This window comes from Bradyrhizobium sp. 186, from assembly GCF_023101685.1.
Taxonomy (GTDB): Bacteria; Pseudomonadota; Alphaproteobacteria; order Rhizobiales; family Xanthobacteraceae; genus Bradyrhizobium.
This window is the reverse complement of the sequence record NZ_CP082164.1, coordinates 4,227,690-4,458,375: the sequence shown is the minus strand read 5'-3', so window position 1 is coordinate 4,458,375 and position 230,686 is coordinate 4,227,690. Positions and strand designations below refer to the sequence as shown.

Below are 230,686 nucleotides of genomic sequence, written 5' to 3'. Positions count from 1 at the left end.
CCTTCGCAAGAATTGCCGCCGCCGACTTGATCGTCTGGTAGCCGACGATCGAGCCCAGACGCGGATAGTCGTTGTACTTGGCCTGATAGGCCTTCAGGAACGCATCGTGCTCGGGCGTCTTGATCGAGTACCAGGGATAGCCGGTGACGATCCAGCCCTCTGGCGTCTCTTCCTTGAGGGGATCGAGGTATTCGGGCTCGCCGGTCAGGAAGGAGACAACCTCACGCCCCTTGAACAGGCCGCGGGTGTTGCCTTCGCGCACGAGCTTCACAAGGTCGGCGCCGAAGGTGACGTTGAGGATCGCCTCCGGATTGGCCGCAGCAACGGCCTGCACCACCGGGCCCGCGTCGATCTTGCCCTGCGGCGGCCACTGCTCGTCGACCCATTGGATGTCAGGCCGCTTTTCCGACATCAGCTTTTTGAACACCGCGACCGCGGACTGGCCGTATTCATAGTTCGGCGCGATCGTCGCCCAGCGCTTGGCCGGCAGCTTGCTCGCGGCTTCCACCAGCATCGCCGCCTGCATGTAGTTGGAGGGACGCAGGCGGAAGGTGTACTTGTTGCCCTTCGACCAGGTCACGGCATCCGTCAGCGGCTCGGCTGCGAGGAAAAACACCTTCTTCTGGTTGGCGAAGTCGCTGACTGCGAGACCGATGTTCGACAGGAACGTGCCTGTGAGCATCGCAACGCCCTCGCTCGAGACAAGTTCGTTGGCCGCGGTCTGTGCGTCGGCCGGCTTGCCGCCGTCGTCCTTGGAGATGACGACAAGCTTCTTGCCGTTGATGCCGCCGGCCGCGTTGATCTCCTCGACCGCGAGCTGCCAGCCCTTGCGATACGGCTCGGTGAAAGCCGGCAACAGCGAATAGCTGTTGATCTCGCCGATCTTGATGTCCTGCGCCAAGGCCGAATGAGTCATGCCGCCGGCCAGAAGCGCGAACGCCGCGCCCACAAAATAGTTTCTTGCTCGCATCCCAACCTCCAGTTTTGAATTCACTATTCCAGACCGTCTCTATCTCAGACCGTCCTCGCCCTTGATCTCCGCAACCGTCAGCCCGCCGACGCGCGCCAGCGGACGGCCGCTATCGGTGACGGCGACCGCCACCATGATCTCGTTGGCACGCGGCGCGTCGTTGATCTGCACTTCCATGCCGTCGAAATGACTGCGCACGAAGGCCGCATCCTTATGTCCGAGCGGAATGTCGAGCGTCGTGCCGGGGCCGCTGCGCTTCTTCGACGACGGAATCAGCGCCGCGCCCTTGCTCAGAACTTTCCGCACCGGCGCGCCCATCTTGGGATGGAGGATTGCAGCCGCGTGCTCCAGCTCGCCATTCTCGCCGACCGCGGCCGCCTTGCCATAGCTCTGCGCTTTCGACCCCTCGATGCCGAGCGCGGCCACCGCGCGCTTCGACAGGAGTTCGCCGAGTTCCTCGCCGATCGCGATCAGCGGCGAAAGGTCCTCGACATATCTTCCGGCAAAGGGATTTTCGATCACGGCGATCGCGGCGGCGCGCCGGGTCGGCGGCGACACGGGCCTACCCATCTCGATCTGCGTCTCTTCGACGACGGTGACGATCTTGCGGATGATCGCGCTCATGTTTCCGGTCCCTGCTCAGGCATGAATCGCGTTCTCCAACACAGGCGGGCGCGACCGTTGCCGATCAATATCTTTTGCTCCGATGACAAGCATATCACCACAAAGCTGCAAAACGGCACCCTCGATCAATCCGCGATCGAACAATTGTCGTGCACATTCCGCGCCAGATTCGAGCGCCCTCGCGATTTCGGCCCGCGACAATTCACCGACATCGCGGGTGACGAGGCGCGCGCCGAGATCGCTGTCGGGCTGAAGCTCATTGGCTGGCCGCCGGATGATGGCGGGATGCCCGGGCAGATCGACGGCATTGGCGATGACCGTCGCGGCGGCGTCGGCCTGTGATGCGGTCGCCGCGAACACCGTCACAGCGTCGGCAATCCCAAGCGAAAAACTGCGGCCGTGGCGTCCGCTGGTCGCGACCCCGCGCACGGGATCATCGGCCTCGACCTTCATCGTCCGCAGCACGCCATCGCGATCGGGCCGATCCATCAGGCCGACCGAAAAATGCTCGTCCTCGCCTAGATGAAGCGCGATGTCGCCGCCATTGTTGACATAAGCCCGATCAAGCGATGCAACCTTCAGCATTGCGCCCAGAATTTCCTCCGCGACGCTGCCCGCCACCGCAGCCATCGGCGTGATGAAGCAATCGGCGGCATAGGGCGCGACGGCGGCATGCATCCGACGTGCGACAATGCCGTTCAGCGAACACGTCCCGGGTTCCGACGACTTGCGCAATTCCGTCAGCTCCGCGCAGAGCTCATCGAGCAGGCCGGTGAAGCGCCGTGCGGCAGCCTCATAGGCCGTGCGCACGTCATGCGCGCGCGCCCTCGCCTCGACGATCAGATCAATCGGACCATCCTGCAAATGCAGCCGCCGGCCATCAGACAGCAGTGCGATTTGCGGGAGCCTTGTCATGCCCGGCGGCCCGGAATCGGGTTCTGCCAGGGCAACTGGCGGACATCATCGCCGCCCTTCACCTCGGAGAGCGGTTTCACGTAATCCATATGCCCGCCGAGCGCGGCGTAGTCGGTCAGCTTCATCGTGAATTCGATCGGCGCGACCAGCGCGGGTGTCGGCACGTAGCCGAACGCGCCGGCCGGCATCTGCGTCACGTCGACCATGTAGGTGATGCCGCCGCCCGGCCAGACATAGACCGGCGCGCCGCCGCTGGTGACACGAGTCAACGCATCCTTCACCGAGCGCGTCAGCCGCACCGGATTGTCGGTGACGCCCGCCCGCAGCGAGCCGCCGGCACCGGCCATGAACAGCACCGTGCACAGCGCCGGCTCGCAATTCTCCTGGATGCGCTTGACCGAAAACTTCAGGTCAGCCGGCATCTCCGTCTCGACCGGCTTCAAGCCCTCATCGAGTACATAATAGGACGAATGCTCGCCGGTCGTGGAGACCATCAGCATGGTCAGACCGGCCTTGGCTTCCTTCGCATCGAACGGCCCGAGGATCGCCAGCGGATCGGAAATGTTGGTGCCGCCCCACCCCGTGCCGGGATCGGCGACCTGGAAATAGCGGCCGGGCGTCGAGCGCCGGCCCTTCATCTTGATGCCGGTGTCGGCGATGTCGAGCAGCTTGCCGGCCTGATGCTCGCTGAGCACGCCGGTGATATGGTCGTCGACCACGACTACCTCATCGACCTTGCCGTGCCATTGTTTCGCGAACATGCCGATCGTCGCCGAGCCGCAGCCCACGCGCATGCGCTCTTCCTTGACGCCGTTGACGATCGGCGGCTGGCCTGCCTGCACCACCACCGTTGCGCCGCCGTCGACGGTGAGCTCGACCGCCTTGCAGTTGGCAAGATCCATCAGCGCGTCGCAGGTGGCGCGGCCCTCCTTCTTGGAGCCGCCGGTCAGATGATGCACGCCGCCGAGCGACAGCATCTGCGAGCCGTACTCGCTGGTCGTGACGTGGCCGACCGCCTCGCCTTGCGCACGAACGGTCGCGGTCTCCGGGCCGAGATAGCGGTCGGTGTCAATCTTCACCTTGATGCCGCAATACGAGAAGATGCCCTCGGTGACCACCGTCACCATGTCGACGCCGTCGACTTCCGCGGAGACGATGAACGGCGCCGGCTTGTAGTCGGGATAGGTGGTACCCGCGCCGATCGCGGTCACAAAGGTCGAGGGCTCATGGACGATCTTGCCGTCCCAATCTTCCGTGCGGCTGAACGGCACCAGCTTGCCGCCCTGGGACACCGTGCGTTCGAGGATGATGTGCGGATCGACGCGGACGAGCTTGCCGTCATGGTTGGCATAGCGGTCGCAGGCACCCGCCGCGCCCGGCTTGATGTAGCACATCACCGGACAGGCATCGCAGCGGATCTTGTCGGTGGCGGCGCTCGTCGTTTCAGTCACCATGTCACAGCCATGCGGATCACGACGGGTTATCATTCGTATACGAACGATGTTGCGCGCGCTCCCGATAGCTGTCAAGCGGCGGTGCGCGCGAAAAGACGCGGCTGCCGAATAAAACCTCATTTGCCTTCCGCCCCTGTCCACAAAGCGGGCAATCGCGCTGCACTGCGGCATGCCGACTTGCACGTTTGTGTACAAACGGTATCGTCGCGACGTACAATTTTTGCGACCATGTCGTCGCGGGCTTGGGAACGAGGATGACGCAGACACCGATCCGCCTCACTGTGAACGGCGGGATCTACGACGTCACCGCGGCGCCGCAGACGCCGCTGCTCTATGTGCTGCGCAACGATCTGCAACTCAACGGCCCAAAATACGGCTGCGGTCTTGGCGAATGCGGCACCTGTACTGTCCTGATCGACGGCAGCGCCGCTCGCTCTTGCGTCGTCCCGGTCAGCGGCTGCGCAGGGCGTGACATCGTGACGCTCGAAGGACTCGGCACGCGCGACAAGCCTGATCCCGTGCAACAAGCCTTCATCGACGAGCAGGCGGCGCAATGCGGCTATTGTCTCAACGGCATGATCATGACCACCAAGGCACTGCTCGCGATCAATCCGCAACCGACCGAGCAGGAGGCGATGGCGGCGCTGCGCTACAATCTCTGCCGCTGCGGCACGCATGTCGAAATCCTCCGCGCGGTGATGCGCGCGTCCGGCCAGCTCGCCGAGGCCGGTAATTGATGGCCTCCCCTCTTTCGAACGGAGCTGAGCGGCAATCGGGGTCGCTCGTCGTCGTCCGCACGCTGGCGGAGGGCGCATCCGAGACTTTCGTCCGGATCACCGCGGATGGTTCGGTCACCGCCTATAACGGCCATGTCGATCTCGGCACCGGGATCCGCACAGCGCTCGGCCAGATCGTGGCCGAAGAACTCGACGTCTCCTTTGCGCGCGTCGTCGTGGTGCTCGGCGATACCGCCGTTGTGCCGAACCAGGGCGCGACGATCGCCAGCGAAACCATCCAGATCACCGCGATTCCCCTGCGCAAGGCCGCCGCGCAGGCACGGCACTTCCTGATCGCGCGCGCCGCCGAGCGGCTGGAGCTGCCGGCTGCCGATCTCGGTATCGAGGACGGCCTCGTCCGCGGGCACAATCGCAGCGTCAGCTATGGCGAATTGATCGGCGGCGAGACCATCCGCCTCGAGCTTGCCGACGACGTCGCCCTCAAGCCCGTCGGCGATTACGCCATCGTAGGCCAATCTGTCCCGCGCGTTGACTTGCCCGCGAAGGCCACGGGCGAACTGACGTTCGTGCACGATATCCGCGTGCCCGGCATGCTGCACGGCCGCGTCGTGCGTCCACCCTATGCCGGTGTCGATGCCGGACCGTTCGTCGGCACCAGCCTGATCGCGGTCGACGAATCCTCGGTGCGCGATATCCCCGGGATCATTGCCGTCGTGCGCATCGGTGACTTCGTCGGCGTGGTTGCCGAGCGCGAGGAGAATGCGATTCGAGCGGCGGCGCAGCTCGCGGTGAGCTGGAAGCCGACGCCCACCCTGCCCGATCTCGCCGATGTCGAGACGGCGCTGCGCGCCAATCCATCGACACCGCGCACGCTGATCGACAAGGGCGACATCGACGCGGCAATCGCCGGCGCCGCCAAGCCGATGCCGCGCACCTATGTCTGGCCATACCAGATGCACGCCTCGATCGGCCCCTCCTGCGCGGTGGCCGATTTCCAGGACGGCAACATCCGGGTCTGGTCGGGCACGCAGAACCCGCACGTGCTGCGCGGCGACCTTGCGCTGCTGATCGAGCGGCCGGAGAACGAGATCGAGGTGATCCGCCTGGAAGCCGCCGGCTGCTATGGCCGCAACTGCGCCGATGACGTCACGGCGGACGCGTTGCTGTTGTCGCGTGCGGTCGGCCGGCCCGTGCGCGTACAGTTGACGCGCGAGCAGGAGCACGCCTGGGAGCCCAAGGGCACCGCGCAGCTCATCGACGTTAATGGCGGGTTGAACGCGGATGGCGGCATCGCGGGCTATGATCTCGCCACGCGCTATCCCTCGAACGCCGCGCCGACGCTGGCGCTTATGCTCACCGGCCGTATTTCGCCCGAGCCCGCAGTGCTCGAGATGGGCGACCGCACCGCGATCCCGCCTTACGACTACGACCACATGCGCGTCGTCGCGCATGACATGGCGCCGATCGTCCGCGCCTCCTGGTTTCGCGGCGTCTCGGCACTGCCGAACACGTTTGCACATGAATCCTATATCGACGAGCTCGCGACCGAGGCCGGCGTCGATCCGATCGAATACCGCCTGCGTTATCTGAAAGACCAGCGCGCTGTCGATCTCGTCAATGCCGTGGCCGAGCGCGCGGGCTGGACGCCACGGCCGGTGCGGCAGGAGCAGGACGGCGAGGTCGCGCACGGGCGCGGCTTTGCTTACGCGCTCTACGTCCACAGCAACTTTCCGGGCTATGGCGCGGCGTGGTCGGCCTGGGTCGCCGACGTCGCCGTGAACAAGACCACCGGCGATGTCAGCGTGACGCGCGTCGTCGCGGGGCAGGATTCCGGGTTGATGATCAATCCGGACGGGGTCCGCCACCAGATCCACGGCAACGTCATCCAATCCACCAGCCGCGCGCTAATGGAAGAGGTCTCCTTCGAGCGCGGCGCGGTGGCCGCGCGCGAATGGGGCGCCTATCCGATCATCCCCTTCCCCGATGTGCCGAAGATCGACGTCCTATTGCTGCCGCGGCCGGACCAGCCGCCGCTCGGCGTCGGCGAGTCCGCGTCGGTGCCAAGCGCAGCGGCGATCGCCAATGCCATCTTCGATGCCACCGGCGTGCGCTTTCGCGAGCCGCCGTTCACGCCGGAGCGCATCCTGAGAGGGCTCCACGGCGATGCCCCGGCTGCGCCGCAGGCTCTGTCCGCTCCGGCCGCGCCGCCGCAGTCTCGCATCTGGCAAAATCCTTTCGCGAAACACACCGGCATCTTCGCGACGATTGCGGCAGTCTGCACCGCCGCGATCGGCATCGGCGCAGCGCTGCTGCCTGGGCGCGCGATTGCGCCGATCGCGCGGCCCGATGCATCCGTCTATTCTGCCGCAACGATCGCGCGCGGCCAGCAACTGGCGGCGCTCGGCAATTGCGCGGAGTGTCACAGCACGATCGGCGGCGCGCTCAACGCCGGCGGCCGCGCGCTAGAGACGCCGTTCGGTACGATCTACTCGACCAACATCACGCCCGACATCGAGACCGGCATCGGCGCCTGGTCCTATCCCGCCTTCGAGCGCGCGATGCGGGATGGGCTCCACCGCGACGGACGCCAGCTCTATCCCGCCTTTCCCTACACGCATTTTTCGAAGACGAGCGAGGCCGACCTTCAAGCGCTCTACGCCTATTTGGTCGCACAGCCGGCGGTGCGCGCGACAGTGCCAGCGAATACGCTCGCCTTCCCGTTCAATCTGCGTCCGCTGCTCGCGGGATGGAATGCGCTGTTTCATCAGACACGCGAGTTCAAGCCTGATCCCGCAAAATCCGAACTTTGGAATCGCGGCGCGTATCTCGTCGAGGGTCTCGGCCATTGCAGCGCTTGCCATTCGCCGCGCAACGCGCTCGGCGCCGAGCAGCGCGAGACCTATCTCGCCGGCGGCTTTGCCGAGGGCTGGGAAGGGCCGCCACTGACTTCGCTCTCGCAGGCGCCGATCGCCTGGAGCGAGGACGAGCTTTTCGCGTATTTGCGCACCGGCCACTCGCGCTATCACGGCGTCGCAGCCGGCCCGATGGCACCGATCATCAGGGATCTCGCGGCCCTGCCCGATCAGGATATCCGGGCGATGGCGGTCTATCTCAACTCGTTCAACGACGCCGCGACTGATCGACAAGCACAGGATGCGCTCGCCGCGAAGCTCGAAGGCGCGACGCAAGTCACCGTCGCCTCCGCCGGCGCACGGCTCTATCAGGGCGCCTGCGCGGTCTGCCACGAGGTCGGCGGCCTGCCGCTGTTCGGCAGCCGGCCCTCGCTCGCGCTCAACAGCAATCTGCACAGCAGAACACCCGACAACCTCGTGCAGGTCATCCTGCACGGCGTCACCGAGCCGGCCTCGAGCGATCTCGGCTACATGCCCGCGTTCAAGGACAGCATGAGCGACGCGCAGGTCGAAGAGCTCGTCACCTTCCTGCGCAAGCAGTTCGCGCCGGACAAGCCGGCGTGGAGCGGCGTGAGCGAAATGATCGCCCGCCTACGCGCTTCAGCGCATTAGGAATGTTTCTTGACCTCCACCGGCGGCGTGCCGTGGGTGTGGAAGGACTCGATCGTCTTCAATCCCCACGCCTGGCCCTTCTTGCGCTCCTCTTCCGTCCAGACGATCGGCCTCCAGTCCGGCGCGAGGATCAGCCGCGCACCGGCATTGGCGACTTCAACGCGGTTGCCGCCGGGCTCGTAGACGTAGAGGAAGAAGGTCTGCTGGATTGCGTGCTTGTGCGGGCCGGTCTCGATATGGACGCCGTTCTCGAGAAAGATGTCGGCAGCGCGAAGAATCTCCTCGCGGCTGTCGAGCGCGTAGGTGACGTGGTGAAAGCGGCCCGGCACGCCGGAATGGTCCAGTGAATAGGCGAAGTCGTAGCTCTTGTTCGACATCGTCAGCCACATCGCGGCTTCGCGGCCGTCATTGAGCACGATCTGCTCGGTCAGGCGGCAGCCGAGATAGTTCTCGAAGAATTCGCGGTTGGCCTTGATGTCGGCGGCGAGGCAATTGAGATGATCGAGGCGACGGACGTTGACGCCGCGCGCGGGAAAACGCTGGGCCTGGTTCTTCAGCGCAGGTTTTAGCTCGGGCGGCGCCTGATACCATTCGGTCTCATAATAGAGCTCGACGATGTGGCCGTCGGGATCGCGGCAGCGGAAGGTCGGCCCCTGCCCCATGTCGCCGTCGGTCCAGCCGATGTCGAAGCCGGAACCCTGGAGCGCAGCGACGCGGCGCTCAAGCGCCTGCTGGCTGCGCGCGCGCAGCGCCATGTGTTCCATGCCGGAGGTTTTTGACGCGGTGAGCTTGAGTGAATAGCGCTCGTAATCGTCCCAGCCGCGCAGATAGACCGACTCGCCTTTTTGCCCGCTGACGGTCATGCCCATGACGTCGACGAAGAATCTCAGGCTCTCGTCCGGCTTCGGCGTCAGCAGCTCCATATGGCCGAGATGAGCGAGATCGAGGATCGGTTCGGGCTGCATGGGGTTCCTCCAAGGCGTAGCCGCGATCTTTCCATCGGATCGCGCGATCGGGCGCGGGGCGCAATGACGATCGCCGCGACCGGGCGGCGCTGACGGCTTCATTTGTACCAATGTACAAATGATTAGGTCCCGTCAACAAATCAACCCCCTGCCCCTGTCCCTCCGCATCATCGGGCCGCGTCGTCCTCGAGCCAGCGGCCCTCGGTCGACTGCTCGGACGGTAAAATCTTCCTTAAGCCTTTTGGGCCCATCGGCCTAGAAAAGCAGCGTTTTCCGGCTGATTCCGCCAACAAGTATGCATTAGGAACAAACCTACCCGCCGAATTGTCGCAGATTTAACAAAGCGCGCGCGCCTGCCGTTTAACCGTTTGTGCAGCCCGGGCTCTCATAGTCGGGGACAAACTCCTCGCTCTCGCCAGGTTCATTCATCGTGACATCCTTTGGACGCGTGATTTCGGTTCGCGGATCGCTCGCCCGGGTCGGGCTTTTGGCCGCAAGCCAAATGCCGGTCTCGGAGGTTCGGGCGACCGTCGGCCGTTTCGTCAGCATCCGCTGCGCCAGCTCGGTCATCGTCGCCATGATCACCGAGGTGTCCTGCGAGAACCTCTCGAACACCGACAATTTGATCGCGATCGCGTCCGTCGATCTGCTCGGCGAAATTCTCAACGCCGCCGACAAGGCCAAATTCCAGCGCGGCGTCACCAACTATCCGACCATCGGCGATGCCGTCGACCTGATCACGAGCCAGGAGCTGCGTACGATCTACGCGCCGACGGGATCGGACCAGATCAATGTCGGCTTCCTCCAGCAGGACCGCTCCGTCGTCGCCTATGTCGATATCGAGGAAATGCTGTCCAAGCACTTTGCGGTGCTGGGATCGACCGGCGTCGGCAAATCGACCGGCGTGTCGCTGCTGCTCAACGAGATCCTCAAGGCGCGCCCGAACCTGCGCATCTTCCTGCTCGACGTCCACAACGAATATGGCCGCTGCTTCGGCGACCGCGCGCTGGTGCTCAACCCGCGAAACCTCAAGCTGCCGTTCTGGCTGTTCAATTTCGAGGAAATCGTCGACGTGCTGTTCGGTGGCCGCGCCGGCGTGCCCGAGGAGCTCGACGTCCTCGCCGAGGTGATCCCGATCGCCAAGGGCATCTACACCCAGTACCAGAACGCCGACCGCCTCGGCCTGAAGCGAATCGATCCCAAGCAGATCGGCTTCACCGTCGACACGCCGGTGCCGTACCGCCTGGTGGATTTGATTTCGCTGATCGACGAGCGCATGGGCAAGCTGGAAAACCGCTCCTCGCGCATCATCTATCACAAGCTGATCTCGCGCATCGAAGCGGTGCGCAACGACCCGCGCTACGCCTTCATGTTCGACAACGCCAATGTCGGCGGCGATACCATGGCCGAGGTGATCAGCCATCTGTTCCGCCTGCCCGCCAACGGCAAGCCGATGACGGTGATGCAGCTCGCCGGCTTCCCGGCTGAAGTCATCGATTCCGTCGTCTCGGTGCTGTGCCGCATGGCGTTCGATTTCGGCCTGTGGAGCGACGGCGTTTCGCCGATGCTGTTCGTCTGCGAGGAGGCGCACCGCTACGCATCCGCCGACCGCAATGTCGGCTTCGGGCCGACCCGCAAGGCGGTATCGCGGATCGCCAAGGAAGGCCGCAAATACGGCGTCTATCTCGGCCTCATCACCCAGCGTCCCGCCGAACTCGACGCCACCATCATCTCCCAGTGCAACACGCTATTCACGATGCGTCTTGCCAACGAACGCGACCAGGCGTTGCTCCGCGCCGCGGTGTCGGATGCGGCCGCGAACCTGCTCTCGTTCGTGCCCTCGCTCGGCACCCGCGAGGTGCTAGCGTTCGGCGAAGGCGTCGCGTTGCCGACCCGGCTGCGATTCAAGGAAGTGCCGCCGCATCAATTGCCGCGTGGCGAAGCCACCATCAGCAGCGTACCGTCCGTCACCTCCGGTCACGACATGCATTTCGTCGGCGCCGTGCTCGAGCGCTGGCGCGGCGCCACCTCGCAGCGCGACGTGCCGAACGATCCGGTTTTTTCCCAGCCGCCCGCCAAGACGCTCGCCACGGCGGAGGCCCCGATGCTGCAGCCCTCGATGGGCCTCGACCCGGATCGCTTCTCGCTGCTGAAAAAGCCACTGCGGTAAGCGCGGACCATCGCCTCCACATATTCCGCTGTCATGCCCCGCGAAGGCGGGACATCCAGTACGCCGCAGCCCCTCCGTATTCCATCACCGTCTCTGGGATACTGGATCGCCCGATTGAATCGGGCGATGACAGTGAACGCGTGGCACGTTGAGGCGGCCGCCCGCATGGACTATGTTTGCCGCCCCCGATCCGGAAAACAAGCCAATGACAAAGCCCGCCACGCAACGCTTTCCCGCTCCCGCGCTCGACACGCTGCCCGACGATATCCGCACGCGGCTCCTTGCCGTGCAGGAAAAGAGCGGCTTCGTGCCGAACGTATTTCTCACGCTGGCCTACCGCCCCGACGAGTTCCGCGCGTTCTTCGCCTATCACGATGCGCTGATGGAGAAGGACGGCGGCCTCACCAAGGCCGAGCGCGAGATGATCGTGGTGGCGACCTCGGCGGCCAATCAGTGTCAGTATTGCGTGATCGCGCATGGTGCAATCCTGCGCATCCGCGCCAAGAACGCGCTGATTGCCGACCAGGTCGCGGTGAACTACCGCAAGGCCGACATCACGCTGCGGCAGAAGGCGATGCTCGACTTCGCGATGAAGGTCTCGACGGATGCGCAGCGAATTTCCGAGGATGATTTTGCAGCGCTCGCGCCGTACGGCTTCAGTGACGACGACATCTGGGACATCGCCGCGATCTCAGCCTTCTTCGCGTTGTCGAACCGCCTGGCGAATTTCACCGGCATGCGGCCAAACGACGAGTTCTATCTGATGGGACGCCTGCCGAAGAAATGATCGACCGCTTTGTGTCTCGAACGCGAAAGCAACGCGTCACCGGCAACGCAGCGGACGGGTTCCCGCTTGACGGGAACTCGACGTTTTTGCAATCGCACACGTTTTATTAAGAGACTCACCCCCAACTAGCACAAATACTTCGGCACAACTTGCACAGTTTCCGTCAACGGAGACGCGGATGAGTCGTGCCTGCAGAGGGAAGCCGTCTTATGAACGTTCGAGCACTCGCTATGGCGGCTTGCATCGGCGCAGCATTCTTCGCGGTTGGATATGTATGGAACTACCAGCCCGATGCCATCAATCCCGATGAAATATGGAGCATGTTTCAATCGGAGCATCGCAAAGCGCGGGCCGCTGTCTCTCGTATACTCGTCGAGCCGCATTCAGCCCACTTCAACGGCCTGCGAACGGTCGAAGCAGACAAGGCGACATACGTGTGCGGCTCCGTGAAAGCCATGAAAAGCGGGGGCCAATATGCTGATGCCGCGTTCGTTTATACTGTCGCGATCGATTTGCCCCGTGTCGACGACGACGGCCGGATTACGTTGCAACACTCCACATACAAGCCCTGCCCAACCGCGGCCGGCGGCAAGATTGCCGAGCAACAGACGCTGGTATCGCCCGGCGCGCTGTCGGTGATCAAGACCGTCGAAAAGATCATCCCGAAATCCAGCGGTGGGACAATGGAGCAACAGCTTGGCCAATTGGCCGGACAAACAGCAGCAGTCGCGCCAGGATCGGCAGTCGCGGCGGGATCGGCAGTCCTGTCAGGTTCGACCGGGGCAGGATCGGCCCCGGCAGGGCAGCATTCAAGTTCGAGGGTAGAGGCTACACGGGAAAGCGAACTCACCTGGCGTGCCGATCAGCCGCCGGCCGCGTGGCCGGCGTTCCCCTCGGGACACTCCGTGACGAAATCAACGCCGAAGCGGACAGCCGCTGAGGCCCTGGCTTTCGCGAAGGATATCGAGGCCCGCTGGGAGCAGTCGAAATCATCCGGGATTCCCACGAAGCGTCCTTCGCCGGAAGAGATCAAGGAAGCATGCCGCGCGCTGCTTACGATCGATCCCGCGGACAAGGAATATCCGCGGGCCTGGGCCGCCTTCGTGCGGTTGCGGAAAATCGATCGAGAGATGGCAGCCTGAAGCCGGACGTGCGCTCGCAGCCTATGCGATCGCCCGCACTCTCCCGTTGCTGCACGCTGGTCGACTCGATTGCTTAATCCTCCTCCGCCGGTCCGCACCAGCCGGGCAGATAGATCGCATCCTTGCTCTTGGCTGCGGACATCGCCTTCTCCAGCGCCTTGTCGAAATTGGCGTCGACCGCCTTGCGCAGCAGCTTGCGGCGCAGATAGTCGGCCCACAGGAATTCGGAGAACGGCGTGGTGTCCTTGGCGAAGCCGCCCATGCGGCGGAGCTCGCCGGCGAGGCTGCGGAACGGATCATCCTTGAGATCGACGACCGATTTCGGCAGGTCGCGGAACGGCCGCCGCTCGCCCTTGGCGTCGTAAGGATAGACCCAGCGCTTGTTGTCCATCACGCCCCAGAATGCCTCGCGCTCGACCATCCTGAGGTCGCCGACCACGGTCACCAGCACCTCCTTGATGTCCTCGTCGTGCAGCGCGCGGCCAAGATGATGATGGTCGATCACGTAATAGCGCAGGTCCGGCCCGTGCACGACCGGGATCATGTGGGTGCCGAGCAGCTCGGCCTGCTTGTTCTTGCCGTGCTCGCGCCAGCGCTTGCGCTTCTCCTTCACCTCGCGCATGCCGACCGTCATCTGCGTCGGCCGGAGCGACAGGATCGGCACCGGATGGACTCTCGGCTCGCGCGTATTGGTCATGGTCGAAGGGCTCCTCATGTGGTTGCAACTGGCGGCCAAGCTTCAGCGGATTATGCCATGGCCCCGGCGGCGACAAAATCCGTGCGACCTGCGGAAAGAGATTCGAGCCGATGTTCAGGGGACCGTTGTTGCGACGCAAACCGCTCCTGGCACCGGAAATGACATCCAGTTCCGTGATGCGCTGGCAAGCATCACCTGCAAGATAGTGCGAATGCGCAATGCACGTGCGCGTTGAGAAGATTTTCTGCAACGCCAATGTCACGTGTGCTATCTAAAAGCCGCTGCTTCGGAATGATCCCCGCGCCATGAAAACCCAGCGGCCCATAACCTCGGACGGCGAGCACCGCGTGCTCCAGTTCAGGCCCCGCACCGCGTCCTCCCCATCGGTCCAGCGGGGCAGTGGAACGGTGCAGCCGCTGCACGCAACATCCGAGCCGCTGGACCTGTCGCGCTACGAGCAGCCCCGCACGGAGCCGGACAATTACCGCCATCGCATGCTCGCCAACATTGCGGCGCTCGCCTTCACAATCGCGCTCACCGCGATCGGAATCTGGCTCGCAGTCAGCATTGCCGACCTGCGCCGAACCCAGGATTGCGTGCTGATGGGCCGGCGCGACTGCGTCAAGATCACGACGCCACATATCTAGGCCATCCCCGTCGGATGATCCGCCTCGGCCCCCGATGACAGGCATCCCCAGGTTGCCCCCGGCCCCGCCCGGCTCCATTGAACTCGGGGCGGCGCTCCGATATACGGGCTTTCGACCCGGCCAGAGGGGGGTTTGAGGGCGTCACTCGGGGCGCGATGCCCACCCACCGTTCCACTCTGGACATCTGACAAATATCAGCAATATATCAAAGGCTTAGTGATGTCCTCTACATTCGATCAGGTCGCTACGATCATCGCTGAAACCTGCGACATCCCGCGCGACACGATCACGCCGGATAGCCATGCCATCGATGACCTCGGCATCGACAGCCTCGATTTCCTGGACATCGCGTTCGCGATCGACAAGCAGTTCGGCATCAAGCTACCGCTGGAAAAGTGGACCCAGGAGGTCAACGACGGCAAGGCGACCACCGAGCAATATTTCGTGCTGAAGAATCTGTGCGCTCGCATCGACGAACTGGTTGCGGCGAAGGGCGCGAGCGCCTAATCGCGCGGCCATGCAACTCGAATACTTCCACATGATCGATCGCATCGTCGACCTCAACGTCGGCGAGAAGAAGATCGTCGTCGAGGCGCTGGTCCCGAAGGAGAGCACCATCTTCGAGGGGCACTTTCCGGGCTATCCGCTGATGCCCGGCGTGCTCCTGATCGAATCGATGGCGCAGGCCTCGGGCTGGCTCCTGCTTGGCGTGCTGAAGTTCGAGCGCATGCCGATCCTCGCCGCCGTGAAGGAAGCCAAGGTCCGCGGCTCGGTGTTCCCCGGCGATCTCATGAGCATCGAGGCAACGCTTGCCCATGAGGGCTCGGGCTACGCCATGACCGAAGCCAAGATCCGGGTCGGCGGCAAGCTGCGCGCGAACTCGACGCTCACCTTCACGCTGATCCCCTTCCCCAATGCGGATATGCGCTTGCACATGGACGCGATCGCCAAGCGCGTCGGCTTTCCGCAACAGGCTGTATCGCCATGACCGACACTCCCACTTCGAAGCCGGGCCAGACGGAAGTCTGGATCACCGGCATTGGGCTCGCTACCTCGCTCGGCGAGGGGCTCGACGCCAACTGGGCCGCGCTCCAGGAGAAGCGCACTAATATCGACGAGAACGGTTTTGCGCCCTTCATCGTGCATCCGCTGCTGCCGGTCAGCTTCGACGGCCAGATCCCGAAGAAGGGCGACCAGCGCCAGATGGAAGCCTGGCAGCGCATCGGCGTCTATGCCGCGGGCCTTGCGCTGGATTCCGCAGGGATCAAGGGCAACAAGGATATTCTGTCGAAGATCGACATGGTGGTCGCCGCCGGCGGCGGCGAGCGCGATCTCAACGTCGACACCGGCGTGCTCACGGCCGAGGCCAAGGGCGCAAATGCGCCCGGCTTCCTCAACGAGCGGCTGATGAGCGATTTGCGGCCGACGCTGTTCCTGGCCCAGCTCTCGAATCTCCTCGCCGGCAACATCGCCATCGTGCACGGCCTCGGCGGCACCTCACGTACCTTCATGGGCGAAGAGGTTGCAGGCGCCGATGCCGCGCGCATCGCGCTGGCGCGGATCGCTTCGGGCGAGAGCGACATTGCGCTGGTCGGCGGCTCGCACAATGGCGAGCGCAAGGACCTCATGGTCCTCTACGAATTCGGCGACTTCAACCTGAAGGACAAGTTCGCTCCCGTGTGGGCGCGCGAGGATCACGCCGGCTTCGCGCTCGGCTCAGCCGGCGCGTTCCTGGTGCTGGAATCGAAGGCCCATGCCGAGGCGCGCGGCGCAAAGCCGTTCGCAAAGCTTTCGAGCGTGGTTGCCGATCTCGCCAGGCGCAAGCAGCCGGGCGACATGGCCGCGACGCTGGAGAAGCTCTGGGCGAAGCTGCCGAAGCGCGAGGGCAAGGGCGCGATCATCTCGGGCGCGACCGGCGCGGAGCCCGCGACGTCCGAAGAGCGCGGCTTCCTGAAGAGCCACGCCGACTTGCCCGTGCGTGCCACCGGCACGATGTTCGGCCACACCATGGAGACGCAATTCCCGCTCGGGATTGCACTCGCCGCGCTGGCGATCTCTCGCGGCGCGCTGTTCCCGCCGAACGATTCCACCGGGACCGAGATTGAAATGCAGGGAGCACCCACCCAGATTGTGGTGGTGGGAGCCGGACACTGGCGCGGCGAAGGCATGGCGCTGGTCGAGGCAGTTGGTTAGCTCAAGCGGGGGGACAAATGACTGCACCACGCGACAAACTCGGACGTCCCGTCGTCGTCGTCACCGGCATGGGCATCATGACCTCGCTCGGCGCCGGCAAGGCCGACAATTGGTCAAAGCTCGTCGCCGGCGAATCCGGCATCCGCACCATCACACGCTTTCCGGTCGATGGCCTGAAGACCACGATGGCCGGCACAGTCGATTTCGTCAGCGTCGATCCGTTCTCCTCCACCGGCTTGTCCGAGCGGATGGCCGAGCAGGTCACGCAGGAAGCGCTCGACCAGGCCGGCATCGGCGCCAAGGGTGACTTCCCAGGCCCGCTCTTCCTGGCGGTCGCGCCGGTCGAGGTCGAATGGCCGCAGCGCCGCGAGCTCGGCCGCGCCGTCGGCAAGCCCGACTTCAATTATGACGATTTGCTGCGCATCTCCGGCGGCGGCAAGTACACCGCCTATCATCATCGATTCATGTTCGGCTCAGTGGCCGCCCACCTCGCCGAGGCTTTTGGCACCAAGGGTTCGCCGATCTCGCTGTCGACGGCCTGCGCTTCGGGCGCGACCTCGATCCAGCTCGGCGTCGAGGCGATCCGCCGCGGCGAAACCGACGCCGCGCTTTGCGTGGCGACTGACGGTACGGTGAATCCGGAAGCGCTGGTGCGCTTCTCGCTGCTCTCGGCGCTGTCGACCCAGAACGATCCGCCGCAAGCGGCCTCCCGCCCCTTCTCCAAGAACCGCGACGGCTTCGTCATGGCCGAAGGCGCCGGCGCGCTTGTGCTGGAAAGCTACGAGGCGGCGACCGCGCGCGGCGCAAAAATCCTCGGCGTCATCGCCGGCTGCGGCGAGCTCACCGATTCCTTCCACCGCACCCGCTCCTCGCCCGATGGGAAACCGATCATCGGCTGCATGAACAAGACGCTGGCCGATGCCGGCATGACGCCGGACCAGATCGACCACATCAACGCGCACGGCACCGCAACGCCCGAAAACGACAAGATGGAATTCAACACGACGTCAGCCGTGTTCGGCGAGCTCGCGCAGAAGATTCCGGTCACCTCCAACAAGTCGATGGTCGGCCACACCATCTCGGCTGCCGGCGCGGTGGAAGCGATCTTCTCGCTGCTCACGCTCGAGCATCAGCGCATCCCGCCGACGATCAACTACGACAATCCGGATCCCACGATCCTGTTCAACGTCGTCGGCAACAAGGCGCGCGATGCTCGCGTCACCGCGGTGATGTCGAACTCGTTCGGCTTCGGCGGCCAGAACGCCTCGCTGATCCTGACCCGCGAACCGGCCTGACCGGTCGCATGGCGCTGTTACCTGCGAGCATCAAGGCCCGCGCGCGGGAGGCTGCCAAATCGCTCGGCGGAGGCCTCGTCGGGGCCGCCACCGTCGGCATGCTGCGCACGACGCGCTATTTCGATCCCGCCAAGACTGCGGATTTCTTCTCGCGCGTCACCCGCCTGATCGGCCCGCGCCTGCGCGAGCACCGTATCGGCCGCGCCAACCTCACCGCCGCTTTCCCGGAGAAAACGCCGGAGGAGATCGAAAACATCCTGATGGGCGTCTGGGACAATCTCGGCCGGGTCGGCGCCGAGTTCGCCCATATGGACCACGTCTGGGACTATGATCGCGACCATCCGGACAAGGGCCGGATCGAACTGCCGCCGCGCAGCGTCGAGCTGTTCGACCAGATCCGGGACGACGGCAAGCCGGCGCTGATCTTCGCAGCACATCTCGCTAATTGGGAATTGCCGGCGCTCGCCGCCGTCGCGCATGGGCTGGACGCCGCGATCCTCTACCGCCGGCCGAACATCGCGTCAGCCGACCGCATCATCCAGGAGATGCGCCAAGTCAACATGGGAACGCTGATCCCTGCCGGACGCGACGCGCCGCTGCGGCTCGCACAGGCGCTGAAGGACGGCAAGCACGTCGCCATGCTGATCGACCAATACCTGACCGGCGGCGTCGAGGTCACCTTCTTCGGCCGCAAGACCCGCGCCAATCCGATGCTGGCGCGGCTGTTGCGCCAGGTCGAATGCCCCATCCACGGCGTCCGCATCATCCGTCTCCCCGGCAACCGTTTCCGCGGCGAGCTGACCGAGGAGATCAAGCCGATGCGCGACGCCGACGGCAAGATCGACATCCAGGGCACGACCCAGGCGATCACGAGCGTGGTGGAAGGCTGGGTTCGCGAGCATCCGGAGCAATGGCTGTGGCTGCACCGGCGGTGGCGGTAGCGGGCCCACTGTCATTCCGGGATGGTCCGAAGGACCAGACCCGGAATCTCGAGATTCCGGGTTCTATGCTTCGCATCGCCCCGGAATGACTACATTCACCTTCCCGTCTTCACCTTGGTCCAGAGCCTGTTGATGATCCGCTGCGTCGCCGGCTCGCGCGCCGTGATGACGAAGAGCTTTGCGAGCGCGGCGTCGTCCGGATAGACGTTCTTGTCGTTCAAAATCTTCGGGTCGAGCAGCTTCTGACTGGCGAGGTTGCCGTTGGCGTAGGACAGAAAGTCCGAGTTCTTGGCGGCGACGTCCGGGCGGTAGAGATGGTTGATCAGCTCGTAGGCTTCCTTGACGTTCTTGGCATCCGCGGGGATCGCGAGATTGTCGAAGAACATCTGTGCGCCCTCCTTCGGGATCGCGTAGCCGATCTCGATGCCGCTCTTGGCCTCCGCGGCGCGGGCGCGGGCCTGCATGATGTCGCCGGACCAGCCGACCACGAAGCAGATCTCGCCGGTCGCGAGCGCGCTGAGATACTCGGAGGAGTGAAACTTGCGCACGGACGGGCGAACCTTCGCCACGATGTCGGCGGCCTTCTCGAGGTCGGCCTGCCTGGTCGAGTTCGGATCGAGCCCGAGATAGTTCAGCGCCGCCGGAAAAATGTCGTCGGCGGAGTCGAGCATGTGAACGCCGCAATCCTTGAATTTTGCCAGGTTCTCCGGCTTGAAGACGATGTCCCAGCTGTCGATCTTCGCGTCCGCTCCCAGGATCGCCTTCACCTTGGCGACGTTGTAGCCGATGCCGGTCGTGCCCCACATGTAGTTGGCGGCGTAAACGTTGTCGGGATCGTAAATGGCGAGGCGCTCGGTCACCACGGGCCAGGCATGGCTAAGGTTCGGCAGCTTCGACTTGTCGAGCTTCTGGAAGATGCTGGCCTTGATCTGGCGCTGGAGGAAATAGGCCGTCGGCACCACGACGTCATAGCCGGACTTGCCGGCCATCAGGCGCGTCTCCAGCGTCTCGTTGGCGTCAAACGTGTCGTAGACCACCTTGATGCCGGTCTCCTTGGTGAAGGCCTCAAGGACGTCCGGCGCCATGTAGTTGGACCAGTTGTAGAAGTTGACGACGCGCTCCTCGGCGACCGCCCCTGGCGAGAGCAGCGTCAGCGCCGCGGCGGTCGCAAGACCAAGGAAAACGCCAAGGCGGCTGACGTTCGTCATCATCTATCCCTTGCGGCGGCGCACCGCGTCCGACAGCCGCTCCAATGCGGTGTCGAGCGTCTCGTCCTTCTTGGCAAAACAGAAGCGGACCACCGAGGTGACCGGGTCCTGTTCGTAGAAGGCCGAGACCGGGATCGCCGCCACCTTGTAGTCCCGCACGATTCGCCAGCAGAACTCGGCATCGCTCTCGTTCAGCCCGAGCGGAGACAGGTCGACGGTCAGGAAGTAGGTCCCCTGCGACTTCAGCACGGGGAAACCGAGGCTTTCCAGTCCCTTGGTCAGGCGGTCCCTGCTCCGCGTCAGATCCTTGCGCATCGAGAGGAAATACTCGTCGGGCTTGCCGAGGCCGTAGGCGACGGCGGCCTGAAGGTTCGGCGCGGTCGTGAAGGTGAGGAACTGATGCACCTTGGCCGCAACGCGCAACAGCGGCGGCGCGGCGCAGACGAAACCGATCTTCCAGCCCGTCAGCGAAAAGATCTTGCCGGCCGAGCCGACCTTGATGGTGCGGTCGCGCATGCCGGGGATTGTGATCAGCGGGATGTGCTTGTGCTCGTCGAAGGTGACGTGCTCCCAGACCTCGTCGCAGATGGCGATGACGTCGAACTCCTGGCAGTACCGCGCCAGCAGCTCGAGGTCCTCGCGCGGATAGACCACCGCGGAGGGATTCAAGGGATTGTTGAAGAGCACCGCCTTGGTCTTTGAATTGAAGACGCTTTTCAGCATGTCCTCATTCAGCCGCCAGCCCGGCGGCTCGAGCCGCACGAGGCGCGGAATGCCGCCGGCCTGGCGGATGATCGGCAGATAGGAATCATAGACCGGCTGGAAGCAGACCACCTCGTCGCCGGGCTGAACCACCGCGAGAATGGCAGAGGTCAGGGCCTCGGTGCCGCCCGAGGTCACCATCACCTCGCTCATCGGATCGAGCTTGAGACCGTGCCAGTGGCCGTAATGCGTCGCGATCGCCTGGCGCAGCTCCGGGATGCCCATCATCGACGGATACTGGTTGTAGCCGTTGAGCGAGGCGTCGGCCGCGGCGCGGCGGATGTCCTCAGGACCGGGATCGTCGGGAAAACCCTGGCCGAGGTTGATGGCGTTGTTGTCGCGTGCAGCCTGCGACATCGCCTCGAAGATGGTGACGGGAAGGTCGGCGAAGACCTTGTTCAGGGAACAGCTTTTGGACATCGGCCCGATCAGCCACCGACCTTGCTGGGAAGACCCGCCGCCTTCCACCCCAACATGCCGCCTGCGAGATGCTTGTCGTAAGGCAGGCCCGCCTCCTGCGCGGCGAGCGAGGCGGTCACCGAGCGTTTTCCGGAGCGGCAGGCAAACACGACCTGCTTGCCTTGGGGATCGGGGATCGCCTTGGGATCGAAGGTCGAGAGCGGCACGACCACGCCGTGAGGATAGGCCTCGACCGCGACCTCGTTCGGCTCGCGGACGTCGACGAGGAGATAGCGCCCTTCCGCGACACCCTTGGAGACCTCGTCCGGGGTCAGATCCTGTACCTGGTTTGCCATATCATCCTCCAACGTCGCAGCCGCATGCCGGGGCGATCCCGGCCGGCGGCAACCTCGCCTCTCGGCTCACGAAAATCAAGCGCTACAAAGGCTTGAGCTGCGTCCTGCAAGTTAAAGCTAAATCGCAGCGACTTGAAGCGCGACCTTCAGATGGAGGGTCAGATAGTCACCTGCGTTCCGACCTCGACCACGCGGCCGCTGGGGATCTGGAAATAGTCGGTGGCATCGTTGGCCGAGCGGCTGAGCGAGATGAACAGCCGATCCTGCCAGCGCGGCATGCCGGAATGGGCGGCGGGCTTGAGCGCCCGCCGCGACAGGAAGAACGAGGTCGACATGATGTCGAACTGCCAACCGAGCTTGCGGGCAATAGCCAGCGCCTTCGGCACGTTGGGCGATTCCATGAAGCCGAACTTCAGCGTCACCTTGGAGAAGGTCGGGCTGACCTGCTCCAGCTTCACGCGCTCGGCCGGATCGATCCGTGGCGTCTGAGCAGTCTCGATGGTGAGAATGACGTTCTTCTCGTGCAGCACCTTGTAGTGTTTCAGACTATGCATCAGCGCGGTCGGCGCACTGATGGGGTCGCTGGTGAGGAACACGGCGGTGCCAGGCACGCGCTGGGGCGGCCGCTTCTCCAGCATCGCGACGAGGTCGGCGAGCGGGAATTCGAGCTTGCGCGACTTCTCGAACAGCAGCCGGCTGCCGCGCCGCCACGTGTACATCAGCATGATCATGAGAGCGCCGAGCGCGAGCGGCACCCAGCCGCCCTCGAACACCTTGAGCAGGTTCGCGGCCAGGAAGGTCAGGTCGAGGAACAGGAACGGGACGATCAACGCTGCGGCAGCGAACGGCGACCACCTCCAGGCCTTCCAGATCACGACAAAGCCCATCATCGCCGTGACCACCATGGTGCCGGTGACGGAGATGCCATAGGCCGACGCTAGTGCACTGGAGGAGCGGAACAGCAGCACCAGAAGCACCACCGCGACCAGCAGCAGCTGGTTGATGCGCGGGATGAAGATCTGGCCGGAATGGGCTTCAGACGTATGGCGAATTTCAAACCGTGGCAGCAGCCCGAGCTGAATCGCCTGGCGCGTCAGCGAATAGGCGCCGGTGATGACAGCCTGGCTCGCGATGACGGTGGCAGCGGTGGCGAGGACGACCATGCCGCCGCGGGCCCAGCCTTGCGGAAACAACTGGAAGAACGGACTTTCGATCGTTCCGGGATCGCCGAGGACGAGAGCTCCCTGCCCCAGATAGTTCAGCGCCAGCGACGGCAGCACGATGAACAACCAAGCGGTCTGGATCGGCCGCTTGCCGAAATGACCGAGGTCGGCATAGAGCGCCTCGGCGCCGGTGACCGCGAGGAACACAGCGCCCAGCGTCACGAAGCCGATGATGCCGTGATGGAGCATGAAGGACACCGCATACAGCGGGTTCAAAGCGAACAGAACTTGCGGCTGCTGGATGATGGGATGGATCGCCGCCACCGCGATCACGGCGAACCAGACACACATGACCGGGCCGAAGAAGGCAGCGACGCGGGCGGTGCCACGCGATTGCACGGCGAACAGGCAGACCAGGATCACCACCGTCAGCGGCACTACGTAAGGCTCGAACGTCGCGGTGACGTCCTTCATGCCTTCCACGGCCGACAGCACCGACAGTGCCGGCGTGATCACGGCATCGCCATAGAACAACGCGCCGGAGATGATGCCGAGCAGGACGATGGTTGCGCCGCCGGTGCCGACCGCGCGCTGGGCCAGTGCCATCAAAGCGAGTGTACCGCCCTCGCCATTGTTGTCGGCGCGGAGCAGGATCACGACATATTTGAGCGTCACTACGACAATGAGGGCCCATAGGATGAGGGACACCACGCCGAGAACAGCCGCTGGCGTGGGCGCGCCCTCCGCGCCCGACGCGGCCATTACCGCCTCGCGGAACGCGTAGAGCGGACTGGTGCCGATATCGCCATAGACGACGCCGATGCTGCCAAGCGTCAGCGCGCCGAAACCGGCGGTGGTGTGGGCGTCGCCATGCCCATTGGCCGCCGCCGTTTCCGGGGCGGGAACTGCTACGTCGCTCGTCATGGGAGAGCCTGGTGGCCTCTAAAATGCTTCACTGCACAATGGCGGAAGCGCGCGCGGCTTATAGGCCTGCGCTGCCGGCATAGCCTAGCCCGATTTCGGGCCTTAGCCATGCAAATATGCATAAATCCGCCAACTACGTTCAAATGGTGACCTGGGTCCCGACTTCAACCACCCGTCCTGTGGGAATCTGGAAGTAATCGGTGGCATCGTTGGCGGACCGGCTTAGCGCAATGAACAGGTGGTCCTGCCACAGCGGCATGCCAGACTGCGCCGAGGCCTTCAGCGACCGGCGCGACACGAAGAACGAGGTCGACATGATGTCGAACTGCCAACCCTGCTTGCGCGCGATCGCAAGCGCCTTGGGGACGTTCGGCTGCTCCATGTAACCGAAGCGCAGGCGGACCTTGGAGAACTTTTCGCTGACCTTCTCCATCCGGAACCGCTCCGAAAGGTCGACCCGCGGCGTATGCGCAGTTTCGATGGTCAGCACCACGTTGTGCTCGTGCAGCACCTTGTTGTGCTTGAGATTGTGCAACAGCGCGGTGGGTACGAAGGACGGATCGCTGGTCAGGAACACCGCCGTGCCCTTGACGACGTGCGGCGGCCGTTTCTCCAGGCTTCGGATCAAATCGTCGAGCGGCACCTCGATCCGGCGCGTTTTCTGGATCAGGATTCCCGAACCCCGCCGCCAGGTCCAGATCGTCGCCGCCATCGTCGCGCCAAACAGCAGCGGCACCCAGGCGCCTTCGAGCAGCTTCAACAGATTGGCGCTGAAGAAGGTCATGTCGACCACGACGAAGGGCATGATCACCGCCGCGGCCGTCGCGGCGCGCCAGTTCCACAATTTCCAGATCACGATGAAGCCCATGATGCCGTCGGCCACCATGGTGGTGGAGACCGCGATGCCATAGGCCGAGGCAAGGTTGCTGGGGGTGCGGAACAGCAGCACCAGCAGCATCACACCGATCAGGAGCAGCCGGTTCACGCGCGGCAGATAGATCTGGCCCGCATGGGTTTCGGAGGTGTAGCGCACCTCGAAGCGCGGCAAGAGACCGAGCTGCACCGCCTGATAGACCAGCGAATAAGCGCCGGTGATCACCGCCTGGCTCGCGATCACGGTCGCCGCGGTCGCAAGTCCGACCAGCGGCAGCACCAGATATTCGGGCACCATGCGATAGAAGGAATGCTCGATCGCGCTGGGGTCGGAGAGCACCAGCGCGCCCTGCCCGAAATAGTTGATCAGGAGCGAGGGCAGCACGAAGTACATCCAGGCCAACTGGATCGGCTTGCGGCCGAAATGACCGAGATCGGCATAGAGTGCCTCGCCACCGGTCACCGCCAGGAATACTGCGCCCAGCGTCACCAGGCCGATCGTGCCGTGCGACAGCAGGAATTGCACCGCGTAATAGGGATTGATCGCAGCCAGCACCGACGGATCGTCGGCGATGTGAACGATGCCCATCACAGCCAGACAAGTAAACCAGACCACCATGACAGGCCCGAAGGCCGACGCCACCAGCGCCGTGCCCTTGCTCTGGACCGCGAACAGCAGCGCCAGGATGATGACGGTGAGCGGCACGACATAGTGCTCGAAGGCCGGCGTGGCGAGCTTCAGGCCTTCGACTGCCGAGAGCACCGAGATCGCCGGCGTGATCATGGAATCGCCGATGAACATGGAGGCGCCGACCACGCCGAGCGCGAGCAGGAACCAGCTTCGCCGCCCGAGCGCACGCTGGCCGAGCGCCATGAGGGAGAGCGTGCCGCCCTCCCCGTTGTTGTCGGCGCGCAGCAGCAGCAGAACGTATTTGGCGGTGACGACGATAAAGAGCGCCCAGAGAATCAGCGAGAGCACGCCGAGCACGATGACCCGCGAGACCGGCCCACCATGGGCCGCGCCCCTGACTGCCTCATGAAACGCGTAGAGCGGCGAGGTCCCGATGTCGCCGAAGACGACGCCGATGCTCCCCAGCGTAAGGGCCCAAAAACCCGAGGTGACCGGGCCCTCTTGGGTCTCGGTCGATGTGATGCTCGCCGTCATGTGAGGTGGAGAACGCTTGGTCCTTGGAATTGATCCGGCCTTTTGACGCTTCCGGCCCGTCTGTCAATCGGCACACCACCATAGCAGGCACCGAGGCAGATGCTGTGACGCCGCGGCCACGTTCATCGCCATAGCGACGACATGCCTCAGGTAAAATGGTAGCGCAAGTGCCCTACGGCTTCAAATTCGGCGGCAGCGGCGGATCTTCGCGCATCAGGGTTATCGTCACCCGCCGGTTTGCCGCGAGCGAGGGATCGTCCGGAAACAGCGGCTGGGTATCCGCCTTTCCGGCGACGGCGAAGATGTGCGCCGGCGGCAGGCCCTCGCGCTCGAGGATCTGGCGCACGGCATTGGCGCGATCGGCCGACAGGTCGAAGGCGCCGTAATCGCTGCGGGCCGGCACGAAGCCGGCTGCGGTGTGGCCGGCGATGGAGACGCGCAGCGGCGTCGCCTTGAGCGGAGTCGCGAGCTTCTCGATCAAGCGGCGGGTGCGGTCGTAGGGCACCTTGGAGCCGTCGGCAAACATCGAGCGGCCGTCCTGGTCGACAATCTCGAGGTTGAGGCCCTGCTTGGTCTCCTCGAACATGATGTGCTTGGACATCTCGGTCAGTTCCGGCATGTCCTGCAAGGCTTGGCGCAACGAGGCCGCCGCCAGCGCGAAGTTGCGATCGACCTTGATCTTCGCGCCCGAGGTTCGGTCACGATCCTCCTGGTCCGGCGTCGGCGTGTTGGAGGAATCCTCGGGCTGGATGTGGTCGACGTTCTTCAGCCGCGGCCGCGTCGGCAGGCCGTCGGACTCGACGATGCCGGCGTAGCGCGCTTCGGTCTGGACGCCGAAGGCGTCGCGCATGGAGCCTGCGACGACCTTCAGCTTGTTGGCATCCTGGGTCGAGAACGCGACGAGCATCACGAAGAAGCTCATCATCAGGCCCATCAGGTCGGCGAAGGTCACGAACCAGCCGTGTCCGCCGCCATGTGCGTCGCCGCGCTTTTTCTTGGCCATGACCTAGATCCCGGTGCGCGCGATCAGGCCGGAACCGGCTCGCCGTCGGCGTGGCGGTGCTTCTCGGGCAGATAGGCCAGCAGCATTTCGCGCACCAGCGTCGGGCTCTTGGAGTCGCGGATCATCAGGATGCCGTCGATGATCAGCGTGCGGTTGGTCTCTTCGTCCAGCAGCTTGCCATGCAGCTTGTCAGCGATCGGTATGCAGAACAGGTTCGCGACCAGCGCGCCGTACAGCGTGGCGAGCAGCGCGGTCGCCATGAACGGGCCGAGCTTGGAGGGGTCAGTCATGTTGGCGAACATCTGCACCATTCCGATCAGCGTGCCGACCATGCCGAAGGCAGGGGCGCAGTCGCCGATGGCGCGGTAGATCTTGCTGCCTTCGTCCAGATGCATCAGGAAATTGTCGCGGTCGCGCTCGAGATTGTCGCGGATGAAATCGAGATCGTAGCCGTCGGCGACGTAGCGAATGCCCTTGGCGAGGAACGGCTCGTCGGTCTCGACCTTTTCCAAGCCTACCGGGCCTTGCTTGCGGGCGATCTCGGCGATGCGGGCGAGCTCGTCAACCAGATCATGCGCCGACAGACGGCTCATCGTGAACGCGAACTTGGCACCGAGCGGCAGACCGTGCATCAGCGCTGAGAGCGGAAAGCGGATCATGGTCGCTGCGGTCGATCCGCCGAAGATGATGATCATCGCATGCTCGGAGACGAACATGTGAAGGTCGCCGCCCAGCAGCATCATCACCGCGATGACGATAATGCCCGCCACGAGCCCGATGCTCGTCATGATATCCATGGGAGACTCCAACGCGAACGCAACAACGGCCGTCCTGGCCGGTGGCGCAGTCCAACCCCGAACCGCATCGGAAACCCTAGTGAGCCGCGATTAAAGACGCGTAAAGGTTAAGTCTGGACAGCGTGGCACGAACGCACGGCGCGCGCTGGCCTTGCCGACAGCCGACGGAATCTCAACTCTTTGCTAACCATGATGGGGCCGCGCTAGGGCAGACAGGCCCGTCAGCTCCAGGCTGAGCGCGCGCAGGCGCTTGCGTGCATCGGCATCATAGGCCTGCGAATTGGCGCGCGCCTCGTTCATGCCGTTGAAGAACAGGCCGCTCTTGCCAGCAACGTCGTCGCCCTCGACCAGGTGCAGGATCGCCGCGCCGCCCTGCTCCACCGTCGAGATCGGCGCGATGCCGCCGGCACGCACCATCGTGGTATTCATGTACGTCGCCGGGTGCAGCGAGTTCACGGTGATGCCGGTGGCCCTGAGCTCTTCCGCAAGGTCGACCGTGAACATGATCTGCGCGAGCTTGCTCTGCGCATAGGCGCGCGAGCCGCTGTAGCCCTTCGTGATCATGACATCATCGAAATCGATCGGATGCTGGCCGAGCGAGGCGACGTTGACGATGCGCGACGGCGCCGCGGTTTGCAGCAGTGGCAGCAGCAGATGAGCCAGCAGGAAGCCCGAGAGATAGTTCACGGCGAAGCGCAGTTCGTGACCGTCGCCGCTGACCTGCCGCTGCGGACCGTCGTTTTGCGAACCGATGCCCGCATTGCTGACGAATACATCGAGACGCCGGTGATCGCGGATCACGGCCGCGGCGAGCGCGCGCGTGCCTGAAATCGACGACAGGTCGGCTTGATAAAAGGCAGGCGCGGCGTGGCCGGCCTTCACGATTTCGTCGATCAGCGTCTTTGCGCGCGCGGCGTCGCGGCCGTGGATCAGAACCCTTGCACCGCCTTCGGCCAGCCGGCGAGCGACGTAACGGCCGACGCCGTCGGTCGAGCCGGTGATCAGGACCGTCTTGTCATGCATCTTCATTGTGCGCCTCCGCTGCGGCCCTGCGCCACATCGGCGACGAGGGATCATGCAGTATTCTGTAGCCCTGCGGCATGCTCATGGCCGGAGCCATCGCAATGGTGACACTGTTCAGCCTGCTCATCGCGCTTCCCGCGGTGCTGGCGCTCCACCTGCTTGAACCGGAGCTCGTCCTGCCGGCGTTCAGCATCCTGCTCTTTGCCGAAGCCATCTTTGCCGTGATCGCAGCGCGCCTGCTTCAGGTCCCCGACAATGCGCAAGACATCACGCTGTGGGATTTGGCCGGCGGCTTCACCTTGATCGGATGCGCCGCCGCGATGTTCGGCGAGCCGGATCAGGCCGCCCTGTTCTTGGCGGAACAGGGCAGCCCACGACCGGCGTCGCAGCCCTAAATCGTTCAATCACGCCGTCAGTGGATTTCCGCCGAGCGCTTCAGCGCGGCCTTCAGCTTCTCCAGCGAGAAGTCGGGGCTGCGGGCGATCTCCAGGATCGGCGTCTCGCGACGGCCGCACAGTTCGGCGGCCTCGGGAAGTTTTGCAGCAACGTCGAGCGGGATCACGATCGCGCCGTGCTGGTCGGCGTGGATCAGGTCGTCGGACTTCACGGTCATCCCGGCCACCCGCACCTCGCCGCCGAAGCTTTCCGCATGCACCCAGGCATGCGACGGGCCGATCGAGCCGGCGAGCGCCTGGAAGCCGGGCGCCCATTGCGGGATGTCGCGGATCGAGCCGTCGGTGATGACGCCGAGGCAGCCGAGCGCCTTGTGTACGTTGCTCTGCACCTCGCCCCAGAACGCGCCGTAGCCGACGTCGGGTCCGTCGATGTCCTGGATCACCGAGATGCGCGGACCGTGGCCGGTGCCGACATATTCGTAATAGTCGATGCGGCGCCTGGACTGCTCTTCCGCAGGCAGCGAGGACTTCAGGACCGAGCGGATCGCAACCGTGCGGGCGTAGCCGACGATCGGCGGCAGGTCGGGAAACGGGCAGACGAGCTGCTTGGTGGTGTAGCCGATCAGCCGGCGCTCGGGCGCCACGATTTCCATGGCGTTGCAAATCGTCGGCGTGTCATAGCGGCCCAGCGCTTCGAGGACGGAAGCGGGCAGCCGCCCGGTCGCGGAATTCGTCACGGCGTTCTCTCCCAGATTGGCGACGGCTGTTTGCGCGATGCCGCCGGCACAGGGCGATATAGCCGAGATCGGGCGCGGACCCAACTCAGGGCGCGCTCATGGCAGATATCCGCGTGTCGCCGCTCAGTGCAGCCGATCGGGCCGGTCGTCGCGCGGCGGCTCGGGTGGGTTCGCCGTCAGCGCCGAAGATGATGGCGGCGCCGTGACCTCGCCTCCCGATGGCGCTGCAACCTCCACCGCGCGCGCCTGGTCGCGGTAGGATTTGTAGCCGAGCGGCAGGCCCAGGAGATACAGCACCGTGCCGATCGAGAGCAGGTGCCAGGGATAGGCGATCACCAGCGCGATGAAGAAGATCACCGCGACGAACGCCGGTAGCACGAGCTCGGGCGGCACCCGCATGCGCATGGTCTTGCCGGAGAACACCGGCAGGCGCGACACCATCAGGAAGGCGATCAGCAGCGTATAGCCGGCCGTCACCGCCGCGGGCCAGCGACCGAGATCGAGGAACGCCACGTAGATCGGCAGCAGCACCGTGATCGCGCCGGCGGGCGCCGGCACGCCGGTGAAGAAATTGGCCGCGAAGGCCGGCTTGTTGGGGTCGTCCATGGTGGCGTTGAAGCGCGCGAGCCGCAGGCCGCCGGAGATCGCGAACACCATCGCGGCGATCCAGCCCGCATTACCCAGCTCATGCAACTGCCAGAAATACAGCATCAAGCCAGGCGCCACGCCGAAATTGACGAAGTCGGCAAGGCTGTCGAGCTCGGCGCCGAATTTCGACTGTCCCTTGATCATCCGCGCGACGCGGCCGTCGATGCCGTCAAGCGCGGCCGCGAACACGATGGCGTAGACCGCGAGCGACATCCGCCCTTCGATCGACAGCCGGATCGCCGTCAGGCCGGCGCAGATCGCTAGCAGCGTGATGACGTTGGGCACCAGCATGCGCACCGGGATCGGGCGGAACCGCCGGCGGCGCACGTCGGGATCTTTGAAATCATAGGGCGTCATTGGCTCGTCCTCACCATAAGGCGAGATATAGCAAGCCGCTTTCCCTTCCGCCATTGCGGCGGAACGCCCTCATGCACCGACTTAATGGTTAATTGGCCCGATAAGCGCGGTTCGGGTCATCAGCGGCAAGGTCGGCCAGGATCGTCTCGCCGGCGATCGCGGTCTGCCCTTCCGAGACCAGCGCCTTGGTGCCGGCCGGGAGATAGACGTCGAGCCGCGAGCCGAAGCGGATCAGGCCGAAGCGCTCGCCGGCCCCGACCGCCTGCCCTTCCCGGACGAAGCAGACGATGCGCTTGGCGACCAGGCCTGCGATCTGGACCACGCCGATCCGTGCCGTAGGCGTCGAGATCACCAGCGAATTGCGCTCATTGTCCTCGCTCGCCTTGTCGAGCTCGGCATTGATGAAAAGGCCGGGCCGGTAGGCGATGCGGTCCACCCTGCCCGCCACAGGGCTGCGGTTCACATGGCAATTGAACACGCTCATGAAGACCGAAATGCGCGGCAGCGGCCGGTCGCCGAGCCCGAGCTCGGCCGGCGGCAACGCCATGGTGATCATCGACACGCGGCCGTCGGCCGGCGACACCACGAGCCCCTCGCGCACCGGCGTCACCCTTACAGGGTCGCGGAAGAACAGCGTGCACCACACCGTGAGCGCGGTACCGATCCACCCCAGGGGCGACCACAGCCAGAACAGCACCAGGCTAGCCAGCGCAAAGCCGCCGATGAAGGGATAGCCCTCCTTGTGGATCGGCGGAATCTGACGCTGGATCGAATCGAGAATGGACATCGTTATCTGCCGCTCAAGGGTTGATGGCGCGGGGTCGTCTCGCGCACCGGGGTTGTTTAGGCCAGAGTTGGGACCGGAGACAAGGTCACTCCGCAGCTGCAGGCGTCGTGAGGACGTCCTTGACCGGCGGTGGCTCCCGGTTGGGCGCCTCGCTGCTGTCGGCCATCCTGGCCAGTTTCTCGCGCGCCGCCTCGGCCTCGCGCTGCCTGTTCCACATGCTGGCATAGAGGCCGCCCTGCGCCAGCAGATTTGCGTGGGTACCGCGCTCGGCGATCCGGCCCTGGTCCAGCACGATGATCTCGTCGGCGCCGACGATGGTCGAGAGCCGGTGCGCGATCACGAGCGAGGTGCGGTTCTTGGCGACGCGTTCGAGTGCGCCCTGGATTTCGTGCTCGGTATGGGTATCGAGCGCGGAGGTCGCCTCGTCCAGCACCAGAATCGGCGGCGCCTTCAGCACGGTGCGCGCGATCGCGACGCGCTGCTTCTCGCCGCCGGACAGCTTCAGGCCGCGCTCGCCGACCTGAGTCTCATACCCCTTCGGCGCCATGCGGATGAAGTGGTCGATCTGCGCCAGCCGCGCCGCCTGCTCGACCTCGGCATCGCTGGCGTCCCAGCGGCCGTAGCGGATGTTGTAGCGGATGGTGTCGTTGAACAGCACGGTGTCCTGCGGCACCATGCCGATCGAGGCGCGCAGCGATGCTTGCGTGATCTCGCGGATGTCCTGGCCGTCGATCAAAATCTTTCCGCCGGAGATGTCGTAAAGGCGGAACAGAAGTCGTGAGATGGTCGACTTGCCGGCGCCGGAGGGCCCGACGATCGCGACCGTCTTGCCGGCCGGCACCTCGAAGCTGATGCCCTTGAGGATCGGCCGCGCCGTCTCATAGGAAAAGCGCACATCCTCGAAGCGCACGGCGCCTGCGGAGACGACCAGCGGCTTCGCATTCGGCGCATCCTTGATCTCGGCCTCGCGGCCGAGCACGTTGAACATCTTCTCGATGTCGATGATCGCCTGCTTGATCTCGCGGTAGACCATGCCCATGAAATTCAGCGGCTGGTAGAGCTGGATCATCATGGCGTTGACCAGCACGAAATCGCCAACCGTGTTGGTCCCGTTGCGCACGCCGATCGCGCACATCAGCATGGTCGCAGTCAGCCCGAGCGTGAAGATCACCGCCTGGCCGGTGTTGAGCACGGCGAGCGAAGTATAGGCGTGGACGCTTGACTCCTCGTAGCGCGCGACCGAACGGTCGTAGCGCTGCGCCTCGCGGGCCTCGGCACTGAAATATTTCACGGTTTCGTAGTTGAGCAGCGAGTCGATCGCCTTGGTATTCGCCTCGGTGTCGGAATCGTTCATCTTGCGGCGGATGCCGATCCGCCACTCGGTCGCGACGTAGGTGTAGTACATGTAGACTGCGACGGTGATGAGGGTCGCGAGCACGTAGCGCCAGTCGAACTGCCAGAGCAGCACCGCCATCAGCAGCGAGACCTCGACGATGGTCGGGATCAGCTGGAGGATAACCATGCGCACGATGACCTCGATGCCCTCGCGGCCGCGCTCCAGCACGCGCGTCAGGCCGCCGGTCTTGCGCTCCAGATGGAAACGCAGCGAGAGCTCGTGCATGTGGATGAAAGTGATGGTGGCGAGCTTGCGCACCGCGTGCATGGCGACGCGCGCAAAAATTCCGTCGCGCCATTGCGTCAGCACCGCCATCACGATGCGCATCGCGCCGTAGCTCGCCGTCAGCAGCAGGGGCGATGCGATCACCCAGAGCTGCCAGTTGTCCGCCTGCACCGGCGCGGTATTGGCGCCGGTCAGTGCGTCCGTCGCCCATTTGAAGCTGAACGGCACCGTCAGCGTGATCAGCTTGGCGGCGAGCAGCAGCACCATCGACCAGACCACGCGCATCTTCAGGTCGAAACGGTCGCCGGGCCAGATATAGGGCCACAGATGCGCCAGCGTGCCCATCAAGGTGGCCCGCTCCAGCGGTCCGCCGGCAGGATCAGGAACGTCGGCGCCGTCGAACGATTGAGGTTGGTCCATCAAAAAAGCCTGAAGGCCCGCCGGATGCGGGCCGCGTTGCGATTAACGATTTTCGCCCGTCATATAGAGACTTCCCGATGCCGGCGCACCCCGCCAGATGGCGAATCTTCGATTGTTTGTCGTCATTTACCAGTAGATTTTCCGACAGCCCCGAATCACCAATTGGGCTTGACGCCCCTTCGCTGCAATGCATCATGGCACCAATGAGCACGATCAAAACCGTCTGTGTCTATTGCGGCTCCGGTCCCGGAACCAATCCCCACTTCACCGAAGGCGCCAAGGCGTTCGGCAAGGCGCTCGCCGAGAACAACATCCGCCTGGTCTATGGCGGCGGTTCGCTTGGACTGATGGGCGCGGTCGCGACCTCCGTGCTCGATCACGGCGGCACCGTCACCGGCATCATCCCTGATTTTCTGCGGTTGCGCGAGAACGCGCTGACCCGGGTGCAGGAGATGATCGTCACCCCCGACATGCACGAGCGCAAGCGGCTGATGTTCGAGCGGTCCGACGCCTTCGTGGCGCTGCCGGGCGGCGTCGGCACGCTGGAGGAGTTGGTCGAGCAGTTGACCTGGAAGCAGCTCGGCCGTCACGCCAAGCCCGTGCTGCTCGCCAATATCGACAATTTCTGGGAGCCGCTGTTCTCGCTGCTGTCGCACATGCGCCAGACGGAGTTCATCCGCGCCGGCCTCTCGGTCGACATCCTCAAGGCCGATCGCGTCGAGGAGATTCTGCCGAAGCTGAAGGCGGCGGCGGCACAGATTGCCGACGCGGAAAAGCAGCTCGCCCCGGAAGTGGCCCGCAAGCTCTGAGAGCTACTCAGTCGGAAACGTCACCGCCTCGATCCGGTTGCCATCGGGATCAATGATGAAGGCCGCATAGTAGCGCACGCGGTCGTGCGGGCGGATGCCCGGCGCGCCGTCGGATGCACCGCCGGCCAGGAGTGCTGCGGCATGAAACGCATCGACCTCGCTGGTCGCTTTCGCGCGCAGGCAGATGTGTATGCCGCTCTCCGGTGGCACGCGCGGCATGCCCTCGCGCAAATTGATCCAGAATTCCGGATAGGCCTTGCCGAAGCCGATCGTCCGCGGCCGCGTGACGAGCCGCGCGAGCCCGAGTGTGGCGAGAATTGCTTCGTAGAATTTTGCAGAGCGGTCGAGATCGCTGACGCCGACGGAGATGTGGTCGATCATGTCTGCGCCTCCTCCATCGTCCGTAGCCCGGATGAGCGAAGCGACATCCGGGAAAAGCTATCGATGCGGCACATACTGTCCCGGATATCGCTTCGCTCATCCGGGCTACATCTTTGCTTACGCCGGCGCGCCCGACTTCACGAGCTTGTAGATCACCGAATCCATCAGCGCCTGGAACGAGGCGTCGATGATGTTCGGCGACACGCCGACCGTGGTCCAAATATCGCCGTTCTCGTCCTCGCTCTCGATCAGGACGCGCGTGACCGCGCCGGTGCCGCCATTCAGGATACGCACGCGGTAGTCGATCAGCTTCAGGCCCTCGATGTATTTCTGATACTTGCCGAGGTCCTTCCGCAGCGCCACGTCGAGCGCATTGACGGGACCGTTACCTTCGGCCGCCGAGATCAGGTGCTCGCCGGCGACGTCGACCTTGACCACGGCCAAGGCGACGGTGACGCGCTCGCCGAGCGCGTTGTAGCGCTGCTCGACATTGACATCGAACTGCTCGACCTCGAAATATTGCGGCACCTTGCCGAGCGTGCGCCGCGCCAGCAGATCGAACGACGCGTTGGCGGATTCATAGGCGTAGCCCGCCGCCTCGCGCTCCTTCAATTCCTCGACCAGCCGCGTCAGCTTCGGGTCGCTCTTCTCGTAAGCGATGCCGGCGCGGTCGAGCTCGGCGATGACGTTGGAGCGGCCGGCCTGATCGGACACCAGCACCTTGCGGTGATTGCCGACCAATTCCGGCAACACATGCTCATAGGTCTGCGGATCCTTCATCACGGCGGAGGCATGGATGCCGGTCTTGGTGACGAAGGCGCTCTCGCCGACGTAAGCCGCATGCCGGTTCGGCGCGCGATTGAGCATGTCGTCCAGCGTACGCGAGACTTTGACCAGGGTCGCCAGCTTCTCCGGCGTGACGCTGATCTCGAAGGCGTCGGCAAATTCCTGCTTCAGCTTGAGTGTCGGGATCAGCGAGCAGAGATTGGCATTGCCGCAGCGCTCGCCGAGGCCGTTCAGCGTGCCCTGGATTTGCCGCGCACCGGCGCGCACCGCGGCGAGCGAGTTCGCCACCGCCTGCTCGGTGTCGTTATGGGCGTGGATGCCGATGTGATCGCCGGGGATGTGTTTTGTCACCTCGGTGACGATGGCTTCGACCTCGTTCGGCATGGTGCCGCCATTGGTGTCGCACAGCACGACCCAGCGCGCGCCGGCCTCATAGGCGGCTTTGGCGCAGGCGAGCGCGAAGCTGGGGTCTTCCTTGTAGCCGTCGAAGAAATGCTCGCAGTCGAGCATCACCTCACGGCCGGCGGCCTTTGCTGCCGCAACGCTGTCACGAATGGAAGCGAGGTTTTCCTCCTTCGTCGTCTCCAGCGCCACCCGCACCTGATAGGCCGAGGACTTTGCCACGAAGCAGATCGCATCGGCCTTCGCTTCCAGGAGACCGGCGACGCCGGGATCGTTGGAGACCGATCGCCCGGCCCGCCGCGTCATGCCGAAGGCAGTGAAGCGCGCATGATTGAGCTTCGGCTTGGTGCCGAAAAACTCCGTATCGGTCGGATTGGCGCCGGGATAGCCGCCTTCGACATAGTCGATGCCGAGCTCGTCCAGCAGGGCGGCTATGACCCGCTTGTCGGCCAGCGTGAAATCGACACCATTGGTCTGCGCGCCGTCGCGCAGCGTGGTGTCGAACAGATAGAGACGCTGCTTGCTCATTGCGCTGCTCCGAGCGTCTTCTGCATGGTGGTGTTGGCGAGCCACTCGCCGTTGATGGTGACGGTGTTGCGCTGCTTGGCGGTGTAGCCGCGCTTGGCGAAGAAGCTTTCCGCGGTGTCGCTGGCGTCAACCGTCAGGCTGGTTGCGCCACGCCCGCCGGCGAGCTTTTCCAGCGCGTCGAGCAGGATGGTGGCGATGCCCTGCCCGACCACGGCCGGATGCACATAAAGCATACGGATGTGATCGGTGCCGCGCAGCGACGCAAACCCCACGGGCGAGCCCTCCAGCGTCGCGATCAGCGTCAGGTCGGCAGCGAGCCGCTTGCCGAACTCTTCGCTTTCGGCCGCCGCCATCCAGGCTTGCTGCTGCGCCTCGCTGTAGTCGTCGCCGGTCAATTCCTCGATGCTGGCGGCGAAGATCGCGGCGAGGACCGGCACATCGGCCGGCAGGAAGGGCCGCAAGCCAGGCTTTGGGAACGCCTGAGCCATCACGCGAGCTCCCATGTCGTCACCGGCTTGCCGCCGGCATCCTTGCCGTCCTTCAGAACGACGCCCTTGGCGGCAAGCTCGTCGCGGATCCGGTCGGACTCCCTAAAATCCTTGCGCGCACGTGCGGCGGTCCGCTCCGAGATCAGGCGCTCGACGTCCTTGGCATCGATGCCGCTCGCCTGCTGCTTGCGCCCTTCCCACTGCGCAGCGCTCTCGGAGAGGAAGCCGAGCAGACGCAGCGACGCGGCCAGGCCACCGGCGTCGGACGCGTTGCGCAGCCCATGCAGCGCCGCGATCGTCAGGGGCGTGTTGAGGTCGTCGAGCAACGGCTCGACCACGGATACAGCCGGCTTGCCGGGCTCGACGTCGGCCGCTACCCGATACCAATCGTCGAGCGTCCTGGCGCTCTCCTCCAGCGACTTCATGGTCCAGTCGATCGGCGAACGGTAGTGCGTCTTCAGCATGTTCAGGCGCAGCACTTCACCAGGCCAGTCCGCGAGCAATTCGTGGATGGTGACGAAGTTGCCGAGCGACTTCGACATCTTCTCGCTCTCGACCTGGAGGAAGCCGTTGTGCATCCAGTAGTTCGCCATGCGCTCCCGGTGGAAGGCGCAGCAGGTCTGCGCGACCTCGTTCTCGTGATGTGGAAACACGAGATCGATACCGCCGCCGTGGATGTCGAAATATTCGCCGAGATGCTTCCAGGCCATGGCCGAGCACTCGACGTGCCAGCCCGGGCGCCCCTGCGCGGCGATGCCGGCCGGCGACGGCCATGACGGCTCGCCGGGCTTCGAGGGCTTCCATAGCACGAAGTCGGTCGCATCGCGCTTGTAGGGCGCGACATCGACGCGCGCGCCGGCGATCATCTCATCGAGCGAACGCTTCGACAGCGCGCCGTAGCGCGGCAGCTCTGAATTGGCCGCGTTCATCACCTGCGGCGAGAACAGCACGTGGTCCTCGGCGGCATAGGCAAAGCCGCCGGCGACGAGCATTTCGATGATCTCGCGCATCTCGCCGATATGCTCGGTCGCGCGCGGCTCGACGCTCGGCCGGAGCGCGCCGAGTGCGTCGACGTCGGCGTGAAACTGCTTGCCGGTCTGCTCGGTGACCTTGCGGATCGCCTCGTTCAGCGGCAGGCCGGGAAAATCGCGCGCGGCACGGTCGTTGATCTTGTCGTCGACGTCGGTGATGTTGCGGACATATTTGACATGCGCCTCGCCATAGAGATGGCGCAGCAGGCGAAACAGCACGTCGAACACGATCACCGGTCGCGCATTGCCGATATGGGCGAAGTCGTAGACGGTCGGTCCGCAGACATACATGCGGACGTTGTTCGCATCGAGCGGCACGAATGGCCGCTTCTCCTTCGTCAGCGTATCGTAAAGACGCAATTCCATATGGATACCCGTCGGCTGTTGGCCGGGCGTCCAGTGCTCTCAATGTTTTTGAGAAAAGACGGCTCCAGCCAGCGAATCGCTAGCTCGTAATCTCGCGGCAAATGGCGCAAATGGCGAGGAGACCGTTCATGCGGCAACATATGGGCCACGAAGGGCCCTTGCGTCAAGGGAGCCGCGAAAATGCCGTCTTATCTCCGCAAAGCGGCGCGTCCTGCCATGATGATTCATCATCCTTAACCTTTTGAGTTTATTCGGAAGCTGGCGGTTCCCTTAAGCCCCGGTGCTACCTATGCGGTCCCTGTTCGCGCTCGTCTCCTGTGCCTCCATCGTCGCGGCAAGCGCCGCATTCGCCGAGACCCGCGTCTTCATCATCGCCAACCAGGCCGACGGCTACGGCGTCGACCAGTGCCTGGCCAAGGGCGACAAATGTGGCGCGCAGGTCGCGCGCACCTACTGCCAGTCGCGTGATTTTGCCCAGGCCTCGGCCTATCGCCGTGTCGATCCCGACGAAATTACCGGCTCCGTCCCCAAATCCGGCGCAAACTGCTCTCATGGCCATTGCGACGAATATGTCGCAATCACCTGCCAGCGTTGAATTCCCTCGGAACTGGCGGATCTTAGACCCAGTCTTTGGCCCCAAAACGACGTGACGATGCCGCAGGAAGCGGCTATTGGAGGGCGCGCTTCGGCCCCCCAAGTCATGCTGGGCCGCGACCTCGCTAGAATGGCGGATATGCCTGAATTTTTGTCTCTCTCCCGTCCTCGCTTCCTCCTTGCCTGCACCGTGCTCTTGAGCGCAGCCGTGCTCGCCACCGGCGCTTTCGCGCAGGCCGGCCCGCCCGGTCCGCCGCCACCGCCGGCCCAAGGCGGGCTTGGACCGAACCCGATGTGCGCGCGGCTGGAAGGACAGCTCGCCGGACTCGATCGCGGGGCGAGCGGCGATCCCGCGCGCGACGACCAGATCCGCCGCTACCAGGAATCGGCCACGCGCCAGCAGGCCGAGCTCGACCGCGTCACCATGCAGGCCAAGCGCATGGGCTGCGATTCCTCCGGCTTCTTCTCGCTGTTCAACGGCCAGTCGGCGCAATGCGGCCCAGTCAACACCCAGATCCAGCAGATGCGCGCCAATCTGGATCAGATCACCGGCAATCTCGAGCGCTTGCGCGGCGGCGGCCCCGGCGGCTTCAGCCCGGAGCGCGACAGCCAGCGCCGCTCGGTGCTGATGGCGCTCGCGCAGAACAATTGCGGCCCGCAATATGCCAACGCCGCGCAGTCGCAGGGCGGCAACTTCCTGAGCAATCTGTTCGGCGGCGGCAACAACGCCAATCCGCAGGGAGTACCGCCCTCCGACCTCGGTCCGCAATCCGGCACCTACCGCACAGTGTGCGTGCGCACCTGCGACGGCGCCTACTTCCCGGTCTCGTTTGCGACGGTGCCGGCGCGCTTCCCCGACGACGAGAAGAGCTGCAAGGCGCTATGTCCGGCGGCCGAAGCCTCGCTCTACACCTATCGCAATCCCGGCGAGGACATGAACTCCGCGGTCTCCGTCAGCGGGCAGCCCTATTCGGCTTTGCCAAACGCGTTTAAATTCCGCAGCGAGTTCAATCCGTCCTGCTCCTGCAAGGCCGCAGGCCAGAGCTGGGCCGACGCGCTGAAATCGGTCGACGACAAGGCCGCCGCCGAGCAGCAGGGTGACATCATCGTCACCGAGGAGAGCGCCAAGAAGATGCAGCAGCGTCAGCTCACCAAGGGCACGCCCGCGACCACTGCGAAGAAGGGCACTGCCCCGGCGCCGACGACCGCCACCGCACCGGCTGCAACGCCGCCTGCGGACACCGGCACGGCGACGACGTCCTCCGAGAACAAGCCGATCCGCTCGGTCGGGCCGAGCTTCCTGCCGCAGCAGCAGAAGTAAGCTGCCTTTTGCTGTCATGCCCCGCGAAGACGGGGCATCCAGTACTCCGCGGCGCGGATTGGTTTTCACAACGCTCGCCGCGGAGTACTGGATCATCCGCCTTCGCGGATGATGACAGTGGAGTGGGTGGCGAGACCGCCTGCCTCGCCACACCAGTTTCTGTGAACTCAGTAACCTTTACCCCTCGAACGCGTCGATCGAGGCGCCGTTGGCGCGCGAGACCAGTGTCTCGTCCGGCGCGGGCAGTGGCTCGCCTTTGTCGCGAAAACGGTTGGTGATGGGATAGCGGCGGTCGCGGCCGAAATTCCTGCGCGTCACCTTCACGCCCGGCGCGGCCTGGCGGCGCTTGTATTCGGCGACGTTGAGCAGATGGTCGATGTGCACCACCGTCTCACGGTCGAAGCCGGCGGCGATGATCTGGTCGAGCGGCTCCTCGCGCTCGATCAGACGCACGAGGATGGCATCGAGCACGTCGTAAGGCGGCAGCGAATCCTGGTCGGTCTGGTTCTCGCGCAGCTCCGCCGTCGGCGGACGCGTGATGATGTCGGGCGGGATGACCTCGCCCGCAGGCCCGAGCGCGCCGTCGGGCTTCCAGGCATTGCGCAGTGCCGCCAGCCGGAACACCTGCGTCTTGTAGATGTCCTTGATCGGATTGAAGCCGCCGTTCATGTCGCCATAGAGCGTGGCGTAGCCAACCGACATTTCCGACTTGTTACCGGTGGTCACCACCATCAGCCCGGTCTTGTTGGAGATCGCCATCAGCAGCGTGCCGCGGGTGCGGGCCTGAAGATTTTCCTCGGTGATATCAGCCGGAAGATTCTTGAAGATGCCCGAGAGGATGGTCTCGAACCCGTTCACCGCCTCCGCGATCGGCAGGACCTCGTAGCGGATCCCCAAGTGCCCGGCGAGTTCGCCGGCGTCCGCAATCGAGCTCGGCGCGGTGTAGCGATAAGGCAGCATCACGCCGTGCACCTGATCGGCGCCCAGCGCATCGACGGCGATCGCCGCGCACAGCGCAGAATCGATGCCGCCGGAGATACCGAGCAGCACGCCGGGAAAGCCGTTCTTGGTGACATAATCGCGCAGGCCGAGCACGCAAGCTGCGTAATCGGCGTGGTCGCCCTCGGGCTGTTCGGCGATCGGGCCCGTGCAGCGCCAATCGTCGCCATTTTTGGTGAATCGCAGCGTGGTGATGCTCTCCTCGAACGCCGGCAGTTGAGCTGCAAGCGACAAGTCGCCATTGAGCGCGAAGGAGGCGCCGTCGAACACCAGCTCGTCCTGGCCGCAGATCTGGTTGAGATAGACCAGCGGGAGACCGCTCTCAGTCACCCGCGCCACCGCGACCGACAGGCGCACATCGTTCTTGTCGCGGGCGTAGGGCGAGCCGTTCGGCACCAGGATGATCTCGGCGCCGGTCTCCGCGAGAGTCTCCACCACGTTCTCGTAGTCCTCGGACTCCTCCAGCCAGATATCCTCGCAGATCGGCACGCCGATCCGCACGCCGCGCACGGTCACGGGACCTGACGCAGGTCCGCGCGCAAACAGCCGCTTCTCGTCGAACACGCCGTAGTTCGGCAAATTGCATTTGAAGCGCAGCGCGGCGATGAGGCCGCCATCGAGCAGTGCGCAGGCATTGTAGAGCCTGTTATCCTCGACCCAGGGCGTGCCGACCAGCATCGCCGGGCCGCCATCGGCGGTCTCGCGCGCCAGCGCTTCGATCGCGGCGCGGCAAGCGGCCTGGAAAGCCGGCTTCTGCACGAGGTCTTCCGGCGGATAGCCGGCGATGAATAATTCCGGAAACAGCACGAGATCGGCGCCGTCGGAAGCGGCCTGCGCGCGCGCGGCGCGCGCTTTCGCGGCATTGCCGTCGATGTCGCCCATGGTCGGATCGAGCTGCGCGAGCGTGACCGCGAATTCGTCGAGACGTTCGGTCATGGCCGCCTTTTTCCGATCCTGTGGCTACACGAAGCCCAACCGCTCGACGATGGCGAAGATCCAGAACGCGCCGGCCATCAGCAGCGCGACGCCGACGGCGGCCGAGCCCATGTCCTTGACCCGGCCGATCTGCTTGTCGTGATCCATGGTCAGGCGGTCGGCGAGCTTCTCGATCGCGGTGTTGAGCAGCTCGACCACCAGCACGAAAGCGACCGCACACACCAGTTCGACGGCGCGTATCGCGGTCGAACTGATGAACCACGCGATCGGCAGCGACAGCAGGAGCGCAACGATCTCCTCGCGGACGGCCTGCTCCGAGCGGAACGCAAAGGCCAGACCGTTGCGGGAATTGATCGTGGCCTTCCATATCCGCAGCAAGGTCTTAGAGCCCCGCAACGGCCGGCATCGGCCTGACCTTGCCGGCGCGTTCCTGCTTCAGCAGCTCCGCGACCAGGAAAGCCATGTCGATCGATTGCTCGGCGTTGAGGCGGGGATCGCAGACCGTGTGGTAGCGGTCGTTGAGATCCTCATCCGTGATGGCGCGGGCGCCGCCGAGGCACTCGGTGACGTTCTGGCCGGTCATCTCCAGATGCACGCCGCCGGCATGAGTGCCTTCGGCCGCGTGGATCGCGAAGAACGACTTCACCTCCGACAGGATGCGGTCGAACGGCCGCGTCTTGTAGCCTGACGTGGAGGTGATGGTGTTGCCGTGCATGGGGTCGCAGGACCAGACCACCATCCTGCCCTCGCGCTTCACGGCGCGGATCAGGTTCGGCAGGTGCTCGCCGACCTTGTCGGACCCGAAGCGGCCGATTAGCGTCAGCCGGCCGGGCTCGTTGTCGGGATTGAGCACGTCGATCAGCTTCAACAGCTCGTCGGCCTTCAGCGACGGACCGCACTTCAGCCCGATCGGGTTCTTGATGCCGCGGAAATACTCGATATGGCCGTGATCGAGCTGACGAGTGCGGTCGCCGATCCAGATCATGTGGCCTGATGTCGCGTACCAGTCGCCGGTGGTGGAATCGACCCGGGTCATGGCCTGCTCGTAGCCGAGCAGCAGCGCCTCGTGGCTGGTGTAGAAATCAGTGGCGCGCAGCTCGGGATGGCTCTCCAGGTTGAGGCCGCAGGCCTGCATGAAGTTCAGCGCGTCCGAGATGCGGTCGGCGAGCTCCTTGTAGCGGCGGGATTGCGGGCTATCCTTCAGGAAGCCGAGCATCCACTGATGCACGCTGCCGAGATTGGCGAAGCCGCCGGTGGCGAAGGCGCGCAACAAATTCAGCGTCGCCGCCGACTGCCGATACGCCATCAGCTGGCGCTGCGGATCCGGCACGCGCGCTTCCTTCGTGAAGGCGATGTCGTTGACGATGTCGCCGCGATAGCTCGGCAGCTCGACGCCGTCGAGCTTCTCGGTCGGCGAGGAGCGCGGCTTGGCGAACTGGCCAGCGATGCGGCCGACCTTCACGACGGGCACTGCGCCGGCATAGGTCAGCACCACCGCCATCTGGAGCAGCACACGGAAAAAGTCGCGGATGTTGTTGGCGCCGTGCTCGGCAAAGCTCTCGGCGCAGTCGCCGCCCTGGAGCAGGAAGGCTTCGCCGGCCGCAACGCGCGCCAGCGCCCTCTTCAGGTTGCGCGCCTCGCCCGCGAACACCAGCGGCGGAAAGGTCGCAAGCTGCGCCTCGACATCGGCCAGCGCCTTGGCGTCGGGATAGTCGGGCACCTGTAGCACCGGCTTGCTGCGCCAGGACTCGGGCGTCCACCGCTCGGACATCGCAATCTCTCCGTGAAGCAAAAAGTGCAACCTGATCTGTGGGTTGCGAGGGCCGCCTTATACACAGGCTGGCCACCGGCCGCCAGTTGTAAATCCATTTCGCACTGCAAACCCTTGCGGGGAAAGCCGAATTCGCATCTGCTGGAAGCCAGAGGAAACTCGGCAAGGACATCGGCTGCCCATGGACGCCGCAAGCGACGACGTTTTCATCGACGAGATCAGCTTCCCGGCAGGCGACGGCTATGCGCTGACCGGCACCCTGTTTCTGCCGCGCGGCACCAAGCGCCATGCCGTCCTGATCAATTCGGCGACCGCCGTCCCGCGCAAAATCTATCGCGGCTTTGCCTCCTACCTCGCCCATCGCGGCTGCGCGGTCCTGACCTACGACTATCGCGGCATCGGCGACTCCCGGCACCCCGCGATGGTCGGATACAACCAGCCGAAGTCGCTGGTCGGCTTCAAGGCCTCGATGTCGGACTGGGCTGCGCTCGACGTCGCCGCGGCGGTGCGCTGGATGCGTGAGCGCTACAACACGCTGCCGTTTGCCTATGTCGGCCATTCCTTCGGCGGCCAGGCGCTGGGGCTGCTCGCGAACAACACTGAAATATCGCGCGCCATACTCCTGGCCTCGCAGGCCGCGACCTGGCGGCTGATGACATCGCCGGAGAAATACCGCGTCTATGCCTTCATGAATTTCGTCGGCGTGCCGCTGGTCCACACGCTCGGCTACGCGCCGGGCTGGGCCGGCATCGGCGAGGACCTGCCCAAGGGCGTCTTCCTGCAATGGGCCGAATGGGTCTCCAGCCCGCGCTATCTCTTCGATTCAAAATTGCCGGCGCTGGAGAACTTCGCGAAGTACAAGGGCGAGCTGCGCGCGCTGTGTTTCTCCGACGATCCCTGGGCGACGCGGCCCGCTGTCGAGCTGCTCACGAGCGGATTCGTCGCGACCAAGCCGGAGGTGCTGACGGTCAAGCCATCCGAAATCGGCGCCAAGGCGATCGGCCATTTCGGGTTCTTTCGCCCCGAGCACCGCGACACGCTCTGGCGCGGCGTGGCGGAATGGATCCAGGGGGAGTGAAGGCGCTAAAGCATGATCCGGAAAAGTGCGCAGCGGTTTTCCGAAAAGATCATGCTCAAACAACCTAAAGCGCGATGACGATTCATCCCAATCGCATCGCGCTTTAGCGGATGATCGTCGTCAGCGACGAGTAACGCCTGTTCGGCTTGGCTTCACCCGGCGCGAATTGCGCGAAGGCGTCGCTGACGCGGACCGCCGGCGGCGTGTCGCCTGCGAAGCGAAATTCCCTTGGCCGCGGCGCATAGAAGGCGCTGCTGTAATAAGCGTCGTCGAAACGCGCTTCGCCGAAGCCGAACAATGCGTCGCAGGCGAACAGAAGCGCATACACCCCTGCCACCGCAACGACGATCTCTCTGAGAACCGACATGCTGATGCCCTACCCTTTCCGGGAAGGATGCATGTCGGTTCCAAAGCTCGGGTTTAAGGCGGCGCGGTTCTTGTCCGCAGGGTTTGCCGCCGCTGAGCGGATTGCAGACAATTTTATTGATTGTGAAAATGGAACCCGCCTGACCGGACGGATCAGGCAGGCTCCAGGGCTGGCCGGCTCGGGAGGTATCAGACGGCCAAGTTCATCCAGACTGCCTTGGGCTCGGTGAAATTGTCGATCGCGGCGGTGCCGTGCTCGCGGCCCAGGCCGGAGTCGCGTTCGCCGCCCCAAGGCAGCCGCACGTCGGTATAGCCATAGGTGTTCATCCAGACGGTGCCTGCACGCGCCCGCTTGGCGAAGCGCTGGAGCTTGCCCATGTCGCGGCTCCAGACGCCGGCGGCAAGGCTGTAAGCCGTGCCGTTGGCGATCCTGAGCGCATCGGCCTCGTCCCTGAACTTGATCACGCTGACGACGGGGCCAAAAATCTCCTCCTGCGAGATCCGCATCTCGTGCGCGACATTCGCGAACACCGCAGGGCTGATGAAGTAGCCGCGCTCGCCGACCTTCTCACCGCCGGTGACGAGGGTCGCGCCTTCCTTCTGCCCGATGTCAACATAATCGAGGATCGACTTCATCTGCTTCTCTGAGATCACCGGCCCGAGCGCCGTCTTGCGATCGAGCGGATCGCCGATCCTGAGCGATTTTGCGCGCGCCGCCAGTCGCTCGACGACTTCGTCATAGGCTTTCTCCTGCACCAGCACGCGGGAGCCGGCCGAGCACACCTGGCCCGCATTGAAGAAGATGCCGGATGCAGCCGCCTTCGAGGCGGCTTCAAGATCGGCATCATCGAAAATGACATTGGCCGACTTGCCGCCGAGCTCGAGCGAGACGCGCTTGAAATTGCCAGCTGCGCCCTTCATGATTCCGCGCCCCACACCCGGCGAGCCGGTGAAGGTGACCTTGTCGACATCGGGATGATTGACCAGCGCGTCGCCGACAACGTGGCCGGGTCCCGTGACGACGTTGAAGACGCCGGGCGGCAGGCCGGCTTCAAGTGCCAGCTCGGCGATGCGTAGCGCCGACAGCGAGGTCAGCTCGGCCGGCTTCATCACAACGGTGCAGCCGCAGGCCAGCGCCGGCGCGAGCTTCCACATGCCGATCATCAGCGGGAAATTCCAGGGCACGATGGCCGCGACCACGCCGACCGGCTCGCGCACGGTGTAGGTCAGGGCATCGTCACGCACGGGCACGACGTCGCCGCTGATCTTGTCGGCCCAGCCGGCGTAATAGATCAGCGTGTCGACGGCCGCCGGAAAATCCTGGCGCAGCGTTGCAGAGATCGGCTTGCCCGCATCCATCGACTCGATCTCGGCGATCTCGTCGCCGTGCAGCTTGAGCAGCTCCGCCCAGCGCAGCAGGATCTGACCGCGCCCGGAGGCCCGCATCGTCCGCCACGGGCCTTCGAACGCCCGCCGCGCGGCGGCGACCGCATGGTCGACATCGGCCCCGTTGCCTTCGGCGACGGTGGCGATGACTTGCCCGGTCGCAGGATTGAGGGACTTGAAAGTGCGCCCGGAGCTTGCGGGGACGCGGCGGCCATTGATCAGCAGATGCTGCGACCGGGACATGAACTCGGTGGCCGGCGAGTGTGCAAAGTCATATGCAACGGACATCATATCTCCTCCTCTTCTGGTATACCAGACTAGGCGCCCGTTGGCCGGTGTAAATATGATATGCTGTGCCTATGGACGCCCCATATATGAACTAGACTTCATAAGGCTTGCCCTTGCTTCAAATCGAGATCGAGGCTGTTTGGAGGTTTCGCCGGGAAGGTAGCCCGCGCACGGCGGTGGTCATGCTCGGCATCCTCAATGAAATCCGGAAGACCGGGAAAATCTCAAGCGCGGCCAGCGATGCCCACCTCTCCTACCGCCACGTCTGGAATCTGATCGAGCAATGGTCGGCGTTTTTCGGCACGCCGCTGGTCGAAACCCAGCGCGGCAAGGGCACCAAGCTGACTGCGTTCGGCGAGCGGCTGGTGTGGGCCGGCGAGCGCATGCAGGCGCGGCTCGGGCCCCAACTCGAAAATCTCGCGCAGGAGCTTGCGAGCGAGATCAAGCCGTTTCTCGAGCAGCGGCCTTCGGTGATCCGCGTCCATGCCAGCCACGGCTTTGCGGTGGCGAAGCTGCGCGAATTCCTCGACCGCGAGCCCGGCATCGGCGTCGACCTGCGCTATGTCAGCAACCAGAACTCGCTGGTGTCGCTGGCGCAGGGCGCCTGCGACCTCTCCGGCCTGCATTTGCCACACGGCGCGCTGCGGGCGCAGGGGATCAAGACGGCGCGCGAATGGCTCGATCCGCGCGAGGACCGCGTCATCAGCTTTGTCACGCGCGAGATGGGGCTGATGGTCGCGCGCGGCAATCCACTTGGCATCACATCGATCGAGGATCTCACCGCGCCCAAGCTGCGCTTCGTCAACCGCGACCATGATTCCGGCACGCGCCTGCTGTTCGACCAACTGCTCGCCGCACACGGCATCGACGAGAGCCGCATCAACGGCGCGCAGCAGATCGAGTTCACGCATGCCGCGGTCGCAGCCTATGTCGCAAGCGGCATGGCGGATGCAAGTTTTGGCGTCGAGGCCGCCGCCCGGCAATTCGGCCTCGATTTCATCCGGATCCTCACCGAGGATTATTTCTTCGTCTGCAAGCGCGCGTTCCTGGACACCGGGCCGATGCAGCGCATCCTCGAGATCATGCGCAGCGCGGATTTTCGTGCAGCGGTGGCGAGCCTGCCCGGTTACGTGCCGTCGGACACGGGTGATGTGACCGGCGTGAAGGCGTTTCTGGAGATGCACGCCGTGCGATGATGCCGCATTGTATCGCCGCGTTCAGTCAGAAGACCGGCTCGTCCTTCAGCGCGGAGATCACCTGCTCGCCTTGCGCGGTCAGGCGATAGGTCACCAGCGGACGGCTCGACGGCGGCTTGCGCGCGATTTCGACGATGTAGCCGCGCACCATCAGGGCTTCAAAGCTGCCGTAGTAGCCGAACATGCTGATCTGGCTCTGCTTGAGCGTCTTGAACTCGCGCAGCAGACGGATCTCATTGCCCGAGAGCAGCGATCGGCGGACGCGCTGAACGAACCGCTCGCGCTGCTCGAACCAGGCCTGGTCGGGCAGCTCGCGCGATGGCGGTGCAGGGTCCCGTTCGCAGGGGCGCATCTCAGCGGAGACATTGGCCGTGACCGGCGGCAGGCACGGGATGCTGCTTCCGACCGCTTCCTTCGCGAGATCCAGCAATGCGATAGGCCAGCGCCGCTTGTTGTCCACCATGACCGGTGACGGCACGACGTTGTCGCGCACCAATTGCTCGAAGCGGCCAGCGGTCACGCCGACATAGGCGGCCGCGCGACGGCGATCGACCAAACGGGTCTCCAGCGCGACCCCGGGTTCGCCCGCGACCTCGGGTTCGCAAACAATGTTCTCGTCCACCCAAAAATCCCCTGGCGCGTCGTTGCGCAGGCCTGGCGCCCCAGCCAAGCCGCGGCGAACCTAGGTGGAACCAGCGCTCTCGAAAAGCAGAGAATTTCGTACATGTTGATGCCGTTTCGGCAACAGCTATAGTCCGGCTGGGGATCCCATGCGATTTCACTCACCTTCTATCCAGTATTTCCATGCGGTCCGCCGCACCGGCTCGATCCGGGCGGCCGCGCGGGTCCTGAACGTCGCCTCCTCCGCGGTCAGCCGCCAAATTCTCAAGCTCGAACAAGAGATTGGATCGCCCTTGTTCGAGCGCACGGCGCGCGGCCTGACCTTGACGACGGTCGGCGAGATGCTGGCGCGCCACGTCATGAATGTGCTCCAGGACCTCGACCGCTTTCGCTCCGATGTGCAGTCGCTGTCCGGCACCTGGCACGGCACCGTCAGCATCGCCTGCATCGAGTCGCTCACCGAGTCGGTGCTGCCGGACCTGATCGCCTCGCATCGCGGCCGCGCCCGGCGCGTCAGTTTCACCACCGAGGTGAAGGGATCATCGGACGTGCTGGAGGCCCTGAGCCGCGGCGAAGCCGATATCGGCATCGCCATGGCGCTCCGGCATCCGCCCGACTTGCGGCAGGTCGCATTGAAGCGGTTTCGCCTCGGCGCCGTGGTCGCGCGCGAGCATCCGCTGGCGCGCCGCAAGACGGTCACGCTGGCTCAATGTCTCGCCTTCCCCGTCATCCACGCGCTGCCGGAGCTGTCGATCTATCACCTGCTTCAGCCGCTGATTGCGCAACTCTCCGAGACGCCGGAGCCGGCGATCCAGGCCAACTCGATCGACTTGATGCGCGAGCTCGCCGCGCGCGGCGTCGGCGTTGCGTTCCAGACCCAGCTTGGCATCGGCCGCCTGTCGCGCGACAGCCAGCTCGTTTTCCTGCCGCTCGACAATGCGGGGAGCCCGGTGTGGTCGGATCTCGGCATCTACGTTCGCGCCGAACGTACCCTGCCCGCCTACACCGAGTCGTTTCTTCAGGAACTGGTGCGCGAATTGGGTGAGCGCGAGCGGCGGGAGAACGCGGCGTATCCGCAGGTCGCGTGATGAGGCGTCGACGAACTGGCAGTAGTCTTCCGGAATAGGGCCAATGGTCGGCCGTCTGATACTTTCGGTGGACTCAGCCCGCTCAACCAGATGCCCCCAGGATTCCGAAATGCCGCTCCACCGGCTGAAGCCTTCGCGAGTCCTCGGCATCGAACGCTTCTCGGACTTCGGCGAATTTCGCGCCAACGAGGTGCTTGGCCTCGGCACCAGCACCCCGCTCCGCCCGCGAGATTTCTCCTTGTCCCGCGCCATCCTGCCGCTCCAGGACGGGCTCTTCGTGCTCCAGCGCGCCTTCGCCCGCCGGCTCGAGGTCGATGTCGGCACCGACCATGGCGTCGGCCTCGTGGTCCCGTTCTGCTTTCACTCGATCAGCAACGGCCGCGAGATCGACAATGCGACGGTGAGCGTCGTACGCGGCAAAGTTCCTATCAAGTCTGTCGAGCAGCACCCCAACACTTACCTGATGATGCGCTTCAATTCGGACATGCGCCATCGCGGCTGGGCGGACTACGACACCGGCCTCGCGTTCTTTCGTCCGCCAAACGAGCCGATGGCACGCCTGCGTGCCGCGATCCTGAACATGTTTTGCTTGGCCTCGGGAGGCAACGATCCCAGGCAGTTCGAAGCGCTCAACCGGCCGATCCAGGAGACGCTTCTCGCCTGCCTCGACGCCACTCTGGTGCCAGCCGAGGCGCTGGCCGCGCGACGCGGATCGTTCGACAAGTACCGCAAACTGATCGCGCGTCTCGACGAAGTCGTCGTGCTGTTCGGCAGCAAACCGCTCTACAGCGACGAGCTCGCCAGCGCGCTCGGCGTATCCGTGCGCACCCTCCAGACCGCGACGCACGCGGTGCACGGCGTGAGCCTGCACCATTATCTGCGTCTCAAGCGGCTGTGGTCCACCCGTATCCAGCTCATGACCGGAAGCGCCGGAGTAAGCGTCAAGGCCGCAGCACTCGGCAACGGCTTCTGGCACATGGGTGATTTCTCGAGGGGCTACAGGTTGACGTTCGGGGAGACGCCCTCCGAGACGCTGGCGCGGGGCCGGCGCCTCTGAGCGCCCCGTTGACGTCTGAGAGGCCGGACCGCACCGCTCAACCGTGACGGGCCTCCTTGCGCTGCCCGCTCTCGCTGAGACGGTCGACCCAGGCGATGCCGACCGCGGAGATGATGAAGGTCAGGTGGATCAGCACCTGCCACATCACGCCGGTCTCGGTAAAATTGCTGCGCGTGGTGCCGAGATTGCCCGCCTCGATGAAGGTCCTGAGCAACGAGATCGAGGAGATGCCGATGATCGCCATCGCGAGCTTGATCTTGAGCACGCTGGCATTGACGTGGCTCAGCCATTCCGGCTCGTCCGGATGGCCGCTTAGGTTCAGGCGCGAAACGAAGGTCTCGTAGCCGCCGACGATCACCATGACCAGCAGGTTCGAGATCATCACGACGTCGATCAGCCCGAGCACGATCAGCATGATTTGCTGCTCGCTGGCGTCGAACGAGTGCAAGACCAGCTGCCAGAGCTCTTTCAGGAACAGCAGCACATAGACGGCCTGCGCGATGATGAGGCCGACATAGAGCGGCACTTGCAGCCAACGAGAGCCGAAGATGAGTTGGGCAAACGGCCCGATCTGCGGCTCCGGCGCGGAGAGCGCCGAAGGTGCTTTGGGTTCAGACGTCATTGATCACTCCGGATTGCGGACTAGAAGCGTCGGGTCAGAGACTGGCGATGACCGGCGCAAGCTCGAGCGAGCCGCGATAGATCATCTCGAAGGCGACGTAAACGATGATGGCGAGGCCGACATAGGCGATCCAGCGCTGCTTCTGGAGCACGCGGCCGAGCAGATCGGCAGCAACGCCCATCAGCGCGACCGACAGCAGCAGGCCGAAGGCGAGGATGTAGGGATGCTCGCGCGCCGCGCCTGCGACCGCGAGCACATTGTCGAGCGACATCGAGACGTCGGCAGCGACGATCTGCGCCGCCGCCTGGCCAAAGGTTTTGCGCGGCGCTGGCGCAGCGCTTGCGCTGCCGCCATGGCTGAACGCGATCTCGCGCGTGTGCGCGGCCCGCTCGCGCAGCTCGCGCCACATCTTCCAGCACACCCACAACAGCAGCACGCCGCCCGCGAGCAGCAGGCCGATCACCTGCAAGAGCTGGGTCGCGATCCCGGCAAAGACGATGCGGAGCGCAGTGGCGGCAACGATACCGACCACGATGGTGCGTCGGCGCTGCTCGGCGGGCAGGCCGGCGGCGGCAAGGCCGATGACGACGGCGTTGTCGCCGGCGAGCACGAGGTCGATCAGGACGACTTGGAGTAGCGCGGACAGCGCCTCTGCGGTGATGAATTCAGTCATGACTGATCATTTTTGGGGTGCGGACGGATCAAGCCAATGCGGCTTGCGCCGCTCGATCCAGTCGAAGACCTTTGAACGGGACGAGCGCAGCGCAGGCACGTCCTCGGCGAGTAGCGCCAGACCCAGCGGCAGCATCCAGATGCCGAGCACCGGCAGGAAGGACAGTACGCCGCCGACGATGAACAGCGCGCCGGAGGGAATCCGGACCCAGCGGCTGGATGGTTTCAGCAGATAAGTGACGGTCTCGGCGAGACGGGGCGGCAGCCGATGAACGAGCGCATCGAGGCGCGCGTCGCCGCCGGCGGAGCTGCTGGCCGTGTTTCGCTCGTCTGAAGCTGCACTCATACTCACTCCGCGAAGGCTGCACGCTGTTCGGCGCGCGCGACATTGGGGCCGACCTGCTTGGCGCGCGGTAACACCAGCGTCAGCAGGCGCAACAGCTTGATCGCCTGCACTTCGTGAGGATGCACATCCTCGTCCGCGGCGGCGACGCGCTCCGACAGGTCCATCAGGTGAGTCGATAGCGGCAGGTCCGAGACCGGACGCAGCGTATCGATCACCACATTTGCAAAGTCCGGCTCCTCGAGCCGTTCCGCCAGTTCATCAAATATTGCGAACAGCCGGTCGTCGGTGACGTGCGGCGCCAGCTTGCGATCCCTGATGAAGCGGACCACCTCGTCGCGCTCGACCGGCGAGACCCGGCGGTCGGCGACCGCAACGAGCGCACCGGCGATCACAAGCGCCACCGCAGCCTGCTCGTTGAGGCTGGACGGTTCGGTGATCTCGATCGGGTTTGAATGGTTGGCGTCAGACATCGTTGCTCCCTTACATTGCGCAAATGGCCGCGCGGAGCTGCGATGGGGACGATTAAGTCGGAGAGAACAGATAAGACCCGACGATCGGCCGATCCATCGCATTCGCGCGGGACAGGTCATCCGACATCACGAGGTTTGCCGACATCGTCGGCGTCCTCGCCAGAGGGGCCCGGATTCTTGTTCTCTCCAGAGATAAAGACGGGTCTGTCGGAATCAAGGCGGCCACAGTGCGACCAGCCGCCGCATCGGTTCCGTGTTGATGTATCCTTCAACTTCGTTGTTTCGACCGACGGCGTTCAGCCCACCCGCTCAACCAGATGCGCACGCGAACGCCCCGGATCGAACCGGTCGCCGAAATATTGCGTTTCGTGGGCGACCAGTCCTTCGCGGAATTCCATGATGCTCACGACGTAAGACGGCACGCCGTCATAAGTCAGGACGAGTTCGGTAACCCAGAGATCGCCACTGCCGATCATGCGCCGTACCGCAAAGCGCTTCTTGCTTGGCTGCACGGCACGACTTTCCTGGATGTTGCGTCGGCCATGAATCCGCTCGCCAGACTGCGGATAATCGAGCACCGCATCGTCTTGATAGATGTCGTGCTCCACCTCGAAATCATTTGCGTCCGAGGCATCCCAATGACGCCTAAGCGCCGCCAATTTGGCTTGATCGTCCATCTCGATCTCCGATCCTGGCTTCTCGCATCTCGACCGCGGAACTCCGTTGAAACCGACGCTCCCGGGAATGAAAATATACCCTGCGGCGTTCATCTGATGGCGCAGAACTCCAGCGGCAAGGCTGCCCTAGCAACGTCTAACAACGGCTAACGAGCTAACAATACGGTGATTAGGCTGCGGGCGACGATCGACGCGCAGGTCGCTCGCGACAACGGCTTGCAATTCGCGCGATCATCGCCGGGGAAAAATGATGGCCCGTCTGCTTTCGCTCAATGTCGGCTTGCCGCGCGACGTCGCCTGGCAAGGCAGAACCGTACATACGGGCATCTGGAAAGCGCCGGTTGATGGCCCGCGCATGGTGCGCCGACTGAACGTCGACGGCGACGGACAGGGCGATGTGGCGGGCCACGGCGGCGAACACCGCGCCGTCTTCGTCTATCAGGACGATTCCTACCGGTACTGGCAGGACCAACTGGGTCGAACGGACCTTGCTTACGGGCAATTTGGCGAAAACTTCACGGTCGATGGCCTGGCCGACGCGGAGGTGTGCATCGGGGACCGCTACCGGATCGGAAGTGCCCTGCTCGAGGTGACGCAGCCACGCGTGACCTGTTACCGCCTCGGCATTCGCTTGAACGAGCCGGAAATGGCCGCGCTGCTCGTGAAGCACGGCAGACCCGGCTTCTATTTTCGTGTGATCGAGGAAGGCCAAGCAGAGGCCGGCGACGAGATCACGCAAGAAGCGGCGGGGCCCGAGCAAATGAGCGTGTTCGAGATCAACGCGCTGTTGTACGCGCCGGGTCATCCCCGCGATCGCCTGGAGCACGCGCTGCGTATTCCGGCGCTGAGCAGCGGTTGGCGTCATTCCTTCGAGGCGCTGCTGGCGCAGCAGCGTAGGGACGGTGCGACAACGGGAAACCCGGGACTTGTCGCAGCGTCCGGACCACCTCCGGCCTGGCGTGGATTCCGCGCGTTTCGCGTATCGCGCAAGGTGCGCGAAAGCGACAACGTGACCTCGCTCGTGCTCGAGCCGACCGACGGACAGCCTGTTGCCGCCGCCCTCCCCGGGCAGTTCGTCGTGTTGCAGTTGGGGCCGGCTGCCGCACCCGCGCTGATGCGAAGCTATTCGTTGTCGGGAGAGCCCAGCACTGCGTGCTATCGTCTCAGCGTCAAGCAGGAAGCACACGGCGTGGCCAGCGCCTATATCGCCGAAGAGCTGAAGGCCGGCGACGTGGTACACGCGAGTGCGCCGCGCGGAGGTTTCACACTGCGACAAGGCGAGCGGCCTGTCGTGCTGCTGAGCGCCGGGATCGGCGTGACGCCGGTGCTCGCGATGCTTCACGCGCTGGCGGCGGAGGCATCGACGCGGGACATCTGGTGGCTGCACGGGATCCGTAACGGCCGCGAACATCCGTTTGCGACGGAGGCGCGCGGACTGCTGGATGCGCTAGCTCACCATCACAGCCACATCTGCTACAGCGCGCCCGCCCCCGGCGATCGGCCCAATGTGGATTTCGATACGGCTGGCCATCTCGATATCCGAGTGCTCCAAGCTCTCGACATACCGCACGACAGTGACTTCTATATCTGCGGACCGGCAAGCTTCATGAGCGATCTGACCTCCGGCCTTGCGACCTCAGGCGTAACGGCGGATCGCATCCATACCGAGTTGTTCGGCGCCAGGCCGTCCCTGACGCCTGGCATTGCGCGATCGCCGCAGATGCCCCCGCATCTGCCGGTCGGGCCTCCCGGCCCGGGACCGAACGTCTCGTTCGCCCGTAGCGGTCTCAATGTTCGCTGGTCGCGATCATACGGAAGTTTGCTGGAATTGGCCGAAGCTTGCGACATACCCGTACGTTGGTCGTGTCGAACGGGGGTCTGCCACAACTGCGAGACCGGGCTCGTGGCGGGAACGGTCAGCTATCGTCCGGACCCGATCGACGCGCCGGCGGACGGCAATGTCCTGATCTGCTGCTCACGACCCGAGGGCGACATCGTGGTCGATCTTTGATCGGCGCCGACGCAACTGCACCAAACCGTGGAGAGATTGAAATGCGACCAGACATCATGGAGGGAGTCACCTTTCCGGATTACGAGCTCAGCGACCACACTGGCAAGCATCGAAAGCTGTCCGAGTTGCAGGGTGACGATCCGATGGTGCTTGTCCTTGGCCGTGGCGGCTTTTGTCCGAAGGATCGACGTCAGGCCGAAGGGCTGCTGCAACTGCACCGGGAGATGGAGGTGGGCTACTGCCGGATGGTCACGATCACGACCGACACCATCAGCCAGACCAGCGAATACCGCAGCGGCGTGGGCGCTCACTGGCCTTTTCTCTCCGATCCGCGGCGCATCATTCAGAAGGATCTCGACATCGCCGAGTATACTGATCCCATCCACAATCCGATGATTCCGCACGTCATTGTGCTGGAGCCCCGCCTTGTCGTTCACAAGGTCTACAATGGCTACTGGTTCTTCGGACGTCCGACCGTCGAAGAGCTCCGGCAAGATCTCCGAGCCGTAAGCAGGAAATGCCGTCCGGATTGGGACATCACAGCGCCCGGACTGAAAACTCTCTGGCAGCAGGGCCGCAAGGAGCATTTTTATCCGTATGGCAAGGCTCAAATCCAAATCCTTGGCGAACAGGACTAGAAGCACGCACGAGACGCACTCGGCACGATCCGTGTCGGGAACGCAGCTCGAACCGCCTATGGCGGCACCGTCATAGCGCCCGCGCAAGCTTGGGGAATGAAAATGTCGTTCCTGAATTCGGTGTCGTCGAGGACCGCATGAACCACATTACCTGTTGCGCCGGCTGCGGCCAGGGCCTCGTCCCCATCCTGTCCGAGAACGGCCGCGCGCAGCTCAGCTGCTTCTGGTGCGAGGGCGTTGACGCGCGAACGATGGACATGGCGAAGTGGGCGGACAGTCCGACGGGCAAGCCTGAGCCGATTGCCCGTCACCCCTTCGAATGAGCTCTCTCCGCGTCAGATCCTCGCCGCCAGGCTCTGCGGGGAAACAAGACGGTACTTCAGGGGGCGAGCAGCCACCGGCGTTCGTGACGGACGGCGCCGCGGGATGAAGAAGCTGTTCACCAGGATCGGCTCGTCATCGCCGAGCGTGGTTCGCTCCCTGACGAGCAGGCTCATGACCGAACGCATCTTGAGGATTTCCTGCGCCACGAAGCTACAGTCCTCGTCCCGATTGATCTGTTCACGCACGATCGCCTCAGCCTCGAGCATGCTGACGCGGAGCGCCCTAATGGTTCTGCGGATTTCGTTGATACGGTTGTCCATAGCTGCCTCCATCACGGTTGCAGCATAAGAACAAATCATGAACAAACCGTCAAGGGCCTGGAGGACGTCCAGGCCCGGAAACTGAACCCTACTCCGCTGCCTGCCGCACGTGGCGCGCGGTCGGGGTGCGCATGGTGACGAGCTCTTCGGCGGCGGTCGGGTGCAGCGCGAAGGTGGCGTCGAAGTCGGCCTTGGTCGCCTTCATCTTCACCGCGATCGCGACCGCCTGGGTGATCTCGGCGGCGGCATCGCCGACGATGTGGCAGCCGAGCACGCGATCGGAGGCGCCGTCGACGACGAGCTTTATCAGCACGCGGGTGTCGCGGCCGGACATCGTCGCCTTGATCGGGCGAAACGTCGTCTTGTAGATGTCGACGTGGCCATATTGGGCGCGCGCCTCGGTCTCGGTGAGACCGACGGTGCCGATCTCCGGCTGCGAGAACACGGCAGTCGGGATGGTGGAATGATCCACCCTCACCTCGCGCTTGCCGAACACGGTGTCGGCGAAGGCGTGGCCCTCGCGGATCGCGACCGGCGTCAGATTGTGGCGATGGGTGACGTCGCCGATGGCGTAGATGTTGTCGACCGAGCTCTTGGAGAAATGGTCGACCGCGATGCCGCCGTTGTTCGGATTGATGGCGACGCCGGCCTTTTCCAGGCCGAGATTGGCGACGGCGGGATGGCGGCCGATCGCGAACATCACCTGCTCGGAGGCGACGCTCGAGCCGTTCGACAGATGTGTTGTGAATTCCTCGCCATGGCGATCGACCTTGCTCACCGTGCAGCCGGTGAGAATGGTGATGCCCTGCTTCTCCATCTCGGCGCGGACATGAGCGCGGACATCCTCGTCAAAGCCGCGCAAGATGTTGTCGCCGCGATAGATCACGGTGACGTCGGAGCCGAAGCCGGCAAAGATGCCGGCGAATTCCAGCGCAATGTAGCCGCCGCCCTGGATCACGATCCGCTTCGGCTGCGTCTTCAGGTGAAACGCCTCGTTGGAGGAGATCACGTGCTCGATACCGGGGATCATGGCGCCGTGATTGGGCGCGCCGCCGGTTGCGACCAGGATGTACTTTGCCGTGATCCTCCTGTCGTTCTCGAGCAGGCGGACGGTGTGCTTGTCCTCGATCACCGCGCGGCTCTTGACGATCTGCCCGCCCGACTTCTCGACGTTTGTCGTGTAGGCCGCCTCCAGCCGCGCGATCTCCTTGTCCTTGTTGGCGATCAGCGTCGGCCAGTCGAAGCTTATGGACGGAATGGTCCAGCCGAAGCCCGCGGCGTCCTCGATCTCGTGACGGACGTGCGAGCCGATCACGAGCAGCTTCTTCGGCACGCAGCCGCGGATCACGCAGGTGCCGCCCATACGGTACTCTTCCGCGATCATCACGCGGGCGCCGTATCCGGCCGCGATGCGGGCGGCGCGCACACCGCCTGAACCGCCACCGATGACAAAGAGGTCGACGTCGAATTCAGCCATTGTCCACTCCGACCTCTAGCTAGAGCTTGATCCGGAAAAGTGTGGAGCGGTTTTCCGAAAAGATCATGCTCAAATAACAACCTAAAGCGCGATGACGCGCTTTAGGGATTTCTGATCAGATAGGCTCTGTCAGATCTCCTTGCCACGCTTGCGCATCTCGGCGCGGAAGGCACCCATCACCGTCTCGGAGAAGTTCTGGGCCCAGGAGTTCATGAAGGCCATGCTCAGCCCGATGGCGCGGGGCTCGGCCTCGATCAGCTTCTTGCCGAGCGGCGACTTGTAGAAGGTGACGAGGTCCTTCAGCTCCTGCTCGGTGAACTCGCTGGCATAGACCTGCGCCATGCCTTCGCCGATCTCCTTCTCGCGGCCGGTAAGCTGCTGGTTGACGACCCCGGCGACCTCGTTGAGATCCTTCTGGTAGTTGAGGTTCTGCTGGATCAGCGCGATCTTGGTCTTCTCGACCAGGCCGGGCACGGCGTTGGCGTACATCGCACTGGCGTTCTTGATCGTCAGGATCTCCTTGGCCGCCGCGATGGCCGCCGGCGAGGATTTCGACGGGGGCGGCTGCTGGGCCACGGCCGGGGCGGCGCAAACGGCCAGTGCCACAGCGAGGGTCGCGGCCGGCAAGAATTTCAAAACACTCTTCATTCCTAGTCTCCTTTCGGCTTTCGCCGTTCAATCACGCGGATTCCCTCGCCACCCGCCAAAACAGCCGAGCTGGCCAAGCCGATGAACAGACCATGCTCGACGACGCCGGGGATCGCGCTCAACGCCGTGGCGAGATGAGCCGGATCCTCAATCCGTCCGAGCTGGGCATCGACGATCCAGTGGCCGCCATCGGTGACGAAAACGTGGCCATCTTTGCTCTTGCGGACCGCCATTTGCCCGGAAACGCCGCATTCCGCAAATGCCTTCTCGATCGCCCGCCGGGTTGCGCCGAGCCCGAACGGGATGACCTCGACCGGCAGCGGAAAGCGGCCGAGCGCCGGCACCCATTTGGTGTCGTCGGCAATCACGATCATGCGATCCGAGGCGGCCGCAACGATCTTCTCGCGCAGAAGCGCGCCGCCGCCGCCCTTGATCAGATTGAGCGCGGGATCGATCTCGTCGGCGCCGTCGATGGTCAGGTCGAGATGCTCGATCTCATCGAGCGTGGTCAGCGGCACGCCGCAGCGCTCGGCGTCGGCACGCGTGGCCTCGGAGGTCGGCACGCCGATCACCTTGAGCCCGGCGCGTACGCGCTCGCCGAGCAGCTCGACGAAATGCTTTGCGGTCGAGCCGGTGCCGAGCCCGAGCTGCATGCCGTCACGCACCTCCTCGAGCGCGCGCGCCGCAGCCTCTCGCTTCAACTGGTCCATGTTCAAATTGCGCCCGCCTCTGATCTAACTGTGCCGCCGATAGTGCTCGCTTGCGGCGGCCTATGTAGCCTCGTTTTCCCCGCCGGAACAGGCCTATAAGCTGATCTTATGGCCTCGCCCCTTGCGCCGATACGGCTGGACCGATAGCGCTTTCCACATGACCTCCCCTCATACGATCGTTTTCGATCTCGACGGCACGCTTGTGGATACGGCGCCCGACCTGATCAGCGCGCTGAACCACGTGCTCGACCGCGAAGGCCTGCCGCCCTTGCCGATGCAGTCAGCCCGCAACATGATCGGTGCCGGCGCCCGCAAGCTGATCGAGCGGGGCCTGGAGGCCGAGGGCCGCACCGTCAGCGTCGAGGACATGAACCGGATGACGGCGGATTTCATCGCCTATTATGCCGACCATATCGCCGTCGAATCCCGGCCCTTCGAGGGGCTCGAGGCGGCGCTCGACCATTTTGCGGCGCAAGGCCACCGGCTTGCGGTCTGCACCAACAAGCTGGAATGGCTGTCGAAGCGGCTGTTGGACCAGCTCGGCCTGAGCCCCTGGTTCGCCGCGATCTGCGGCGCCGACACCTTTGGCGTCCAAAAGCCCGACCCGACCATCCTGCGTGAGACCGTAGCCCGGGCCGGCGGGCAGCTTGCGGCCAGCATCATGGTCGGCGATGCCGGACCCGATGTCGGGGTGGCCCGGCGGGCCGGGGTGCCTGTGATCGGGGTCAGCTTCGGCTACACGGACGTGCCGATCGCCGAGCTCAAGCCGGACCGGCTGATCCATCACATGCGCGACCTGCCGGCTGCCGCCAGCAGCCTGATGACGGCCTAGTGACTCGGCAAGGCACTGAAATCCCTACAAAATCCCAAGATATCCCGCATTAGCCAACTATTAACTATGCGCACCCCGCCGGTTGCGTGGCCGGAACGACACCTCTAAGGTCGCTGGCGGGGATGTGGCGGTTCGTCGCAGTAAAAGTGGATGGTCATGCGTCGTGTCATCGCGATTGCGTTAGCGGCAGCGAGCCTTTTTGCCGGAATGAGTCTTGGCGGCTGCTCCTCGGTCTCCTGGGACATGTTCAAATCGGCCCCGCCGACCGTCCAGGTCCAGCTTGAATCCAGTCCTCCGGGTGCTGACGCCAAAACCTCGCTCGGGCCGGGCTGCAAGACGCCCTGCTCCGTCTCGGTTCCCGCCCCTGACGGCCCTTTCACGGTCAGCTACGCCCTGAACAAGTTCCAGCCGGCGAGCGTGCCGGTGAACGTGATCAAGAATCCCGGCGATTTCACCACGCCCGCCTCCGTCACCACCGATCCGAACCCAGTGTTCGCCGAGCTTCAGCCGGCCACCCCACCCAAGCCGGTGAGGAGACCGCACCGGCCGAAGAAGCCGAAACCGGCCGCAGCCACACCCGCAGCAGCCGCACCGACCGCCGCCACGCCTGCCTCGGGTTCGCCGTTCCCCGATCCGAACGCGGGCAAGCGTTGAACTCTGTACGGCGCACGATTGTCCTTGCCACGTCTGATGCTTAGATTGCTTCCAGAGCACCGCTGACGCAAAGGTGCGCCCGTCGCCGTTAGTGACAAGGCCTCTCGTATGAACGGATCCTCCGCCCTAGCCCAGCTGTCGAGCCCCATGACCGACCCGTTCGGGCGGACCATCAGCTATTTGCGCGTCTCCGTCACCGACCGCTGCGACCTGCGCTGCTTCTACTGCATGTCGGAAGACATGACGTTCCTGCCCAAGGCCGACCTCTTGACGCTGGAGGAGCTCGATCGGCTCTGCTCGGCCTTCATCGCCAAGGGCGTGAAGAAGCTGCGACTCACCGGCGGCGAGCCGCTGGTCCGCCGCAACGTGATGACGCTGGTGCGTTCGCTGTCGCGTCACCTCGCGAGCGGCGCATTGGGCGAGCTGACGCTGACCACCAACGGCACCCAGCTTGCGAAATACGCCCGGGAACTCGCCGATTGCGGTGTCCGCCGCATCAACATCTCGCTCGACACGCTCGATTCGCAAAAGTTTCGCGAGATCACCCGCTGGGGCGAGATGGACAAGGTTTTGGAGGGCATCGAGGCGGCGCGCGCCGCGGGACTTGCCGTGAAGATCAACGCCGTGGCGCTGAAGAACCTCAACGAGGACGAGCTTCCCGAGCTGATGCGCTGGGCCCATGGCAAGGGCATGGGGCTGACGCTGATCGAGGTGATGCCGATGGGCGAGATCGGCTCCGGGCGCATCGACCAGTACCTGCCGCTGTCGCTGGTGCGGGCGCGGCTCGCCCAGCAATTCACGTTGACGGATTTAGCCGAGAGCACCGGCGGGCCGGCGCGCTATGTCAGCGTCGCCGAGACCGGCGGCAAGCTCGGCTTCATCACGCCAATGACCCACAATTTCTGCGAATCCTGCAATCGGGTGCGCATCACCTGCACGGGAACGCTGCACACCTGCCTCGGCCACGAGGATGCCTCCGATTTGCGCAAACCTCTGCGTGCATCGAGCGAGGATGCGCTGCTTGCGGATGCGATCGACCGTGCCATCGGGCTGAAGCCCAAGGGCCACGACTTCATCATCGACCGCCGCCACGATCGCCCCAGCGTCAGCCGCCACATGAGCGTGACCGGCGGCTAGCCGTTCAATCTGCCGCCTCCGCGGGCTATTCCCCTTAACTATCAACAAACTTCCGATTGACTGACGGCGCGGCCGCTGGTTTTGTGCGGCTGCCTCATGCCTGCGCGGCGAGACAAGCCAACGCGCCACTCGGCGCAGTCAAGACGGCCGGGGCAAATCGGGGAGGACCTATCATTGACAGCGCTCCTTAAGTTGAGCGGCGGGATCGACGCGTTTACACGCTGGACCGGCAAACGCCTGGCTTGGTTGATTCTGGTCGCCGTCATCATCTCGGCGCTGAATGCGATCGTTCGAAAGACGTTGGACACGTCCTCCAACTCGTGGCTCGAGCTGCAATGGGTGCTTTTCAGCATTGTGTTCCTGTTGTGCTCGTCCTGGACGCTGCTCGACAACGAACACATCCGAATTGACATCGTAAACAACATGCTGCCGAAGACGGCCCGCAACGTGATCGACGTGATCGGTCATCTGTTCTTCCTCATTCCGCTGACCGTCGTCATGATCGTCACTGGAATACCGTTCTTCCTGCGCTCGTTCCAGATCAACGAGCAATCCGGCAACGCCGGCGGCCTGCCGCAATGGCCGGCCAAATCGCTCATCATGATCGGCTTCACGCTGCTGCTCGTTCAAGGCATTTCCGAGCTGATCAAGCGGATCGCCATCATGCGTGGCATGATTCCGGATCCCCACGAGTCGCAGATTTCGGCGCTGGAGGCCGAAGTCGAGCACCTCGTTGAAGCGATCGAAAAGAAGTAGCCGTTGGCGACGGTTTAGGGGGAAGTCATGACCGCGTTTCTAATCGCCAATATGGCGCCCATCATGTTCGCGACGCTCGTCGTCGTGCTGCTGCTCGGCTATCCGGCGGCATTTTCGCTCGGCGCCGTGGGCCTGTTCTTTGCCGTGATCGGCATCCAGCTCGGCGAATTCCATCCGGATTTCCTGCAGGCGCTGCCCGAGCGCGTCTACGGCGTGATGAACAACGACACGCTGCTTGCCATTCCGTTCTTCACCTTCATGGGATTGGTGCTCGAGCGCTCCGGCATGGCCGAGGACCTGCTCGACACGATCGGCCAGTTGTTCGGGACCATCCGCGGCGGCCTTGCCTATGCCGTCGTCTTCGTCGGCGCCCTGCTTGCGGCGACCACTGGCGTTGTCGCGGCCTCCGTGATCTCGATGGGCCTGATCTCGCTGCCGATCATGCTGCGCTACGGCTACGACCGCCGCATGGCGACGGGCATCATCGCCGCGTCCGGCACGCTGGCACAGATCATTCCGCCCTCGCTCGTCCTGATCGTGATGGCCGACCAGCTCGGCAAGTCGGTCGGCGACATGTATGAGGGCGCCTTCGTCCCGGGTCTCGTGCTCGCAGGTCTTTATGCGGTTTACGCGTTCCTCGTGACCTTGATCTTCCCGAACGCCGCCCCGGGCCTGCCGAAGGAAGCCATCGGCTTCCGCGAGGAGAGCGGCGACCGCGGCCTGAAGTCGCTCGGCGTGCTGTTCCTCGCGAGCTGCGTGTTCGGGTGGTTCGTGATGCGGAATTCGGAGACCCACGGCGCCGACTTCGTCGTGCTCAGCATGTTCTTCGGCATCATCTTCGCGTTCTTCGTCGCCGTCGTGAACTGGGGAATCGACAAGCTGACGGGCTTCCGTTTCCTCTCGAAGATGGCGCAACAGACCACCTTCGTCATGGTGCCGCCGCTGTTCCTGATCTTCCTGGTGCTGGGCACTATCTTCATCGGCGTCGCCACCCCGACCGAAGGCGGCGCAATGGGGGCCACCGGTGCGCTCATTCTCGGCGCCATGAAGCGACGGCTGAACTGGGACCTCATTCGCCAGGCCACCGAGTCAACCGCAAAGCTCTCCGCCTTCGTCGTCTTCATCCTGGTCGGCGCACGCGTGTTCTCGCTCACCTTCTACGGCGTCAACGGCCACGTCTGGGTCGAGCACCTCCTGACCTCCCTGCCCGGCGGCCAGATCGGCTTCCTGATCTTCGTCAACGCCTTCGTCTTCGTGCTGGCGTTCTTCCTCGACTTCTTCGAGCTCGCTTTCATCGTGATCCCGCTGCTCGGGCCCGCGGCGGAGCATCTCGGCATCGACCTGATCTGGTTCGGCGTCATCCTCGGCGTGAACATGCAGACCTCGTTCATGCATCCACCGTTCGGATTTGCGCTGTTCTATTTGCGCTCGGTCGCGCCGAAGGAACGTTATACCGATCGCCTCACCGGCAAACGCATGGAGCCGGTCACAACGGGACAGATCTATTGGGGCGCGGTGCCGTTCGTGGTCATCCAGGTCATCATGGTGCTGCTCGTGATCATGTTCCCGTCGATGGTCATGCACTACAAGGGCGTGCAGTCCACCGTCGATCCGAACAGCATCAAGATTGAGATCCCGCAGATCGAGCTGCCGCCGCTGGATTTCGGTCAGCCGAAGCAATAACAAGCGGGCACCGATCCGGTCTCTTCCCTCCCCTCCAAGGGCCTACAAGGGAGGGCGAATTACGCCCCTTGGTCCGACAGCTTGAAATACAGCGTGAACTGCGCGCCGCCGCCGGGGAGGTTCTCCACCGCAACGGTTGCCGCGTGATCCTCGGCCACGCCGCGCACGATCGACAGGCCGAGCCCGGCGCCGTCGGTGCGGCGGCGGTCGCCGCGCCAGAAGCGCTGGAAAATCAAGTCGCGCTCGGTCTCCGCAATGCCCGGACCGCAATCGCGCACCCGCACCGAGCCGTCGTCGTGCACCTCGACGTCGACCGACGTCTCGTTCGCGGTGAACTTGATGGCGTTTTCGGCGAGGTTGAAGATCGCCCGCTGGAGCATCTCGGAATTGCCGTGGATCATCACGGGCATCTCCGTGCCCCTGAGCGCGATATCCTTGTGCCGGGCGAGCGCGAACGGCGCGATCGCGCCGACCACCTCGGCGCAGACCGCACGCAAATCCGCGGTCTCACCGGGATCGAGCACCAGGGTGTCGAGCTCGGCGATCTCCAGGAGCTGGGCGACGATCCGGCTCATGCCCTCGATATCGGCGTGCAGCACCTGCCGCGCGGCTCCGTCATGAAGCGTCTCGACCCGTGTGCGCAGGATCGCGAGCGGCGTGCGCAATTGATGCGCGGCGTCCGCCGTGAACTGCCGCTGCACGCGAAAGCCGTCCTCCAGGCGGTCGAGCGCCTGGTTGACCGCTGTGACCAGCGGCATGATCTCGCGCGGGATCTGCTCGGTGGGCAGGCGGATGTCGGTGCGCGCCGGACCGATATTGCTCGCCTCTTCCGAGGCCTTCCACAGCGGCGCAATCGCGCGGCGGAAGATGATGATGTCGGTGGCGAGCAGGATCAGCAGGATCGGGATGGTGATCCATCCCACGCGCCGGAAGAAGTTGGAGATGATGTCATCGATGATGACGTCGCGATGGGCGAGATCCTCGGCGACCTGGATGCGCACTGTCTTGCCGTCGATGTCCCGGGTGACGCCGGCGCCGGAAATAGTCTCGGACAATGGCGGCGTCACCGCGGCAGCGCCGGCGCGCCGGTGCGAGGAGAACAGCGGCCGGCCTTCGGCATCGCGAATGTCGTACTGGTAACGGCCATAAGCATCTGAATAGAGTCCTCGCAGGCTGTCCGGCAGATTGAACGTCAGCGTGCCGTCCGGCTGCGCGACGATGCGCTCGGCGAGCACTTCGGCCTGCGCGCGCATGGCGTCGCGATGCAGCTGGTCGACCTCCGAGTTGAGCAGCCAGAACAACACCAGCGGCAGGAAAATCGCGACCACCGCGACCGCGACGAGGTGCATGAACACGATGCGCCAGATCAGCGATTTGAAGGTCGGCGACCTGCCATAGGACGCGGCGGCGGCCACGCTATTTCTCCTCGGCCATGAGATAGCCGACGCCGCGAATGGTGTGGATCACGACCCTGGCGCCGTGCTCGGCGAGCTGCTTGCGCAGCCGCGAGACGTAGACCTCCACCGCGTTGGAGGCGACCTCGCCCTCGAGCCCGAAGATGTGGTCCTCGACGTTCTTCTTCGGCACCACCCGCCCCTGCCGGCGCAGCAGGATCTCCAGCACCGACGCCTCGCGTGCGGAGATGATCCGCGGCTGGTCGTCGACGAAGATCTGGCGGCTTTCGGTGTCGTAGACGAGATTGGCCAGATGCAGCGAGCGGCCGAGCAGCTGGCCCGGCCGGCGCAGGATCGCTTCCAGCCGCGCCACCAGCTCCTCCATCGCAAACGGCTTTGCGAGGTAGTCGTCCGCGCCGCTGCGCAGGCCGTTGACCCGGTCCTGCAAGCCACTGCGCGCGGTCAGCACCAGCACCGGCAGCGGATTGGTCTGCCGGCGCAGCTCGCGCAGCACCGACAGGCCGTCGCCATCGGGCAGGCCGAGGTCGAGGATCATCGCGGCATAGCTGACATTGTGCACCGCCTCACGCGCCTCGGCCGCGCTACCCACGATGTCGCTCTCATAGCCGGCCGCCGAAAGCCCGCCGGCAACGAGGCGCGACAGCTCGGCATTGTCCTCGACGATCAGAAGACGCATCGCATTCCCGCCGGATGTTCCGGTGCAACCACACGGCTCGCGCCGCTTGATCGCTCTCTTCCAACATTCGGGGCGTCTCGGCCAGCGAAAAGCACGCGGCCTGATGCTCGCGTTTGTCAGGCTCGTGTAAGCTGTTGAGGACGCGTGCTGACAAAGCCGCCAATGTTGGCTGTTGGAGCAGGACGACAGGGCATCGCCGTTTCTGGCCACGAAAGCGGACATTTGCAGCGCCGCTGGGTAAGGTCAGCTTCCGCCCCAAAGCGGACTTAGGCATCTGAATCGCCTATTGACGCCAGCGAGTCCGCGGCCTTGAATGCTTCTTGGAGTGCGGGCGGAAGCAATTGCGGTGCCCGCAGATTTCCCGGGGGGCGTTGCCTCGCGAGCGCCCGGTGGCCACCCCTGAATCTTGGCCTTCAGAAAGACAGTCTGGCTTCGCCTAGGCGCACAGAGGTCTTGAGAGCCATGAAAATTGCCACAGGGCTTTCAGCGCTTTCGCTGATATCGCTTGCTGCAGCGGGGGCGCCTGCACAAAGCCAAGACGGTCCGCCGGCATGGGCCTATCCGGTAAACCCGCCAAATTTTCAACGCGCACCCGACGATGGCAAGATCAGGCACGTCCCGGATAGCGCCGCCGGTTTTACGCTCACGCAAGTGCGCGATCTGTTCGCCGCGCCCGACTGGCATCCCGAAGAGCATCCGCCAATGCCAGAAATCGTGGCAACGGGCAGGAAGCCCGATGTGTTCGCGTGCGGCGTCTGTCACCGGACGGACGGACCGGGCGGCCCTGAAAATGCCAGCCTGTTTGGCCTCTCCGCGGAATACATCATACAGCAAACGGTGGAGTTCAAGACGGGCCTGCGCACGAACTCGGTGCCTCGCGTCGCCACCGACTTGATGATCAAGGTGTCCAAAGCGGTGACCGATCAGGAACTCAAGGAGGCTGCGGCCTATTTTGCGTCAATCAAGCAGAGATCGAACATTGCGGTCCTAGAAGCCGACACCGTCCCGAAGACACATGTCAGGGACTTGTTCTTGGCCGCGATGGATGGCGGCGAGAAGGAGCCAATCGGCCAGCGGATCATCGAGATTCCGGAAAATGTCGAACACTTTGTGAGCCGGGACTCGCGCGCTCGTTTCATCGCCTACGTCCCGCTTGGGAGCATTGAGAAAGGCCGGGCATTGGCGGCGAGCAGCGATCTCCGCGTCCAGTGCGCCGCCTGTCACGGTACCGACCTCAAAGGGACTGCCGTGGCGCCCGGGATTGCGGCCCGTTCGCCTACGTATGCGTTCAGGCAGCTCTACGACTTCAAATCGGGCGCACGGAAGGGCGCCAATAGCGAACTTATGAAACCGGTTGTTGAAAATCTCAGCATCGACGCCATGATCGCGCTGGTCGCCTATACGGCGTCCCTCATGCCGTAATATTTTTCGCCGCCGGAGCGCAATCTCGTTGGCATGTCGGCTCCTGGACCCAAACCGGACATCGGCCCAACAAGCCTTCGCACGAATTGCTGTCCAATTCGTTTGCGATGAGTGGTCCAGCAGGAGTACGGTTCCGCGCCAGTCGTAGATCCACCTACCCTAAGGGATTTCGGCCCACCGGCCAATTGCGGTCGGGAAAGTGCATTCGATTCCTGTGCCCAGGGAGGACTCGATGAAGTCGATTTGGCCGTTACTCGTTGGAGCAATCAGCCTAGCGTCGGTATCCGCTGTCGAGGCGCAGACCTGGCCAGCGAAGCCAGTGCGAGCCATCATTCCCTTTGGCGCGGGCAGCACGACCGACATCATTCCGCGCGTCGTGTTCGAGCAACTCGCTGCTCAGATCGGACACGGGATCGTGGTTGAGAACCGCAGCGGGGCGGGAGGAACAATTGGCGCCGCTTTCGTCGCCAAGGCCGACCCGGACGGCTACACGCTGCTCGTCAATTCGAATGCGCATACCATCGCGCCGTCGCTTTATCCGAACCTCAGCTATGAGCCCGCGCGCGATTTTGCCGGGGTGATTCCGCTTGGGTCTTTGCCGTGCGTTCTGGTTGTCTCGCCGGGAAAAGGCTTCAAGACGGCTGGCGACCTCGTGACGGCCGCCAAGGCGAAGCCAGGCGCGCTGACGTTCTCGTCGGTCGGAGTAGGGAGCGCAACGCACCTCAGTGCCGAACGGTTTCGGCTGAGCGCCGGCATCGATGCCTTGCACATCCCGTTCCGGGGCGGCTCGGAAGCCATGACCGAAGTGATCGCGGGCCGGGTGGACTTCTTCTTCGGACCGGTCGGCCTGGTGTTGCCGCTCATCCGGGACGGCAAGCTCGCGGCGCTGGCGCTCAACGGTGCCACGCGTTCGGCGGCACTGCCGGACGTGCCGACCACACAGGAAGCCGGCTTTGTTGACGCCGAGTATCCGATCTGGATTGGCGTCTTCCTGCCGGCCAGCACGTCTCGCGACGTCGTCGAAAAGCTGCATAGCGAGACGGGCGCGGCGCTGAAGAGCGCCAAAGTGAGTTCCAAACTGCTGGCGCTGGGAGTCGATTCGATCGTGATGACGACATCGGAATTCGATGCCTATGTCCGAAAGGAAATCGCGCTCAACGCCAAACTGGTCAAGGCCATCGGGCTCAAGGCCGAGTAACGTAACGATACCGTCTGGGAGGAAAGCCGGTTTGACCGAGCCTGCGAAAGGTGCCGCGTATTGCTTCGACGACGGCACCGCCTACGAGCGCTTCATGGGTCGCTGGAGCCACGGCGCGGGCGAGGTATTTCTGAAGTGGCTCGCGCCGGCACCGGGCGCGTGCTGGCTTGATGTCGGTTGCGGAACCGGCAGTTTCACTCAGCTGATCGTCGATCGATGCGCGCCCTCCGCGGTATTCGCCATCGACCCGGAACAGGCACAGATCAGTCACGCGCGCCATCGGCCGGCGGCGCAACAGGTTGATTTCCGGGTTGGAGATGCCTTGGCGCTGCCTTTCACCGATCGCACCTTCGACATTGTCGCTTCAGGCCTCGTGCTGAACTTCGTCTCGAACCCGGATCTGGCCCTGTCGGAGATGCGTCGTGTCGCGCGCAAGGAAGCAATGGTCGGCGCCTATGTCTGGGACTTCGCCGCGGATCTTTCCCCGACATGGCCGTTCCGCCAGGGACTTCGCGAACTAGGCGCCTTGGTCGCGCCGACGCCGGGCGCTGAAGGCAGCAGTCTTTCCGGGCTGAATGCGTTGTTTGAGCGCGCCGGATTGAACGGGATCCTAACCAGAATAATCAATGTGACGATGCGGTTCTCCGATTTTGAGGACTTTTGGACATCGCAAACGCCGAGTTTCAATCCGATCGCCAGGCAGATTGCTGGATTGGAGACGAACGAACGCACGAGATTGGTCGACGCCGTGCGGGCCAAAATTGTTCGGCCTGACGGCTCTGTCGAGTATGTGGCGCGAGCAAATGCAGTCAGGGGTAAAGCGCCGGGGTGACCTTGATCATGGGCACCTCGCCTCACGTCCACTATTGTGAAGGGTTTCGGATGCCGGCCCCATGACGGTGGGGCCGCGCGCACGGGGCCGGCGTCCGAAAGCCTCCAAGGGAGATGCTATGTAGCAGACGGCGGCGGTGAGGAAGGTAAGGATATGGCATTCATCGGCGCTGATGTGAACCGATGGAGCACCCCATGCAGAAGTTGAACGACCTGAGCCGATCCCTCACACCCCTCAAACCGGACGGCACTCTGATCGCCGTGATCGAGATGAACCTGTCGAGCTGGCTCGTTGCGGGGATTGTGCCTGGCGTCGAACGCCAGCCGTCGAAGAAGCTTGAGGTCGACGAGAACGCCTTACTGAAGCTGCTCAATCGCTGGCGAGATGAGGCGCAGAAGGCAGGATACGGAATCGAACGCATCGCGGTCGCTTTCGAGGCCGGCCGTGACGGTTTCTGGCTGGCCCGATGGCTCAGAGTGCGCGACATCGAGGCGCATGTCATTCACGCGTCGAGCGTAGCGGTATCGCGCGAGCACCGGCGCGCCAAGACCGATCGTCTCGACACCGAACTGCTCAAACGCAGCTTTCTCGGCTGGTTGCGGGGCGAGCGTGATCATTGCAAGATGGTCGCGATCCCGACAATCAAGGACGAAGATGCCAAGCGCCCCAACCGTGAGCGCGAGAGCCTCATCGGAGAGCAAAGTCGGATCGTCAACCGAATGAAAGCAGCGTTGATCCGGCTCGGCATCCGCGGCTTCAATCCCAAGCTGAAGAAAGCTGCCGAACGCCTTGACGGCTTGCGCTCCCCCGAGGGCGAGCCGATCCCGCCCAACACCCTGGCTGAGCTGCGTCGCGACATGGCGCGCCGGCGGCTCGTCAGCGATCAGATACGGCAGATCGAGGACGCTCGCCTGGAGCGTCTCAAGCAAGCGCCCAGTGATGGACCACATGCAATGGTGCACCTGCTGGCGCGCGTGATCGGGGTTGGTGTTGAGACGGCCGACATGCTGGTGCAGGAGGTACTGTCGCGAAGCATGCGCGACCGACGGGCTGTAGCGCGTTACTCCGGCCTCACCGGCTCGCCCGACGAGAGCGGCAGAAGACGCCGGGAGAAAGGACTGACCCGTTCCGGCAATGCTCGAGTGAGACGAGGCATGATCGAATTGGCGTGGCGATTTCTCAGGTTCCAGAAGGACAGCGTCTTGGCGCAGTGGTTTCGAACCCGTACCGAGAATGCCCGCGGGACGCGCAAGACTATGATCGTGGCCTTGGCGCGCAAGCTCCTGGTCGCCCTGTGGCGGCTCGTGCGGGAGGGCGTAGTGCCGGACGGGGTCGTTCTGCGGCCGGCATCATGAACGGAGGCCATTGAAGGACACCCAACAGTTTCGGCCCTGTCTGTCCGCTTGTGACGGTGTCGCCGATGACGGTTCGAGGTGGCGGGGTCCCGACGTGTTTCCTTGGCTTCAATGCCGAAAGGGAGAATGGGTCCGCCGCTTCGGAGCTTCGCTGCCGATGCGCATGACTGCATCATGGTTCGGGTCCTTGGACCCACCGAATACAAGGTTGTGGCGCGATTGATCGCGCCCGCAAGCGAGCTCCCCTCCGATCGTTATCCCGATCGCACCAACCGTGCCGTCGTGCTCGAAGCTGTCAAGGTGTGGCCTGGCAACGGCGGAGCCTGTGGTATGATTCGTGCGACGGCCAACCTTGACAGCTTCTGCGCGCGCCAGCGCAGGCGAAGTGCGGGTCGGGACGAAGAAACGGCTTTCAGATCGAACAAAGAAACTGACGAAGGAAAAGATGCGCGACCTGTCGCCTCTTGAAACGCCTCCTTGACAAAACCCCATACAAGGAAACCGCGCTTGAGGGAACGTAAGGCCGTGCGGCAGGCGTTATGGGGATTTGAGCGCCGCGGGTGAGACGTTTGATTGGGATCGAGCTGATCCGGTAGGTTGTTCGACGGTGAAGCGGGTGAGGAATAGACGGCGGATCGCGTCGGACATGATGAACTGCCGGGCGATTTGAGACGCCAGTTGGAAATCTGGGCGCGCTCTGCCGTGGCCGGTCGAGAGCCAGCGAGCGCGATGGGCTGATTTACAGGATTGAGACGCGGTCATGAGGTGTCGATCCTGATGACGTTCGTTGGACCTGTCGGCCGATGCCGTGGCGTTGCACCGCGCTCGAAGACCTCGATGACGATCATGCGACCGCCGCAGCATGGACAACTCGGCTTGCTGGGATCGACAACGGCCGCGGTGGGCTGGTCGTCAGATTTTGCAACGGCGAGCAGCTCACGGGCGCGTGCGATGTTGTCGGCGCAAGCGCTTTTGGCAAACAGGCCGTAGTGGCGGATGCGGTGGAAGCGGGATGGCAGCACGTGGATGAGGAAGCGGCGGCGTGAACACCACGTGATAGTACGGCACCGGCAAGAGGTCGGCCTCACGGTCGGCGAGCCATTGCTTCGCGGCGGCGCCCTGGCACTTCGGGCAGTGCCGGTTGCGGCAGGAGTTGTAGGAATCGTCGTATAGGCGCAGTCCTCGCAGCGCGCGACACGGCCGCCGAGAGCTGCCGTGCGGCAGTTCTCGATTGCCGACATCACCTTCAGCTGCTCGAGGCTGACATGGCCGGCATTGGCTCTGCGCCATGCCGGTCCACGGTCGCGGAAGATCTCCGCGACCTCCAAAGCCGGGCGCGACACAAGCGCCTCAACGTCAGCCGGGCGGCCGGATCTCCTTGAGCTTGAGCGCGATGTGCTCTAGCGGGCTCATGACCTCACTGATCGTCTTGGTGGCGACGCGGGTATAGAGCGCGGTGGTGACGAGCTTGGCTGGATGACGCGGACATCAATGTTTTGCTCGAGCAGGTGGGTGGCAAAGCTGTGCCGCAAGGTGTGCAGCGAGACGCGCTTTTTGATCTCTGCCATCTGGGCGGCGGCGTGACAGGCGCGATTGAGCTGGCGCGTGGTCATCAGCTGGGCCGGATCGCGGCCCGGGAACAGCCAGCCCTGCGGACGCGCCGCCTTCCACCAGGTCCGCAGCAGGTCGAGCAGGCTCGGCGACAGCATGACGTTACGGTCCTTGCCGCCTTACGGTCTGATTGAGGGTCGGCACGCCAACGCCGCTCGCCGTCAGATGCAGCTGGTAGCGGCGCACGTCCTCGAAGCTCGCTATATCGGGTGATCGCCCGAGGAACGCCGCGAAGTTCTTGACCCTCTGCACGTAGTCATGTTGGGTCTTCGGCGCTAACTTGCGGATCGTCATGTCTTCGATCATGCGCCGCCGCAATGGGCTCATGGCCTCGTCGGTCATGGGGATGCTCCTGTCTTGAGTGAGGTTGTCGAAACCCCTCGATCTCAAGACAGGACGCCCCGTTGCGCTATCCTCTCGGCTTGTGCCGCCAGCCGCAGCGTCCTACCGCGCGAGCGGTTTAGAAGCTATGGGCTGCGCGGCGAGGCAGTGGCACCATCGTCGCGGCAACAAAGCGATGGAGGCCCCTATGGCGAAGCAGAACGACCTGAGCAGATGCCTTGTCACATTTGAACAAGACGCGACAGTGATCGCCGTAATCGAGATCGGCCAGTCGAGTTGGCTGGTCGCCGGTATTGTGCCCGGTCTCGAACGCAATCCTTTGAAGAAGCTCAGCCCAGACCAGGATGCGCTTCTGCAGCTTCTGCATCGTTGGCAGAAGGAAGCGGTGCAGGCTGGACGCACGATCAAACGGATCGTCGTCGCCTATGAGGCCGGCCGCGACGGCTTCTGGTTAGCACGCTGGCTGCGAGCGCGAGAGATCGAGGCCTACGTAATCCACCCGTCGAGCGTCCCGGTGTCGCGCGAGCACCGGCGGGCGAAGACAGATCGGCTTGACACTGAGCTGCTCAAACGCGCCTTTCTTGGCTGGCTGCGCGGCGAACCCAAGCATTGCAGCATGGCGGCGATCCCAACCCTCGTGGACGAGGATGCAAAACGGCCGGGCCGCGAGCGCCAGAGCTTGGTCGGGGAACGCACACGCATTATCAATCGCCTGAAGGCCAACCTCGCCCGCCTCGGCATTCGCAGCTTCCGGCCAAACCTGGCTCAGGCATCGAATCGGCTGGAGGCCTTGCGCACGCCGGAGGGCTCGGCCGTTCCAGCGAACACACAGGCCGAAATGCAGCGCGACATGAACCACCTGCGCTTCATCAAGCAGCAGATCAAGGAGATCGAGACGAGCCGTGCCAAACGCCTGGCGGCAGCGCCCAACGAGCAACGCCATGCCATGGTACGCCTGCTCGCGCGGGTCGTCGGCGTCGGCATTGATACCGCGGACATGCTCGTGCAGGAGGTGTTCTCGCGCAACATGCGGGACCGTAAAGCCCTCGCGCGCTATGCCGGCCTGACCGGCGCCCCCGACGAGAGCGGCAAAAAACGACGCGAGCGAGGGCTTGCCAAAGCGGGCAATGCCCGCGTGCGCCGCGGGATGATCGAGCTCGCCTGGGGTCATCTGGTACACCAGAAGGACAGCGCACTGACCGCGTGGTATCGGAAGCGAACTTCCGACGCCCGCGGCGGCACGCGCAAGACGATGATCGTGGCGCTCGCGCGCAAGCTTCTCATTGCGCTGTGGCGGCTCGTGACAACCGGCGAAACGCCGGCAGGTCTGCTGCTGCGACCGGCCGCATAAGTACGACTGAGTTGCTGCAGCCCAGCGCCTTATCGATGCCGTGCTGCAGCTGATGAACCGAGGTGGCGGCAACCCGATGTTGGACTATGGTCCTTGCACCGCGGTTTAGAATGGGCCCGCCTTCTCGGAGCTTCGCCGCCGATGCGCATGACTGCATCGTGGTTGCGATCCTCACGGGTCGGCCGAATACAAGTTCGTGGCGCGCAATCTGCGCGCACGATGGCGAGCTCCCCCTCGGTATCGTCTCAGTAGCTAACGGGGCCGGAATACGCCCCGATCGCGCAAGTCTGCCGCTGTGCTCGCGGCCGTCAAGGGCAAGTCGCTCCGCGATGGCCTTCGGCCACCCTTGACCGCCGCTGCGCGCAGCAGCCTAGCGAAAAGCAGGTCGGGACGAGGAGATGTCGCAGCCCGGCCGAACAAGGAGATGGCCCATAACGAATAGACTTGACACAAATCGCCCCATACAAGTCCGTTGGCCCATAGCGGACCTCTGAAAGCGACAGGCAACGTTGGCTGCTGCCCCTAACCTGACTTAGTACGGTGCTCCTGAAAAGCGGATCTGAGTTCAGCGAGTTCGTCGCTTGTTGCTCCTAGCTCCGCGTCGGCGCGATTTGCTCGCAAGTCCATGTACGCGATTGGCCGATCGAACTGGCTGGCAGTGAAGTCATACCTTCGGCCTCCGATCCGATTGTAAAAATGGTCGCCGGCCGGCAGAGGCGTCTTCAGTAAGTCGCCGCCAAAGAGTTCGTGAATCAGCAGCGAAGTGACGTTGCATTGCCCTGCCGCTGGATTGTTCGGGGCCCATTTGCTGGCAGTCGACAACGACCATGCCTTGCGCAGCGCGCTTTGAACTTCGTCAGGATCGAAGCTCATCGTCACCTCCAAGGATCGACGCCGGGGGCACGTTTCGGATTATACGATGATCGATTTTTGGCACTGTTTTGCCCGACGAGTCAAACGGCTTCGCAGATCGTAGGACGGACAGGGCAAAACGAAACCGATCGGTCGGCCGGTCCCGACGACGGCAGTCGTGCCCTGGTCACCTGCTCTGGCCTTCGAATCGCCGCGCCGGCCCCGGCCGCGCGATGCTCGCCTCGTCCCGCTGATTTACCCCGACGTCTCAAACTGTTGGCGGCATCCACAGCGCATCGTGCACGAACCCCCGTCTACTTTGCATGGGGTTGTTTTCCATATTTTTGTTGGGCCCCCTTCAAAGCGGCAAAGCCCCGGAGCCTTCGCTCCGGGGCCAGCATTCGACACGCGATCAGCTCTGCGAGTTGCGCGCCATGAAGTTGTCGTATCCGACCTCGGCGACCTGGAACCACTGATAGCCGTTGTTTGAGAACGTCGTCAGCGATTCGTAAACCTTCTTGAAGTCCGCGTTGGTGGCCGAGACTTCGGTGTGCAGCTCCTTTGCCGCCTTGAAACAGGCTTGCATGACCTCCGGAGAGAACGGATGCAGCTTGGCGCCGGCCGCAAGCAGGCGCCGCAACGCCTGTGGATTGGCCTGGTCATACTTCGCCATCATCCAGTTGTTGGCGTAGTGCCCCGCCTGCTCGAGGATGCTCTGATAGTACTTCGGCAGCGCATTCCACTTGTCCTGGTTGACGAAGGCGAGAAGCATGGGCCCGCCTTCCCACCAGCCCGGGAAGTAATAATGCGGCGCGACTTTGACGAAGCCGAGCTTCTCGTCGTCATACGGACCGACCCATTCGGCGGCGTCGATGGTGCCCTTCTCCAGCGCCGGATAGATGTCCCCTCCGGCGATCTGCTGCGGCACCGCGCCGAGTTTGGCCATCACCTTTCCGGCGAAGCCGCCGATGCGGAATTTCAACCCGCTGAAGTCCTGAGGCGTCTTGACCTCCTTGCGGAACCAGCCGCCCATCTGACAGCCGGTGTTGCCGGCAAGCAGCGAGACGACGTTGTACTTCTTGTAGAACTCGTTGAGGACGTCCCTGCCGCCGCCCAGCATGTACCAGGCCTGGTTGATGCGCATGTTTGGTCCGAACGGCACGGCCGAGCCAAAGGTGAACGTCGGATCCTTGCCGAAATAATAGTAAGATGCGGTATGGCCGATTTCGCAGGTGCCGTTCTGCACGGCATCGAGCACCTGAAGGCCGGGCACGATTTCGCCGCCGGCAAATGTCTGGATCTGGAATTTGTTGTCGGTCGCTTCCGCCACCATCTTGGCCATCATCTCGGCGCCGCCATAGAGCGTGTCGAGCGATTTCGGCCAGCTCGTCGGCATGCGCCATTTGATCTCCGGCGACGACTGCGCGATCGCCGGAGCCGCGAGTGTCGCTACACCCGCTGCACCGAGTCCTGTGACTTTGATGAAGTCTCTTCTCTTCATGATTTCCTACCCTGATGGATTGTGATTGTGAGCCTTCTTGCTGAGACTTCGGGCCAGCATGGAACATCGCGCTGCCGATTTCCATCCCGATCGCATTGCGGCAACGAAAAAGCCCGACCTCCTGGAGAGGCCGGGCTTTCCGGTTCTACGACTTTAGGACTAAAGCGATCAGCCGCGGGTGCGCGAGCGGATCATGAAGCTGTCGTAGGTATATTCGGCAACCTGCCACCACAGATATTGGTCGGAGCGGTAGGCCTGCATGGCGTCGATCGACTTCTTGAAGTCGGGATTCTTGGCTGAGATCTCGCCCCACAATTCGTTGGTCGCCTTGAGGCAGGCTTCCAGCACTTCATTTGTGAACGGACGAAGCTGGGTGCCGCCGGCCACCAGACGCTTCAGGGCGCCCGGATTCAGCATGTCGTAGCGCGCAGCCATCCAAGTATTGGTGTTGATGGTCGCGTTGGTGAGGATCGCCTGATAGCTCTTCGGCAGCTCGTTCCACTTGTCGATGTTTGCGAAGGCGTGAACGGTCGGACCGCCTTCCCAGAAGCCCGGGTAATAGTAGTACTTAGCGACCTTGGCGAAGCCGAGCTTCTCGTCATCGTAGGGGCCGACCCATTCGGCGGCGTCGATGGTGCCCTTCTCCAGCGACGGATAGATGTCGCCGCCGGCGAGTTGTTGCGGCACCACGCCGACCTTCTGGAGCACCTGGCCAGCGATGCCGCCGATTCGCATCTTGAGGCCGGAGAGATCTGCGACCGTCTTGATCTCCTTGCGGAACCAGCCGCCCATCTGCGTGCCGGTGTTGCCGCAGGGGAAGCCAACCACGTTCGACTTCTTGAAGAACTCGTTGGCAAGCTCGTTTCCGCCGCCCTGGTACAGCCAGGAATTCTGCTGGCGGGCGTTGAGGCCGAAGGGCACCGACGCGAAGATCGCAAAGGTCGGGTCCTTGCCAACGTAATAGTACGACACCGTATGGCACATCTCGACGGTGCCCTTCTGTGTCGCATCCAGCGCCTGCAGCCCAGGAACGATTTCACCCGCCTGGAACACCTGGATCTGGAACTTGTTGTCGGTCATCTCGGCGACGTACTTCGCCATCTGCTCGGCGCCGCCATAAATCGTATCGAGCGACTTCGGGAAGCTCGAAGTCAGACGCCACTTCACTTCGGGCGAGGACTGCGCGATCGCCGGCGAGGCCACCGCGGTCGCCGCCGCGCCGACTGCCGACACTTTCAAGAAATCACGACGCTTCATCTTCAGGTCTCTCCTTGCTGGGGCGTTTCCCCTAGACTTCCTCTTTGCCGCCGCTCATACCGGCGACGCGTTTTAAGCCGCGTCGAACCGAAGGGGCTTGACTGCCGTGGGCCTTTAACACGGAAGCCCCGCTTTCGGAACGCGACATTGGCATGACGGGGCTCGACAAAAGTCGCATGTCCCCCGGAAGGCCGGCTCAGGCCGCGGCGATCACGCCCTTGAGCTGGTCCCGGACCTGACCGGCGATCACGCGGTAGATCGCCGCATGGGGCCCGTCCGGCTCGCTGTCGACCACGGGGTTACCGGCATCCGAGCTGGCGCGAATCGCCATGTGCAGGGGGATCTCGCCCAGGAACGGTACTCCGAGCTTCTCGGCCTCGTGCCGCGCCCCACCATGACCGAAAATGTCCGACTTCGTGCCGCAATGCGGGCACTGGAAGTAGCTCATGTTCTCGACGATGCCGAGCACGGGCACGTTGACCTTCCTGAACATCGCAAGCCCCCGCCGCGCGTCGATCAGAGACAGGTCCTGCGGGGTCGAGATGATGACAGCGCCCTTCAGCGGCACGTTCTGCGCCAGCGTGAGCTGGGCATCGCCGGTGCCGGGCGGCATGTCGACGACGAGCACGTCGAGTTCGCCCCATTCGACATCGCGCAGCATCTGCGTCACCGCCGACATCACCATCGGTCCGCGCCAGATCATCGCGGTTTCTTCCTCGACGAGGAAGCCGATCGACATGATCGCGAGGCCGAAACGCCTGAGCGGAATCATCTTGCGCTCGCTGTTCAGCTCCGGCTTCTCATGCAGGCCGGTCAGCCGCGGCACCGAGGGGCCGTAGATGTCGGCGTCGAGCAGCCCGACCTTCAGCCCAAGGTCGCGCAAGCCCAGCGCCAGATTGAGCGCGGTGGTCGATTTGCCGACGCCGCCCTTGCCCGAGGCAACTGCGATCACGGCGGCGACGCCCGGAATCTCGGACTGCCGCGCCATCGGCGAGGTGCCGCCCTGCGGCGGCTTATGGGCATGGACCGGCTGCACGCCCGGCGAGCCGCGGCTGGGCGTTGGCGGCGGTGGTGGTGCGGCGCCGGCCTTACGCTCAGCGGTGAGCGCCACCATCGCGGTGGTAACACCGGGAATGGCGCGCACGGCGGCCTCCGCTTCGGCCCGGACGGTTTCCCAGGCCCGCGCCTCGGCGGCATCGACATTGATCGAGAAGAACACCTTGCCATCGGACGCGCTGATCGCGCTCAGCACATCGGCATTGGTGAGCGCGACCCCGCGCGGCGACTTGATCCGGCTAAGGCTGTCGAGAACCTGTTGCTGTGTCACGCTCAAAGCGCATCTCCTGAATTCAAGATGTGCCCCATTAGAGCGGAAACGCCAAAAAGGCTACTGCCTGCCGATATCGTCAGCCATCTCGGCGGGCGCAGCACCCTGCTCCTTGGCCGCCTCGTAATTGAGCTCGATCATCACCCCGTTGGGGTCGTGGACGAAGATCTGCCAGAGGTCGCCGCCGGGCACCTGACGGGAGTCGAATTGCATCCCCTTGGAGGCGAGCCGCTGCTTCATGCCGTCAAAGCCGCGGCTGACGAAGGCGACGTGGTGGACAACGCCGGAATCCGGCTTTTGTGGCTCCGAGGTCGGGGAAATATCGACGAGGTGCACCACCGGCTTGCCCTCGCTGTACATCCAGGCGCCCGGGAAGGCGAAATTCGGCCGGGCGCCTTTTTCCAGGCCCAGCACGTCCTCGTAGAAGCGGACCGTCTCGGCCAGATTCCGGGTCCGGATGTTGAAATGATCGAGGACGCCGACGCTCACGCCCAAACCCACGCCCATGCTTTCGCTCCCTTTTTTTGAAGTCCTTGTCCTGCGATCCTAGCACAGGAGGCGGCCAAACGAAGCCGTTGCCCTCCCCGCCTAAGGGTTTATGGTGCGCCCCGATCCGCCTCCACGGCGGAACCTGACGACGCGCGGCTGGCGCCCCTCGCCCGGCAAGAACCCGTAAAACCCAAACTACGGACAAGGTACCACACATGGCTAAAGTCGCTTTCCTCGGTCTCGGCGTGATGGGCTTCCCCATGGCCGGACACCTCGTGAAAAAAGGGGGCCATGAGGTCACCGTCTACAACCGCACCGCGGCCAAGGCGAAGGAATGGGCGGACAAGTTCGGCGGCAAGACCGCGGCGACCCCGAAGGCCGCCGCCGAAGGCCAGGATTTCGTGATGTGCTGCGTCGGCAACGACAACGATCTGCGCGCGGTTACGATCGGCTCGGACGGCGCGTTTGCCGGCATGAAGAAGGGTGCGACCTTCGTCGACCACACCACCGCCTCCGCCGAGGTCGCGCGTGAGCTCGATGCGGCCGCGACCAAGACCGGCTTCAAATTCATCGACGCGCCGGTTTCCGGCGGCCAGGCCGGCGCCGAGAACGGCGCGCTGACGGTGATGTGCGGCGGTGCGGCGGATGCCTATGCCGGCGCCGAGCCGGTCATCGCGGCCTATGCGCGGATGTGCAAGCTGCTGGGACCAGCCGGCTCGGGCCAGCTCACCAAGATGGTCAACCAGATCTGCATCGCAGGCCTCGTCCAGGGTCTCTCCGAGGGCATCCATTTCGCCAAGAAATCCGGCCTCGACGTCGCCGCCGTGATCGACACCATCTCCAAGGGCGCGGCGCAGTCCTGGCAGATGGAGAACCGCTACAAGACCATGAACGACGATAAATACGATTTCGGCTTCGCGGTCGAATGGATGCGCAAGGATCTCTCGATCTGCATCGCGGAGGCCCGCCGCAATGGCGCCAACCTGCCGGTGACCGCGCTTGTCGACCAGTTCTACGCCGAGGTCGAGAAGATGGGCGGCAAGCGCTGGGATACGTCGAGCCTGCTCGCGCGCCTTGCACGCTGACACTCGACTGTCCGGAGCCGCCTTGCTGATCGTGATCGCCGCAATCTTCGTCGCCGCCTATGCTGCGATCGCGCTCGAACATCCCCTCGGGGTCAACAAGAGCGCGACCGCGCTCGTTTGCGCGGGGCTGCTCTGGACGGTCTACGCACTCGCGACGGGCGACCACGCGCTGGTCGGCCGTCAACTCGACGAATCCGTCGCCTCGACGGCGCAGATCGTCTTCTTCCTGATCGGAGCGATGACGATCGTCGAGGTGATCGACGCCCATGACGGCTTCGAGGTCATCACCTCGCGCATCAGCACAACGAGCCAGGTCCGGCTCATTTGGCTGGTCGGCTTCGTGGCATTCTTCCTGAGCGCGATCCTCGATAATCTGACGACCACCATCGTCATGGTCTCGCTGGTGCAGCGGCTGATCGCCCGGCGCGAGGACCGCCTGCTGTTCGCTTCCGTCATCGTGATCGCCGCCAATGCGGGCGGCGCATGGACCGTGATCGGCGACGTCACCACGACCATGCTGTGGATCGGCGGGCAGATCACGCCCTTGAAGATCATGGGCTCGGTGTTCCTGCCCTCACTGGTCAGTTTGCTGGTGCCACTTGGGTTCATCAGCATTTCGCTGAGGGGCAAGACTATCGCGCCGCCACCGAAGGGCAATGAGTCACTGAGCGTCGAGCGGTTTGAGCGCAACCTGATGTTCTATCTCGGGCTCGGCGTGCTGATCGCGGTACCTGCCTTCAAGACAGTCACGCACCTGCCGCCCTTCATGGGCGTCCTGCTCGGGCTTGGCATCGTGTGGCTGGTCGGCGAGATCGTTCATCGCCACAAGGACGAGCATGTTCGCCATCCGCTCTCGCTCGCCAATGCGCTGACGCGGATCGACATGGGCTCGATCGTGTTCTTCCTCGGCATTTTGCTCGCGGTCGCCTGCCTCGAACATGCAGGTCTGCTCGCGATGCTGGCCAAAGGGCTGGATGCTACGATCGGCCGCCAAGACGTCATCGTCGTCGTGCTCGGCCTCCTCAGCGCCGTCATCGACAACGTGCCGCTGGTGGCTGCGACCATGGGCATGTACGACCTCGCGCACTACCCGCCCGACAGCTTCCTCTGGGAGTTCATCGCCTATTGCGCCGGTACCGGCGGCTCGATCCTGATCATCGGCTCGGCCGCCGGCGTCGCCGCCATGGGGCTCGAGCGGATCGAGTTCCTCTGGTACGCCCGCCGCATCGCAGTTCCGGCGCTCGCGGGATATCTGGCCGGATCGGTCGTCTATGTCGCACAACATGCGGCGTTGCACTGACCGGCGTGCGCGCGTTCAAAATTAACGCCCGGTTAACGTAATTCTTTAGCTCCTTAAGTCAGCTCTTAAGGATTTCTTGCCAGAGATAGACAATGCAGAAGGCCCGTCTCGCGCGGGCAGGAATTGTTGTTGTTCGATGAGTAAACCCGCTGAAAAGCCCGAGGTTGTGCAGCTTCCGGCCGAGCCGGTGAGCGCGCCATCGGCGAGCAGTCGCCGGGCTGCGGCGCAGCGAGTGCGCGAGGCGCGCGACAAGTTAACGTCGACCAGCGGAACCCGGCCGGCCTTCGACGCCGAGTTGCTCCGTCAATATGCCCAGACAAGATTGTCGGCATCCTATGTCGTGATGCTGCTGGTGGTCGCGACCGGCGTGCTGTTCGGGCTGTGGATGCAGCCGATCCCGGCCGCGGCCTGGACCTGCGGCATGCTCTGCATCCATGTCGCGATGACCCGCAGCTGCAGGCGGTTCCTGACCGAGACGTCCTCGCCGACAGCGACGCGCGCATGGCGGACGCGCTTCGTCGTGCTCGACCTGCTCTATGGCCTGTGCTGGATGGCGATCCTGATCCATCCCGTGCTCGACATGGTCACGGAAACGCTGATGATGTTCCTGATGCTGCTGGTGATCGCAGTATCGAGCATGCTGGCGGCCAATTTGCCGATCGCAGCCCTTGCCGCCACCGCGCCGGTCGCGGTCGCGATGGCGCTGAGCTTTGCGATGAGCGGGTCGCTGGACAACTACATCCTGGCAGCGCTGGCGCTCGCGGCCGAAGGCTATTTCATCCTGCTGGCGCACCGGCTGCATTCCTCGACCTTTGCCACGCTGGAGGCGCGCGCCGAGAAGGACGCGCTGATCGGCGAGCTCGAGCAGGCCAAGGCGATCTCCGACGAGGCGCGTCACCGCGCCGAATCCGCCAATGTCGCCAAGTCGCGCTTCCTTGCGCAGATGAGCCACGAGCTGCGCACGCCGCTGAATGCCATCCTCGGCTTTTCCGAGGTGATGAAGAGCGAGATTTTTGGCGCGCATGCCGTGCCCGTCTACAAGGAGTATTCCGGGGACATCCATAACTCCGGCGTGCATCTGCTCAACCTCATCAACGAGATTCTCGACCTGTCGCGGATCGAGGCCGGCCGCTACGAACTCAACGAGGAAGCAGTGTCGCTGGTCGGCATCGTCGCCGACTGTCATCACCTGATGAAGCTGCGCGCCTCGAGCCGCGGCATCACCATCCACGAGGTGTTTGAGCAGGCCATGCCCCGCCTTTGGGCGGACGAGCGTGCGATCCGCCAGGTCGTGCTCAATCTGCTGTCCAACTCCATCAAGTTCACGCCGCAGGGCGGCGAGATCTGGCTCAAGGCCGGCTGGACCGCGTCGGGCGGACAATATCTCTCGGTAAGGGATACAGGCTCCGGCATTCCCGAAGAAGAGATCCCGGTCGTGCTCGCCTCGTTCGGCCAGGGCTCCAACTCGATCAAGTCGGCCGAACAGGGCGCGGGCCTCGGCCTGCCCATCGCAAAAAACCTGATCGACCTGCATGGCGGCACGTTCACGCTGAAATCGAAGCTGCGCATCGGCACCGAGGTGATCGTCACCTTCCCGCCGGAGCGCGTGATGAGCGCGCTGGCGCCGCTGTCGGAGGATGCCCCGCCGCTCCAACCGGAGCATTCCGCTGTGCCCGACGAGAAGCGCCGGCCGCGCCACAAGCCGATCATGAGCGCAGGCACGGGCTCTTAAACAGATGCTTGCAGAAATGCCCGACGATCCCTCACTATGCCCAAATGAGCAAAGAAACACCGTGCGTCGCCGTCTGCATGATCGATCCCCGGACCAAGCTGTGCTTCGGCTGCGGCCGCACCTTGCCGGAGATCGCGCGTTGGCATGCGATGGAAAGCACGGAACGGCTCGCCGTGATGGCACTGCTGCCGTCGCGAATGGCGAACGCCGGATTGCAGCCGATGGCTGGATCGCCGCGGCGCGCTTGACCGGCACGCGTGCCTTCGGAGGCGCGCGATGATCCGCTTCCTGCTCGTTCTGATGATGCTGGCCGGCACCGCGGGTGCCGTGGTCGCCTACGGCGATTCCGACCAGATCGCGCGCGCGAGTCACAAGGTCTCGCACATGTTCCGCGGGCAGGCTGCATCACCCGCCCCCGCCGTGCAGATTCAGCGCGGCCAGGGCGGCGAGTTCGCGCTGCGCGCCAAGATCAACGGCGTTGCCGCGCCGATGGTGATCGATACCGGCGCGACCTCGGTGGTGTTGACCTGGGAAACCGCGAAAGCGATCGGGTTGCCGCTCGATATGCTCGAATATGACGTCGACCTCGAGACCGCCGGCGGCCACACCAAGGCGGCCCGGCTCACGCTCGCCCGTCTCGCCGTCGGCCACCTCGTCGAGAAATCGGTGCCGGCACTGGTCGTGCAGCGCGGACAGATGAAGACCAACCTGCTTGGCATGAGCTTCCTCGATCGCCTGGAGAGTTGGGGCGTGCGCTCCGACACGCTGATGCTGACCGGCTATCCGGAGCTGCAAGACAGCCACCGCCGCCCGCGTATGGCGATCGATTAGCCGCCAACGCGCCTCGATAGCCGCGGCGCGGCCGCCGAAACGCCGATCGCACGCGCTGTCATCCATGCCTGACCACGACATCGAGCGGCGTACCCAGGAAAGCCCTCAGTTGTGGCATTTCCGGCATTTACAAACCGCCTAGTCGGTTTATAAAGCCATCCCGGATCGGGGTTGGACAAGCGCTGCTGCCTGACGGGCGCGGCCAAGTGGGAGATTGAGAATCATGACTGCCAGAGCCGTCTTACGTCGCATGATGCGCGCCTTGCCAGTTGCCGCGGCGTTCGCCGCGGGCAGCGCCAGCGCTGCGGACCTGTCGCCGCGCTATGCGGCGCCTGCCTATACGGCACCGCAGCCGGTCTATTCCTGGACCGGACTCTATGCCGGCTTCAACGCGGGCTACGGCGCGAGCTCCGACGACGCCTTCAACAATCTGGTCGGGACGAGCGGCGGCAAGATCAAGGGTGCCATCGGCGGCGTGCAGATCGGCTTCGCCGATGTTCGTGGTCGGCATCGAGAACGATTTCGAGGGCACCGACCTCAAGAACCGCGACGCCGTGAACAGCGCCGCCGTCAGCCTCCCCTGGTACATGACCGGCCGCGCCCGCGCCGGCATCGCGACGATGGATTCACGCCTGTTGTTTTTCGGGACCGCGGGCCTTGCCACCGGCGAATTGAAGGATGGCCCTATCAACAAGATGAAAATGGGCTGGACCGCCGGCGGCGGCGTTGAATGGGCGTTCCTGCCGAAATGGTCGGCCAAGGCCGAGTATCTCTACACCGAGTTCAAGCGCGACAACCTGCCGGACTGGAACGCCGCGAGATTCCACACCTTCCGTGTCGGCGTGAACTATCATTTCGACCTGTTCCGGTAAGGCCGGCCGACGAAGAGCCGGATTGGCGTTCCGGCTCTTCATAGCGGCTGCGGCTAGGCAGCCGCCTCTGCGGGCGCGCGCGTACCGACACGCGCGATCGCATCGCGCAGCACATCAAGGCCAGCGCCCGGTTTCACACCCTGCTCGGCGAGATGGCGGCGGAAGGCGCGCGCGCCGGGTACGGCGTGGAATGCGCCGACGAAATGGCGCGTGACGGCGTGCAGCCGCGTGCCGCGCGCGAGCTGCTCCTCGATATAGGGCATCATCGCCTCGAGCGCGTCCTGCATGGTCGCATGCGGCGCCGCTTCGCCGAAGACATCGGCATCGACGGAGAGCAGCCGCCACGGCTCATGATAGGCGGCGCGGCCGAGCATCACGCCGTCGACATGCGCGAGGTGCGCCTTCGCTTCGTCGATGCCGAGGATGCCGCCATTGATGATGACAGGCACGTCCGGCATCGCATGCTTGAGCCGATAGACGCGGTCGTAGTCGAGCGGCGGGATGTCGCGGTTCTCCTTCGGCGACAAACCGTTGAGCCAGGCTTTTCGGGCATGCACGATCAGCGCGTCGCAGCCCGCAGCGACCACCGCGCGCGCGAGCGTATCCAGCGCCGCTTCCGGGTCCTGGTCGTCGATGCCGATGCGGCACTTCACCGTGACGGGCACGGTGACCGCGGCCTTCATCGCACCGACGCACGCCGCCACGGTCTCCGGCTCCGCCATCAGGCAGGCACCGAAGCGGCCATCCTTCACGCGATCCGACGGGCAGCCGACATTGAGGTTGATCTCGCCATAACCGAAATCCTCACCGATCCGGGCGGCCAGCGCGAGATCGCGCGGATCCGAGCCACCAAGCTGGAGCGCCACGGGATGCTCGATCGCATCGAACCCGAGCAGCCGTTGCCGATCGCCATGAATGACGGCACCGGTGGTCAGCATCTCGGTATAGAGCAGCGCCAGACGGGTCAGGTGACGGTGGAACACCCGGCAATGCCGGTCGGTCCAATCCATCATGGGTGCAACGGAAAAGCGATAGTCTTGATATTTCAACAGTTTATCTTACTCTTCAATGGGATGAACCGCGAACGTGTGCACTCCAAACTAGACGAAATTGCACACGTTTGTACCCGTTTTGACCTCTCGGTGCACACATAGTGCACACGAAAGTCGGAGTGCACACGCGTGGCGACCTTCACTCAATTGACATCCGGAAACTGGCGCGTCCAGGTCCGCCGCAAAACCCGTTATGTGGCCGAGACGTTCCGTCGGCGCAAGGATGGCGAAGAATGGGCGCTCGAAAATGGAGCGCAACATTGACCGCAACGGCTCGTCCAAGCCCCGCGTGGTCCGGAACGTTCGCACGTTTGGCGATCTGATCGACCTGCACGACGAAGACATGCGCGAGGTCGGAAAACCGAGTTGAGGATTGCAAACAGCGCGCCTGCGATGCCGCCAGCGGCAGCAATGGTCCCGCCCTCTTCAAAGATTTCGGGGGCGTACGCTTCGTAGGCAAACCACCATTCGAACAATCGCCAGGGCAGATAGACCGGATAGCCGGCAAACAGGAACCAAGGCGCTCCAAGCCGCTCCTGAAAACCAAGAGCGGCCGCGGTCCATTGAGTTGCTCCCCACGTCGACGCTATGACGATGCCGAAGACGACAGTAATCTGACCGATGTAGATTTTTGCTGGAAACATCTTCCGCCCCACTCACTCGCGTTAGCGAGCGCGGCGAGATGAAAAGCGGGAGTGCGGTGAGCATTCAACCGGAATAAAAATCGTGGTCAGCAACGAGATCCGTGTCGATCAAACTCATCAGTGAGAGATCGATGATGGGCCAGTTTCAGCGTGGTTGAGGAAGCGCCTCAATAGAAGGTGAACGGCCTGACTAAACTGGATCAATCATCTGGTTCAGCTGATTGCTCAGCTCACCGACGTTGTAAGCAAGGAAGCGGGCGAATCGAAGTACGCATACGACGAAGACCGCCTGATTGACGCATGCGCGCGGGCACGGCGAGCTCTATGATGGCGTTGCGTGAAGGTCAGGCGGCCTGCTGACCGGCGGGCTTGTCGGCTTGGCGCAGGAGCTTCCATTCCCAGGGCAGCAGTTCGTGCAGACGCGACGCGGGAAGATCGGCGATACGGGCGAGGACGTCGGCGAGCCAGGCCTTGGGATCGACGTCGTTGAGGCGACAGGTCGTGATCATCGTCAGCATGATGGCGGCACGGTCGGCGCCACGCTGGCTGCCGGCGAAGGTCCAGTTGCGCCTTCCCAATGCGATGCCCCTCAATGCGCGCTCAGCGCAATTGTTGGTCAAGCAGATCCTGCCATCGTCGAGGAAGCGGGCGAAGTCGTCCCAGCGCCTGAGCATGTAGTTCATAGGCTTCAGGACCTCGGAGGAGCGCGAGAGGGTTTCGCGCTCACGCAGCAACCAGGCGTGCATGTCCTCGAGAAGCGGCTTGCTCTTTTCCTGGCGCACGGCGCGCCGCTCGTCGGCGCCGCAGCCATTGATGGCGCGCTCGATCTCGAACAACGCATCGAGGCGTCTGACCGCCTCCAGCGCGATCGGAGAGACCGGTTTGCCCTTCTTACCTTCCCGAGCATTTTTCTCGATGTCAGCCAGCTCGAAGAAGCCCCGCCGCGCATGGGCCAGGCAAAACGCCGGTGTGATCGGCATCGCTTTCTTTTGCGGGTCGAACAGCGGCTCGAAGCCGTTGTAGCAATCGGCTTGCAGGATACCGGCGAAGGCGGCCAGATGCTTCTGGGGGTGCTCGCCTCGTCGGTCGCTCGAGGCGTAATAGACCGCCGCCGGCGGCGCAGGCCCGGCGAAGGGCCGGTCATCCCGCACATAAGTCCAGATCCGCCCGGTCGTGCACTTGCCCTTCGCCAGGATACGGATGGTGGTGTCGTCGCCATGCAGGCGCTCGGCCGCGAGTACATGGCGTTCGATCAAGTGGAAGAGCGGCATGACGGCAAAGGTCCCGTGGCCGACCTGGTCGGCCAGGGTCGACAACGGCAGGTCGATCCCCTCGGCCTTAAAGCGCGCGCTCTGGCGGTTGAGCGGGATATGCATGCCGAACTTGTCGAACAGGATCGTCGCCAGCAATTGTGGGCCGATGAAGCCGCGCGGCGTGGCATGGAACGGCGCGGGCGGCTGGCTGATCTTCTCGCAATCGCGGCAGGTGAACTTCTCGCGTACCGTCTCGATCAGCTTGAAGCGGCGCGGGATCTCCTCCAGCGTCTTGGTCACATCCTCACCGATCTTCGCCAGCCGCGATCCACCGCAGCAGGCGCAGCTCGTTGGAGCCTCAATGACGACGCGCTCGCGTTCGATGTCATCCGGCCATGGCTTGCGCACCGGCCGCTTGCGCGTGAAGGCGCGTACGCTCTGCGCCTTTGCCGCCGCGGCCTGCGCGGCGAGCTCATCCTCGCTCGCCGTGGTGACGAGTTCTTCAAGTTCCAATTCCAACTGCTCGATCAGCCGCGCCGTGCGCTCGGAACGCGGCCCGTACAGTTCGCGTTTGAGCTTCTCGATCCGCAGCTCGAGATGCGCGATCAGCGCCTCATTGTCCGACAGCTTCGCCCGCGCGTTGGCCGCTTCGGCTTGCCAATTGATGGCTTCGGCCTGTATCCGGCTGACCTTCGCCGCGGCCGCATCGCGTTCGACCTCGACCCTCAGCCGCGCGTCGCGTTCAGCCCGCAACGCCTCACGTTCGATCAACAGCGCCGCCTGGGCGCTGGCGAGATCCGAAGGAAGGTCATCCGGCTTCAAACTCATGAAGCCAGTGAATCAGATTTCCCGGTAGGTTCAATCGCAGAATGCTATCCAACTCGCGTTGGACGCAAAGTTTCTTGAGGATTCCGCCAGTCGATCCCAGATAGCAGGTAAGAAAGCTGCGCCGGAGAGATCGTCACGGCTTCACCGGCAGCCGAAGGCCAGATGAATCTTCCTCTTTCGAGTCTTTTTGTAAACAGGCACGCTCCCTGAGAATCGTGCCAGATGATTTTTATCAGATCTGAACGGCGCCCCCTGAAGCAAAACAAATGACCCCCCAGTGGGTCATGCTTCAAGACCTCCTGCACCTGCAAAGCCAGGCTCGGAAAGCCGCGCCGCATATCGGTATGGCCCGTCGCCAGCCATACCCGCACGCCAGAGGGGATCGGAATCATCGCAGCGCCTTCAACACCGCCGACACCAGCAAGGGCGGCGCCGACCCGCAAATCCTGATCCGTCCGCTCCCCGTCAATTCCACCACGATCACTTCACCGGACGGTGCCGCTTCCTTGATCGGCTCCGCTTCCATCGCCGCTTCCACAAAGCCCTGGTCAGCAAGGTCCTGGCGAAGCCGACGCCGCCAGGTGTAAATCAGCCCCGTTGAAATATCGTGATCCCGCGCAACCTGCGCCACACACGATCCCGGCGCAAAGGCCTCCGCAACGATCCGGCACCGCTCATCCTCGCTCCAACGCCGCCGGCGTTCCGGCCCCGTCAGCACCGAAATCTGACCCATCAATCGCTCTTAAGCTCGCTCTTAAACACGTGCTTATGAGTGCTCAATCCGCCTCTCAGAACAAGGCGGCCTTCATCGTCTTTCAATTACCCACAATTTCTGCACCGACTATGGCCCCCAGCGCGATGTCGGTCAGGCGCGATAGCCCGCGCCACATGACCGTGTTGCCGGGCGGAGGATCGTGGGCGCGGGCGAGATAGCCGCCGAGCCTGGCGATCTTGGCCAGGTAATGTGAGAGGGTTTTCCGTCGAGCTTGCGGTTTGTCATTCACGAGTCGATCGAGCAGGGCGATTTCAGTTGCGGTCAACGCAAGAGTCGGTAGCGCCCCTGGAGCTGCGCGATTGAGCATCGTCATCCAGAAGACCCGCCAACTGAGGATGCAAAAGACAGAGATCAGGTTGGTCAGACGCTGGGCGGTCCGGAGCTTCGATTCCTCAGCTTTGCAGCCCGATTTGAGGATCTTGTGGAAGACTTCGATTTTCCATCTTAAGGCATACCATTCGAGTTTCTCGATTGCGTCGGCGCGTGAGCCCACAGGCAGATCTGTAATCAGCTTCCACTCGATCTTCTTTCTGTTCTTCGGCGTTACGCGCTCTTCGGCATGGATCACCGTCAAGATCAGCGCAGGATAGCGCTTCTGCTTCCCAATTGGCGGCAGGACGCGAATCTTGCGATATCTGATCTCAAGGACGGCTTCATCGGGATCGCCGTTGTTGTTTCTGACGTCGATGCGATGCAGTCCTTTGACGGCGACCTCGTCCATTTCGTCGGCGATCGTGTGATCCCCATCCCCAGCCAAGCGATTAACGCAAGTCCTGATCACGAAATGCGTTCCAGCTTCGCGAGCCGCGCAGAACAGCTCATAGATGTCGCTCTCGCGATCACCGATATGGATGCATCGTCCCGGATCGCGCAGCAGCTCTGTGGATTGCCGGACATTATCCAGCCATCGGACGCTCTCCTTCTTCTCGATGGGAACGCGCGTCGGGTTGATCTTCTTTTTAAGCGCGGCAGTCCCCTTGAATTTCTTTCGGGTCCAGAATTTGACGGCCGTCAGTCCAAGCGGCAGCCCCTCGGTCGTTACCGCCAGGCTCGAGTGCATCAGGATGCCGCAAACCGTGTGCGATCTCAGGCGGCCGGCCTTGTCCCGGCCGCTGTTTATGCTCTTGGTGATCCCGATCGCGTCTGAGTCCTCCCTTCGATAGCTGAACTCGGTTGTATCATGGAGCACCAGAACAGCACCGCCTGTGGCAATCGTGCGCTCACGCGTCGATTGAAAGTGGCCTGCCAGAATGTCCGCCTCACTGACCCGGTCGTTGGAGAAAAAACGATAGGCAGCCTTTGTGTTGGCCCAATCCTGGCAAACCAGCGGAATGCTTTCTCCCATGGCGCTCCCGATCTGCGCCACCAGTTTGCGGAGCCGCTTGTTCAGGCGCTCGTCGGCAAGGCTGCAGCCCGCGAGCTCACGATCAAACCATGCGCCTGCTTCTCCGTCCATTGGCACCGCCCCCGCGAATCGGTGCCAGACAAGGAATCACGGTCGATTCCTGCGATGCAACAGTTTATGCGCTCCCTCAGCCCACTCGGCTAAATGTGGGTAATTGAAAGCTTCATCGTGGGCGTACGAATCGAACGATCTCGTTTTGAGCGTTCGATTTCGAATTTGCGGCATCAACCGAGAATCCGAAGACGGGCCGGTTATACGCGTTCCGCGAAACGAGTATAATTTTCGCGAATCCCGACGTCTTGGTCATCACGGCTGCCGACGCCGATCATCCGTCGTTCGGTTGCGAGGACAAGGCGAAGTGGACTTATTTCGGTGACGCCTTCACTTCGGATCGGCAGCGATCGTCAGCATGGTAATCCCCTGATGGCAGGTGGCGCAAACTGCAGCCATTGCTGGTTGTGCGCCCTTGAACGATCGGCCACGCTCGTCGCCACCACCCCGGCTCGAAGGTGGTGACACCGAATACACGGGTCCGCCCGCGACGGCGGGATCTCGCCGGTGCGCACGGTCTCGAATACTGGCCTAAGCCCCAAGGTGGCATCTTTCAACCGTGAACCAGGAGAAAGCCATGTCGCGCCGCGGCTCTGCGGTTGCTGACTGAGCGGCATCGACCAAATCCACAGGTCGCTCTGTCTCAAGAATCGCCGCCCTGCGATGTCGCCTTGCGGCCGCATCGCCGACAATAGCGTTCCAACGAACGTCGTTTTGCGCACAAGAACGGATGTACCGGGGCGACCTGACCCGACTTGTTGCCCGTCCGCTTTGCGCCAAGAGCTGCCGCTCCAAATTGCGTTGCCGCAAGGCTCCGGGCCCCCAGTCCCGAGCGCGCGTTCGAGAACTGAACGTTGATCGGCCTTCAATCCTTTGAACGCGTAAAGGGTACAAAGCGCACAAGGCCGACGGCGCGCGTGGTCGTCTGGCCAGGGCCAGTTTTTTCGACCACGGTGAGGGTCTGAGTGGTGTAGGCCGGGCCCACTGGCATCACCAGTCGGCCCCCCACCTTGAGCTGGTCAATCAGCGGCGGCGGCACTTGTCCGAGCGCGGCGCTCACGACGATTGCGTCAAACGGACCGCATTCCGGCCAGCCGGCATAGCCGTCGCCAAGCCGGATGCTCACATTGTCATGCGAGAGATCCTTGAGTGTCTTGGCGGCCGCCTCGGCCAATTGCGGGATGATCTCGATGGTGCAGACCTTCCGCGCCAGATGCGCAAGAATCGCGGCCTGATAGCCCGAACCCGTACCGACTTCGAGCACAACATCATCGGGCGCGACGTCAGCGAGCTCGGTCATCAAGGCCACGATGTACGGCTGCGATATCGTCTGGCCGAGGCCTATCGGAAGCGGCCCGTCTGCGTATGCGATCGAGCAGGATCGCTCAGGGACGAACAGAAGCCGCTGCGTTTGCCCCATGGCCTTAAGGACTCTCTCCGACAGCCCCTGCTGTCCCGAGACACTGACGTAGGACCGGGCGTGAGCGCGGATGGTCTCGACCATGGCGGCGCGTTCGCGGACGCATTGGGTGTCTTCCGGTGCATCTTGCGCGATCGCTCCCCGCGCCACAGCAAGCATATAAATCAGGAGCAGCAGCAAGGTCTTCATGAGCCGTGCGGTCTCCTCAAGAGGTCCGCGAGTCGCGTCGACCGCTTGGCGCGACGCGTGGATTCAATCGATCAAAGAACAGCCCGCCTGGTCCTTTTTTTCTGAACCACGATGGCGCGCTCGCGCATCCGTCCACGGATACAAACATCCTCCAAATTCGGACCAGGCGAACTCATGCCGGTCATCCCCCGGCTGACCTTTGATGCATAGGCCAACACGGCGTGCTAGCGCAGGGGCACTACCGTGACCCCAGGCGGCGGCGCGTCGTCGTCGGGCACAAAGAAGTCCCGCGCCAGCGGGACAGAAGGATCCACGCGATAGCGCTCGAAGTCACGTACTCCGCTGGAATAGAGCAGCTTATCATCGATACAGAACTGCCCGGTGAACTCGCGCGACGGCTTCGTGAGGATGACATAAGCCGCATCTCCCATGATCTCGGGCGTTCGGCTCGCGCGCATCATACTGTCGCCCCCAAGGAGATTGGCGACCGCGGCGGTAGCGATCGTAGTGCGCGGCCATAGCGCGTTGACCGCGACGCCCGCGCTCTTCAGCTCGGCCGATAGGCCCAGCACGCACATGCTCATGCCGAACTTCGCCATGGTATAGGCGGTGGAGTGCTCGAACCATTTCGCCTTCATGTCGAGCGGCGGCGACAACATCAGGATGTGCGGATTTTCCGCCTTCTTCAGATGCGGGATACAGTATTTCGACACCATGAAAGTGCCGCGGGTATTGATGCCCATCATCAGGTCAAACCGCTTAATGTCGGTTGCTTGGGAGTCGGTCAGGCTGATGGCGCTGGCGTTGTTGACGCAGATATCGATGCCACCGAATTCGGCGACAGTCTTGTCAACAACGGCGATCACCTGGGCCTCGTCGCGAATATCGCAGATGACGGGCAGCGCCTTGCCGCCGGCCGCGCGCACCTCGTCAGCCGCGGTGAAGATGGTACCCTTGAGCTTCGGATGCGGCTCCGCGGTCTTCGCGGCGATCGCGACATTGGCGCCGTCGCGCGCTGCACGCAGCGCGATCGCAAGCCCAATGCCGCGGCTCGCACCCGAGATAAACAGCGTCTTGCCATTGAGCGATGACATTAGAGGTCTCCACGCCGCTGCCGTCGCGGCAAGTATACTCCAGTATGGCGAGTGTCGACAGACATCCCTATCAAGCGCACCTCACCCGAGGCTTCTGGCCCTTCTGAGACTTGTGGGTGGGACGAACGTCCGCTTTGCGCGCCAATAGCTGCCCTCCCCGCCTCGACGTCGGTAGTCGAGCCAATACGTTTCCGAACAGGACCGATCTGTCGCCTTGGCCCCAAAGACACTGGAATCGATTACGGCCGAACACAGCCGACGAGGAATCCCTTCTACCAGTGCGCACAAATCCACCGCGACGCGAACCCGCGAGCACCTGCGTCCCGCGAAAGTTCAGGCCTTGTGGTAGACGGTTTGCAGGCCATAGACCGGCGTCGGGATGCCCTCGTAGCGTGCTTTCAACTGCAGGGAAAGGAATTGCGAGTAATGGCGCGACTGATGCAGATTGCCGCCGTGGAACCACAGGCCTTCCTGCTGCGTCGGCTTCCACATGTTGCGCTGTTCGCCTTCCCATGGGCCGGGGTCCTTGGTCGTGTTCGAGCCGAGCCCCCAGACCTTGCCGACCTTGTCGGCCGTGTCCCGGCTGATGAGGTCGGCCACAAAGCCGTTCATCGAGCTGTAGCCGGTCGCATGGACGATTACATCGGCGGGCAGTTCCTTGCCATCGTCGAGCCTGACGCCGTTAGGCGTGATTTCCTCGACCTGACCTGCGGCCAGCTTGACCTTGCCGTCGATGATGAGGTGCGAGGCGCCGACATCGATGTAATAGCCGGAGCCGCGCCGCAGATATTTCATGAACAGCCCGGAATCATCGTCGCCGAAATCGAGCCGGAAACCGGCTTTCGTTAGCCCCGCATAAAACTCGGCGTCGTCCTCGCGGATCTTGTCATAGACCGGCTTCTGGAACCCAGCCAGGATCTTGTAGGGCAGCGAGGCAAAAGTCAGATCAGCCTTCGCCGTGGTCATGCCGCCGCGGACGGCGCGCTCGGAATAGAGATCCGCTATCGATTCCATCAGCGAATCCGAGCGCACGACATGGGTGGTCGAGCGCTGCACCATGGTCACGTCGACGCCGGCCTCGTACAGGGCGGCGCAGATGTCATGCGCGGAATTGTTCGAGCCGATGACAACCACCTTTTTCCCTTTGTAGCGGTCGGCACCTGGATGACGCGAGGAATGGTGTTGCTCGCCCTTGAAAGTGTCCATGCCCCTGAATTGCGGCATGTTCGGCTTGGCCGACATACCGGTCGCAAACACCAGCTGCTTCGGCTTCAGCGTGATCTCCTTGCCATTGCGCTCGACGGTGACGATCCATTCTTTGCGGGCGTCGTCCCAGTCGGCGTGCTTGGCCGTGGTGCCAGTCCAGTAGTTCAGCTCCATGACCTTGGTGTACATCTCCAGCCAGTCGCCGATCTTGTCCTTGGGCGAAAATACCGGCCAGTTCTTCGGGAAATCGATGTACGGCAAATGATCGTACCAGACCGGGTCGTGCAGACAGAGCGACTTATAGCGGCTGCGCCAGGAATCGCCGGCACGGTCGTTCTTTTCGACGATGATGGTGGGTACGCCAAGCTGGCGCAACCGCGCTCCGAGCGCGATGCCGCCTTGGCCGCCGCCTATGATGAGCACATAGGGCTGGGTCTTGATGCCGAGCTGCTCGGTTTCCTCGTCGCGCAACTCCTTCCACGTTTTGGCACCGGGATTGACACCGTGCCGGGCGCCGAGCGGCCGGGTGAAGCCCGCCTTTTCCTCGTGACCTTTCAGCTCGACCATCGTCGTCAGAAGCGTCCAGATCTGGCCGTTCTGGAGGCGGACCAAGCCGTAGCCCCGTGCGACTTCGGTCTCGAACGAGATCCAGCACTCGGTTACACCGCCGGCTTCAGTCGCGCTTTCCCCATCGGCGATTTTCCAATTGCGCGACTTTGTGTGCGCAAGGCAAGAGCTGAGCATCTCCCGGACCTGATCGCGGCCTTCGAGGGTCTTTATGTTCCAGGTGAAAGCAACGAGGTCGCGCCAGTAGCATTCCGAAGCGAACATCGCTACGGCGGCGTCGAGATCACCTGCCGCAAGAGCCGCTTCGAATTTGTCAAGAAAGACCTGGACGCGCGCGTTGAGCGTGGTGTCGAGCATGACTTCCTCCCGGCGGGTCGGTTTCAATCCTTCTGCAATTACCGAAACTACCTTATCCCAACTATCGAACGAATCCATACTTGCGACGCCCGATTTCCCGGGTAACCCCATTGTCGCGCGGTGCCCTTAATTACCGCTACGGAGTAGTATCTGCTTGTGTCCTGAGCAGAAGGGCGGGCAGCCATGACCGCGTCGGCTATCGGTCGTTCACTGAACTTCTCTTGGCTGCTAACGCCCGCTTTGCGCCACTAGCGGCCGACGGCCGGATTCTTCGCGCCCGGCCAAGCACTCGCGCGGCGGTGCAAGCCCGCTACCATCAGGAGCACTAAATCGCGGAGGATCGCATGCGGGAGCAGCAGGAAGACAACGTGTCTCCCCGGAGACCGCCAACCCTTATGCCCGGCGCCGGCGGCCTTAGCGTTTTTGGCGGGTCATTTGGGCGCGCATAGGCCCGAGAACCGATGACTTGTGCCATTCAATAGCTTCGCAGAATACGCGCCCGAGCCGAACCCTGAGGGATGTCATCTGGTTTGCTGGTTTGCGCTCAACCCGTCCGCTAACCGCGTTCGCCGGCATCTGGACCGAGTTCAAGGGCGACCGTGGCACCAAGTCCAAGCCGATCCCAGGACCGCACAACGTCTATGGCTTCTTGACGATACGCGGAATGCCGTTGCGGACCCGATCCGTCCCAAAGCGATGCCGGTGATTCTGACGAGCGACGAAGAGCGCGATGTATCGATGCGAGCGCCTTGGGATGAGGCGAAGGCGTTGCAACGCCCGTTGCCGGATGATGCGCTCAAGATCGTGATGCATACCCAGGATAAGGAAGATCGGGCGGTGAACTAAAGAACTAGTGGCTCATCACAGTGATTTTGACTCTTTGGCGGTGGCTGGATAGGCGCGGCCGAGTTTGGCGCGGGCCTTGTCGGTTGTGAACATCCATTTGATGCGGGCTCGGGTTTTATTCCGCCGCTTTTGCCATGCTGCGATCTCGTTTCGGAGCCTTTTGGGGTCGTCGATGCGGCGGCCGAGGCACTGGCGCTGGAGCACGCTGATCTCGCACTCGACCATATTGAGCCAACTGGCGTGTTTCGGGGTGAAGTGGAATTCGAGGCGGCGCAGGATGCGACGGGCCTCGGCAGGCGCAAATGCTTGATACAACGCGCCGGCGGTATGGATCGACAGATTGTCCTGCACGAGGCGGATGCAGTCGGCGTCGGGATAATGGACGTCGACGAGTTCGCGCATGCAGTAGGCGTAGTCCACGGCGGCGCGGTGCTCGGTGACCTTGACGTTGCGCCAGCCACGATGCGGGTCGAAGGTAACGAAGAGATTGACGGTGCCGTTGCGGCGGTACTCGTAATCGTAACGCTCGCGCTGTCCCGGCTCGGCTGGAATCGGCTGACGGACCTCGCCGATGAGCTGGACGGGGGTCTCGTCGAAGCAGACCAGCGGCCGGACGGGATCCGGCGCCTCGGCGTAGAGGTCGAGCACGTCCTCCATGCGGGCGACGTATTCGCCGTCGACATAGGGGATGCACCACATGTCCCTGCGCCATGGCTTGAGGTCGTTCTCGGCCAGCCGGCGACGCACGGTCTCGCCCGACAGGCTGTCATGATCGGTGAGCTTGACCATCGTGTCCGCCAGCAGCGTCAGCGTCCAACGTTTGCGGCCGGCGGGCGGCTTGGCGCACGCCGTCGCCACCAGCAGGGCCTCCTCCTTGCCGGTCAATTTGCGCTCTGCGCCCGGACGCGGTTCCTCGCTCAAGGCCCGCTCCAGATTGCCTTCCACGAAGCGGCGCTTGGTCCGGCCGATGCTGGACAGGCTGACCCGGACAGACCGGGCAATCTCCGCGTCGCAACTGCCGGCATCGGCCGCCAGCAAAATCTGCGCCCGCTTGAGCTTGCGGGCAGCATGCTTCCCGCCGCCCAGCATCGCCGTCAGTTCGTCCCGCTCGATTTGGCTCAATTCGACCCGATAACGTACATTCATGCTTCGCCTCCTTGTCGGAGGCCGGGACGAATCCAGCGATGAGTCAAAAATCAGGCACGCACTTCACGGAGAAGCAGGGACACTACCTGGCCTTTATCTACACCTACGCGCACATGTTCGGACGCCCACCCGCCGAAACCGACATGCAGCGCCATTTCCGCGTCAGCCCGCCTTCGGTCCACCAGATGATCGTCACCCTCGAACGAAACGGTTTCATTCGCCGTCAACCTGGCGTCCCCAGAAGCATCGAAATCCTCGTGCCGCCGGAAAGCTTGCCGATCCTCGAATGGCTCGGTATCAAAACGTCAAAATCACTGACTAGGTCGCCGCTATCCCTCCGCCATACGCCTTCTCTTGGCTATCTGCGCATACCCGCCGCGACACCGCCACGGTGGTAAAGCTCAGAAATTGAAATAAAACGTGAAAAAAAGAGCGGGGATATTCCCCAAAGCTGACTTGATTTCTCCCTTCGCTAACTTCCTCAGCGTGTCTATTGATGAGTAAGCAGCGATGACTGATCAGCAGTTGGCCCTGCAAGCGATTAGCGAAGCGCAACTCATATTGGAAGAATACCTTCAGCCCTGTCCCAAGGATAATACGCTTATCCTTGAAAAGTTGGTGGAAGTTCTCGAACGCCCCTCCTTGATCGTTGCTGTAAGTCGATTGCAGCAACAAGCAATGGCAAATGTCTATTCAGCTCTGTCAATGTCCTCAGTTGCTACCGTTCTCACGGCTGGCAATGTCCAGGCTCAAAGCATTCCTCCGGAAGGCCCGGTCTCCGTTATATTCAGCGCCACGCCCATTCCAGCCCCCAAGCCGATGCCGATCGGCATCGGAAGAGAGTTTGCCCTCGTGACCAAACACGCGCCATCTCTTCGTCCGTCAGCAGACTGCGGTGATCAATTCGATCTGAGCGCATCTTGCCGAGTTTTGCATTGTCGCAGCGGTCGGACGTAGTGGTGTCGATCAACCGCTTGATAAACGGGAAAGTAGCGATCATTGATCTTTTCAAGGAGATCAAAAAGTCAGTCATGCTGGACGATGCAACTGCCTAGTCTAGGCGTCGACGATGTCCGATCTACGATCACTAACGCCGGAGATAACTTTCCGCCGAGGCATTAGCTATGCCGGCGGTCTGGTCGCAATTGGAGTGATCTATTTCGTCCTGGCGAAAGGCGGCCTTACTCTCGCCTCTATTCATCCCAGTGCAACGCCAATTTGGCCACCGACGGGCGTCGCGCTGGCGGCGGTGCTGTTGTGGGGATATCGGACTTGGCCCGCAATTTTCATTGCAGCAATGATCGCCAATGCGACGACCGCCGGCTCGGTTGCCACCGCAATTGCGATTGCGACCGGCAATACTCTTGAAGCCGTTGTTGGCGCTTATCTGGTCAATCGATGGTCGAGCGGGTGCAATACGTTTTCGAGACCAAATTCTGTCGCGAAGTTTGCTCTGATCTGCATCGTGATCGCGACGCCGATCAGCGCGAGCATTGGTCTGACCAGCCTGGCGGCCGCCGGGTACATCGATCGGACCAATTTCGTGAACGCCTGGGTCACATGGTGGCTGGGAGACGTGACCGGCGCGCTGGTCATTACCCCTGTTATCGTGCTTTGGGCATCAAGCCACGACCATGCTTTCAACCGCAATGAATTTTTGGAGACGGTCGGCGTCCTCGCAACAGCGGCGGTTGTTGGACTCATTGCTTACAGTCCCCTGATCGAGCAAACGCCGAGCCGAGATCCACTGGGTTTTCTCGCGATCCTGCCAATGTTGTGGGCGGCGCTGCGCCGCGGTCCGCGTGATACCGCAACGGTTGCGCTGGTGCTTGCCGGCATCACCATTTGGGGGACGCTCACGGGCGGCGGCCCCTTCACGACCGCGGATCTCAACGTTTCATTCCTGCTGGTGTTGATGTTCCTGATCAGTATTACGGTTCCGAGCTTGTTACTGAGCGCCGACGTCGAGGTCCGCAAGAAGGGGGAGGAAAGTCTGCGCCGCGCGCAGATCGAACTCGAACGGAAGGTAGCAGAGCGTACGCAAGAGCTTGAGCTCGCCAATGCAGCAAAATCGCGCTTTCTTGCCATGGCCAGCCACGATTTGCGGCAGCCACTACATGCACTGGGCTTGTTCGTTGCCCAACTGCGCATGCCGCTCAGATCGGGGGAACGGACAAGGACGATCGAGTTGGTCGATGCAACGCGCAAAGAAATGGATGAAATGCTCAATTCGCTCCTGGATATGTCCAGGCTCGATGCTGGGATACTCATACCCACAATTACTGAATTCCCGATCGCGCGCCTGTTGCAAAAAATTGAGACGACGTTTGATCAGGCAACGCAAGAAACGGGCTTGCGTCTACGCGTCAGGCGAAGTGACGCCTGGGTGCGGAGCGACGCCATGCTGCTCGAACGCATACTGCTCAATTTGGTATCCAATGCTGTGCGCTATACATTGCGGGGCGGGATCATTGTCGGCTGTCGTCGGCGCGGTCAAATGTTGCGCATCGAAGTATGGGATAGTGGTCCCGGCATTCCTGAGGATCAGAAGCAGAATATCTTTGGCGAGTTTTTTCAACTTGCTGCCCGAGACCGGAACCGGTACGGCAGCATGGGGCTCGGCTTGGCTATCGTCGACAGGCTTCGCCTGCTTCTCAACCATCCAATCGACTTAGCTTCGACTGTGGGCCGAGGTTCGCGATTCGCCATCCTGGTTCCGATGGCCGATGAATGCGACACGTCCACCGAGCCCGTCGACTCACCTCACCCCGCGGCCTTTGCTGTCGAAGGCAAGGTCGTTCTTGTTATTACCGATGCTCCAATCGTGCAGGAGGGAACGGGCGGATTGCTTGGCAGATGGGGATACTTCGTCCTGACCGCCGCATCCGACGAAGCGGCACTTATCCGACTTGCGGAGCGCCAACAACGCCCCGATCTTATAATCTCGGATTATCATCTTGCGAGCGGAAAGACCGGGATCCGAGCTATTGAACAAATCAATGCGGCGTTTGGTTCATCAATTCCAGCAATTCTCATCAGCGGCGATACGGCACCCGAACCATTACGTGAGGCCAAGGATAGAGGATACATTTTGCTGCACAAGCCTGTCGACCCAATGCGGCTCCGCGCTGTCATGCACGAGCTCTTTATGGATCATGATGATAGAAGAGATACCCGGTCGGCTTTATGACTCAGATTTCGGAGACGATTCCCAGCCCATTTTTCCTACTTTTATGACTGCCTCGGTGCGGCTTGTTACGCTGAGCGCCTTGAGAACGACCGTGATGTGGTTTTTCACTGTCGGCACTGCCATGTTGAGGGTCTTGGCAATGATCTTGTTGCTTTTTCCCTTCATCAGAAGCGCAAGCACTTCGATCTGCCGATCGGTCAATCCGAGGCCCTTAGGAAAGTCGGGCGTCGTTGGTTTATTTGTAAGCCGCGGAGACGGTGTTTCCTCGAGGATTTCCGAGGGAATGTAAATGCCGCCAGAGAACACTAGCTCAATGGCGTTGAGCATGACCTCTCGTTCGGTCGTTTTCGGGATGAAACCCAGAGCGCCAAGTTTGAAAGCGCGCTTGACCGTGTCTTGATCATTCGAGGACGAGAGAATGATGATGGCAATGGTCGGATAGCGGTCTCGCAGTTCGCGGAGGACAGAGAAGCCATCTCTGTCAGGCAAATTGATATCAAGCAAGATAAGGCTGATGTCGGGATGTTCCTCGACTATGTCCATTGCCTGACGGCTGCTCGAAGCTTCAAATATGACGGCTTCTCGCTTCAGTTGTCTCAGAACGGCGTACAACGCCTCGCGTATCAGTGCATGATCGTCAACAATAAGAACTTTCATGAAAAGCTCTCCGTCATCCCATGGCACGGAGATCCAATTGAAGAAATCATACACCCACCTTTGGGTCTTTGGCGAGGAAGGGGCTGGCGGGAAGATTGACCCCGAAATCGTCCATTCTTCATCCCTGGCCGAACCAGCGGTTCACGGTTAGGCACTCAAGATAGAAGTCGAATGCCGTTGTGTGCTGTAATTGAAATAAGCTCACAGGACGCCGAAAAAGCGAGTGCGGACCACGAGAGTCGCGGGATTCAGAGTGCGGATATCTGTAGGTACCTTGATCATAGGACCTAAGAACCCCTCGGTGAGGACCTCCGGCTGATTTACGCGCTGTACCGTTGAACGATAATCGTCCAACCAACAGCCTCCCGCGCCAGGAGGTTCTATCAGGCGTCGCCATAATTCGCGGCCGGGTTCGGCGCGGCTGATGTTTTTCGTCAGATTCGGTCCCTCTTGAAACGTGCTTGGACGCCGGACGGGGAACCAGATGCTTGATCGAACTGCCCCCCCGAAGCCATTGGCAGGCGCGCTGCCGGAGCTGAAAGGCTACGGCCGCGATCTGCGCATTGATGCCTGCCGCGGCATCGCGCTCTGGTGCATCTTTCTCAACCATGTCCCCAACAACGTCGGGAGCTGGCTGACGCTGCGCAACTACGGCTTCAGCGATGCCGCGGAAGTATTCATGTTTCTTTCGGGTTTGACCTGCGCGCTGTCCTACGTCAAGGCACGGCAGAGCGGGGGCTGGACCGGCGTGATCGGCCGGACGCTGTGGCGAAGCTGGGATATTTACGTCGCATTTCTGCTGCTCACGCTCGCCTGCGCCGTCGTGGTTCACCTCGCAGGCGGCGGCCCTCTTGCCGACAGGAGCAATACGCGTATCCTGTTGGATCAGCCGGGCGTGACGCTCGCGCACGCGGCGATCCTGCAATACCGCCCGGTCAATACCGACATCTTGCCGCTCTTCGTGCTTTATCACCTTTTGTTCGCGCCGCTGCTGTGGCTGCTGCTGCGAGCGCCGAACGCAACGCTCGGCGCGTCGCTGTTGCTTTACACACTGGTGCACGTCTTCGGCTGGACCATCCCGGCGTGGCCGAACAGCCACTGGTTCTTCAATCCGCTAGCCTGGCAACTGCCGCTTGTGCTTGGCGCGTGGTGGATCATCGAGGGCAAGAGATTCCGACCGTGGGTGACCTCACGCACCGCGCTTGTGCCTGCCGTTCTCTATCTGGTGTTCAGCCTCATCATCGCATTGAGCTGGAGCATCAAACCGCTGGAAGCGCTGGTCCCGCAGCCGCTGCTGACGCTGCTTTACCCGATGGACAAATCGAATCTCGCTCCACTGCGACTGCTGCATTTTTTGGCCCTTGCGGTTTTGGTCGTATGGTTCGTGCCTCGCGATTGGCGAGGGCTGACGACGGCGGTGATGCGTGGCGCCATTCTCTGTGGCCAGAATTCGCTGCCAATCTACTGCCTCGGCGTTCTGCTGACGCTGGCCAGCCACCTGGCGCTACTCGACATCTCGGACGGGCTGATGATGCAGATCGCGCTCAGTGTTGGTGGCGTCCTGGTGATGGTCGCGGCGGCGACGCTGCTGAACTTGATTAACACCAAACCCAGGCAGCAGCCGCACGCGAAGTCCGCCGACTTGCCCGTCGAGCAGCCAACCAAGTTTGAGCTGGCCATCAATCTCAAGACAGCCAAAGCGCTCGGCGTTGACATTCCGCCCACGCTGCTCGCCTCGTGCCGACGAGGTGATCGAATAAAGATGCTGTTTGCTCCAGTGCGCGAGTCCGGCTCCGGCGCTGATCCAGTGCCAGCAATCGCGCACGCCTTCGGGCTACCAGCGAAAAATGTGGGGCAGGATGTGAATTAGATCACAAGGGGGCCTTTGTACAGGAGCCAAGGCCATGATTTCCCACCCAAGGACCCACAAGAGAGCGGTGCTGATCGCGGCGTACGTGATGTTTGCCTGCGTTGCGGCATTACTGTCGGTCAACTTGACGTCACCCACCAGCGCCGCGCTCGGCGCTGGCTGGCAGTGCAGCCGGTTTGCGCTCGTACTCACGACCTGCACCCCGGTGCCTGCACACGAGACCGCTTCCACTGGCGTGCGCAAGCGGACCTAGTACCCGACAAAACGAACATCATGCTGCGAATGTCAGCTGAAATCAGCGGACACCCTCTGCGAGGGCTCCTTTCCTAATTTGAGTCGGGCTGGCGATGCGCTCGGCCAACTCCAACAGCAGCTCGGTCTTGCGCTCGGTTGGAAAGTTCGGCGGATGATATGCCATCTTGGTCAGGAATTCCTGGAACCAACGATCCCATACGTGGCCGCACCGATCATGAGAACGCATCTTTGGCGCGGTGCATGGCCGGCGACCTCGGGCTTCCCCTTGATCCAACGCGGTGATCAGCCAGCCCTATAAGGCCGATCCCGGTGCTTGGAGACCAAGTTCAATGCCTGCTACTGCTCAGATCCAATTGCCCGAACGCATTATCCACCGGCCGCAACGCCTCGACTTGCTCGCAATGTAACCTCAAACCTCGACCTGCATTGCTGCACTCGAGCACGATCGGCTGGAACACGCACACGATAGCGCCTTCGCGCAGGCACCACGACCCGAACATCAGCTCCAGGCGCTTCCAGGCAAGTGTGCAAGACTTGCCCGGGTTTCAATGATTATCCAAATGTCGCCTATGTCGCTTGATGGCCCTTCTCCGACCAACGGGTCACGCCGAATGCCCGCTTTGCCGCCAAAAGCTGCCGCAAGACTGTGCTTCATTGGCGCGATAGGGTGACGTCTCATAGGCAAACCGGGCCCTGACCCGCTTTCGCAGTTTGCATCGCAAGCGGGCGCTGACATTTGGGAAGCCGTTGGCTGGCTCGGAACTGGTAGAGCACCTGAAGGCTGCGACTGTCACCGCCCAGACAGTCTACGAAAGTTGATTTCATGGAGTTGAACATCATGAGTTTCTCGCATTAGATAAATCCTTTGGACTACGCGCAGCACATCGCGGACTGATCACCATCCGTTTTTTGGTTGATAGATGACCCTGGGCCCACGTCTTTCGCAAAGCGGACGGCCGCGCCTGATTCTAGGCGGCACCACGATGATGCTGGTCCGCGCAGTGACGCTTGTCGTGGCGCTGGGCTCAACTCGCGCATACGCCGCTGACATTGGCTATCTGGCCCCGCCAGGAAGCCCTGCGAAGGAATTCCCCTCACCTCGGCGTCCGGTTGCGCCGATCGCCACCCTGAGCCGCTCCGCCGAGGAGCACCGCGATTCTCTGAATGAGGCCGGTGAGGTCGCACGCCTCCTTGAGCTGAAACCAGGCATGACGGTCAGCGATATTGGTGCAGGCAGCGGCTACTACACGGTCCGTCTCTCACATCTCGTCGGCCCCAGCGGCTCGATCATCGCCCAGGACGTCATGTGGGATTACCTGATCGAGCTCCGCAGGCGAACGGAACGATTGGGGCTCATAAACGTCACATTCGCGAAGGGCGAACCACACGACCCCCGCCTGCCCACTTCCTCGCTGGATGCCGTCATCCTGGGACACATGTATCACGAAATAGCCCACCCCTATGCCTTCCTCTATAATCTCGCGCCCGCCATGAAGCCGGGCACGCGGATTGGAATTGTCGACTTCGAGCGTCCGACCTCAAAGCATGGCACGCCGATTGAGCTGTTGCGTTGCGAACTCACCGCCGTTGGCTATGGCGAGATCGCTACATATCAGCTCGCAGGCGATGGAGGATACTTGGCGGTGTTCGTTCCACCGCAGGAGGCGGGTCGAATATCTCCCCGCGATATCGTTTCTTGTACGGATCGTGCCGGCTCTCGCTGATTAGAGGTTGCCGGAGACCGACACGAGTCCCAGCCGGGCCCGATGTTTCTCAAGTCCGGAGGTTGCGATCTGTAGCTTGCCACCGTAGCTGCTCACTTCATCTTTCTAACTGGGGCCAAGGCTTCCATCCAGGGTGTCTCAGCTGTCCCACTCCGTCCCATTGTCGGCAATCGAGAAGGTGAGACGCGACAGGCGCCTGCCGATTTCATAGGTCAGCCGGGCGCAGCGGGACTCACTGACAAAGAGCTGCCCTCCCCTGAGTTACAGACCCAAAATGACTTGCTCCCATCGTACGAGATGATCTCGACAATGGGTAATGCGTCTTTCCGTCTATCAGAATTGCCTTCAAAAAATGCTCGCTGAACCACAACACGGCGCGACTGTCGCTCGCCCCAGCCGGCTTCAGCATTTTGCCGTTGCACCTCCGCAAGAAGAACCTCACGCGTCTGCTCACGCAGCGCCCCGACGGCATCTTCGATGCGCCTTTACGAGGTGGGCGAGATCAGCCTCGCGGTGCCCTGTGAGAAACATACGACAGCCTCAGTCCTCACGCGGCGGCAATCGTCTCAAGCGTGTTATTCGCGCTTGTGACTCTTTGAAGCTGCGCTGGGTCATTCGACCCAATCGCGTTGCATTCCTGGAAGTAGGAAGACAGCTCAAGATGGGCCAGGTGCTCCCAGTATTCGGCTTCCGCGAGAAGCTTCCAATTGTGTTCATGCGGTTGTACGCGGCCTGTTGTCTGCGATCACTTTTTTGAGGGTCTGCGAAAATCTTGATGACTCTTGACTGATAACCACATCTACAAGCAACGCAAAGCATCATCGCGACTGGTCGTGCCGGGCCCAATAATGACTCCAGACACCCCGGCTCAGACCTCAATCAAGGCATAGGGTCGACCGGTTGGCTTCTCGATTGATCGGGCCACGTTGTAGACCCGCGCGCCTCCGGGCATGCGGCCTTCATAGCGGCCCTGATGAGCATGGCCATGCACGACCGCGCTCACTTTAAATCGATCGATCGTTTCGCCGAGACGTGACGAGCCGAGGAACGGGAGTATCTCTAGTGGCTCGCCCTCGACCGTATCGAGAATCGGCGCATAGTGAAGAACGACGACAGCCTGCTTGCTCGCTACCGCGCGCATCGCATTTTCGAGGCGCGTCGCTTCGTTGACGGCTTCGGCGACCAAGCTCTTGACGACGGCCTCGCCGAACGAAGCGAGCATGCGACGGCCGAACCCACCGATGAATCCCTTCACCCCGACGAAGGCGACACCGTCGATTTCGTACGACTGCCCGTTGAGCAGGTGCATCCCGGCGCCCTTCAAAATGCGCCTTACGTCTTCAGTCTGCCCGGATTCGTAGTCGTGATTTCCGAGCACGCCGACAACGGGAATGGAGCAGGCGCGCAAATCCTCCGCCAGAAGTTCCGCTTCGGACGGCTTGCCGAGGTCAGTGAGGTCGCCGCAAAGGACGAGCACCTGGGCCTTGGTCGAGAGCTCGGCGAAGAGCTCCCGGAAGGACAACGTGCGGTCCTCCTTCACGTGGAGATCGCCAATGGCAGCGAAGGTGAGCGTGTCGGGTTTTTCGGACATCGCGCTACTCACTATCCTGGTCTGCGTCGGCAAAGCCCCATTCCTCAACGGCCGGGGCATAATCGACCTGCGAAAACAGGCGCCCCCGACATATCTTCACGCGCGGAGGAGGAAGTTCGAACTGGGTCTTCAGGCGGGCGACCAGTTCGTCCATCAGCCAGCGCGGCACGCAATCGCGCTCGCTCGGATAGGCCCAGCGGAAGTTGAGTAGATGTGCCAGAAGCACCTCCCAATGCAGCTCCATGTAGGCAAGCAGACGCCGCCAGTCGATCTGATCGTGCTGCTTGAGAATGAGATGCGCGATATCCGGGCCGTCGTAACGGTGCCGCAGCTGGACGAACGCCTTGGACCAGATCAACTCCGTCGGGGCGATGACGCGCATCTTCGTACCCAACACCTCGATGCGCGGCGCGGATTCAAACCATTGGTCGGTCACGGGAGCCATGCCATGCCAGAACGCGAAGATCACATCGAAAAAGTGCTCGTCCTGGAAGACCTTGCCGAGCCAGCGTTCGTCCTCGATTGCGACGGTGTATCCGAGGTTGCGGAAGTGGTTGAGAACACGGGGATAATCAGTCGGCTTGCACACGATATCGAGATCTTTGGTCGCGCGCACCACGCCGGTATAGGCGCTGAGCGCATACGTGCCGGCCAAAAGAAACGGCAGATCCAGCTTCGCGAGCTCGCGCAAGGCCTGAGTGTAAAACATCCCGGCGCCGGCCGATGGCGCGGTCGGCTCGGCGGCCGCATCGATCATCTCTGTAGATCCAGTGATCGGTCTGACCTCCTTCGTCATCAAGAATTAGTCGAAGCTCGTCGGCTTCGACCATTGAGGTACCTTATTCGACAATTGAATAAACCATGCAAAGTTCCAAGCGACGGGCTCATTCACGAAGACGGAACCGCTATCGATCAGGTCACGCGCAGCGCGTTGTTCGCGGTGCCGCTGATCGCGATTGCGTTGGCATCTGCTCGCGCGAGAGAGCGAGCGCCTTGGCAGCTCCGACCGCCGCTGCGACGAATTGTCAACATTGCAATTGGCGTTCTGACTCCCAGTTCTGACTCCCATATGCAAGCCAGGCGGCCATATGCAGGCCAGGCGGCGGGCCATTTTCTGCTGCGGCCTTCACATCCAAGCGCGGATTTTTCGTGCAGCCATCGAAGCCGCACTGCTGCGCCATCGCGGCGTAATCGCCGACCGCTGTTACACTTGCACCTGTGTATCCTCAAGCCAGCACGCACTGCTAAGCCGGCGCGACGACATGGAATGAGGACTCTATCTCAAGGCGGCCGCGCCGCCGCACGCAAACAGGAAAATGGGGAGCAACATGAGACCGCGAAAATCCCAGTCCCGAAGGATCGAACCTGCAGTGGCTCGCCAGCATTCCTCAAGATCCGAAGGAGCTACGAACGTTACCTGGCGCTGGCTCACGCCGAAGCGCTGAACGGCGACCGGATCGCCGCCGAGAATTACTTCCAGCACGCCGAACACTACTTCCGGTCAATGCACCAGAACTAGAGAATACGGTTCGAAAAGGTCACACCTTCCGCGCGAGCCGATAGCGATCCTTGGAGGGCGTACTGCCAGCAAGGATAGGAACGCTATCGCCTCGCTTCCATTGAATACAAGATCCGTTTAGAGCGGCGAGCTGGGAAACGGTTCCGGTGCCGCCGATGGGCGCCATGTCCGCGCCGCCCGCACATCGAAAAGTGATCGGACAGCGAGGAGCCGCCGTCCACGCATTGGAAGCGGAAGTTCGCCATGGCGGAAACTCCCGTTCGCAACTTCACTATCAATTTTGGGCCGCAGCATCCGGCTGCGCACGGTGTGCTGCGCCTCGTGCTCGAGCTCGATGGCGAGGTGGTGGAACGGGTTGATCCGCATATTGGGCTCTTGCACCGCGGCACCGAGAAGCTGATCGAAAATAAGACCTACTTGCAGGCGAGCCCGTACTTTGACCGGCTCGACTATGTAGCATCGATGAACCAGGAGCACGCCTTCTGTCTCGCCGCGGAAAAGCTGCTTGAGGTGCCGCGCCGCGGCCAATAGCGGGAAGTGAATGGCCGCGACTTCCTGCCCCTCCTTTTGAACCACATCGCCTGCGGCAAAACCCACGCGCGATGATGCCCCCGTTATGAAGTCGAGATCCCGAAGAGGAGGGAGGGCTAGGAGCTTGCTACGAAGAGGATCCTCATCCACTGCGCAACTCTCGCCCGATCGGTCGGGCCGGTCCGCAAGGGGCAAAACAACGCTCCGCTGGCGACGGATTGTTACGAAAAGACAAGGCGGATAAGGTCTATCCGTTCCTCACAGTTCCTTATCTGCGGTGCGGGATAAGTCTCGATCTGGTTTCAGAATTCGTCTGTGGCAGGCCCGCTAGGGCTCGGCCGAAACCATCTGTGTCATCATCTGCGAAATGCTTCGGGAATTTACGCCTCACCGAATGCGCCAACTATTTCCGAAACTCACAAATGCAGGCCCGATCAGCCAGGCGAGAAACCATGATGTGCCTCCGCGGCGCGTGAACTGGCGGTCCAAGAAACTTCCGGTTACCGGTCGGCGGGATATGTGGCCCCGCCTATCATCGGCTGGCCTGGTGCGCGGTCCAGTGGCGGGTGTGGCCTGGCGAGGCCCGTCGTACCGGGCGGGGCCTCGTTGTTAGCCGTCCTTGTGTCGACCCGCTCTAGCGTCGTGACCCATGCCGCGACTATTGCGATTATCACAATCGCGAAAAGTACAATGGCGGTATGTTGGCTATTCCGCTCGTTACTCATGAGGAATCTCCGCTCTAACGAAGAAAAAATCCTTGCACTTGCTAAAAGAGCACCGGCTTCCAGACCAACGCGTAAAGGTAGGCGCAACGTCACCGGCGGCATATGCCAAGCGAAGCCTTGCTAGTGGCTCATCACAGTGATTTTGACTCTTTGGCGGTGGCTGGATAGGCGCGGCCGAGTTTGGCGCGGGCCTTGTCGGTTGTGAACATCCATTTGATGCGGGCTCGGGTTTTATTCCGCCGCTTTTGCCATGCTGCGATCTCGTTTCGGAGCCTTTTGGGGTCGTCGATGCGGCGGCCGAGGCACTGGCGCTGGAGCACGCTGATCTCGCACTCGACCATATTGAGCCAACTGGCGTGTTTCGGGGTGAAGTGGAATTCGAGGCGGCGCAGGATGCGACGGGCCTCGGCAGGCGCAAATGCTTGATACAACGCGCCGGCGGTATGGATCGACAGATTGTCCTGCACGAGGCGGATGCAGTCGGCGTCGGGATAATGGACGTCGACGAGTTCGCGCATGCAGTAGGCGTAGTCCACGGCGGCGCGGTGCTCGGTGACCTTGACGTTGCGCCAGCCACGATGCGGGTCGAAGGTAACGAAGAGATTGACGGTGCCGTTGCGGCGGTACTCGTAATCGTAACGCTCGCGCTGTCCCGGCTCGGCTGGAATCGGCTGACGGACCTCGCCGATGAGCTGGACGGGGGTCTCGTCGAAGCAGACCAGCGGCCGGACGGGATCCGGCGCCTCGGCGTAGAGGTCGAGCACGTCCTCCATGCGGGCGACGTATTCGCCGTCGACATAGGGGATGCACCACATGTCCCTGCGCCATGGCTTGAGGTCGTTCTCGGCCAGCCGGCGACGCACGGTCTCGCCCGACAGGCTGTCATGATCGGTGAGCTTGACCATCGTGTCCGCCAGCAGCGTCAGCGTCCAACGTTTGCGGCCGGCGGGCGGCTTGGCGCACGCCGTCGCCACCAGCAGGGCCTCCTCCTTGCCGGTCAATTTGCGCTCTGCGCCCGGACGCGGTTCCTCGCTCAAGGCCCGCTCCAGATTGCCTTCCACGAAGCGGCGCTTGGTCCGGCCGATGCTGGACAGGCTGACCCGGACAGACCGGGCAATCTCCGCGTCGCAACTGCCGGCATCGGCCGCCAGCAAAATCTGCGCCCGCTTGAGCTTGCGGGCAGCATGCTTCCCGCCGCCCAGCATCGCCGTCAGTTCGTCCCGCTCGATTTGGCTCAATTCGACCCGATAACGTACATTCATGCTTCGCCTCCTTGTCGGAGGCCGGGACGAATCCAGCGATGAGTCAAAAATCAGGCACGCACTTCACGGAGAAGCAGGGACACTACCTGGCCTTTATCTACACCTACGCGCACATGTTCGGACGCCCACCCGCCGAAACCGACATGCAGCGCCATTTCCGCGTCAGCCCGCCTTCGGTCCACCAGATGATCGTCACCCTCGAACGAAACGGTTTCATTCGCCGTCAACCTGGCGTCCCCAGAAGCATCGAAATCCTCGTGCCGCCGGAAAGCTTGCCGATCCTCGAATGGCTCGGTATCAAAACGTCAAAATCACTGTGATGAACCACTAGTTCTCTGGACGCGACTGCAATTGTGCAACCTCTACAGCATCACCACCAACCAAGCCGCCATCCTCGCCCTCTTCCGCGTCATCAACCGTTACGTCGGCAACCTGCCGCCGAGGCCCGGCGTGTTTCAGAACCGCTGTCTCGTACCGTTCACCGCATCGCTGACGTAGCTGCCTAGCGCGCTCAATTTGGCGATGGTCCGGGCTTGGATCAGTTCGTTCCAATTCCGGAACGCGGCGAAGCAAACGTCGCGAGCGTTGCCGGTTTACAACCCGCACAGCCGTTCGAGATACTAACCTCGCCGTTGAGACGACCAAGCAAATTGCATTCTTAGTTCAACATGATCGGCGGGGGCGAAAGGTGTTTGATGTCTATCGCAATGACAAGCGCGACTTGCTCGTTCTAAGTACAGGCTCTGCCGTACCCGTGCTTTACTCTGCACATAAGTGACGCAAGAGCAGAAAAAGAGTTCTCAAGGTCAGCGACGAAATCCAGTCAGTCGTTCAGGCACAAGGCTATTATCTCCGCAGCCTGCGGGGCACCAAGGAGCGAATGATCGAGGTCGAGTAGGTCGGCGCCCGCTAATTTGACGACCGGCGAGGAACGCGATGTCTGGATGCGCGCGCCATGGGATGAGGCCAAAGCATTACAACAGCCGTTGCCGAATGATGTGCTCAAGATCGTTATGCGTGCGGCGGAGAAAGAAGAACGGTCGGCTGGTAGAACGCGAACAGCTGATCGGTTATTTCGTCGTTGCGCCGTCCAACCGCGCCAATCCAGTCTCGATGACGACGATGTCTTCCTCGATCTGCTGGATAGTACTCGTGCAGTCGATCCCGGTGTACGCGTTGAGGTCTGCGATAAGTTTCCGGCGGTGAATCCGAAGCTCATCGAGAGACTTCTGGTCCTTGAGCGAAACGTATCCCTCCACGATCAGCCCAATCGCTCCTGACATCTCCCGTACCCCCGAGCCTCATTCATACCCTCAAGCTGCACTCACGCGTCCCGAGTTCGTCTAAAACAACGCCCCTCCGCAATTCGTGCGCAGCAGCCGTCAAATGTGAGCCTACGAGCAGCCCGAGCCGCCTTAAGGTCAGGAGAGCAACGGGGGCGCACAGTTCGATAAGAAAGTCCGGCTCCCAATATCGCAATGGCGCGCTGCTCATCCGCGTCGAGATCAGCCCATGAGATGTCTTCCATCACGCGCCTCCGTCCCAAGAATTGTTTAGATCCCAAACGCGTGCCTGATTTGCCGCAGCATAGCCATGGCCGCGTCGGTGTACCAACCGTTGGTTAGGTATTGATCCAGCTGCGCTGTACTAATCCGAAGTTTGCGCTTGGTTTGACCTGAAAGACGAATCCTTTCGGGCGGATGGGCGGAGAGTAGTTTGCAGTTTGTATCCATGTAACGGGGATTCCCAAATCAGTCGAGATGTGATTCGATTTGGGAATGTTCATCGAGACGATTCCCAATCGAGGCTCGCCGCCTGCGGTGCTGTTGCGGGAGGCGTATCGCGACGAGCATGGCCGCGCGCAGAAGCGGACCTTGGCCAATCTGAGCAAGCTGCCGGTGGATTTGATTGGCGGACTGAAGGCTCTGCTCAAGGGCGGCACGGTGATTGGCACCGGACCGGACGAGATTCAAATCGAGCGCTCACTGCCTCACGGCCATGTTGCAGCGGCGCTCGGGACGATCCGCAGAATTGCACTGGATCGGCTGATTTTAAGCACGACGAAGGATGAGGCATCGCGACGCCATTACGATCTGGTGGTAGCCATGATCGTTGATCGGTTGATTGCGCCACGCTCGAAGCTTGGCTTTGTACGGGCGGTGGATCAGGAGACGGCAATCTCCAGCCTCGGATCGGTTCTGCGCCTGGGCAAGGTGAAGGAGCGCGAGGCCTATGAGGCGCTCGATTGGCTGGTCGAGCGCCAGGCGCGGATCGAGACCGGCTTGGCGCGGCGACATCTCCAGGACGGCGTGCTGGTGCTCTACGACGTCAGCTCGTCCTACTTTGAGGGCCGCTGCTGTCCGCTGGCGCGCTATGGCCATAGCCGCGATCACCGGGGCGACCGGCCGCAGATTGTCTACGGGCTGCTCTGTACGCGTGAGGGGCTGCCGATTGCGGTTGAAGTCTTCGACGGCAACACGGCCGATCCGAAGACGCTGAGTTCTCAAGTCCAAAAGATCAAGGATCGCTTCGGGATCAGCCGTATGGTGTTGGTCGGGGATCGGGGAATGATCACCTCGGCACGCATCCGCGATGATCTCAAGCCGGCGGGCGTCGATTGGATCACCTGCCTGCGCGCGCCGGCGATCCAGGCTTTGGCGGCGGAGAACGGGCCGCTGCAGCTGTCGCTGTTCGATGACCGCGATCTCGCCGAAATCAGCGCCCCTGACCTGTTCCCAGGCGAGCGGCTGATCGTCTGTCGCAATCGCGATCTGGCAGCCGAACGAGCGCGCAAACGCGAGGATCTGCTGGCCGCGACCGAGCACGAACTTGCCCGCGTTCAAGCGCAGGTCCAGCGCAAACACTCTGCGTTGCGCAGTTCCGCCCAGATCGGCATCGCGGTTGGTGCGGTTTTGGACCGCAAGAAGATGGCCAAGCACTTCGACGTCGAAGTGGCCGATGGCTATCTCTCATGGCAGCGACGGATCGAGCAGATCGAGGAAGAGGCTCGCCTCGACGGCATCTACGTCATCCGAACCAGCATACCCGCTGGGCATCTCGACGCTGCAGAGGCGGTTCAGGCCTACAAGGACCTGTCGCGAGTCGAACGCAGCTTCCGGTCCATGAAAACCATCGATCTCGAAATACGGCCGATCCGCCACTGGACGGCACAGCACGTGCGGGCCCATGTCTTCCTGTGCATGCTGGCCTATCACGTCGAATGGCACCTGCGAGAAGCCTTGGCGCCGCTGTTGTTCCACGACACCGACCTTGAGGCCGCCCGGGGAGAACGGACCTCTCCCGTCGCCAAGACCGAACCATCTGAGGCGGCGAAGGCCAAGAAGGCAACAAAGCGATCAGCCGACGGCCATCACGTCATGAGCTTCGATGCGCTCATCGCCCATCTCGGCACGCTGGTCCGAAACACGATGCGCGTGCCCCTTCACACCAAGCATCGCTTCATGCTCCATTCCACACCAACCTCCGTCCAGGAGGCCGCGTTCAAGCTGCTCGATCTTGACCCGCTGCGTGTCCAGTAATTGAAAACACCGACCGTCAACTTATCGAGTCGGATCAATCCCTTGCACACTTCCCAAGCGAAAACTTCGGACTAATCAGCGCCACAACTGCCACCATGAAGCCTTTAAACATCGGGCCTCTCCTACAAGAGACCGCCAACCGGGGCGTGTCGAAGTATTAGACTGTTCTCAGAATGCGCTGCCGAATATGGGAATATGGCCACCTATTTCTAAATGGTGACAGTGACCAGTAATAAATTCCTTAACCGGCGCGAAGTTTGGACGCACGTGCCGTGGGACGAGGCGAAGGCGCTGCAACGGCCGTTGCCGGATGATGGCTCAAGATCGTGATGCAAGAAGCCGACCAACGCCAGGCCGGTAACGGCCACGTTTGCGTTCACAGCATCTGGACCGAGTTCCGAATTTACCCGCTTCGGCGATGCAGCTGCATACTTGTTCGATCGACCAGAAAATCGTCCAGCCTTTTGCCTGATTGAAGCTCGGCCGTAAGCCAACTGGGACATCTGCCTCGACCGGACCAAGTCTGTCGGGGATCGTTCGAGTTCTGATACTTGGGACGAACCGGGCGGTAGGGATGGCGCTCACTGGCCACTCCAATTCTACGCAGCCGTTCATCGAGTTTGGCCTGTTTTGCCGCTATCTTCTCACGTAGTTTCCGAAGGACCTGTTCATGGAGATCCCACAGCTCAGTTACAGACATTAGTTCAAGGTCATTGCTTGCCATGAGGGCCTCCGGCCATCACGACTAGTTACCAATTAATACCAATTAAGCCGGTGTTTCGGAGTTCCAAATTTGGGCCGCAGCACTTCAGGGATAGCGCGCGCCATACGGTCGCATCGAAGAGGCAAGTCGCGCAGCCCACCTCTATATCGGGGTAGCTCCGAGGGCACCTCGATGAGGCCAATGTCCCGTTAATGCCAGATGGTCGATTTCAGCCGCGATTTGGCGGCAACACGCCTTTTGACGATAGTCCTTGCTTCCGCCAGCCGTAAGCGCGCTCGAAGCATCTGCACTTCTGTAAGCTGAAGAACAAGCGCCTGATGCCGTTCGTGAAGAAGAGAAAAATTGTAAGTGCGACTGCGAATACTCATGTTGCCAGCCCCCAGATGAAATTCGAACCGAAGACGAATTGCGACACTAAGCAGCAGCTAAGTCATTCGCAGCGGCGGAGCTTTGAGAGCGCAGCAGCCGCCAAATGCTCCCAGTAGTCGGCCTCAGCGAGCAGCTTCCAGCTTTTGTCAGGATGATACGCGGCGCCCTGTCGGCACAGCAACGCCATCGCGCGCAAGCGCTGTACGATTTCCATTCCAGCCTCCCGTGTTTTTCCCGACCTTAATTTTTGTTTTTGCGTCAGAGTCATTATGATTATGACTTAGAACTATTTTCATGTTTTTTCTAATAGCTAATCGGGCAGTTGACGGCGCGCTTGCTGCGAATGATTTTCGGTTTGGCTTCACAATCGGGACGACTGCGCTACCGCCTCAGTTCACGGCCGCTCCATTTGCGAGAGGTTGGCCAAATCCGCGCGAGACACCGGAAACCCAAAGGGGCCGCCTCACAGCGACCCCTTGCCGGTTACAATTTTGTTCGGGATGAAAATGCCAGCCCCGGCGCTCCTACTTAGCGGTCTCATTATGCCGAGTGGAGTCCGGATAACTACCGCTCGGAGCACTACAAATTTCCCGGAAATGCCATCTACGGGTCTGCCGACCTGGCAAGTTCCACGTCGCAAACTTGCCGAGAATGCCTATTTTCACCGCATGCGTTCATTTGAGTTTTGCCTGCCGACCAAGGGCATTGCGGTCCGGACGGCCCTGATTGGCTTCATGAAGTGAAATACGACGGCTATCGCGTCCGTCTGGAGCGCGATGGTGACCGCGTCCGCCTGATTACGCGCGGCGGTTACAATTGGACCAGCCGCTATCCCTGGATCGTCGAGACTGCGCGCAAGATCAGGCAGAGACAATTCGTGCTCGATGGCGAAGCGGTCGTGCTTGGCGTCGATGGCATCTCAGATTTTAACGCGCTTCACTCGCGCAAGCACGATCACGAAGTGCAGTTTTGCGCTTTCGATATTCTCGCCGAAGGCGGTGACGACCTCCCCATGCTCCCCCTGTCGATGCGGAAGACGAGCTTGAGGCGCCTGCTGGCGCGGCGTCCCGAAGGTGTGTTCGTTAATCCATTCGAATGGGCCTGATCTATTCCGCGCCGCGTGCAACATGGCGCTTGAGGGACTGGTGTCCAAGCGGCGGGACCGGCCGTATGAGAACGGTCGCGTCGCTATTGGATCAAAGTGAAAAACCGCAAGCGCCCGCGCCAAAAATGCTTCGGTTTTTCCGGGACATGCCCGAAAACTGCTTTGTCGAGATGCGCCAACTTAGAGAGGAGGACATCATGCGCATAGCTCCAGCATTACTTTTTTGCCTACTCACCGCTGCTCCCGCGGTATCGTTCGCCGCAGACGCCAAGAACGACGTGGAGAAAGCGTATGCGGCCTGCGATGCCGCATTCAACAAGCAAGATGCGAAAGCGCTGGCTGCCGACTATGTCTCGACTGCTAAGCTGCTGCCTCCAACATACGAAGTCTCGTCGGGTCCAGCGGAGATCGAGAAGTTCTGGTCCGGGCTCTTCGCCGCGGGCGTGACGGGACACAAGCTGGAGGTCATCGATGCTGGCGGAGACGACAAGATTATCTTTGCCTCAGCCAAATGGAGCGCCACAGACAAGGATAAGGAGGGCAAGCCGGCTCCCTTGAGCGGCATAGCAGTACACGTGTTTGAGCGCCAAGGGGATGGCTCACTAAAGCTGAGGCTTCAGACATTCAACTGAGCCTGCCGCGAGGCGTTCCGACAATGGAGCTGGCGGCGCTCGCGATGGTGCGTCGCCCGCGGTCTCCACATACAACGCCGCGGCGAGCTACAGCCCGCCGGGGCTCATGTCGGAACGTTGAGACCGCTGATCGCCCAAACGATCCAAGCGGGGCCTCGCAATCACGTCATTCGATCATGAGCACCGTGCGGCACCGGCGTGACAATCGGCTCCGAAAGCGCTGCCTTTCCACAATGAACCGAGCGCCTCCGGCATCTGCTGGGTCGGGACCAAGCGAAATCCCGCGCTGCTGAGACACGCGATAAATTCGCGCCGCCACATTAGCTGCCCGGCTCGGAGTCCAAGCCTCCGGACCTACTTGGCGCGCTTGTAGACGAGCTCAGAAGAGCCGCCAATGGACGTTGATGGATTGGCGACCTTCAATTCATCCCCGGCAATTGTGAATGCTCGCGTCTGTTCGGTTTCTGTCCGATTTGGAAACGAACTGCCCTCAAATTTCAGCGTGTAGGCTTTTTTCGTTTCGTCGACCGTGTACGTGCCGAAGTTGGCAATGCTTCCCTGTACCACGGCTTTGTTTTCCTCTGGCGTACCCTGTGCGCGGTTTTGCGTCGCAAACTTCGGAAGATCGGAGCGCACAATTTGCGACGAGAAGTATCCGTTCTCGGTAAAGATTAGCAGCCCTTTTGGATTGGTGCCCCATGCCGGACTGCCGTCCGGAAGTTTGGATGTTGAGGAGACGAACGTCCAGACCCCCACGAGTTGCTCTTTGATCGACTTCTGTTGACCAACGACGTTGCTCGGTAGCAGGGCGAATCCTAACGCCATTAGTGCAGACACGCTCAACACACTACGCCAATTCATGTTGTCCTCCTGTCGCGAATTGATTGCTGAACGGATCGCAAGTGCGCTCGCAAATTCACGGCCGCACGTTTTGGCGGCCACGGCGCATATTCCGGCAAGAATGAACGTCGGTTTGTCAGAGTCCCATGCCCGCCGACGGCTCGCCTAGCAGCCCGCTCCCGCGCGGAGAATTCGGCACGTCCCGCTTCAAAGGCAGCTACATCAAATCTAGCAGATTTCGCGGGCTTGAGGAATGAGACTCATGGCCCGGTCGATGTCTCAAATGGGGGTTGTCGATTACCGCACCCGATCTGGTGCAGACCGGCCCAAGCCTACGGCATCGGCGTGATACATCCGGCTCGAAAGCACTCGGCCGCCAGCTCGGCCTTGCGCCATTCAGCGCGACGCCGATGCTCAATCGCCAACGCCTCGCGCGTCTCGACATCCAAGATGATCTTGTCAATCTCTACGCCGTCCAGTGTCCGCCTGATCCGTAGCACGGTGGACAGCACGATCACGACATCGCCATAGGGCATCAACAAATCGCGCGCGGCGACATCGCAATGTGCGACGAAAGTTTCTATCGCTTCTTCGCTCTTGCAGAACAGCAAGGCCAGCTCACGCGCCTGCCGCGGATCGTCGGCCGGCGGCTCAGGATTGCCATCGCTCAGCAGCATTGCTTCGGCAGCCCGGCCGGCCATCAGCTCGACGCACTGGCTATAAGCGCTCGCATAGACATCAGAGACCGACCTGCGATCTTCGCCCGGCTCGGGCATCACCGGAGCAAGCGCTTCTCGAATATCCGACGCATCGCCGCGACCTTTCTCGAACGCCTCCGTATGGCTGACACCCCAACAGAGGCCCTCGTAACCGCGGGTCGCGTCTGGATTCACGGTGACGCCGCCAACCTCGTGCCCGAGCAGGCGCGCGCAAACAGCGTGCCCCGCTTCATGGACCGCGATCCGCACATCCTCGTCGTAAGTGCGACCGAGCGAAGCGAGGAGTTCGTCGTATTCATCGATCTCCACTTCGAGGCCGCCGCCGTTGTCGGTCGTGCCTCCGACGCCGGCAGCGGCCTCCCACCCGCCGAGAGAAGTCGCAGGTTGCGCGTTGCCGTCCTCGGCCGGATTTCGTTCAGACATTCCCGAGCACCTTCTTGTGGCGGGCGAGCATGCGCGCGTAGATCGCAGCGACGGTGTCGTCGTCCGGCTGCGGCATCGCGCGGGCGATCATCTCGGCTACCGCGGTCGGGATGCGGTTTTCGTGTTTGGGGTCGATCACCCAGCCATCGATCCGATGTGTGATGAGGTGGGGCTGCCAGTCCGGCGGTCCGGCTTTCCTGCTCACAGGCGCTGCACCTCAATCTCAATCGTGCGCGCCTCGGCGCTGCGGTCAATCACCTGAAATCGCGGATCGCTGACCATGGTCGGCGAGACGTGCGGCGGCCGGATCGTGGCCGCGGGCTCGGACACAGCGACTTCGGCAGGCTCCGGCTTCGGCGTCGGGATGGGCGCAGTGCCGTTACGGATTTCGCTCACGGTGGAGCGCAATTCGGCGAGCGCGACCCCCGCTGCGACATCGACCTGCGCTGCCGCGTTGCCGATAAAACGCGCGATTGCCCCGCTCTCGAAATGGAAGTGAATTCTCTCCAGGGCATCGGCAAAGCGCTAACCAGCCGCAAGATAGTCCGGCAGCGCTTGCTCAATAGCATCGAGATCACGCGCCAGCGTTTCGTTCGCCGCCTTGCGTTCGACGGCTGAGCGTTCGGCAGCTAGCTTCTGCTCGGCTTCTGCGATCTTGGTCTGCACCTCCGCGAGCGCGTCGGCGTAACCGTCACGCGTCAACGCGCCGGCGGCGATCGCCGCTTCCAGCCTCGCGCGAGCCTTATCGTCGGCATCGAGATTTTCTTCTAGGTGATGACGCTGCAACTTCGACTTGGCATCAACGAACGCTGCGTCGGCAGCGGCGTGGCGGCTCTTCAAGGTCTCGGCGCGGGCACGCAGCGTGCCGAGCTCGGCTTCGAGTTTTTCCATGGGTGATTTTCGTCGGAAGAATGTTGCCATGCCCTCAAGCTACGGATGGCAAATCGATTTGCGAAGGCTCGACCTGTGGCGTGCGCCACATGGGGTTGGCACTAGCGGCAACACGAGAGCCCTGCGGCTGCTGCCGGGGTCGCATTCGCCCCCTCTCCTTCAGGTCTGCTTCCGGGGCAACGCGGACATCAACCGGTGAGATAACCGGCTAAGTCGGTCGAAAATAACCCAACTCGGACATTTGCGCGAGACGGGGTGGCGGCGAAGAAATGCCACGCGCGCACGTTCGAGTAACCCGCCTCAGCGCACGGTCGCAGCATGCTGCCGCTCGGCTAACGCCGAGAGCGCGCCGCACTAAGACTGGTGCGGTGCCAAGGTAGGGCGACAACGGAATTAAATGTCGGCCCCTTTGTTGGGGTCACCATGCTCTTCTGCGCCCTGCAATTCCCTCTGCGCTTGGTCCCAGAACTCGTCTTCGCGTCCTTTCGGGTTTGCCCGCCTGCTCCCACAGCTCGAACGCGCGTTTCCGTACCTGCTCCTCGGTCGGGTGGGTCATATGAATTCTCCCAGAGCGCGGTCCTGCCTTGGGCAGGAGGCACAAAGGGCAGGACGGCCAGGTCAATTTTATCTCCCGGTGTAGACTGCAGTGTGACCCATTCGAGCGATGTTGCGGCGTGCTACCCACTCAAGATCGAACTCTTCGGATCGGATAGAACAAGGCTCGGCACCTGGACTTGGCCGTCGCCAAGTCAATATCACCGTCGCCACGGCACACCAGCTTAGACTTCGCAAAATGGCCGGCGCAATTCGGCTGAACGATTGCGCGCAGTTGGCCCTTACACGATCACGGAATATTGGCTAATGTCCGTTTTGCGGCGCCAAGAGCAGTCACATCGGCGATGTCGCCTTGTCCGTTGCTTCGCCAGTTCTTGCGCCGGGAGCCTAGCTCATTTTGGCGACTGCAATTCGACATTGTAATGCGCGTAGATCCGCGCGAGGGTGCCGTTGGCGAGCAATGCTTCAAGGGCTGCGTCGAGTCCCTGCCTGAGCTTCTCGTCTGGGCTGACCATCCCAACAGCGACATTCCAGTTCAAGTCGGGATCGTCTTCGAAAGCAGGAATACGGCGCACGCGCGCATCGGGATGAACTTGGTTGAACCAACCAATTGCGGCGGGTGTAACCGCCGCAGCGTCGATCTCGTTCTTGGCAAGCGCGTCCATGATTTCATCCTCGAAGACAAACGGTGAGGTTTGGACGCCTCGCTTGCTGAGTGTCATGGAGGCGATCGAGCCGACCTGTACCCCGACACGCTGGCCTGGCCTCAAATCTGCGAGTGACGCTGCGCTGGAGTTTGCTCCGACCGCCAACGCGACACTGCTGCGCTGGTAGGGCCGCGACATGCGCAGCCCCACCTCCGCCAACACCGCCCGATCCGCTATCGCATCGAGGACGATGTCGCAGTCGGCACGGCGGTACTGAAAGCTATTGACGACCCACCGCTGTTCGAGCGAGACCCCGAGCTGGTTTGCCAGCGCCTTGGCGATTTCGACCTGAAATCCAGGATCGGCATCGCGCCTGCTGGCAAACGGCAGCGCGTTTGGGTGCGCGCAAAGCGTCAGGGCGCCGCGCTCACGAATTGCCTCCAGCGAGCGCGCTGAAGCAGCAGTCGCGCCGAACAGCATCAGCAAGATCACCAGAGTGACACGTCGCATCTCCGGCTTCACTACTCGATGCTCCGGATATAGGCCAATATTGCCATGATCTGGCTCTCCGAAAATGCGCCTCCAAAGGCAGGCATCGCGCCGGGCTTACCCTTCTTGATCCGCTCCACGATAAACTCGTCGCTGCGCGTCGTGCCCGCGAGCTTCGGCCCTTTGCCGGCGGCGCGGCCGCCGTTTTCGTGACAGAAGCCACACAAGGTCGCGAACATCGTCCCGCCCTCGATATCGGTTTCGCTGGCCGATTGGTCCTGCTTGGGAGCCTGGCTCTGCTGCGCGTGGAGGCCGGAAGGCAATGACAACGCAATGCCGATGGCCAGACTGATCGATTTCAACATTCGCATCAGGACTTGCGGCGGCAGGGTGCGACTGCACCCCACCGCCTCCACCCGTTATTGCTGCTTCAGCGTAAAGACGACAAGCGCACCCGCGTCCTTCGGCATGCTCGTAAAGGGTTCGCCGAAAAGGGCCGGGAACTCGTCCGCCACCATGCCGCCCCAACCGGCCGGCACTGCTATGTATTGCTTACCGCCGGCGCTGTAGCTGATGATGCCACCATTGTGGCCGACGCCATTGAAATGCGACCACAGTTCCTGTCCAGTCTCCGCATTGTAGGCGCGCAGCACGCCACGCGAGTCAGGTACGAATACCAGATTGCCGGCTGTCGCAAGCACGCTCGCAAGCGGCGGCTCGTCGAAATTGACCTCCCATTTCTTGGCGCCGGTTACCGGATCACGTGCATCAAGATGTCCACGCGCCGGTCCGTCCGGCGGTGGAACGAGCTTGAAGTTTGCGCCGATATTGAGCTGCGCCATCGGCTCGGTGATTGGCGTGGTCTTTATCACGTCCACATCCATGCACCATTCCTGCGCGATCTTGTACCACAGGCCGGTCTTCGGGCTGTAGGCGCCCGAGTTCCAGCTGACGCCGCCGGCGATCGCCGGGCAGAGTGGCTCGCTCGCTTTGCCGAGGGTTAGGTCGCGCCGACCGACCAGATCGCCGGTCTTCGGGTCGATATCCTTGACGAAGTTGATGTTCTTCGCGATCCGCCACACGTTCTGCACCTTTGCATCGGCGCGATCGTAGACGAAGACGAATCCGCCCTTGTTCGGATGCACGACGAGCTTGCGGCCGTCGCGGTCGATCATCAGGAATTCCCCGACCGCCGAGTCGAAGTCCCATGCGTCGTGTGGCAGCTCCTGATGGTAGAACTTCAGCTTGCCGGTATCGGGATCAAGTGCAATGACCGAGGTCGTGTAGAGGTTGGTGCCTGGCCGCGGCCCGCTTTTCTGCCAGTCCGCGCCGGACCAGTCGTAAAGCGGTGCCGGATTCGCTGTCCCCCACCAGATGGTGTTGGTTTCAGGATCGTAGGTGCCCGGCATCCATGCGCCACCGCCGCCGGTGCGCCAGGATTCGTTGCCCCAGGTCGCCTTGGCTTCCTCAGTGTCGGCGACCGTCAAGAATTCCCATTTCTTCTTGCCGGTCTTGATATCGACGCCGAAGAGCGGACCACGCGACGTCCACTCGCCGCCCTGGCTACCGATGAGGACGGTGTCCTTCACCACCAGCGGAGCACCCGTGAAGCCGACCGTGAGCTTCTTGGAGTCGACGAGGCGCGTGTTCCACACCTCCTTGCCGGTTTTCATGTCGAGCGCAATGAGATGCCCGTCGACGGTGGCGACGAAAACCTTGCCATCGCCAAGCGCGACGCCGCGATTGTATGGCGAGTGCGTCTGCATCGCCACGAGCTCCTCGTCGAGCTGCGGGAAGTACGACCAGATCATCTTGCCGGTCGCCCCGTCGAGCGCGTAGACACGGCTATAGGACCCCGAATAATACAGCACGCCGTCAGCGACGAGCGGCATCGTCTGCAGGCCGCGGGTCGAGCGGCCGGGCATATGGATCCACGCGACTTCGAGGTTCTTCACGTTGTTCGCGTTGATCTGATCAAGTCCGCTGTAGTGATACGATTTGTAGCCGCCGTGATAGGTCAGCCAATCGCTTGGGTTCTGCTCGGCCGCCTCGATGCGAGCGGGATTGATCTCTGACGTCGCGATCGCCCAAGCTGGTGGTGCAACAGCCATCGCGGCCAGTGCGGCAACACAGGTAAGGTGTCTTGTACTGACTGTCATTGTTTTCCCTCCCTTATTGTATCGCGGGAACATCGAACATGCAGTCTGCTGCGGCCCTTTACAGAAGCTGCCTCATCCGTGCAGCCAGATTCCTGACTTCGGCGAAGGGTGCAGACACCAAAAGGTGATCGCTGCGGCCGAATGCATTGCGTTCAGCTGCGCCGTAGCATCACGATGAATTCAATGCTCAAAGTAGTACAAGCGCAAGCGACGTAATTTGGCAGCCAGACTGTCCCAACACCCTTAATCCGAACGACGCAGATGCATTCAGCAACCGCGGCCACGCCTACTATGCTAAAGGCCAATACGACCGCGCCATGAGGATTTGAACCAAGCGATCCGGCTTAATCCGAACTTCGCATATGCGTTCTATAACCGCGGCCTCTCATGGGAACGGAAGAACGATCTGCAACGCGCATTGGCGGATTTCAAGAAGTTCTCCGAATTGGCCCCGTCCGATCCGGATGGTCCAAAGGGAGTTGAGCGCGTCACAAAGGTGTTGAGCGGTCGGTGACAGCCGTGTGTTTTCGATACGCCATCGACCAATAGATAGTCTACGACAGCGAACGACCTGATGTCGCAGTTTGTGCCCGTTTGGGACATGCCAACCGGCCCGGAAACTGTCCGCTTATCGAGGTAAACCGGAAGTGGCTCGCCCGCGGCCAAATTGGCGTTCTTGACTCCAATCGGACGTTGCGCGCGCCCCAAGACAGGAACTGTGGTATCCTCCGTCAAACGCGATGGGACGGTTCAATGAAGCGGCTGCCCCCTCGAATGGCGCGTCCTCGTGTCCTCGCCGGGCTCCGGGAGACAGCACAAAATGGCCTGGCACCCCACCTCTTAGGCGCTGCTCGGCCCGTGCCGACGAGGTGATCGAATCAGTACGCCAGGCTGCGATCCAGCCGGCGGAAGACCGGTCCGAGTAACGCGTAGCGCTCTCCCGGGTCTCGAGGAGGACCAGCGTCGTGAAACGGGACTTCGACATCATCGTCTATGGCGCGACGGGTTACACCGGCCGTCTCATCGCCGAATATCTGGCGACGTCCTATCGCGGCGACGATGCTCCGTCCTGGGCGATCGCCGGGCGCGCGACCGACAAGCTCCAGAAGGTGCGTGCCGACATCGGCGCACCAGACGATTTGCCTTTGGTGAAGGCGGATGCCGCCGAGCCGGCCAGCCTGCGTTCGATGTGCGAGCGTGCGGCCGTGATTATCACGACAGTCGGGCCCTATCAGCTCTACGGCCCCGAGCTTGTGGCGGCCTGCGCGGCCACGGGCACTGGTTATGTCGATCTGTGCGGCGAACCGGCGTGGATGCGGCGCATGATCGACGCCCATCACGAAGAGGCGAAACGGACCGGCGCGCGCATCGTCTTCTCCTGCGGCTTCGATTCCATCCCGTTCGATCTCGGCGTGCTCACGTTGCAGGAGAAGGCGCGCGAGAAATTCGGACGCCCGGCGCGGCGGGTCAAAGCCCGCCTGCGCAAGGTGAAAGGCGGTATGTCTGGCGGCACCGCGGCGAGCGCTCAGGCGACGTTGGCCGCCGCCGCGCGCGACCCGGCCCTGATCCGGCTGCTGACCGATCCCTTCGCGTTGACTCCCGGGTTCACCGGGCCGTCTCAGCCGTCGGGCCTTATCCCCGAATACGACCCGAGCATGAACGTGTGGCTCGTGCCGTTCCCCATGGCGCCGATCAACACCAAGAACGTGCACCGCACGAATTTCCTGTTGGGTCATCGCTACGGCAGGGACTTCGTTTACGACGAGATGATGGTCGCGCCGGGATTTGGGGAAATCGGTCGCGTGACGACTGAGACGTTCGCCACGATTGTTTCCTTGTTCCGGACCGGCGGTCTCAATCCCGGCGCAGGTCCGACTCGGGAAGAACGCGAGAAGGGCTTCTACGACATTCTTTTCCTGGGCGAGCTGCCGGATGGCGGACGGGTCGAGGCGGTAGTCACGGGCGACCGCGATCCGGGCTACGGTTCGACCAGCAAGATGATCGCCGAAAGCGCTCTCTGCCTCGTGCGCGACGTGCAGGGCGAGGGCGGCACCTGGACGCCCGGCGCGCTGATGGGCCCGGCGTTGCGTAAGCGTCTAAAGGAGCACGCCGGCCTCACCTTCAGCGCGCGTTGAGGTAACGCTCAGAACTGCAGCGGCGTGCTTGAGACATCCCCTCTGGCTCTGAGAATGTCCGATTATCGGGATAGCGACGAGCTCCATCGCAAGGTTGCACGATGAAGAAGGTAATCAACTCAGCACCGTCGCGCCGCCACTTTTTGCGGCTAACATCAATGGCTGCGGCATCCGCCCTGGCTCCAACGGTTTTGTGGGCCGAGCAGCAAGAAGCAGCGGATTCGGCCATATCCCAAGCCGTGCCGGCACGCATCGCCACGTTCGAGGAGGTATGGCGGACCGTGCGAGACCGCTTCTACGATCCGCACTTACACGGGCTCGATTGGGCGGCGGTCCAGGAACGTTACTTGCCGGACGCCACGCGGGCGAGTTCCGAAGAGGCGCTGGCCGGCGTCATCAATAGCATGCTCTCTGAGCTGCATGCTTCGCACACCCGCTACTACACAGCGTACGAACCAGAGTACTACCAGCTTTCCGATATCTTTGCTGGTGCGCTAAGGCGGCGCGGACTGCAACGCGCTTTTCCGAGTGGCCGTATCTCCTATCCCGGCATTGGCGTCCTCTCTCGTCTCGACATGCAGGGCCGCAGCATGATTACCGGTGTTATAGAAGGCACGCCGGCCCAACAAGCCGGCCTGCTCGCTGGCGATGTGATCGTCTTCGCCGAAGACGTACCGTTTCAGCCGGTCCAGTCATTCCGTGGCAAGGTTGGCAAGGAAGTCGTGCTGGGCCTGCGTCGTGCCAGCGCGTTTATGCAAATATCGGTTACCCCGGTCGATATTGAGCCCAACAAAATGTTCTTGGACGGCTTGAAGGCCAGTGCCCGTATAATACGGGCCAATGGCCGAAGCATCGGCTATGTTCATATCTGGTGCTACGCTGGCTTCGTGTACCAGCGGACGCTCGAGCATCTTCTATCGCAAAGTCCGCTGAACGACGCCGACGCGCTGATCTGGGACCTGCGCGATGGTTGGGGCGGCGCGATGCCCGAGTATCTTGATTTGTTCAACGCGCGAGCGCCGACAATGCAGGTCACTGATCGCAATGGCGCCGGCGAACTCCGGAACGTGAAGTGGCGCAAGCCTGTCGCCATGCTTGTCAACGGTGGCACCCGCAGCGGCAAGGAGATCCTTGCCTATGGCTTCAAGAAGTACCAGCTTGGCGAGGTCATCGGTACCCGGACCGAGGGAGCTGTCCTCGCTGCGACGGCATTTCTCATTGACGGCGGCTTGCTGTTACTCGCGGTCGGGGACGTGCAGGTCGACGGCGAGCGGCTGGAAGGCGTTGGCGTCGCACCCACGATCGAGGTCCAAGCTGACCCGGCCTCCATGGGTCTAGGTGATCCTCAACTCAATCGTGCAATCGCAGTCCTATCCGTGGCCTGATCCTCGGGAGGCAGCCCGCTGGCTCTGACACTGATCCGCGAGGATCGGACGCCACGAGTGAAATGCTGCGTTTCTTGCTTGAGCAATCGCTCCCCCGGCAGCCAGGTTAGAGTTAGCCCGCTCCTGGCCCTTCTGAGACCGCGGGTCTGGCCGAATGTCCAGTTTGCTCGCCCCAAGAGCAGCCTCCTCAACATCGCTCGTTGGGCCGATGGGGGACTCTTTGCAGTGTTCGTACTTTTCCAGCCTGTTCTGGGTAAGCGCGGCCACCCGCGCAAAACGCGAGCAATTGCTTCGCTCGTGAGGCCAAGCGCCGCACGGAAGCTCAGGTGGGTCAGGGATTTTCGCGCCCAAACACCGTTTGAGAAATCAACTGCTCAAGCGGTCGCTCTCGCTAAGCTATTGAAATGGTGGGCGCACCAGGGCTCGAACCTGGGACCCGCTGATTAAGAGTCAGAAAGCTTATGTGTAACAATTGCGCTGAAGACAGTCATTTAGGTCAATGGGTTACAGGCGAACTGTAAATAGGGCGGCCGGCAATTCCCCCAGTACTGGCTCAACGCACCGCGATTGGTGACCTATGATCTTCCCCCGAAAAAGTGGACGGGTTTAGGCGGCTTTTAGCTCCATCTCGATCGGGGCGGTATATCCGATGGCGGAATGGAGCCTGGTTCGGTTGTAGAAGCCCTCGATGAAGGCGAAGATATCGCGCTCGGCCTCGGCGCGGGTGTTGTAATTGCGATGATGGACGAGTTCGGTCTTCAAGGTATGGAAGAAGCTCTCCATCGGGGCATTGTCGTAGCAGTCGGCTTTGCGGCTCATCGATGCGGTGATGCCGGAACCCGCGAGAGCATCGCGATAGGCGCGTGGGGCATACTGCACGCCGCGATCGGAGTGGTGGATCAATCCGGCCTCGGGGCGTTGCTGCTGGATAGCCATCGTCAGTGCCGCGGATGCGAGTTCGACCTGCATATGATCCCGCATGGCCCAGCCGACGATCTTTCGGCTGAAGAGATCCATGACGGCCGCCAGATACAACCACCCTTCCGTGGTCGGGATGTAGGTGATATCGGCGAGCCAGACCCGGTTCGGGGCTCCCGCCGTGAAGTCGCGCGCGATCAGGTTTGGTGCGATCGGCAGGTCGTGACGGCTGTCGGTGGTGCGAACCCGGCGGGGTCGCGCCATGATCGCTCGAACGCCATACCGACGCATCAGCCGCTCGATCCGGCCGCGGCTGGCACCACGACCCTGCGTCCGCAGAGCGGCATGGACCCGTGGACTGCCATAGCGCTGACCGCTGTCCCGATGGACCTGCCGGATCGCAGCCAGGAGCGTGGCATTGGATTTTGTCCGCTCGCTCACCGGGCGCTCGCGCCAGGCGTAATAGCCGGCCGGCGAGACCTCGAGCACGGCGCACATCAACCGTACCGGATAGGTGTCGCGGTGGTCTTCAATGAAACGGAAGCTCATGTCCGGGTTCCGGCAAAGATCGCAATCGACTTCCTAAGAAACAGCCGGATTGGCATCCTCTCCCGGAATGGCCTGTAAGACGAAGCCTAGTGATTTGGCCCGTCGCTGAAGGTTAGAGAGGACGCGACTGCGATATTGTTGCTCATATTGGTCGGCGCCTGGGTCCTTGTAACTCATGCCGTGCCGAAGTGTGTTGTAGAACAAAACTGCGATCTTGCGGGCGGTCGCTGTTACGGCCTTCGACTTGCCGGCACGTGTGGCCAGCCGGCGATAGAATGCGCCGAGCGCTGTCTCGCTCCGCCCGACGGTTGTGGCTGCCAGACGCAACAGTGCGGCTGCCCGACTGGAGGATCGCCGGGTGCGCGAAGATAGCACCTTGCCACCGGAGATTTTGTTACCCGGTGCCAGGCAAAGCCAAGAGGTGAAGTGCTTAGCGCTCGGCCATGCCCTCAAATCTGTGCCGCACTCGCCGATAAGCTTTAATGCGAGCGACGGACCAAGCCCATGGATGTCAGTCAGATCGATGCCGAGCACGCCGTAGAGCGCGGTCCTAACATCGAAGGTAGGTGTGTTGACCTGCTTGGTCTTGATGCGTGGCTTGGATAGCTTTCCGACCGGCTTTGCCCCTTTGCTGCTCAATGCAGCTATCAGGACTTCGAGCTTGCGGTCGCAATCCAGCATCTTTGCCTGGTAGACGTCGTAGAGTTCTAGTGATTGGCTGAGGGCGAAGACATGTTCATCCCGGTCGTTGCCGACCAGTGCTGCGCGGATTGTCTCGGCCGAAGAATGGCACCGTACATCCCGGTAGGTTGCCAACACGTCAGGATTACGTTCGCCTGCAACAATAGCTCGGATAATCCGCATGCCCGTCGCGCCGGTGATATCCGAGACAACATGATGGAGTTGCAGGTTCATTTCCATCAGGGCCTTCTGCATATGCTGGATGTGGGCGGCGGCATATTCCACAAGCCGCTCTCGCTGGCGCAGATAGGCGCGCAGGGTTGCAATCTCGGCATCGGGTCGGAAGCTGCCGCGCAACAGGCCATAGGAATGAAGCTGGCGTAACCACGCGGCATCGCTGACATCGGTTTTGCGGCCAGGCACATTCTTGGCGAACCGAGCATTGACGAGAATTACATCAAACCCGCGCTGCTCCAGGATCTCATAGACCGGGATCCAATAGACCCCGGTGGATTCCATCGCAACACTGGTCACGCCACACGCTTTGAACCAATCCGCCAGTGATCCGATGTCGATGGCGGCGGCCCCGAAGTTGACCGGCTTGAACTCGGGGCGGTTATCGGTCGTCGTCTTGGGCATAGCATCCTCCGTTCAAATCGTGAGCAGGAGGGTCTGGGTTATGCCAATTGTCATCTTCCTAATCGGGATCGTCGCCGGAGCGGCGTCACCACTCTCAAGTCCGCATGCACCCATGGACCACGTTTTTTAACGGGGATTGTGCCTCCAATAAGCTGACGGCCGCTACCCTCCCGGCTGCAGACGATAGCACAAGGCTGTTTCTACACCGCACAGGCGTGCCACGGCCCTGGACAGTTTTTTAAAATGTCGCGCTCCATGCGCAGCCGTTCGTTCTCCTGACGCAACCGGGCGATCTCCGAAGCCTGGTCCGCCGACATCGGCGTCGCCTGCGTGGTGGGGCGCCACGCCGCCGATGCCGGCTCCTGCCGAAGCTTGCCAACCCAGCGTCGCAGCACCGAGTCGCGCAGACCGAGCTCCTTGGCCACCGACGTTTGAGCGACGGCTCGATACCACCAGTTCAACGGCCTGGCGCTTGTACTCTTCGGTAAATGACCGACGTTGACGTTCCATTCGACACCTCCGGGCTCAATGAGCCTACTACAGGTGTCCACTCATTCGGAGGAGGTTCACTACGCCAGCATACCGAATCTCGCGATATGGAAGTCGCCCCTACTAGCCTGGGTCCGTCACGTCTTTGCTCGTCACGTCAAGGAAGACGGTATGCAGGGGCGATCGGGATCATTGCTGCGGATGATCTCACGGCTGCGCGCCGTTCGCGTGCTCATGAGCGCGCCAGATCCGGCGGCACGAGAATCCTCACCTCTCCTCATCCTCACCGTCATCGTGCACGTGATGCTCCTCGCCATGTTGGAAGTGGATTTGCACAGCGCCGACCTCCAGTCCTTGGGGTTGATGGGCGATGCGTTTTCGGCCGCCCCGGTTTTTAAGAGCCCTTAGAGCCTGATAGGAACGGACGAGCTTCACATCGGTCGTCAGAGTTGCTCACAGCAAGCTGCATTGTGAGATAGGTGCAGCTTGTAAATCATGGAGTTGCGCATGAAAGCTTTTCTGCTCGGCTGCGCTGCGGCCATTGTGATCGCAATTGCAGCAATGGCTATGTTGGATCAGGTGCAGGAGCCCGTTGGGCGGCAACGCCGGCACTCAGATGGGCGGTTGGTTTCGGAAGGAGATCAACAGCCTGGAAGACCTCAGCGGGCTTAAAATACGGATTGGCGGCTGGGCCGGCAAAACGCTTTCCAAGCTAGGCACGGTCCCGCAGCAGATCGCGGGCGGAGACATCTATCCGGCATTGGAAAAAGGTACTATCGATGCGACCGAATGGGTCGGGCCCTACGACGACGAGAGCTCGGCTTCTACAAGGTCGCCAAATACCACTATTTCCCCGGATTGTGGGAAGGTGGTACGGCGCTGCACTTCTTCATGAATTTGGGCAAATGGGACGCCCTGTCGTAGATGGCGAGCAAGTGTTGCACCGAGAAGCAAAGCGTCGTTTCGCCATTACCGAACGAAGATGGAGAGTTGCTTTCCTGCGCGGTCGTCGAAGACGGACCAATGCATGCTCTTTACGCCGAATGGCAGCCCGTCTCGATAGCTTCGTCTGACCGGGATCTCGAAATCTGCGCATGCACTACGGTGGCATCGTCCATACGCATGCATTTCCTTGTCACAAGAACGGATCCACTCGCGTCGATCGTTGGGATAAGACGCACGCCGACATTCGACCGCCCCATTGGCGCAAATTGACTGACTCACGCTGGCGAGCAAGTGTTGCACCGAGAAGCAAAGCGTCGTTTCGCCATTACCGAACGAAGATGGAGAGTTGCTTTCCTGCGCGGTCGTCGAAGACGGACCAATGCATGCTCTTTACGCCGAATGGCAGCCCGTCTCGATAGCTTCGTCTGACCGGGATCTCGAAATCTGCGCATGCACTACGGTGGCATCGTCCATACGCATGCATTTCCTTGTCACAAGAACGGATCCACTCGCGTCGATCGTTGGGATAAGACGCACGCCGACATTCGACCGCCCCATTGGCGCAAATTGACTGACTCACGCTAGCTAGGCGCGCGGTCCGCGCCCAACGCTGAACGAGATGTCATTTCCATCACCTGCCGCAGAACTACGCGGTTCTTCAGAACCGCGAGGGTCTCGCGCGCAGATAACTCGTCAAACAGCTCCTCGAAGCTGTCGCTGTCCTCGATCTTGGCGCGGGCAATCGCGAGATCGACATCGATCGTGCCAGATTTTCGGCGCGGCGGCGGCAGCGATTCGATGTGTCGCCACAACAGCGCAGGGTTCCGTCGCAGCTCGTCGAGCGCGGCGGGCGCCTCGATGAAGCCGGACGAGGCAAGCTCCCTCGCCCTAACCAATACCTCAGGCGAGAGATTGTCCTCCGGCGTCGCAAACAGCCGTCCTATTCTCGTTGGCGACGAGGTAACGATTCCGATGGGAATGGCGAGCGCGAGACCGATAATCACCGGAGACATCCAGAGCAGCAACGGCACGGAGGTTGCGAAGGCACTGACCGCCATCACGATCCCACACAGCGTCGGGACTGTGAACTTGCGGCAAATCTCGTCCCGCGTGAGGCCGCCGTTGCTGCGCCGCTGAACCTGCCAGCCTCCATCCCGACCAACCAGAATCTCTGCCACCGCCGTGGACTGAAAGATCATCATTGATGGCGCGATCAGCGCCGCCAGCAGGATCTCCGCGACTACTGCCACCAAAACGCGAGTACCGCCACCAAAGGCACGCCGTTCCTCCCGGTGGGCGACCATGACGAGATAGGCCAGCAGCTTCGGCAGGATCAGAAGCCCCATCGTTGCGACAAAGACCCAGGCGGCAAGCACGGGGTCCTGGGCCGGCCAGGCGGGAAACAGCGCGAAGCCCTTGGGAAAGTATTCTGGGCGAACGAAATACGCCTGCAAGGAGATCAAGATACCGAGCAACAGAAACAATAGCCATAGCGGCGCGGTCAGATACGAGCCTATTCCGGTCAAGAGATGAAGCCGCGATACCCAATGCAAGCCTCGCGCGGGCAGCACGGCAATGTGCTGTAGGTTGCCTTGGCACCAGCGGCGATCACGCGCCGCGAAATCCAGCAGCGACGGTGGAATCTCCTCGAAACTGCCTCCCAAATTGGCTGCCATGAAGATTCCCCACCCGGCACGGCGCATTAGCGCGGCCTCGACGAAATCGTGGCTTAGTATGTGCCCGCCAAACGGCTTGCGTCCGTGCAGTTCCGGTAAGCCGGCTGCCTGCGCGAATGCCTGGACGCGGATGACGGCGTTGTGGCCCCAATAGTTGCTTTCCGAGCCGTACCACCAGGCGTTTCCCGCGGCGATCAACGGACCATAGAGGCGTCCGGCAAATTGCTGGAGGCGACTAAACAGACTCCGCGCGTTAATGATGACCGGGAGCGTCTGGATCAACGCGGCGTACGGATTGTCCTCCATCGCATGCACCAGCCGAACGACGGTGTCCCCGCTCATCAGGCTGTCGGCATCGAGGATAATCATATGGTCATAAGCACCACCGAAGCGCCTGACCCATTCGGCGATATTGCCGGATTTCCGGGCGGTATTGTCCGAGCGGTGCCGATAGAAGAGATGGCCGACACTACAGGCCCGCTGCAGTTCTATGAACGCAAGCTCCTCAGCGATCCAGACGTTGGGATCGGTCGTATCGCTGAGCAGAAACCAGTCGAAACGCTGAGCCGTTCCGGTGGCTTCGAGCGACTCATACATGGCGCGCAGCCGTGCCATGACGTGATGCGGATCCTCGTTGTAGATGGGCAGCAGCATGGCCGTGCGAGTCGAGATCGCGGGTACCGGTCCTTCATTGTCGATCGGCAGGACATCTCGGCCTCTCGCCAGCAGCAAGAAGAAGCCGGCCAGCGTCGACATGAACGAAAATGCAATCCAGGCAAACAGGACCAAGAACAGCGCTAGCACCAGTCCTTCCAGCACCGTGATCCCGCCGACCTGAAGCACTTCGTACATCCCGTAAGCACCTGCTGCGGTGAGAGCCACTGTGCCAGTCAAGATGAGGATGCGCCGCCCCGTAAAGCCTTGGCCGCACCTGCACGGCGTTGACTCGGGTATCCGATCCAGACGACAGGCCGGCATGGCGATCGGGTTTTCAGCGGGCAAGTAGCACTCGCCTTCGACAAGCTCGAGCGCGGGCGATGTCCTCATGGTGTCCATCGATATATCCAAACCTCCGAGATGGGGTCCTCGCCCTCGTTCAAGACCGCCCGCAATTCGATCGGCGCTGCTTTGATCGCGCATTGAAAGCTCAGGCGCCAGCCACCGGTTTCGAGATTTGGCTGGCTGACAACATTGGTGATCTCGGCTTTCTCGGCACTGATCACGCCCCTGACCTTCTCAGGATCTACGGCCTTCAGCCTGTCCCCGACGAGTTCGAGCACGAACAGCTTGCTGCTTTCGCCGCGCGCACCGACACCGGTGCGAGCAAACCGCGCCAGTGAATTGGGTTTCGGAGCGTCAGGGCCCCAATGCATCCGATATGTGAGGCTGATCTCGCTTTTGGCTTTGATCGGTTCCTTAGGCCGCCAGAATGCCGCGATATTGTCGTGAATCTCGTCCTTGGTCGGGATTTCGAACAGCACGACAGCGCCTTCACCCCAACCTCCAATCGGCTCGAGCCAGAGGCTCGGCCGGCGTTCAAATCGAGATTCGATGTCCTGATACGCGAAGAAGTTCCTTTCTCGCTGCATAAGACCAAATCCGCGCGGATTGAGATCGTTGAACGTGCTCACCTGGAGATCACGCGAATTGTTCAGCGGACGCCAGAGCTGCTCGCCCTTGCCATTAAAGATCGCCAGACCATCCGAATCGTGCACCGCCGGGCGAAAGTCATCGACATCCTTGCGATCATTCGGGCCGAAGAAGAACATGCTTGTCATCGGCGCGAAGCCAGCATGCTGAAGGTCGACGCGCGGATACAACGACATCTCAACGTCGAAGACGGTCGTCTTGCCAGGTCTGATCGTGAAGCGGTAGCCGGCTGTTGCGCTCTTGCTGTCGAGCAATGCGTGAACGACCATTGATGTGGCGTGGCGCGCGGGCTTCTCCAGCCAAAATGCCTTGAAGACGGGAAATTCCTCTCCCTTCGCCTCGGCGGTATCGATCGACAGACCGCGTGCGGATAGGCCGTACGTCTCGCCCCTCGCGACGGCGCGGAAGTAACTGGCGCCGAGAAATACGCAAACCTCGTCATAGTAGTCCGTCCGACTAATCGGCGCGTGCACGCGAAAGCCCGCAAACCCCAGGTCGGCGTCCGGCACTTGGCCGACCTTCTCCCCGAACGAAAACTCATCGCGCCGATATCGGATTGGAGCGGCGCGCCCGTTGGCGACCTCGTACAGGCCGACCCTGTTCTTGTACAAGAAGCCGCGATGAAAAAACTGCACCTCGAACGGCAGTCCCTCACTGCGCCAGAGGGCCCGCTCGGGCAGAAACCGAATAGAGCGGTACTGGTCGTAGTCGAGGTCTTTGATCGCATCCGGGAGCTTCTCGTCCGGAGCTTCAAACGGCTTGGCCGCAAGATTGCGGGCGAGCTCGCGCACGTATGAACCGTTGAAGGGCACTTCAGCCCCCAGGGCGAACGCTCCACGGGAAAAGGCAGTCGTCAACGGCAGCGCGGCCGAGGCTTCCAAGAACTTGCGGCGATTCAAACGTCAATCCTGTTCGGGTTCCCACACATCGAGAAAGCAACTTTCTTGGGATCGCCGGGTTCCATCGACGGCAGGACGGCAGCGACTGGCGCTGGAAAGCGGCAACATGTGCGGGTCAGGCGGCGTCGCTGCGCGCCGCGGGCTGGCGATTCTCGGAATCTCTCCTTCGAACACTGAGGCTTCGCAACCTCAGTTTCCTCGATTCAGACCAGATGGACAACCTCCTGAAAGACCACAAGGGGCGGCCCGGCGACTCCAGATAGCGGACCTGGAGCCACTGGCCGTCTTCCATGTTTTCCGTCACTTCGGCGACGATGCCGTTCTGCAACTTCAGCCTCGTTCCCACCGCAACAGCCGTGACATCGATCATTTCGGCATCCCCAACCCGTTCAGAAAAACGTGGTCAGATTTTTAGCCAGCAGGATGCTCTGCTCAAGCAGTATCTCGCGTCTGTCGATCTTCCAGCCCCGGTCGGTCAGGCGCAACGTGTCGTGGCGGCGCCCGACAAAGGTGTAGGTCTCGTATTCGACCCGGTTCTGGTAGACCAGAAAGCGCGAGGTGACATCGAGTTCGCGTGCGTCGTCGAGTTGCGGCCGCGTCGCCTTGATCTGGACATTGCTCACCATGTGGGTGATCCGCGACAGCGGCTCCTCGGCATAGTGAACGCCGGTCAGACTCTGATCGACGCGCTTGGTGAGGGTCCATTTATCCTCATCGAACCAGCTGATGCCTTCGCCCTGGCGCGTGTTTTCACGTGCAGCTTGCTGGCCGAACTTCACATTGCGCCGGATCGGCATGAAGTAGGTAGTGTCCTCGGCGAGCAGGTCGAGCCACTCGCGAAAGCGCCGTTCGTCGAGCAAGTCGGCCTCATGGCAATAGAAATCCTCGACATCGGCCTTCAGCCGGTAATAGGCCGTAGATCTTTCGAGTGACGAATTGGCGGTCGGTCCGGCGGGTGCCCGCTTCTGATTCTCAATGGTCGCAGTCATGGCTTTTCCTCCAAGATCACGGAGTTGGTTTTGCGGGGATCGGGCCGCCCTGCTGCGCGAAGCAGCCGACATCGATCACGGTGCCCGACAACGTTTCCGCCTCCAATGACAGCAGGAAGGCAACGACATTGGCGATGTCGTCACCGGTTGCGACCCGGCCAGCGGCCGTGCCGGGCGCGCCCCTGCCGAACCGCGCGGCATCGCCGCCGACGCGGCCGAGGCTCATGCCGCTGATTATGCCGCCGCCACCGGGACTCACGGTGTTGACGCGGATGCGGTGATGAAAGAAATCGTAGGCCATCGCCGTGCTGAGTGCGGCGACGCCGCCCTTGCTCGCACTGTAGACCGCCATGTTGGGCTTGCCCCAGCCGGCGTCGGAGCCGATGTTGACGATCGAGCCCCCGCCCTGCGTGCGGGACGGCGGCGCGGCTCGTCAGATAAGGGCCCTTGAGATTGACGGCGATGATCCGGTCGAAGACCGCCTCATCGGTGTCGAGCACGGTGCCGAGCGGACCGATCGCCGCATTGTTGACGACGGCGTCGATGCGGCCAAAGCGCGCCAGCGCATGCTCGATCACCTTGGCGACGTCGGCCGAAAGCGAGACATCCGCTTCCATGAGTTCCGCGGCAAGGCCGCGCTGCGCAAGTTCCTCGCGGAGCGAGGGGATCGCATTCCGCGCCGTGCTGGAGACCTGCGGCGCTTCCAGCCCGAACGCCACGACCGAGTGGCCGCGTTGCGCGAGACCCAGCGTTATCGCCCGGCCGATGCGCATATCGCAAGACGATTCGATCTTTCCGTCATTGGCCAATTTGAAAGGAACCGGGATCATCGAACCACGAATATCGTCCTTGAGGCAGCGCTGTTCGAATCCGGAAGACCGGTGCTCATCGTACCATTTATTCAGATGGACCGCCTCAAACTCGATCATGTCATGGTATGCTGGGATGGCAGCCGGGCAGCCGCCCGAGCGGCCGCCGATGCCATGCCGTTTCTTACCCGCTCCGGCACGACGAGTATTGTCGTTGCGGACACTCAGAGCGCCAAAAGCGCCGACCTTCCGGGTACGGATATCGCGACCCACCTGACCCGTCACGGAGTAAACGCCACGATTGAGCACATTCCCACCAGCAAGATCGATGTTTCCAATGCAATCCTGTCATATGCAGCCGATACAGGTGCCGACCTCATTGTCATGGGCGGGTACGGGCATTCCCGGCTGCGGGAATTTATTCTTGGCGGAACGACACGTGGTATGCTTGCTTCGATGACCAAACCCACGTTGATGTCGCACTGATCGGATGCCGGTGTGAGACAAACCACAGTCTGGTCTTGCGCCGCGGATCGCGCGGCGGGCCCACTCAACGGGGGCCGATCACTCAGCGTCACCATCTAAGCGAGCCAGCGTTTGCGCCGCTTGTAGTGCTTCCCATCGCGGAATGATTTGCGCTTGTCCCCGGCGACGCCAAGATAGAACTCCTTGACATCCTCATTTGCGGCGAGCGCCCTGGCCTCGCCATCCATCACCACGCGGCCATTTTCGAGGATATATCCGTAGTTGGCGTATTTAAGTGCCATATTGGTGTTCTGCTCGGCGAGAAGAAACGAGACACCCGCCTTGACGTTCAGATCCTTCACTATCTCGAAGATCTCTTCGACGATCTGCGGCGCGAGGCCCATCGAAGGCTCGTCGAGCAGGATCATCTTCGGGCGCGACATCAGCGCACGGCCGATCACGCACATCTGCTGTTCGCCGCCCGACGTATAGCCGGCGGTCGAACTACGCCGCTCCCCGAGACGGGGGAAATAGGCATAGACTCGCTCCAGATCCTGCGCGATCGCGGCCTTTCCGTCCCTGCGCGTGAAGGCGCCGGTCAGGAGATTCTCTTCGACCGTGAGGTGAGCGAAGCAACGCCGTCCCTCCATCACCTGAATGCAGCCGCGCCGCACCACATCGTTTGGCGACAGGGACTGCACTTCGACGCCGTCGAACAGGATCGAGCCCTTGGTGACCTCGCCGCGCTCCGCATGAAGCAGATTGGAGACCGCCTTCAGCGTTGTTGTCTTGCCCGCACCATTGGCGCCGAGAAGCGCGACAATTCCGCCCCGCGGCACATCCAGTGATACACCCTTCAACACGAGGATGACGTGATCGTAGACAACCTCGATATTGTTGACCGACAGAAACAGCGCTGCCGCTTCTGTCGCCGTGGCGGCCTTGGGGCTTGACACGCTGCTCCCTCCAGACGGTTGCGGCTCTCGGGATATCCGGGAGGAGGCGAACGCTCCTCCCGGATCGCCGAGATGTGTTCAGCTTTCTTTCGAGCAGTCGCGCGGCTGTATCTTCTTCTCCGCGGCATACTTCGCGGAGACTTCGTCGACGAGCGGTTCGGTCTCGGATTGGTTGGCCGTGTACCAGTCGGAGATGACTTTCCAGCCCTTGCCGTCCCACTGCTGTACGCGCCCTTCCCGCGCGCCCTCGTGGTCGGAGCAGGAAATCTTGATCGGCTTCAACATACCCTCGAAGCCGAGTTCCTTGAGACGTGCTTCAGACAGGTTGAGGTTCTCAAGACCCCAACGGACCTGCTCGCCCGTCAGCGGCTTCTTGCCGAACTTTTCCTGCGCCGTGCGGATCGCCTCCACGCCGAGCATGGCATTCACCATGCCGCGGTTGTAGAGAACCTCGCCGACCTTGCCAGGCTCCGACGATCCTTTGCCCCTTGCATACACGTACTTCTCGAGGTCGGCATGCACGGGAAATTTGCCCGCACCATGTTGAAGCATCAGCGATTTGTAGCCGGCGGCTTGATCGCCGGCGGGCGTTACATCCGGCTCTGCGCCGGACCACCAGACACCGATCATCTTGTCGCGCGGATAAGCAACGCCCGCCGCTTCCTTGACTGCCGTGCCGTTCATGACGCCCCAGCCCCAGACCAAGACATAGTCCGGTCGGTTCTGGCGGATCGCCAGCCATTGCGACTTCTGTTCGACACCGGGGTGCGTGACCGGGATCGGCGTGAACTCAAAGCCGTACTTCTTTGCCAGCACCTGCAGCATTGGGATCGGCTCCTTGCCGTATGGGCTGTCGTGATAGAGCAGCGAAATCTTCTTGCCTTTCAGCTTGTCGAAGCCGCCGACCTCCTTGGCGATGTGCTGGATCGCGATATCGGCAGCCGACCAGTACGTGCCGAGCAGCGGGAAATTGTACGCAAACACGGCTCCGTTTTTGGAATCGGCGCGGCCATAGCCCATCGTGATAATCGGGATCTTGTCAGTCGTGGTCTTCTCGGTGAGGGCGAAGGTAATGCCGGTCGACAGCGGATTGACAAAAGCCGCGCCGGTCGGGCCCTTCCCTTTGAGACGCTCGTAACATTCAACGCCCTTGTCCGTGGCGTATCCGGTTTCGCATTCCTCGACCAAGAGCTTGATGCCGTTGATGCCGCCGTCACGCTCGTTGATAAGGTTGTAATAGTCGGCCACACCGTTTGCATACGGCACGCCATTCACGGCGTACGCGCCCGTCCGGTAGGATAGTATCGGGATGAACTGCTCGTTCTGCGCTGCAGCAGGAGAGGCAAACGCTCCGCCTGAAAGTATGGCTGCCGCCAGCATCAGTTTGTTGCGTACCATATTGGTGTCCTCCTCATTCAGCCCGGTTTTTTTGCCGTACCGGGTCTAATTTTTGCGGAGCTTCCTTCCTCCTTTTGCCAACGACCGCCGCTCCGCGTTGCGATCTTCGGCTTCCGTCGCACTGACCGCCCCTTCAGTAGGGAAACGGCCAAAGTCTGAGCTTCTCCTTGCCAATCGATATGAGCCGGGCAAACCCGTGTGGCTCCTTGATGAGAAGATAGCAGATCAACGATCCAAAGATGATGAATTCCAGATGAGTAATCGTCTCTGTCGACAGCGGCACACCGAGCTGGGTTGGAATCCGGTTCAGCATGATCGGCAGAATGAGGATAAAGGCCGCACCGACGAACGAACCCATGATCGATCCCAACCCGCCGATGATCACCATGAACAGAAGCTGCAGCGAACGGTCGATCGAGAAGGCCAGCGGCTCCCACGAGCCCAGATAGACGAACGCCCAGAGTGCGCCCGCCACGCCGATGATAAATGAAGAGACCGCAAAAGCCGTGAGCTTTGCGTAGAGTGGCCGGATGCCGATCAGCTCGGCGGCTATGTCCATGTCGCGGATTGCCATCCATTGTCTGCCGAGATTGCCGCGAACGAGGTTCTTCGCCAGAACCGCGAACACGGTTACGAAGATCAGGCACAGCAGATAGCGCTCGATCGGCGTACGCAAAATCAGACCGAAGAAATTCAGTTCCGGTGCATTGACTGACCCTGAGGGCGCGTAATTGGTAAACCATGGCACCCGCAGGAACACCCAGTCGAAGAAGAACTGCGCTGCGAGCGTTGCGACCGCCAGATAAAGGCCCTTGATCCGTAGACTGGGGATACCGAAGAGGATTCCGACAATCGCCGCCGTGAGCCCGCCCAGCAATATGGATGACAGCACGGGCAGCGGCGGGATCGAAATCGCGAAGCCAAGCCAGGCAAGCGGAATATGAACGCCGGTCCCCAGCTTGTAGGCAGAATAGGCGCCGATGGCCATGAACGCGCCGCTTCCGAGCGAGATCTGGCCGCAATAACCGACGAGAACGTTTGCGCCGATTGCGGCGAGCGCGAGGATCAGGAAGGGCAGCAGAATGGCCCACAGCAGATACTCGCTGGCGAACGGCCAAATGTGGAAAGTCGCCAGCACCGGCACCCCGATGAAGGCGATCCCGAGCAGGATACAGAGCGCAATACGATCCTGGCGGATCGGGAAGATCGCCATGTCCTCCGCGTAGGTCGTTTTGAATTGGCCTGCCTCGCGATAAAGCACAACTGGCTCCTCGTCTCAGATACGTTCGATGATCCGCTCGCCAAACAGCCCCTGCGGCCGCACGAGCAGCACTGCCAACGCCAGCACATAGGCGAACCAATATTCGATGCCGCCACCTATATGCGACCCCAGGAACACCTCGGCGATCTTCTCGCCTGCCCCCACAATGAGCCCGCCGACGATGGCTCCCGGAATGGAGGTCAAGCCCCCGATGATGAGAACCGGCAAGGCCTTCAGCGCGAGAAAGGTAATGGAGAACTGTACGCCCAGCTTGGTACCCCACACAGTCGCCGCAACCAGCGCAACGAGACCGGCAGCAAGCCAGACCACGAACCAGATCCAGCTGATTGGAATCCCGACCGACTGAGCGGCCAAGTGGTCGTCGGCAACCGCCCTGAGTGCGCGACCGGTCTTGGTGCGCTGGAAGAATATCGCGAGGCCCGCAACCAGAATGCCGGCGATAAAGCCGCCCCAGACATCCAGCTTGTTGACCAGAATTCCACCCGGAAACTGACTTTCGAACAGGAGCCAGACGTCCGTCGGGAACAGTCGCAACGGGTAAACATCGGAACCGAAGATCATCTGCGCCGCACCCTCGAGGATGAATGTCACGCCGATGGTGGACATGAACAACGTGAGGGCGTCCTGATTGACAAGGGGTCCGATCACCAACCGCTCGATCAGCCAAGCCGTTATCGCCATGATCACGGCAGCGAAGCCTATGCCGAGGATGATCGCAGCCCAAAGCGAGAGGCCCCAGGCCACCAGTAGGTCGAGCGAGCGAACCAGCGCAAGCCCGGCGAGCAAGACCATTGCGCCTTGCGCAAAGTTAAAGACGCCCGATGCTTTGAAGATCAGCACGAAGCCGAGCGCGACCAGCGAATACAGCACGCCGGACATCAATCCGCCGATCAGCACTTCAAGAAATTGACCCAACGCGATCACGCAATGCTCCTTAATGCGCGATGCCGAGATAGGCGTCGATCACGCCCTGATTCTTCTTGACCTCATCCGGGGTGCCGTCAGCGATCTTCACGCCATGATCGAGCACCGCCACGCGATGGGAGAGATCCATCACCACAGCCATGTCGTGCTCGATCAGCGCAATAGTCGTGCCGTAATGATTGTTCACGTCGATGATGAACCGCGACATGTCCTCCTTCTCCTCGAGGTTCATGCCTGCCATCGGCTCGTCGAGGAGAAGCAGATCCGGCTCCATCGCAAGGGCGCGGCCGAGTTCGACGCGTTTCTGCAGGCCATACGGCAAACGCGCAACCGGCACCTTGCGGATCGCCTCAATCTCCAAAAAAGCGATGATCTCCTCGACCCGGTGCCGATGCTCGATCTCCTCCGCCAGCGCAGGGCCGTAGCGCAGCATCTGCCAAAAAAGGCCTCGGCGCATCCTCAATGTGCGGCCAGCCATAATATTGTCGAGCGCGCTCATTCCCTTGAACAGTGCGACGTTTTGAAAGGTGCGCGCGATGCCGCCACGGGACGCCTCGAACGGCTGCATCTGGGCGCGGGTCCGTCCCTTGAAGGTGATCGCGCCGTGATTGGGATGATAGAAGCCGTTGATGACGTTGAGCATCGAAGTTTTTCCGGCGCCGTTCGGTCCTATGATGGCGCGAATTTCGCCTTTCCTGATGTCAAACGAAACGTCCCTCAGCGCTTTCACGCCGCCAAACGTCAGCGATACGCCCTGGACCAGAAGCAAGATTTCGCTCGTATCCGGCGTCCTCATGCGGCTTTCCCCAAAGGTTCTGTCGCACCAATTGTTTGCAGGTCGCGGATCTTGACCCGAGCCGCGATCACGCCCTTGCGGCCATCCTCAAAAGTGACCTCGGTGGAAATGTCCGCTTCATGCGAACCGTCGTAGAGCGCCGTGACCAGTGGCGCATAGCGCTCGGCGATGAACCCGCGGCGAACTTTCTGAGTGCGGGTCAATTCGCCATCGTCGGCGTCGAGTTCCTTATGCAGAATGAGAAAGCGGCGAATCTGCGCGCCCGCCAGTACCTTTCCCTCCGAGAGAGACCGGTTCACCTCGGCAACATCTTTCGCCACCATGTCGTAAACCAGCGGATGCTCCGCCAGATCCTGATAGGAACCGTACGCGATGTTGTTGCGTTCGGCCCAGTTCGCCACAGCGACCGGGTCGATATTAAGAAAGGCGCAAACGAAATCTCTGCAGTCGCCGTAAACGACCGCTTCCTTGATGTTGGGAAAAAACTTCAACTTGTTCTCAAGATACTTCGGCGCAAACATCGTGCCGTCGGCCAGCCGACCAACATCCTTCGCGCGATCGATGATCTTCAGGTGCCCAGTCTTTTCGTCGAAGAAACCGGCGTCGCCGGTCTTGACGTAGCCGTCGGACGTCATGGCCTCCGCGGTCTTCGCCTGATCCTTGAAGTATCCGACGAACATGCCCGGTGAGCGGAACTGCACCTCGCCTGTTTCCGCAATGCGGATGTCGACGTTCGGTGCAGCCGAGCCGACCGTATCGGAGTTGATCTCACCGTCAGGCTGGCAGGTAACGTAAAGGAACGCTTCGGTCTGACCATACAGTTGCTTCAGGTTTAATCCGATCGAGCGGTAGAACGCGAACAGATCCGGACCGATGGCCTCACCTGCCGTATAGGCGACGCGCACGCGAGACAGGCCAAGAACGTTCTTGAGGGGCTCGTAGACCATCAAACGCCCGACCGCATAGAGCAGCCGGCCAGACAGTGGCACCGACTTTCCGGTCAAAATCGACTCGCCATACCGCCGCGCAATGCCAAGGAAGTAGTTGAACATGCGCCGCTTGATGGCTGCAGCGTCCTCCATGCGGATCATCACCCGCGTCAGCATGGCCTCGAAACCACGCGGCGGGGCAAAATAGAAGGTTGGTCCGATCTCGCGCCGATCCTGCTCGATCGTCTCACCGCTCTCGGGACACGCCATGCAGAATCCAGCGACAATGCCCTGTGCATAGTTGAGGTAATGATCACCAACCCAGGCGAGCGGCAGGTAGGCAAGCGCCACGTCCTTGTCGGTCAGGCTGTCGAACCCGACGGTATCAGTCGCAGCATCGATGCAGCCTCGCGCCGACAGCATGACGCCCTTCGACGCGCCGGTGGTTCCCGAGGTGTAGAGGATGATCGAGATGTCGGAACCTTCACCCTGCCGGATGAACTCATCGACCTGCCTGCCGAGCGCCGCGCTGGCCGCAAGCGCGGCGCGGCCGTCTTCGATGACATCGCGGATTGCGATCAATCGGTCGTGGTCGTAGTCATCGAGGCCACGCGGCTCGTCATAAACGACCTTGTCGAGATGCGGCACCCGGTCGGATACAGAAAAGACCTTGTCGACCTGCTCCTGATCTTGCGCTGCAACAAACTTCGCATCGGCGTGAGCGAGGACGTAAGCAAGCTCGTCGGCCACCGCATCCGAATAGACCGGAACCGGAATCGCGCGCAGCGCTTGCGCTGCCATTAGGGTCCAATAGAGCTTCGGCCGGTTGGAACCAACGATGGCGATCGTGTCTCCAGGCTGCAATCCAAGTCGATGCAAGCCCGCAGCGTAAGCGCGCACGATCTCTGCAACCTGAGCCCAGGTCCACGTCTGCCAGATGCCGAGATCCTTATGCCGAAACGCAGGACGGCTGCTAAACTGCACGGCATTTCGCGCCAGCAGCTTGGGGAACGTGTCAAACGATCCGCCAACAGCCATGTCGGTCTCGATCCCAAAAACCGGCACGTTGGTTCGCGCCTGCTTATTGTGACGCTGCCCTTCGGGGAAGCAGCCATGCGGATTCCGCATGCGTCCTCTACATTACAACGGATCGAAAGTCCTACAAGTCCCGGCTTGACCGACTCGAACCCGTTGGTGGGTATCACTTGGTATAAATGAGAAAGCTGGCGACCGACGGTGGCGTAGCTTCGCTCTACAGTAGCAGTCTTCGAGGATGCAGACTGTAATTCAGCTCAGACCGCCTTGATATGTCCACGCGCTCCGATGCTGCGATTGAGGCCGCGCTGACGGAGGCCGTTCGACTTCCATGTCCGCTCCGATCTCCATCTCAAGTCACTTCGCGCCGAAACGCCCGGCACCTGGATCACGATGAGATTCGACGAGGATCTCGACGTCGCCGCCAAAGCTGCGTTACGCGACATGATCGAACTCATCCGCGAACGAGGCCGTGCGGAGCCACCCCATGAAATCGCCCGACAACGCCGCGGCCAGTCGGGAATCCAAATAACTGAAGCACCTGATCTCGAGAATCGCGCGAGGCAGGGACGTATCACAACAGCCCTTCGACCCGCCATGCCTCTCTCCGCTGCTGACCGCAGGCGCGCCGCATCTAGTCAGCGGAATTCGACCAATCTTGGACTCGGGTCTCGGCAGGCCCGATTCAGCAGGTAACGTGAAAAAGGCCGATCTTCTTCGCGCGCGAGTCGTTGAACGTATGGATCGCCTCAGGGGTCGGCTGCAACAGGACCGTGCAACCCTTTTTCGCAAAGTACGCCTCAGCCTCCGGCGATAGGTGCACATTGCCCATCTGGCCCGAGCCAAGAATTAGCTGCTCGCATCCGTCTTCAAAGACGAACTTCGCTTCGTCCTTCGAGAGGACATGCGAGGTGCCGTAGTACTTCTTCGACAGCTTCTTCTTCCGCCTTGCCACTTCGCCGGACAGACGAATGATTACGTCGTGTTCATAGGTCTTCCCGTCAATCGTGATGGTGCCGAATGTAGTGCGTTCGATCTCCATGGCCTGACCTCCTCATGATCCTGGCATGAGGCCCAGATTCGGCAGACGAGCCTGGCATCGAGGTCTGGGCAGCCCGCGTCGCTCGCGGGCCTCCTGTTTCCGAACCTTGGACCTCGGCGGTGCCGTAGCCGGCAATTCGCTGCTGGTGTCTACCCGACGATCTGGAACGCGTCAGCCGCACGCAACACCGTGCCGTCCTCCCAGTGGCGTCCAACCAGCATCATGCCAACAGGGAGCCCTGCCGACATGCCTGCCGGAACCGTGGCGGCAGGATGGCCAGTGACGTCGAACGGGCAAGTGTTGGAAATCATCTCGAGTGCCCGCGCAACGTAGTCCTCGCGGCTCGCGTCCGGCGGTGGGAGTAGCGTGGCCTTCAAAGGTAACGTCGGCATGAGCAGGAGATCGACGCCTTTGAGTTGCTCGTCGTAGGCGGCGCGTAGCACGCGCGCGAGGTTTTGGGCCTTCGCGTAGTAGCGGCCCTGGTAATTGTCCTGCATGTACTGGCCGAGCAGGACAACGAGCTTGACGGTCTCCGAAAGGTCGTTGGCGCGCACCCGCCGGCTCCGGCCGTAGAAGTCCAGCAGCGAAGTCGTGTAGTGCCCTTTCCAGTTGGTTCCCATGCTGTTGCCCGCGACCATCAGCGCCGTGGCGCCCTCGACGGCGATAGCGTTCCAGATATGGATGCCGTCGCGGTGGAGGGGGATCGATACCTCGCTCACGACTCCCCCCGCTCGCGTCAAGCGCTGTGCCGCCTCGCGTACCATGGCGTCGACATCGGGCTCGGAATTGGGCCAGCCAAACCCTTCCTTGACGATCCCGATCCGCAGGCCGCGGGCGTCTCCGGTGAGCTGCTTGGTATACGCTTCCGTACGCAGTCCCGCCGGTTGGCGCGGGTCGAGGCCGTCAGCTCCGGCGAGCACCTCGAGAAGCCGGGCGGCATCGCCGGCGGTACGAGCAATGGGCCCGGTATGATCAAGTGTTAATTCAATGGGGAAGACACCGGTGTATGGCACAAGCCCGTGGGTGGGCTTGTGACCAACCGCTCCGCAGAAAGAGCTGGGAATTCGGATCGACCCTCCCTGGTCGCCTCCGATGGCCATGTCGCACTCGCCGGCGACGACGAGCGCCGCGCTGCCGCTGGAGGAACCGCCGGCAGATCGCTTCGGATCGTGCGGATTGAGTACGGGCCCTGTGTCGGAGGTATGGCTACCGCCCGAGAAGCAAAGATGCTCGCACACGGCCTTGCCGATGATCTCTCCACCGGCATCGAGGATGCGGGTCACAATGGTTGCGTCCACGTCAGGGACGTAGCCCTCCAGCACGTTGGAACCGTTCATCATCGGGATACCGGCAACGCACACATTGTCTTTGATGGCGATTTTCTTGCCCGCGAGAGGCCCCGAAGTTGCGCCTTTGATTGAGCATCTCCAGTACCAAGCGTTGAGTCGATTGTCCGAGGCCCCTGGGCGGAACCCCGCGTCCCGCGGGTACTTCACCACCAATGTCGGCTCCGCGAACTGGTCCAGGCGACGGTACGACGCGAGCACGCCGTCCATGAGGTTGCGGAACGACATCAGATCGTCGCGGCTGAGAGCCAAGTTGTAGGATTTGGCGATGCGCTCCAATTCAGGCAGCGGTGGCTTGCGCAGAATCCGCGGCGCCGTCGCCGTCGAGGGTAGCGGTTGCGTACCCGCCTCGGCGGCCGCACGAACGGGCGTTGTCGCCGCGGCGACAACGGTTGCTGCTGCGCCGGCCGCGCCGGCATGAAGGAAGCGACGACGCGAATAGTCTGGCGAGGCTCTCATAGCACATCCTCCCTCGACCAATGGGTTGACCTCTCAAATCCACCGCTCGCCCTAAAGCGTCGGGGACCGTCTGGTGGTCGGTGGCCGCGACGGTCACCAAGCGGAGGCAGCCGACGCTGCGGCCGGCGTGCCAAACTGCAACATCACAGTGAGTCCTTGCATCCGGACAGAGCTGAGGCGCAGCAGCCGCATGAGGTCGGGACGTGAGGCTTGGCCGAGCGGATCGCGACGGCAATTAAGGCCTGTACTGGATGCCTCCGCATCCTCGCGCGGACTGCGGAGCGACGCGCCGTCCAGCAGCAGATTATCGCGCAACCACCAGCGATCTTCAAGAGCTTGCATCTTTCACGGTCCGCGCCCGCCAGCCACGTCGCGGAGCACTTCCGCCGTCGCGACCCACTCACAGTCAAGCCGCGCGCGCCATGTCTCTTCCTGGGCACTTAACCGACGTCAGCCGCTTGGCGAATGTCCGCTTTGCGCCGCCAGAAGCGAACCCTCCTATGAGATCGCCTCCTGACCCATTTGAGACATGGCATGCGTCGGCAGGACCCTCGACTGTGGCCATCGATAACCGCCCGATTCGATTGAAGCACTATCTGCACCGAAGGGATGTGCCAGCGAGGCCGACAAACGTCTGCTCATTGGGCAACGACGTGACCCAATCTAGGAGCCTGTCCCGGTAATGGACTTGGGATCAAGCGAATCGAGTTCTGAGCGTTTTTTTGGAGACAAGTTTCTCCTTAGCGTACTGCTGCGAGTTTTGTGAGGTTGTGGGCGGTGCAGATCATGGCCCATTCGGCTTTGACCTTGTCGATGCCGCGCAGGAGGAACTGGCGGAAGCCTCTTGCCTGCTTGATCTGGCCGAAGACGGGCTCGACGATCTGTTTTCGCAATCGATACCGGCTTCGATAGCCTGCGCGCTTGAGCTTTGTGCTCATTCTGGCGATCAGCGTGCCGGATTTGAGCTTCCTTTTTGCCGTGGCCGCCTTGGTGCCGTGCTTTTGCCGTCCAGTGGCGACGTAGCCCTCGATCCGGCGTCGAACGAGCGTGCGAAGATTGGCTTGCGAGCAATAGCCCGCATCGGCCGATGCTTCATCCGGGTTCGTCCCGAGATTGGCTTTGATGGCATCGAGCAAGGGTGCGAGCTGCGCCTGATCGCTCGGCGAGTTGGTCAGCGTGTGCGCCACGATGATCTGATGGGCGCCATCGACGGCGGCCTGTGCGTTGTAGCCCTGGATGAAGCCGTTTTTGGTCGGCATCACGCGGCTGTCGGGATCGGTGAAGTTGCGTTGCGCCTTGTCGCTCGGCTCTGCCGTGACAGGCTTGGACTTGCGTCCCGGCCGGCCCCTGCCGCCGTCGCCGGAGCCGTCGTCGTCCGGCTTCGAGGCGGCTTTGGTTTCGGCAGCAGCCTTGGCTTCGGCTTCCAGCGCGGCCTTGGCGGCCCGGATCTTCTCGAGCCGCTTCTCTTTATTGGCCATCCAGTCCGGCATCTCGTCGCCGCGCTTCAAGGCTCCGAACTGGCGGTCCTCGGCCTTGTCGGTCTGAGCGGCTTCGGCGAACCAGCGTTGGACTTCGGCAGCAAGCCTCGGTTCGGCCTCTTTCATCCGGCCATAGCTCATCGCCTTGTTGATCCCGGCATTGGCCTTGATCTTGGTGCCATCGAGCGCCACATGGCCAAGCTTCACAAGGCCGGCCTCGCGGCACAGCTTCAAGACCTGCCGGAACAGGCCCGATAGCGCGGCCAGATGGCGCTTGCGGAACTCGCTGATCGTGCGGAAGTCCGGACGCTGCATCCCCGTTACTGCCGCAAAATCCAGCCGCTCCTCGCAGCCCCGAGCGATCCTGCGCGACGAGTAGATCCCCTGGCTGTAAGCATAAAGCAGCAGCGCCACCATCATGCCAGGATGATAGGGCGGAAAGCCGCGCTCCTCGTCGTAGGCATCCATGATCGCCGACAGGTCCAAACCCGTGCGAACCGTGTCGCGAACAAAGTGGGCCACGTGCCCGGGAGGCACCAAATCCTGGACCGACGGCGGCAGCAGCCAAACCTGATCAACGTCCCAAGGACGAAATGTCTTGCTCATCCGCCGTTTGAATCACGACGCTTGTGCTTCGTCGAGAAAAATCCGATTACTCGGACAGGCTCCTAGGGATGCGCGCCTGTCGCCCCGTCATTTTTCGGCCCAGGTAGTACAACCGCAATAGGGTGCCGCTGGTCTTAAGCCTCTAGTGTTGCGACTTCACGTGCGCAAGTAGCCTCCAACCTCGCCCTCAGCCCAGGCGAGCGTCTTCTCCAGCGGCTCGCCCTGCATGTGGCAGACTGTCATCTGGGTCATGAGGCCCTGGGAATAGATCTGCACTGCGATCCAGGGCGGGGCCGGCCGCGCGGCGATCGATAGGATCCGGTGGTTGTAGGGATTCGGGTAGCGGTAGAACGTGCCCTTCGGCGGTCCTTCGTCGGCCCAGGTCTTGGGCGTCGTCAGGTTGTCGAAGGCCGGAAGGTCGTGGCCTCCGCTCGCGCCACCATCTTTTCGATTGCCTTCCGCTGCGACAGACGCGCCGGCAGGCTCTTTGCCGCCGGCTTGCTCTTGGTGAAGGACAGATCCCCCAGAAGAAAGGAATGAAGGGTGCGAAGCGGCCCTTCGGACCCGCCGGCGACCGGGCGCGATTACCCAAAAGGAGACTCGTCAATTGGTCGCGAACCCACAAAGAAAGCTATGGGCGATTCTGTAGTCGCCTCAGATGAAGCGTCTTACGTAACAGGTTCGATACTTTTGGTGGCCGGCCAGTTCACGAAGTGAGACCATGGCCAGCGCCTCGAAGCTAAGACTTGATTTCCTGCTGCGAGGGGCGACAATGACGTTGCGCCAGCTTCCGGTACCGAACTCCATATAAGACGGGAAAAACCCGCTTGGCCACGGCAATACCGTCGCTGCGCGGGAGGGACCGTTATGACGGTAGGGTTCATGCGCTGGCTACAGCGCCGACACGATCCAGGCCGCCGGTCGTATCGCCGTTACGATTGGGAACGATGTAATCGCGCCGCTGCTCTGCGAAGAATTCACCCTGTTTCGCGGCGAACTCGCCACCACGGCGCTGCAAGTGGAACACCAACAAATGATCATCAAGCCAACGTATTGCGCAGGCGACAACGTGCGCATGCGTTGAACCACGGAGGCGCGATAGACTGAAAGGGACTCCAAGCCGGCGTAAGACTGGCCGAAGGGCATCAGCTCAGACACATCGAGGGAGGAATGCATGACGACAGTAACCCGACGTAACGTCCTCAAGAGCGGTACCGCGCTTGTGGGCGGCATGGCCGGCATCCTGGCGGCCGGCAGGGCACCTGCCTATGCGCAAGCCACCACGGTGCACTGGCTGCGCTGGACCGACTTCGTTCCGGCGTCAGATCAGCTTCTGCGCAACGAAATCGCCAAGGAGGGTGAGAAGGCGCTCGGCATAAAGCTCAATATCGAGACAATCAACGCCAACGATATCCAGGCGCGCGTCACCTCGGCGATCCAGTCGGGGTCAGGCCCCGACGTCGTCTGCGTCCTCAACAATTGGGGGCAACTTTACGGCGAGAGCGTCATAGACGTCAGCGACATCGCTGAGGAAATCGGCAAGGGCCAGGGCGGCTTCTACGAAACATCCCGCGCTGTCGCCAATGACGGCAAGAAATGGATCGCAGTGCCGTGGTGCATCGTCGGCCTGCAGATCGCATACCGAAAGTCCTGGTTTGCTGAGATCGGCTACACGGATGGAAAATTTCCTCAGACGTGGGAAGAGTATCGCGAGGCCGGCAAGAAGCTGAAGGCAAAGGGACGGCCCATCGGCCAAACGCTGGGTCACACCTTCGGCGATGCGCCCGCCTTCACTTACCCCTACCTGTGGTCCTGGGGCGGCAAAGAGGTCGAAGCAGACGGCAAGACGGTTGTGCTGAACAGCCCCGCAACGGTCGAGTCGGTGAAGTTCATGGTGGCCTTCTGGAAGGACGCCCACGATGAAGGCGGGCTCGCCTGGGACGATTCCAACAACAACCGCGCTTTTCTGTCCGGGACGTGCAGCGCCACGCTCAATGGCGCCTCGATCTACATCGAGGCCCTGCGCAAGCCGGATACCTACAAGACGGAGGCAGGCGGGCAACTGAAGGACGACATCCTGCACGCCGCGCTGCCCAGGGGCCCCGGGGGGCAGTTCAGCTATCACGTCCCGTTCTCGAACCTCCTGATGGGTTATTCGAAGAACCAGGATGCGGCGAAGAAATTCCTTAGCTGGATTCACTCCAAGGACGTCTACAACAAGTGGTTCGTCTCCCAGAAGGGCTTCTCGGTCGGCCCGACCACGGATTGGGAAAAGCACAAGCTGTGGGGCGACGACCCGATCATGCTGCCCTACAAGCAAGCGGCGCGCACAGGGCGCTTCGCTGGCTACCAAGGGCCCTCTACGCGCAAGGCAGCCGAGGTCGTAACCAAGTACGTCATCATTGATATGTACGCAAAGGCCGTCCAAGGCATGCCCGCCGAGGATGCCGTGAAGTGGGCAGAGGCTGAGCTCAAGAAGGTCTACGTCTGAGGTTAAGCCGTCCCCTCCCCATTTTTCGTGGGGAGCAAGGGAATCTTCCGGCCGACGAGGATCGAACATGACGATAAGCGCGGTTTCCGCCACCACGCTCCGCGAGGCGCCCCCTCCGCGGCGACAACGGTTGCTCGAGGACGAGCGCTGGCTGGCGTTCGTGCTGCTGGTGCCGACCATCGTGCTGCTCGGCATGTTCATTGCCTATCCCTTCATTCGAGGGATATTGCTGTCGGTCACCAGCTCGCGCGTCGGTATGCCCGGCGACTTCGTCGGCCTCGCTAACTTCTACAAGATCTTCAATGACGGGATCTTTCGCACCTCCGTTTACAACACCTTCCTCTATACGGGCGTGACCACCGTCTTCAAGCTGGCGCTCGGACTGTGGCTCGCCATGCTGCTCAACCGTAATTTCCACGGCAAGGCTTTTACCCGTGCTTTCATCCTGCTGCCTTTCATTATCCCGACCGTGCTCTCGACTTTCGCCTGGAAGTGGATGTTCGACCCGACGTTCAGCGTTCTCAATTGGCTCCTCTACCATTTCGGCTTGATCACCGGTCGGATCAATTGGCTGGGCGATCCAGATCTCGCCATGATCTCGATTATCATCGTCAACATCTGGCGCGGGGTGCCGTTCTTCGCCATCAGCCTGCTCGCCGGCTTGCAGACCATCAGTCCCGAACTCAACGAGGCCGCCGCCATCGACGGCGCCAAGCCGTGGCAGCGGTTCTGGCACATCACCTGGCCGCTGCTGCTGCCCGTGACCATGGTCGTGGTGCTTTTCTCAGTGATTCAGACGTTCGCCGACTTCCAGATCGTCTATGTAATGACGGGCGGCGGACCAGCCAACGCAACGCACCTGTTCGCCACCTACGCCTATCAGATCGGCATCGGCACCGGCCTCTTGAGCGAGGGCGCCGCCATCTCGCTCGCAATGTTTCCGGTCCTGTTTCTGGTCGTCATCATCCAACTTCTCTACATCCGCCGCGTGGAGGTCCGCTGAGCCATGATCGAAGGCGCAAGGTGGCGAAAGTGGGTGTTCTTCTACGTCCCCATGGCGCTGTTCCTGCTTTTCCTGCTGTTCCCGTTCTACTGGATGGTGATCACTTCGGTGCGGCCGGACGGCGAGCTTTACCGGCCCTGGAATTCGATCAACTACAATCCGTTCTGGACCTGGAAACCGACCTGGGACCACGTCAGGTACCTGTTCGAGGAGACGCTGTTCGCATCGTGGCTGTGGAACACGACGTTCATCGCGCTCGCGTCAACCGCTATCTCGCTCGTGTGCGGCGTGTTCGCCGGCTATGCTCTGGCGCGGCTGAACTTTCCATTTGCCGGCAGCCTGGGCACCGCCATCTTCATTACCTATCTGGTGCCTCAGACGCTGCTGTTCATTCCGCTGGCAGAGATCATACGCAACTATCGGCTGGGTGACACGCCTTGGTCGCTGATTCTGACCTATCCGACCTTTCTTATTCCGTTCTGCACCTGGATCATGATGGGCTACTTCAAGGCGGTACCCAAGGAGCTCGAGGAATGCGCGCGCATTGACGGCGCCTCGCGCTGGCAGGCTATGCTCTACATCGTCATCCCGGTGGCGATCCCGGGCATCCTCTCGGCCGGCATCTTCGCTTTCACGCTGTCGTGGAACGAGTTCATCTATGCGCTTGTCTTCCTGTCCTCGCCTGAGCAGAAGACTGTGCCGGTCGGCGTCACATCGGAGCTGATCCGCGGCGATGTATTCTACTGGGGACCGCTGATGGCTGGGGCCCTGCTTGGATCGATACCGGTTGCTATCGCCTATTCGTTTTTCGTCGAGCACTACGTCGCAGGATTGACCGGATCGGTGAAGGGCTGACAGCACCACGGATCAAGGGGATTCGAAAGCGCGCATGCAGACTGCGCATAGGCCGTTGGGAGGCAGGTGGAAGCGAATGGGCCAGGTCGTCCTCAAGGGGATCAACAAGTTCTTTGACAGCGTGCACGCTGTCAAAGACGTCAATCTGCAGATCCGCGACAAGGAGTTCATAGTGTTCGTCGGACCATCCGGCTGCGGCAAGACGACGACGCTCAGGATGATCGCCGGGCTTGAAGCGATCAGCTCCGGCGATATCTCAATCGACGGCAACGTGATCAATGAACTGGCGCCCATGGACCGCGACATCGCCATGGTGTTCCAGAACTACGCGCTCTACCCGCACATGAGCGTGTACGACAACATGGCGTTCGGCCTGAAGATGCGCAAATTCGAAAAGCCCGAGATCGATAAGCGCGTGCGGGAGGCGGCTGACATCCTCGGCATCGGCGAATTGCTAAAGCGCAAGCCTCGCCAGCTCTCCGGCGGCCAGCGCCAGCGCGTGGCGTTAGGCCGTGCCATCGTGCGCCACCCCCGCGTGTTCCTGTTCGACGAGCCGCTGTCGAACCTCGATGCCAAGCTGCGGGTGCAGATGCGCGTTGAGCTCAAGAAGCTGCATCTGCGTCTCGGCACCACCGCGATCTACGTTACCCACGATCAGGTCGAGGCGATGACGCTGGGTGACCGGGTTGTCGTCATGAAGGACGGCGTGGTGCAGCAGGTGGGGGAGCCGCTCGAGCTGTACAATCAGCCAGCCAACAAGTTCGTCGCCGGCTTCATCGGCTCCCCAGCCATGAATTTCGCCGCCGTTACAGTGACCGAGGCGAACGGGTCGCTGATCGCCGAGAACTCCGGCTTACGCATCAAGCTGCCGGACGAGACCGCGCAGCGCCTGCGCGGCCATGTCGGCCACGAGGTCACGCTCGGCGTGCGCCCGGAGGACCTCACCGTGGCGGGCCCTGCCGATCTCGACCACCCGTGCTTCGATGCTGTGATCGAGGTGGTCGAGCAACTCGGCTCGGAAATCCTGCTCGATATGAAGGTCGGCGAGAGTGTCATGGTGGCAAGCGTCGAACCAACCGCGCGGGTGAAGGTGCGCGACAAGCTGCGCCTTGCCATGCGCCCTTCCAGGCTTCACGTCTTCGACGTGAAGACTGAGGCGGCAATCTAGCGTCTGCGCGCAGTAGGCCAATTTCCCTCCGGTGAAGGGAATTGGCTCGAAACCGGTGACTTCCCTTTCACCAGCTTCCATTACGCCCGGCGAGCGCGAAGGCACGTGGCCTAACCATTCCCGAGTCCTTCTTGGTGTGTGCTGACGAGATGATTGATGACGCCATTTGCCGCGGTACAGGAGTCCGTTGTTGGCCGATACTGTTGAAAACGTCGAAAATCGAACGAGCGAGACAATCCCGCGAAAGTCGATTCTTAGAGTCTGTCCGGGATCATGCTGTTTTTTGGCAGAGCTTTCGCAGCATGAGGCGGATTGAGGCGAGGCGCAAGAACGCCAATGCCTTTCGGTTGAGGCACTCCCAATCCTTGGCCAAACGGCGGCAGCGGTTGAGCCAGGCGATGGTGCGTTCGACGATCCATCGCTTGGGCAAGATCGCAAAACTCTTTGCTGTATCGGAGCGCTTGACGATCTCGACGTCGATTTGCCGGAGGATTTTGCGAACGGCGGACTGAAAGATCGGCCCCTGATAGCCGCCGTCAGCATAGAGCTTCAGCAGGAATGGATGCAGGCCAAACAGCGTGGCCATCACCAGCACCCCACCGTCACGATCCTGGATGTCCGCCGAATGCACGAGGGCGTGGAGCAGCAAGCCTTGAGTATCGACTAGGATGTGGCGCTTCTTGCCCTTGATCTTCTTGCCCGCATCGTAGCCATGCGGGTCGATCCACGCCCCCCTTTTTCCGCGCTCTTGACGCTTTGACTGTCGATGATGGCGGCGCTCGGGCTGGGTTCTCGGTTAGCCAATTCTCGACATTGTACATAGAGCGCGTGATGGATGCGATCGAGCGTGCCGTTCCAAGCCCACAAGTCAAAATAGTCGTGCACCGTGCTGCGTGGCGGCAGGTCCTTCGGGATCGCTCGCCATTGGCAACCGGTGCTCAGCACATACATCAGGCCATTGATCACCTCGCGCACATCGACCGTGCGCTTGTTGCCGCCTCGCTTGGCTGGCGCAATCAGCGGCTCCACCAACGCCCATTCCTCATCAGTCAAATCGCTTGGATAGCGTAGCCGGCTTCGGTCGTAACGACCGCGGTTCTCCTTCGTCCACATGGGCGCCCCTTCGAATCGGACCGCCACCCTTGAATCACAAATGATTCCGATGATTCAAGATGTTCCCGGACAGACACTTAGACTTTCCTACGCTGCAAAGCCCTGTAGGGTCGATACGAAGGTCCGTGGTCGTTTTTGTTTAAAACGATGAGGTCCCTCACGTCGCCCCAATGCGAAACGCATCAGCGGTCGTAGAAAATTTTGCTCGTCAGCCCAAAGATTTCAACACTATCGGCACTTAGCCGACATCGTAGTTTAGGCGAATGTCCGCTTTGCGCCCCAGGAGCAGTCATTCGATAACCGACCACAATGCGAACATTGGTAGCCGCCCATTGGGGCGGTGCTTCGTCACCCGAATGGAGCCAACGGCTCGCGCGAACGAAGATCACGCGCTTCTCCAAACAGGCGCCAACGCTGACACTGAAGCGCGTTCAGTTCAGCGCTGCTCACGTTGGATGTCGCTAGATTTTGTTTGATCTCTCGGCGTACACATCGCGCACACGCCGCCCTCTAACTATTTGAACGAACTAAACTCTCGTTCCAATCCTCGACAGGTCATTCCAATGGCTCGCATCGTTCGGTACGCGGTTGCCACAACGATGCGGCAAGAAGAGATTTGCCGGCCTGATTGGCGCGATGTCGATATGAAAACTCGAGTCCTGATTATCCGCGATCGTAAGGATCCGCGGGGCGAAGGATGGCAACGATCAGAAAGTCCCGCTTCTGAATCTGACAGGCTACGATGCGTGGGAGATCATGCTCCAGCAGCGGATCATCACGAGAGGTTGGGGTCGCGTATTCCCGTATGATCACCGCTCAGTAAGCGCGGCGTTCACGCGAGCCTGCGATGAGTTGAAGATCGAGGATCTGCATTTTTCACGATCTGCGCCACCAGCCGTCTGTTCGAAGCAGGGCTTACGATCGAAAAGGTCGCCTTGGTCCATCCACTCGGCCATTCGGATGTTGCTCAAACGAACGCCTCCAGATACCGCTTGGTTCCACGGCCAACTAGTTCGAGGGAATTCCGGTTCGTTCCGATGCCCCACAAACCCGCCGATCAGCGCTAACAGCACGAGCAATCCGACCAGCAGCCGGAGAGCGACCGCGTTGGCCGCGTCACGACAGCCAACGCACGCGTCACGACAGCTAACGCAATTGCGACGGCGGGTCGTAACGTTGTCCGCGGTCCACGAATTCCGATGTGCGTATCTTTCCTACTCGACTCGTCAAAATCCACCATGCTCGGCCAGAACCGCTTGGTGGTGCCATCACGCGCATCTGCTCGGTATCTTCGGACGCCTTGACGAACAGCACGTCGGCACCGGCATCGGCGTAGCGCCCGGCACGATCGATCGCAGCCTCGAGGCCCTCGACGGAAATGGCATCGGTCCGTGCCATGATCAGGAGTTTCCGAGTCCGACGTGTGTCAACCGTGGCTTGAAGATCGGTCGGCCGATCCCTGGGCAATATGAGACCCGAACGCCAGCGGTGAACTGGATGGAGAGTCGGGATCGTCCTGCGAACCCGGCGTCCCGAACGCAGTGAACATCTTCTAAGTTGTTGATTTTTCTCTCAGCCGCGGGTGTTGGCGTCGATGGGGGACGACTATTCAACCGAAGGCCGCGCGACGGACCTCGTGGCAGTTATCGACGGACTCGGGATCGAACGCACACGCATCGTCGGCATGTCATTGGGAGGAATGGTGGCCTGCGAGTTCGCGCTGCGCCACCCGGACCGCACCGAAAGCCTGGTGAGGGTCGATGTGACCTCACGGCCCGCATTCACCGCAACGGCGCGGATGCGCGCCCTCGTCGCCTCCGAAAATGCGGCCCATGACTTCACCGCACGCTTCCCCGACGGGCGGTGGATTAACATCAAGGGCGCGGGCGGACGTCTGCGGAGCACGACACAGAGTTGAGCCGGCCCTCTTCCAACTCAGTCGGCTGCCCGGTTTGTGGTACGGCCCTCCGCTGGGAGCCTCGATTTCCTCCCACGAGAAGCGGAATTCTTTAGCCGTTGAGTCCTGTTGGTCGCGAAAGGCTCGGTGCGCTCGTTTTTCAACGCATCATAGCGGCCTGCGCTTAAGATCTCGTCTGATAGACGAGGTGTCTGCCCGGTCGCTCGGGCGAGCACCAGCGCACCAAGCATGATGGATAGGGTCGCTATAGCCTCGCTGCGCGCCTCCTTCTTCTTCGAGCCGGACATCTGTCCGGCAAGAATACCAATCATTTCCTGAATCCCCGCCACAAACGCGGTCTTGATCGCCGGGGTCGAACGCGGCACATCAGCAATCAGCGCCGGCAGCGCACAACCGCCTCCGACGTCCAGACGATGACGCTCCGCGAGGTAGAACTCTACAATGCTTGGCAAAAATTGGTCGCGATCCGCCCGGTCGCAGATTCGACGCCAAGCTTCGACAGAGCCTTCCATCGCTTTCGCGAAAGCCTGGTTGATCAAGTCATCGCGGGACTTGAAATGAAAATAGAAACCGCCCTGAGTAAGGCCGGCCATCTTCATAAGAGCAGCGACCGTTATGCCCTCGGATCCTCGTTCTCGAATCCACACCGACGCATGATCCAGGATTCGCGTGGCAGTTTCGTCCCGGCGACCTTTGTTGTAGCGCATGATGTAATGTTCCGTTATGTGCCAGACGCCTCTTCTGCCCTTTTCCTTGGGAAGCAGCTCACATCATGCTGCCTGGCATGAAGCAACGGACCCGGGGGTGGCCATCGATATAGTGCTTCCACACCATGGCGCGTTCGGTCTTGTTCGGCTCCGTGATCACGGCGCCCTCAGGCACCACCACCCACTCATCGTCGATGCGCACGCGATAGTGGCCGTGATCGGATTCCCAATCAACATCGGCAACGACGTATCCATCCGCATCCGAGCAGCATGGCCCGAACTCGCTGCTAAGGCTCTCGAACCATGATTTCAATGGTGAGTTGGCGTAGCGCCCGTCGTCACGCGCCGGTGCGGCTGTGGCCAGCATGATCAGACCCAGCGAAAGCGCGGCACGCATCACGGCAGGTATTCCTACTTTCCCGCCGTATACGTTTTGGCGTGGCGCAGCACAAAGTCGTAAACGCTGAGCGGCGGCGTGCCGGTGATCTTCTCCACGTCCGACGTCAAGCGGTCATACCGATTCTGTTGTTTGAGGAGCGCCATTGTCGCGAGGTGGGCGAGTGCATGCTCATTTAGCATCCCGCTGGCCTCCAGCTGCTTGCGCCAAGGTTCCCAAGGCACGTTCACGTAAGTGATTGGGCGTCCGAGAGCTCTGGAGAACTCCTCGGCAACGCCATTCATATCCTGGGACCGCGGTCCCGTCAGTTCGTATATCTTGCCAATGTGCCCGGCTGGCGCTTCGAGGATCGTGGCCATCACCCGCGCAACATCTTCACTCGCGATCGGCGAAGTCTTTCCCTCTCCGAAGGGGAGCCGAATTTGCTGATGCTCGCGGATCGAATGCATCGACAATCTGAGGAAGAAGGTATCCAGGAATGACGTCGGGCGAACGTGCACGACGGGCAATCCGGACCAGTTCAGCGCCTGCTCCGCCAGCCAGTGCATCTTCTGCTGCGGGCTGTCCGTGGTCGAATTGATTCCCATCTGCGACACTGTCATCTGCGAAATGTTCACGAACGCGCTCACGTTGTGATGCTTCGCGACGGCCGCCGTATTGATGGTGGCCTCGAGATATGGAGCCGAGACGGTCATACCGAAGTAAATTCGGTCGCAACCTTCGACCGCACGGTGCATTGCGTGCAGGTCGAGAAGGTCGCCGGCAACAACCTCAACACCGCGTTCGGCAAGTTTTGCCGATCGCGCATCCTCCGTGCGGACCAGCGCCCTCACCTTGCATCCTCGTCCGATCAACAGCTCGCATACGGCGTGACCAACGGTTCCTGCGGCACCAGTCACTAAGATCGGAGATCCCATTTTCTTCCTCCTCGCGCTCCATGAGCTGAGCTTGGTACGGCAGGTCCGGCGCGTTCAGCGCCCAGATCGAGAACTGGTCGATTCCCGACCTGGACGGGCGGTGAGTGACTGCCGATCTCGCGCTGTAAAGCGGTCACTCGCAATATTCTTCAAGCAACAGCGCGGGCGGTCGCATTCGCGACAGCGCCGTCAAGGAAGCCGGTCAGCCGCTGCCGGATGATCTGCTCGGCTTCCGTCATGATGCGATCGATCAACTCCTTCACCGTCGGGATATCGTTGATCAGCCCGACCACCATGCCGCAGCTCCAGGCGCCGGCGTCCATATCGCCATCGACCATCACCCTGGGGTAGACGCCCGCCACCTGCTCATGGATGTCCTCAATCTTCAGGCTCGCCCCCTTCTCGCGCTCGACTTCGAGCAGCTGGTCGACGCCCTTGTTCTTCAGCACGCGCTCGGTGTTGCGCAGCGCACGCATCACCAGCACCGTGTCGAGCTCGGTGGCTTCGACCAGAGCCTGCTTCACGTTGGCATGGACGGGCGCTTCCTTGGTTGCGACGAAGCGGGTGCCCATGTTCATGCCGGCGGCGCCCATCGACAGCGCGGCAACGAGGCTCCGCGCATCCGCCATGCCACCCGAGGCCACGAACGGGATCTTCAGTTCATCCGCCGCGCGCGGCAGCAGGATCATGTTCGGGATATCGTCCTCGCCGGGATGGCCGCCGCATTCGAAGCCGTCGACGCTGACGGCGTCGCAGCCGATTCTCTCGGCTTTCAGCGAATGCCGCACCGAGGTGCATTTGTGGATCACCTTGATGCCGGCCGCCTGCAGCGCGGGCATGTACTGCTCGGGGCTGCGGCCGGCGGTCTCCACGGCCTTGACGCCGCCTTCCTTGATGGCGGCGATGTATTCTGGATAGGGCGGCGCAGTGAGGCTCGGCAAGAAGGTCAGGTTCACACCGAACGGCTTGTCGGTCATGTCGCGGCAGCGCGCGATTTCCTTCGCCAGCAATTCCGGCGTCCGCTGAGTGAGGCCGGTGATGATGCCGAGACCACCGGCGTTCGACACCGCCGCGGCCAGCTCGGCGAAGCCGACATAATGCATGCCGCCCTGGATGATCGGATGCTGGATGCCGAACAGTTCAGTGATTGCTGTCTTCACGTGTGGTTCTCCGCTTTCCGCTCAATTGACGATTTCAAACAGGCCCGCCGCGCCCATGCCGCCACCGATACACATGGTCACCACGCCGTACTTCGCCTTGCGCCGCCGCCCCTCGATCAGGATGTGACCCGTAAGCCGGGCGCCCGTCATGCCATAGGGATGGCCGATCGCGATCGAGCCGCCATTGACGTTCAGCTTGTTCGGGTCAATGCCGAGCTTGTCGCGGCAGTAGATCACCTGGACAGCATAGGCCTCATTCAGCTCCCAGAGATCGATGTCGTCGATCTTCAGACCGTGCCGCTTCAGAAGGCGTGGGATCGCAGCGACCGGGCCGATACCCATTTCGTCCGGTTCGACTCCGGCCGCGACGAAGCCGCGGAAGATGCCGAGCGGCTTCAGGCCCTTCTTGGCGGCGATCTTGTCGCTCATGATCACGCAGGCCGATGCGCCGTCCGAGAGCTGGCTGGCATTGCCCGCCGTGATGGTCTTGCCTTCGAACACCGGCTTGATCTTCGCGAGGCCTTCCGCCGTGGTCTCGGGGCGAGGACCTTCATCCTTCGACAGCGTCACCTGCTGATAGGTGACCTCCTTGGTGTCCTTGTTGACGACGGCCATCCTGGTCGTGATCGGGACGATCTCGTCATTGAAGCGGCCGGCCTGCACCGCGGCTCCGATACGGCGCTGACATTCGAGGCTGTATTCGTCCTGCCGGTCGCGGCCGATCTTGTAACGCTCGGCGACGATCTCCGCGGTGTCGAGCATCGACATGTACATTTCCGGCTTCATCGCCATCAGTTCGTCGTCGACGGCGTGGAATTTGTTCATGTGCTCGTTCTGCACTAGGCTGATCGATTCGATACCGCCTCCAATCGCGATATCGACGCCGTCCAGCATGATGGAGCGTGCCGCGACGGCTATGGCCTGCAGGCCGGACGCGCACTGCCGATCGATCGTGGTCCCGGCGACGGTGACCGGCAGGCCGGCACGAATCGCCCCCTTGCGTGCGACGTTCATCACCATGGTGCCCTGTTGCATCGCGCAACCCATCACCACGTCCTCAACCTGGCCAGGTTCAATGCCCGCGCGCCTGACCGCTTCGGCCATCACATGACCGGCCATGGTCGGTCCCTCGGTGTTGTTCAGCGCACCGCGATAGGCCTTGCCGACGCCGGTGCGCGCGGTGGAAACGATAACTGCCTCTGTCGTCATGCTTGCCTCTTTTGTTACGCAGCTGCGTCGAGCTGCACATAGCGCAGCAAGTGGTGAGCGGGATCGCCGAACTGGATGTTGATGGAGGAGATTCGCTTGAAGTAATGGCCGACATTCAGTTCGTCGGTCATGCCCATGCCGCCATGGAGCTGCACCGCCTGGTCGGCGATGAACTTGCCGGCATAGCCGACCTTCGACTTGGCGCCGGAGGCGAGGCGCGAGATACTGCTCTCGCCGGTGCCGAGGCTCAGATTGAGATGCTGCATCAGCGAGAGCGCCTCCTGATGGGCGATGAACATGTCGACCATCCGGTGTTGCAGCACCTGGAAGCTGCCAATGGTGACGCCGAACTGCTTTCGGGCCTTGGAGTATTCCAGCGTTGCGGAGTTCAATTCGGCCATCGCGCCGACCGCCTCGGCGCAGAGCGCGCCGATGGCCCGGTCGCGGCAGGCTTCCAACTGGGCGACCCCCTCGCCCTCGCTGCCGAGCAACTCGCCGCGCACGTCGCGGAACGTGATTTCCGCAGCGCGGCGTCCATCGATGGTCTTGAAGCTCCGCAGATCGACATTGGCCGCGCGGGTATCGACGACGAACAAGCTGACGCCGCCGCGATCATCGCACTTGCCTTTGGTGCGGGCGGAGACGATGAGATAATCCGCCCAGGGCGCCGCGATGACGGCGGTCTTCTCGCCACTGAGTATGTAGTCCTTGCCGTCGCGCCGCGCCGCGGTCGTGACATTGGCGAGGTCGAAGCGCGAACCTTTTTCGGTCCAGGCCAGCGCCCAGATCTTCTGTCCGGCGATGATATCGGGGATGCAGGCCTGCTTCTGCTCTTCAGTCCCTGCATGCTCAATCAGGCCGCCAGCCAGCACGACCGTCTCCACGAACGGTTCCACGACAAGGTGACGGCCGAACTCCTGGGCAATGATCATGGTGGAGAGCGAACCGCCACCAAGTCCGCCGCTCTCCTCGGAGAACGGCGCGACAAGCAGACCGAGCTCCGCAAAGGCCCCCCATTGCCTGCGGCTCCAGCCGTCTTCGCTGGCAACGATCTTGCGGCGCGCCTCGAAACTGTACTGGTCGCGTAGCATGCGCTGTACGCTGGAGCGCAACAGTTCCTGCTCTTCCGTGAACTGGATATCCATCCGATCCTCTTGTTGCGCTGTTGCTAGAGACCGAGCACCGCTTTGGCGATGATGTTGCGCTGGATCTCGTTCGATCCGCCGTAGATGCTGAGCTTGCGCGCGTTCAGGTATTTTTCCGACGCGGTGTGGCCGTAGTCGGGACCCGGCATGAACTGGTTAGCGCTGAGCGGTTGCTCGCGAAGTGCCAGTCCGTAATTGCCGATTGCACGGTGTGTGAGCTCGGTAATACCCTGAAAGATCTCGGTGCCACGGATCTTGAACAGCGAGGCCGCAGGACCTGGATCGATGCCGCGGGCCATTTGGGCAATGACGCGCAACTCGGTGGCCTCGAGCGCAAGCACGTCGAGCTCGATCCGACCGATCTCCTTGCTGAATTCGAGACGCGCCGGATCGTCCGCTGCGATCTCCGCCTTCACGATCTTCTTCAACCGGTCGAGATAGCGCGTCGACCGACCGATGCCGGCCATGCTGGTGCGCTCGTTACCGAGCAGGAATTTTGCGTAGGTCCAGCCCTTGTTCTCCTCGCCGATCAGGTTCTCGACGGGGACGCGGACGTCCTCGAGGAAGACGTCATTCACCTCATGCGATCCGTCGATCATGATGATCGGACGCACGGTGACGCCGGGCGATTTCATGTCGATCAGGAGGAACGAGATGCCGGCCTGAGGCTTGGCCGAAGGATCGGTACGCACCAGGCAGAAGATCCAGTCGGCGTGCTGGGCCAACGTTGTCCAGGTCTTGTGGCCGTTGACGACGTAATGGTCGCCGTCGCGCACGGCCTTGGTCCGAACGGTCGCCAGGTCCGAGCCCGAGCCCGGCTCGGAATACCCCTGGCACCACCAATCGTCACCCGAAAGGATCCGCGGCAAAAACCTCTGTTTTTGCGCGTCGTTGCCGAAGGTGTAGATGACGGGACCGACCATGGTGACGCTGAACGCCAACGGCGGCAGCGTACCGGCCCGGCTTGTTTCCTGCTCGAAGATGAAACGTCGGGTGATCGACCAGCCGGGGCCCCCATATTCCTTGGGCCAGAGTGGCGCGATCCAGCCCTTCTTGTAGAGGATGCGGTGCCAGAGCAACGATTGCTCTTTCGTCAGGTCGGTCTCCGGATTGGGGACGCGCATTTCCTGCGGATAGTTTTCGGCGATGAAGGCGCGCACCTCATCACGGAAGGCCGCGTCTTCAGGAGACAGTGCGAGTTCCATCGTGCGTTTCCTACCACTTCTCACCGAAGGGGCGGATTTCCAGCTCGAAGGTCCAGGCGCTCCTCGGCTGCTGGTACAGCTGCCAATATGACGTCGCGACTGAGGCCGGCGGCATGAGCAGATCCGGATCGTCAAGTGCATTGGGCCCGAGCGCTTCCAGCCGCCGCTGCCGAACCCACTCGGTGTCGACACCCGAATCGATAACGAGGTGGGCGACATGGATATTCTTCGGGCCCAGTTCGCGCGCCATCGCCTGCGCCACGGCGCGCAGTCCGAATTTGGCGCTGGCAAAGGCGGCATAGCCGCTGCCGCCGCGCAAGGACGCGGTCGCACCGGTGAAGAAAATGTTGCCTTGGCCGCGCGGCAGCATCAGCCGGGCTGCCTCGCGCCCGGCGAGGAAGCCGGAGTAACAGGCCATCTCCCAGACCTTGCGGAACACGCGCTCGGTCGTTTCGAGAATCGGGAAGTTGACGTTTGCACCGATGTTGAAGATGCAGACATCCAACGGCGCGTGCTGGTCGGCGTCATTCAGGAAGGAGATGATCTCCTCCTCTTTGCGCGCGTCGAGCGACCGGGCGTGGATCTCGCCGCCGGCGGCCTCGATCTCTTTGACCAGCGGCGCCAGCTTGTCGCCGTTACGGCGGCCGGCGAAGACGGTAAAGCCCTCGGAGGCAAACTTCTTGGCGATCTCGCCGCCGATGAAATCGCCAGCGCCGATCACGGCGACAGTTGCATTTCTTTTTTTCAAGGGTCTTCTCCCGGTTAAGTTAGGCTCGCTATGTGCGAAGCTGTTCTGTCGGCCCTGGAACGCGGAGCGCAACGCAATTTTCGCGACCGATGGCGACGTGGTCGCCCGCTCTCACCTCGCCAGCGCACTGACCGAAATTACCATGGCCGGAGGCGCAGTCCTCGGCCGGCATGGTTCGATTCGGAGCTTTGGTAAGCTGGCGGCCCGTCGATTGATCGATGCAGCTCGGCAACCCCAAAGCAATCTCACTGAGACCAAGCGCTTGCGACAGTTTCGCCACGACCAACCGCCTCCCGCCTGAAGAACATTGGCGCTTTTCAACATTGCGCCTCGCCCGAACCATGCGTTCTTTTTTAGAACTCGTCAATCTCTATTTCATGTCCACTGCAGAACGGGAAATGGCAAGTTCGCTGCCATATTCCAGCGCTCCAGAGAACTCCGTTACAACACGACTTTCAACCGATACCCATATCGTATCAAATAAGAACTTATGGGAGGAGCGAGCATGGGAGAAAGTCGCGGGGTCGCGATACTGGTGGGCGCGGGTGATGCCATCGGCGCTGCCGTTGCGCGGCGGTTTGCCAGCGGCGGCTACACTGTTTGCATCTGCAGACGCGATGCGGCCAAATCCCAGGTACTTGTCGATGAGCTCAGGGCTAAAGGCCAGAGCATCCACGCCTTCAGCGTCGACGCCCGCCAGGAAGCGGACGTCCAAAAGCTGTTTGCGGACGTCGAACGCGAGATCGGGCCGATCGATATCTGTCTTTTCAATGCCGGATCGAACGTCAACATGCCCCTGCTGGAGACCACGGAGAAGCTGTTCTTCAAGGCCTGGGAGCTGGCCTGCTACGCCGGATTCCTGGTCGGACGCGAAGCCACGCGCGTCATGCTGCCGCGCGGACGCGGCACCATCTTCTTTACGGGTGCGACCGCAAGCATTCGCGGTGGCAAGGGGTTTGCCGCGTTTTCATCGGCAAAATTCGGTCTTCGCGCGCTGGCCCAGGCCATGGCACGCGAGCTCGGGCCCAAGAATATTCATGTCGTCCATCTTGTCATCGACGCCGGCGTCGATAGCGAAGCCATTCATCAGCGCATGAAAGCGGCCAAGGGGATCGAGGCAAGCGAGATCCCTCCCGACAGCCTGACCAAGACCTCCTCGATTGCCGAAGCGTATTGGTTTGCCCATCAGCAAAGCCGCGACGGCTGGACCCATGAACTCGATCTTCGCCCCGCTGTAGAGAAATGGTGACATGAGCGACAATCCGGACCTCACCCTGTGGGGAGTCGGGACAAGCCGCACCGTTCGACCACACTGGGCGATGCACGAGCTGGGCCTGACTTACAAGATCAAACCGATCGGCCCGCGGACGGGTGAGACCAAGACCGCCGAATATACCAGGCTCAATCCGCGCCAGAAGATTCCGCTGCTGCAGGACGACGACTTCTGCATCGGCGAAAGTGCCGCGATCGTCGCATATTTGTCGCGCATGTACTCCACTCCGGAGCGTGCATTGATCCCGGAATCCACCCGCGACTATGCGGCGTGGCTGGAATGGTGCTTCTTTATCGTCACCGAGCTCGACTCCACGAGCCTGTACGTGATGCGCCGTCACAGCGCCGATGCGCTCGGCCCGATTTACGGCGTTGCGCCAGAGGTCGTAGCTCAAGCCGCGGAATATTTTCGTGCGCAGTTGCGCCATGTGGAAGTCGCATTGGGTGACGGCCGACAGTTCCTCATGGGCGACCGCTTCAGCAGCGCCGATATTCTGCTGACGACGTGCCTCGACTGGGCGGTCGCATACGGTGTCGGCATTTGCGACAATGCGAAGCCATATCTTGACCGTATGCGAAGTCGGGAGGCTTACCAGCACGCGGTTGCGGCGAATGTTCCGCTAGCACCGATTACACCGATGCCTGCCAACGCTTGAGAGCCGATCGCCGGTGGCGCGAGCGCTTCGGCCTACACGGCCACGCGCAACGCGTGCGCGGCGACCATGTCGTCGATCGCGCCATCATCGTAACCCAGCTCGCGCAGCACCTCGCGCGAGTGCTCGCCGACGCGAGGGGCCGGTCCGCCGATCGCAGCCTGGTTGACCTCGAAGCGAGCCGCGGGCTTCGGCTGCCGCACCCGGCCGACCTTCGGCTGATCGAATTCCGCGATGATCCCGCGCGCCACCACCTGTTCATTGTGAACGATTTCGCCGCGCCGCAGGATGGGCGCGCAAGGGACATCCGCAGCGTCCAGACGCTCCAGCCATTCTGCGGTCGTGTGTTGGCCTATATACTCCGCCATCTTGTTGATGCGCGCCGTGGCGTTGACCGAACGCGCTGACGGGGTCGCAAAGCGGGGATCCTTGGCAAGCTCGGGATCGCCGGACGCGCGACAGAAGCCATGCCATTCGGAATCGGAGATGGTGCCGGCCGTGATGTAGCCGTCGCTGGTCTTGAACACGAGATCCGGCCGGTCATTGGGATCGGCGGCGCCGGCCTCGGCTCCGACCACCGTGTATTGCATCATGCCTTCCGGCCAGAGGTAGGAAATCATGGCATCCAGCATCGCGACCTGGATATGATCCCCCTGCCCGGTTTTCTCACGCGCATAGAGCGCTGCCGCCACCGCCTGCGCCGTGAACACGGCAGTCGTCTTGTCGCATACAATGGTGCGGATCATCTGCGGGCGATTGGTGACCGGCTGCGACTGGATATCGGCAAAGCCCGACAGGCCCTGAATGATCGGATCGTAGACGCGCTTCTTCACATACGGTCCGGTCTCGCCGACGCCGCTGATCGAGACGTAGATCAGGCGCGGATGCCGCCGGCGCAGTTCTTCGACACCGAGACCGAGGCGCTCCATGGTGCCGGGCCGGAAGTTCTGCACCAGCACATCGGCTTGCGCGACCAGTTTGGCCAGCACCTCGCCCCCGGCCGTGCTCTTGACGTCGATCGAGAGCGAACGCTTGCCGCGGTTTGACGAGATGAACAGCGCGGAGAACTCGCCGTCCTTGTCGATGGTGGCCCGGCTGCGGCGGGTGATGTCGCCGCCGATCGGCTCGATCTTGAGTACGTCGGCGCCCTGATCCGCCAGAAACATGGTCGCAAATGGGCCCGACACCACGCCGGTCAAATCGAGGACACGAACGCCGCTCAGCGGACCAGCCATTGCACTCTCCCTCGATTTTTTTCTGCAACCGGCCGAGGATGACTCTAGCGTCCGCGGGGTCCCTCGTCACGATACGCCCGAACAGCAAGTCCGTAACTAGCCGGTTTTGGAAACGGGCTGCCGGGCCTGTTCGACGATCGATTCCTCGACGTCCCGGAGTTGATCCTTGCCGAAAAACATCTCCTTGCCGACGAAGAACGTCGGTGAACCGAAGGCACCGCGGCTGACCGCGTCATTGGTCAGGTCGATCAGCTTCTTCTTGACGTCATCCTGCTGCGCGCGCGCGACCAGCCTGTCGATGTCGATCCCCGAGGCAGCAAACGCGCTCCGGAACACTTCGGGATCGTCCATCTTCTTGGGCTCTTCCCACATGTGATGATAGGCGGCGCGGAAATAGGGTTCGAACACGCCTTCGAACTGGGCCGCGACGGCCCCGCGCATCAGCATCAATGTGTTCACCGGAAAGAAGGAATTCTGGCGAAATTTTGTGATGTTGTGGCGCCGGATAAACCGCTGGGTCTCGAGCGCCTGGAATTCCGGCTTGTTCTTGATCCCGCGAAGCGAGTCGAACGGGGACATGTTGCCGGTCGCCTTGTAGATGCCGCCAAGCAGGACCGGGACGTACTCGAATTTCACGCCGGTCCGCCGCTCGATCCCGGGAATGGCAACTTCCGCCAGATAAGCATTCGGGCTGCCGAAATCGAACTGGAATTCAACCTTAGGGGTCATGACCGCTTTCTCCCGCAGAGCGCATTGGATGGTCAGAGACCGGCGATCCAATCGCATGCCTTGCCTAATCTCATCTTTATAGTTCTAAAATTGAACTGTCAAATTTGGCCGGATTTATGCTGGTTTGGCCTGTCCATCGGGTATTGTTCGGAATTCAGTACCTATCTAGAATGCAAGGGAATGCGACGGCCTCAGTGACGATTCGAGGCGGCCATGCCGGTATGACTGGAGAGTATGGATGAAATGGAAGGAACTCGAGGAAGAGCCGTGTTCAATGGCTCGAACCATTGGCGTGATCGGCGACCGTTGGACCCTTCTGATCCTGCGCGAATGCTTTCTGCGCACGCGCCGCTTCGAAGGATTTCAGTCGGCGCTCGGAATTACACGCCATCTGCTTGCCGAACGGCTGAAGAAGCTGGTTCGGCTGGGCATCCTGCGCCGCATTCCATATCAGGAAGCGCCCAAACGTCACGAATATATCCTGACCCAAAAGGGCCTCGATCTTTATCCGATCATGATGGCGCTCGTGCATTGGGGCGACACTCACATGGTCGACGAGCGCGGCCGGCCGCTGCTGCACCAGCATCGCAAGTGCGGTAAGGACTTCGATCCGGTCATGGTGTGTTCTGAATGCGGCGAGCCGCTCATGGCCAAGGAGGTTCATACCCATCCAGGCCCCGGTGCCCAAAGCCCCCTGGCGATAAAGGCGCCTGACAAGCCCAAGGCAAAGGCGCGCCGCAGCGCCGCTTGAGGCAGCCACGATCACCATCAACTGAATGCGTCCTCAGATCCGAACCACATCCGGGGCGGGTTCGTTCAAGTAGAGACATTCCGCTTGTTCAGCCCGGTGTTTGAGCACGGCACGTTGATTGACATAGGCCTTGTCGGTGATTTCTCCCGCAGCCAATGAAGGCGGATCCTTCAGCAGGTAGAACGAGCAGATTTTTTCGCTGCTTCCAACAGCCTCATTGTATTCCTGCAAACGATGTCTCAGGAATTCAATGACCCGGGGGTCGCAGGTCAAATCCGAAGCCGGAGCGTTCGAAATCCGCGCCGCCTCGGTCGGATTCAGCCAGCATAGCAGCGCACAAGCTTCACGGTTTTCTCCCGCAACGACAATGTCCAGCAATACGCCGCGTGTTGCAGCCAGGATGGCGGCGCGCATATTGCCGATCGAGACCCAGGTGCCGTTCGCGAGCTTGAAGTTCTCCGAAATTCTGCCGGTGAAACGAAGACCGAGCTCCGGCTTCTCGGGATCGAGAAACGACACCGTATCGCCGATGCGATAGAAACCCTCCTCGTCGAAGGCCTTCTCCGTCAAATCGGGCCTTCCGAGATAACCGGGGGTGACGTTGGGGCCCTTCACCCTGGCCTCGTACGTATCGGAAACAGGGATCAGTTTCAGCTGCACGCCCGGCGCGGGAAGACCAATCTCCCCCGGCCGATCCGTTGCCCAATGCGTCGTACTTATTGTCGGCGCCGTTTCGGTCGTCCCATAGCCCGACATGACTGGAATCCGCCGGCCCGTGATCGATGATGTCAGCCGATAGAGTTTTTCAAGCGTGCCGTTCGAAATTGCAGCCCCCGCGTAGCTCAATCGATCCATCCGCTTAAAGATGCTCGCGCCGAGGGCGACGTCGTTCTCGATGGCGTCACACAAGAGATTATAACCGGCAGGAACGTTGAACATGGCCGTCGGTGAAATCTCCTTGAGGTTCGCCACCGATTTGTGAAAGAGCTGAGGCAGCGGCCGGCCATCATCAATGTAGAGCGTCCCGCCGTTCTTGAGAATGCCGTGAAGAATGACGTTGCTGCCCATCGTATGGTGCCACGGCAGCCACTCAACCTGGACCGGCGCATCCGGAGGCGACACGAGCAGGCTTCCCATTTGCAGGGAGCTCGCCATCATGCGGTGGGTGTTCAGCACGCCCTTTGGCAGACCGGTCGAACCGGACGTGAAGAGAATTTTCGCAACGGCGTCGCAAGGTGCCGCACCCGAAGCATGCGCGAACCCTTTGCACTCCGTTGGATCCGTCAGAACACGGAAGGGCGTCGTGTCCGGCGCACCATCGACGCTGATCCAGGCCGCGTCTGCCAATTCGGGAATGGAGCGGGCCGCGGAAAAATCTCGTCCACTCTGAACGAAAACGAAGTTCGGCCGCAGCACCTGCGCGATGTCCTTGAGGCGAGCAAGGCCGCCGGGCATCAGCGTGTAGTTCGGCGATATTGGCGCCAGAATGACTCCTATCGACATCGCAGCAAAGGAGATCACCGCGTTTTCGATGGAGTTCCCCGAAAGCACCGCCAGCCTGTCAGCCGGCTTTGCGCCCATATCGATCAAGCTTTGGCCGACCGCCTGGACCTGCGACCATGCCTCGCTATAGGTGATCTCGTCCCATCCCTCTTTGGCATTGCGTTGCGCGAGGAACATTCTGTCTGGAACGGCACTTGCCCAGCGCGGGAGAAAATCGGTGACGCGCCAGTCGCATGGTCCCAATTCAAGGGGCGACCTCAATATGAGCGTGCCGTCGGTCCGGCGCTCGACGGAGAGCTCCCTTGGCGCGAACGTCAGTGGCTTCGTCGACATCGAAAACGATCTCCTGAATTACCGCGATGGATAGAGCGAGCGGGCTACGCCAGGGTCACTCGGACCTGGCGTCCAGGACTTCTCCGAAGGCTTGCCACGTCGTGCCGGTCCAGCGCTGCAGCCGCATCTGCGTCCAGATCATGTTCTCGGTCTCGGTGGTGTTGACCTTGATCCCAGGCAGTGCAGTCGGGACGACGACATTTTTCAGGTTCTTCGCCTGCCCAAGAATATTCTTCCGCGACAGATCATCACCGCATTGCTTGAGAATCTGCTCGAGCAGGACGCCTTGCTGATAGCCGGTCAGATAGCTGCCGTTGGTGATATCGGCGCCTGGCAGATACTTGTCGAAAAAAGCCCGGTAGGCCTGCATGCCCGGGTCGTCCTTCCACGTCTCATCCAGGATATCCTTGTTGATTGTCCCGACCATCACGCCGACCGATTTGTCGAGGCCGGCCGGTGCAAGCGTGCCTCCGACCGATGCGGAAGGGAAATTGATGATCACGGTCGCCTTCCAGCCGATCACCGAGGCTTGCCGGATGGCCTGGGCTGCGAACTTCGGCGTCCCGGCGATTACCAGGGCCTCGGCACCCGAGCTCTTCAGATTGGTAATCTGCGAATCAATCGTCGGTTCGGTGACCTCATAGGACGCGCTGACGACCTTCCGGTCGAAATCCTTGCCGAGAAACGCCTTGAAGGCACCGACGTAATCTTTGCCGAGATCGTCGTTCTGATAGAGGATGGCATACTTGGCGTTCGGCAGCGTCTTCGTCAGGTATTTGGCGTAGATTTTTCCTTCGGTGTCGTAGCTGACAAGACCCGTGGTGATCAGCGGGTAATTTGCGACGTCCGTAAACTTGGACGAGCCACTGACGATAGCGACACTCGGTACTCCCTTGGCCCTCAGGTATTTTGCAGTGGCCGAAATGCCGGGAGTGCCGAGCTGGCCGAACATGAACGACACTTCGTCGCTTTCAACGAGTTTGCGGACGTGCTCCACCGCCTTGGGAGGACTATATCCGTCGTCATAAGCGATGTAGTTGATCTTGCGTCCGTTGACGCCGCCGCGGTCATTCAAGGCCTGAATGTAGGCCATGAGTCCCTTGCCCACGAGACCGATGGATGACGCCGGTCCGCTGAAGGGAAAAACTCCGCCGATCTTGATCTCGGCGGCAGAGACTCCCGGCTCGTCGGCGGCGAATGCCGGGCCGCTCAAAAATAGCGCCAAAGCCGCAACGATCTTCCATCTCACCAGCATTGCTCGTCCTCCCAAACGTGCACCCTTTCCGGGTACGTGGCTTTGTTCTGTTGCGCCGGCGGCTGCTCGTCGCGCGTCGTTGCGAAGACGCATCGCGCTGAACGGGTCCGGCCGTAATCCGGCACGTCGCGGCCGTTGCGTTCGGCCATCTTCTCCCACAGCCTACAGTTCTTTTTTTGAACTCGTCAAGCACTTAGATGATCATGTGCCGGGCCGTGAACAACTGGCCTGCTCTTGTGCGCGGCAAGCCGCGGCCTTCAAAACTGCGCGAAAAAGCAGATTTTTGCGGCCGCTCACTCGCGGGACCGCAGGCGCACCTGCGCGCTGTGGAACGCGCTTTTATAAATTCTATTTTCGAACTAGTGGCTGCTCAAACTCGCGCGGGGACGACGTAGCGCCCGCTCACCTAATCAAACGCTTGCTATGAAGTAGTTGAGAGGTTTCTGGACGCCGAGGTTCAAGCGGCAAGGGCGTGCAGCTGGTCCACGCATCATCGATCGAACCGAGCTGGCGAGAACTTCAAGCGTCTCCCCTTCCAAGAGAGCCCTACTCGGCAGCCATTGCTGTTCGCAATTCCGGTTCCTTCGTTGAATGCTCATAGACCTCATCTGATGTCGGCTTGATCCGAAACCAGGCGACATAGAGCGCAGGAAGGAACAGCAGGATCAGCACCGTGCCGACCGCCGTGCCGCCGATCAGCGTATAGGCCATCGACCCCCAGAACACGGAATGCGTCAGAGGGATGAAGGCCAGCACGGCGGCAAGTGCGGTCAGGATCACGGGCCTGGTGCGCTGCACGGTGGCTTCGATGACCGCGTGATAGTCATCGAGGCCGGCAGCACGGTTCTCCTTGATCTGTTCGGTCAGGATCAGAGTGTTGCGCATCAGGATGCCGGCCAGTCCTATCAGGCCGAGAATGGCGTTGAATCCGAACGGCTGATTGAAGGTGAGCAACATCGGCACGACGCCGACGAGGACAAGCGGTGCCGTCAGCATCACCATGGCCATGGTCGAGAAGGACCGCACCTGTAGCATGATGACGATCAGCATGGCGGCGATCATGGCCGGAAAGACCTTCCCCAAGGCGTCATTGGCCTTGGTTGCTTCCTCGATCGATCCGCCGAATTCGATGCGATAGCCGACTGGAAGTGATGCGATCAATGGCTGAAGGGCCGTCATGATCTGCTTGGAAACCTCTGGTGGCTGAGTCGCCTCATTGATGTCCGAGCGGATCGTGATGACCGGTGTGCGATCGCGGCGCTTCAGGATGGGCTCTTCCAGACGAACCTCCGAATGGCCGATCTGGTCGAGCGGAATCGGGCGGCCGTCCCGGCTCATCAGTGAGAAATCCGCCAAACGCGTCGGATCCATCCGCTCGCCGCCTGCGCTGCGTGCCACGATCGGGACATTGCGGATGTCCTCGCGGACCTGGGTTACGGCGATGCCGGTCAGCAGGAGTTGTAACTGCCGGCCCACCTCCGCAGGCGAGAGGCCGATGAGGTTCAGTCGATCCTGATCTGGGATGAAGCGGAGCACGGGTGTGCGAATGCCCCAATCGCGGTTCGCTTGCCGCGCATCAGGAACGCCCCGCATGATGTCGACTGCTTTTTCAGAGATAGCGTACAATTGCCCGGGATCGGGCCCCGTCACCCGAAACTCGACGGGGAACGGCGTATAGGGTCCGAACACGAGCTGAGTGACGCGGAGATGCGCCTCAGGTGCAAGCCCTTCCGACACGGCCTGTCGGCGCCGGTGCTTCAGAGCCTCGCGCGCCTCCGCATCCGGCGTAAGTACGACGATCTTGGCGAAGGCCGGATTGGGCAATTCCGGCGCCATCGCGAAGAAGAAGCGTGGAGCGCCCTGCCCGATATAGCTCGTGACGATCTTGGCTTCCGATTGTTGGCCCAGCCAGCGTTCGAGTTTCTCGACTGTGGCAGTCGTCGTCTCGATGCTGGTGCCTTCCGGCAGGCGGACCTCCACCAGCACTTCGGGACGGTCGGACGTCGGGAAGAACTGCTGCTTGACGGCGCCCATGCCGACACCGGAAAGCGCGAAAGCGACGGCAACGATACCGCAGGTTACGAATTTGTGGCGCACGGCAAAGGTGGTGAGCGCTCGCAGGCGCCGATAATTCGGTGTGCCATAGATCGCGTCGTGGCCGCCTTCGATCGGTTTGATCGCCGGCAGCATCTTGACGCCAAGATAGGGTGTAAAGATCACCGCGATGATCCAGGAGACGATCAGGGCAAAGCCAACGACCCAGAAGATGTTGCCGGCATACTCGCCCGCCGTCGAGCGGGCGAAGCCCACCGGCAGGAATCCGGCGATCGTCACCAGTGTTCCGGACAGCATGGGCGCCGCCGTGTGGCTCCACGCGTAGGCGGCCGCCGCGATGCGGTCCATGCCCTCTTCCATTTTCACCACCATCACCTCGATGGCGATGATGGCGTCGTCCACGAGCAGACCAAGCGCCAGGATGAGGGCACCGAGCGTGATGCGGTCGAAGAACCGGCCGGTTTCCAGCATGATGAGGAAGATGACGGCAAGCGTCAGAGGGACTGCAGCCGACACGACGATGCCGACGCGCCAGCCGAGGCTGAGCAGGCTGACCAGCAACACCACGCCGAGCGCCATCGCGAATTTCATCATGAATTCGTCGACCGCCGAGGTGATGTTGACGGCCTGATCGGACACCTTGTCGAGCGTCATGCCGAGTGGCAGTGTCTTTGCGATGGCCGCGGCCCTGTCCTTCAGCGCCTTGCCGAGCGCGAGACCATCCCAGCCCTCCTGCATCACCGCCGCGAGCACGATCATGGGCTCACCCTGATGTCGGATGAGGTAGGTGGAAGGATCCTCATAGCCGCGGCGGACCCCGGCGATATCGGAGAGCTTCAGCGTCCGCCCCGAGGCGACAATGGGCGTGTCGCCGATCGCCTGGACACTGTCATAGGCGCCGTCGATCCGGATAAAGACCTGCGGCCCCTGAGTGTCGATCGAGCCAGCCGGCCTGACGGTGTTCTGCCGCTGCAAGGCGGCAACTACATCCTGTGCCGACACGCCGAGGGTAGCGAGCTTGGCGTAGGAAAACTCGATGAAGATCCGTTCGGGACGTTCACCGAGGATGTTGATCTTCTTGACGCCCGGCACATGCAGAAGGTCCTGGCGAATGGTCTCGGCTTGCCTCGCAAGTTCCCGCATCGGCATACCCTTCGCCTTGAGGGCATAAAGCGCGAAACTCACGTCCGAATATTCATCGTTGACGAAAGGGCCGAGCACTCCGGGCGGCAGGTTGCGCGCTTCATCTCCGAGCTTCTTGCGCGCCTGATAGAATTCCTCCTGCACGCTGGATGGCGGGGTGCTGTCCTTCAGCGTAACAGTCATATACGCGTAACCCGGCCGCGTGGTCGTCTCCACCCTGTCGTACCAGGTCAGCTCCTGAATCCGCTTCTCCAACGGTTCGGCGACAAGGTCCTGCATCTAACGCGCCGTCGCGCCCGGCCATACTGTGGTGACCGTCAGGGTCTTGATGGTGAAGGAGGGATCCTCCGCCCGTCCGAGCATGAGAAAGGCGTAGGCGCCTGCGGCCGCCAGCAGGATGATGAAGAACAGGGTGACGGCCCGTTCGCGAACAGCGATCGCGGAAAGATTGAGGTTCATCTGCTAACTTACAATCGGCTCGGCGACAGCTTCTGCGAGGCCAGCCGCCGCTTGGGCGGCAAGCCCGCGGGCCGCTTCCTGTGAATCTTGAAATTCCTCGAGTGCATGGACTCTGCCCCACCGCAGCGTGAACACGTGGAGACCACGGTTGACATACGACCCGTCACCGTCGAGCAGCGTAGCGGTGCCGTCCCACTCGACAAACATGGTGGTGTTCCAGGGCCAGCCCTTCACCCAGACGTTATTGACCGTGATATGGAGAGTGGGCAGGACGCGTCCGAGCCGCTCAAACCAGCGGCGCAGGGCCTGTTTGTCGTGGCGCTCGCCACCAAGCGCGTGGTCGCCGGAAAGACGGTGATGGATGTGCGGCGCGACCGCCTTCACCGCTTCATCCCAGCGATGGTTGTTGACATGGTCGAAGGTCTTTCGGATTTCCTGCTCGACGATATAGCTGTACAGCATTCGACTTCTCCAACGACCAACGCGGAAAGATTGACGCTCGTCATTTGCTCCGGCTTTCAGCGGCGGTCCTGACGCGCGCGCCCTCCTGCAGGAGATGAGCGCCGAGCGAAACAATCGCATCACCAGAGCTCAATCCAGAGATCACGGCGGTCTCGTCGGTCACCCGAACAAGCCTGACCGGCCGAAAGCGTACGGTTGAGGTGGCGCTATCCAGGATCCAAACACCCGTCTTGCGGCCATCATCGAGCACGGCGCCGAGCGGCACCTGGACTTCCGGCTCGCTCGTCCCGCTTGCCAGCCGAATGGTCACCGTCGCGCCAAGTGGTGCGGCCGCGGCCTCACCGTCGAGGACATAACGCGCTTCATAGGTGCGGGTCTGGGCATCGGCGGCGTCCGACAATTGCCGCAGATGCGCCGTGTAGCGCCGCCCATTGGCAGCCCCATACACGCTGGCCTCGGCCACGGAATCGATCGCTGGCCGGATCGTTTCGGGAAGCGCGACCACCGCTTCGCGAGGTCCCGCCTTTGCAATCCGAACGACCGTCTGGCCGGCCGAGACGACCTGCCCGGGCTCGCCGAGCGTTTCAACCACCGTTCCGTCCGCGTCCGCTAACAGGACCGAGTAGGTCGCCTCGTTCTCAGCAACCCGCGCATCAGCTTCAGCGGTGGAGAGTTGCGCCTCCGCCGTGTCCAGCGCGGCCTTGGCTTGCTTGTAGCGCTGTCGGGAAGCCCATCCGTCACTCACCAACTTGGCGTATCGCTGTTCGTCCGCTTCGGTCTGAACGACGGACGCGCGCGCGGCTGCAACGGCGTTGCGCTTCGCAGTGACCGCAAGACGAAGGTCGGTTTCGTCGATCCGCATCAGCGGCTGACCGGCTTTGACCTGCTCACAGCCGCTCCACGATCTTGCCGGGAACGCGAAAACCGAGGCTGCTCTGCACCCTCGCCCCGATGATGCCCGTGAAGCCGCGCTCCGATCCGGTCACCCGCGCCGCGGCCGCGATCCTGACGATCGGGGCTTCCTGCCTCGGATCGCTCACGGCCGAGGCTGCCGGCGTGCGAAGCGCGACGAATGCGGCCACCGCGCATCCCGCGATCAGGACGCTCCCCAGCACGATAATGGGTCGTTTTTTCATGCCATCGCCTCATGCCAGATAGATTGCGTTCGAGCTCTATATCGGATAATAGAAGTCGAACGCAATCTAAATGTGGAGATCGATGATGCGAGTGAGTCGCATTCAGGCTGAGGAAAACCGGCAAAACGTCATCAATGTCGCAAGTCGCCTGTTTCGGTCGCACGGATTTGACGGCATCGGCCTCAAGGACCTGATGGAGGCTGCCGGGCTGACTCAAGGCGCTTTCTACAAGCAGTTCGCGTCAAAGGAGGACCTGGCCGCGCAGGCCTCGGAGCGCGCGTTGGAGAGCGCCACGCTCCGATGGTCGGCCGCCACCGCCGCACAACCTGACGATCCGCTCGGCGCGGTGATGGCATTCTACCTGAGCACGGATCATCGCGACGAAAAGATGGACGGCTGCCCGATCGTCGCGCTCGGCTCAGACGTGGCCAGACAGAGCAGCGACGTGAAAGCGGCGTTCGAAGGCGGGATCAAAGCGCATATCGAGATCCTGAGCGGTCTGATTTCCAAGGCCAACGACGAGAAATCCAAGGGCAAAGCCATGGCTATTCTCTCGACGATGGTCGGCGCGCTGACGCTCTCACGCGTTGTCAACGATCCCGATCTCGCCCAGGCCTTTCTGGAAACGGCGTCCCGACAGATTCGCGACGCCGTCGCCGCTTGAGGATCGGTGTTTCAAATTCACAAGGAGAAAGCCATGCGCAAAGCAGGGATACACAATTTTCCGGCAATCGATCGTGTCGTTTATGGCAAAGCTGCGTCTGACGCTTTGAACGATGAAGCGGTGCGACTTGAGGCAAAGCGCGTCTTCCTTATCGTCAGTCGAACCCTCAACACGAAGACCGACGAGATCGATAAGATCCGGCGTACGCTCGGGGCCAGGCATGTAGCGACCTTCGATGGAATTGCACAGCACACCACGCGCAAACAAGCTGCCGAGGTTGCCCGTCAAGCTAATGACGCACGAGCTGATCTGGTCGTCGCCGTCGGCGGAGGTTCTGCGATTGACCTCGCAAAGATCGTCATCATGGCAATGGAACATGACATCCGCGATGACGCGGGTTTCGATCCGTTCCCCATGGGCCCGGGCGTAACCTTCTCTCCATTCCGAGCGCCTAAAGTCCGACAGATCGCGGTACCATCCACGCTGAATGGCGGCGAATACAATGCAGCAGCGCTCGTCACCGATGAACGCAATAAGTTGAAGCAGATTTTCTTCCATCCCCAGATGATGCCAGTGGCGATCATTCTCGACCCCGCCCTCACCCTTCATACGCCTGCGAAACTCTGGATGGGATCGGGAACGCGCTCGATGGATCACGGTATCGAAGCATTGTGCTCGCCCGCCGGCACCCCACTGGCTGACGAGGTCGTCTTGGCAGGCATCCGTACCCTGCGCGAGGGAATGCTCGGGACTTTGGATCAACCTGATGATCTGGAGGCGCGTCGACTGTCTCAATATGGCTCATGGCTCGCCGCTTTTGGCCTCCAGGCGCGCGTGCCGATGGGAGCCAGTCACGGCATTGGCCATGTGCTTGGAGGGACCTTCGGCGTTCCTCACTACTACTGCACACCTGTCATCATGCCGAGCCTTCTTCGCTACAACAAGCCATTCACCGAGGATGCGCAGAAGCGCTTGGCGACGGCCCTTGGCGAGCCGGGTATGGAAGCCGCAGCCGCCTTTGCCGAGTTCACCACTCGACTCGGATTACCTGGCCGCCTTGCCGATGTCGGTATCGGCGAAGACAAGTTTGATCAGATAAGCAAGCTTGCGATCAATCATCGCTTCGTCCAGGCCAATCCGCGGCCTTTCAAAAGCGAGGCTGATATCGTCGATCTGCTGCGAATGGCCGCTTAGCCGAATTCGAATGAAGCGATACTTATCATCCAAATTGATAGAGGGTAAAATCCAGCCGTGACGATCAGCTCCGCTCCTTCGGCCGGACACGCCGAGCTTCCGGGGCAGACACGGGAGAGCTCTCCACTGCGTGACTATATCCGCAAGCGGATAGTTCGCGCTAACGGGCTCGATTTCCCGATCCTCGAAGCCGGGAGCGGGTCTCTCGTGCTCTGCTTGCACGGCTTTCCCGATCACGCGCAGAGCTGGGTCCACTTTCTCGATCGCCTCGCGCAGGAAGGATATTGGGCGGTCGCGCCGGCGTTGCGTGGATACTGGGCGGGTGGCGCCGCACCCGACGGATCTTACCGCGCCTCAGCGACGAAGCTGGTACATGTTCTTCTTTCAGACACGACTGGCAGAGACGGCCGTTCAGCTCAACGACTTTGCATTTCTCGACCGACTCTGGCGAGAATGGTCGCCGGGGTACGTGCGTCCACCTACGGATCGTTCCGCGCTCAATGACACATTTCGGCAGCCCGGCGTGCTAACTCAGGCGCTGGCCTATTACCGGCAACTGTTCACGCCGCCATCCGAATCGCAAGCCCAAGCGCTGGAAGCTCGCGCCAGCGGTCCAATTGCCGTCCCGTCGCTCTATCTGCACGGGACGAACGACGGCTGCATGTCCACGCAGCTCAGCGAAGGCATGGAGGCAGCGTGCACCAATGGCTTCGAGCGCGTCATGATGCCCGGTGTCGGTCATTTCCTGCATCTTGAACAACCCGGCGCTCTGTTGGGCCACGTCTTGCGCTTCCTGAAATGCTGATCGGTTCTAACGGCGCGGACGCTCCGTATCCAATTCTGATCACCGGAGATGGCGTCGAAGTTGCAAGCTCCGTGCGACACTCGTTAGAGCGGCGGCGTTCTTCTTCGCGAGCGCGTATCGGGCGCTGCTCCCACTCGTCGCGCGCAATCAGATCGCGGGCGGTCCAGAACTCTACGGCCGATCGGCGTAGGCGCCGTCGCCGGTGCATTCATGCTGCCCTGGATGAAGGCGACCTTCGGACCCAAGGGGCTCGTTGCGGCCGGCACCGTCGGCACGGCGCTTAGTCAGATCCTCCTGGGCGTCGCGCGTTACTCGGAGATCGGACTTGCGGCATGCCTGATCGCAGGCAGCTCATGGATCGCCGTCCTCGCAACGGTCAACGTCTCAGTTCAGGTCTCGCTGCCGGATTGGGTGCGCGGCCGCGGATTGGCCATTTACGTCACCGTGTTCTTCGGGGCGATGACCGTCGGCAGCGCACTTTGGGGGCAGCTTGCCTCAAGACTCGGCCTGCCGGCGGCACACTTCCTCGCCGCTGCGGGCGCCATCGCGGGAATCGCGCTCACCTGGCGTTGGAAGCTTCAAACCGGTGCCGGAGTTGATCTTGCACCTTCCATGCATTGGCCGGCCCCGATCTTGACCATTGACGCCGATGCGGATCGTGGTCCCGTATTGGTCACGGTCGACTATTTCATCGTTCCGGAAAAGCGCGACGTTTTCCTCGCTGCCGTCGCGGAATTAGGTCGGCAGAGGCGGCGCGACGGCGCTTATTCCTGGGACATCTTCGAAGATGCCGCCGAGAGCGGACGCTTCCTGGAAACATTCATGGTGGCGTCATGGCTCGAGCATCTGCGACAACACCGGCGCGCGACGAACGCGGACAGGGTCATTCAGGACGCGATCCGCGAATTTGGCGCTGCCGCCGAGCCCAAGGTTACCCACTTCATCGCCGCCAATTTTCCGCAAGCCGGGTTAGGCACGCGCAGCAAACAGTCGTAGCACCAAATGCTGATATGCCGACGCTGGGGTGCTACCATCTAGCGTAAGAAATCGTACAAAATCGTAGTTTGGAGTGCAAAATCGCAGTCTTGGTAGCGGGAGAGAGACTCGGACCCCCGACATCAGTATTCTTCACCCTTGCGCTGAACAGCAGCCCTGTTCCAGCGATGACGCGAAGGCAGGTCCGTGCGCCGGCCGATAGGCGAGATCCGCTGCTCGCTGACTGCCCTGCTCTTGTCAATTCGATCACTTCGAGCTCGACGTCCACGTCACGCCTCGGGCCGCCTGCTCAGACTTGCGATCAATAGATTTTTTTGGATCTCCCGGTGCACACATCGTGCACACGCCGCCTTCTAACTCATTGAAAATACTAAACTCTCGTTCCAATCCATCATGGGGAAGTTTGAGCTATGTCCAGCCAGCAGGAGCTATTCAGATCCAATATCTACGCCCATTTCCGCTTTGCGTCGCTGCGAACGGAACGCATGCTCGCAGCGAAAACTCATCGCCCAAGCGACTTCTTGATACCGTTGAGCCCGAGGCGCAGGAAGGGGTCGGAATGGACGTAGAAGAACTGCACGCCTTTTTCGAGCCAGTACGGCAACTCTTCAGCGGTCACCAGTGTGCCGGCGACCTTGCCGGCGGCGCGGATCTTATCGACGGTGAAACCGACCTTGTCGATCACGGCTTGCGGCCGGGACTGGCCGAAGGGCGGCGCTGGCGGGTATCCCATGTTCTGCGACAAATCGCCGGGTCCAATGAAGAACACGTCGATTCCTTCGACGGCGAGGAGTTCGTCGATATTGCCGATCGCCTCGAGCGTCTCGATCATCGAGATGACCAGTCGCTTTTCGTGATCGGCCGGACAGGCGTAGCGAACCGCGTCGACGACGGCGCGGGCCTGAGCCGCGGTATCGACCATCGCTACCATCAGCCCGTCGGCTCCTGCGTTCAGATAGCGGATCAGCAGCGAACGCTGATGCGAATCCGGCCGCACGATCGCGGCTCCGCCGGCGCCGCGAATGACCTGCGCAGCATTGCGCACGTCCTCAAAACCCCACGCGCCATGCTCGCAGTCGACGAAAATCGAATCCGCGCCGAGCTCCACCAGCCGCGCCGAAAGGCCAGGTGACACGTGGTGCGGATTGAACATGGTGATCGTCTCGCCCTTCGACAGGCGTTCGCGCAGCTTGGCTCCATTCATGGCCGTTCCTTCCGGTCTATTTCTTTGGCTTGTCGGGGGTATCGTCCGGCGCGCCTACCCAGCGCGCGGTCTCGATATCGGCCGAGGTGTCGCGCATGAAGGTCGGGCAGATCTGCAGTTCGGGAATCACTGCACCCTTCTGCAGGCTGGCGCAGAGCAGCACCGCCCGGGCCACGTCGTGCGCATCGAGCATCACCGCCCGTTCGCTCTCCAGCGGCGGGCGAGCACGATTGTCCATGATCGGCGTGTTGGTCTCACCGGGTAGGATCGTCGTCGCGCGGATGCCCTGGTTGCGGTAGGTGTTGTGCAGGAAGGTCATGAAGTTCTTGACCGCTGCCTTCGCCGCGCCATATGCGGCGCCCCCCAACAGATTCGGATTGAGCGCTGCAAGCGACGACACCGTGATGATCGTGCCCTCGCCCTGCGCAATCATGCCTGGCAAAACCGCCTGGGTGAGGTTGAACACCGCGGTGAGGTTGACGTTCACCGTGGAATTCCATTCCTCTTCGCTGATGAAGCGGGCATTCAACACCTTGCTGGCGCTGCCAGCATTGTTCACGAGGATATCGATCGCACCGACGTTGGCGCCGACCCAGCGAACCGCTTCCAAGATCGCTGCGCGAGACTCGATGTCGAGGGAACGACCGATCGCTTCGCCGCCTTGCTGCTTGATCTCAGCCGCGACTTCTTCAAGCGTTTCGATCCGGCGGCCGGTGAGCACGACAGTCGCACCTTCCCGCGCCAGCAGGATAGAAGCTTCCCGACCGATACCGGTACCTGCGCCGGTGACGAGGGCTACTTTCCCATCGATCAGACCCATCATGTCTCCTATTCGGCAGCCGCGGGCGTCGCGCGTGTGTGCCAGTAGATTTCCTTGGCCGCTTCAGGAGTAATCAGTCCCTCGGCGAGATCAAGTTCGACCAACTCACCGATGCGCTCGGACGTCCTGCCCCATCCGCCGCCGCCGGGCGTTTCGACTTCCAGCCGCTCGCCGGTCTTCAGCACGACCTTGCCTTTCGGAAATTGCGACTGGCCATTTTTCTGCACCTTCCCGGCGCTCCCGGACCGGCCGCCCACCACCCCAAAGCACGGATGCCGTACGCGCTCAGAGGCCAGATAGATGCTCATCGGGCCCTTGCCGAGATTGCGCAACACGACGCGCTGACCGAGGCCGCCGCGATATTTTCCGGCTCCGCCCGAGTCCGCAATCAGCTCCTTGCACTCGGTCAAAACAGGCACGGCGATCTCGAACATCTCGATCGCGGTCACCTTGCAGTTCGAAGGAAAACTCAGCGTATCGAGACCGTCGATCTCCGAACGCCCGCCCTGCCCACCATGGAAATTCTGGACTGAGCCGTACTGCGTGCCATCGTCACGCTGTCCGACGCAATTGGCGGCCCAAATCGGCGCACCGCCGCTGTCGCCCATGACCTTCTCGGGAACCACTTTCTCAAGCGCCTTGAAAATCAACGAGGGAATGACGTGACCGATCAGGTTGCGCGAATTGCCCGCCGTCCACGCGTTCGGATTGAGGATAGAGCCCTCCGGCGCCTCGTCGGTGATCGGCGTGATGCAGCCTTCGTTGTTCGGCGTGTCGGGATCCAGCAGGCATTTCAGGGCATAGACCGAATGGGCGTAGCGGTAGTTGGTCCGGCAATTGATCGAATGCAGCACCTGGTCCGACGAACCGGCATAGTCCACGTGAATGGAATCATCCTTCACGATCACCGCCGCCTTCAGCTTCACGTCGATGTCGTAGCCGTCGAGCAGCACTTCGGCAGGGTAGGTACCGTTCGGCCATTGCCGGATCGCCTTGCGGGTCTGCGCTTCCGAGCGCGAATGGATGGCGTCGGCGAGACCATCGATCTCATCGAGCTCGTATTCGTCGAGGAATTTCAGCAGTTCCCGTCCCATGACATTGTTCGCCGCAACCATCGACTCGAGGTCGCCGAGCACCTCGGTCGGCAGCCGCACCGAAGCGGCGATGATATCAAGGACGTCCTGGTTCGGAACGCCGGCCTTGTGCAGCTTCACGATCGGGAAGCGAATGCCTTCCTCAAAGATGTCGCTGGCCTCCGAATGCAGCGGCCTTCCGCCGACATCGGGCAGATGCGCGATCGAGCCGGCATAGGCGACGACTTTGCCCTTCTTGAAGATCGGCGTGATCATGGTGACGTCGGGCAGATGGCCCGTACCGATCTCCGGATCGTTGGTGGCGAGCACGTCGCCTTCGCTTAGCGTTTCGGCTGGAAACTTCGGCAGGAAATATTTTTGTGCGGCGACCGGCAGCGATGTGATGAACACCGGGATCGACCACGTGCACTGGGCAAGCGCCCGGCCGCGGCTGTCCAGCAGCACGGTGACATAGTCGTGGTTCTCGCGCACGATCGGCGAGAAGGCGGTGCGACCGAGCACATTATCGGCCTGATCGGCGATGAAGATCAGGCGATTCCACATCACTTGGAGATTGATCGGGTCGTTGAAGTCGGGAGTGTTTTTCGACATCGCGCGTCGTCCTCAGAGAATGTTGATCACGAGATTGCCGTGCCCGTCGACATGAGCCGCGCCGCTTGGGCCAACGACGGCCGTGGACTCGCGCTGTTCAATAATGGCCGGACCCTTTATCGGCTGATCGAGCGGCAACTTGTAATGGTCGTAGACGGGCGTCTCAACGTAGGAGCCCAGTTCGTTGAAGTAGACCGACCTCTTGCCCTTGAGGGCGACCGCGACCTGGGCCTTATGCGGGCGCGTAACCTGATCCTTGCCGCCGCTGGAACGAAGCCGCCAGGTAATGACCTCGAGGGACGCCGATACGGTACGGCCGAACAGCTCGCGGTAGAGCTTGGTGAAATTGTCCATTAGCTGTTGGAGGAATTCGTCCTTTCGCAAATTACGATCGGGCAACGCAACCGTGATCTCGTGCCCCTGCCCGACATAGCGCATGTCGACGGTGTAACGGTTGGTGATCGCCTCTTTCGCGATGCCAGCGGCGCTGACGACCTCGGCCCCCTGAGCGGCCAGATCGTCGAGCAGCCGCTCCATTTGTTCGAAGTCCCAATTGTCCACGCCCATCGGAAAACTGGCGGACAGGTCCACCGCAACCGGGGCGATGAGGAGACCGATCGCCGAGGTGACCCCCGCTCCGGTCGGGCAGATGATACGTTTGATGCCGAGCTTGCGCGCGATGCCGTAGGCGTGGACTGGACCGGCGCCGCCGAAAGCCACCATCGGCAGCGTACGAGGATCGACGCCAAGGTCGGTCGCATGCATCGCCGCCGCCTTGCTCATGGATTCGTTGACGAGGTCGTGAATGCCCCAGGCGCAGCGGTCGACGCTGACGTCGAGCGAGGCAGCGAGCTTTTCCATCGCCTCCCGGGCCGCATCTTTCGAGACTTTGAACGAGCCGCCCACAAAGGATTCGACCCCCATGTAGCCGAGCAGGATATCGGCATCCGTGACGGTCGGCTCCGTGCCGCCGCGTTGGTACGCTGCCGGACCCGGAAGCGCGCCGGCGGAACGCGGGCCGACATCGAGAAGGCCGAGCGGATTCTTTGCCGCGATGGACCCGCCCCCCGCGCCGATCTCGATCATCTGGATCGACTGAATCTTGAGTGGGAAGCCGGACCCTTTGCGGAAGCGCTGATAGTGGGCCACTTCGAGGTCGGTACCGACGGTCGGCTCGCCATTCGGGATCAGGCAAAGCTTGGCCGTGGTGCCGCCCATGTCAAAGGACAACACGCTCGCCTCACCCGCCGTTCTGCCGAACTCGGCCGCCGCGACCGCACCGGCAGCCGGCCCCGATTCAATCAGACGCACGGGCAGTTCGGCGGCGCGTAGGCTCGGAACGAGGCCGCCGGAGGAAGTCATCCACAACACCTGCCGGTCGATACCCTTGTTGGCGAATTCGCGCTGCAGGTGGGCGACATGCCCGGCCATCTGCGGGCGGGTATAGGCATTGACGACCGTCGTCGAGGCGCGGTCGAACTCCCGCACCTCCGGACAGACTTCCGAGGAAAGCGACACAAAGATATCCGGGCTCTCTTCCCGCAGCAGCGCGGCAATGCGCTGCTCGTGCTTGGGGTATTTGTAAGCGTGCAGCAGGCAGACCGCGACGGATTTTATGCCCTTGCTGCGCAATCGCCCAGCTATCTCCCGGATAGCGTCTTCCTTCAGTTCAGTAACCACGGCGCCGTCGGCGGTCATGCGCGCCTCGGCGCCGAAGCTGTTGGCACGCGTGACCAGCGGATCGGGATATCTGAGGTTCAGGTCATAGAGATCGTAGCGGCCCTCATTGCGGATGCGCAGCATGTCCTGAAAGCCGGCCGTCGAGATGAAGCCGGTTTCCACGCCCTTGCGTTCGAGAACGGCATTGGTGACCACGGTCGTGGCGCCGAGCACCTGGAGTTTTACCAGATCGATAACGCTGGCAAACCGGTCGAGCAGCTCGGTTGCGCCCTGCACGACCGCTTCCGCCGGGTTCTTCGGCGTGCTCAAAACCTTGTGCAGATGCAACTCGCCGTCGTCGTCGAGAAGGGCAAAATCGGTGAAGGTGCCCCCGGTATCAAATGCGAGCTTGGCCATTGTTTCCTCGGCGCGACAGTTCTACAGGCAGCCCGGGAATAGTCCCGATCGACCCGATAAATCATCGAGCCCGGGTTACCGGAATCCCGTTATGGTTGAAGGGTACGGGATGCAGCCGGAGCCAGCCAACACAAGTGCAGTCTGCCGCTATAGACTTTGCTTATGGCGCCGACCGAATTCCTTGCGGGTGCTTGCGCATCAGCTTCTCGACCACGTCGAGAAGCACCGATCGAACCGCCACTGCGGGTTCCGACAGCGGAAGATGATCCGAGGTGCAAAGCGAGACCGTTGCCTCGATCACGGGGCGAGCCAGGCGCCTGACATCGGCTCCGGCAAAACTCGATGCGCCGGCGGCAACGGAAGCAGGAAGTATCGTCGAACCAAGGCCGTCCATGACGGCCGCGCCGAGCGACGAAACCGACTCGATTTCGGAGACCACGTTGGGGACGACACGCGCCCGGGCCAGGGACTCGTCGATCAGCCGGCGCAGGAAATGGCCCCTGCTCGGCAACAGGAGCGGCATATCGGCAAGCGCGGAAAGCGGCAACGATTCGGTCGATGGTTTGTCGAATTTGGTACCTGGAGGTGACACCAGAAACAGTTCTTCCCGAAACAAGGGGCGCAGCGTGACGCCCTTGATCGGTTCCGAGCCGTAGATGATGGCCATGTCCATCCTGCCGGTCATGATCAACTCGCTCAGCACGTGGCCGAAGCTATCGTTGATATGAACGATGATCTGGGGATGAAGCGCTTTCATCTCCTTCAGGATCGGCAGCGACAGCGCACTCGAAGTCGAATAGGTCGCTAGGCCGATCGAGACTCGCCCAGCCAACGATTTCGAAGAGTTATCGATGTCGATCTTCGCCTGCTCGATCTGCTTCAGCAACAACTGGGCGTGCCGATAAAGAACGAGACCGGCCTCGGTCGGCGTGATGCCGGTATTGCTGCGCGTGAGAAGCTTGTGCTTGAAATGGCTCTCCAACGCGGCGATCTGCTGGGACAGTGCTGGCTGAGCCGTACGTAAAATGCTGGCGGCGCGAGATACGCTACCAGCATCGACAATCTTCACGAAGCTCTTCAATTTAGTGAAATCAACGCTCATGGCTCGCCGTTTCGCCGTGTAATCCGAAGATTAGGGCGATCACGGCAAGAGAACAAGGCACTGTCGGCCAGGACATTGTCGGCCAGAGCGCTCCGACTGCCTCAGCGCAGATCGGAGCAGGCCTTCTCGATGCGGTCGCACGCCTCTTTGATCATCTCCATCGATGTCGCCGTCGATAGCCGGAAATAGGGAGAAAGCCCATAGGCCGCTCCATGGACCGACGCGACCCCACCCTTGTCGAGGAGATAGAGGACGAAGTCGAGATCGCTGTCGATCGTCTTCCCTTCCGGGGTGACCTTGCCGATCGCGCCCGCGCAGCTCGGATAGAGATAGAACGCACCGTCCGGCACCAGGCAGCGCAGGTGAGGCACGGCGTTCAGGCGTGCGCAGGCATAGTCGCGGCGCTCTCTGTAGAGCTTGACGCTTTCCCCGACGAAAGTCTGCTCGGCGGCAAGCGCGTGTGCTGCGGCGGCCTGGCTGATCGACGATGGACAGGAGAACATCTGCGACTGCAGCTTGTTGATAGCCGCGATCAACCCGGCTGGACCGGCCGCATAGCCGATGCGCCAGCCGGTCATCGCGTATGACTTCGAAACGCCATTGGTGAGAAGGATGCGATCCCTCAGCATCAGCACCGCTGCCACAAGCGTCGTCATCGGCTCGTCGCGGAACCAGATCTGATCGTAAATGTCGTCGGACAGCACCATCACGTGAGGATGGCGAAGCAGCACCTCGCCCAGCGCCTCCAGTTCGGCCCGATCATAGGCCGCGCCCGTCGGGTTCGAGGGCGTATTCAAGATCAGCCATCGCGTCCGCGGTGTGATCGCAGCCTCCAGCGCGGCCGGGGTCAATTTGAAGCCGACGTTCTCGGAGCACGCAACGATGACGGGCTTGCCGTCGTTGGCGATCACCATGTCGGGATATGACACCCAATACGGTGCGGGAATGATGACTTCGGCGCCCTCCTCGACGCTCGCCATCAATGCCAGGAAAAGGATCTGCTTGGCACCGCCGCCGACACAGATTTCGCTTTCCGCATAGTCAAGTCCGAGGCGACGCTTGTAGTCGGAAATGATCGCAGCGCGCAGGGCAGGCGTGCCATTGACGGCGGTGTACTTGGTCTCGCCCCTGTCGATCGCCGCGTGTGCAGCGGCCTTGACGTGATCTGGGGTGTCGAAATCCGGTTCGCCGATCGTCATATCGACGATGTCGTGCCCGGCAGCCTTCAATTCGCGCACACGCGCCGCGGCGGCCGTCGTCGGGGAAATCTTGATGCGCGACACGCGCGCGGCGGGTACGAAGTTGGTCACGGTGGTTTCCTCTAAACGATAATCAATGTTCGGCTTTGGCCTCGCCCCGCATCCTGCCCGTCAGGAAGAGCTCGCCGAGTTCATCATGGGTGATATCTGCGGGCCTGCCATCCCAGATCACCTTGCCGAGACGCAGGATGACCGCGCGGTGCGCGACCTCCATTGCCTTCCTGGTGTTCTGCTCGACGAGCAGGATGGTCTGTCCACCGGCGTTGATGCGCAGCAGCTCGTTGAAGACGATTGCAATAGCCGCCGGAGAAAGACCGACCGAGGGTTCGTCGACGAGCAGGATCTTCGGCCGTTGCAGGACGGCCATCGCCACCTCCAGCAATTGCTGCTCGCCGCCGGACATGTTGCCGGCCAGCGTATTGCGTCGCGTCTTCAGGATCGGAAACAGGTCATAGACATAGTCCCGGTCGGCCTTTACCCTGGCATCGTGCAGCGTATAGGCAGCCATTTGCAGATTTTCGTCGATCGTCATGACCGGAAAATTACAGCGGCCTTGCGGCACGAACGCGATGCCTTCGGCGAGGATCGCCCGCGACTTGTAGCCGGCGATATTCTTGCCCTGCCATTCGATGCTGCCGCCCTTGATCGTCGTCATTCCATAGAGCGACTTCAGCAGCGTCGACTTGCCCGCGCCGTTCGGCCCCATCAGGGCGACGAACTGTCCCTGCGGCACGTCGAGATCGACGCCGTTGAGGATGTCAAGCGAGCCGTAGCCTGCGCGCAGGCCTTTAATCGAGAGACTGGGATCATCAGCCACCGAGATAGGCCTCCCGCACCGCCTGGTTGCGAACGATTTCGTCGGGTGTCCCCTCAGCCAGCTTGCGCCCCTGATCGAGCACGACGATGCGTTCGCAGATGTCGGTAACGACATCGATGTTGTGCTCGATCACCAGGAAGCTGGCGCCGAATTTATCATTTGCGAAGCGAATGCTCTCGACGACACGCTCGATCAGCTTGGGATTGATGCCGGCCATCGGCTCGTCGAGAAGGATGAGTTTAGGCTCCGGCATCAGCATGGATGCAAACTGGATCAGCTTCTGCTGGCCACCCGACAGTTTCCCGGCGGGCTGATGGCGCACATCCCAGAGGCCGGCGATCTTGATCAGCTCACGCGCACGTTCCCTCAACGCCTCGACGCGATCACGCGCCGCAGCACCAATCCCGAAGGTGGACCAGAGGCCCGGAAAGGTGAACATCTGGCCAGCAATAACGAGATTTTCCTCTACATCGAGGGCGCTAAACACCACCGTCTTCTGGAACGAGCGCAGCATGCGGCCCTCCCGGGCGATACGGTTAAGCGACCATCCCGTAATGTCCTGACCGTCGAGTTTCACCGTACCGGCGTTCGGCTTGGAGAGACCGGTCGCGCAGTCGAAAAAGGTCGACTTGCCCGAGCCGTTCGGGCCGATAAGCCCGCATATCTCGCCGCGGCCGACATACAGGCTGACATCGTCGACCGCGCGGACGGCGCCGTACGACTTTTGCAGTCCGGAGACTTCGAGAATAGGCAGACCGGTCATTTCCGCTCCTTGAGAAAATACCAGAAGCGATCGATGAGCGGCGCAAATCCCTTCGGGAACCAGAATACGAGCGCCAGCAGGCAGAGCCCGTAGGCGATCATTCGAACTTCCGGCGCGATGCGCAAGGCCTCGGAGAGCCCGACGAACAGCAAACTGCCGAAGACGACACCGGAAATTGTTCCCGCGCCACCACCGAGCACGATGATCAGCATCGTCGTCGAATAGTACATCTGGAATGTGAGCGGACTGACCACCGTGAGATAGTGCGCATAGATGCTTCCGCCCAAACCAGCAAAAGCCGCGCTGATCATGAACACGACCAGCTTGTAGCGCCAGGTCGGGATGCCGACGGATTCGGCCAACGTCTCATTCTCGCGAATGGCAACCATGTTGCGCCCGGCCGCCGACCGCACGATCAGATATGCCGCGAGTGTGCCGATCACGGCGATCACCAGCACCAGATAATAGAAGCTCGTCGTTCCCGAGATGGTGAATGATGCCGGCCCAAGCGCGAAATAAGGCTTCGGAATGCCCGACAGCCCCATGTCACCGCGGGTGAGGCCAATCCAGTTCTTGGCGATGGCCTGCCCGATGATAACGAAGCCAAGCGTGCACATCACGAATGAGGTGGCGCGCAGCCGGAGCGCCGGAATGCCAAGGGGCAGCGCAATCGCGCCAGCAACGGCGCCGGCCGCAATGAGGTTCAGATAAAACGGCGTGCCGAAATGCACCGCCATCAGCGCGGAGGTGTAGGCACCGATGCCGAAGAACGCCGCCTGCGCCAGCGACAACAGTCCGGTGTAGCCCACAAGCAGATTAAGGCCGTGGGCCGGCAACAGGAAGATCAGCGCGATGATGATCGCGTGCAAGGCATAGTTGCCGAGGAACAATGGGGCCGAACAAGCGGCTGCCGCCAGCGCGACGCCGAACGGCAATCGCAGATCGCGTCGGAGCGCCGAGAGTGAGAGATCGTTGGGCGACATCGTCTGTCCTCGAACAATCAGAACCGGGCTTGCGCAGAGAAAAGGCCGTGGGGACGCCACATCAGTACGAGCATCAATGTTGCGAATCCGACGGTGTCGCGGAACTGCAGACCGACATAGGTCGCCACCAGGCTTTCCGCGATGCCGAGGATCATCGCCGCGAAGAACGTGCCGCGGACATTGCCGAGCCCACCCATGATGATGACCGGCAAAGTCTTGAACGTGATGATCTCGCCCATCCCGCCATAGACGCTGACATTCACCGGCGCCGTCAGCACGCCGGACAACGCCGCCAGGCAAGCCCCAAGAATGAACGTCCGAAGCGCCACCTGGGGCACGTCAATGCCGACCACCGCGCAACACTCGATATTCTGCGACACCGCGCGCATGGCCTTTCCCATGCGGCTGTAGGTGACCATCAATTCCAGCCCGGCGAAGACCAGAATGCACACGATGATGATCAGGACGCGCTGCTCGGCCAGCGTGAAGCCGAAGATCGAAACCGGCTCGATGTAACCGCCGGAGAAGAATTTATAGCCGCCGCCGAAGACGAGAATCACGGTATTTTGCAGGACCAGCGCGATGCCGAGCGTTGCCAGCACCCCGGTTTCCGGCGGCGCGCCCACGATGCGCTGCATCACGAACCTGCCGACGACGACGGCGATGACCGCGGTCGCGATCACGCCGATCACTATCGCGACGGGATAAGGCAGTTCGAAATATTCGATCGCAAACCAGGCACCAAAGGTGCCCAGCATGTAGTATTCGCCGTGCGCGAAGTTGATGGCGCGGAGAACACCGAAGATCATCGTCATTCCGACGGCGACGATGGCGTAGACGGAGCCGGAAACGATGCCGTTGACGATCTGCTCGAAGATCGCGGACAACATTTCGGTTACTCCTCTCTCGGGTTCACTTGGCGGGATATTTGATTTCGGCCGAGTATGCCCCCTTGATGGAGGGCTTGCCGTTCTCGATTTGAAGCAGGATCATCGGCAGGCGAGCCTGATTGTGATCGTCGAAGGTCACCTCGCCCATGGCGCTGTCATACTTGATCCTGGACAGGGCATCGCGAACCTTGGCACGATCGGCGCTGCCGGCAGCCTCGACCGCCTTGGCCAGCAGATGCACTGTCTCCCAATGCACATAGGCGTGATTGTTGGGAGTCTCGCGATATTTGGCTTTGAACTTCTCCACGAAAGCGAGGCTCTTCGGAGCGTCCCAAGCAGGCAGCCATGCGGCGGCCTCAACGGCTCCTTCGAGCGCCTTCGGCGCTGCCTTGATGGTGCTTTCGGTATTGAATTCCGCGTTTCCGATTAGCGGTACCTTGCCGGCCAAGCCGACTTCGATCATCTGGCGCCCGATGATCGGTGTCGTGTCCGCGTTACCGTACATGATAATGGCCTGAGCGCCGGAGTCACGAATCTTCGCGAGCACACTGCGAAAATCAACCTCCCCTTCCTTGTAGTAGTCTTCCGTCAGGATCTCGCCTTTGAATTTGGGAAGATATTTCTTCGTGAACTCGATGGCTGCGCGCCCGTAGTCGGTATCGACGGAGAGAATCGCAAACTTCGTAAAACCTCTTTTCTCTGCGGCATACTGGATGACGACGAGCGCGCGGTTCTCATCGGTCGGATAGTTGCGGAACGTCCATTTGAAACCGCCGACGCCCGCACCATAGGTAATCTTCGGATTGGAAGAAGCGGCATTCAGGAGCAGTACGCCAGCGTCCTCGGCGACGGGCTGCATGGCGAGCGTCACCGAGCTCGACACGTCGCCGATGATGAAGTCGACTTTGTCCAGGTCGATCAGGCGGCGCGTGGCCGAAACGCCTTCGACCGGTGTTCCCTGGCTGTCGCCTGAAATGATCGCGATCTTGCGGCCACCAACGCCGCCGGCATTGTTGATTTCCTCGGTTGCTAGCTGAGCGCCGCGCAACGAGAAGGAGCCGTAGCGGGAATTGGGTCCGCTCATCGGAGCAACAAGGCCGAGCCGGATTGCCGCATCCTGGGCCCGGACTTCAATCGATCCGGCCCCCAACCCGATTAGGCCCATAGCAACGCAGAATGCTCTACGATCAAGTTTGTGCATCATGACCCCGATCTCCATCCGAAACTGGCGGGTTGCCACACCGTCGTTCACCGTCTTGCGAATGGGCGCATCCCGGCTTGTGACAACAAGATTATGGTCGTGGCCCGGAGCGAGGGAACCACAACTGCAATCTGCCGCCATAGCGTTTACTTATGGCGAGCGTGCATGGACATCACGAGGAACTGCTTGCAGCGGCCTGAGGGCGCGCGATGTTTTAGGGCAGTGATGGCTACCGCGCGAGCGCCTGTCGGAAATGCTGTAAACGGAGAAGAGCGTTTTGGAGAACACCACGACATTGTCGGTCGATGATCCGCCGGCCCCTCCGAACCCGCCAAGGATATAGAGGGGACGCGCGACACATAAGCTTTCCAACGCTTCCTCAGCGATGCCGGGATAACGCCCACGCACGCGCTATCTTTGATATGACCGCAGGTCCGGACTGGATGCGGCCGCCGCATATTCATTTCGAAATTCACGGCCGGTTCGAACGGCTGATCACCCAGATGTATTTTCCCGACGAGCCGCTCAACGCCTGCGACCGGCTGCTCAACGCGGCACCGCGTCCGGATTTGCTCATCGCAAAGCCGGTTCCATCGGAAGATGGATCTGGCCACCGCGTGTTGAATTTCGATATTGTTCTTGCGCGGGGATAGGCGTTCTTCTGTCGGCAGGACCGAAGCATGTTGGTAGCCGACGCTGCGAACGACTGCTTTGCGCCACGAGCGGCCGTTCGCTTACCACGCATCAGGCGAGGACTGCTCGTGACATGGCACGCGCGCCCGCGGCTTAGGCGCTACCATCAATCGTACGCGACCACAGAATATCGTAGTTTGGCGCACATCTGAGCGTTGGTAGCGGGGAAGAACGCTCCTCCGCAGTACGAAGGCGCCGAGCGGCTACGGGCTCTGTTGCCGAAGCATGTCTTCTCCCGACTTCTCTCGAGAGCGGTTGCGACCCTCCCGAAACTCCTGCGCAACTTCAATTCGAGCTTGGAAGTCTTCGAATTTCAGTAGTGTTTTCAACACCCATTCCGACATTTTGCAACTTTTCAGGCGATTGAGATCGCTACAAAATTTCTCTTTGCGGAATGGTCTTGCGAGCCCTCATGAGCGATCTCCATGGAAATCCGTGAAGTATGGGCGGCAAGGCTTGTACCAGCAAAACGGCGCCACCGCTCAACACGCTCACCCCCACCACGAGCAGGAGGTTTGTCAGTGGGGTCGGGCGGCTATCTGCGCGCGGTGCGGGGATCGTCGAGCGCAAGGCCGGACCTTGGCCAGTCCACCGCAATCAGCCGGCCCGTGCCGGAGAGCGTGATGAAGGCGGTGCGCATGTCGGTGCCGCCGAAGCAGATGTTGGTGCAGTAGACCTCGTCGGCCTGGCGGAACTCCAGGAGATCGCCGTCTGGCGAGAACACGCTGATCCCGCCACGCACCAGGGTCGCGACACAGATATTGCCGCCCTCCTCAATCGCGAGCGAATCGAAGCGCTGGTAACCCGGCAGGCCGTGCAGCAGCTTGCCGCCGTTGGGCGACGGCCAAGGCTCCTTCGTGACCTCACCTTCGCCGGTGATCGGATAGCTCCAGATCCGGCTGGTCTCGGTCTCGGAGACATAGAGCGTGCGCCCATCCGGCGACAGCCCGACGCCGTTCGGTGTCATGATCGGAAAGATCGCCTCCCGGATCATGGACCCGTCGGTGCGCGCGTAGTAGACCGCGCCGCGATCCATCAGCCGGCCATAGGTCTTGCCGAGATCGGTGAACCAGAATCCACCTTCGCCGTCAAAGACGATGTCGTTCGGGCCCTTGAGGTGAACACCACCGCAACTATCGTAGAGGGTTTTGACGGCGCCGGTGTCGAGATCGACCTGTTCGATGCGGCCCGTGGTGTAATCCTCAGCGCGGCCGGTCGGGCGGACAAAGTTGCTTCTGTCCTTGTGCCAGGAGAAGCCGCCATTGTTGCAGACATAGCATTTGCCGTCCGGACCGATGGCGGCGCCGTTCGGACCGCCGCCGAGATTGGCGATCACCTCTTTCCGGCCGGAGAGGAGAACACGCGTGAGCCGGCCGCCTTCTATCTCGACGACGATGACGCTGCCGTCGGCGAGCGCAATCGGCCCTTCGGGAAAGGCCAGTCCAGTCGCGATCTCTGTGCCCTCGAGGCGCATCTGTCACTCCGTCATGCCGGCGCGGGTTGGCCCGCGCCAAGATAGGCTTCCACCACCTCGGCACGGTTTGCCGCGGTCGCAAGGTCCGCCGCGCTGCGATGGCCCACGATCGCGCCATTGCGGACGAAATAAAGCGCGTCGGCCACTTTCATCGTCATGCGGAAATTCTGCTCGACCAGCATGATGGTAAGGCCTGTCTCCTGCTTGATCGTCACCAGACGCTCGAACACGCGGCGGATCAGAAGAGGCGCGAGCCCGAGCGAAGGTTCGTCCAGAAGCAGCAGCCGCGGCGCGCTCATCAGGCCGCGCCCGATCGCGAGCATCTGCTGCTCGCCGCCGCTCCGCATCCAGGCCGGCGACTTCAGACGGTTCGCGATCTCGGGAAACAGCTCCAGCATGAGGTCGCGCCGCTGCCGCTGCATACGCGCGTCGAGGAAGAAGCCGCCGAGCAGCAGGTTTTCGGCGACCGTCTTGGCGGCCCTCGGGGACATAGACGATGCCAAGCCGGACGCGCTGCCGCGCGGCGAGCGCGCCGATATCCTCGCCGGCAAAGCGCATCTCGCCTGCGGCCGGCACCAGCCCTGCGATCGCCTTGAGCGCCGACGATTTGCCGGCGCCGTTGGCGCCGAGCAAGGCCACCACGCCATTCTCGGGCACGGAGAGATCGACATTTTCGACGGCGCGCGCCGCGCCATAGCTGATGCAAAGGTTACGGGCGGAGAACAGCTCAGTCACCGGAATCGTCTCCGAGATAGACGCGGATGACATCCGGATGTTCGCGAATTTCGGCGGGCGTTCCGCTTGCGATCATCTTGCCGAAGTTCAGCACATAGATCTGCTCGCAGAGCTCCATGATCAGGTCCATGTCATGCTCGACGACGAGGAGCACGAGGTCGGGGCGCATCAGGCGCTTCAACGCGCGCATCAGGTCGCGGGTCTCGACCGCATTGAGGCCCGCGGCCGGCTCGTCCAGCAGGATCGCCCGGGGGGCGCTGGCGATGGCGCGCGCGATCTCGGCCAGACGCAACGTTCCCGGCGGCAGATCGGACGGCTTATCATAGGCGGCGGACGCGATGCCGAGTTCGGTCAACGCCGCCATGGCACGGCGTTCGGCGTCCTCCTGCTCGGCCCGTTGCGCCGGCGTCGGCACGAAGGCGCTGAACCAGCCCGAACGCCGCTTCAGGGTGAGGCCGACCAAGACGTTTTCCAAGAGCGACAGATCCGGGCACATCGCCAGATTCTGGAAGCTGCGGGTGATTCCGCATGCGGCGCGTTGTGCGGGGCCGAGGCCGTTCAGCGGCGCGCCGGCGAAGCTGCTCTACCCACGCTGACCGTGGTAGAGCCCGGTGAGGCAGTTGAACAGGCTGGTCTTGCCCGCGCCGTTCGGCCCGATCAGCCCGGTAACCACGCCGGGACGCAGCGTCATCGAGACGTCGCTAAGCACCTGAAGCCCGCCGAAGGCAAGCGAGATGCCTTCCGCGATCAGCCCGTCGTTCCCGGCCGCCGCCGTCATCGCGCTCTCCCACGCGGCAGGAAGCGGCGCAGATCGCCGGCATTCGCCGCCAGCGTCACGACGACGAGCGCGACGCCGTAGAGGATCGGAACCCAGTCACCAGCCTGGGCGAGATAGGTCGGCACCAAGGTGATGAAGGCACCGCCGACAAGGGCAGACGGCAAGGACAGCCCATTGAGGCTGACGACCGAGCCGACCAGCAGGAAGATGAAGAAGGTGAAGCTGTTCGGCGAGACCGTCGAGGACGCAAAGGACCCGAGAAGCACAGGCTCGGGTGAGGCTGTGGTCGGCACAACTTGTCCAATCGTGTCGGCCAGAAGCTGACGCGCCAACTTACTCTGGCCTGATCGTGTCGATCGGCACGCTCTTCTCGTGCAGCGACCGCACGATCTGTCGCGTCCCGTATCCGAGATCATAGCTTCAGTCGGCCCCGCCAAGTGGAGCCGCCGAGCACGCCATAAATCGGAAGGTCCGGGAAACGATTCCGCGCATGCGTTGAACCGAAGGAAATCGATCGTTGGTCCGAACGGAGTGTCGACCCAGACGATCGCCGACTTTAAAGCGAGGTCAACCAGGCTGCTGACCGATACGCAGGCCGACCGGATCGAAAAACAACGCCAACAGAACCATATCCGGCGTCAAGGACCTGCAGGGCCTGCCGAGACGCTGCGCCGCTATGACGCCTCGCTCCATACAGCAGGCCAAAACCGCGAAATCCTGCAGCGCTTGATTGGGCAATATGACCAATTGAGCGCGGCCACTCGCCACTTCGAGGAATTTACCGGACACCCGGACCAGCGCGATCGCATCGCCAGCGCAGACCACATTCTAAACGAAATCCGAACTGTACTTTCCTCCGCTCAAACTCGGGTCTTCGGGGGCCGCGACATCTTGATCTTAGCATTACAGTTGCTTTGTTTGCGGGCTTCTGAATCCATGGGCAACCATGATTCGAATGTCGTGGACGCGGGCCGCGTCGGTTGAGGAGACGCTTGCGTTGTGGGCGGCGTCGCTTCGAGAGATCAAGCAACGGATACGTCCGTTGTTCACGCAAGAGCGTGTGGCGACGAATGCAGGCTTGTTCCTGGAAGGTCTGCTCGGAGATGAGCAGCGCAAGACCGGCTGGATGCGCGCGGAGGCGGCTGGCGATCCTGGCCCATGGCGTCAGCAGGCAATTCTGGGTCGTGGAGATTGGGACGCTGATGCCCTGCGCGATATCGTCCGCGACTATGTCATCGAGCATTTGGCGGATGACGATGCGGTGCTGGTGATCGACGAGACCGGCTTTCTCAAGCAGGGTAAGGCCTCATGCGGAGTGGCACGGCAATACACTGGTTCGGCAGGGAAGATTACGAACTGCCAGATCGGCGTCTTCGCTACCTACGTTTCGCGTCATGGTCATGCGTTCATCGATCGCGCGTTGTATCTTCCGAAGGAATGGACTGACGATCCAGATCGTCTGGAAGCCGCATATGTGCCTGCCGATGTCGGCTTTGCGACCAAACCAAAGCTTGCGACGAGAATGATCGCACGTGCGATAGCCGCGTCTGTACCATTCAAGTGGGTTGCCGGTGACACGGTCTACGGTGTTGGCGATATCGAACAGCAGCTACGGCGGGCAGGCAAAGGCTATGTGCTCGGGGTCAGCAGCTCTCATGTCTTCCGATCCTGGGGCAAGCGACAGCCGGTCGCCGGCAAGGCCGAAGACATCGCCCGGACGCGGCGCCCGTCCGACTGGAAGCGCTTGTCGGCGGGAGCCGGAACCAAAGGACCGAGGCTGCATGACTGGTGTTATCTCGAACTGGCCGATCTCGAGGTCGAGCAGTTCAACAGCGCAAATGATGGTTTATGGACGCGCGGTCTGCTGATCCGTCGCCATATCGCCGATGGCGATCTCGCCTTCTTCACCACCTGGTGCCCAGCGGGAACATCAATTGAAACGCTGGTCGCGGTCGAAGGCCATCGATGGGCGATCGAGGACAGCTTTGAAACCGCGAAAAACGAGTTCGGGCTCGATCACAACGAGAGCAGGTCCTGGCATGGCTGGCATCGCCACGTGTCCCTGGTGATGCTCGCCTTCGCCATGATGGCGGCGATCCGCCATCGCGCCAATCCGCCACCGCCCAAAAAAACCAAACGCCGCCCCCCGGCAAAAGCCAAAGCACACCCACGCCGCCGCTGATCCGTTGGTCAATCCAGGAAATCCGCCGCATCGCCATCAGGCTTGCTCGAAAGCGGATCCAACCCGCGCATGTCATCGCATGGTCATTCTGGCGCAGAGCTCACCAGGCTGCCGCTCAGCGCGCGCATCTCAAAGCAAAACGGCAACTGTAATGTTAGTGTCTGTCCGGGAACATCTTGAATCATCGGAATCATTTGTGATTCAAGGGTGGCGGTCCGATTCGAAGGGGCGCCCATGTGGACGAAGGAGAACCGCGGTCGTTACGACCGAAGCCGGCTACGCTATCCAAGCGATTTGACTGATGAGGAATGGGCGTTGGTGGAGCCGCTGATTGCGCCAGCCAAGCGAGGCGGCAACAAGCGCACGGTCGATGTGCGCGAGGTGATCAATGGCCTGATGTATGTGCTGAGCACCGGTTGCCAATGGCGAGCGATCCCGAAGGACCTGCCGCCACGCAGCACGGTGCACGACTATTTTGACTTGTGGGCTTGGAACGGCACGCTCGATCGCATCCATCACGCGCTCTATGTACAATGTCGAGAATTGGCTAACCGAGAACCCAGCCCGAGCGCCGCCATCATCGACAGTCAAAGCGTCAAGAGCGCGGAAAAAGGGGGGCGTGGATCGACCCGCATGGCTACGATGCGGGCAAGAAGATCAAGGGCAAGAAGCGCCACATCCTAGTCGATACTCAAGGCTTGCTGCTCCACGCCCTCGTGCATTCGGCGGACATCCAGGATCGTGACGGTGGGGTGCTGGTGATGGCCACGCTGTTTGGCCTGCATCCATTCCTGCTGAAGCTCTATGCTGACGGCGGCTATCAGGGGCCGATCTTTCAGTCCGCCGTTCGCAAAATCCTCCGGCAAATCGACGTCGAGATCGTCAAGCGCTCCGATACAGCAAAGAGTTTTGCGATCTTGCCCAAGCGATGGATCGTCGAACGCACCATCGCCTGGCTCAACCGCTGCCGCCGTTTGGCCAAGGATTGGGAGTGCCTCAACCGAAAGGCATTGGCGTTCTTGCGCCTCGCCTCAATCCGCCTCATGCTGCGAAAGCTCTGCCAAAAAACAGCATGATCCCGGACAGACTCTTAAAAACGGGCCTGAACACTTTCAGAGTGACATTCGCTGTTCCTATCGATGGCGCCAAATGTCAGTTTTCCGAACCTACCCGAGAGCGTGACGGCCACCATCCTTGAAAAGAGCAGCATCGGGTTCGCCGTGATTTTCATGCCGAGCTGTGTCCCGATCGAAATGCTACCTCTCTTCCAGGCAGACGCTAGGCTTTAGAACTGCCTCGACGGTGGCAATCGAGAAATCCAGCAAGCCTCGCCGACTTCTAGCCGCTGAATGGTCCAGAGCCCGCCCGAATTGGTTAGCGGGTTGTTAATCGGCGTTCGGCAGGCTTGCGGTCAGCGCTGCCGATCAACCCCCAGCCCAAGGTGGCGCGAGCGATGGCCGGCGGCAGTGATGCCCGCCGGCCATTGTCCACACCCACGAGCGGCAGTGGTCGGCCAGCTTCTCGACACGCAAGCAATTGACAATTTGCAGGCCTCATCCATTTACCGCTTTCCTAGCGGCATGCCCGCCCTCAGCCGCTGTCGCAGCAAGGACGATCCCCACCGCGCGTGGCTGATCTACTTCGGCGACGCCCGGGTCGGCCTGATCGGGCGTCGCGCCGGCGTCCCGAATTCGTCGCCGCAATGGGGCTGCTCTTGCGGCTTCTACGCGGCGCGCAAGCTGGTCGAGATCGCCGCCCGCATCGAGCCGACCATGTCGCGAAAGAACTATCGTCCGTGCGGCTTCCCGACTGGCCGGTCGGCTCATGAGCAACACACTCGCGTGCACCAGCCGTTAATCTGAGCGGATTGCCCACAGTGCCTTGGTAAAAATTCGATAGCGTCGGCCAGTGTGAGAACCGGTGACTTCGAAATAACCTTCGCGAATATCTTCGGCCGTCGTAATAGTCCTCCTCGTACTCCCCGGAACGCGAGCCCTTTCAGAAAAGCCCCGCAAAAAGCGGGGCTTCTTTTCACCACCTCTGGCGGCCATACCAATCGTCGACCTCTTTTCTGGCTTGGTCCTTGGCGTATCCATATCTCTTCTGCAGACTACCTTCGTAGCTGCTCTTGCTTGCCGTTGATGATGTCAAGATCATCGTCAGTAATCCCCGCAGTCCGCTCGACTGCCGATATCAAAGAGTTCAAGATCATCGCGATCTTCTGCGGTCTGGGACTGCTGATCTCCGTGCTCGCAGCCATGAGCTACGGCCTGGATCTCGCCGCCTTCTGAAGGCGCCGTACGCAGTCTAGGAAGCGTTCGCTCGCGCCCGTTCACGCCCCTCGCGCCGACGCGCGCGACGTTCGCGTCGCCGCCTCGCCCGCTCGGCGGGCAGCAGTGGCGCCTCTACTTTCTCTGCCGGCACCATCTCTATCGCCTGGTCGGCGACCGGGTGCGCCTCCATGAATTCCAGCACGGTCCGTCCCTTGACACTGATCTTCCAACCGCCGTTTTCGCGCGCGACGAGGCCTTGCGAAAAGATATCGAGGTCCGGCACGCGCGCGGCCAGCCGCTTGGTGCGATCGGCCCAGTCCCGACCGCTGGTCGCCAGGATCGCCATGTCGCGCTTAAGGTCGGCCATCACGGCAAATCCATCCGGGTAGCTCACCAGGATCTTCAGCACCGTGACCTGAAAATTCAACCCCGCCCCCTCGTCCGGTCAGCGCCACATGGTCGGCGCTTGCGAGAGAGCTTGGCGCCCAACCTGCTTGAGAACCTCGGGCGACACCTCTCCGCGGGTAGCGGCTTGCAGAATCTTCGAGGCGACGTGGGTGCACGCTCCGATCTCGCGGAGCGAAACGCTGACGCAGACCTCGTCGAGGACCGCGCGCAAAAGCGCGGTGGTGGCCGTGTCGAACATGAACTGCCCCTACGCGGGAAAGCCCGACCCTAGCGCAGTTTCTCGATCTTGGGATCCAGCAATGTTAAACTTTGCGAAAGTTCAGTTCGTCTGACCCACCATCCAAACCAAGGGGCGCCCGGCTCGACCGGCAGGGCCGGCGCCTTTGCGAGGTGGTCCTCGTCGATGGTGGACTTGGGCCCGAAGATCAGGCAAGTCCTCAAGCTACTTCCAGGAGTTCCCGTGTCGCGCCCAAGGAGGGCATGCCGCAAGCGACTCTTTCGATGCCGGTCGTTTTGCTTCTGGCAGCCAATGCCATGGCGCAGGAGGACAAGAAGACCGACGAGGACAAACCCGCCGATCCCGACACGGGAGAGAGCACGGTGAAGGAGAAGACGCTCGGTCTTCTGCCCAATCCGCTGCAGAAATACGGCGTGAAGTTCGCGGCGACCTACATCAGCGAGGTCCTCGGCAACGCTTCCGGAGGATTGAAGCAGGGCGCGATCTACGAAGGCCGCCTGAACCTGACCGTCGACGTCGATCTGCAGAAGCTCGTCGGCTTCGACAAGCTCACCTTTCACGCCAACATGTTCCAGATCCATGGCGACGGGTTGTCGCGCAGCAATCTGCAGAATTTTTTCGTCGTCAGCGGAATCGAAGCTCTGCCGTCGACGCGCCTGTACGAAGCTTATTTCGAGAGGCAGTGGGGCGCGAAGAAGGTCTCGCTGAAATTCGGGCAACTCGCCGCCGACAGCGAATTCTTCAACGTCGGAACCGGCTCCAGCGCGGCAGCGCCAACTTCGCCACGCGGCACCGCGCGCCTGCCGATGTCAGTCTACGAAGTCCGCTCGAAATTGCAGGTTCTTGCGCCAGGTTGGAGACTTCATAGCCGAGTGCCGAATGCGGATGCTTCAAGAAGACGCAACAATACTCCTTAAGCAGAAAAAGTGGCTCTCAAGTGCCTGGGCAAGCTCAGCATCAAAATGGGCACTCGGCCAGGCTCTATGGTCGCCTTTGCGGCGACTGACATCATGCTTTGCCTAAAGCTGGTTGCAAACCGCCATGAGCGATCTCATCTGTCCTTCTTCTGCCGCGCACTCGCCAGCAGCACCCGCATGAAGGAGGCCGCCGTCATCAGCGCCGAGATCGCGGCGATGGTCGGGTCGATCTCGTCGCTCAACGTGGTGAATAGCCTTTGGTTAAGGGCTGATACTGGCCGCCGGAGATGGACAGCGCGACGATGGTCTCGTCCATCGCCGAGATGAAGGCGAAGATGCCGCCTGCTACCACGCTGGACTTGATCTGCGGCAAGGTCACCGCGAAGAAGCTGCGCAGGCGGTTCATGCCCCGTCCGTCGTTCCAGAGAATGCAAGGCCGCAACGGCTTTGCGCCCGCATCGAGCAGCGTGGCACCATGCATCTGGCCGGACAGTCCGATGCCTTCGACCGCAGCCAACTCGCCCCCATGCGTCTCCTTCAAGGCATCCAGCGCGGCAAAGGTCGCGTCGACCCACTGCGCGGGATCCTGCTCGGAATAGCCGGGCAGCGCCGAGGTGGTCGTCAACGGCCGGCTCTCGCTTGCAATCACGCGCTGGGCACCGTCGACGAGAACGGTCTTGACCGCCGAGGTGCCGAGATCGATGCCGATCTAGATGCCGATCTACATGAGTGGTTACAATTGTCGACGCCGATATGGACGGCGGCGTCCAGACGTCGGATAGTCCAATCAAGCCAAGAAGCCTGATCGCGTCAAGGGAGGCGCTGCATGCTGAAATCGATCGACCCACTTCTCAATGCGGATGTACTCTACGCCCTGCGGGCCATGGGGCACGGCGACGATCTTGTCCTCTGCGACACCAATTTCCCCGCCGACTCCGTCGCTCGCCAGACCGTACTGGGGCGGCTGTTGCGCATCGACAACGTCAACGCCGGCCGCGCCGCGCGCGCGATCCTGTCGGTGTTGCCGCTCGACAGTTTTGTCGACAAGCCGGCGTCACGCATGGAGATCGTCGGCCAGCCCGACGAAATCCCGCCGGTGCAGCAAGAGGTTCAGGCCACAATCGATGCCACGGAAGGACGCTCGTTTCCTATGGGATCGGTCGAGCGATTTGCCTTCTATGAACTCGCCAAGAAATCCTATTGCGTGATCCAGACCGGCGAACGGCGCTTCTACGGCTGCTTCATCTTCAAGAAGGGCGTAATCCCGCCCGACGCCTGACTGAGCGCCGGCGCTGCGCGACAGGTCCGGCACAAATATGACACCGGCACGACGCCGCTGCCGGAAACAACCAATTCACGCTCGCCAGGAACGTGATCGACGCTGCACATCGTCTCGCCTGATCGTCTATCTTGCAGTGCGGCATCATCGACGGCTGTCTTCGTCGTTCACATCGACACCGTACGCGGCTTCCAGTTCACTTGCTTTCGTTGACTTTGAAATGCGCCGTTGCATACTCGAACCGACCTCTGTCACCACGCCACGGCATGGAAGTTCGCGAGCGTCACGTCACGGTGCCCAGGTGGTCCAAACTTGACATCAAGAAAGTCAACGATGGGAGGTATCGTGGTGAAACAGCAAGGGCATGATCAGCATCCCGCACTCCAGCCGAACCGGCGCACGGTGCTGAAAGGCGCGGCCGGCGCCGCCGCATTGGGCACGACGGGCGCGCTCGGCACGTTCTCCGAGCTTGCCATGGCGCAAGCCAACCTGCGCGCCCAGATCACGCAAATTCCCGGTGTCGGCAAAGGCGCGCCAACCGACGCCGACTGGCAGAAGGTCGGCGAGCTCTGCCTCGGCCCGACCAAGGCGAGCATCAAGCAAGGCGAATTCAAGGGCGTCGAACTCTCCTTCATGGGGCTGAACAATCAGAACCTGCACAATCTCCTGTTCCGCGGCTTCCTGAAGCCATGGGAAGCGTATACCGGTGCGAAAATTTCTTGGATCGATCTCGCCCAGGCTGACTACAATCCTCGCTTGCAGCAAGCGATCGCGACCGGCACGGTCGACTTCGACATCCTTGAGATGGGCGCGCCGTTCGAAGGCGACGTCTGCGGCAAGGGTCTGGCGTCGGAGATGCCGGATTGGGTCAAGAAGCAGATCGATATCGACGATTATGTCGATTACCTGAAGCCGCCGGTCGGCACCTGGAACGGCAAGACCTATCGCGTCACCATCGACGGCGACTGCCACAACTTCAACTACCGCACCGATGTCTTCTCCGACCCCGCCCTCGCTAAGGCCTGGAAAGACGCGGGCAATTCGAGCGAGTGGGGCGTGCCGAAAACCTGGCAGCAGGTGCAGGCAGTGACGAAATTCCTCAAGGGCAAGAAGATCAAGAACCAGAACGCCTTCGGCTATCTCGATGCGCCAAAGCCCTGGGGCGGCTTCGGCTTCTATTTCCTTGGCAGCCGCGCCTCAGCTTACGCAAAGCATCCCGACGACAAGGCCTGGCTGTTCGACATCGACACGATGAAGCCGCGCATCAACAATCCGGCCTGGGTGCGCGCCATCCAGGACGTGATCGACGCGCTGCCGTTCGAGCCGGCCGATCAGCTCAATGCCGATCCGAACACCACCGGCTTCCAGCAATTTCTGGCCGGCATTGGCTCGATGATCCCCTGGTGGGGCGACATCGGCCAGGTCGCGAAGGCGAGCGACACCTCCGTGGTCGGCGACGTCGTCGGTTTCGACATCCTCCCGGGCTCGGACGATGTCTACAACTCCAAGACCGGGAAATGGGACAAGCTCGCAAGCGGCCCGAATCACGCGCCGAACTGCGCCTATCTCGGCTGGGGCGTATACGTCATGGCACGAGTCAATGGTGACGAGAAGAAGCACAAGGCAGCGTGGAGCGCAGCCGCGCATCTCGGCGGTAAGGATCTGTCGCTGTGGATGGTGATGTATCCGTCGGGCTTCCAGGCTCACCGCACCAGCCATTTCCAGTTCGACGAGTGGGTGGCCGCGGGCTACGACCGCAAGTACATTACCTCCTATCTCAACTCGCAGCTCGCCTCCTACAATCACCCCAACCGGGCGGTGGAGCCACGCATTCCCGGTATCTTCCAGTACTACAGCATTGCGGAAGACGAGCTGACGAAGATCTTCGCCGGCAAGGTCGACGCGCAGACCGGCGCGAACAACATCGCGGCGGCCTGGGAGAAGCTGACCGACCAGATCGGTCGTGAGCGACAGATCGGACTCTACAAGGCCTCCCTTGGCGTGTAGCCGCGTGAGTTTTCGCGAAAACATATCGGCTGGCACCGCTCTGGTGCCGGCCGTAAACTTGCCCGGCGGCCGGTCGATCGTTTGAAACGGCAGAGTTCGATTGCGATGCAAAACCCAGTTCCCGTGAGCGACGCGCCGCACCACATGTCCGCCACGACGCGCGCTCCTGGCAGCCGAATGACTGCCGGCCGCGCGCTCGTCGCGCTGGCCTCGTTTGGCTTCGCGCTCTTGCTCCTCGTCCAGATCCTGCACACGACCGGGACGATCGCAGCCGGATTTTCCGACTGGCGCCCGATCCTCATCGCCTATGTCGTTTGGGCCGTTGCCTTCGGCATCGGGCAGGTCCTGACCCGCGGTGAGCGCGGCCAGCGCGCGCTGTTCCTGCTGCCGGCGGTGTTCTTCACGGTGGCGGTGGTGATCTTCCCGACCATCTTCGGGCTCTACATCGCGTCGCTCGACTGGAATCTCAGCTCGGTCGAGGGCCCGCGCTTTTCCGGTTTCGACAATGTCAGGGGTATATTGAATGACACCTACTACTGGAATGCGCTCGGCAACATGATCTTCTACACCGTTGCGGTACTCGGCGAGTACGCGATCGCGTTCGGCCTGGCGCTCCTGCTCAGTGCCGAGGTCCGGGCGCGAAGATTCTTCCGCGTCGTGTTCCTGCTGCCAATGATGCTGAGCCCTGTGGCGGTGAGCTGGATGATCGGCAAGTCGCTGCTGGAGTATCGCTTCGGTCCGGCGGCAACGCTGGCGCGCGACCTCGGCTGGGACAACCCGGCCTTCTTCGCCTCACCCTGGATGGCGCGCTTGAGCATCCAGGCGATGGACGCTTGGGTGTCGATCCCCTTCATCATGATCATCCTGCTCGCAGGCCTCCAGGCGATGCCGAAGGAGGTCCAGGAGGCAGCCAAGGTCGACGGCGCCAACGGCTGGCAGTCGTTCTGGCACGTGACGTTTCCGATCATGCTGCCGGTCAGCATCACCGTCCTTATCATCCGCATCATCTTCAAGCTGAAGCTTGCCGACATCGTCATCAACGTGACGGCCGGCGGCCCTGGCGGGGCAACCGACACGGTGTCGAGCTTCATCTACCGCGTCTACCGCGACCGCTCGAACGTCGGATATGGCACGGCGCTCGCCATGGTCTATCTGCTTATGATCATCTTTCTCCTGACCGTGCTCCTGCGCCTGTCAAAACGCTGGACCCAGAAGGTCGGTTAAGGCGCGAAAATCGCTTCCAAACGGAGTTGCTTGATTGACGCGATCGACCCTCGCACCGAAGCACATCCGGAGGCATCCGGCGCCCCCCCGCGCAAAGCGGAGGCTGAGCCGCATGCTGATCTACGCTGCACTCCTGTTCTGGACATTTATCTGCCTGTTCCCAATCTACTGGACCATCACGACGTCATTCAAATCGGCGGTCGATGTGACGCAAGCCCACTTGATTCCCTGGGTCGATTTTCAGCCGGACTGGAAGGGATGGCGCTCGCTCGGCCTGTCGCCAGATACACTGTTCGGGACCTCGACCGCCCGCTCCGAATTCGTAAACCGCTTCGCCAACAGCATCATCACGTCGGTCGGCGCATCCTTGCTGGCGCTGATCCTCGGATCGCTGGCAGCCTATGGCCTGAGCCGCTTCCGCTATAAATTCGCCTGGATGCGCAACGACGATATCCTGTTCTTCTTCATGTCCCAGTTGATCCTGCCGCCGGTCGTGCTCGCGCTGCCGTTCCTCGTCCTCTACAAGGCATTGGCCCTGCTCGACACGCGAATTGGGCTTGTCTTGCTCTACACGCTAACAGTGCTGCCGATCGTCATCTGGATCATGCGTGATCAGTTCAATGCGATCCCGATCGAGCTCGACGAAGCTGCCTTCGTGGACGGCCTATCGACCTGGGGCGCCTTCCTGCGCATCATTCTGCCGCTCGCCGTTCCCGGAATGGCGGCCGCATTCATCCTCTCGCTGGTGCTGTGCTGGAACGAATATTTCTTCGCGGCGCTGTTGACGAGCACGGACGCCAAGACACTCCCGGTGATGGTGGCGAGCCAGACTGGCTCGCAAGGCATCAATTGGTGGTCGATGGCGGCGCTGTCGACGGCGGCGATCGCGCCGCTCGTCCTGATCGGCATTTTCCTCGAGCGCTACATTGTCAGCGGCTTGACCACGGGAGCAGGAAAGTAGCTCGCAAGGCCAAGCCCGGGCCTATAGGGGCTAGGGAATACAAAAACCGGACACGCAAGGACCACAGACTTACCGTCGCTGCAGTTCACGCAGCTCAGCCCGGCGAACGCGAGCGCAGAAACTCGTAGGTTAGCGTACAAGATCGCACGATTGGTAGCGTGCACGCGCTGTTCGTTTCTAGTTGGAGCAGGGCTGCGCAAATGCGCGGTGAAGGGAATGGCGCGCTCCGCCAACCGGCACCGCTCGTCAGCACTCACTTATGTCCCTTGCTCTTGGATATCTTGGTCGTGCCCGTCCGCGAAGCCGGAGCTACCCTAGCCCATTTCAGAAGCTTGCTCACATTGGCGTGCATACGCCGCCTTCTAAGCGCCTGAAAAACTTGAACTCTCGGTCCACTCCATCATGGGGGCGACGGAGAAACGATAGTCTTGCAATTTCAATCTGTTATCACATCCTCTTCCCGTCCACCCCCGCTATACTGGTTCCGCGAAAATAGTACAGCCGCCGGGCGCGCGTGATCGCCAAGCCGTCCGCTCGACGGGCAGACAGATCACGGCAGGAAGATCCTACGGTTTCGATCACGAAGCCCGAAAGTTCTTCTTGAGCTGCAGAACTCAAATCAAGGACGAGTTCGCGCAACACGGCCAGGACTCCGCGTCCGCAATGGCAGCTGCGGCCGCGCTCTCGACGCATCGTAGCAAGCAGCGTGACGATGGCACCGATCGCTTCGCGCTCTGGCAGGGCAAGGCCGCCAAGCGGAGCCTGGTTCCCGGTCTCTGCGTCGAGAACTTGCGAAGGGCAGAGAACGTCGAGCTCGGCAGCCGCAATGAGGATTTCGAAGCTCCGTCGCCAAGACTCCCGAGCGACTCACCGAGGACGAAGCCACGTTTGCGCGGACACATGTAATCCGGGCTGTCGCGGCCGCCCACGTCGGGACGTCGGCCGCTCCTGCGCACATGATGCAGCGCGTTGACCGGCTGATCGCCTAGCGGCCGGATCGTCGAGATCAGAAGGGATCGGCTCAAGGAACCGGTCTACCCCACGCCAGAGATGATCAGCCTCGAGCGTGAGCCGATTGATCTTGCCAGCGAGCTTACGAACCGGCCATGGCGCGGACCCGACCTTGTGAAGCTGAAGGACAGGGCTTCCACCGCCGGCAAGCGACCAGCTCGTCGCCGTGAACCGGCTCGCCGAAGGGCCGGCGTTGTCGCTGCTCCGAGGCAAGGCAGGAACGGCGAAGACATATTCGCTCAAACCGCCAGAGGATCGCGGCCGAGCCAGTTTCTTATCTTGGTGGTCAGAAGCCGAAGCATGATCTTCACAACGTAACCGCATTGAGGCGCCAACGGATTTTCCTTTATTCGGAGCGACGCGTTTCCTCCAGCGACATCCGGAGTGCCTGTTCCGTGCTCGGCTAAGGCGGACCTGCGGCCGGTGGGCAACGCGCTGCCGCGGATGCGCCGCGCGGACCCTGACTGGCGAGATAGTCGATGTCGCGGCGAAGGGTGGAGACGGAAGCGGCCGACTTCATCTTGTTTGGCGTGTGTGTGGAAAATCAGGCGGCTCTCTTCAGGCGCTTGAAGCGCTCCATCCGGAAGGGTGCGGGATCGACGCAGGGTGTCGATCCGGTCACCAGATCAGCCATCAGCGCGCCCGCGCCGGGGCCAATACCGAAACCGTGACCGGAGAAACCTGTCGCGAGATAGAAGCCCGGAACGGAGCTGACCGGCGCGATCACCGGTACAGCATCGGGCGTAACGTCCATGAGACCAGCCCACATCTTCGTGATCTTTGCGTCGCCGAACGCTGGGAAGGCCTCGCGCAGATTGCTCACGCCGCCCTGAACGAATCGCCGCGACGGATCTGGATCGAGAATGCGGACCTGTTCGAAGGGCGTAACCTCGTCACTATTCCAGCATCGAGCCATCGACAACTCACGAAAGAACTGGCCGCCGATGCGAAGCGTCAGTTCATTCCAGCTCTTGATCAGCGTCGGCGCATAGTCGCAGAACAAGCGGAAGCTGTCCGGCGTGACCGGGGCGATGTTTGCGTTGCGTTGGGCGACGGTAAAGCCGCCGTCCAGACGGCGACGGAAAGCGAAGTTGCCTGCACCGACGGCAAAATCCGGAACGCCGTCGACCGAGGACAGGCGGACGACGCTGCCAAGGATCTTCAGGACGGGAAGATCGATGCCCAGATTGCCGGCGAAGAGGCGCGACCAGGCTCCTCCCGCCAGAACCACGGACGAACAGCGGATCTCACCGCGTTCGGTCACGCAGCCGCTGACCCGGCCCGCCGATCGCTCGATGGAACGGACCGCACAATTGGTGATGATATGCGCGCCCTTGGCGGCCGCTCCTCGCGCAATCGCCGAAGCCGCGATGAACGGCTCGGCCTTGCCATCGCTCGCCGTGTGCAACGCCGCGCGGAACGGCTTCGCCGCACCGGGAATCAGGGTATCTAGCGCCTCGCCACTCACAAGGCGGGAATCGAGACCAAGCGGAGTGGCGTGCTTCAACCACGCTTCATACATCGCAACGTCGGCATCGGTGTCGCAGAGATAGGCGATGCCGGCCTGTCGAAAACCCGTTTCGCCGTCGATGCGCGCGTTCATGCCGCGCCAGAGCCGAAGACTCTCGATGGCAAGCGGTAACTCGGCCGGGTCGCGCCCCATCTGGCGCACCCAGCCCCAGTTTCGCGACGACTGCTCCGCTCCGATCAATCCCTTCTCGCATAAGGCAACGCTGACGCCGCGCTCAACCAGCGAGAGCGCCGTCGATACGCCAATGATGCCTCCACCGATGATGACGACGTCCACCTTCGCGGGCAGGTCCTGCGGCGTGACCACGAGGTCGGGAATTATTCTGGACAAATTGTCCTCCTTCAAGACGAGCGCATGGAAGACATGCGGATAAGACGTTTCTTGCCGCTCTGAAGCGGGCAATCAGGCGTTCGGTCCGCTCGAGATCGGTGAAGACCGAGATGTCGCCAAACAGGAGATCGGCTTCTGCCCCGCTCATGAGGCCGCAGGCGACCGACGCATCGCGGATCGACAAGCCGTTGCCGCCGCATGCTTGGCGATCACCGAGGCCGTTGGATAGTCATAGATGGCCGCAAGCGCCGTCGAAAGCGCGAGGGAGCCCGATGCGTCAGCGAGGCAGCGTTCGACGTTCGCCTCGAGGCCCGTCACGCAGCCAGAAACGAACAGAGGTATGGCGCGATGCATCAGGCGAATGGATTCGGCGAGCGCCTCGAGAATGACGGACTCCCAGACGTTGAGGTCCAGCTCGCCTTCAGCTGCGCGCGTCACCGTCGCGTCGTTGCCGACGACGCGGAAGGCCACCTGCATCATCATCTCCGCGCCGTCTGGATTCCATAGGCGAGATCATCCGGAATGTGGCGCGTGCCGAGCACGTCCTCTTCCAGGCGTGTCGGAACGACGGACTGTTCCATTTCAGCGTCCCGGACGGTCGAGGAAATCGCGCAGGCAATACCAGCCGGCAAAGAGCGGCACGAACCACGGCTTGCCCGAATAGAAGGGCACGGCTGCGAATGTCTCGCGGTCGAAGGCCGAAGGGATATTCTGCTCGCCGAGAATTTTGCGCGCTGTCTGGTAGCCGAGAAAGGTCATCAGCGCGACGCCGTTGCCGTTGCAACCAGCCGCGAAATCTGCGCCGTCGCGGGCGCCGAGATGGGCGATCTTGTCGACGGTCATGGCCACGCGCCCGCTCCAGGCATGAGTGATCTTCACGCCCGCAAGCTGCGGCCAAACGGCCAGCATGCGCGCATAAAGCCGCTTCGCGGCAAGCTTGTCGGGCATGTCGAAGATGCCCGGGCGTGAACCGAACAGAAGCCGCGTCCCGTCAGGCGACGGCCTGGCGTAGATCAAATCACGGCGCGTGTCGGACACCATGCGGGCCTGCGGAATGAGCTCGGCCAAGAGATCGGCCGGCAGCGGCGCGGTGGCAATCTGATAGCTCTTGACCGGCACGATGCGGCTGGCGAGGCTCGGTGTCGCATCGGCGGCGGTGTAACCGTTTGTGGTTGCGACGACGTGGGCAGCCCGAATGTTGCCTCGAGCGGTCGGCACGACTTTCTCTCCGCTCGCACCATCCTGTACGACACCCGCACGCGCATGCGAGCGCAGCATGACGCCAGCGGCGCGCGCCCGGTCACGCAGCGCCTTGTGATACTTGCCCGGATGCAGGCCGCCATATTCATCGATCACCATGCCGCCATGATAGTAGTCCGAACCGATCGCCACCCGCTGATGCGCGGGATCGAGGAAATGCACGGTCACACCCGTCTTTTCCGCCAGCAGCGTGCCATGCCGCTTCAGAGTTTCGTAATCGCCCGCGGCGTGGGCGCCGAAAAAGCGGCCGGTGAGCGCAAGACCCGCATCCAGCTTCTCCGTCTCGACCAGCATCTTCAGATAATCGAAGCTCTCGTTGCTCTCGCCGATCAGGCGCAAGAAGAGCGCCGGATCGATCCCCTTGATCGCGCCACCAACCACCAGCTTCTGGCCACTCGACACCATGCCGCCCGAACGCGTCGAGGCTCCCTCCCCGATCCGGTCACCGTCGATGACGACGACGGAGCGCCCGGCGCGCGCCAGATGGGTCGCCGCATTCAACCCGGCATAGCCCGAGCCAATGACCACGACGTCGGCTCGCTCCGGCATCGGATCGAGATCGGTCTCCGGTTCCGCGGCCTCCCACCAGTAAGGCGTCTCCTTGAAGTCCTTGGCGTAGATGTCGTCAAAACGAGGCATGATGCATTGGGCCTTCCGGCTCACCTTTCATTGCACATGGGATGGCAGCACCGCGCAGCGCACGCTCAATCCCGACGAGTCGGCTGTACCGGGCCGGACGACACTCGTCCGCCCCGATGATGCGATCAGAGAACCTGACCGAGGAATTCGCGAGTGCGCGGGTCTCGCGGATTGTCAAAAAGTTCTGCAGGAGGCGCACTCTCCACGATCAGACCATGATCGGTGAAACAAACGCGGTGTGAGACCTCCCGGGCGAACTTCATCTCGTGAGTCACGAGAATGCAGGTGAGGCCTTCCTCCACCAGTTCGCGGATCGCGAAGAGCACGTCCTTCACCGTTTCGGGATCGAGCGCAGCCGTCACCTCGTCGAACAGGATCACTTCCGGCTGCATCGCGAGTGCGCGGGCGATTGCCACGCGCTGCTGCTGGCCGCCGGAAAGCTGCCCCGGATAGCTGTCCGCCTTCTCCGAGAGCCGCACCTTCTTCAGGAGCTTGCGGGCTCGCTCCTCGACTTCGGCGCGATCGTGTCCGAGGACCTGGATCGGCGCCATCATGATGTTATCCAGTGCTGTGCGGTGCGGAAAGAGATTGTACTGCTGGAACACCATCGCCACCTGATGGCGTAACGCCCGCATCTGCTTTTCCGACCTCATTTCATGCACACGGTGTGCGCCGACCCGGACAAAGCCTTCGTCCACGGGAATCAGGCCGTTGATGCACCGCAGAACGGTGGACTTTCCCGACCCGGAGGGGCCGATAATGCAGACTGCCTCGCCCTTCCGCACGAACATCGAGATGCCCTTGAGAACTGGGACGTCACCGAAGGACTTGCGGACGTTATCGAGCTCGATCAGCGCGTCGATGCGGTTCACAGGCTTTCTCCCTTCACCGCGCGCTCCCACCGACGCGCGACGGCAGCGATCGGATAGCAGTAGGCGATGAACAGGAAGAGGATGGTCAAATAGAAGTAGACGATCACCCGCTCGTTCTCCATGGCCAGCAAAGTGTTCAGAATCGTCAGCACGTCCTGGATTCCGGTAACCGTGGCGAGCGCTGTCGCGATCATCAGCAGCGCGTAGAGATTCATCCAGCCTGGGATCATGCGCCTCAGCGCCTGTGGCATGATCACGTGGCGATAGATCTGGCCGGTGCCATAGCCGAGCGAACGTGCCGCATCCCACTGGCCGCTGTGAATGGACTGAACGGCACCCCGGATCACCTCGGAGAAATTCGCCGCCGTCGGCAACGCAAGGCCAATCACGGCCTTCACGAATGGCGGGAACGGAATGGTCGTGCCGAAGACGTGCATCTCGAACGGCAGGAAATAGAGCGTTGCAAAAAGCAGAACGAGCCACGGTGAATTGCGCAGGAAATTCATCAGCAGAAAGGACGGGACTCGGATCGGTCCGAACCTGGCGAGCGTCGCAAGACCCATGATCGTACCGAGCGCCGTCGCCAGTGCCATGGAGGCGAGCGAGAGAATGATATTGAGGACAAAACCGCCCGTGATCGGCCAGCCGGACGCCGAGCCGGTGAGAAGCAGAGGAAGCCGCACCAGCACGCGGCTCCAGTGCGCCGAGCCGCCCGCCGCGGCATCGCCCCCGATCCAGATGACTACGCCAAAGGCGATCAGCAGCAGAACGGCGCGCTTCTTTCCCTCATAGGAGAGCATGGGGCCCGCGATCAATGCACCCTCCCGTAACCTGGGAAGGCCATGAAGGCTTCGAGCCTCGCCATTGCAAATGTGAGAATGGACACCAGCACCACGTATATGAGGAGGACCAGGATCATCACCTCCAGCGTGCGAAACGTGTCATTGTAGATCTGTCCCGCGTAGTACATCAGTTCCGGCACAGTGATGACGGATGCCTGCGACGTCGTCTTGAAGAGGTTGGTCAGGATGTTCGTCAGTCCCGGCAGGCAGATGCGGGTGGCGATCGGCGCCTCGATGCGCCAGAAGCGGGCCCATCGGCCGTAACCGAGTGACCGCGCCGCGTCGATGATCGACCGCGGCATGGTTTCGATGCCCGAGCGGAAGGCCTCGATAGCCAGCGCCCCGCCGAAGAGACTGAGCGAAATCGCAGCACAGGCAAAGGCACTGAGAAGCGGAACCGACAGTCCCGTCGACGGATCGGTCACCCTGAGGCCGAGGGTTGAGAGGGTGAAATAGGCAAACAGCATCTGCAACAGCGGCGGCGTGTTGCGGAACACCTCTACGAACAACTCGATCAGGGCATCGAGCCAGAAAATCCGCAGCGTGAGCCCGAGAGCCCCGAGCATGCCGATGAGGATGGCGGCGCTCGATGAGAGCACCGCCAGCTTCAGCGTGTTGACGACACCGGTAAGCAGCCATTGCTGGTACGCAGGATCCGCGAGCCACGAATAGTCGAGACCGAACAAAAGGCCGCTCCGTGTCCGTCAGTTCTTCTTCGCAACCGCAGCCTTTGCCCGCGCGGCAATATAGTCGGAGTGCGGCATGCCGAACTCGGTCTCCCACGCGATCAGCTTGCCTTCGGCCTCGGCCTTCCCGATGGCCTTGTCGACGGCTTCGTGGAATTCTGTGTCACCCTTGCGGAGGCCGCCCGCCATCGGCAGCAATTCATAGGGTGCCACCGCGATCTTGTAGCTCGCCCAATCGGGCTCCTTGAGCTTCTGCTGAAGCGTCATGTCGTCAAAGACGAAGCCGATGCAACGATTGTCTTTCAGCGCGCGATAGGCTTCCGGCTGGGTCTTGAAGGCCACGAGATTGATGCCAAACTCCTCGGTCATTTTCTTGTTGTAGTAGGAGCCCTGGATGCCGCAGATCGACTTGCCCTTCAGCTCTTCCCACTTGGAGATCGTCGCTTCCTTGGCCATCAGCACGGACGGGCCGGCAGCTGAAACGTATTCCGTCGTGAAGTCGATGACCTTGGTGCGCTCGGCAGTGACGCCGAGCGTGGCGAAGATCGCATCGATGCGGCCGGCAGTCAGGAATTCGATGCGATTGGAAGCGACGACGGGCACGAGCTCGATCTTGTCCTCGGAGCCAAGGAGCTCCTTGGCAACGTACTTGGCAAGCGATACCTCGAAGCCGACGACGTCACCCTTGTCGTTCAGATAGCCATAGGGCGCGTAGTCATTCTTCACGCCGACCACGAGCTTGCCGCGCGCCTTGACGTTCTCAAGCGTGCCCGCCAGGGCGGCGCTACCAACAAGGAAGGCAGCGAGCGCAAGGGCGGAAACGCCCATCATCCTTTTGAAGCCTGTCATCCTGTTCCTCTGGAAAAATCACAGCCCTCCGGCGCTGCTACCGCAGCGCCGCGTCGGCCATCAGCTTTTTGCGAATGCAGAAATCAGCTCGCTCAAAAAATATGCACCCTTCTCAAGCGACCTAATTTTCATCATTGGAGACACATCTCTCTCAATGTACAAGTTGCTGAGGTCTCTTTTTTCATAATGTGAGATTCCATGCCGGCGATCGCCCAACCGCCCTCCGGTGGAGCCCAGTTGCTCGACCGGGCCGTCATCCTGCTGGATCTCGTCGCCGATGGCGGCGTCGAGGGCCTATCGCTCAAGGACTTGGCGGCCCGCTCCGGGCTCAACACCGCCACCTGTCACCGCATCCTCAACACGCTGGTCGGTCACAAGCTGCTTGCCCGCGACGACAAAAAACGGCGCTACAGGTTGGGTGCACGCATGGCGATCTACGGTGTCCGCGCGGCCCGCGGCCCCGGCATCATCAGCCGCTGCGAGGTCGCGCTGTCCCGGCTCAGGCGCCGCACCGGTGACACGACCCACCTGATGGCTCGCTTCAACCACGATTCCGTCTGTCTCGACCGGCGCGACGGTGAATGCATCGTGCCGACCCTGACGGGATCGATCGGCGGCTTCGTGCCCCTCGGCGTAGGCCCCGGCTCGATCGCGATGCTCGCCTTCCTGGACGAGGACGAGCAGGATTACATCATCCGCGCCAACCTCGGGCGCTACGCGTCCTATCGCAACCTCACCGAGGACAAGGTTCGGCAGCTGATCGCCGACACCCGCCGCCGCGGTTACGCGGTGGATGTGGGCGAACTCATTCCCGGCATTGCCGGAGTTGGATTGCCGATCATGACGCCGGGCGAAAAGCCGGGCGCCGCGCTCAGTTTCACGCTGCTCTGCGCCAAGCTCAGGCCAAGCGTCCTCGAACACTACGGCGCCCTCCTGAAGGAAGAAATCGACGCGATCGTCGGTCAGTAGGAAGGGGTCAGGGGCGCGAGGCAACGGCTCGAAACAGGTTAGCGGATCTCGTTCACGTAGTGATGATGCACAGTCGTGGCGCGGTGCTCGCTCAGGATCGCAAGCGCACCGGCTTGATCGTACGCCTCCTCGCGGATCACCAGAACGGCGTTCGGCGAAGCTAGCGCAAGTAGACGCCGGTCCTCCTTGTCGGCTAGCTCTGCCAAGAGCTTCTCGCGTATCGCTGCAATGCGAATGCCGTAGGCGTCGAGCAGATGGAGGTAGAGCAGTGCAGGCACGTTCGCCGCCTCGTGCGGGAAATCAGGCACGCGGCGCGCAATGAGCCGTATTCGCGAATGCATTACCGGCACGCGGCCAACACGTCGGATGCGGTGAAGACAGAGCAGCGGCTCACCAACAGCTTCCGTGAAGAGCACCGCCTCCTCTGCATCTGCCGGCCGCAGCACCACGGACAAGACTTCGGGCACGGAACGCTGGAGGCTGCCGTCTTCGCCATGAAGTCGGAAATACTGGAAGAAAAAGCGCAGACTGTGTTGCGGTGCGCGGCCGGTCACGACCGTCCCGGTCTTGCGCCGGCGCACCAGCATGCCGTCGGCGGTCAGGTCCGCGAGCGCCCGGCGGATGGTGCCGACCGCAACGCCGTATCGCGCAGCAAGCGCAACTTCACCGGGAAGCACCGTGCCCGGAGACACTTCGCCCACCAGGATCGCCTCGGCGATCTGCCGCTTGACGTGCTCGTACAACGGAACCGGCAGGCTAGATGGGCCGCTCGCCGCTGCTTCTGCCTGTTTACCGGTCACGCCTGCCTCATTCTTTGGAATTGACAGCAATCGGCTTCGCCTATTTCTTTATAGAATATAGAAATGAGCCGCTGCAAATGCTTTCTCCACTGCAAGGCCCAGGACAGGCCAGCCCGACGCTGGCCGACGGTTTCGCCGAGATCAAGCGCACAGCCGAACGTGCGATCGACGATCTTGCGCGGATGGTGGCAATCGACACGACTTTCCCGCCCGGCGCGGGATACGAAGCGTTTGCCGGCTTGATGGAGAGCGCTGTTGCAGCGCTCGGCCTGGACTGTCAACGCGTCGATGTCCCCGAACATTTGTGGCGCGTGGCGTGCGGCCCGGCGCAAGGGCGCAGAACCAATCTCATCGCGCGCCGCCGCTCGGACAAGCCGGTGCTCGGGCTGTATTTTCATGTCGACACCGTACCGGCAGCGCCCGGGTGGAGCACCAATCCGTTCCAGTTGACGCGCGACGGCGATAGCCTAATCGGCCTCGGCGCCGCCGACATGAAGGGCACTATCGCGGCCGTGCTGCTCGCGCTGCGCGCCGCCGACACGATCGGCCTTCCACTCGGCTACGACCCGATGCTGCTGCTTTGCACCGACGAAGAAGGCGGACTCTATCCCGGCGTGCGCTATCTGGCGGAGCAGGGTTTGCTCGAAGGCCACATTCTCAACTTCAATGGTGCCGCGGCGCCGCGCATCTGGGCCGGCTGCTTTGGCCTCTTCACGCTTCTGGTGCGCATCCGCGGCAGGACGGTTCACGCAAGCGAAGCCGGGACCGCCGGCTCAAGCGCCAACGCTATCGAGGTCGCACTGCCGATCCTCAATGCGCTCGCAGCATTGAAACCAGAAATCGCCGCGCGGACGTCCACCCTGCCTGCGTCGCCGCATGCGATGCATCCGCTCGCAGCCCAGCTCGATATTTCCGCAGCCCATGGCGGCCAATGCGGCGGTCAGACTCCATCGCTCTTTGAAGTTCTCGTCTGTCGGCGCTATGCGCCGGAGGAAGACTTTCAGGCCGCGCGTGCCGAAATCGAGAACGCCGTCTTTGCAGCGGCTCCCGGAGCTGACGTCGACGTGGTTCTGACCGGTCACCTCATGCCGACATCCGATCCGACAGGCCCGCACTGGGCGCGCTGGAAGGAGGCGCTGTCGGTCGGATTCGGATACGCACCGGACGATTTCGCTAAATGGGGTGCGACCAGCTGTTCTGATTTCGGCTGGGTGCAACAGACCGGAATGCAGGAGATCCTGCTGACCGGCCTCGGCCGGCCGGAAAGCCACGTTCACGCGCCCGGCGAATTCACGACGCTCACCGACATTGTCGCGCTGGCGAAATCGGTCCTTGCCTATCTGTACGCCGACTTCCGTCCCGATCTGTCTCCCGAAACACTCGCCGCCCGCTAACTCAAGGAGCACGCATCTATGCTGTCCGTCAGTCGCCGTCTTTTCCTTGCGGGAACCGCGATCGGCCTCGCCGGTCTGCCCAGGATCGCCTTCGCCGAAGCCCCGAAGCGCGGCGGCGTGCTCCGGATGTCGGTCGACCAGGCAGCATCGGTCATCCATCCGATGCTGGCGCGCGTGAACCCGGAATATCTCGTCACCGAACTGCTCTACTCCAACCTCACCCGGCTGAAGCCGGACATGACCGTCGAGCCGGACCTTGCGATCTCGTGGGAGCCGAACGCGACACTGACGGAATGGACCTTCAAGCTGCGCCCGAGCGTGACGTTTCACGACGGTTCGCCACTGACCGCCGACGATGTCGTCGCCACCATCACTGCCATCCTCGACCCGAAGACCGCTTCCCCCGGCCGCACCAATGTCGGCCCGATCAAGGAAGTTGCCGCGGTCGATCCGCTGACCGTCAAGTTCACGCTCACGGGCGCCTATGCCGACCTGCCAGTGGCACTCACCTATCTCAACGCGCGCATCGTTCCGGCCAAGGTCATCGCCGGCGACTTCGCGAGCCTTTCGACCACCGCCAACGGCACCGGCCCATTCAAGCTGGCGTCCTACGAACCCGATCGCCGGATCGTCGTCGAACGTAATCCTGCTTACTATGATCCGGTGCGGCCCTACCTCGACCGCATCGAGTTGCTCGTCTATCCGGACCGCACCGCCGAAGCGTCCGCAATGATTTCCGGTGATATCGATTTGCTGCTCACGACCGCGCCAGGCGAATATGAACGCCTCGTCAAGGCCGATGGCGTCAAGGCCCTACGCACCCCATCCGGCCAATTCCTCAATATCAATCTCGGATGCGACCAGAAGCCGTTCAACGACGTGCGCGTTCGCCAGGCCCTGGCATTGGCGGTGGATCGCGAGGCAACCGTGGGCTTCGTCGCGGGCGGCTATGGCACGCCCGGCAACGACACGCCGTTGAGCTCCGCCTACCACTTCTACAAGAACATTCCGCTGAAGAAGCCCGACATCGCCAAGGCGAAGAAGCTCCTGGCCGACGCGGGCTATCCCAACGGCATCGATTTGACGCTGGTCGCATCCGACAAACCATCAACCCGCACACAGCTCGGCGTCGCGGTCCGCGAGATGGCGGCCGCAGCCGGCTTCCGCATCAACGTGCAGACCATGCCGCATGCCACCTATCTCGACCAGGTCTGGAAGAAAGGCAATTTCTACGTCGGCTTCTACAACATGCAGCCGACCGCCGACGCCATCTTCAACCTGCTCTACACGTCAAACGCGGCCTGGAACGAGACTCGCTGGAACAACGCGGACTTCGACGCAGTCATCAATGCAGCCCGCGTCGAGACCGATGAAGCGAAGCGCACGGCACTCTACGCCAAGGCACAGGACATGATGAACGCCGGCGTCCCCTCGGTGATTTCGGCATTCTTCGACCTGCTCGCGGCACAACGCTCCTACGTCGACGGCTACGTGCTGCACCCACGCGGATCGGTATTCCGCCTCGACATGGTCTCGCTCGGCGCCGCCGCGCCGAAGCGCTCCTGACACCGGAGGCACTCGGTGACGCTGGCCTGGTTTGCGCGCCGTTTGATGCTGATGATCTACACCCTCATCGTGGTCTCGATGCTGGTGTTCGCCATTACCCAGATTTTGCCGGCGGACGCCGCCCAGTCGCTGCTCGGGGAAAACGCGACGCCCGAAGTGCTGGCCGCGCTCAGGGCAAAGCTCGGGCTCGGCGATCCGGCCTGGCTGCAATATGCGCGCTGGGCCCGCCACGTCTTCACCGGCGATTTCGGCATCTCGATGCGCACGAGCCTGCCGGTCGGCACGGAAATGCTGGCGGCGCTGTCGCGCTCGCTGCTGCTTGCCGTGTCGGCCATCCTGGTCACGCTGACCGTTGCAGTGCCGCTCGGCGTGATAGCAGCGCTGCGGCAAGGCAGGCTCACCGACACGGGCGTCAGCCTCATTGCCTATCTCGGGGTCTCGCTGCCGGAATTCGTCACCGCGACGCTGCTTGCTCTTCTGCTGGCCGACACATTGCATTGGCTGCCGGCGACCGGCTACGTCTCCCCACTGGAGGATTTCGGCGGCGCCATCCGTCATCTGGCGCTGCCCGTGCTGACGGTCTCGGTGATCCTGATCGCGCATGTCATGCGCATGATGCGCTCCGAGACGCTCGACGTGCTGAAATCGGACTATATCCGCGCCGCACGCTTGAAGGGCCTGCCGGAACGCACCGTGCTGTTTCGCCACGCCCTGCGCAACGCGCTATTGCCGGTCGTCACCATCATCGCGCTCGACGTCGGCTACCTGCTCGGCGGCATCATCGTGATCGAGGAGATCTTCGCCATTCCCGGCATCGGGCGGGCGCTGATGGTCGCGATCACCACGCGCGACCTGCCGTCGATCCAGGCGGGCGCGTTGATCATGGCCGCAACCTATGCCGTGACCAACACGTTCGCCGACACGGCCTATGCGCTTCTCGACCGGCGGATCCGCTATGACTGAGCTGTTCATCCGCCTGATGCGGAAACCACAGGGTTTTGTCGGCGTCGTGCTTCTGGCGCTGATTGCGGCCGCTTGCCTGTTCGGGCCCGCATTGGCGCCCTATGCGCCGGAGAAGATCGATTTTCTCGGCCGCTTTCGCGCACCCGGCTGGCAGAACTGGCTTGGCGCCGATCAATTCGGCCGCGACATCCTGAGCCGCCTGATGGTCGGCGCGCGTTCGACCGTGCCGCTCGCTTTCATCGCCACCTTCGTCGGCAGCGCAGCCGGAGCGATCATCGGCGTTGGCTCGGCCTATCTCGGCGGACGAACCGACGAGGCTATCATGCGCACCAACGACGCCGTGATGGCGATCCCAGGCCTTCTGATGGCCCTGTTGCTGGTCTCAACGCTCGGCAACGGCGCCGGCAATGCTGTCATTGCCATCGCGGTGGCCTTTGCGCCCGGCATGGCGCGGGTGACCCGCTCGGCCGCGCTCAACGTACGCAATCAGGACTACGTCAAGGCCGCCATCGCTCGTGGCGAGGGAGCACAGTGGATCATCTTCCGCGAGATGTTGCCCAACGTCATGGCCCCGATCGTGATCGAATCCACCATCCGCGTGTCCTTCGCCGTCATGCTGTTCGCAACGCTGAGCTTTCTCGGCGTCGGCGCCCAGCCGCCGGCATCCGAATGGGGTCTCATGGTGGCAGACGCACGCCAATACATGCATCAGGCCCCATGGGGATTGATCGCGCCCTCGGCCGCGATTGCACTTACCGCCATTGCCTTCAACCTGGTCGGCGATGGTCTTCGCGACGCTCTCAATCCGAAGGACGAGCGGTGACCTCTGCACTTTCGATCCGGAATTATACGCTCGATTACATCACGACCGCCGGGCCGGTACGCGTACTGCACGACATCTCGCTGCAGATCGCACCGGGCGAGGTGCTGGGCCTCGTCGGGGAATCCGGCTCAGGCAAGAGCTCGCTTGCCTGGGCACTGATGCGGCATCTACCCGACAACGCTCGCGAAGTCGCAGGCTCGCTGCAGCTAGGCGATGTCGACCTTCAGCGCCTGAGCCCGCGCGAGTTGACCGAGATCCGAGGACGCCGTCTCGGAATGGTGTTTCAGGATCCTTCGACGTCGCTCAATCCGACGCTCACCGTCGGAACGCAAATCACGGAAGCGTTGAGGCGGCATCGTGGCCTCAAGCCGCGCGACGCCAGTTCGCTCGCCATCGAGCTGCTCGGTCACGTCGATCTCAACAATCCCGCTGCGGTCATGCGGCGCTATCCGCATGAAATCTCCGGCGGAGAAAAACAGCGCGTCGTCATTGCCACCGCCTTTGGTTGCCGGCCCGACGTCATTCTCTTCGACGAGCCGACCACGGCACTCGACGTCGTCACTGGCGCGCGCATCCTCGAGCTGTTCGCGCGACTACGCCGGGAGACGGGCGTTGCCGCGCTCTATATTTCCCACGATCTTGCACTTGTGACGCGCGTCGCTGACCGGGTCGCGGTTCTGGAGCGCGGCCGCATGGTCGAGCAGGCGCCGGTGGCCGACATCTTCCGCGCGCCGCGCCATGCCAATACGCGCGCACTTGTGGACGCCGTGCCCAGACCGGAACGCCGTCTTGTCCATGACAAGCCGCCTGACCAGGTCCTTCTCGCGGCCTCCGACATCGAAGTCCAATATGGCAGCGGCGGGCTGTTCCGAGACGCGCCGCCGCCAGCCACGAAAAAGATCGGGCTTGAGATTCGTAGCGGCGAGATCCTCGGTCTCGTCGGCGAGTCCGGCTCTGGCAAGTCTTCGATGGCGCGCGCCCTTACCGGTCTTGCACGCTTCTCAGGCAAGATCTGCTTCGACGAGCACGAGATCCACGGCATGCGCGACATGGACGCCGCTTACCGCCGCGACGTGCAGATCATTTTCCAGCATCCGGATTCGTCGCTCAATCCGCGTCACAGGATCGACGAGATCCTGTCGCGTCCTCTCAAGCTCTACGGCGGCCATCTTGTGGATATTCCCCGCCTGCTCGACCAGGTGCGCCTGCCCCGATCCTACGCCAACCGCTGGCCACATCAGCTTTCAGGCGGCGAGAAGCAGCGCATCGCCATCGCTCGTGCCTTCGCTGCACGGCCAAAACTCGTAATCTGCGACGAGGTCACCGCGCCGCTGGACGTCTCTGTGCAGGCCCAGATCATCGAATTGCTGCTGACGCTTCGGGAGGAGACCGGAACCGCCTTTCTTTTCATCACCCACGATCTCAACCTTATCCGTCAAATCGCTCACCGCATCGCTGTGATGCGCCGGGGTGAAGTGGTCGACCTTCTGCCCGTCGAAGATTTCGATGCAGACCACGTTCATCCCTACACCCGCGAACTGATGGCTGCTTCCCCCGTGCCGGTCGGCTGACGACAAGGATTTCCTTCAATGCATCACAACGCCAAAGCACTTCTCGCCGGGATCGACGTGCCCGCCGCCCTCGATCTCCTGTCACGCATGGTGCAGCACAAGAGTTACTCCAGGTCGGACGGCGAGAAGCAGCTCGCAGCCTTCATGGCTGGCCGCATGCGCGAGATCGGCCTCGAGACCGAGCTCGCAGCCTTCGGCAGTGAGGGCCGGGTCAACGCCGTTGGCCGCTGGAAGGGCAGCGGCGGCGGCAAGAGCCTGATGTTCAACGGCCATCTCGACACCAACCCGGTGACCGAGGGCTGGACCGTCGACCCCTGGGCAGGCAAGGTCGACGACGCCTTCATCTACGGCATCGGCGTTTCCAACATGAAGGCGGGCGATGCCGCCTATTTCTGCGCCGTCAAGACGCTGATCGACGCCGGCGTCGAACTCCGGGGTGACGTCATCCTCACCTACGTCGTTGGCGAGCTGCAAGGCGGGGTCGGCACCTACTCGCTCGTCGAGCAAGGGCTTCGCGCCGACTACTTCATCAATTCGGAGCCGACCGACCTGAAGGCCATGACCATGCACGCCGCGGCGTTCATGTTCATCATCGAGCTGACCGGCAATACCCGTCATCTGTCCAAGCGCGAAGAAGCGGTCGATGCGATCACGGCAGCGTGCGATCTCATTCCGCGCCTCAATGCGATGAAGTTCTCGGGCGCGCTCTCGCCGGAACATGAACGGATCAATCGCGTCCATGTCGGCGTCGTCCACGGTGCACTCGGGCGCGAGCTGCACGAATGGCGTACGCCCCAGGTCGCGGACTTCGTGCGGATCAAGGGCTCGGGCCGCTATGCGCCAGGCCAGACCGAGGCCGGCGCGCTGGCCGACATGCGCCGCGAGCTCGATGCGCTCGAAGCACGGTTTCCTGGCCTCAAGGCCGAGGTCATGTCGGAGGACCGCTCCGGCGTGCCTACCATGCCGCCGTTCGAGGTGGCGCGCACGAGCCCGATCGTCGCGGCGGTCAATCGCGCCTATCGCGCGGTACGTGGCGAAGATCAGCCGACGGGAGCCGTTGCGCCGAGCTGCTTCTACGGCACCGACGCGGGTCATCTGCACTATTTCGGCGGGATAGAAGGCATCGTCTGCGGCCCCGGCGGGCGCTACAACACCATGCCCGACGAACGGGTCGATATCGTCGACTTCGTCGACATGATTCGCATCTACATGCTGGCCATTCTGGAGATTTGCGGATAGCGGGCGCTCGAACGCGCGCACCTGATCCCACGAAGGACGAACGACGATGTTGTTTCCGGTCGACGAATATGAGGCGCGCGTTGAGCGCGTGCGCGAGCAGATGGCCGCCCGCGAGCTCGATGTCCTCATCATCGACCAGAGCGAGTTCCTCGCCTACGTCACCGGCTTCTTGATCTCGGAGAACATGTACCGGGTCTGCCTGCTGCCGCGCGATGGCGAGCCGATCATGATACTTCGTGCCGTCGACCTTGGCCCATTCACCGAGAGCTCGTGGCTGTCGCGCTCCGTTGCCTTCGCCGATTGGGAAGACCCGATCCGGGTGCTCGCCGACACCATCCGTAACCTT

Annotated in this window: 209 protein-coding genes and 20 pseudogenes (2 of these 229 only partly in view); 92 read left to right on the top strand and 137 right to left on the bottom strand. The window is 62.0% G+C overall.

Annotated features, from left to right (window positions below; translation table 11 throughout):
- The 4 genes in view from IVB18_RS21235 to IVB18_RS21220 are tightly spaced (at most 39 nt apart) and all read right to left on the bottom strand, a layout consistent with a single transcriptional unit that may run on beyond the window.
- Positions 1-970, bottom strand: the 5' portion of a protein-coding gene (locus tag IVB18_RS21235; protein ID WP_247990909.1) for an ABC transporter substrate-binding protein. It extends 233 nt beyond the left edge of the window; 970 of the gene's 1,203 nt are visible here — the first part of the coding sequence; its start codon is at positions 968-970; its stop codon lies off the left edge, out of view.
- A 39-nt stretch (positions 971-1,009) separates the two neighbouring features.
- The gene (locus tag IVB18_RS21230; RefSeq protein ID WP_247990908.1) at positions 1,010-1,594 is read right to left on the bottom strand and encodes an amino acid synthesis family protein; all 585 of its coding nucleotides are present in this window, start codon (positions 1,592-1,594) and stop codon (positions 1,010-1,012) included.
- Between the two features lie 15 nt (positions 1,595-1,609).
- The gene (locus IVB18_RS21225; RefSeq protein ID WP_247990907.1) at positions 1,610-2,509 is read right to left on the bottom strand and encodes a UPF0280 family protein; all 900 of its coding nucleotides are present in this window, start codon (positions 2,507-2,509) and stop codon (positions 1,610-1,612) included.
- Entirely contained in the window at positions 2,506-3,963 is a 1,458-nt protein-coding gene (locus tag IVB18_RS21220) for a 6-hydroxynicotinate reductase (protein ID WP_247990906.1), read from the bottom strand. Before IVB18_RS21220 ends, IVB18_RS21225 begins: the two co-directional genes overlap by 4 nt.
- Before the next feature lie 254 nt (positions 3,964-4,217).
- Between IVB18_RS21220 and IVB18_RS21215 the strand changes: the two genes are divergently transcribed.
- Positions 4,218-4,700 carry a (2Fe-2S)-binding protein gene (locus tag IVB18_RS21215; RefSeq protein ID WP_247990905.1) on the top strand — a complete coding sequence of 161 codons (483 nt, stop codon included), beginning with the start codon at positions 4,218-4,220 and terminating at the stop codon, positions 4,698-4,700.
- Positions 4,700-8,224: a molybdopterin cofactor-binding domain-containing protein gene (locus tag IVB18_RS21210; protein WP_247990904.1), complete on the top strand. Its 3,525-nt coding sequence runs from the start codon at positions 4,700-4,702 to the stop codon at positions 8,222-8,224. Before IVB18_RS21215 ends, IVB18_RS21210 begins: the two co-directional genes overlap by 1 nt.
- On the opposite strand, the gene IVB18_RS21205 is transcribed toward IVB18_RS21210, so the two are convergent.
- A complete protein-coding gene (locus tag IVB18_RS21205) occupies positions 8,221-9,189 on the bottom strand; it encodes a catechol 2,3-dioxygenase (protein WP_247990903.1) in 969 nt (322 codons plus the stop codon). The two genes, IVB18_RS21210 and IVB18_RS21205, sit on opposite strands and share 4 nt — an antisense overlap.
- Before the next feature lie 430 nt (positions 9,190-9,619).
- On the opposite strand from IVB18_RS21205, the gene IVB18_RS21200 reads away from it, so the two are divergent.
- The 3 genes from IVB18_RS21200 (at position 9,620) to IVB18_RS21190 (ending at position 13,288) form a co-directional block, all read left to right on the top strand.
- The gene (locus IVB18_RS21200; protein ID WP_247990902.1) at positions 9,620-11,359 is read left to right on the top strand and encodes a DUF87 domain-containing protein; all 1,740 of its coding nucleotides are present in this window, start codon (positions 9,620-9,622) and stop codon (positions 11,357-11,359) included.
- 205 nt (positions 11,360-11,564) lie between these two features.
- Entirely contained in the window at positions 11,565-12,146 is a 582-nt protein-coding gene (locus IVB18_RS21195; RefSeq protein ID WP_247990901.1) for a peroxidase-related enzyme, read from the top strand.
- A 209-nt stretch (positions 12,147-12,355) separates the two neighbouring features.
- On the top strand, positions 12,356-13,288 hold the full coding sequence (locus IVB18_RS21190) for a hypothetical protein (RefSeq protein ID WP_247990900.1): 933 nt from the start codon (positions 12,356-12,358) through the stop codon (positions 13,286-13,288).
- Between the two features lie 73 nt (positions 13,289-13,361).
- Here IVB18_RS21190 and IVB18_RS21185 read toward each other — a convergent pair whose 3' ends face one another.
- A complete protein-coding gene (locus tag IVB18_RS21185) occupies positions 13,362-13,985 on the bottom strand; it encodes a ParB-like protein (RefSeq protein WP_247990899.1) in 624 nt (207 codons plus the stop codon).
- 305 nt (positions 13,986-14,290) lie between these two features.
- Between IVB18_RS21185 and IVB18_RS21180 the strand changes: the two genes are divergently transcribed.
- The 6 genes from IVB18_RS21180 to IVB18_RS21155 all read left to right on the top strand — a co-directional run bounded on the left by IVB18_RS21180 (position 14,291) and on the right by IVB18_RS21155 (position 19,061).
- Positions 14,291-14,632 carry a hypothetical protein gene (locus tag IVB18_RS21180; protein WP_247990898.1) on the top strand — a complete coding sequence of 114 codons (342 nt, stop codon included), beginning with the start codon at positions 14,291-14,293 and terminating at the stop codon, positions 14,630-14,632.
- Between the two features lie 219 nt (positions 14,633-14,851).
- Positions 14,852-15,139: an acyl carrier protein gene (locus IVB18_RS21175; RefSeq protein WP_007592476.1), complete on the top strand. Its 288-nt coding sequence runs from the start codon at positions 14,852-14,854 to the stop codon at positions 15,137-15,139.
- 10 nt (positions 15,140-15,149) lie between these two features.
- Positions 15,150-15,620 (top strand): 3-hydroxyacyl-ACP dehydratase FabZ family protein, encoded by a 471-nt coding sequence (locus tag IVB18_RS21170; RefSeq protein WP_247990897.1) that lies wholly within the window; start codon positions 15,150-15,152, stop codon positions 15,618-15,620.
- Positions 15,617-16,825 (top strand): beta-ketoacyl-ACP synthase, encoded by a 1,209-nt coding sequence (locus IVB18_RS21165; protein ID WP_247990896.1) that lies wholly within the window; start codon positions 15,617-15,619, stop codon positions 16,823-16,825. Before IVB18_RS21170 ends, IVB18_RS21165 begins: the two co-directional genes overlap by 4 nt.
- 17 nt (positions 16,826-16,842) lie before the next feature.
- Complete coding sequence (locus IVB18_RS21160) at positions 16,843-18,120, top strand: beta-ketoacyl-ACP synthase (protein ID WP_247990895.1); 1,278 nt, start codon at positions 16,843-16,845, stop codon at positions 18,118-18,120.
- Positions 18,121-18,128: 8 nt separating this feature from the next.
- Complete coding sequence (locus IVB18_RS21155) at positions 18,129-19,061, top strand: lipid A biosynthesis lauroyl acyltransferase (RefSeq protein WP_247990894.1); 933 nt, start codon at positions 18,129-18,131, stop codon at positions 19,059-19,061.
- Between the two features lie 95 nt (positions 19,062-19,156).
- On the opposite strand, the gene IVB18_RS21150 is transcribed toward IVB18_RS21155, so the two are convergent.
- The 8 genes from IVB18_RS21150 to IVB18_RS21115 form a co-directional block, all read right to left on the bottom strand.
- Positions 19,157-20,269, bottom strand: coding sequence for a polyamine ABC transporter substrate-binding protein (locus IVB18_RS21150; protein WP_247990893.1), 1,113 nt, complete (start codon positions 20,267-20,269; stop codon positions 19,157-19,159).
- Between the two features lie 3 nt (positions 20,270-20,272).
- Complete coding sequence (locus IVB18_RS21145; protein ID WP_247990892.1) at positions 20,273-21,451, bottom strand: aminotransferase; 1,179 nt, start codon at positions 21,449-21,451, stop codon at positions 20,273-20,275.
- Between the two features lie 8 nt (positions 21,452-21,459).
- Positions 21,460-21,786 carry a rhodanese-like domain-containing protein gene (locus IVB18_RS21140; RefSeq protein WP_247990891.1) on the bottom strand — a complete coding sequence of 109 codons (327 nt, stop codon included), beginning with the start codon at positions 21,784-21,786 and terminating at the stop codon, positions 21,460-21,462.
- Positions 21,787-21,944: 158 nt separating this feature from the next.
- Positions 21,945-23,873: a potassium transporter Kup gene (locus IVB18_RS21135; protein ID WP_247990890.1), complete on the bottom strand. Its 1,929-nt coding sequence runs from the start codon at positions 23,871-23,873 to the stop codon at positions 21,945-21,947.
- Positions 23,874-24,012: 139 nt separating this feature from the next.
- Positions 24,013-25,911, bottom strand: a complete 1,899-nt coding sequence (locus IVB18_RS21130; RefSeq protein ID WP_247990889.1) for a potassium transporter Kup — start codon at positions 25,909-25,911, stop codon at positions 24,013-24,015.
- Positions 25,912-26,083: 172 nt separating this feature from the next.
- Positions 26,084-26,914 carry a flagellar motor protein MotB gene (locus IVB18_RS21125; protein WP_247990888.1) on the bottom strand — a complete coding sequence of 277 codons (831 nt, stop codon included), beginning with the start codon at positions 26,912-26,914 and terminating at the stop codon, positions 26,084-26,086.
- 23 nt (positions 26,915-26,937) lie between these two features.
- Entirely contained in the window at positions 26,938-27,711 is a 774-nt protein-coding gene (locus tag IVB18_RS21120; protein WP_247990887.1) for a MotA/TolQ/ExbB proton channel family protein, read from the bottom strand.
- Positions 27,712-27,894: 183 nt separating this feature from the next.
- A complete protein-coding gene (locus IVB18_RS21115; RefSeq protein WP_247990886.1) occupies positions 27,895-28,740 on the bottom strand; it encodes an SDR family NAD(P)-dependent oxidoreductase in 846 nt (281 codons plus the stop codon).
- A 95-nt stretch (positions 28,741-28,835) separates the two neighbouring features.
- Between IVB18_RS21115 and IVB18_RS21110 the strand changes: the two genes are divergently transcribed.
- Entirely contained in the window at positions 28,836-29,129 is a 294-nt protein-coding gene (locus tag IVB18_RS21110) for a hypothetical protein (protein ID WP_247990885.1), read from the top strand.
- 17 nt (positions 29,130-29,146) lie between these two features.
- Here the strand turns inward: IVB18_RS21110 and IVB18_RS21105 are convergent, their stop codons facing one another.
- The 4 genes from IVB18_RS21105 to IVB18_RS21090 all read right to left on the bottom strand — a co-directional run bounded on the left by IVB18_RS21105 (position 29,147) and on the right by IVB18_RS21090 (position 33,699).
- Positions 29,147-29,866 (bottom strand): RraA family protein, encoded by a 720-nt coding sequence (locus IVB18_RS21105; RefSeq protein WP_247990884.1) that lies wholly within the window; start codon positions 29,864-29,866, stop codon positions 29,147-29,149.
- A 123-nt stretch (positions 29,867-29,989) separates the two neighbouring features.
- Positions 29,990-30,871: a phosphatidylcholine/phosphatidylserine synthase gene (locus tag IVB18_RS21100; RefSeq protein ID WP_247990883.1), complete on the bottom strand. Its 882-nt coding sequence runs from the start codon at positions 30,869-30,871 to the stop codon at positions 29,990-29,992.
- Between the two features lie 88 nt (positions 30,872-30,959).
- Positions 30,960-31,754 carry a phosphatidylserine decarboxylase gene (locus tag IVB18_RS21095; protein ID WP_256477113.1) on the bottom strand — a complete coding sequence of 265 codons (795 nt, stop codon included), beginning with the start codon at positions 31,752-31,754 and terminating at the stop codon, positions 30,960-30,962.
- Positions 31,744-33,699 (bottom strand): ABC transporter ATP-binding protein/permease, encoded by a 1,956-nt coding sequence (locus IVB18_RS21090; protein WP_247990881.1) that lies wholly within the window; start codon positions 33,697-33,699, stop codon positions 31,744-31,746. Before IVB18_RS21090 ends, IVB18_RS21095 begins: the two co-directional genes overlap by 11 nt.
- Before the next feature lie 203 nt (positions 33,700-33,902).
- Here IVB18_RS21090 and IVB18_RS21085 point away from each other — a divergent pair, with 203 nt between their 5' ends.
- Entirely contained in the window at positions 33,903-34,508 is a 606-nt protein-coding gene (locus tag IVB18_RS21085) for a TIGR00730 family Rossman fold protein (protein ID WP_247990880.1), read from the top strand.
- Positions 34,509-34,511: 3 nt separating this feature from the next.
- Here the strand turns inward: IVB18_RS21085 and IVB18_RS21080 are convergent, their stop codons facing one another.
- The 4 genes from IVB18_RS21080 to cysS form a co-directional block, all read right to left on the bottom strand.
- Positions 34,512-34,889: a VOC family protein gene (locus tag IVB18_RS21080; RefSeq protein WP_247990879.1), complete on the bottom strand. Its 378-nt coding sequence runs from the start codon at positions 34,887-34,889 to the stop codon at positions 34,512-34,514.
- Positions 34,890-35,006: 117 nt separating this feature from the next.
- A complete protein-coding gene (cimA, locus tag IVB18_RS21075) occupies positions 35,007-36,605 on the bottom strand; it encodes a citramalate synthase (RefSeq protein WP_247990878.1) in 1,599 nt (532 codons plus the stop codon).
- Positions 36,602-37,093 (bottom strand): GNAT family N-acetyltransferase, encoded by a 492-nt coding sequence (locus IVB18_RS21070; RefSeq protein WP_247990877.1) that lies wholly within the window; start codon positions 37,091-37,093, stop codon positions 36,602-36,604. Before IVB18_RS21070 ends, cimA begins: the two co-directional genes overlap by 4 nt.
- Positions 37,093-38,490: a cysteine--tRNA ligase gene (gene cysS / locus IVB18_RS21065; RefSeq protein WP_247990876.1), complete on the bottom strand. Its 1,398-nt coding sequence runs from the start codon at positions 38,488-38,490 to the stop codon at positions 37,093-37,095. The genes IVB18_RS21070 and cysS overlap by 1 nt, the downstream gene beginning before the upstream one ends.
- A 289-nt stretch (positions 38,491-38,779) precedes the next feature.
- Here cysS and IVB18_RS21060 point away from each other — a divergent pair, with 289 nt between their 5' ends.
- On the top strand, positions 38,780-39,085 hold the full coding sequence (locus tag IVB18_RS21060; protein WP_247990875.1) for a hypothetical protein: 306 nt from the start codon (positions 38,780-38,782) through the stop codon (positions 39,083-39,085).
- Positions 39,086-39,214: 129 nt separating this feature from the next.
- Positions 39,215-40,405 carry a DUF2865 domain-containing protein gene (locus IVB18_RS21055; RefSeq protein ID WP_247990874.1) on the top strand — a complete coding sequence of 397 codons (1,191 nt, stop codon included), beginning with the start codon at positions 39,215-39,217 and terminating at the stop codon, positions 40,403-40,405.
- 177 nt (positions 40,406-40,582) lie between these two features.
- Here the strand turns inward: IVB18_RS21055 and IVB18_RS21050 are convergent, their stop codons facing one another.
- From IVB18_RS21050 to IVB18_RS21040, 3 genes are read right to left on the bottom strand one after another with little or no spacing between them, the layout of a single operon-like run.
- Positions 40,583-42,340, bottom strand: a complete 1,758-nt coding sequence (locus IVB18_RS21050; RefSeq protein ID WP_247990873.1) for an NAD+ synthase — start codon at positions 42,338-42,340, stop codon at positions 40,583-40,585.
- Between the two features lie 24 nt (positions 42,341-42,364).
- Positions 42,365-42,718, bottom strand: coding sequence for a diacylglycerol kinase (locus IVB18_RS21045; protein WP_247990872.1), 354 nt, complete (start codon positions 42,716-42,718; stop codon positions 42,365-42,367).
- A gap of 4 nt (positions 42,719-42,722) precedes the next feature.
- Entirely contained in the window at positions 42,723-44,111 is a 1,389-nt protein-coding gene (locus tag IVB18_RS21040) for a 3-deoxy-7-phosphoheptulonate synthase class II (RefSeq protein ID WP_247990871.1), read from the bottom strand.
- A 181-nt stretch (positions 44,112-44,292) separates the two neighbouring features.
- On the opposite strand from IVB18_RS21040, the gene IVB18_RS21035 reads away from it, so the two are divergent.
- Complete coding sequence (locus tag IVB18_RS21035; RefSeq protein WP_247990870.1) at positions 44,293-45,189, top strand: alpha/beta fold hydrolase; 897 nt, start codon at positions 44,293-44,295, stop codon at positions 45,187-45,189.
- A gap of 103 nt (positions 45,190-45,292) precedes the next feature.
- Here the strand turns inward: IVB18_RS21035 and IVB18_RS21030 are convergent, their stop codons facing one another.
- Together IVB18_RS21030 and IVB18_RS21025 are read right to left on the bottom strand one after the other, a co-directional pair.
- Complete coding sequence (locus IVB18_RS21030) at positions 45,293-45,556, bottom strand: hypothetical protein (RefSeq protein ID WP_247990869.1); 264 nt, start codon at positions 45,554-45,556, stop codon at positions 45,293-45,295.
- A 188-nt stretch (positions 45,557-45,744) separates the two neighbouring features.
- Entirely contained in the window at positions 45,745-47,229 is a 1,485-nt protein-coding gene (locus IVB18_RS21025) for an aldehyde dehydrogenase family protein (RefSeq protein ID WP_247990868.1), read from the bottom strand.
- A gap of 113 nt (positions 47,230-47,342) precedes the next feature.
- Here IVB18_RS21025 and IVB18_RS21020 point away from each other — a divergent pair, with 113 nt between their 5' ends.
- Complete coding sequence (locus IVB18_RS21020; RefSeq protein WP_247990867.1) at positions 47,343-48,425, top strand: substrate-binding domain-containing protein; 1,083 nt, start codon at positions 47,343-47,345, stop codon at positions 48,423-48,425.
- Positions 48,426-48,450: 25 nt separating this feature from the next.
- Here the strand turns inward: IVB18_RS21020 and IVB18_RS21015 are convergent, their stop codons facing one another.
- Complete coding sequence (locus IVB18_RS21015; RefSeq protein WP_247990866.1) at positions 48,451-49,047, bottom strand: hypothetical protein; 597 nt, start codon at positions 49,045-49,047, stop codon at positions 48,451-48,453.
- A gap of 148 nt (positions 49,048-49,195) precedes the next feature.
- On the opposite strand from IVB18_RS21015, the gene IVB18_RS21010 reads away from it, so the two are divergent.
- Both IVB18_RS21010 and IVB18_RS21005 read left to right on the top strand, forming a co-directional pair.
- Positions 49,196-50,134 (top strand): LysR family transcriptional regulator, encoded by a 939-nt coding sequence (locus tag IVB18_RS21010; RefSeq protein ID WP_247990865.1) that lies wholly within the window; start codon positions 49,196-49,198, stop codon positions 50,132-50,134.
- Between the two features lie 109 nt (positions 50,135-50,243).
- A complete protein-coding gene (locus tag IVB18_RS21005; RefSeq protein WP_247990864.1) occupies positions 50,244-51,191 on the top strand; it encodes a helix-turn-helix domain-containing protein in 948 nt (315 codons plus the stop codon).
- A gap of 37 nt (positions 51,192-51,228) precedes the next feature.
- Here IVB18_RS21005 and IVB18_RS21000 read toward each other — a convergent pair whose 3' ends face one another.
- From IVB18_RS21000 to IVB18_RS20980, 5 genes are all read right to left on the bottom strand, one after another.
- Entirely contained in the window at positions 51,229-51,813 is a 585-nt protein-coding gene (locus IVB18_RS21000) for a TIGR00645 family protein (protein ID WP_247990863.1), read from the bottom strand.
- 34 nt (positions 51,814-51,847) lie between these two features.
- Positions 51,848-52,486, bottom strand: a complete 639-nt coding sequence (locus IVB18_RS20995; RefSeq protein ID WP_247990862.1) for a TerC family protein — start codon at positions 52,484-52,486, stop codon at positions 51,848-51,850.
- 6 nt (positions 52,487-52,492) lie between these two features.
- The gene (locus IVB18_RS20990; protein WP_247990861.1) at positions 52,493-52,831 is read right to left on the bottom strand and encodes a hypothetical protein; all 339 of its coding nucleotides are present in this window, start codon (positions 52,829-52,831) and stop codon (positions 52,493-52,495) included.
- A 2-nt stretch (positions 52,832-52,833) separates the two neighbouring features.
- The gene (locus IVB18_RS20985; RefSeq protein ID WP_247990860.1) at positions 52,834-53,301 is read right to left on the bottom strand and encodes a TerB family tellurite resistance protein; all 468 of its coding nucleotides are present in this window, start codon (positions 53,299-53,301) and stop codon (positions 52,834-52,836) included.
- Positions 53,302-53,597: 296 nt separating this feature from the next.
- On the bottom strand, positions 53,598-53,978 hold the full coding sequence (locus tag IVB18_RS20980; RefSeq protein ID WP_247990859.1) for a nuclear transport factor 2 family protein: 381 nt from the start codon (positions 53,976-53,978) through the stop codon (positions 53,598-53,600).
- Positions 53,979-54,228: 250 nt separating this feature from the next.
- Here IVB18_RS20980 and IVB18_RS20975 point away from each other — a divergent pair, with 250 nt between their 5' ends.
- From IVB18_RS20975 to IVB18_RS20965, 3 genes are all read left to right on the top strand, one after another.
- The gene (locus IVB18_RS20975) at positions 54,229-55,989 is read left to right on the top strand and encodes an MOSC and FAD-binding oxidoreductase domain-containing protein (RefSeq protein WP_247990858.1); all 1,761 of its coding nucleotides are present in this window, start codon (positions 54,229-54,231) and stop codon (positions 55,987-55,989) included.
- 41 nt (positions 55,990-56,030) lie between these two features.
- On the top strand, positions 56,031-56,627 hold the full coding sequence (locus IVB18_RS20970) for a redoxin domain-containing protein (protein WP_247991690.1): 597 nt from the start codon (positions 56,031-56,033) through the stop codon (positions 56,625-56,627).
- A 137-nt stretch (positions 56,628-56,764) separates the two neighbouring features.
- Positions 56,765-56,950: a hypothetical protein gene (locus tag IVB18_RS20965; protein ID WP_247990857.1), complete on the top strand. Its 186-nt coding sequence runs from the start codon at positions 56,765-56,767 to the stop codon at positions 56,948-56,950.
- 12 nt (positions 56,951-56,962) lie between these two features.
- Here IVB18_RS20965 and IVB18_RS20960 read toward each other — a convergent pair whose 3' ends face one another.
- From IVB18_RS20960 to rpiA, 4 genes are all read right to left on the bottom strand, one after another.
- Positions 56,963-57,271 carry a hypothetical protein gene (locus IVB18_RS20960; RefSeq protein ID WP_247990856.1) on the bottom strand — a complete coding sequence of 103 codons (309 nt, stop codon included), beginning with the start codon at positions 57,269-57,271 and terminating at the stop codon, positions 56,963-56,965.
- A gap of 88 nt (positions 57,272-57,359) precedes the next feature.
- On the bottom strand, positions 57,360-58,748 hold the full coding sequence (gene gor, locus IVB18_RS20955; protein WP_247990855.1) for a glutathione-disulfide reductase: 1,389 nt from the start codon (positions 58,746-58,748) through the stop codon (positions 57,360-57,362).
- 129 nt (positions 58,749-58,877) lie between these two features.
- A complete protein-coding gene (locus tag IVB18_RS20950) occupies positions 58,878-59,396 on the bottom strand; it encodes a DUF2059 domain-containing protein (RefSeq protein WP_247990854.1) in 519 nt (172 codons plus the stop codon).
- Between the two features lie 2 nt (positions 59,397-59,398).
- Positions 59,399-60,112 (bottom strand): ribose-5-phosphate isomerase RpiA, encoded by a 714-nt coding sequence (gene rpiA / locus IVB18_RS20945; protein WP_247990853.1) that lies wholly within the window; start codon positions 60,110-60,112, stop codon positions 59,399-59,401.
- A 151-nt stretch (positions 60,113-60,263) separates the two neighbouring features.
- Here rpiA and IVB18_RS20940 point away from each other — a divergent pair, with 151 nt between their 5' ends.
- From IVB18_RS20940 to IVB18_RS20920, 5 genes are all read left to right on the top strand, one after another.
- Complete coding sequence (locus IVB18_RS20940; RefSeq protein ID WP_247990852.1) at positions 60,264-60,938, top strand: HAD-IA family hydrolase; 675 nt, start codon at positions 60,264-60,266, stop codon at positions 60,936-60,938.
- Between the two features lie 156 nt (positions 60,939-61,094).
- On the top strand, positions 61,095-61,592 hold the full coding sequence (locus IVB18_RS20935) for a hypothetical protein (RefSeq protein ID WP_247990851.1): 498 nt from the start codon (positions 61,095-61,097) through the stop codon (positions 61,590-61,592).
- 108 nt (positions 61,593-61,700) lie between these two features.
- Entirely contained in the window at positions 61,701-62,729 is a 1,029-nt protein-coding gene (gene moaA / locus IVB18_RS20930; protein WP_247990850.1) for a GTP 3',8-cyclase MoaA, read from the top strand.
- Between the two features lie 174 nt (positions 62,730-62,903).
- Entirely contained in the window at positions 62,904-63,485 is a 582-nt protein-coding gene (locus IVB18_RS20925) for a TRAP transporter small permease subunit (RefSeq protein WP_247990849.1), read from the top strand.
- Positions 63,486-63,512: 27 nt separating this feature from the next.
- Complete coding sequence (locus IVB18_RS20920; protein WP_247990848.1) at positions 63,513-65,168, top strand: TRAP transporter large permease subunit; 1,656 nt, start codon at positions 63,513-63,515, stop codon at positions 65,166-65,168.
- A 59-nt stretch (positions 65,169-65,227) separates the two neighbouring features.
- Here the strand turns inward: IVB18_RS20920 and IVB18_RS20915 are convergent, their stop codons facing one another.
- Both IVB18_RS20915 and IVB18_RS20910 read right to left on the bottom strand, forming a co-directional pair.
- A complete protein-coding gene (locus IVB18_RS20915; RefSeq protein ID WP_247990847.1) occupies positions 65,228-66,583 on the bottom strand; it encodes an ATP-binding protein in 1,356 nt (451 codons plus the stop codon).
- A gap of 1 nt (position 66,584) precedes the next feature.
- A complete protein-coding gene (locus tag IVB18_RS20910; RefSeq protein WP_247990846.1) occupies positions 66,585-67,259 on the bottom strand; it encodes a response regulator transcription factor in 675 nt (224 codons plus the stop codon).
- A 462-nt stretch (positions 67,260-67,721) separates the two neighbouring features.
- Between IVB18_RS20910 and IVB18_RS20905 the strand changes: the two genes are divergently transcribed.
- The 5 genes from IVB18_RS20905 to IVB18_RS20885 all read left to right on the top strand — a co-directional run bounded on the left by IVB18_RS20905 (position 67,722) and on the right by IVB18_RS20885 (position 72,534).
- Positions 67,722-68,681, top strand: a complete 960-nt coding sequence (locus IVB18_RS20905) for a cytochrome C-binding protein (protein ID WP_247990845.1) — start codon at positions 67,722-67,724, stop codon at positions 68,679-68,681.
- 232 nt (positions 68,682-68,913) lie between these two features.
- Positions 68,914-69,879: a tripartite tricarboxylate transporter substrate binding protein gene (locus IVB18_RS20900; RefSeq protein WP_247990844.1), complete on the top strand. Its 966-nt coding sequence runs from the start codon at positions 68,914-68,916 to the stop codon at positions 69,877-69,879.
- A 31-nt stretch (positions 69,880-69,910) separates the two neighbouring features.
- On the top strand, positions 69,911-70,711 hold the full coding sequence (locus tag IVB18_RS20895; RefSeq protein ID WP_247990843.1) for a class I SAM-dependent methyltransferase: 801 nt from the start codon (positions 69,911-69,913) through the stop codon (positions 70,709-70,711).
- Between the two features lie 194 nt (positions 70,712-70,905).
- On the top strand, positions 70,906-72,066 hold the full coding sequence (locus IVB18_RS20890; RefSeq protein ID WP_247990842.1) for an IS110 family transposase: 1,161 nt from the start codon (positions 70,906-70,908) through the stop codon (positions 72,064-72,066).
- A 126-nt stretch (positions 72,067-72,192) separates the two neighbouring features.
- Positions 72,193-72,534: a hypothetical protein gene (locus IVB18_RS20885; RefSeq protein WP_247990841.1), complete on the top strand. Its 342-nt coding sequence runs from the start codon at positions 72,193-72,195 to the stop codon at positions 72,532-72,534.
- Positions 72,535-72,824: 290 nt separating this feature from the next.
- Here the strand turns inward: IVB18_RS20885 and IVB18_RS20880 are convergent.
- Both IVB18_RS20880 and IVB18_RS20875 read right to left on the bottom strand, forming a co-directional pair.
- A pseudogene (locus IVB18_RS20880) lies at positions 72,825-73,379 on the bottom strand (transposase zinc-binding domain-containing protein).
- Positions 73,380-73,422: 43 nt separating this feature from the next.
- Positions 73,423-74,019 (bottom strand): annotated as a pseudogene (locus IVB18_RS20875) (tyrosine-type recombinase/integrase).
- A gap of 187 nt (positions 74,020-74,206) precedes the next feature.
- Between IVB18_RS20875 and IVB18_RS20870 the strand changes: the two are divergent.
- Positions 74,207-75,370, top strand: a complete 1,164-nt coding sequence (locus IVB18_RS20870; RefSeq protein WP_247983249.1) for an IS110 family transposase — start codon at positions 74,207-74,209, stop codon at positions 75,368-75,370.
- A 522-nt stretch (positions 75,371-75,892) separates the two neighbouring features.
- Here the strand turns inward: IVB18_RS20870 and IVB18_RS20865 are convergent.
- From IVB18_RS20865 to IVB18_RS20845, 5 genes are all read right to left on the bottom strand, one after another.
- Positions 75,893-76,243, bottom strand: a complete 351-nt coding sequence (locus IVB18_RS20865) for a hypothetical protein (protein WP_247990840.1) — start codon at positions 76,241-76,243, stop codon at positions 75,893-75,895.
- Positions 76,244-76,634: 391 nt separating this feature from the next.
- A complete protein-coding gene (locus IVB18_RS20860) occupies positions 76,635-77,723 on the bottom strand; it encodes a TRAP transporter substrate-binding protein (RefSeq protein ID WP_247990839.1) in 1,089 nt (362 codons plus the stop codon).
- 168 nt (positions 77,724-77,891) lie between these two features.
- Positions 77,892-78,980, bottom strand: a complete 1,089-nt coding sequence (locus tag IVB18_RS20855; RefSeq protein ID WP_247990838.1) for a TRAP transporter substrate-binding protein — start codon at positions 78,978-78,980, stop codon at positions 77,892-77,894.
- A 196-nt stretch (positions 78,981-79,176) separates the two neighbouring features.
- Entirely contained in the window at positions 79,177-80,313 is a 1,137-nt protein-coding gene (locus tag IVB18_RS20850; RefSeq protein ID WP_247990837.1) for an Mrp/NBP35 family ATP-binding protein, read from the bottom strand.
- Positions 80,314-80,367: 54 nt separating this feature from the next.
- Positions 80,368-80,814, bottom strand: a complete 447-nt coding sequence (locus IVB18_RS20845) for a VOC family protein (protein ID WP_247990836.1) — start codon at positions 80,812-80,814, stop codon at positions 80,368-80,370.
- Between the two features lie 197 nt (positions 80,815-81,011).
- Between IVB18_RS20845 and IVB18_RS20840 the strand changes: the two genes are divergently transcribed.
- The 6 genes and pseudogenes from IVB18_RS20840 (at position 81,012) to IVB18_RS20815 (ending at position 86,616) form a co-directional block, all read left to right on the top strand.
- Complete coding sequence (locus IVB18_RS20840) at positions 81,012-81,881, top strand: NAD(P)-dependent oxidoreductase (protein ID WP_247990835.1); 870 nt, start codon at positions 81,012-81,014, stop codon at positions 81,879-81,881.
- Between the two features lie 22 nt (positions 81,882-81,903).
- Positions 81,904-83,181 (top strand): sodium:proton antiporter NhaD, encoded by a 1,278-nt coding sequence (gene nhaD, locus IVB18_RS20835; protein ID WP_247990834.1) that lies wholly within the window; start codon positions 81,904-81,906, stop codon positions 83,179-83,181.
- Between the two features lie 136 nt (positions 83,182-83,317).
- Positions 83,318-84,913, top strand: a complete 1,596-nt coding sequence (locus IVB18_RS20830) for a HAMP domain-containing sensor histidine kinase (protein ID WP_247990833.1) — start codon at positions 83,318-83,320, stop codon at positions 84,911-84,913.
- Between the two features lie 44 nt (positions 84,914-84,957).
- Positions 84,958-85,161: a DUF1289 domain-containing protein gene (locus IVB18_RS20825; RefSeq protein ID WP_247990832.1), complete on the top strand. Its 204-nt coding sequence runs from the start codon at positions 84,958-84,960 to the stop codon at positions 85,159-85,161.
- Positions 85,162-85,189: 28 nt separating this feature from the next.
- Positions 85,190-85,744 (top strand): TIGR02281 family clan AA aspartic protease, encoded by a 555-nt coding sequence (locus IVB18_RS20820; protein WP_247990831.1) that lies wholly within the window; start codon positions 85,190-85,192, stop codon positions 85,742-85,744.
- 223 nt (positions 85,745-85,967) lie between these two features.
- Positions 85,968-86,616 (top strand): annotated as a pseudogene (locus tag IVB18_RS20815) (outer membrane beta-barrel protein).
- Positions 86,617-86,669: 53 nt separating this feature from the next.
- Here the strand turns inward: IVB18_RS20815 and dusA are convergent.
- Complete coding sequence (gene dusA / locus IVB18_RS20810) at positions 86,670-87,665, bottom strand: tRNA dihydrouridine(20/20a) synthase DusA (RefSeq protein WP_256476987.1); 996 nt, start codon at positions 87,663-87,665, stop codon at positions 86,670-86,672.
- Between the two features lie 250 nt (positions 87,666-87,915).
- Between dusA and IVB18_RS51650 the strand changes: the two genes are divergently transcribed.
- On the top strand, positions 87,916-88,038 hold the full coding sequence (locus IVB18_RS51650) for a hypothetical protein (protein ID WP_256477140.1): 123 nt from the start codon (positions 87,916-87,918) through the stop codon (positions 88,036-88,038).
- Here IVB18_RS51650 and IVB18_RS20805 read toward each other — a convergent pair.
- From IVB18_RS20805 to IVB18_RS20785, 5 genes and pseudogenes are all read right to left on the bottom strand, one after another.
- Positions 88,016-88,312 (bottom strand): annotated as a pseudogene (locus tag IVB18_RS20805) (conjugal transfer protein TraG); the annotation flags it as partial. The gene IVB18_RS51650 and the pseudogene IVB18_RS20805 sit on opposite strands and share 23 nt — an antisense overlap.
- 344 nt (positions 88,313-88,656) lie before the next feature.
- Entirely contained in the window at positions 88,657-90,393 is a 1,737-nt protein-coding gene (locus IVB18_RS20800) for an IS66 family transposase (RefSeq protein ID WP_247989757.1), read from the bottom strand.
- Positions 90,394-90,437: 44 nt separating this feature from the next.
- Positions 90,438-90,785: an IS66 family insertion sequence element accessory protein TnpB gene (gene tnpB, locus IVB18_RS20795; protein WP_082758020.1), complete on the bottom strand. Its 348-nt coding sequence runs from the start codon at positions 90,783-90,785 to the stop codon at positions 90,438-90,440.
- Complete coding sequence (locus tag IVB18_RS20790) at positions 90,782-91,126, bottom strand: transposase (protein WP_188106852.1); 345 nt, start codon at positions 91,124-91,126, stop codon at positions 90,782-90,784. The genes tnpB and IVB18_RS20790 overlap by 4 nt, the downstream gene beginning before the upstream one ends.
- Positions 91,127-91,208: 82 nt before the next feature.
- Positions 91,209-92,624 (bottom strand): IS4 family transposase, encoded by a 1,416-nt coding sequence (locus IVB18_RS20785; protein WP_247983252.1) that lies wholly within the window; start codon positions 92,622-92,624, stop codon positions 91,209-91,211.
- 224 nt (positions 92,625-92,848) lie between these two features.
- On the opposite strand from IVB18_RS20785, the gene IVB18_RS20780 reads away from it, so the two are divergent.
- Positions 92,849-92,989, top strand: a complete 141-nt coding sequence (locus IVB18_RS20780) for a C13 family peptidase (protein WP_346732672.1) — start codon at positions 92,849-92,851, stop codon at positions 92,987-92,989.
- A gap of 500 nt (positions 92,990-93,489) precedes the next feature.
- On the opposite strand, the gene IVB18_RS20775 is transcribed toward IVB18_RS20780, so the two are convergent.
- The 3 genes from IVB18_RS20775 to IVB18_RS20765 all read right to left on the bottom strand — a co-directional run bounded on the left by IVB18_RS20775 (position 93,490) and on the right by IVB18_RS20765 (position 97,457).
- Positions 93,490-94,233: a protein-L-isoaspartate(D-aspartate) O-methyltransferase gene (locus tag IVB18_RS20775; RefSeq protein WP_247990829.1), complete on the bottom strand. Its 744-nt coding sequence runs from the start codon at positions 94,231-94,233 to the stop codon at positions 93,490-93,492.
- A gap of 224 nt (positions 94,234-94,457) precedes the next feature.
- Positions 94,458-95,327, bottom strand: a complete 870-nt coding sequence (locus IVB18_RS20770; protein ID WP_247990828.1) for an NAD(P)-dependent oxidoreductase — start codon at positions 95,325-95,327, stop codon at positions 94,458-94,460.
- 333 nt (positions 95,328-95,660) lie between these two features.
- Positions 95,661-97,457, bottom strand: a complete 1,797-nt coding sequence (locus IVB18_RS20765) for an NAD(P)/FAD-dependent oxidoreductase (RefSeq protein ID WP_247990827.1) — start codon at positions 97,455-97,457, stop codon at positions 95,661-95,663.
- A 447-nt stretch (positions 97,458-97,904) separates the two neighbouring features.
- Here IVB18_RS20765 and IVB18_RS20760 point away from each other — a divergent pair.
- A pseudogene (locus tag IVB18_RS20760) lies at positions 97,905-98,303 on the top strand (SOS response-associated peptidase); the annotation flags it as partial.
- 15 nt (positions 98,304-98,318) lie between these two features.
- Here IVB18_RS20760 and IVB18_RS20755 read toward each other — a convergent pair.
- The gene (locus IVB18_RS20755) at positions 98,319-99,449 is read right to left on the bottom strand and encodes an IS630 family transposase (protein WP_247984173.1); all 1,131 of its coding nucleotides are present in this window, start codon (positions 99,447-99,449) and stop codon (positions 98,319-98,321) included.
- Between the two features lie 38 nt (positions 99,450-99,487).
- On the opposite strand from IVB18_RS20755, the gene IVB18_RS20750 reads away from it, so the two are divergent.
- The 3 genes from IVB18_RS20750 (at position 99,488) to IVB18_RS20740 (ending at position 102,639) form a co-directional block, all read left to right on the top strand.
- Positions 99,488-99,847 carry a helix-turn-helix domain-containing protein gene (locus IVB18_RS20750; RefSeq protein ID WP_346732651.1) on the top strand — a complete coding sequence of 120 codons (360 nt, stop codon included), beginning with the start codon at positions 99,488-99,490 and terminating at the stop codon, positions 99,845-99,847.
- 112 nt (positions 99,848-99,959) lie between these two features.
- Positions 99,960-100,406 carry a hypothetical protein gene (locus tag IVB18_RS20745; protein WP_247990826.1) on the top strand — a complete coding sequence of 149 codons (447 nt, stop codon included), beginning with the start codon at positions 99,960-99,962 and terminating at the stop codon, positions 100,404-100,406.
- A gap of 112 nt (positions 100,407-100,518) precedes the next feature.
- On the top strand, positions 100,519-102,639 hold the full coding sequence (locus tag IVB18_RS20740) for an MASE1 domain-containing protein (protein ID WP_247990825.1): 2,121 nt from the start codon (positions 100,519-100,521) through the stop codon (positions 102,637-102,639).
- Here the strand turns inward: IVB18_RS20740 and IVB18_RS20735 are convergent.
- Positions 102,634-103,296, bottom strand: coding sequence for a response regulator transcription factor (locus IVB18_RS20735; protein ID WP_247990824.1), 663 nt, complete (start codon positions 103,294-103,296; stop codon positions 102,634-102,636). The genes IVB18_RS20740 and IVB18_RS20735 overlap by 6 nt on opposite strands.
- A 514-nt stretch (positions 103,297-103,810) precedes the next feature.
- On the opposite strand from IVB18_RS20735, the gene opgC reads away from it, so the two are divergent.
- Together opgC and IVB18_RS20725 are read left to right on the top strand one after the other, a co-directional pair.
- Positions 103,811-105,166 carry an OpgC domain-containing protein gene (opgC, locus tag IVB18_RS20730; protein ID WP_247990823.1) on the top strand — a complete coding sequence of 452 codons (1,356 nt, stop codon included), beginning with the start codon at positions 103,811-103,813 and terminating at the stop codon, positions 105,164-105,166.
- 1,238 nt (positions 105,167-106,404) lie between these two features.
- Positions 106,405-107,145 carry a methyltransferase domain-containing protein gene (locus tag IVB18_RS20725; RefSeq protein ID WP_247990822.1) on the top strand — a complete coding sequence of 247 codons (741 nt, stop codon included), beginning with the start codon at positions 106,405-106,407 and terminating at the stop codon, positions 107,143-107,145.
- Positions 107,146-108,013: 868 nt separating this feature from the next.
- On the opposite strand, the gene IVB18_RS20720 is transcribed toward IVB18_RS20725, so the two are convergent.
- Both IVB18_RS20720 and IVB18_RS20715 read right to left on the bottom strand, forming a co-directional pair.
- On the bottom strand, positions 108,014-108,736 hold the full coding sequence (locus IVB18_RS20720) for a metallophosphoesterase (RefSeq protein WP_247990821.1): 723 nt from the start codon (positions 108,734-108,736) through the stop codon (positions 108,014-108,016).
- A 4-nt stretch (positions 108,737-108,740) separates the two neighbouring features.
- Positions 108,741-109,493: a nucleotidyltransferase family protein gene (locus tag IVB18_RS20715; RefSeq protein ID WP_247990820.1), complete on the bottom strand. Its 753-nt coding sequence runs from the start codon at positions 109,491-109,493 to the stop codon at positions 108,741-108,743.
- A 510-nt stretch (positions 109,494-110,003) separates the two neighbouring features.
- On the opposite strand from IVB18_RS20715, the gene IVB18_RS51980 reads away from it, so the two are divergent.
- Positions 110,004-110,255, top strand: a complete 252-nt coding sequence (locus IVB18_RS51980; protein WP_346732650.1) for a DUF4167 domain-containing protein — start codon at positions 110,004-110,006, stop codon at positions 110,253-110,255.
- Between the two features lie 243 nt (positions 110,256-110,498).
- Positions 110,499-110,783 (top strand): annotated as a pseudogene (locus IVB18_RS20705) (NADH-quinone oxidoreductase subunit D); the annotation flags it as partial.
- Between the two features lie 859 nt (positions 110,784-111,642).
- On the opposite strand, the gene IVB18_RS20700 reads toward IVB18_RS20705, so the two are convergent.
- Entirely contained in the window at positions 111,643-112,773 is a 1,131-nt protein-coding gene (locus tag IVB18_RS20700; protein ID WP_247984173.1) for an IS630 family transposase, read from the bottom strand.
- Positions 112,774-112,811: 38 nt separating this feature from the next.
- On the opposite strand from IVB18_RS20700, the gene IVB18_RS20695 reads away from it, so the two are divergent.
- From IVB18_RS20695 to IVB18_RS20670, 5 genes and pseudogenes are all read left to right on the top strand, one after another.
- Entirely contained in the window at positions 112,812-113,093 is a 282-nt protein-coding gene (locus tag IVB18_RS20695; protein ID WP_247983521.1) for a helix-turn-helix domain-containing protein, read from the top strand.
- A 31-nt stretch (positions 113,094-113,124) separates the two neighbouring features.
- Positions 113,125-113,235: pseudogene (locus IVB18_RS20690) on the top strand (SOS response-associated peptidase); the annotation flags it as partial.
- Between the two features lie 226 nt (positions 113,236-113,461).
- A pseudogene (locus IVB18_RS20685) lies at positions 113,462-113,671 on the top strand (hypothetical protein).
- A 16-nt stretch (positions 113,672-113,687) separates the two neighbouring features.
- A complete protein-coding gene (locus IVB18_RS51975) occupies positions 113,688-114,053 on the top strand; it encodes a hypothetical protein (RefSeq protein WP_346732649.1) in 366 nt (121 codons plus the stop codon).
- 498 nt (positions 114,054-114,551) lie between these two features.
- Positions 114,552-116,312 carry an IS1634 family transposase gene (locus IVB18_RS20670; protein ID WP_247983291.1) on the top strand — a complete coding sequence of 587 codons (1,761 nt, stop codon included), beginning with the start codon at positions 114,552-114,554 and terminating at the stop codon, positions 116,310-116,312.
- Positions 116,313-116,715: 403 nt separating this feature from the next.
- Here the strand turns inward: IVB18_RS20670 and IVB18_RS20665 are convergent, their stop codons facing one another.
- Both IVB18_RS20665 and IVB18_RS20660 read right to left on the bottom strand, forming a co-directional pair.
- Positions 116,716-117,012: an H-NS histone family protein gene (locus tag IVB18_RS20665; RefSeq protein WP_247991688.1), complete on the bottom strand. Its 297-nt coding sequence runs from the start codon at positions 117,010-117,012 to the stop codon at positions 116,716-116,718.
- 454 nt (positions 117,013-117,466) lie between these two features.
- Positions 117,467-117,619: a hypothetical protein gene (locus IVB18_RS20660; protein WP_247990818.1), complete on the bottom strand. Its 153-nt coding sequence runs from the start codon at positions 117,617-117,619 to the stop codon at positions 117,467-117,469.
- Positions 117,620-118,144: 525 nt separating this feature from the next.
- On the opposite strand from IVB18_RS20660, the gene IVB18_RS20655 reads away from it, so the two are divergent.
- The gene (locus tag IVB18_RS20655) at positions 118,145-118,510 is read left to right on the top strand and encodes a hypothetical protein (RefSeq protein ID WP_346732648.1); all 366 of its coding nucleotides are present in this window, start codon (positions 118,145-118,147) and stop codon (positions 118,508-118,510) included.
- A 65-nt stretch (positions 118,511-118,575) separates the two neighbouring features.
- Positions 118,576-119,142: a nuclear transport factor 2 family protein gene (locus IVB18_RS20650; RefSeq protein WP_346732647.1), complete on the top strand. Its 567-nt coding sequence runs from the start codon at positions 118,576-118,578 to the stop codon at positions 119,140-119,142.
- Between the two features lie 354 nt (positions 119,143-119,496).
- Here the strand turns inward: IVB18_RS20650 and IVB18_RS20645 are convergent, their stop codons facing one another.
- The 9 genes from IVB18_RS20645 to IVB18_RS20605 all read right to left on the bottom strand — a co-directional run bounded on the left by IVB18_RS20645 (position 119,497) and on the right by IVB18_RS20605 (position 125,817).
- Positions 119,497-120,084 carry a lipocalin-like domain-containing protein gene (locus tag IVB18_RS20645; protein WP_247990816.1) on the bottom strand — a complete coding sequence of 196 codons (588 nt, stop codon included), beginning with the start codon at positions 120,082-120,084 and terminating at the stop codon, positions 119,497-119,499.
- Positions 120,085-120,314: 230 nt separating this feature from the next.
- On the bottom strand, positions 120,315-121,124 hold the full coding sequence (locus tag IVB18_RS20640) for a hypothetical protein (protein ID WP_247990815.1): 810 nt from the start codon (positions 121,122-121,124) through the stop codon (positions 120,315-120,317).
- A complete protein-coding gene (locus IVB18_RS20635; RefSeq protein WP_247990814.1) occupies positions 121,117-121,329 on the bottom strand; it encodes a hypothetical protein in 213 nt (70 codons plus the stop codon). The genes IVB18_RS20640 and IVB18_RS20635 overlap by 8 nt, the downstream gene beginning before the upstream one ends.
- The gene (locus IVB18_RS20630; RefSeq protein WP_247990813.1) at positions 121,326-121,520 is read right to left on the bottom strand and encodes a hypothetical protein; all 195 of its coding nucleotides are present in this window, start codon (positions 121,518-121,520) and stop codon (positions 121,326-121,328) included. Before IVB18_RS20630 ends, IVB18_RS20635 begins: the two co-directional genes overlap by 4 nt.
- Positions 121,521-121,649: 129 nt before the next feature.
- On the bottom strand, positions 121,650-122,015 hold the full coding sequence (locus tag IVB18_RS20625) for a hypothetical protein (RefSeq protein WP_247990812.1): 366 nt from the start codon (positions 122,013-122,015) through the stop codon (positions 121,650-121,652).
- A gap of 418 nt (positions 122,016-122,433) precedes the next feature.
- Positions 122,434-122,571, bottom strand: coding sequence for a DUF2934 domain-containing protein (locus IVB18_RS20620; RefSeq protein ID WP_346732646.1), 138 nt, complete (start codon positions 122,569-122,571; stop codon positions 122,434-122,436).
- Between the two features lie 391 nt (positions 122,572-122,962).
- Positions 122,963-123,739 carry a transporter substrate-binding domain-containing protein gene (locus tag IVB18_RS20615; RefSeq protein ID WP_346732645.1) on the bottom strand — a complete coding sequence of 259 codons (777 nt, stop codon included), beginning with the start codon at positions 123,737-123,739 and terminating at the stop codon, positions 122,963-122,965.
- A complete protein-coding gene (locus IVB18_RS20610; protein ID WP_247990811.1) occupies positions 123,739-124,122 on the bottom strand; it encodes a cytochrome c in 384 nt (127 codons plus the stop codon). The genes IVB18_RS20615 and IVB18_RS20610 overlap by 1 nt, the downstream gene beginning before the upstream one ends.
- Positions 124,123-124,125: 3 nt before the next feature.
- A complete protein-coding gene (locus IVB18_RS20605) occupies positions 124,126-125,817 on the bottom strand; it encodes a PQQ-dependent dehydrogenase, methanol/ethanol family (protein WP_247991686.1) in 1,692 nt (563 codons plus the stop codon).
- Positions 125,818-126,830: 1,013 nt separating this feature from the next.
- Here IVB18_RS20605 and IVB18_RS20600 point away from each other — a divergent pair.
- Positions 126,831-128,000, top strand: coding sequence for a saccharopine dehydrogenase NADP-binding domain-containing protein (locus IVB18_RS20600; protein ID WP_247990810.1), 1,170 nt, complete (start codon positions 126,831-126,833; stop codon positions 127,998-128,000).
- Between the two features lie 101 nt (positions 128,001-128,101).
- Positions 128,102-129,385, top strand: a complete 1,284-nt coding sequence (locus IVB18_RS20595) for a S41 family peptidase (RefSeq protein WP_247990809.1) — start codon at positions 128,102-128,104, stop codon at positions 129,383-129,385.
- A 606-nt stretch (positions 129,386-129,991) separates the two neighbouring features.
- Here the strand turns inward: IVB18_RS20595 and IVB18_RS20590 are convergent.
- The 3 genes and pseudogenes from IVB18_RS20590 to IVB18_RS20580 all read right to left on the bottom strand — a co-directional run.
- A pseudogene (locus IVB18_RS20590) lies at positions 129,992-130,855 on the bottom strand (IS3 family transposase); the annotation flags it as partial.
- Between the two features lie 30 nt (positions 130,856-130,885).
- A complete protein-coding gene (locus IVB18_RS20585; protein ID WP_247990808.1) occupies positions 130,886-132,172 on the bottom strand; it encodes an IS110 family transposase in 1,287 nt (428 codons plus the stop codon).
- 200 nt (positions 132,173-132,372) lie between these two features.
- Positions 132,373-132,597 carry a hypothetical protein gene (locus IVB18_RS20580; protein WP_247990807.1) on the bottom strand — a complete coding sequence of 75 codons (225 nt, stop codon included), beginning with the start codon at positions 132,595-132,597 and terminating at the stop codon, positions 132,373-132,375.
- A gap of 235 nt (positions 132,598-132,832) precedes the next feature.
- On the opposite strand from IVB18_RS20580, the gene IVB18_RS20575 reads away from it, so the two are divergent.
- Together IVB18_RS20575 and IVB18_RS20570 are read left to right on the top strand one after the other, a co-directional pair.
- Positions 132,833-133,069, top strand: coding sequence for a hypothetical protein (locus IVB18_RS20575; protein ID WP_247990806.1), 237 nt, complete (start codon positions 132,833-132,835; stop codon positions 133,067-133,069).
- A 190-nt stretch (positions 133,070-133,259) separates the two neighbouring features.
- Positions 133,260-133,579 (top strand): annotated as a pseudogene (locus IVB18_RS20570) (ABC transporter substrate-binding protein); the annotation flags it as partial.
- A 608-nt stretch (positions 133,580-134,187) separates the two neighbouring features.
- Here the strand turns inward: IVB18_RS20570 and mdoH are convergent.
- The 5 genes and pseudogenes from mdoH to IVB18_RS20545 form a co-directional block, all read right to left on the bottom strand.
- Positions 134,188-136,338 carry a glucans biosynthesis glucosyltransferase MdoH gene (mdoH, locus tag IVB18_RS20565; protein WP_247990805.1) on the bottom strand — a complete coding sequence of 717 codons (2,151 nt, stop codon included), beginning with the start codon at positions 136,336-136,338 and terminating at the stop codon, positions 134,188-134,190.
- Positions 136,326-137,831, bottom strand: a complete 1,506-nt coding sequence (locus IVB18_RS20560) for a glucan biosynthesis protein G (protein ID WP_247990804.1) — start codon at positions 137,829-137,831, stop codon at positions 136,326-136,328. The genes mdoH and IVB18_RS20560 overlap by 13 nt, the downstream gene beginning before the upstream one ends.
- Before the next feature lie 115 nt (positions 137,832-137,946).
- Entirely contained in the window at positions 137,947-138,201 is a 255-nt protein-coding gene (locus IVB18_RS20555; RefSeq protein ID WP_247990803.1) for a hypothetical protein, read from the bottom strand.
- 19 nt (positions 138,202-138,220) lie between these two features.
- On the bottom strand, positions 138,221-138,820 hold the full coding sequence (locus IVB18_RS20550) for a 3-phenylpropionate/cinnamic acid dioxygenase subunit beta (RefSeq protein ID WP_247990802.1): 600 nt from the start codon (positions 138,818-138,820) through the stop codon (positions 138,221-138,223).
- A gap of 16 nt (positions 138,821-138,836) precedes the next feature.
- Positions 138,837-139,593 (bottom strand): annotated as a pseudogene (locus IVB18_RS20545) (SDR family oxidoreductase).
- Between the two features lie 132 nt (positions 139,594-139,725).
- Between IVB18_RS20545 and IVB18_RS20540 the strand changes: the two are divergent.
- Positions 139,726-140,115 (top strand): universal stress protein, encoded by a 390-nt coding sequence (locus tag IVB18_RS20540; RefSeq protein ID WP_346732671.1) that lies wholly within the window; start codon positions 139,726-139,728, stop codon positions 140,113-140,115.
- 95 nt (positions 140,116-140,210) lie between these two features.
- On the opposite strand, the gene IVB18_RS20535 is transcribed toward IVB18_RS20540, so the two are convergent.
- The 11 genes and pseudogenes from IVB18_RS20535 to IVB18_RS20485 all read right to left on the bottom strand — a co-directional run bounded on the left by IVB18_RS20535 (position 140,211) and on the right by IVB18_RS20485 (position 153,375).
- On the bottom strand, positions 140,211-141,050 hold the full coding sequence (locus tag IVB18_RS20535) for an ABC transporter ATP-binding protein (RefSeq protein WP_247990801.1): 840 nt from the start codon (positions 141,048-141,050) through the stop codon (positions 140,211-140,213).
- A 78-nt stretch (positions 141,051-141,128) separates the two neighbouring features.
- Positions 141,129-142,448 carry an ABC transporter substrate-binding protein gene (locus IVB18_RS20530; protein ID WP_247990800.1) on the bottom strand — a complete coding sequence of 440 codons (1,320 nt, stop codon included), beginning with the start codon at positions 142,446-142,448 and terminating at the stop codon, positions 141,129-141,131.
- A 133-nt stretch (positions 142,449-142,581) separates the two neighbouring features.
- Positions 142,582-143,709, bottom strand: coding sequence for a branched-chain amino acid ABC transporter permease (locus tag IVB18_RS20525; protein WP_247990799.1), 1,128 nt, complete (start codon positions 143,707-143,709; stop codon positions 142,582-142,584).
- Between the two features lie 15 nt (positions 143,710-143,724).
- Entirely contained in the window at positions 143,725-144,654 is a 930-nt protein-coding gene (locus IVB18_RS20520; protein ID WP_256476978.1) for a branched-chain amino acid ABC transporter permease, read from the bottom strand.
- A gap of 10 nt (positions 144,655-144,664) precedes the next feature.
- The gene (locus tag IVB18_RS20515) at positions 144,665-145,450 is read right to left on the bottom strand and encodes an ABC transporter ATP-binding protein (RefSeq protein ID WP_247990798.1); all 786 of its coding nucleotides are present in this window, start codon (positions 145,448-145,450) and stop codon (positions 144,665-144,667) included.
- A complete protein-coding gene (locus IVB18_RS20510) occupies positions 145,447-147,417 on the bottom strand; it encodes an AMP-binding protein (RefSeq protein WP_247991683.1) in 1,971 nt (656 codons plus the stop codon). Before IVB18_RS20510 ends, IVB18_RS20515 begins: the two co-directional genes overlap by 4 nt.
- Before the next feature lie 682 nt (positions 147,418-148,099).
- Complete coding sequence (locus tag IVB18_RS20505) at positions 148,100-148,456, bottom strand: MTH938/NDUFAF3 family protein (RefSeq protein WP_247990797.1); 357 nt, start codon at positions 148,454-148,456, stop codon at positions 148,100-148,102.
- A gap of 149 nt (positions 148,457-148,605) precedes the next feature.
- Positions 148,606-150,261: an amidase gene (locus IVB18_RS20500; protein ID WP_247990796.1), complete on the bottom strand. Its 1,656-nt coding sequence runs from the start codon at positions 150,259-150,261 to the stop codon at positions 148,606-148,608.
- A gap of 740 nt (positions 150,262-151,001) precedes the next feature.
- Complete coding sequence (locus IVB18_RS20495; RefSeq protein WP_247986834.1) at positions 151,002-152,345, bottom strand: IS1182 family transposase; 1,344 nt, start codon at positions 152,343-152,345, stop codon at positions 151,002-151,004.
- 156 nt (positions 152,346-152,501) lie between these two features.
- A pseudogene (locus tag IVB18_RS20490) lies at positions 152,502-152,916 on the bottom strand (ABC transporter substrate-binding protein); the annotation flags it as partial.
- 309 nt (positions 152,917-153,225) lie between these two features.
- The gene (locus IVB18_RS20485; protein WP_247990795.1) at positions 153,226-153,375 is read right to left on the bottom strand and encodes a hypothetical protein; all 150 of its coding nucleotides are present in this window, start codon (positions 153,373-153,375) and stop codon (positions 153,226-153,228) included.
- Between the two features lie 144 nt (positions 153,376-153,519).
- On the opposite strand from IVB18_RS20485, the gene IVB18_RS20480 reads away from it, so the two are divergent.
- The 4 genes from IVB18_RS20480 (at position 153,520) to ugpC (ending at position 157,862) form a co-directional block, all read left to right on the top strand.
- Complete coding sequence (locus tag IVB18_RS20480; RefSeq protein ID WP_247990794.1) at positions 153,520-154,836, top strand: extracellular solute-binding protein; 1,317 nt, start codon at positions 153,520-153,522, stop codon at positions 154,834-154,836.
- A gap of 67 nt (positions 154,837-154,903) precedes the next feature.
- Positions 154,904-155,839, top strand: a complete 936-nt coding sequence (locus tag IVB18_RS20475; RefSeq protein WP_247990793.1) for a sugar ABC transporter permease — start codon at positions 154,904-154,906, stop codon at positions 155,837-155,839.
- 3 nt (positions 155,840-155,842) lie between these two features.
- Positions 155,843-156,694 carry a carbohydrate ABC transporter permease gene (locus IVB18_RS20470; protein WP_247990792.1) on the top strand — a complete coding sequence of 284 codons (852 nt, stop codon included), beginning with the start codon at positions 155,843-155,845 and terminating at the stop codon, positions 156,692-156,694.
- 76 nt (positions 156,695-156,770) lie between these two features.
- Positions 156,771-157,862, top strand: coding sequence for a sn-glycerol-3-phosphate ABC transporter ATP-binding protein UgpC (gene ugpC, locus IVB18_RS20465; protein WP_247990791.1), 1,092 nt, complete (start codon positions 156,771-156,773; stop codon positions 157,860-157,862).
- Between the two features lie 271 nt (positions 157,863-158,133).
- On the opposite strand, the pseudogene IVB18_RS20460 reads toward ugpC, so the two are convergent.
- Both IVB18_RS20460 and IVB18_RS20455 read right to left on the bottom strand, forming a co-directional pair.
- Positions 158,134-158,975: pseudogene (locus IVB18_RS20460) on the bottom strand (IS5 family transposase).
- Between the two features lie 1,146 nt (positions 158,976-160,121).
- The gene (locus tag IVB18_RS20455) at positions 160,122-160,442 is read right to left on the bottom strand and encodes an isocitrate lyase/phosphoenolpyruvate mutase family protein (RefSeq protein ID WP_256476977.1); all 321 of its coding nucleotides are present in this window, start codon (positions 160,440-160,442) and stop codon (positions 160,122-160,124) included.
- 127 nt (positions 160,443-160,569) lie between these two features.
- On the opposite strand from IVB18_RS20455, the gene IVB18_RS20450 reads away from it, so the two are divergent.
- A complete protein-coding gene (locus IVB18_RS20450) occupies positions 160,570-160,893 on the top strand; it encodes an alpha/beta hydrolase (protein WP_247990789.1) in 324 nt (107 codons plus the stop codon).
- Positions 160,894-160,910: 17 nt separating this feature from the next.
- Here the strand turns inward: IVB18_RS20450 and IVB18_RS20445 are convergent, their stop codons facing one another.
- The 8 genes from IVB18_RS20445 to IVB18_RS20410 form a co-directional block, all read right to left on the bottom strand.
- A complete protein-coding gene (locus tag IVB18_RS20445; RefSeq protein WP_247990788.1) occupies positions 160,911-161,600 on the bottom strand; it encodes a TetR/AcrR family transcriptional regulator in 690 nt (229 codons plus the stop codon).
- Positions 161,601-161,658: 58 nt separating this feature from the next.
- Positions 161,659-161,997 (bottom strand): hypothetical protein, encoded by a 339-nt coding sequence (locus IVB18_RS20440; protein WP_247991682.1) that lies wholly within the window; start codon positions 161,995-161,997, stop codon positions 161,659-161,661.
- A 14-nt stretch (positions 161,998-162,011) separates the two neighbouring features.
- Positions 162,012-162,914, bottom strand: coding sequence for an SDR family NAD(P)-dependent oxidoreductase (locus IVB18_RS20435; protein ID WP_247990787.1), 903 nt, complete (start codon positions 162,912-162,914; stop codon positions 162,012-162,014).
- A 149-nt stretch (positions 162,915-163,063) separates the two neighbouring features.
- Positions 163,064-164,074: a nitronate monooxygenase family protein gene (locus IVB18_RS20430; protein WP_247990786.1), complete on the bottom strand. Its 1,011-nt coding sequence runs from the start codon at positions 164,072-164,074 to the stop codon at positions 163,064-163,066.
- 21 nt (positions 164,075-164,095) lie between these two features.
- The gene (locus IVB18_RS20425) at positions 164,096-165,283 is read right to left on the bottom strand and encodes an acetyl-CoA C-acyltransferase (protein ID WP_247990785.1); all 1,188 of its coding nucleotides are present in this window, start codon (positions 165,281-165,283) and stop codon (positions 164,096-164,098) included.
- A gap of 14 nt (positions 165,284-165,297) precedes the next feature.
- Positions 165,298-166,428, bottom strand: coding sequence for an acyl-CoA dehydrogenase family protein (locus IVB18_RS20420; RefSeq protein ID WP_247990784.1), 1,131 nt, complete (start codon positions 166,426-166,428; stop codon positions 165,298-165,300).
- 23 nt (positions 166,429-166,451) lie between these two features.
- On the bottom strand, positions 166,452-167,633 hold the full coding sequence (locus IVB18_RS20415; protein ID WP_247990783.1) for an acyl-CoA dehydrogenase family protein: 1,182 nt from the start codon (positions 167,631-167,633) through the stop codon (positions 166,452-166,454).
- Positions 167,634-167,643: 10 nt separating this feature from the next.
- Positions 167,644-168,381: an SDR family oxidoreductase gene (locus IVB18_RS20410; RefSeq protein ID WP_247990782.1), complete on the bottom strand. Its 738-nt coding sequence runs from the start codon at positions 168,379-168,381 to the stop codon at positions 167,644-167,646.
- A gap of 505 nt (positions 168,382-168,886) precedes the next feature.
- On the opposite strand from IVB18_RS20410, the gene IVB18_RS20405 reads away from it, so the two are divergent.
- Positions 168,887-169,630 (top strand): SDR family NAD(P)-dependent oxidoreductase, encoded by a 744-nt coding sequence (locus tag IVB18_RS20405; protein ID WP_247990781.1) that lies wholly within the window; start codon positions 168,887-168,889, stop codon positions 169,628-169,630.
- A gap of 1 nt (position 169,631) precedes the next feature.
- Positions 169,632-170,309: a glutathione S-transferase family protein gene (locus IVB18_RS20400; RefSeq protein WP_247990780.1), complete on the top strand. Its 678-nt coding sequence runs from the start codon at positions 169,632-169,634 to the stop codon at positions 170,307-170,309.
- Between the two features lie 32 nt (positions 170,310-170,341).
- Here the strand turns inward: IVB18_RS20400 and IVB18_RS20395 are convergent, their stop codons facing one another.
- Together IVB18_RS20395 and IVB18_RS20390 are read right to left on the bottom strand one after the other, a co-directional pair.
- Positions 170,342-171,541 (bottom strand): CaiB/BaiF CoA-transferase family protein, encoded by a 1,200-nt coding sequence (locus tag IVB18_RS20395; RefSeq protein WP_247990779.1) that lies wholly within the window; start codon positions 171,539-171,541, stop codon positions 170,342-170,344.
- Between the two features lie 96 nt (positions 171,542-171,637).
- Positions 171,638-172,270 (bottom strand): 2-hydroxychromene-2-carboxylate isomerase, encoded by a 633-nt coding sequence (locus tag IVB18_RS20390; RefSeq protein ID WP_247990778.1) that lies wholly within the window; start codon positions 172,268-172,270, stop codon positions 171,638-171,640.
- A gap of 238 nt (positions 172,271-172,508) precedes the next feature.
- On the opposite strand from IVB18_RS20390, the gene IVB18_RS20385 reads away from it, so the two are divergent.
- The gene (locus IVB18_RS20385) at positions 172,509-173,021 is read left to right on the top strand and encodes a helix-turn-helix domain-containing protein (protein ID WP_247990777.1); all 513 of its coding nucleotides are present in this window, start codon (positions 172,509-172,511) and stop codon (positions 173,019-173,021) included.
- Positions 173,022-173,054: 33 nt separating this feature from the next.
- Here IVB18_RS20385 and IVB18_RS20380 read toward each other — a convergent pair whose 3' ends face one another.
- The 6 genes and pseudogenes from IVB18_RS20380 to IVB18_RS20355 form a co-directional block, all read right to left on the bottom strand.
- Positions 173,055-174,857, bottom strand: coding sequence for an AMP-binding protein (locus IVB18_RS20380; protein WP_247990776.1), 1,803 nt, complete (start codon positions 174,855-174,857; stop codon positions 173,055-173,057).
- A gap of 55 nt (positions 174,858-174,912) precedes the next feature.
- Positions 174,913-176,112 (bottom strand): ABC transporter substrate-binding protein, encoded by a 1,200-nt coding sequence (locus IVB18_RS20375; protein ID WP_247990775.1) that lies wholly within the window; start codon positions 176,110-176,112, stop codon positions 174,913-174,915.
- A 546-nt stretch (positions 176,113-176,658) separates the two neighbouring features.
- Positions 176,659-179,589 carry an efflux RND transporter permease subunit gene (locus IVB18_RS20370; RefSeq protein ID WP_247990774.1) on the bottom strand — a complete coding sequence of 977 codons (2,931 nt, stop codon included), beginning with the start codon at positions 179,587-179,589 and terminating at the stop codon, positions 176,659-176,661.
- Entirely contained in the window at positions 179,590-179,769 is a 180-nt protein-coding gene (locus tag IVB18_RS20365) for a hypothetical protein (protein ID WP_247990773.1), read from the bottom strand. It abuts the gene before it with no gap.
- Between the two features lie 3 nt (positions 179,770-179,772).
- Positions 179,773-180,231: a nuclear transport factor 2 family protein gene (locus IVB18_RS20360; RefSeq protein WP_247990772.1), complete on the bottom strand. Its 459-nt coding sequence runs from the start codon at positions 180,229-180,231 to the stop codon at positions 179,773-179,775.
- A gap of 40 nt (positions 180,232-180,271) precedes the next feature.
- Positions 180,272-181,367: pseudogene (locus IVB18_RS20355) on the bottom strand (efflux RND transporter periplasmic adaptor subunit).
- A gap of 85 nt (positions 181,368-181,452) precedes the next feature.
- Here IVB18_RS20355 and IVB18_RS20350 point away from each other — a divergent pair.
- The 4 genes and pseudogenes from IVB18_RS20350 to IVB18_RS20335 all read left to right on the top strand — a co-directional run.
- The gene (locus IVB18_RS20350; protein ID WP_247990771.1) at positions 181,453-182,031 is read left to right on the top strand and encodes a TetR/AcrR family transcriptional regulator; all 579 of its coding nucleotides are present in this window, start codon (positions 181,453-181,455) and stop codon (positions 182,029-182,031) included.
- A 33-nt stretch (positions 182,032-182,064) separates the two neighbouring features.
- Complete coding sequence (locus IVB18_RS20345) at positions 182,065-183,225, top strand: iron-containing alcohol dehydrogenase (protein ID WP_247990770.1); 1,161 nt, start codon at positions 182,065-182,067, stop codon at positions 183,223-183,225.
- Between the two features lie 373 nt (positions 183,226-183,598).
- Complete coding sequence (locus IVB18_RS20340) at positions 183,599-184,030, top strand: alpha/beta hydrolase (RefSeq protein WP_247990769.1); 432 nt, start codon at positions 183,599-183,601, stop codon at positions 184,028-184,030.
- 103 nt (positions 184,031-184,133) lie between these two features.
- Positions 184,134-185,026: pseudogene (locus IVB18_RS20335) on the top strand (MFS transporter); the annotation flags it as partial.
- A 502-nt stretch (positions 185,027-185,528) separates the two neighbouring features.
- Here IVB18_RS20335 and IVB18_RS20330 read toward each other — a convergent pair.
- The 11 genes from IVB18_RS20330 to IVB18_RS20280 form a co-directional block, all read right to left on the bottom strand.
- Positions 185,529-186,230 (bottom strand): aldolase/citrate lyase family protein, encoded by a 702-nt coding sequence (locus tag IVB18_RS20330; RefSeq protein WP_247990768.1) that lies wholly within the window; start codon positions 186,228-186,230, stop codon positions 185,529-185,531.
- A gap of 16 nt (positions 186,231-186,246) precedes the next feature.
- On the bottom strand, positions 186,247-187,050 hold the full coding sequence (locus IVB18_RS20325; protein ID WP_247990767.1) for an SDR family oxidoreductase: 804 nt from the start codon (positions 187,048-187,050) through the stop codon (positions 186,247-186,249).
- Positions 187,051-187,058: 8 nt separating this feature from the next.
- Positions 187,059-188,735 carry a hydantoinase B/oxoprolinase family protein gene (locus IVB18_RS20320; RefSeq protein WP_247990766.1) on the bottom strand — a complete coding sequence of 559 codons (1,677 nt, stop codon included), beginning with the start codon at positions 188,733-188,735 and terminating at the stop codon, positions 187,059-187,061.
- 12 nt (positions 188,736-188,747) lie between these two features.
- Complete coding sequence (locus tag IVB18_RS20315; RefSeq protein WP_247990765.1) at positions 188,748-190,811, bottom strand: hydantoinase/oxoprolinase family protein; 2,064 nt, start codon at positions 190,809-190,811, stop codon at positions 188,748-188,750.
- A 160-nt stretch (positions 190,812-190,971) separates the two neighbouring features.
- Positions 190,972-191,913 (bottom strand): nitrogen assimilation transcriptional regulator NAC, encoded by a 942-nt coding sequence (gene nac / locus IVB18_RS20310; RefSeq protein ID WP_247990764.1) that lies wholly within the window; start codon positions 191,911-191,913, stop codon positions 190,972-190,974.
- A 101-nt stretch (positions 191,914-192,014) separates the two neighbouring features.
- Positions 192,015-193,223 carry an aspartate transaminase gene (locus IVB18_RS20305; protein ID WP_247990763.1) on the bottom strand — a complete coding sequence of 403 codons (1,209 nt, stop codon included), beginning with the start codon at positions 193,221-193,223 and terminating at the stop codon, positions 192,015-192,017.
- Between the two features lie 22 nt (positions 193,224-193,245).
- Complete coding sequence (locus tag IVB18_RS20300) at positions 193,246-193,989, bottom strand: ABC transporter ATP-binding protein (protein ID WP_247990762.1); 744 nt, start codon at positions 193,987-193,989, stop codon at positions 193,246-193,248.
- Complete coding sequence (locus IVB18_RS20295; RefSeq protein ID WP_247990761.1) at positions 193,982-194,752, bottom strand: ABC transporter ATP-binding protein; 771 nt, start codon at positions 194,750-194,752, stop codon at positions 193,982-193,984. The genes IVB18_RS20300 and IVB18_RS20295 overlap by 8 nt, the downstream gene beginning before the upstream one ends.
- Complete coding sequence (locus IVB18_RS20290) at positions 194,749-195,735, bottom strand: branched-chain amino acid ABC transporter permease (protein WP_247990760.1); 987 nt, start codon at positions 195,733-195,735, stop codon at positions 194,749-194,751. The genes IVB18_RS20295 and IVB18_RS20290 overlap by 4 nt, the downstream gene beginning before the upstream one ends.
- 17 nt (positions 195,736-195,752) lie before the next feature.
- Positions 195,753-196,625 (bottom strand): branched-chain amino acid ABC transporter permease, encoded by an 873-nt coding sequence (locus IVB18_RS20285; protein WP_247990759.1) that lies wholly within the window; start codon positions 196,623-196,625, stop codon positions 195,753-195,755.
- Between the two features lie 22 nt (positions 196,626-196,647).
- A complete protein-coding gene (locus IVB18_RS20280; RefSeq protein ID WP_247991681.1) occupies positions 196,648-197,829 on the bottom strand; it encodes an ABC transporter substrate-binding protein in 1,182 nt (393 codons plus the stop codon).
- Between the two features lie 302 nt (positions 197,830-198,131).
- Between IVB18_RS20280 and IVB18_RS20275 the strand changes: the two genes are divergently transcribed.
- On the top strand, positions 198,132-198,479 hold the full coding sequence (locus IVB18_RS20275) for a hypothetical protein (RefSeq protein WP_256476976.1): 348 nt from the start codon (positions 198,132-198,134) through the stop codon (positions 198,477-198,479).
- Positions 198,480-199,054: 575 nt separating this feature from the next.
- Here the strand turns inward: IVB18_RS20275 and IVB18_RS20270 are convergent.
- The 5 genes and pseudogenes from IVB18_RS20270 to IVB18_RS20245 form a co-directional block, all read right to left on the bottom strand.
- Positions 199,055-199,993 carry an SMP-30/gluconolactonase/LRE family protein gene (locus IVB18_RS20270; protein ID WP_247990757.1) on the bottom strand — a complete coding sequence of 313 codons (939 nt, stop codon included), beginning with the start codon at positions 199,991-199,993 and terminating at the stop codon, positions 199,055-199,057.
- Positions 199,994-200,004: 11 nt separating this feature from the next.
- Positions 200,005-200,761: pseudogene (locus IVB18_RS51970) on the bottom strand (ABC transporter ATP-binding protein).
- Positions 200,721-200,846, bottom strand: coding sequence for a hypothetical protein (locus tag IVB18_RS51965; protein WP_346732670.1), 126 nt, complete (start codon positions 200,844-200,846; stop codon positions 200,721-200,723). Before IVB18_RS51965 ends, IVB18_RS51970 begins: the two are co-directional and overlap by 41 nt.
- Positions 200,847-200,960: 114 nt before the next feature.
- Positions 200,961-201,506, bottom strand: a pseudogene (locus IVB18_RS51960) (ATP-binding cassette domain-containing protein); the annotation flags it as partial.
- On the bottom strand, positions 201,503-201,799 hold the full coding sequence (locus tag IVB18_RS20245) for a hypothetical protein (protein WP_247990753.1): 297 nt from the start codon (positions 201,797-201,799) through the stop codon (positions 201,503-201,505). The gene IVB18_RS20245 and the pseudogene IVB18_RS51960, both read right to left, overlap by 4 nt.
- A gap of 238 nt (positions 201,800-202,037) precedes the next feature.
- Here IVB18_RS20245 and IVB18_RS20240 point away from each other — a divergent pair, with 238 nt between their 5' ends.
- The 4 genes from IVB18_RS20240 (at position 202,038) to IVB18_RS20225 (ending at position 205,550) form a co-directional block, all read left to right on the top strand.
- Entirely contained in the window at positions 202,038-202,490 is a 453-nt protein-coding gene (locus tag IVB18_RS20240; RefSeq protein WP_247990752.1) for a hypothetical protein, read from the top strand.
- Positions 202,453-203,688, top strand: coding sequence for an IS701 family transposase (locus IVB18_RS20235; RefSeq protein WP_247983558.1), 1,236 nt, complete (start codon positions 202,453-202,455; stop codon positions 203,686-203,688). Before IVB18_RS20240 ends, IVB18_RS20235 begins: the two co-directional genes overlap by 38 nt.
- A 234-nt stretch (positions 203,689-203,922) precedes the next feature.
- Positions 203,923-204,764, top strand: a protein-coding gene (locus tag IVB18_RS20230; protein WP_247801096.1) for an IS5 family transposase whose coding sequence is annotated in 2 segments (ribosomal slippage) — positions 203,923-204,295 and positions 204,295-204,764 — 843 coding nt in all. Because the reading frame shifts where the segments join, the coding sequence is not laid out codon by codon here.
- 429 nt (positions 204,765-205,193) lie between these two features.
- The gene (locus IVB18_RS20225) at positions 205,194-205,550 is read left to right on the top strand and encodes a hypothetical protein (RefSeq protein ID WP_247990751.1); all 357 of its coding nucleotides are present in this window, start codon (positions 205,194-205,196) and stop codon (positions 205,548-205,550) included.
- Between the two features lie 169 nt (positions 205,551-205,719).
- On the opposite strand, the pseudogene IVB18_RS20220 reads toward IVB18_RS20225, so the two are convergent.
- Positions 205,720-205,900, bottom strand: a pseudogene (locus IVB18_RS20220) (CsbD family protein).
- Here IVB18_RS20220 and IVB18_RS20215 point away from each other — a divergent pair.
- On the top strand, positions 205,833-205,979 hold the full coding sequence (locus IVB18_RS20215; protein ID WP_247990750.1) for a hypothetical protein: 147 nt from the start codon (positions 205,833-205,835) through the stop codon (positions 205,977-205,979). The pseudogene IVB18_RS20220 and the gene IVB18_RS20215 overlap by 68 nt on opposite strands.
- Before the next feature lie 16 nt (positions 205,980-205,995).
- On the opposite strand, the gene IVB18_RS20210 is transcribed toward IVB18_RS20215, so the two are convergent.
- Together IVB18_RS20210 and IVB18_RS20205 are read right to left on the bottom strand one after the other, a co-directional pair.
- A complete protein-coding gene (locus tag IVB18_RS20210) occupies positions 205,996-206,388 on the bottom strand; it encodes a hypothetical protein (RefSeq protein WP_247990749.1) in 393 nt (130 codons plus the stop codon).
- A gap of 18 nt (positions 206,389-206,406) precedes the next feature.
- On the bottom strand, positions 206,407-206,607 hold the full coding sequence (locus IVB18_RS20205; protein ID WP_247990748.1) for a hypothetical protein: 201 nt from the start codon (positions 206,605-206,607) through the stop codon (positions 206,407-206,409).
- Between the two features lie 263 nt (positions 206,608-206,870).
- On the opposite strand from IVB18_RS20205, the gene IVB18_RS20200 reads away from it, so the two are divergent.
- Positions 206,871-207,524 (top strand): carbohydrate porin, encoded by a 654-nt coding sequence (locus tag IVB18_RS20200; protein WP_247990747.1) that lies wholly within the window; start codon positions 206,871-206,873, stop codon positions 207,522-207,524.
- A 134-nt stretch (positions 207,525-207,658) separates the two neighbouring features.
- On the opposite strand, the pseudogene IVB18_RS20195 reads toward IVB18_RS20200, so the two are convergent.
- Positions 207,659-207,933, bottom strand: a pseudogene (locus tag IVB18_RS20195) (ABC transporter permease subunit); the annotation flags it as partial.
- Positions 207,934-208,233: pseudogene (locus tag IVB18_RS20190) on the bottom strand (FGGY family carbohydrate kinase); the annotation flags it as partial.
- A 117-nt stretch (positions 208,234-208,350) separates the two neighbouring features.
- Here IVB18_RS20190 and IVB18_RS20185 point away from each other — a divergent pair.
- From IVB18_RS20185 to IVB18_RS20170, 4 genes are all read left to right on the top strand, one after another.
- A complete protein-coding gene (locus IVB18_RS20185; protein ID WP_247990746.1) occupies positions 208,351-208,803 on the top strand; it encodes an RbsD/FucU family protein in 453 nt (150 codons plus the stop codon).
- 348 nt (positions 208,804-209,151) lie between these two features.
- Entirely contained in the window at positions 209,152-210,810 is a 1,659-nt protein-coding gene (locus tag IVB18_RS20180; protein WP_247990745.1) for an extracellular solute-binding protein, read from the top strand.
- A 177-nt stretch (positions 210,811-210,987) separates the two neighbouring features.
- Positions 210,988-212,034, top strand: coding sequence for a sugar ABC transporter permease (locus IVB18_RS20175; protein WP_247990744.1), 1,047 nt, complete (start codon positions 210,988-210,990; stop codon positions 212,032-212,034).
- Between the two features lie 64 nt (positions 212,035-212,098).
- Complete coding sequence (locus IVB18_RS20170) at positions 212,099-212,995, top strand: carbohydrate ABC transporter permease (RefSeq protein ID WP_247991680.1); 897 nt, start codon at positions 212,099-212,101, stop codon at positions 212,993-212,995.
- Positions 212,996-214,550: 1,555 nt separating this feature from the next.
- On the opposite strand, the gene IVB18_RS20165 is transcribed toward IVB18_RS20170, so the two are convergent.
- From IVB18_RS20165 to IVB18_RS20135, 7 genes are all read right to left on the bottom strand, one after another.
- Positions 214,551-215,867 (bottom strand): FAD-binding oxidoreductase, encoded by a 1,317-nt coding sequence (locus tag IVB18_RS20165; RefSeq protein ID WP_247990743.1) that lies wholly within the window; start codon positions 215,865-215,867, stop codon positions 214,551-214,553.
- A 144-nt stretch (positions 215,868-216,011) separates the two neighbouring features.
- Positions 216,012-216,344 (bottom strand): hypothetical protein, encoded by a 333-nt coding sequence (locus IVB18_RS20160; protein WP_247990742.1) that lies wholly within the window; start codon positions 216,342-216,344, stop codon positions 216,012-216,014.
- Between the two features lie 105 nt (positions 216,345-216,449).
- Positions 216,450-217,766: an FAD-binding oxidoreductase gene (locus IVB18_RS20155; RefSeq protein ID WP_247990741.1), complete on the bottom strand. Its 1,317-nt coding sequence runs from the start codon at positions 217,764-217,766 to the stop codon at positions 216,450-216,452.
- A gap of 125 nt (positions 217,767-217,891) precedes the next feature.
- Positions 217,892-218,638, bottom strand: coding sequence for an amino acid ABC transporter ATP-binding protein (locus IVB18_RS20150; RefSeq protein WP_276581220.1), 747 nt, complete (start codon positions 218,636-218,638; stop codon positions 217,892-217,894).
- Positions 218,635-219,453 (bottom strand): amino acid ABC transporter permease, encoded by an 819-nt coding sequence (locus tag IVB18_RS20145; RefSeq protein ID WP_247990740.1) that lies wholly within the window; start codon positions 219,451-219,453, stop codon positions 218,635-218,637. Before IVB18_RS20145 ends, IVB18_RS20150 begins: the two co-directional genes overlap by 4 nt.
- Positions 219,450-220,166 (bottom strand): amino acid ABC transporter permease, encoded by a 717-nt coding sequence (locus IVB18_RS20140; protein WP_247990739.1) that lies wholly within the window; start codon positions 220,164-220,166, stop codon positions 219,450-219,452. The genes IVB18_RS20145 and IVB18_RS20140 overlap by 4 nt, the downstream gene beginning before the upstream one ends.
- A gap of 18 nt (positions 220,167-220,184) precedes the next feature.
- Positions 220,185-221,015, bottom strand: a complete 831-nt coding sequence (locus IVB18_RS20135) for a transporter substrate-binding domain-containing protein (RefSeq protein WP_247990738.1) — start codon at positions 221,013-221,015, stop codon at positions 220,185-220,187.
- A gap of 198 nt (positions 221,016-221,213) precedes the next feature.
- Here IVB18_RS20135 and IVB18_RS20130 point away from each other — a divergent pair, with 198 nt between their 5' ends.
- The gene (locus IVB18_RS20130) at positions 221,214-221,984 is read left to right on the top strand and encodes an IclR family transcriptional regulator (RefSeq protein WP_247990737.1); all 771 of its coding nucleotides are present in this window, start codon (positions 221,214-221,216) and stop codon (positions 221,982-221,984) included.
- A gap of 38 nt (positions 221,985-222,022) precedes the next feature.
- Here IVB18_RS20130 and IVB18_RS20125 read toward each other — a convergent pair whose 3' ends face one another.
- A complete protein-coding gene (locus tag IVB18_RS20125; RefSeq protein WP_247990736.1) occupies positions 222,023-222,784 on the bottom strand; it encodes a GntR family transcriptional regulator in 762 nt (253 codons plus the stop codon).
- A gap of 77 nt (positions 222,785-222,861) precedes the next feature.
- On the opposite strand from IVB18_RS20125, the gene IVB18_RS20120 reads away from it, so the two are divergent.
- The 7 genes in view from IVB18_RS20120 to IVB18_RS20090 are tightly spaced (at most 46 nt apart) and all read left to right on the top strand, a layout consistent with a single transcriptional unit that may run on beyond the window.
- Positions 222,862-224,178: a M20/M25/M40 family metallo-hydrolase gene (locus IVB18_RS20120; RefSeq protein ID WP_247990735.1), complete on the top strand. Its 1,317-nt coding sequence runs from the start codon at positions 222,862-222,864 to the stop codon at positions 224,176-224,178.
- Positions 224,179-224,196: 18 nt separating this feature from the next.
- A complete protein-coding gene (locus IVB18_RS20115) occupies positions 224,197-225,744 on the top strand; it encodes an ABC transporter substrate-binding protein (RefSeq protein ID WP_247990734.1) in 1,548 nt (515 codons plus the stop codon).
- A 15-nt stretch (positions 225,745-225,759) separates the two neighbouring features.
- The gene (locus tag IVB18_RS20110) at positions 225,760-226,707 is read left to right on the top strand and encodes an ABC transporter permease (protein WP_247990733.1); all 948 of its coding nucleotides are present in this window, start codon (positions 225,760-225,762) and stop codon (positions 226,705-226,707) included.
- Complete coding sequence (locus tag IVB18_RS20105) at positions 226,700-227,530, top strand: ABC transporter permease (RefSeq protein WP_247990732.1); 831 nt, start codon at positions 226,700-226,702, stop codon at positions 227,528-227,530. The genes IVB18_RS20110 and IVB18_RS20105 overlap by 8 nt, the downstream gene beginning before the upstream one ends.
- A complete protein-coding gene (locus IVB18_RS20100) occupies positions 227,527-229,101 on the top strand; it encodes an ABC transporter ATP-binding protein (protein ID WP_247990731.1) in 1,575 nt (524 codons plus the stop codon). Before IVB18_RS20105 ends, IVB18_RS20100 begins: the two co-directional genes overlap by 4 nt.
- Before the next feature lie 18 nt (positions 229,102-229,119).
- A complete protein-coding gene (locus IVB18_RS20095; protein ID WP_247990730.1) occupies positions 229,120-230,340 on the top strand; it encodes a M20/M25/M40 family metallo-hydrolase in 1,221 nt (406 codons plus the stop codon).
- Positions 230,341-230,386: 46 nt separating this feature from the next.
- Positions 230,387-230,686, top strand: partial view of a Xaa-Pro peptidase family protein gene (locus IVB18_RS20090; RefSeq protein ID WP_247990729.1) — the 5' end (the start) only. 822 nt of this gene lie beyond the right edge of the window; the window shows 300 of its 1,122 coding nt (coding positions 1-300); the start codon lies at positions 230,387-230,389; its stop codon lies beyond the right edge, outside the window.

Bases quoted from the DNA above. Each gene is read 5' to 3' on its own strand.
- IVB18_RS21230 (WP_247990908.1), bottom strand. From the start codon at position 1,594: ATGAGCGCGATCATCCGCAAGATCGTCACCGTCGTCGAAGAGACGCAG.
- IVB18_RS21225 (WP_247990907.1), bottom strand. From the start codon at position 2,509: ATGACAAGGCTCCCGCAAATCGCACTGCTGTCTGATGGCCGGCGGCTG.
- IVB18_RS21220 (WP_247990906.1), bottom strand. From the start codon at position 3,963: ATGGTGACTGAAACGACGAGCGCCGCCACCGACAAGATCCGCTGCGAT.
- IVB18_RS21215 (WP_247990905.1), top strand. From the start codon at position 4,218: ATGACGCAGACACCGATCCGCCTCACTGTGAACGGCGGGATCTACGAC.
- IVB18_RS21210 (WP_247990904.1), top strand. From the start codon at position 4,700: ATGGCCTCCCCTCTTTCGAACGGAGCTGAGCGGCAATCGGGGTCGCTC.
- IVB18_RS21205 (WP_247990903.1), bottom strand. From the start codon at position 9,189: ATGCAGCCCGAACCGATCCTCGATCTCGCTCATCTCGGCCATATGGAG.
- IVB18_RS21195 (WP_247990901.1), top strand. From the start codon at position 11,565: ATGACAAAGCCCGCCACGCAACGCTTTCCCGCTCCCGCGCTCGACACG.
- IVB18_RS21190 (WP_247990900.1), top strand. From the start codon at position 12,356: ATGAACGTTCGAGCACTCGCTATGGCGGCTTGCATCGGCGCAGCATTC.
- IVB18_RS21185 (WP_247990899.1), bottom strand. From the start codon at position 13,985: ATGACCAATACGCGCGAGCCGAGAGTCCATCCGGTGCCGATCCTGTCG.
- IVB18_RS21180 (WP_247990898.1), top strand. From the start codon at position 14,291: ATGAAAACCCAGCGGCCCATAACCTCGGACGGCGAGCACCGCGTGCTC.
- IVB18_RS21175 (WP_007592476.1), top strand. From the start codon at position 14,852: ATGTCCTCTACATTCGATCAGGTCGCTACGATCATCGCTGAAACCTGC.
- IVB18_RS21170 (WP_247990897.1), top strand. From the start codon at position 15,150: ATGCAACTCGAATACTTCCACATGATCGATCGCATCGTCGACCTCAAC.
- IVB18_RS21165 (WP_247990896.1), top strand. From the start codon at position 15,617: ATGACCGACACTCCCACTTCGAAGCCGGGCCAGACGGAAGTCTGGATC.
- IVB18_RS21160 (WP_247990895.1), top strand. From the start codon at position 16,843: ATGACTGCACCACGCGACAAACTCGGACGTCCCGTCGTCGTCGTCACC.
- IVB18_RS21155 (WP_247990894.1), top strand. From the start codon at position 18,129: ATGGCGCTGTTACCTGCGAGCATCAAGGCCCGCGCGCGGGAGGCTGCC.
- IVB18_RS21150 (WP_247990893.1), bottom strand. From the start codon at position 20,269: ATGACGAACGTCAGCCGCCTTGGCGTTTTCCTTGGTCTTGCGACCGCC.
- IVB18_RS21145 (WP_247990892.1), bottom strand. From the start codon at position 21,451: ATGTCCAAAAGCTGTTCCCTGAACAAGGTCTTCGCCGACCTTCCCGTC.
- IVB18_RS21140 (WP_247990891.1), bottom strand. From the start codon at position 21,786: ATGGCAAACCAGGTACAGGATCTGACCCCGGACGAGGTCTCCAAGGGT.
- IVB18_RS21135 (WP_247990890.1), bottom strand. From the start codon at position 23,873: ATGACGAGCGACGTAGCAGTTCCCGCCCCGGAAACGGCGGCGGCCAAT.
- IVB18_RS21130 (WP_247990889.1), bottom strand. From the start codon at position 25,911: ATGACGGCGAGCATCACATCGACCGAGACCCAAGAGGGCCCGGTCACC.
- IVB18_RS21125 (WP_247990888.1), bottom strand. From the start codon at position 26,914: ATGGCCAAGAAAAAGCGCGGCGACGCACATGGCGGCGGACACGGCTGG.
- IVB18_RS21120 (WP_247990887.1), bottom strand. From the start codon at position 27,711: ATGGATATCATGACGAGCATCGGGCTCGTGGCGGGCATTATCGTCATC.
- IVB18_RS21115 (WP_247990886.1), bottom strand. From the start codon at position 28,740: ATGAAGATGCATGACAAGACGGTCCTGATCACCGGCTCGACCGACGGC.
- IVB18_RS21110 (WP_247990885.1), top strand. From the start codon at position 28,836: ATGGTGACACTGTTCAGCCTGCTCATCGCGCTTCCCGCGGTGCTGGCG.
- IVB18_RS21100 (WP_247990883.1), bottom strand. From the start codon at position 30,871: ATGACGCCCTATGATTTCAAAGATCCCGACGTGCGCCGCCGGCGGTTC.
- IVB18_RS21090 (WP_247990881.1), bottom strand. From the start codon at position 33,699: ATGGACCAACCTCAATCGTTCGACGGCGCCGACGTTCCTGATCCTGCC.
- IVB18_RS21085 (WP_247990880.1), top strand. From the start codon at position 33,903: ATGAGCACGATCAAAACCGTCTGTGTCTATTGCGGCTCCGGTCCCGGA.
- IVB18_RS21080 (WP_247990879.1), bottom strand. From the start codon at position 34,889: ATGATCGACCACATCTCCGTCGGCGTCAGCGATCTCGACCGCTCTGCA.
- cimA (WP_247990878.1), bottom strand. From the start codon at position 36,605: ATGAGCAAGCAGCGTCTCTATCTGTTCGACACCACGCTGCGCGACGGC.
- IVB18_RS21070 (WP_247990877.1), bottom strand. From the start codon at position 37,093: ATGGCTCAGGCGTTCCCAAAGCCTGGCTTGCGGCCCTTCCTGCCGGCC.
- cysS (WP_247990876.1), bottom strand. From the start codon at position 38,490: ATGGAATTGCGTCTTTACGATACGCTGACGAAGGAGAAGCGGCCATTC.
- IVB18_RS21060 (WP_247990875.1), top strand. From the start codon at position 38,780: ATGCGGTCCCTGTTCGCGCTCGTCTCCTGTGCCTCCATCGTCGCGGCA.
- IVB18_RS21055 (WP_247990874.1), top strand. From the start codon at position 39,215: ATGGCGGATATGCCTGAATTTTTGTCTCTCTCCCGTCCTCGCTTCCTC.
- IVB18_RS21050 (WP_247990873.1), bottom strand. From the start codon at position 42,340: ATGACCGAACGTCTCGACGAATTCGCGGTCACGCTCGCGCAGCTCGAT.
- IVB18_RS21040 (WP_247990871.1), bottom strand. From the start codon at position 44,111: ATGTCCGAGCGGTGGACGCCCGAGTCCTGGCGCAGCAAGCCGGTGCTA.
- IVB18_RS21035 (WP_247990870.1), top strand. From the start codon at position 44,293: ATGGACGCCGCAAGCGACGACGTTTTCATCGACGAGATCAGCTTCCCG.
- IVB18_RS21030 (WP_247990869.1), bottom strand. From the start codon at position 45,556: ATGTCGGTTCTCAGAGAGATCGTCGTTGCGGTGGCAGGGGTGTATGCG.
- IVB18_RS21025 (WP_247990868.1), bottom strand. From the start codon at position 47,229: ATGTCCGTTGCATATGACTTTGCACACTCGCCGGCCACCGAGTTCATG.
- IVB18_RS21010 (WP_247990865.1), top strand. From the start codon at position 49,196: ATGCGATTTCACTCACCTTCTATCCAGTATTTCCATGCGGTCCGCCGC.
- IVB18_RS21005 (WP_247990864.1), top strand. From the start codon at position 50,244: ATGCCGCTCCACCGGCTGAAGCCTTCGCGAGTCCTCGGCATCGAACGC.
- IVB18_RS21000 (WP_247990863.1), bottom strand. From the start codon at position 51,813: ATGACGTCTGAACCCAAAGCACCTTCGGCGCTCTCCGCGCCGGAGCCG.
- IVB18_RS20995 (WP_247990862.1), bottom strand. From the start codon at position 52,486: ATGACTGAATTCATCACCGCAGAGGCGCTGTCCGCGCTACTCCAAGTC.
- IVB18_RS20990 (WP_247990861.1), bottom strand. From the start codon at position 52,831: ATGAGTGCAGCTTCAGACGAGCGAAACACGGCCAGCAGCTCCGCCGGC.
- IVB18_RS20985 (WP_247990860.1), bottom strand. From the start codon at position 53,301: ATGTCTGACGCCAACCATTCAAACCCGATCGAGATCACCGAACCGTCC.
- IVB18_RS20980 (WP_247990859.1), bottom strand. From the start codon at position 53,978: ATGGACGATCAAGCCAAATTGGCGGCGCTTAGGCGTCATTGGGATGCC.
- IVB18_RS20975 (WP_247990858.1), top strand. From the start codon at position 54,229: ATGGCCCGTCTGCTTTCGCTCAATGTCGGCTTGCCGCGCGACGTCGCC.
- IVB18_RS20970 (WP_247991690.1), top strand. From the start codon at position 56,031: ATGCGACCAGACATCATGGAGGGAGTCACCTTTCCGGATTACGAGCTC.
- IVB18_RS20965 (WP_247990857.1), top strand. From the start codon at position 56,765: ATGAACCACATTACCTGTTGCGCCGGCTGCGGCCAGGGCCTCGTCCCC.
- IVB18_RS20960 (WP_247990856.1), bottom strand. From the start codon at position 57,271: ATGGACAACCGTATCAACGAAATCCGCAGAACCATTAGGGCGCTCCGC.
- gor (WP_247990855.1), bottom strand. From the start codon at position 58,748: ATGGCTGAATTCGACGTCGACCTCTTTGTCATCGGTGGCGGTTCAGGC.
- IVB18_RS20950 (WP_247990854.1), bottom strand. From the start codon at position 59,396: ATGAAGAGTGTTTTGAAATTCTTGCCGGCCGCGACCCTCGCTGTGGCA.
- IVB18_RS20940 (WP_247990852.1), top strand. From the start codon at position 60,264: ATGACCTCCCCTCATACGATCGTTTTCGATCTCGACGGCACGCTTGTG.
- IVB18_RS20935 (WP_247990851.1), top strand. From the start codon at position 61,095: ATGCGTCGTGTCATCGCGATTGCGTTAGCGGCAGCGAGCCTTTTTGCC.
- moaA (WP_247990850.1), top strand. From the start codon at position 61,701: ATGAACGGATCCTCCGCCCTAGCCCAGCTGTCGAGCCCCATGACCGAC.
- IVB18_RS20920 (WP_247990848.1), top strand. From the start codon at position 63,513: ATGACCGCGTTTCTAATCGCCAATATGGCGCCCATCATGTTCGCGACG.
- IVB18_RS20910 (WP_247990846.1), bottom strand. From the start codon at position 67,259: ATGCGTCTTCTGATCGTCGAGGACAATGCCGAGCTGTCGCGCCTCGTT.
- IVB18_RS20905 (WP_247990845.1), top strand. From the start codon at position 67,722: ATGAAAATTGCCACAGGGCTTTCAGCGCTTTCGCTGATATCGCTTGCT.
- IVB18_RS20900 (WP_247990844.1), top strand. From the start codon at position 68,914: ATGAAGTCGATTTGGCCGTTACTCGTTGGAGCAATCAGCCTAGCGTCG.
- IVB18_RS20890 (WP_247990842.1), top strand. From the start codon at position 70,906: ATGCAGAAGTTGAACGACCTGAGCCGATCCCTCACACCCCTCAAACCG.
- IVB18_RS20885 (WP_247990841.1), top strand. From the start codon at position 72,193: ATGGGTCCGCCGCTTCGGAGCTTCGCTGCCGATGCGCATGACTGCATC.
- IVB18_RS20870 (WP_247983249.1), top strand. From the start codon at position 74,207: ATGGCGAAGCAGAACGACCTGAGCAGATGCCTTGTCACATTTGAACAA.
- IVB18_RS20865 (WP_247990840.1), bottom strand. From the start codon at position 76,243: ATGAGCTTCGATCCTGACGAAGTTCAAAGCGCGCTGCGCAAGGCATGG.
- IVB18_RS20860 (WP_247990839.1), bottom strand. From the start codon at position 77,723: ATGAAGAGAAGAGACTTCATCAAAGTCACAGGACTCGGTGCAGCGGGT.
- IVB18_RS20855 (WP_247990838.1), bottom strand. From the start codon at position 78,980: ATGAAGCGTCGTGATTTCTTGAAAGTGTCGGCAGTCGGCGCGGCGGCG.
- IVB18_RS20845 (WP_247990836.1), bottom strand. From the start codon at position 80,814: ATGGGCGTGGGTTTGGGCGTGAGCGTCGGCGTCCTCGATCATTTCAAC.
- IVB18_RS20840 (WP_247990835.1), top strand. From the start codon at position 81,012: ATGGCTAAAGTCGCTTTCCTCGGTCTCGGCGTGATGGGCTTCCCCATG.
- IVB18_RS20830 (WP_247990833.1), top strand. From the start codon at position 83,318: ATGAGTAAACCCGCTGAAAAGCCCGAGGTTGTGCAGCTTCCGGCCGAG.
- IVB18_RS20825 (WP_247990832.1), top strand. From the start codon at position 84,958: ATGAGCAAAGAAACACCGTGCGTCGCCGTCTGCATGATCGATCCCCGG.
- IVB18_RS20820 (WP_247990831.1), top strand. From the start codon at position 85,190: ATGATCCGCTTCCTGCTCGTTCTGATGATGCTGGCCGGCACCGCGGGT.
- IVB18_RS51650 (WP_256477140.1), top strand. From the start codon at position 87,916: ATGGAGCGCAACATTGACCGCAACGGCTCGTCCAAGCCCCGCGTGGTC.
- IVB18_RS20800 (WP_247989757.1), bottom strand. From the start codon at position 90,393: ATGAGTTTGAAGCCGGATGACCTTCCTTCGGATCTCGCCAGCGCCCAG.
- tnpB (WP_082758020.1), bottom strand. From the start codon at position 90,785: ATGATTCCGATCCCCTCTGGCGTGCGGGTATGGCTGGCGACGGGCCAT.
- IVB18_RS20790 (WP_188106852.1), bottom strand. From the start codon at position 91,126: ATGGGTCAGATTTCGGTGCTGACGGGGCCGGAACGCCGGCGGCGTTGG.
- IVB18_RS20785 (WP_247983252.1), bottom strand. From the start codon at position 92,624: ATGGACGGAGAAGCAGGCGCATGGTTTGATCGTGAGCTCGCGGGCTGC.
- IVB18_RS20775 (WP_247990829.1), bottom strand. From the start codon at position 94,233: ATGAAGACCTTGCTGCTGCTCCTGATTTATATGCTTGCTGTGGCGCGG.
- IVB18_RS20770 (WP_247990828.1), bottom strand. From the start codon at position 95,327: ATGTCATCGCTCAATGGCAAGACGCTGTTTATCTCGGGTGCGAGCCGC.
- IVB18_RS20765 (WP_247990827.1), bottom strand. From the start codon at position 97,457: ATGCTCGACACCACGCTCAACGCGCGCGTCCAGGTCTTTCTTGACAAA.
- IVB18_RS20755 (WP_247984173.1), bottom strand. From the start codon at position 99,449: ATGAATGTACGTTATCGGGTCGAATTGAGCCAAATCGAGCGGGACGAA.
- IVB18_RS20750 (WP_346732651.1), top strand. From the start codon at position 99,488: ATGAGTCAAAAATCAGGCACGCACTTCACGGAGAAGCAGGGACACTAC.
- IVB18_RS20745 (WP_247990826.1), top strand. From the start codon at position 99,960: ATGACTGATCAGCAGTTGGCCCTGCAAGCGATTAGCGAAGCGCAACTC.
- IVB18_RS20740 (WP_247990825.1), top strand. From the start codon at position 100,519: ATGTCCGATCTACGATCACTAACGCCGGAGATAACTTTCCGCCGAGGC.
- IVB18_RS20735 (WP_247990824.1), bottom strand. From the start codon at position 103,296: ATGAAAGTTCTTATTGTTGACGATCATGCACTGATACGCGAGGCGTTG.
- IVB18_RS20725 (WP_247990822.1), top strand. From the start codon at position 106,405: ATGATGCTGGTCCGCGCAGTGACGCTTGTCGTGGCGCTGGGCTCAACT.
- IVB18_RS20720 (WP_247990821.1), bottom strand. From the start codon at position 108,736: ATGTCCGAAAAACCCGACACGCTCACCTTCGCTGCCATTGGCGATCTC.
- IVB18_RS20715 (WP_247990820.1), bottom strand. From the start codon at position 109,493: ATGATCGATGCGGCCGCCGAGCCGACCGCGCCATCGGCCGGCGCCGGG.
- IVB18_RS51980 (WP_346732650.1), top strand. From the start codon at position 110,004: ATGAGGACTCTATCTCAAGGCGGCCGCGCCGCCGCACGCAAACAGGAA.
- IVB18_RS20700 (WP_247984173.1), bottom strand. From the start codon at position 112,773: ATGAATGTACGTTATCGGGTCGAATTGAGCCAAATCGAGCGGGACGAA.
- IVB18_RS20695 (WP_247983521.1), top strand. From the start codon at position 112,812: ATGAGTCAAAAATCAGGCACGCACTTCACGGAGAAGCAGGGACACTAC.
- IVB18_RS20670 (WP_247983291.1), top strand. From the start codon at position 114,552: ATGTTCATCGAGACGATTCCCAATCGAGGCTCGCCGCCTGCGGTGCTG.
- IVB18_RS20665 (WP_247991688.1), bottom strand. From the start codon at position 117,012: ATGTCTGTAACTGAGCTGTGGGATCTCCATGAACAGGTCCTTCGGAAA.
- IVB18_RS20660 (WP_247990818.1), bottom strand. From the start codon at position 117,619: ATGGAAATCGTACAGCGCTTGCGCGCGATGGCGTTGCTGTGCCGACAG.
- IVB18_RS20650 (WP_346732647.1), top strand. From the start codon at position 118,576: ATGAGAACGGTCGCGTCGCTATTGGATCAAAGTGAAAAACCGCAAGCG.
- IVB18_RS20640 (WP_247990815.1), bottom strand. From the start codon at position 121,124: ATGTCTGAACGAAATCCGGCCGAGGACGGCAACGCGCAACCTGCGACT.
- IVB18_RS20625 (WP_247990812.1), bottom strand. From the start codon at position 122,015: ATGGAAAAACTCGAAGCCGAGCTCGGCACGCTGCGTGCCCGCGCCGAG.
- IVB18_RS20620 (WP_346732646.1), bottom strand. From the start codon at position 122,571: ATGACCCACCCGACCGAGGAGCAGGTACGGAAACGCGCGTTCGAGCTG.
- IVB18_RS20605 (WP_247991686.1), bottom strand. From the start codon at position 125,817: ATGGCTGTTGCACCACCAGCTTGGGCGATCGCGACGTCAGAGATCAAT.
- IVB18_RS20595 (WP_247990809.1), top strand. From the start codon at position 128,102: ATGAAGAAGGTAATCAACTCAGCACCGTCGCGCCGCCACTTTTTGCGG.
- IVB18_RS20585 (WP_247990808.1), bottom strand. From the start codon at position 132,172: ATGCCCAAGACGACGACCGATAACCGCCCCGAGTTCAAGCCGGTCAAC.
- IVB18_RS20575 (WP_247990806.1), top strand. From the start codon at position 132,833: ATGCAGGGGCGATCGGGATCATTGCTGCGGATGATCTCACGGCTGCGC.
- mdoH (WP_247990805.1), bottom strand. From the start codon at position 136,338: ATGGACACCATGAGGACATCGCCCGCGCTCGAGCTTGTCGAAGGCGAG.
- IVB18_RS20555 (WP_247990803.1), bottom strand. From the start codon at position 138,201: ATGATCGATGTCACGGCTGTTGCGGTGGGAACGAGGCTGAAGTTGCAG.
- IVB18_RS20550 (WP_247990802.1), bottom strand. From the start codon at position 138,820: ATGACTGCGACCATTGAGAATCAGAAGCGGGCACCCGCCGGACCGACC.
- IVB18_RS20540 (WP_346732671.1), top strand. From the start codon at position 139,726: ATGGACCGCCTCAAACTCGATCATGTCATGGTATGCTGGGATGGCAGC.
- IVB18_RS20530 (WP_247990800.1), bottom strand. From the start codon at position 142,448: ATGGTACGCAACAAACTGATGCTGGCGGCAGCCATACTTTCAGGCGGA.
- IVB18_RS20515 (WP_247990798.1), bottom strand. From the start codon at position 145,450: ATGAGGACGCCGGATACGAGCGAAATCTTGCTTCTGGTCCAGGGCGTA.
- IVB18_RS20510 (WP_247991683.1), bottom strand. From the start codon at position 147,417: ATGGCTGTTGGCGGATCGTTTGACACGTTCCCCAAGCTGCTGGCGCGA.
- IVB18_RS20505 (WP_247990797.1), bottom strand. From the start codon at position 148,456: ATGGAGATCGAACGCACTACATTCGGCACCATCACGATTGACGGGAAG.
- IVB18_RS20500 (WP_247990796.1), bottom strand. From the start codon at position 150,261: ATGAGAGCCTCGCCAGACTATTCGCGTCGTCGCTTCCTTCATGCCGGC.
- IVB18_RS20495 (WP_247986834.1), bottom strand. From the start codon at position 152,345: ATGAGCAAGACATTTCGTCCTTGGGACGTTGATCAGGTTTGGCTGCTG.
- IVB18_RS20480 (WP_247990794.1), top strand. From the start codon at position 153,520: ATGACGACAGTAACCCGACGTAACGTCCTCAAGAGCGGTACCGCGCTT.
- IVB18_RS20475 (WP_247990793.1), top strand. From the start codon at position 154,904: ATGACGATAAGCGCGGTTTCCGCCACCACGCTCCGCGAGGCGCCCCCT.
- IVB18_RS20470 (WP_247990792.1), top strand. From the start codon at position 155,843: ATGATCGAAGGCGCAAGGTGGCGAAAGTGGGTGTTCTTCTACGTCCCC.
- ugpC (WP_247990791.1), top strand. From the start codon at position 156,771: ATGGGCCAGGTCGTCCTCAAGGGGATCAACAAGTTCTTTGACAGCGTG.
- IVB18_RS20450 (WP_247990789.1), top strand. From the start codon at position 160,570: ATGGGGGACGACTATTCAACCGAAGGCCGCGCGACGGACCTCGTGGCA.
- IVB18_RS20445 (WP_247990788.1), bottom strand. From the start codon at position 161,600: ATGCGCTACAACAAAGGTCGCCGGGACGAAACTGCCACGCGAATCCTG.
- IVB18_RS20440 (WP_247991682.1), bottom strand. From the start codon at position 161,997: ATGCGTGCCGCGCTTTCGCTGGGTCTGATCATGCTGGCCACAGCCGCA.
- IVB18_RS20435 (WP_247990787.1), bottom strand. From the start codon at position 162,914: ATGGGATCTCCGATCTTAGTGACTGGTGCCGCAGGAACCGTTGGTCAC.
- IVB18_RS20425 (WP_247990785.1), bottom strand. From the start codon at position 165,283: ATGACGACAGAGGCAGTTATCGTTTCCACCGCGCGCACCGGCGTCGGC.
- IVB18_RS20420 (WP_247990784.1), bottom strand. From the start codon at position 166,428: ATGGATATCCAGTTCACGGAAGAGCAGGAACTGTTGCGCTCCAGCGTA.
- IVB18_RS20415 (WP_247990783.1), bottom strand. From the start codon at position 167,633: ATGGAACTCGCACTGTCTCCTGAAGACGCGGCCTTCCGTGATGAGGTG.
- IVB18_RS20405 (WP_247990781.1), top strand. From the start codon at position 168,887: ATGGGAGAAAGTCGCGGGGTCGCGATACTGGTGGGCGCGGGTGATGCC.
- IVB18_RS20400 (WP_247990780.1), top strand. From the start codon at position 169,632: ATGAGCGACAATCCGGACCTCACCCTGTGGGGAGTCGGGACAAGCCGC.
- IVB18_RS20395 (WP_247990779.1), bottom strand. From the start codon at position 171,541: ATGGCTGGTCCGCTGAGCGGCGTTCGTGTCCTCGATTTGACCGGCGTG.
- IVB18_RS20390 (WP_247990778.1), bottom strand. From the start codon at position 172,270: ATGACCCCTAAGGTTGAATTCCAGTTCGATTTCGGCAGCCCGAATGCT.
- IVB18_RS20385 (WP_247990777.1), top strand. From the start codon at position 172,509: ATGAAATGGAAGGAACTCGAGGAAGAGCCGTGTTCAATGGCTCGAACC.
- IVB18_RS20380 (WP_247990776.1), bottom strand. From the start codon at position 174,857: ATGTCGACGAAGCCACTGACGTTCGCGCCAAGGGAGCTCTCCGTCGAG.
- IVB18_RS20375 (WP_247990775.1), bottom strand. From the start codon at position 176,112: ATGCTGGTGAGATGGAAGATCGTTGCGGCTTTGGCGCTATTTTTGAGC.
- IVB18_RS20370 (WP_247990774.1), bottom strand. From the start codon at position 179,589: ATGCAGGACCTTGTCGCCGAACCGTTGGAGAAGCGGATTCAGGAGCTG.
- IVB18_RS20365 (WP_247990773.1), bottom strand. From the start codon at position 179,769: ATGAACCTCAATCTTTCCGCGATCGCTGTTCGCGAACGGGCCGTCACC.
- IVB18_RS20360 (WP_247990772.1), bottom strand. From the start codon at position 180,231: ATGCTGTACAGCTATATCGTCGAGCAGGAAATCCGAAAGACCTTCGAC.
- IVB18_RS20350 (WP_247990771.1), top strand. From the start codon at position 181,453: ATGCGAGTGAGTCGCATTCAGGCTGAGGAAAACCGGCAAAACGTCATC.
- IVB18_RS20345 (WP_247990770.1), top strand. From the start codon at position 182,065: ATGCGCAAAGCAGGGATACACAATTTTCCGGCAATCGATCGTGTCGTT.
- IVB18_RS20340 (WP_247990769.1), top strand. From the start codon at position 183,599: ATGTTCTTCTTTCAGACACGACTGGCAGAGACGGCCGTTCAGCTCAAC.
- IVB18_RS20330 (WP_247990768.1), bottom strand. From the start codon at position 186,230: ATGAATGGAGCCAAGCTGCGCGAACGCCTGTCGAAGGGCGAGACGATC.
- IVB18_RS20325 (WP_247990767.1), bottom strand. From the start codon at position 187,050: ATGGGTCTGATCGATGGGAAAGTAGCCCTCGTCACCGGCGCAGGTACC.
- IVB18_RS20320 (WP_247990766.1), bottom strand. From the start codon at position 188,735: ATGTCGAAAAACACTCCCGACTTCAACGACCCGATCAATCTCCAAGTG.
- IVB18_RS20315 (WP_247990765.1), bottom strand. From the start codon at position 190,811: ATGGCCAAGCTCGCATTTGATACCGGGGGCACCTTCACCGATTTTGCC.
- nac (WP_247990764.1), bottom strand. From the start codon at position 191,913: ATGAGCGTTGATTTCACTAAATTGAAGAGCTTCGTGAAGATTGTCGAT.
- IVB18_RS20295 (WP_247990761.1), bottom strand. From the start codon at position 194,752: ATGACCGGTCTGCCTATTCTCGAAGTCTCCGGACTGCAAAAGTCGTAC.
- IVB18_RS20290 (WP_247990760.1), bottom strand. From the start codon at position 195,735: ATGTCGCCCAACGATCTCTCACTCTCGGCGCTCCGACGCGATCTGCGA.
- IVB18_RS20285 (WP_247990759.1), bottom strand. From the start codon at position 196,625: ATGTTGTCCGCGATCTTCGAGCAGATCGTCAACGGCATCGTTTCCGGC.
- IVB18_RS20280 (WP_247991681.1), bottom strand. From the start codon at position 197,829: ATGATGCACAAACTTGATCGTAGAGCATTCTGCGTTGCTATGGGCCTA.
- IVB18_RS20275 (WP_256476976.1), top strand. From the start codon at position 198,132: ATGATCCGCCGGCCCCTCCGAACCCGCCAAGGATATAGAGGGGACGCG.
- IVB18_RS20270 (WP_247990757.1), bottom strand. From the start codon at position 199,993: ATGCGCCTCGAGGGCACAGAGATCGCGACTGGACTGGCCTTTCCCGAA.
- IVB18_RS51965 (WP_346732670.1), bottom strand. From the start codon at position 200,846: ATGGAGCTCTGCGAGCAGATCTATGTGCTGAACTTCGGCAAGATGATC.
- IVB18_RS20235 (WP_247983558.1), top strand. From the start codon at position 202,453: ATGATTCGAATGTCGTGGACGCGGGCCGCGTCGGTTGAGGAGACGCTT.
- IVB18_RS20215 (WP_247990750.1), top strand. From the start codon at position 205,833: ATGTCAAGATCATCGTCAGTAATCCCCGCAGTCCGCTCGACTGCCGAT.
- IVB18_RS20205 (WP_247990748.1), bottom strand. From the start codon at position 206,607: ATGTTCGACACGGCCACCACCGCGCTTTTGCGCGCGGTCCTCGACGAG.
- IVB18_RS20200 (WP_247990747.1), top strand. From the start codon at position 206,871: ATGCCGGTCGTTTTGCTTCTGGCAGCCAATGCCATGGCGCAGGAGGAC.
- IVB18_RS20185 (WP_247990746.1), top strand. From the start codon at position 208,351: ATGCTGAAATCGATCGACCCACTTCTCAATGCGGATGTACTCTACGCC.
- IVB18_RS20175 (WP_247990744.1), top strand. From the start codon at position 210,988: ATGACTGCCGGCCGCGCGCTCGTCGCGCTGGCCTCGTTTGGCTTCGCG.
- IVB18_RS20160 (WP_247990742.1), bottom strand. From the start codon at position 216,344: ATGCAGGTGGCCTTCCGCGTCGTCGGCAACGACGCGACGGTGACGCGC.
- IVB18_RS20155 (WP_247990741.1), bottom strand. From the start codon at position 217,766: ATGCCTCGTTTTGACGACATCTACGCCAAGGACTTCAAGGAGACGCCT.
- IVB18_RS20135 (WP_247990738.1), bottom strand. From the start codon at position 221,015: ATGACAGGCTTCAAAAGGATGATGGGCGTTTCCGCCCTTGCGCTCGCT.
- IVB18_RS20130 (WP_247990737.1), top strand. From the start codon at position 221,214: ATGCCGGCGATCGCCCAACCGCCCTCCGGTGGAGCCCAGTTGCTCGAC.
- IVB18_RS20120 (WP_247990735.1), top strand. From the start codon at position 222,862: ATGCTTTCTCCACTGCAAGGCCCAGGACAGGCCAGCCCGACGCTGGCC.
- IVB18_RS20115 (WP_247990734.1), top strand. From the start codon at position 224,197: ATGCTGTCCGTCAGTCGCCGTCTTTTCCTTGCGGGAACCGCGATCGGC.
- IVB18_RS20105 (WP_247990732.1), top strand. From the start codon at position 226,700: ATGACTGAGCTGTTCATCCGCCTGATGCGGAAACCACAGGGTTTTGTC.
- IVB18_RS20095 (WP_247990730.1), top strand. From the start codon at position 229,120: ATGCATCACAACGCCAAAGCACTTCTCGCCGGGATCGACGTGCCCGCC.